The organism is Cutibacterium sp. LaCa_255 (assembly GCF_057458005.1).
This window is the reverse complement of record NZ_CP190956.1, coordinates 2242915-2473600: the sequence shown is the minus strand read 5'-3', so window position 1 is coordinate 2473600 and position 230686 is coordinate 2242915. Positions and strand designations below refer to the sequence as shown.

Here is a 230686-nt window from a genome sequence, read left to right as displayed (position 1 = left end):
AGGCGTTGTCGGATCCGGTGCGGTTGCGCGTCTTCCATCACATCGCGGCGAACAGTGGCGCCAGTGTGTGCGCCTGCCATCTCGATGGCCTGTTCGGGGTGAGTCAGCCGACGCTGTCCCACCACCTCAAGAAACTCGTGGAAGCAGGTCTCGTCGACAAGGAAATGCGGGGACGCTGGGCTCATTTCACGGTGCGGCCAGAGGGGTTGCACGCCTTTCGTGCCTTTCTGGCTGATCTTCCCTGATTCGGCTCCCGGCTAGGCGCGAGTCACGCTGGCCTTGGCTAATCTCGTTCGGAAACGCTTGGGTTCGCTTGCAAGCTGATCTCGATCTCACCGAAGCCAGGCGCGTGCGTCGTGATGCCGTAGGCGACAAGCCTGTCTCCGGCAAACACTGTTGAATCCATGCCCAGCAGACACGTGCCGTTCGGCACGTTCAGGAGGTTGGCTGTCTCGTCGCTCGCCTGCACGATTCGAATCGTAAGGTCGTTTCGAGTCAGCAGGATGTCATGGGCGGAGCGCAGGTAGTCGAACAGGCTCGCGTCGGTGAAATCGTGCTGGGCCACATCCCCGAACGTGACGGCGTCGAGCCATGTGACCACATGTTGATGCAGTTGCTGGTTGACGTAGCGCAGGCGTTCGAGGCGAACCAAGGGCTGGCTTGGTGCGAGTCTGAGGAGTTCAGCCTTACGGATGTCAAAGACCACTTCATTGCTCACCACTGTGGAAGTCACCGAATGGCCGAGTTCGGTCTGCTGTCTATGAAACCCGGTCACATGCTCCGACAATGTCTCGCGAAAGACTTGGGGTAACGCGGGGCGGGAGGCGAAGGTGCCCCGGCCCTGTTCGCGGACGATGAGGCCTTCCTGCTCCAAGTCGGCCATGGCTCGCCGGACGGTGATTCGGCTCACGTTGAGTTGTTTGCACAATTGCGCCTCGGTTGGCAGCCGGTCGCCGGGGGACATGCGCTCGATCTGTTGAGCGAGCAGATCGTGGACGGCTACATGCTTGATCGTCCCAGCAGTCATGCGTTCGCCTCCTCGTGCCTGCTTCAGGCTAGACCCGTGACGTGGGGGCTACCCACCCCAGGGGGACGCAGGCATAGTATGCTGAAAATAGGTCATAACAACATGATGAATGTGAGGATGTATGACTACCGGCAATGAAGCCACGGGGCTAACCCCTGAACGCATTCAATTCACCGCTGAACCTCTGCAGTGGACTGAGGCCGTAGCACGGGTCGCAGCTCCGTTGATCGCCGATGGCTCGGTTGAGTCCGGCTATGTCGACGCGGTTGTCGAGACGGCCCGCAAGATGGGGCCGTACTTCGATTTCGGTAAGGGCATTGCGGTGCCGCATGCCCGTCCCGAAGCCGGGGTCAATCGCATTGCCCTGTCGTTCTTGCGCACTCGGACACCAGTCCTGCTGCTTGACGATGAGGAGCACCCGATCGATCTGTTCATCATGTTGGCCGCAACGGATTCCTCGTCGCACCTGCAGGTGCTCCAGGGACTTGCCACGGTCCTGACCGACAACGCTGCGGTCGAGGCCCTCAAGGCCGCGCAGCACCCCGAAGAAGTACTCGCCATCTTCGGCGAGACAAACAAGTCCTAGGAGCCCAGATGAAGTTCATGGCCGTATGTGGATCGGGGCTGGGTTCCAGCTTCATGGTCCAGATGAATATTGAAAAGATCCTCAAGGAGCTGGGGGTCTCCGGCATCGAGGTCCAACACTCTGACATCTCGTCTGCCAGCTCGAACGATGCCGATGTTTTCTTCCTCGCGCGCGACGTCGCCGAGGGAGTGCACTACGACACGAAGACCGTCGTCCTCAACTCGATCATCGACATGGACGAGCTGCGCGAGAAGGTCACAGTGACCTGCCGCGAGCTGGGTCTGATCTAGGAAAACGGAGGCAACCATCATGAAGTCCGTTTTGGATCTGCTGCAGTCGATTGCAGCTACGCCTGCGCTCCTAGTTGCGCTGATTGCCTTGCTGGGCCTCGTGCTGCAGCACAAGTCTGCTGGTGACACCATCAAGGGCACCGTCAAGACGTTCGTCGGCTTCTTGGTTCTGACTGCCGGTGCCGGCGTTGTCCAACAGGCGCTCGCTCCGTTTGGCGCGATGTTCCAGCAGGCCTTCGGCGTGCGCGGCATCGTCCCGAACAACGAGGCCATCGTCGCTGTTGCGTTGAAGCAGTACGGCGTTGCCACGGCGTGGATCATGCTGCTCGGCATGGTCGTCAACATCTTGATCGCGCGTTTCACGCGGTTCAAGCACATCTTCCTGACCGGCCACCACACGTTGTACATGGCTTGCATGTTCGCGGTCATTATGGCCGTCGCTGGCTTCCACAGCTTCTGGCAGATTCTCGTCGGAGCCTTGGCGCTCGGCGCCATCATGTCGCTGTCTCCGTGGATTCTGCAGCCCTTCATGCGAACCATGACCGGTAGCGACGATGTCGGCCTGGGCCACTTTGGTGGCGGCGGTTACTGGCTGGCCGGTGCCATCGGTCACCTGGTGGGTCGCAAGGGTGACAAGAAGCCCACCTCCACCGAGGAGATCAAGTTCCCCAAGGGCATGGCATTCCTGCGCGACTCCACTGTCGCGATCGCTCTGACGATGATCGTGCTCTACGTGATCGTCGCCCTGTTCGCCGGCCCGCATTTCGTGGCCAGCAAGTACCCAGACGCGGGTAACTACATCATCTACGCGATCACCCTCGGCGGCACCTTCGCCGCTGGTGTCTTCATCATCCTCGCCGGCGTCCGCCTGATCCTTGCCGAGATCGTCCCGGCTTTCAAGGGCATCTCGGAGCGCTTGGTCCCCAACGCGATCCCCGCTTTGGATTGCCCGATCGTCTTCCCGTTCGCTCCGAACGCGGTGCTGATCGGCTTTCTGACGAGCTTCGTCGGCGGCCTCGTCTCCATGCCGATCATGGCGCTCACCAAGCTCCCGATCGTGCTGCCCGGCGTGGTGCCGCACTTCTTCTGTGGTGCCACCGCCGGTGTCTTCGGTAACTCGCGTGGTGGTTGGAAGGGTGCGGTGCTCGGCGCCTTCGTGCAAGGCATCGCGATCAGCTTCCTGCCGATTGCTCTGATGCCGGTGCTCGGCTCGCTCGGCTTCGCTGACACGACGTTCTCCGACTTCGACTTCATAACGATGGGTATCTACTACGGCCTGCTCGGCCGCCTGGGCCAGGTGGGTGTGATCATCGGCCTCGTCGTGATGTACGCCGTCATCGTGGCTGGGTCGGTGGTCCTCAGCCGCCGCGCGAAGAAGGCGGTCGCGGAGGGTGCGCCCACCGGGTCCGGATCGACTGGCGCCACCAGCGTCGGCGCGCACTAATCCAGTGAGAGGGGAGTCGCATGGCTCAGGAACGGGATCTGAAACGACTAGCACAAACGATCAGACGTCTGACCCTGATGGAGTTGCTTCACGCGGGGTATGGCCACTTTGGCGGCAGTTTGTCGATTGTGGAGGCTCTGGCGGCCCTGTACGGGCACGCCATGAAGGTCGATCCGGCACATCCCGATTGGGAAGACCGGGACTACTTCGTCCTGTCCAAGGGCCATGCGGCCCCTGCTCTCTACGCGACGCTGGCCGCTGTCGGGTTCTTCCCGGCCGAGCGTCTCGAGACGTTGAACGCGAACGGGACTAAGTTGCCCTCGCACGCCGACCGCAACAAGGTGGAGGGCGTCGAAATGACCACGGGGTCCATGGGGCAGGGAATCTCCGCTGCTGCCGGGATGGCCTACGGGCTGCGTGTCGCTGGCAAGTCGAATCAGGTGTATTGCCTGGTCGGTGACGGCGAACTCAATGAGGGACAGTGCTGGGAGGCGACCCAGTTCATCGCGCATCAGCAGCTGACCAACTTCGTCCTCTTGGTCGACGACAACAAGCGTCAGTTGGACGGCCCGACGGCCGACATCTGCCAGACCTTCGATCTGGTGGCCAAGTTTGAGGCTTTCGGGCTTGCTGCCGAGCTCGTCCCGGGGCAGGACGTCATGGCTATCGCTGCGGCTCTTGACCGGGCGCGCGAAGCGAAGCGGCCCACGTGCTTGGTGCTCGACACGATCAAGGGCGCCGGGGTGGATTTCGTCGCTAACGCGAAGGACAACCACCACCTCCGGTTGGACGGTGCTGGCAAGGAAGCGATCGCTCAGGCGATCTCCCTGCTGGAGGCGGAACTCAATCTTGACGTGGTGGCCGTGGAAGAAGGGACCGATCGATGACGTCGCTTGCTGGTTTGGAGATGCGGAAGGCTTACGCCGCCACTGTCGAGGAGCTCTACCACGAGCACCCCAATGAGGTCTTCGCGTTAGAGGCGGATCTGTCCAGCTCCATGAGCACCCTCGGGCTCAAGCCGATCATGGGCGGGCATTACCTCGACGTCGGCATCATGGAAGCGCACATGATCGGTACCGCAGCGGGTCTCAACGTCGTTGGAGGGTACGCATTTGTGCACTCGTTCGGGCAATTCCTGACGCGTCGCGCCATGGACCAGATCTTCGTGTCCTTGGCCTACGCGAAGCTGTCGGCTTGCCTGGTCGGCTCCGATGCTGGCGTCACCGCGGAGCACAACGGCGGCACTCACATGACCTTCGAGGACATGGGAATCGTCCGAGTCATCCCGGGCATTCACGTCTACGACGTCTGCTCCCCGGTGCAGTTGGGGTACGTGTTGCGTCAGGCCTACGACCGCAAGGGCCTGACCTACATTCGGACGCAGCGCAAGAAACCTGCCGCTGACGTCTACGAGGACGGTATGGATTTTGGTGCCTCCGGGGCGCACGTGCTCCGCGAGGGCTCGGACGTCACGCTGCTGGCCTGCGGTATTGAAGTGCCGGAAGCCCTGGTGGCGGCTGAGCAGTTGGCCGCCCAGGGGATCCAGGCGGAGGTGGTGGACGTCTTCCGGATCAAGCCGCTCGACGCCGACGTCATCCTCGGCAGCGTGGCCAAGACCGGATGCGTGGTCACGTGTGAGAACCACAATGTGGTCAACGGCCTGGGGTCCGCCGTGTCGGAACTGTTAGCGGAACAGCTGCCGGCGCCGCTGTGGCGTGTGGGCGTCAGGGAGGAGTTCGGGCAGGTGGGTGCCACCCGGTATCTCATGGAGCAATACGGCTTGGAGGCCGACTCCATCGTGGCAGCGGCGTCTGCGGTCGTTCGGCGCCGGAAATCGCGATAAGGGCGGGGGAGGAGCGCCTCAGCATCTTTCCGGGTTGGTTTCGGAGGTGTTGAAGCACTGTTGTGGGCGCTCGTCCCCCCATCTACTCTGGGCTCACAGATCACGGCTTGCTGACGAAACGGCTTCGGGGGGCTCTTCGTGGCCATGATTCCGGCCATTTCCCGTCCTCCAGCTCGTGCTGGATTTCACGTGCCCACGCGCCGGTGTCAAGGTCTTATCACCCACTACGTCGTCCGGCCCCTTCTCGAAGCCGGCGGGTTCAGACCCCAATTGCACCTTCGATTGCGAAGAGCCCCCACGCCAACCGTTCACACGTTCACGATCATCTTTCCGGTGTTGGCGCCATCGAGCAGGTCGATGAAGGCCTGAGCTGCGGCGTCGAGGCCCTCGCGAGCGGTCTCGTCCCACTGGACGGAGCCGTCGGCGATCCACCCGGCCATGTCCTTCTCGAAGTCCGCTCTCGCCTGCTCGGCGTACTTGGCGATCACGAAACCACGCAGCGTCAGGCGCTTACCGATGGCCAGCGCCAGGTTGTGCGGCGCGGACGTCGGCTCGGTCGAGTTGTACTGGCTGATCGCCCCGCACATCGCAACCCGGCCGTCGGTACGCATGTTTGCGATCGCTGCCTCCAGATGGTCGCCGCCGACGTTGTCGAAGTAGACGTCGATGCCCTCGGGGGCGGCCTTCTTGAGCTGCCCGGTGACGTCGCCGTCGTGGTAGTTGAAGGCGGCGTCGAAACCGAGCTCTTTCAGACGGGCGATCTTCTCGGGGGTGCCGGCCGAACTGACCACTCGGGAAGCACCCTTGAGCCTGGCGATCTGTCCGACGGCCGAGCCGACCGCTCCCGCCGCGGCGGAAACGAAGACCGCGTCGCCCTGGTGCATCTCACCGGCCAGCAGCAAGCCTGCGTAGCCGGTCAGGCCCGGCATGCCCAGGACACCGAGATAGGCGCTGTCCGGCACGCCCTGAGCGGTGAGCGGACGCACCGCGTCACCAGCCAGGATGGCGTGTTCGCGCCACCCCAGACCGTGGGTCACCTTGGTGCCCACAGGAAGTTGCTCCACACGCGACTCGATCACCTCGCCGACGGCCGCGCCGTCCAGCGGCTGGTCAATCTGGAAGGGGGGCACGTAAGACTCGACGTCGTTCATCCGGCCGCGCATGTACGGGTCCACCGACATGATGGTGTTGCGGACAAGGATCTGGCCGTCGTCGAGATCGGGTAGGTCCACCTCAACGGTGCGGAAGTTGTCCAGGGTGGGTTTCCCAACGGGACGGGATGCGAGGTGGATCTCGCGGGTTCGGGTGGTCATGTTTCTCCTTCTGCTAGGCAGAGCGCTGATCAGTGGGTTAACAGGTCGAGGAGTCGTTGGGCGGCATCAGCCGACGAGGCCGGGTTTTGCCCGGTGACCAACGTCCCATCCGTGACGACGTAGCTTTCGCCGTCGGCGCCCTTGCTGTAGCGGGCGCCCGCCTCCGTGAGGGAGTCCTCGACCAGGAACGGGACGACGGAGGTCAGGCCGGCGGCTTCCTCCTCGCCATTCGTGAAGCCGGTCACCGACCGGTCGACAATCAGCGACGTTCCATCCTGCTTCTTGACGGCGTGCAGAACACCGGGAGCGTGGCAGACCAGCCCCAGCGGCCTACCAGCAGCGTCGCTGTCGAGGATAATCTGCTTCGAGGCGGGGTCGTCGACGAGATCCCACAGCGGGCCATGGCCGCCCGGGTAGAAGACGGCGTCGAACTGAGCCGGGTCAACTTCCGACAGGCGGACAGTGGCCGCCAGCGCGGCCTTGGCGGCATCGTCGGCCTCGAATCGACGGGTCGCGTCGGTCTGCATCTGTGGCAGCGCGCTCGTCGGGTCGACCGGGGGCTGTCCGCCCTTCGGTGAGGCCAGAGTGATCTCGTGTCCGGCATCACCGAACACGTAGTAGGGAGCGGCGAATTCCTCAAGCCAAAAGCCGGTCTTACGGTCTGTGTCGCCAAGCTGATCGTGTGACGTGAGGACCATCAGGATACGGGCCATTACGGGTGTTCCTTTCAACATGGTGTGTTGCGCTGGACATGGCGGATTCACGGATTGCCTCCGATCCGAGGCTGAAGGTCAGTGGGCGCCCGTCACCGGATCGGACACGCGCACCAGGCGCTTGTTGACGAATTCGTCGACGCCGTAGTTCCCCAGTTCGCGGCCGAAGCCGGAGCGACGGACGCCGCCGAAGGGCAGCCCGGCGAGGTTGGTGCCGTGCTCGTTAACGTAGGCCATGCCTACGTCCAGACGTCGCGCTGTCTGCTCGGCAAGCTCGAGGTCGTCGGACCACACCGAGCCGCTCAGCCCGAAGTCGCTCTCGTTGGCCAGCGCCACGGCTTCATCAACATTGGCGGCCCGGTAGACGACCGCGACCGGTCCGAAGAGTTCCTCTGACCACGCGCGCATCTCACGGGTCACGTCGGTCAACACTGTCGGCTCCATGAAAGCGCCGCGTCCGGAGCGAGGATGTCCGCCCATGACGACGCGCGCACCGTGGCTCACAGCGTCGTCAACCAACGCCATGAGTTCGTCACGGGCTTGTGTGCTTGACATCGGGCCCACGGTGGTGGCCTCGTCGCGGGGGTCCCCGACCGTCGCCGCCGAGAATGCGGCCGACAAGCCGTCGACGAAAGCGTCGTAGAACTCGTCCAGAACGATCATCCGTTTCGGCGAGTTGCAAGCCTGTCCGGCGTTACTCAACCGAGCTTGGGCGGCGCTGTTTGCCACCGCGTCGATGTCGCCACCAAGAACGATCAGCGGATCGGAGCCACCCAACTCCAGCACAGCCTTCTTGAGGTGCTTGCCGGCTGCGGACGCGACCGAAGCGCCAGCCCCCTCACTACCCGTGAGGGAGACGCCGCGCACACGCGGGTCGGCGATGATGCTCTCGATGTGGGAGCTATCCACGAGAATCGTCTGGTACACGCCCTTCGGCAGACCGGCCTCGTCGAGGATTTTGGCCATCTCAAGCGCCGAGGCGGCGCAGATCGAGGCCGGCTTCAGCAGTAGCGTGTTGCCCAACAGGAAGTTGGGGGCGATGAAGCGAGCGAGCTGGTAATAGGGGAAGTTCCACGGCATCACGCCGAGCAGTACCCCCAACGGCTCCTTCTCCACATGGGAGGAGTTTGCGCCTTGCTTCGGAAGGATGTCGCCGGCCATCAGCTCGTCGGCGTGCTGGGCGTAGTAGTCGAAAATCTGGGCGACAAGTTGCGCTTCGGCGACGCCCTGGGCGACGGGCTTACCCATTTCGGTGGCGGCGATCACGGCGAGTGTGTCAGCCCTCTCCTCGAACAGGCGCGCGGTCCGAGCCAAGATGTCGGCCCGCTCCCCGACGCTTCTGTGTCGCCAAGAAGCGAATGCCTCGTCAGCGGCGTTGATCACACCGCTTACCTCGCTGGGGTCGAGAGACTCCCAGCTGTCGATGAGTTCGTCCGTCGAAGGGTTCTGGGTGCGGTACATACTCGTGGATGCCTCCATTGTCGTGACTGCGGTCGTTCAAAACGGCGAGACGGTGACGTCACACCGCAGTGCCGGCTAGGGGATCCCCCTAGCGCCGCGTTGGAGTCAGTCGTCGACGACAGTGACGTCGACGCGGATGTTGCCGCGGGTGGCGTTCGAGTAGGGGCAGACCTGGTGGGCCTGGTCGGCCAGTTGCTGTGCCTCGTCATGGGGCAGGGCGGGGACGACGACCTCCAGGGCGACGGCCAAGCCGAAGCCCTTTCCTGCCTGGCCGATCGAGACTCGCGCGCCCACGGAAGAGTCGCCCAGGTCCTTCTTCGCCTGACGAGCCACCATCTGCAGTGCAGAGTGGAAGCACGCGGCATAGCCGGCGGCAAACAGTTGCTCTGGGTTCATCCCCTGGCCGCTGCCACCCATCTCGACCGGGACGGCCAGGTCCTGGGACAACCGGCCGTCAGCAGTTTGGACGTGACCATTGCGGCCAGCTCCGGTGGCGATGGCCTCGGTGGTGTAAACGGGCTCGATCTCAATCATGGTGCCTCCTGGCTGGCGTGATGTAGCTGCGAGACCACTTGTGGTTCGTGGCCGTACCAACAACGTAGCGCACAACTAAATTGTGCACAATCCCCAATCCTCGATACTCTTGGGACGTGAGCGACCCGACCCTCGACCTTGATCATCAGCTCTGCTTCTCCCTGTATAGGGCCAGCAGGGCAGTGACGCGCGCCTATCGGCCACTGCTTGAGGGCATCGATCTCACCTACCCCCAGTACCTCGTCATGCTCGTCTTGTGGCGTGCCGACGAGCCCGTCGGCGTCAATGACATCGGAGCTCGGCTACACCTTGACAGTGGCACCCTGACCCCCCTGCTGCGGCGGTTGGAGCAGGCTGGCTTCATCACCCGTAAATGGAGTGACAATGACGAACGACGTCGCCTGATCAGCCTGACGCAGGAGGGGCGATCCTTGCGTGTCAGGGCAGCCAGAGTTCCCGAACAGGTGCTCGCGCTGTACCCGGCTCCACCAGAACAACTCGCCCAGGTCAAGGCATTCCTGGACGACCTGTCCACCCAACTGGAGTGACGACTGCCGCTCCACCATCCCAGAAAGGCCATTTCCATGTCCACATCCCCACGCCGCTCCCAGACCCTCGCACGACTCGGGCTCGGAGGCCTGATGGTCTACGCCGGTGTCTCCCACCTGTCTTTCAAGCGTCAGGAGTTCCAGGCCCAAGTGCCCGACTGGTTCCCCGGCGACAAGGACCCCGTCGTCATTGGTTCTGGCGTCGTCGAGATCCTTCTCGGGGGCGCGATGCTGGCCTTGCCGCGTCATCGCGAGCTGACTGGCGTTGCCCTGGCCGGTTTTTACGCCGCCATCTTCCCCGGCAACATCGACCAGTATGCGGCGCGTCGAGACGGTTTCGGCCTCAACACCGATGGCAAGCGCCTCGCACGGTTGTTTGGCCAGCCCGCTCTCATCGCCGCCTCGCTCTGGTCCGCTGGGGTGCCGCGGTCGTAGCACTCGCCGCAGTGTGCTCGATCGTGCATGGGGCGGTCTTCGCAGGGAAGGCCAACTCTTGATGAGTCCGCTCTGATTCAACCCATGCACCTACCGATGAACCGTGCGCTAATGTCCACTGATTCCTGACCATTGGTGCAACCGATGACGTCGCCGGGGGAGGTTTGCCCGTTACCTTGCTGGTGGCCCCGTAAGGAGGGGTCACGGTCGTCGGGCCCGGCATGACTTGCTGCCCCTGTCTCATGAATGATCCGGGGGGTGTTGTCACCGGGCTTGGTGGCGCCAGCCGACCGCTGATAGGGACACGGCCTGCTTCAAAGGTCTCTTCGTAACGTGGGTGCCGGCAGCTGATGCATCACCACCCGGGCGACCGTTCATCTCGGGATGGAAGGATGGCGGTTGTCATGAATCAGGACAGCGGCTTCGACATCTGGTGCGGGCTGGACGTTGGCAAGACCGGCCACCACGCCTGCGCATTGGATGCTGCTGGCCGGAAGGTCTTCGACAAGCCCCTGCCCCAGGACCAGAAGCGCCTCGAGGAACTCTTCGACAAGCTCCAGACCCATGGCCGGGTCCTGGTGATCGTTGACCAGCCGAACACAATCGGAGCACTACCCATCGCGGTCGCCCGGTCCATGGGAATCCAGGTCGCCTACCTGCCCGGGCTGGCCATGCGCCGCGCAGCAGACCTCTACCCGGGCAACGCCAAGACCGACGCCCGCGACGCGTTCGTCATCGCCGACACCGCGAGGACCATGCCCCACACCCTGCGCCGGGTCGACGCCGGCGAGGAAACCCTCGCGGAGCTGAAGGTGTTGGTCGGGTTCGACGAGGACCTCGCCGCCGAAGCGACCCGGCTGTCGAACCGCATCCGAGGATTGCTCACCCAGATCCACCCGGCCCTGGAACGCGTTGTCGGACCCCGGTTGACCACCAAGCAAGGCCTCGCGGTGATCGAGCAGCTCGGCGGGCCCCAGGCCATGGCCGCTGCGTCGAAGTCCAAGCTGCTGCGGGTCATCAGCAAGGCCTACCCGCGCGGCGCCCAAGAGTTCGCCGATGCCATCACCACCGCCCTGGCCGAGCAGACCGTCATCGTTGCCGGAACCGCCGCAGCCGAGCAGGTCCTGCCCCAACTCGCTGCATCGCTGCGCCAGACGCTGGACCAGCGACACGCACTCGCGGCGCAGATCGAACAGGTTGTTGATGCTCACCCTCTTGCCGAGGTCCTGACCTCGATGCCAGGCGTCGGGGTCAGGACCGCAGCACGGATCCTGCTCGACGTCGGCGACGCCTCCCAATTCCCCACCGCCGGACACCTCGCCGCCTACGCCGGACTCGCCCCAGTCACCCGACGATCCGGAACCAGCATCCGCGGCGAGTTTCCCGCCCGCTCTGGCAACAAACACCTCAAACGAGCCCTGTTCCTGTCCGCCTTCGCCGCACTGCGCTCAGACCCCACCTCCAAGGCCTACTACGACCGCAAACGAGCCCAGGGCAAGAAGAAGCACAACCCCGCCCTCATCTGCTTGTCACGCCGACGCTGTGATGTCCTGTTCGCCATGCTCAAGAACCGGGAGCCCTACCGGGCCCCCACCCCAACGCGAGAGCCATCACCCCTGCCCCTCGCCGCTTGACGGGGAACATAGGGACACCCCCCGGACGGCAGACTCAACCCCCCGGCAAAGTCCTTGGTGGATTGGAGGGGGCGAGAATGATCGCTGCGGTTGGAGTGTCCAAATCCTTCGGTGACGGGCGCAGCCTGGCCGGGCTGGTGCAGCACTCGGACCACGGATCGCAATATCTATCGATTCGCTACACCGGCCGCCTCCTGAGTGAAGGCATCGAGGCGTCCACCGGCGCTGTGGGGTCCTCCTACGACAACGCGGCCGCCGAGGCACTGAACAAGTCCTACAAGCGTGAGCTCGTCTGGACCCGATCATGGAAGGGCCGAGACGACCTCGAGGCCGCCACCGCCTCGTGGGTCGAGTGGTACAATCACACCCGACCTCACCGCACCAACCCCGACGAGCTACCACCAGCCACCGTCGAGGACCGCTACTACGATCACACCACCACGCCGGCGAGCGCCGCCGCGTGACTACTCACCCTCCACAAAACCCGGGACGATCCACTCGTCATGCCTTGTGCGGTGCGGTTCAATGACATTTTTCTGTCATCACTGTGACGGCTGTCTGCCACGTCGGTGCTGACGTCGGGCGGGGCACAGCGGGGGATCGGGGGAGCCCGATCCGGGAGAACGACTGGATCAGCGCTCATCCGAGCCCGTTCTGTGTTGTTCCACTCTGTTCTGTCATCTCAGGAGATCACCATCATGGACACCCGCACGACCAGCTCCACTGCACCGTCCGCATCCACCACCTCTGAACTCGAGGCGCTCATCGTGGCCACCGACATCCTGCTCGACGACGCTCTGCCGACAGGTGTCCAGGACCTGCTCGTCGCAGGAGTCCTCACGCGCGTCTGAGATCGTGCGGTATACCGACAGCCGTGCCTGTGGGGCCCCAGGAGCACCGATATACGCAATCTGGCACCACCCCGCAGCACATGCTGCGGGGTGGTGCTGTTTCTCGCAGTCACCATCAGCGTGCCGAGAGCAGGCCCGGGGTTGGCTGGACGAACGAGAACCGGCAGAGCCGGTTCGGGGGAGTCGATGACACACATCGCCCTGAGGAGCACCGATCGTCATGACTGTCCTTACTGGCGCTGCCGGCCACACCACCCTCACCGCTGCCAGCTGGGACCAGCTCCGTCGCGACTCGGAGCTGGAGGCCGTTGACCTCACCCTGCACATCCTCGGCGGGAGAATCCCTCAGCACGTCGTCCGCGCCGAGCTGTCCCCGACCGTCTGGCTGGCAGTCCTGGCCCAGACCGATGCCGGCATCGCCACCATCGAGCGCGCCGTCATCGGCGGGCGCTCGGTCCCGGTGGCCCGCTGAGACCCGTCCCGACCATCATCATCAAGGAGCACACCATGGCATTCATCGGATCGTCACTGCTGGAAACGCGACCGATCCCACCGCCCCCGACTGGGACCAGATGGCCGACTGGGCTGAGTCGCAGGCTCCACTGACCGACGACTCGAGCCCCACGCTGACCGGGGAACCAGCCCGGCAGGCCCAATGTGGGGGCCGACCACGCCACCGGCGCCGGCCAGTCCTGTGAACGCGCCACCTGACTCGACGAGCAGACCGACGTCGCACTGGTCGCCCGGGCCCGCCGCGAGCACAAGAGCGTCTCAGCAGTCATCCGCGACGTCCTGCGCACCGAGCTCGTCAAGTCCTGAACCTCAGAAGTCCCAGCAGGGACCTCCGGGATCGGCCGGCGAATCGGGACCGCGGGGATGGTCGATGTCGCCTTCGCCGGCCAACTCGTCAGCGGCATGTCACATCGCCTTCATGACCTCCTCCAGTGGTCCCCGTTGCAGCAGGGGAGAGTCACCCCACTGAACCTGTCAGTGCCCACATCCAGTGTTTGTGCCCCAGGGACAAGGACAGAAGTGGAGAGGCGAGGGCCGGCATGGTGATGCTGTTCAACGATGAGGAGACGGTGGCACTGCCCGAGGGCGTGCACCTGGAGCACATGTCGGTGATGACGGTGCGCGCCAGGGGATCGAAGGCGTCATGGAAGGTCTTGGCCGGCGACCAGATCATCGGCCGCCTGGACCGCTGGATCACCGCCAGGGGTATGCGGTTCTACTCGGCGATCGCTTACCATCCGACCACCGGGACGCCCATCCGACTGGAGGCCTCGTCGGACATGTCTGAGCGGATCGAGCTCATCCTGCGAGCGTGGCACGACCCAGAGAGCTATACCCCGCACTCGCCCTGGTGAACATGTCTGATCCACTTTCCCCTTGACACGCTGAAGCGGAGCGCTCTAGTCAATTTCGAATTGACGGACAAGGGTTGTCAACTGGGGCTAAGATTCAGCTTGATTAAGGGGGAGTTTATGAAAACAAAGGCCTTGTTTGTACCAGTTCTATCTCTGTCAATTGCCTCGCTGTTTGCATTCATGGCAGCGCCGACATCGACAGCAGCACCCGAGAATTCGAGTGACCCATCTGCTAGCACTAGAGGTATAGAAGCTGCTCCGGTCGCACTCGTTTCGGCGGCTCGTGATGCTGGTGTGGACGTTGCCAATGCTCGTGCGGAGTCCCATGATGGCTACATGATGATCTCGGACAATCACTCATGGGTCATCGGATCAGACGACAGTTCCTCGTATTCTGGGGCGTCCGCACGAAGCGCAGACTTTGATGCTGGTATTTGCACAGGAAAAGTTCCATAATCCGCAGATTATCAAGAATCGTCTGGAATGGGGCGCTCAGTCCAGCTGTAAATCTACAGCCGCCCCAAACGACCTCTATAGGAATTCTATTCATGTTGACCTTCGGCAAGGAAATCCGAAAATTACATCACTTGGTATCATGCACAAAATCAGTGAGTACACATCACTGAACGGTCCATATTCGCGGGTTGCCACTGCGGTAGCGACGAATCCCTGCAAGAAGAACACAAAAGCCAACTATGACGTGGTCGCGAGAGTCACCGTGCACAGCGTTCAGTTCCGAGCCGTGGTCTCGAAGACCATGACCAACCTGAGCTGTAACGTAGCACCATGACCCCACGAGCCAGGCTGTTCATATCGGCTGCGACGACCCTCCAGGCCTCCGAGGACTCTCTTGTCGCCACTCTGGATCTCCTGCGAGTCGAGCTGACGGAGCAGGGAGTGAGCGCCAACGACGTGGCGCTTGAGCTCGGGGTGTCCCTCGACTTCGCCACCCGTCTGCTCGAGGGCACCGCGGTGCCCGAGGAACTGGCGGCCTGGCGGGCCACCGAGGTGACTCGGCTCGTCCAGGACATCTATCAGGACCTCGACTCATATCGCAACGGACTGCTGTGCTGCCGCGCGCAGGACCCGGTCACGCTCATGATCTCGGCGACCCATCCCTGCGATGAGTACCGCAGAAAGTACGAGACGCGGGCCGAGGCCCTGGGGCTGACGGTGTCCTGGCCAGAGGCTGCATTCAGCCTGCTCGAGATGAAAGAGCATCTTGCCGAACTTGATCGTCAGGCCGCGGCGACCCATGTGGACCCGCAGGCCGGGAGGATTGACGACACAGACCTGGCTGTTACGGCAGGGTCCGTGGCTATGCAGGACTGGATCGGAGATCACCTTGGCCAGTGGATACATACAGATCGGAGAGGCGAGGATTCGTGAATTTCCGGATCGGCGCTGAGTTCCCAAGACGACCCACCGGCGGATGCCGGTGGGTCGTCATCGTCTGACTGGTCCGGTCAGAGCTCTCAGCGCCCTGGATGTGATGGGGTCACACCACCACCGAGTCGTTCCTCCGCGATGAGCTCTTCTTGGTGGTGGCCGCCCGCTGCAGGGCCGAAGCCATGAGGTACAACCCCTCCCGGTTGAGATGGCGGGAGTACCGCGAGTCCAGGTAGAGCACCGGGATATCGCCGGCCGTCTCCAGCAGCGCCGGGTGCAGCAACTCCTTGATGGGTCCGGCACCCCCGCCGTAGAAGTAGACGGCCTCGGTGGTCGCCCCGGCCTGGGCCAGCACGTCGGTGAAGGCGCTGACGATGTCGGAGACCAGGTAGCGCGACTCCTCGATGACGTAGCCCTGGGCCCTGTCCCACCGGCCCCGCTGGAGCGGGGAGGGCTCATGGGCCAGGAAGTCGGCCAGCTGCTTGCGGCTGGAGAACTGCAGGGTCGGGTCGGACTCGCTCATGCGCTCCATGGCGTTGACCAGGGCTGTGCCGTAGCCGGAGTTGAGGGTGGCTGAGGCCTCGGCGTTGAACCGGCCGGCCGAGAAGCACGGGAAGTTCGTCGTGCCCTCCCCGATGTCGACGCCCACAGTGTTCTGGACGGCGACCAGGTCGGCGGCGGTGACGCCCTCCAGGGCACCGGGCTCCCGCGAGCGCAGGTCGGCCAGCAGCAGGTCCGCCAGCGGCTCGCCCTTGTCGGTGATGGCGAACTGAGCCGACGCGCCCTCGGCCATCACCTGGACGTCGGTGAACCGGAGGCGTACAGACACCGGTGTGGCGAAGTTCTTGATCGTCACCAGATGGACCCCTGAGGTGAACTCGGTGGCGTAGGCGGCCCGGCGGGCCACGTACTCGGTGATGGGCAACGCCAGCCCGGCACGGACCTCCACCGACAGCTCGTGGTCGGGCAGGGACCCGTGGGCGCGGACGTGGTCGCGCAGCGCCTTGGCCGCGAAGACGCCCAGCACGAGCACCTTGGACAGTTCCTGGTCGGCCTTCGAGTGGGTGCTGAGGACCTCGAACTCGGTGAACGAGGCGTCGAGCCTGTTGTAGAAGTCGTCGCCCTCGGGACCGTCGCCCAACTGGGTCAGGGCCTCCTCGTCGGGCACCGGGACCTTGGGCACCGACCGGCTGGTCGAGACCACCGCCGAGGGCATGTCGATCTCGTCGATCGCGTCGGTGCCCTCTGTCATCAGATCCGTGTCGGCCACCAAGGCCTTGACATAGCCCTTGCCGACGTCGATGCCGCCGACCAGATGAAGGATGTCGTCGCTCATGAGTGTGAATTGCCTTTCCGGGCGTCAATGAAGGAATGGGATGAGAATGAATAGATGCGAGATCACTGGCGCGAGGACCGCAGCAGCTCATTGATGTCATCGACACTGAACTGTTTTCCCGCCTCGGAAATACCAATGTCCGAGACCTGGTCGTCGTCGTCGGTGGCCGGCGGTCGCTCGACGTCATCGGACTCAGCATCCGGATCGGGGCGGGAGGGGGCCGGCGACGATGTCGATGCGGCCGGGGACTCGATCTCGTCGGTCTCCTCGGCGTCCTGGGACCCGTCAACCACAGGGATCGGGGCAGCCTGGACAACCGGAGCCGTCCCGGCGGGCTCGGCCGGAGGCCGGCCCTTGCGCGGCTGCTGGGCCAGCGGCCGGTTGGCCAGGTCCAGATAGCCGTCGCGCTCGATGGACTCCCGGATGAGCGCCCTCAGCGACTCCGAGACCGAGTCCTGGCACGCCAGCCAGGTCGCCACCGAGGTGTCGGCGACGCGGTCGTGACATCGGTACGGGGCAATGCCGTGACACCGCATTGTCGTGTCATGGCCACGGCTCGGCCCCACCCGACGGACAACCCGATCCCACCCGGGCCCGGCGGACTCGCAGCGCCACGACGACGACGCCGGAACGGCATCCGCCTGCCGTATCAGTGCCAATCAAATGACAGACCAGTGCAGTTCTGCTGGCACGCCGATGTCACGGCTGCCAGCGGATGCGAGCCGCGCATCGGTATGGCATTACAACGACACCGGAATACCGCATCATTGCCATAACGCCGCCGGGTCGGAGCGCCCGCACCAGTCGTGACAACTAATCGCCACATGGGTGTCACGTCATTGCCACATCATTGCTGAGACGACGCCACGCGGGCGTCACGCCGATGGCAATGAGCTATCCAACGCCTTACCGTGGCACCCGCCTGCCAACCATGTGTCATGTATGTGACGACGACGTGGCAATGATCCGTCACGTCGACGTCATACCGCTGCCGCGCTCGAGCGTCGTGACAGTGCACCGTCATCGGAACGACACGCCCGTACCACCACAGCGGCAATGTTGTGTCACGGGCGTGTCACTTTTTTGCCCGATCTCTGCTCCACCGTGACGCCAACGTGTCAATGAATCACCAGTCCGTTGTCACGGTGTACTGGTGCCGACGGGGCCGGCTGAACTCGGGCTGCTCGCGGGCCCAGGACCGGATCTCGTCGCGCTGCTCGGGAGTGGTGATGGGCACCTCGCCGGTGCGATCGGAGCGCGAACGTCCCGAACTGCGGCCGCTGCGTGCGCCGGCGCTGAGCCGGGAGTCCGGCCTGGCGTGGGAGATGTACGGGCCGAGCGCCTCGCACCGGTTCCCGATCTGCTCGACCTGTTGTGCGCCCGCCGTGGCTGGACGACGCAGACCTTCGCGACCATGGACGATCTCTCTCCCATCCCGATCTCAAAGACGAGGGTACGAAAGTCAATGCGCTGCACAGGATCCCACGAATCCGGCGAACGGCCCGTGATCATCACCGAACTCGACAATGAACGGCACCAGCTCCGGTGTCCTGGGCCACACCGATATGGCCGACACCTCGGCGGTCGTCACCAGCGATGTCCATGTGGGCAGACACAGACCGAGACTCCAGATCTTCAGTCAAGGGATCTGGGTCCCGGTCTCGCATCTCGCATTGACGTCCCACCGGCCCAGCCTCACATGACGAGGATCGAGGTAGCCCGCACGTACCACCGCCCGCGGACTTCCGGTACCAGGCGACGCGAGGCTCACCGGTCCGCGGATCCGGGCTCGGCCGCCCGGATCGAGGTGGATCCACGACGACCGAAGAAACACCGGAGTTGAGCGCGGCTGACTCAGGTGTGACGACCCGGAGAGCGGTTAAGCCCCCCAGAGCTGAGTCGCCCTGACTCAACAATGGTGCTCGAACCCCCATCGAGGGCCAGGATGTACCACATGGACCGCACACCATAATCCCTTGTCAGCGGCAGAGTTTGGCCAAAATCCGATGTACCACTGAATCGCAACTTTATCTATAGGGGGTAACTCACTCAGTGAGATTTCTCTGGTACATGTGGTACATCGAGGGACACAGGTCGAACACAGGAAGAGGATAGGGAGTACTCAGTAAGAGGTCTCTCGCGCATGTATATAAAGTCTTTTTCAGTGGTACAAGTGGTACAAACCCATTTAGATCCTACTTGAGCCTGTCATGGCGCGGTTTGCGGATGTACCACTTGACCGATTTTTGTCTGGTACGTAGTGGTACGCAGTGGTACATCTCGGTTCCGGATCAACGGGCCGGAACCCCTGGACCAGGTCAGTTCCGAGCACCTCGTGCGAGCACTCGACACGGGTGTCCGCCGTGCGGTGCTGCGACAATGACTTGAACGGCCCTGTCGCCGTCCTCATGGAGGATTCCTCGCGTCCGGAGCCCGTGGGGCGCTGCGTGGTGTCTTCGATGGTGTTCCAGGGCCCCTCATGGCCTCTATGAGCCCCTCAAATACCCGACCCGGTACCCAAGGGTCATGTCGCTCCTGGCAGGTCCTCAGGGTGGTGCTCGCGCCCCTGAGGATTATCTGGCGGTTCAGTGATCCGCCGTGCCCCACTCATGCATGAGCATCGGAAGGATGATCCATCTCGCTGAGACAAGATCAAGGAAGCCGTCTTCGTCGATTCGAGCGTTCCATTCCAAGAGGAGGCTGAAATCCCCGCGGGCCCGGGAATTTGGCCTCATGGCCGTCGGAAGTTCCCCACCGTGATGCCGACACCTGCAGCAGATCCCGCACCCTCATCGGCCGGTCCGGCCGAAGCTGCCGCGGTGCTCTGCGACCTCGTCGCGGAGTTTCAGATGCGCTACCCGGTCGCATGGCTCCTGACCACCACACCCTTACCCGATGCGTGGAGGTCTACCCCGACCACGCCGACCTCCCCGTTCATCGAGCAGTACGTCGTGGACCTCGCCAGCACGATGGTCCAGCAGGGCAACCCCGCCAAAGGCAGACCTAGCCCGACTGCCCTCAGCTACGAACACTGGTCAACATCCAGTCGGTCAAGATCACGCTGCTCATCTTCTCCAGATGCCCGGCCATGGAAGCGTCAGTGGATTTGAGAGAGATGCTGTTGGCGACGAGTCCTCGATCCTGATCCCGTCAACAATGATGGGAGAACCGTCTACTTCTGTGCGGTCGGTTCTGTTCCTTGCTGCTGACGGATCTCGGCCTGCCGGAGGGTGCGGGTCAGCCTGTCTGCACGCTCCTTGTCCCCATGGACCGAGGTCATCTGATAGTGCATGGCCATGGCGGCGGTGGTGTGGCCGAGCATCCGCATGAGCTCGGCGGTGGTGGCCCCGCCCTGAGCGGCCAGGGTCGCGGCCGTGCGCCGCAGATCATGAACGGTAAGTTCCGGTCGGCCGATGGCCAGGCACCCCTTGTGGTGGGCCTGCCACAGCACCGACGAGGCCATCGGGTGGGACCCGTCGCGGGCGCGGAACACCAGGGCGTCCCTGCCACGCACGGGAAGGGCTGCCAACCAGGCTCGCATCGGGTCGATGAGCTGAGAAGGCATGGCCACGATCCGGAAGCCGGCATCGGTCTTGGCGTCGCCGTACTGCCAGTCCAAGTGGTGATCGTCGACCCTGACCCTGTTGACGGCCTGCTCGACGTGAAAGACCTTGGCCCTGAGGTCCACGTCGCGACGGCGTAGGCCCCGGACTTCTCCGGAACGCAGTCCGCACCAGGCGGCCACTATGAGCGCCACCCGGTAGTGCTGGGGAACCGCCCGCATGTATGCCAGAGTCTGGTCGGCGCTGAGAGCCTCCACCGTGGCGGCTGAGTGCCGGGGCCTGGGCTTGCTCGCTCCCTTGGGATGGCACGGAGAGACCTCAATGAGCTCGTCGTCGAGGGCCTCCTTCATCACCGAGCTCAGCAGCTGGTAAGCCCTGGCATTGGTTGTCGGCGTGCTGGGCAGCTGGTCCCACCACCGCACGACGTCGGCCCGACTCACGTGGTCGAGTTTCCTGCGGCCGAGATCGGTGCCAGTGATCCTCAGCCTGGCGTCCTTGCGGTAGAGGTCGACGGTGGTGGGAGACAACGGACGGTGGGGTCTGCTGTGCCGTCGCTCGATGACGACGTCGATCCACTGCTCGACGGTGACCATGGCGTCCTCGCGGGCGGCCTGGGCGATCTGCTCGGCCTGACGCACGGCCGGAGGGGTCCACCGGCCGTCACTGATGAGCCGGCGTTCGTCGGCGAGCCAACCCTGGGCGTAGCCCTCGTCGACAAACGTCGAGGAGGCCGTGTGCCGCTGACCGTCGGGGCCGACGTAGCTGGCCTGCACGTTCCCGCTGGGCAACCGACGCAGATAGCCGAAGCTCCTCCGCCTGCTGGATCTTCTGGCCATGGTTCCTTCCCACGTGTCCGAGGGGCACCGGTCCGGGTTTCGTGCTGTCGTGCGATCTACGTGCGATAAGAAACCGTGGATCTGCCCGTTTCCACCCCGTTTTGCTGATTTGGCCCTGAGACGCCAAATGGTCGGTGACTAGGAGTTTCACCTAGTCACCGACCATTTGATCGCTGTGCGCGAGAGAGGAGTTGAACCTCCACGTCCCAAGGGACACTGGCACCTGAAGCCAGCGCGTCTGCCATTCCGCCACTCGCGCATCGGGTCCGTCTGGCGGACCCAACTCGGAGACGGTAGCACGGATTGGGAATCGAAGTGAAATCGAGCCTGTCCCGCTGCGTCATGACGGGGCCGTCGGGGCGTCGCCTGCGTACCGAGTAGCCTTGCCCCGTGCTGTCCTTCCTCGCCGCGGCCTTCGCCTTGGGCATCGCCGGTTTCGACCCCCTGGGGTCCTTCGTGCTGTTGGCAGCCCTCGGTCTGGGCGTCAGACGTCGCGGCGTCGTCATGGTGTTGCTCACCTCGGTGGGAACCTCCGCCATCTTCGGGGTTGCCGGAGTGCTCGGTCTGGGAGCCTTGCTCGCCCGGCTGGGAATTCATGGACTACATGTTCCGCACCTGGTCTGGGTGTGGTTGGTGGCGATCCTTGGCGTGGCCTTCCTGGGTTGGGCGGCATGGCGACTGCGTCCCGGGGCGGCGACGAAGGAACTGGACGAGGACACCTCAGCTGCACCGCGTTCGACGGCGCCCGGGGCTCTGGCCGTCAGTGGACTCCTGGTGGGCCTGTCCTCGCTCATCGACCCGGCATTCTGGGCGATGCTCGTCCATGCCGCGCACCTTCCGCATGTCAGCTGGGCCGTCGCCGAGTCCCTCATCTGGGTTGTCTGCAGTCACAGCCTGCTCATCGTCCTCGTCATCGCCTACCTCATCGGTGGGCCTGACCGCGTCACCCGAGTGGTGACGAGCATCCGTGAGGACCACGCCGTCGCGCTTCATCGCGGTATCTCAGCGATGCTCGCTGCGTTTGGAGGCCTTCTGCTGGCCGACGTCATCGGCGTGCTGACTGCTGGGCAGTGGTTCTTCGAGCTGTGAGGTCTCAGTGCCAGCGGTGATGACGCTGACGACGTCGTCCGGCTCGTCCCAGGAACCAGCCCAGTGCCAGACCGAGCACTCCGGCACCGACCGCAACTGCGATCTGCAACGGGCCCCATTCGCGAGTCGCGACCGTCACCGTCTGTCCATGGGGGATGGGAACACCCTTGGCCTCGGCGGCTCCCACGGCATTCGCGCGCTGGGCAATGCGATTCAGGGAAGCCTCCAGGACGCTTCGGGTGTACCCCATGTGGACGGGACGGCCTTGGTTGAGCTCGTCCTGCCAGGTTGACTGCAGGGTGAGGATGCGCGTCAGGGCTGGCGCGGTGTCGCAGACCGGATCACCCTTCAAGCACACTGAATAGGTTTCCGGGTAGGCCTCGGGAGGGATCGCCGCCCCGGCCTTGACCATGTCAGCGTCCAGAGATTTCTGATCAAGGGATTCCTGACTCAGACTGAGGGTGGCCTTGATGATGGCCCGCATCTGGGCGTCACGGTTGGCCCCGGGGGTCGCATGTGCGCGCTCTCGCAAGTAGTAGAGGATGGCAGCCATTCCCATGGCTGACCGGTCGGCATCTCCACTGAGTTCCTGGACGTTCTGCCCTGGGTAGTGGTCTGGGTTCCCGGCCAGGATGGCACCTGCCAGGCGCTGAGGGGTGTCGGTCTGGGCGAGGGCCTGGGTGATGGCCTGGGAGCCTTGGGAAAAACCGGCGAGGATGACCCACTCCTTGGGGCACTGCTTCTTCTCGGCGTTGAGGAGGGCGGTGAGTTTCTTGGCTCCCAGAGCCGCAGAGTCGAAGTACTCCGTCGACGGCATGGTTGCGTCGAAGAGGAGACTGCTCATCGATGCCTGTTGCAGGGTGTGAGGGTCAGCCGCAGGGTAGTCCAGGTAGACCTGACGGACAGTTCCCTTGCCCTTCCACTTCTGGGCCACAGCGTCACGGATCGACGTGATGGTCTCGCCATAGGGAGGGGTTTCCCCGGAGCCGCGAACGCCGACGAACATCACGGAGGCACACTCCATCTGGGATGCGTGTTCTGAGGACACCGGGTCTGAGCCCCAGCCCATTCCTGCTCCGGGGGTGATGGGTGCGGCAGGTTTGGGAGAGTCCGCGGATCCGCTGGCGTAGCTGGTGCTGGTGGTCGTCGGGGTGGGGGTTGCTGACTCGGCACTGGCGGAAAGCGGCATCGATACCAGACCGACGGCGACGAGGAGAGTGAGCAATGTCTGCCGAAGCTTCACGACGCCAGTCAAGCAGGCGCCGCCGACACGTGGTCGACGGCGCCTGTTCGTGTTTGCTGCCACGAGGTCGGTTGGCAGCCCTGGTCATCGTCAGGACTGCTGGAAAGTTCCGGTGATCGACGCGGAGTCCAGCTCGCTGGTGTGGATGGCGAAGCGGACCTGGACGTTGGCGGCGTCGTCAGGAATGTCGAGATGCTCGCTCGGCATGGCATGGACGGTGTGGATGTAGCGGTGGGCCGGTCCGGGCGGCGGGCAGGCGCCGGAGTAGCCGTCCTCCTGGTAGTCGTTGGTCCACTCGCGCACGCCGGAGGGCAGCGGGCCGCCTTCGTCGAGGGAGGTGACGTCGGCCGCGATGTCGGCGAGGATCCAGTGCCAGAAGCCGGAACCAGTGGGGGCGTCGGGATCGTAGATGGTGATCGCGTAGGACTTGGTGCCCTCCGGGCCGGGTGTCCAGCTCAACTGCGGGCTGACGTTCTTGCCGCCCGCATCAGCGTGGGCGTAGGCCAGGGCGATCGGCTGGCCTTCCTTGATGGACGTGCTGGTGATCTCCATGGGTTGTGTCCTTTCCCTTGGCGTGTGTCCATGATGCCAGCCTGATGTGCGATCCGAAGGGCGTGGCAACTGGCTCTGATCGCGGGGGAGCGCACCCGCCACGGCGAGACGAGGGGGCGGGTGCGCGGATGCGTCGAGATGCGTATACCCTTCATCTTGTGCTGGTTCTCATCGCGAGGCACCAGATGTAGGGGTTTCTCGACATCTGGCGGTGATGGGAGGAAAGAGGGAATCCGGTGGGAAACCGGAACTGCCCCGCAGCGGTGACAGGGAACGACGGCGACACACGCACTGGCCATCCGGCTGGGAAGCGTCGCTCGGTAGGAACCCGTCTGGCGACGGAAAGCCCTGAAGTCCGAAGACCTGCCAGTGCCCGGGTCAGCGACCCGGTACGACTACGGGCGCGCGGGACGACCCGGGGCGAACCTGCTCCACCCGTGCGCTGCTTCGAGGAGAGAGCATGTCGACCACCCTTCATTCGGTGTCCATCAGCCAGCAGCGAGCAGTACCAGCATCCATCCGTAAGAGGGACGGACGGGTCATCGGATTCGACTCGACGAAGATCGTCGAGGCCGTCCGCAAGGCCTTCGTCGCCTGTGGCATCGACGCCCCCGAACTCCTGGCCTCCGAGGTCGCCCTCGAGGTGCTCTCCCGACTGAGCGAGATGGGTGAGGACACCCCTGACGTCGAGGCCATCCAGGACCTCGTCGAGAAGGCCCTCATGGATCAGGGACATGACGACGTCGCCAAGGCCTACATCCTCTACCGTCAGCGTCGCACCGTCGCCCGCGACCAGCAGTCCGCCCTCATGCGCACCCTGCGCGAGATCACCTTCGCCTCCGCCGAGGAGGCTGACGCTAAGCGGGAGAACGCCAACGTCGACGGCAACTCCGCAATGGGGTCGATGCTGCGCTACGGAACCGAGTCGGCCAAGCAGTTCAACCTGCTCGAGGTGCTCGACCCCACCCATGCCGCCGCCCATCGTGACGGGGACATCCACATCCACGACCTCGACTTCCTCACCCTGACGACCACCTGTTGCCAGATCAACCTCACCGATCTCTTCGGGCACGGCTTCTCCACCGGCCACGGCGTGCTGCGAACCCCGCAATCGATCGGGTCGTATGCGGCCCTGGCCTGCATTGCGATCCAGTCCAACCAGAATGACCAACACGGTGGCCAGGCGGTGCCGAACTTTGACCGAGACATGGCGCCGGGGGTCGCCAAGACCTTCGTCAAGGCCGCCCAAATCGGTCTGACGAGGACTTTCGAGGTTCTCGGTGGTGACGAGGAGCATCTCGACGAGGTGCGCGAGGCGGCCTCCGGGTGGGTGCTGGAGCCGGATGCCGCCGCGCTGGCCCGTGAGAAGGAGCAGGTGGCGGAACTGTTCGCCGGGCTCATTGACGACACCGACCGGGTCGCCGACAGAGTCCGTCGCCAGGCTGTCGAGGAGACGCGTCGTCAGACCTACCAGGCGATGGAGGCCCTCATCGCCAACCTCAACACCATGAATTCGCGAGCCGGGGCGCAGACCCCGTTCTCGTCGATCAATTACGGCACCGACACCAGCCCGGAGGCGCGGATGGTGATGCATTGCCTGCTGGAGGCCACCGAAGCCGGTCTGGGCGGCGGGGAGACCGCGATCTTCCCGATCCAGATCTTCCGGGTGCAGAAGGGTGTCAATCTCGACGACGACCCCAACCACGACCTGTTCCGGCTGGCCTGTCGGGTGAGTGCCAAGCGCCTCTTCCCGAACTTCTCCTTCCAGGACGCCCCGTTCAACGCCGAGTACTACGTGCCCGGCCATCCCGAGACCGAGATCGCCTACATGGGCTGCCGCACCCGGGTGATGTCGAACGTCCATGACCCCTCGCAGGCCCAGACCTGGGGACGCGGGAACCTGTCCTTCACGTCGATCAACCTGCCGAGGCTGGCGATCGAGGCCAACCACGACGTCGATGTTTTCTTCACCTCCTTCGACCGGATGATCGACCTCGTCATCGACCAGTTGCTCGACCGGCTCAAGATCCAGTCCCACAAGCTGGTGCGAAACTTCCCCTTCCTCATGGGGCAGGGGGTCTGGATCGGTTCGGAGAACTTGGGGCCTGACGATGCCGTCGCCGAGGTGCTCGAGCACGGGACCCTGTCGGTGGGGTTCATCGGGCTGGCCGAGACCCTGACGGCCTTGGTCGGTGTCCACCACGGTGAGTCGGAGGAGGCCCAGCAACTCGGCCTGCGGATCGTCGGCCACCTGCGAGAGAGGATGGACGAGGCGGCCGAGCGCACCGGGTTGAACTTCTCGGCTCTGGCCACCCCAGCCGAGGGACTGTCGGGACGATTCGTGCGGATGGACCGTCAGCGTTACGGGTCGATCCCGGGAGTCACCGACCGGGAGTACTACACCAACAGCTTCCACGTGCCGGTCTGGTACCACATCGGTGCTGCGGACAAGATCCGCATTGAGGCTCCTTATCACGCCTTCACCAACGGCGGTCACATCTCGTACGTCGAACTGTCGGGCGATCCGGCACGCAACGTCGACGCCTTCGAGGCCCTCGTGCGGTACATGGCTGCCAGCGGCATCGGGTACGGGTCCATCAACCACCCGGTCGACCGGGATCCTCAGTGCGGCTACACCGGGATCATCGACGACGAGTGTCCCAAGTGCGGCCGTCACGAGGATTCCGGGTCCTTCGACCGGATTCGCCGCATCACCGGCTACCTCGTCGGTGGGCTGGACAGATTCAACGACGCCAAGCGGGCCGAGGTCCGCGACCGCGTCAAGCACGGATGAGGCCGGAGCGAGGATGAGGGTTGCCGGGATCGAGCCGGAGTCGATCGTCGATGGTCCCGGCATCCGCTTTACGGTCTTCGCGCAGGGATGCCCGCTGAAGTGTCCCGGATGCCAGAACCCTGGTACCTGGGACCCCTGCGGCGGCCAGGAGATCAACGTCGAGGAGATCATCACCGCGATGAGGTCGTCGGTGTTGGCGTCCGGATTGACGCTCTCGGGCGGTGAGGCGAGTCGTCAACCTGGAGATTGCGCGACGTTGTCCCGTGCTGCCCACGAAATGGGGTGGGACGTCTGGGCATGGTCCGGATTCACCATGGATGCCCTGCTGCGTCAGGCCCGTCACAACCCAGAGCTGGCCGAGATGCTGGACCAGGTGGACGTCCTGGTCGACGGACCTTTCCAGCTGGCACGACGCACCCTCACCCTGCCATGGCGGGGAAGCGGAAACCAGCGGATCATCGACGTCTTTGCGACCCTGCGCGAGGGGCGAGTGGTGGAGTGGGAATCCGTCAGTCCAGCCGGCTGAAGGCCCTTGTCCGAAGTACCAGGTCCTCGGCCTCGTCACACTCGTCGAGGTCGACGGTCGCGGTGATCGACCAGTCGTGGTTGCCGGCAGGGTCGTCGATGATCTGACGAACCAACCAGATCCGGGCGTCGCGGCGTCCCGACTCCTTCTCGATCATGAACAGACCGGGGGCGCGGGCGTCCGGGCCGTCGTTGATCTCGTCGTGCTCGTCCCAGTAGTCGCCCAGGGTGTCCTCCCAGGCATTGGTCGTCATGGCAGAACTGTCGGGCTCGAGGGCTCCCAGGGCCTCGAAGTCGTCGTCTGCGGCCAGGATCACCTTGCGGAACAAGGCATTGCGCACCATGACGGTGAAGGCCCGCTGGTTGGAGGTGAAGGTCCGTACCGGACGGACCTCTTCGGATTCCTCATCGACGGGATGGGTGAGTTCCTCCCACTCGTCGATGAGGGAGGAGTCGGTGGAGCGGACGACCTCGCCCAGCCAGGAGATGACGTCGGCAAGTTCCTCGGTCCGCTCGGATTCGGGGACTGTCTGACGCAGCGCACAGTAGGCGTCGGTCAGATAGCGCAGCACCAGACCCTCGCTGCGTTGCACCTTGTAATGGGCGCAGAACTCGCCGAAGGTCATGGCGCGTTCGTACATGTCGCGCACGACCGACTTGGGCTGCAGGGCGTCGGAGGGAATCCACGGGTGGCTTGGGGCGAAGATCTCGAACAAGGCGTCGAGGGTCTCCTCGAGCGGGCGTGGCCACTCGATCTCCTCGACGGCGGCCATCCGATCCTCGTAGTCGTAGCCGTCCTCCTTCATGCGTGCGATGGCCTCGCCACGCGCGGCATGCTGCTGGGCTATGAGGACGCTCATCGGATTGTCGAGGGTGGCCTCGATGACGCTGACGACGTCGAGGGCGTGAGTAGGGGACTCCGGGTCGAGGGTCGCGACGGCCTCGCTGGCGAAGGCCGACAGCGGCTGGTTGAGGGCGAAGTCATCCTGCAGGGCCTCGTTCATCGCGAATTTGCGGCCACCGGGGGTGGGCTCGTCGAGACGGTGGACGACCTCGGAGCGCAGCAGGGACAGCCCGATCTGCACGGCGCGACGGTAGAGGCGACGCCGCTCGGCGACGGCCGGGGTGGAGGAGTCGACGAGGTGCTGGACCGCCCGAGCGGTGTCCTCGTCACGCTGCAGCAGGTTGAGCAGCATCGCCTCGGTGATCCTCATCCGGGCGTGGAGGGTCTCCGGGGTGGACTCGATGAGTTTGGTGAAGGTTTCCTCGGAGTAGTTGACGAACCCCTCCGGTGGCTTGTGACGCTGCACCTTGCGACGCTTCTTGGGGTCGTCTCCGGCCTTGGCAAGAGCCTTCTCGTTGGCGATGACGTGCTCGGGTGCTTGGGCGACGACGTAGCCGACGGTGTCGAATCCGGCCCGACCCGCGCGACCGGCGATCTGGTGGAACTCACGGGACTTCAGGACTCGGGTGCGTCGACCGTCGAACTTCGTCAGGGAGGTGAACATGACGGTGCGGATCGGCACGTTGATTCCGACGCCGAGGGTGTCGGTGCCACAAATGACCTTGAGCTTGCCCTGTTGGGCGAGGGTTTCGACGAGGCGTCGGTACTTCGGAAGCATCCCGGCGTGGTGGACCCCGATGCCCGAGGTGATGAACTTGCGCACCGTCGAGCCGAATCCCTTGGAGAAGCGGAAGTCGGCGATCTCGGCGGCGATGCCGTGACGCTCCTCGGTGCTCACCAACTTCATCGACGTCATGGACTGGGCGCGTTCCAGAGCCTGCTTCTGGGACGGATGGACGATGTAGACCGGGGCCTTCTGCTCCTCGACGAGCTCCTCGATGGCTTCGTGGTCGGGTTTCATTGACCAGGAGTACTGCAGCGGGACGGGGCGGACGACTCCGGTGATGACGCTGGTGGGGCGTCCGGTGATGGTGGTGAGGCCCTCGGACAGGTCGGTGACGTCACCGAGGGTGGCGCTCATGACGATCTGCTGGGCCTGCGGGAGTTCGGACAGCGGCACCTGCCAGGCCCAGCCCCGGTCGGGGTCGCCGATGAAGTGGAACTCGTCCATGACAACCTGGTCGACGTTGGCATGGCGACCCTCGCGCAGGGCGATGTTGGCAAGGATCTCGGCGGTGCAGCAGATGATGGGGGCATCGGAGTTGACGGAGGCGTCGCCGGTGACCATGCCGACATTGGTGGCTCCGAAGATCTCGCAGAGGCTGAAGAACTTCTCGCTGACGAGGGCTTTGATGGGGGCGGTGTAGTAGGAGCGTCCTCCCGCAGCCACGCAGGCGAAGTGGGCTGCGGTGGCGATGAGGGATTTCCCGGACCCGGTCGGGGTAGTGACGATGACGTGGTTGCCCGACAGGATCTCGAGGATCGCCTCCTCCTGGTGCTCGTACATGGAGATGCCGTCCCGGGCGACGGCTCGCTCGATGTGGTCCAAGGCCATGTCGGCGTCGAGAGGACGGGCACCGGGGGAGTCCCAGCCCGGTTGGCGCTCCCCGCGGTCGGTGGTGACCGGGGCACGACCGTCGACCATGTCGTCAAGGGCTTCGGCCAGGTGCACGGTGTCTCCTCGTATCGGGGCGGCCAGAACGGTTTCCAATGTAGTGGTGGGCTCGGACGTGACCGGTGTTGGTCGTGTTCGCCCGTGGTTGATTGGCTATTGCTGTCGTCCCAGCTGCGCCAGCTGTGTCTCACCCGCATGGATGGCCAGGACCGCTGATTCACACCCCCACATGACACACATCACCGCGGGCCCCGAGATCATTTCGGGGCCCGCGGTGTGTTGAACGATGGATTGTCTGGAAGAGAACCGACGAATCAGCGCGCGGACGGGGTGCGGGTCTCGGCGCTGATGAACCAGGCCTGCTGCTCGAGCTGTTGGATGAAGCCGTGCAGGATGTCGGCAGAGGTGGGATCCTCCTCGTCAATCTGGTCGTGGACCTCGCGCATGGTGCCGGTCACGGCCTCAATCGAAGCGGTGATGACCTTGATTGCGTCATGGGTCAGGACCTCTCCCTGGGGGGACTCAGGAAGGGTGGTGCTGGCAGCGACCACGGCGGGACGGCCGTCCGGGGAAGCGTGGAGCGCACGCATGCGCTCGGCCACCTCGTCGGCACCCTCGCGGGCGATCCCGACGACTTCGTCAAGGTTCAGGTGGAGGTCACGGAAGTTCGGGCCGACGATGTTCCAGTGGGCATGTTTGCCGACCAACTCCAGCGCGATGAAGTCGACGAGAACCTTCTGGAGGTTCGCGGAGAGGGTCTTGGAGGCCTTGAAGCCGGCCTCGGCGTTCTCGAGCTTGGTGGTGGTCTGCCCGGCAGGGGCTGGAACGTTCACGGTGTCAGCCATGCGAAATCTCCTTCGTTCATGGTGACCGAGTGACGGCCACCGGCGTACATGTGGGGAACAGTCACCGAACTTCAGTTATTCCACAGTGGACGAAAACCTGTCGGTACACCTGGACTCCAGGTGTCCTGTCGGGCGGTGGGCGCCGGGCCGACGCCGACATGCGGCATGATGTGACCCATGAGCGCAGAGACTGACGAGTCTGGTCCCATCGATGCCCCCAGCGATGGTCGGCTGGTGTTCCCGAACGAGGTGCTGTCGTCCAAGGTCATCGCTGTTCTGCCCGACGTTCCGGCATCGGATCTTATGGCCCCGATCGAGGCCATGATTCAGGAGAAGGTTCGCGTCTTCACCCTCCCCGTCGCCGACGCAGACCGCCGTCGCGCCGTGCTCAAGATCTACCGTCGTCGTGCCGTCATTGGTGTTCATGGCGTCATGGCCGTCGACGACGTCCAGGGCCTGGTTAATGACAGGGTTGCCTTCGCCCTCCCGGTGGCCGCCACTCCCGACCTGCTCGACGCCCTGCGTCAAGCTGGCATCCCAGCCGCCCCTGACGCCCTGACGCCCACTGAGGTCCGGGCCGCATGGGGTGCCGGAGCCGATGCCGTCCAGGTCGCCCCGGCTGACATGGGTTCTGCCAGTTACGGCGACATCCTCACCCGGATGGCACCCGGGGCTGCCCTCATCCCGCGTGGCGGAATCGGGTCCTATGCGATGCGTCGCTGGCTGGCAGCTGGTGCCCTGGCGGTTTGCCTGGACGACGTCCTCGTCGGGGATGCCTGCGAGGACGGAGTCGTCTCGGCGCTGCGAGAGCGCTGCCGTTCGGTTCTGCAGGTTGTCGCCGACGCGGACGCCTGATTCGTCTGACGCCTTGAGAACCCCGAGACGGCACTCATCCTCGGCGTCGGTCTGACCGATCCCAGTTCTCGAAGAGGGAATCGGCATCGTCATCGGTTTCAGGACGGCCCTTGTCCCGTCTGCCGTGATGGCGCGTGATTGATCCGACGAGAACCCCGAGTACCAGGACGCCGAGAACCGCTGCGAAGATCAGTAGTGGCTTGCGCCCGCCGAAGGAATCCAGAAGGTTGCGCTGCGCGACGGGGACTGGACTGGTGGACATCTGCGGAATCCGGCCGTCCTGCGACTCCCCGCTCTCGTCGGGAGTGAGAGCCGGTGTGGGAGACGGGGTTGGGGAGGCAGATGACGGTGTCGGAGTTGGAGTGGGGCTGGGGGTTGGAGTGGGCGTCGATGCGTTCACCTGAACCGTCAAGGTCTTCTGAGAGGTCCCATAACGGGAGTCGACGAGCTTGACTGTGATCGTGAAAGGCCCATTCGACACATCCAACGGCACCTGGATTGTGGCCTGGAAGTTGCCGTGCGGATCGGTGGGAGTGGTGAGAGCGGCATCGCCGTCATTGCCGAGCCAGATCGCCACCTGGCTGTCGGTGACGGGATGACGATGTGAAAGGGTCACCGTCCCGTTAACGTTGAGCAACGCTCCGGGAGCCGCCACCGTCGGTTTCACAGCCGCTGTCAGGACGGTGGCCTGCGGGGTGATCGAAAAGGTGCCGCGCGCCGATGCTGCCCCGACCCCTCCAGTACCATCGAACGTCGCGGACAGCTCATGGTCCCCGCCTTGGACCGAGGACGGAAGCCGCAAGGTACTGGACCAGGTGCCGTTGTTGTCCGTCACCGCGACGGCGAGCAGCTTCCCATCCACCACAAGATTGATGAGAGCACCTGAAACCAGTTGTCCGGTCTGGGTACGCAGGGTTCCCTTGGTCTTCACGGTGTCTGAGCGGTCGAGGGTCGCGCTCATCGACAGGTCGCCGGGTGGGGTGGCTCCCGGAGGAACGGCGTAGGCTGTTGACGTCGACCAGGGTGTTTGTATCGGACATGCCGATGGGGTCAGCATCGACATCATGGAGGCGACGAGAACCGACGTCAGGGCCAGAGCCCGACAATGCTTCGCGGTCACGCGTCCTCCTTCGGTCGATCGCGAACATGATAGGCGAGACCTCCTGGTGACAGGCGCCGATGACACGGGTTCCACCCCATCTCCTAGGCTGGGAACATGCAGACTCCCATTGATGCCACGAGGACTCCCGCTTGGGGAAAGCTCACTGATCTGAGGTCCACCTTCGTCGACGGGCCGCACAAGCTGCGCCGTTTGTTCGACGCTGATCCGAGGCGTGCCGAGCGCTACACCCTCGACGTCGCCGACCTGCACGTCGACCTGTCCAAGAATCTCCTCACGGACGAGATTCGTGACGCCCTTCTCGACCTGGCCGACCAGACCAAGGTCACCGAGCGTCGCGACGCCATGTACTCCGGAGAGCACATCAACGTCACCGAGGACCGCGCCGTCCTCCACACCGCCCTGCGTCGCCCGGAGTCCGACTCCCTCACCGTTGACGGTGGGGACGCCGTCGTCGACGTCCACGAGGTCCTCAAGAAGGTCTACGACTTCGCCGACAAGGTCCGTTCCGGGGAGTGGAAGGGAGTCACGGGCAAGCCGATCCGCACCGTCATCAACGTTGGCATCGGTGGTTCCGATCTCGGCCCCGTGATGGCCTACGAGGCCCTCAAACCCTACGTCCAGGAGGGCCTGGAGTGCCGTTTCATCTCCAACATCGATCCGACGGATGCCGCCGTCAAGACCGCTGATCTCGACCCCGAGACCACCCTGGTCATCATCGCCTCCAAGACCTTCACCACCCTCGAGACCCTGACCAACGCCCGGTGCGTGCGTGCCTGGCTGCTTGACGGTCTGGTCGCCGCCGGTGCCATCGAGGACACCGAGGAGGCCCGTCGCGTAGCTGTCGCCAAGCATTTCGTTGCTGTCTCGACCGCTCTGGACAAGGTCGAGGAGTTCGGCATCGACCCCGTCAACGCGTTCGGGTTCTGGAGCTGGGTCGGCGGCCGCTACTCGGTCGACTCGGCCGTCGGCACCTCGCTGGCCGTGGCCATCGGCCCGAAGGGATTCGAGGAGTTCCTGGCTGGCTTCCACGCCGTCGACGAGCACTTCGCCGCTGCCGCACCGGAGCGGAACGTCCCGCTGCTCATGGGCATGTTGAACATCTGGTACGTCAACTTCTGGAAGGCCCACTCGCACGCCGTGCTGCCGTACGCCCAGTACCTGCACCGTTTCCCGGCGTACTTGCAGCAGCTGACCATGGAGTCCAACGGCAAGTCGGTGCGTTGGGACGGCTCGGCGGTGACCACAGATACTGGCGAGATCTTCTGGGGTGAGCCGGGAACCAACGGCCAGCACGCCTTCTATCAGCTCATCCACCAGGGCACCCGCCTCATTCCCGCCGACTTCATCGCGGTGGCCAACCCGGCTCACCCGGCCAGGGATGGCGAGACCGATGTCCACGAGCTGTTCCTCAGCAACTTCTTCGCCCAGACCGCTGCGTTGGCGTTCGGTAAGACTGCTGATGAGGTGCGCGCCGAGGGCACCGACGAGGCCATTGTGCCAGCGCGGGTCTTCCCTGGAGACCGTCCGACGACGTCGATCATGGCCTCCGAGCTGTCCCCGAAGGTCCTCGGAGAGCTCATCGCTTTGTACGAGCACATCACCTTCGTGCAGGGTGTCGTGTGGGGTATCGATTCCTTCGACCAGTGGGGTGTCGAGCTCGGCAAGAAGCTCGCCCTCCAGATCGCCCCGGCCGTTTCCGGTGACGAGAAGGCCCTGGAGTCCCAGGATTCCTCCACGGCCTCCCTGGTGACCTGGTACCGGGATCATCGGCGGTGATCACTGCGGGGTGGTGTTTGGCGGCAGGGATACCGTCAAACACCACCCTAAGAAACGCTGTACCTTCGTATAGGTCGTGAACGTTTCGTTCGATTTCTGGATCTCTCTGTAAAGGACTTTAACGCAACAGCTATGCTATACAGCATAGGGTGAACTAGATCGTCGTATGTTTATGAAAATTACTGCTGGGTTGCTAGCTGAAGAGAAGGTCTAGCGCGTGGATGTATTATCGATGTCGAGTGAGTCTTGGGTTATCTCGATATTGATCGTCGCCGTCGTTATTCTTGTGATCATTATTGGCCTTCTAGTGGCCATCCTCCGCAAAGGCGATAAGCGGTAGGGATAGCGACAGAGTTTTGGATAGGCGACGTGGTGCTTGTGGTGACTTCTTTGTGCTTCCCCGCACCATTGCAGTCGCTGGACACCGCGAGTGAAACACGGGTTATACAGTGGGAGTGTGAGTTCGTGCCGCCGACACCCGATTCGCACTGTGATCGTGTCGACATGCATTGCTGCCCTTGTTGCACTGCTGGGGCCTTGGGCGCTGGCTGGGGCACTGTCATACGGCAAGGTTCATGACGTCGCTGACACCGAACCGCGCGACGTCGCCATCGTCCTCGGTGCTCAGGTGCTGCCTTCGGGTACCCCGTCGGCCTATTTGCGAGGACGCCTTGATGTCGCCGCGAATCTTTACCGCAGCGGCAAGGCTAAGGTCATTCTGGTGTCCGGGGACAATCGAGAGACTCACTACAACGAGCCCAAGGTGATGAAGACGTACCTCGTCAGCAAGGGAGTTCCGGCGGCCAGGATCGTCGAGGACTTCGCTGGTCTCGACACCTACGACACCTGTGTTCGGGCTCGACGGATCTTCGGGGTCGACCGGGCCATCATGGTGACGCAGGACTACCACGAGATCCGTACCGTCGCGACGTGCCGGATGACCGGCCTGGATGCCACTGGCACCCCTGACCGCTCCCAGATTCACGACAAGGTGTGGTGGAAGGGATGGGCCCGCGAGTTCGGGGCGCGCGGAAAGATGATCATCGACGTCGTCTCCCACCGCGACCCGGTCCTGGGCAAGCCCGAGGACGGTGTGGAGAAAGCCCTCAAGGCAGCCTGACGCGGAACCGTCACATGCGGAACCGCCGCGCTGATAGGTCTACGCAACGACAACGACGCGGGGACGAATCGTTCCCGCGTCGTCATGCTTCGCGTCGTGGCGGATCAGAAATCGGCGGTAGCCGGGTCCCCGCCAATGCGGTTGCCACGATCCAGACCGTCGATCGCGGCGATCTGATCGTCAGACAGCTCGAAGTCGAAGACGTCGAAGTTCTCGACGATGCGCGACGGGGTCACCGACTTCGGGAACACGATGTTGCCGATCTGCAGGTGCCATCGGATGACGACCTGAGCCGGGGACTTACCGGTCGCCCTGGAGATGTCGGCGAGCACCGGGGTGTCGAGGTCCTTCGACTGGCCGAGCGGGCTCCACGCCTCTGGGTTGATGCCGCGGTCAGCTAGCACCTTGCGGAAGCTCGCCTGGTTGAAGGACGGGTGCATCTCGATCTGGTCGACGCTCGGGGTGGCTCCCTCGATGGCGTCCAGGTGCTCGGTCTTGAAGTTGGAGACGCCGATGGAACGGGTCAGTCCCTCGGACTTGAACTCCTGCAGGGCATTCCAGGCTTCCACGTAGGCGTCACCGTACTTGACGTTGGCCGGCCAGTGGATGAGGTACAGATCGACGTGATCGAGGCCGAGCTTGGACAGGCTGGTCTCGATGGCCTTGCGGGCGTCGTCGGCGTGGTGGGCGTCATTCCACAGCTTGGTAGTGACGAAGAGGTCCTTGCGATCCAGGCCAGAGGCGGCGAGAGCACGACCAACCCCCTCCTCGTTGCCGTAGATGGCGGCAGTGTCGATGTGACGGAAACCGGCCTCCAGGGCGGTGCTGACAGCCTTTTCAGCCTCGTCGGCGGGAACCTGCCAGGTGCCGAAGCCGAGCTGGGGGATGGTAATTCCGTCGTTGAGGGTGATGGTGGGAACGCTCATGATCCTCCTTGCGATTCGGTGCTCGCGTGCTTGGTCACCAGGGACAACGTAGGAACCGTCTCATCTGTTCCCCGGCGCCACCGCCCATGCTGACCCCTCTCCAAGCCGCCTCGCGCCGGGTGGAGAAGCTGATCGACGCCGTGGGAGAATAGCGCTATGTCGTCTCTTCCTACTCAGCTCGCTGCCCGGATCCAGGCCGTCACCGGCGCCGATCCCCAGTTGCGTCCTGCCACGAAGCCACAGTTCGGGCACTTCCAGTCCAACGTCGCCCTGCGGCTGGCCAAGGAGGAAGGACGCCCCCCGCGCGACGTTGCCGCCGACATCGTCGCGAAGCTCGATGTCGAGGACCTGTGCGAGACCCCTGACATTGCTGGTCCGGGATTCATCAACCTGCGCCTGCGTTCCGACGTGCTGGCCCGCGTCGCATCCGACCTCATTACCGACCCTGACGTCGGTATTGCCCAGGTTGAGCAGCCGCAGCGCGTCGTCATTGATTACTCGGCCCCCAACGTTGCCAAGCAGATGCACGTCGGTCACCTGCGTTCGACCATCATTGGTGACTGCTTCAACCGGGTGCTCAGCTCTCAGGGCCACACCGTCATCCCGCAGAACCACCTGGGTGACTGGGGCACCCAGTTCGGCATGCTCGTCGAGTACATCGTCGAGAACCGGATGGACGTCTCCGAGTTCGACCTGCCCGAGGTCGAGCAGCTCTACAAGGACTCCAAGAAGACCTTCGACGCCGACCCGGAGTTTGCCGACCGCGCCCGTCGTCGTGTCGTCAAGCTGCAGAGTGGCGACGAGGAGACCCTGCGCATCTGGCGCACCCTCATTGACGTTTCTCTAGAAGGGTTCAACGTCAACTACGCCCGCCTGTCGGTGTTGCTAACTGACGAGGACCTCGCCGGTGAATCCACCTACAACGACGACCTGCCGAGGGTTGTCGACGAGCTTGAGGCCGACGGCCTGGCTGTCGAGGACAACGGTGCCCTGTGCGTTTTCGTCGAGGGCCAGGACGCCCCGATGATCGTCCGAAAGAACGACGGCGGTTTTGGTTACGACGCCACCGACCTTGCGGCCATCCGTCGCCGGGTCGGCAAGCTCAAGGCCGATCGCATCATCTACGTCACCGACGTCCGTCAGAGCCACCACTTCGAGGTGCTGTTCAAGGTCGCTCGGATGGCTGAGTTCCTGCCCGACGATGTCGAGGCCCAGCACGTTGGCTACGGGATGGTTCTTGGCCCCGACGGTCGTCCGTTCAAGACTCGCGACGGGGGAACGGTCAGCCTGGCCAGTCTGCTCGACGAGGCTGAGACCCACGCTGCGCCGAATATCGCCTTGGCCGCCATCAAGTACGCCGACTTGTCGACCGGGTTGCAGAAGGACTACGTGTTCGACGCCGAGCGTATGGTTCAGACCACTGGTGATACCGGCCCGTACTTGCAGTACGCCCACGCCCGCGTCTCCCAGATCCTGCGCAAGGCGGCTGCCGAGGCGAACCCGAACGTCGACCCCGAGGCCGACCTGGAGTCCATGGTGTGGGGTCGCATCAGCGTTCTCGACGAGCCGGCCGAGCAGCAGCTGGCCCTGCTGTTGTCGCGCTTCGGTGAGGTTGTCGAGGTCGTCGCCAACGACCTGACCCCGCACAAGTTGTGCACCTACCTCTACGAGCTGGCTGGCGCCTATTCAGTCTTCTACGAGCAGTGTCCGGTGCTTCGTAGTACCGGTGAGGTGCGCGGGTCCCGCCTGGCTCTGTGCGCCGCCACCCGTCGAGTCTTGGGGCGCGGTCTGGACTTGTTGGGTATTGACGCTCCCGACCGAATGTGATCATTGTACGTTCTGACGATGTGAGTGCCGCGGCCCATTGTGGCCGCGGTATTCACGTTTGCGGTGCGGTGGGAAAAGGTATGTGTTGCGCGGTATATGGGCTTTTCACAGATGAGGGTGTCGAGGCCTTCAATCCGCGAGTACCTGTTAGTCCTCCTCAGGGCGAGCGAAGAACACTCCCTCCGCTGTGGTACGTATGACCCGCGCCGCCCGCACGAAATCCGGATACGAATCATATATGTCTCGCCGCGCATAGTTCACCGCTGACACAAGAGCATCGTCGTCAATCATCGGCTCCGCTTTCGCGTTCCCGCAGTTGACATACTCAGGCGAAAAAATGCGACAGGACATCTCCGCCATCACCATGGCCACATCCTCATCATTCTCATCCACATTGGCCGGTGATCTCCCCATTGCCAGAAAGCGAAACGAATTCTTTCGCCTCGCATAATCATCCGCGTTGACGTCCACGCGCAGATGACCTTGCGGGGCCCAGATAGAGGCGGTTCCTCCGTCGGCCACGAGACTTCGGGCCAACTCGCGCTCGGTCACCACTGGTGTGGCCAAAGCCGCCCGTTTCGAGTCTTCGGTAAATTGCCATTCGCTCAACTCGGGATAAAGACCACCCACCTGGTTACACCACTCAACCACGCGCGCAGCAACATCCTCCATCCCCGAAGAAGACGGCCGCCAAGCACACTCCAGTGACCACATCACACATCATCTCCTGTTCAAGACAACGAGATTATCGAATACAAGGACATGACTGATCTTAATCTTCACAGGAACTAACCGACGCACCGCCTCAGCAGCCGTCAGCCCGGCCTACGATCTGCAGCTCATAGGCATGAGAATCCGCCGATCGATATAGCGATTGCAATGGTGGACAACGCCCGCAGTACTGGGTACTGGGCGGACATACTCGATCAAGTCGCGCCCAGGAGTTGAGCCCTCACATTGTTCCCAGGAGGCAGTATGACGGCTCAACTACGCAAGGTCCATCTCATCGTCGGGCTTGGAACTCCTTGTACGGCAGAGCACGTGTCCATCCGTGATTGGCGCCAGACGTCCAGGCGATCCAAGGGCCGATGACGGGCGATAACAAAAAGCGTCGGCGGCCCAGCTGGCCGCCGACGCCGAGTAGCGTGAGGTGCGTCGCTCAGGCGCCGCCGCCAGCAGTGAAGATGTCGCGAGAGATCTTCTCCAACTGGGCACGCAACTCCTCGAGTTCCTGCTGGGCCTTGTCAAGGGCGGACTTGGTCTGCGGCCACGTCTCTGAGCGGACATGTGCCTTTTATTCGGTAGTTTCGTTGTTGTGAACAGGAGATGATGTGTGATGTGGTCATTGAGGTGTGGTTGGCGGCCGTCTTCGTGGGAGATGGAGGATGTTGCTGCGCGTGTGGTTGCCTGGTGTAGCCAGGTGGGTGGTCTTTATCCTGAGTTGAGTGAATGGCGATTTGCCGCAGGTTCGAAGCGGGCGGCGTTGGCCACACCAGTGGTGACCGAGCACGAGTTGGTCCGACGTCTCGTGGCCGACGGGGGCTTCGCCTCTATCTGGGCCCCGCAGGGTCATCTGCGCGTGGACGTCAACGCGGATGATTATGCGAGGCGAAAGAATTTGTTTCGCTTTGTGGCAATGGGGAGCTTACCGGGTGCCGTGGACGAGGATGATGAGGATGTGGCCATGATGATGGCGGAGATGGCCTGTCGTATTTTTTCGCCTGAGTATGTCAACTGCGGGAAAGAGGAATTGGAGTTGATGCTTGACGGCCGTGCTCTTGTGTCAGCGGTGAACTATGCGCGGCGCGGCAGATATGATTCGTATCCGGATTTTGTGCGGGCGGCGCGGGTCATACGTACCACAGCGGAGGGAGTGTTCTTCGCTCGCCCCGACAACGACTAACGGTCTATGAATCGCCCCGGGATGTCCGGAGATTCTGAGCTTTGAGAAGGTTGGAGTCATGGCAGGCAATACGAACGAGCGCTATCCCGCTGAGCTGAGGGCCCGGGCGGTGCAGATATATTACGAGACCTGCCCGAACTATGACAGAGATTGGCCGCCCGTGTGTCTCGGTGGCGCCGGACCGGTTGTGGGTTGGCTGGCCGGGACCGAGTTGATCAAAACCCGGGGCAGTCCAATGCGTGTGGAGGTGGTTCATTCGTCCCGCCGTTCGATCCCACCCAGGAACGGACTCAATAATGACTGTTGGGGAGTTTTGTACTCCTGCCCGTGGCGCGATCGGATTGAGGCTTAGACTGAGCATCAACACAATGTCAGCGTCTGGACGAATTACCGCTCAGACAAGTTTGGGAAAGGATGGATTGTCGTGGCATTCAATTTGAAGAGTCGTCATTTGTTGTCGCTGGCACATCACAGCACCGAAGAGATCGAATTCCTTGTCCGACTCGCTGCGCAGCTCAAAGAGGCCAAATACTCCGGGACCGAGCAGCCCATGCTCGAGGGGAAGAACATCGCTTTGATCTTCGAGAAGGCGTCGACGCGGACTCGGTGTGCGTTCGAGGTGGCGGCCCATGATCAGGGTGCGCATGTGACGTACCTCGGCCCGAGCGGATCCCACATCGGTCACAAGGAGTCCATGAAGGACACTGCCCGAGTGCTGGGACGCATGTATGACGGCATCGAGTACCGCGGATTCCACCAATCCGTCGTGGAGGAGTTGGCCGAGTACGCTGGCGTCCCCGTCTTCAACGGCCTGACCGACGAGTTCCACCCCACTCAGATGCTCGCCGACGCCCTGACCATGCTGGAGCACGCTCACAAGCCCTTCCATCAGATCAAGTTCGCCTACGTCGGTGACGGCCGCAACAACATGGGCCGTTCCCTTTTGTTGCTGGGCGCCAAGCTCGGCATGGACGTCAGGATCGGAGCCCCGGAGGGTCTGCAGCCTGACTCGGAACTCGTCGAGCAGTGCCAGGAGTGGGCTGAGGAGTCCGGTGGCAAGGTGCTCGTCACGGCATCTGCTGAGGAAGCCGTCCGTGACGTGGACTTTATTCACACCGATGTGTGGGTGTCGATGGGCGAGCCGGTGGAGAGTTGGGGGGAGAGGGTTGACACCCTCATGCCGTTCCAGATCAACGATGACCTCGTCGCGGCTGCCAACAACCCACGCGTCAAGGTCATGCACTGTCTGCCGGCATTCCACAACAGTGAGACGACGGTGGGTGCCGAGATCGCTGAGACCTACCCGCAGCTGGCCAATGGCATCGAGGTCACCGAGTCGGTCTTCGAGTCCCCGGCATGCATCGCCTTCGACCAGGCCGAGAACCGCATGCACACCATCAAGGCGGTCATGGTCGCGTCGCTGGCCTGACGGTAGTGACTGGAGGAAAATCAATGAGGATTTTGGTTGCATTGGGCGGTAACGCTCTGCTGCGACGCGGTCAACCGATGACGGCGGAGAACCAGCGTGCCAATGTGAGGATCGCGGCCGAGCGGATCAAGGAGGTCGCCGTCGACCATCAAGTCGTCGTGGCCCACGGCAATGGTCCGCAGGTGGGTCTGCTGGCCTTGCAGTCGACGGCGTACGAGGAAGTCGGCATCTATCCGCTGGATGTGCTGGGGGCTGAGTCTCAGGCCATGATCGGCTACATGATCGAGCAGGAGCTGGGTAATGTCATGCCCAAGGAGCAACAGATCGTCACTATGATCACGATGACGGTCGTTGACGCCGATGATCCTGCATTCGACAATCCCACCAAGCCGATCGGCCCGGTCTACGATCGGGAGACCGCGGAGAGGTTGGCTGCTGAGAAGGGGTGGTCCATCGCCGCTGACGGTGAGTATTTCCGCCGGGTGGTGGCCTCCCCGCAGCCGCGCAACATTGTCGAGCAGAAGGCCATCCGTCAGCTGGTCGATTCCGGTGTCCTCGTCGTGTGTGCTGGTGGCGGTGGCATTCCCTGCGTCTTCGACAATGAGGGCAGCCTTCACGGTGTTGAGGCTGTTATCGACAAGGACTTGGCTTCGGCTGAGTTGGCGGTACGGGCGGAGGCTGATCTTCTCGTCATCGCCACGGACGTTGACGGCGTCTACGAGAATTGGGGCACTCCCGACCAGAAGTTCATCAAGGAGATGCGCGCCGAGGATGCCCTCAACGCGGAGTTTGCGGCAGGTTCCATGGGTCCGAAGGTTCGGGCAGCCTGCAACTTCGCCCTGGCGACCGGAAAACGTGCCGTCATTGGTTCCCTCGAGGACATTCGCGGTCTCGTTGGCGGCACCTGTGGCACGGCGATCGTTTCTGATTCACCCGGAGACGTCGAGCTTGACTGAGTAGTTCACGCACGAGTGCCGCAGCCTTGGTTGGCTGCGGCACTCGTGGCAGCTATGGGCGTTCCTCGATGGTTCGGGCATCGACGAGGTTGAGCCCCATGATCTTTCCGACCAGGCCACGCGCAGTGAACAACACCGAGATGAGTTCGACGAGCAGGACGATGGTTCCGATGCTTGCCAAGATGCTGAATCTGGTGTCGGCGAGGTGAGAGCACATGAGGGCCATACCGATGACGAGGCTATGACGTCGGCCTGCGGGTAGTCCACGGGGTGTGGTCCAGGCCAGGTGGGCCGTCCCCATCCCGGGAGAGACGCCGAGGCGTCCAGCCATGGCAATGATGACGTAGACGAGGTTGAGAGCCGCGAGAAGCGGTGTCCCGCAGGTTTCCATGGCGTCTTCGGCGGCAGTCTTGTTCTCGGGGTTGTTGTAGAGCAGGACCATGCCGATCGCGGCTGTGATGCCCATGGCTGCGATGTCGATGAGGACGACCCACCAGACGTCAATGAGGAGGGCGAGGAACCGCCGTCCTTTGGTGACTGCGCGCGACTTGTCGGCTTGCTTCTCCATCTTCTCGGGGGTTTGCGAGAAGTGTGGGGCAAAAGTCGTGGTGAGGACGCCGAAGATGCCGCCAAGGGTGTTGGTGATGAGGTCGTTGATGTCAGCGACGCGGTATTGGCAGTTGGATATGAACCAGTTTCCGGTGTACTGGGTGAGCTCGATGACTAGGGAGGTTCCGAAGCCGAACAGCACCGCGTTCCAGGGGCGCATCCGGAGCAGTCGGACTGCGTAGAAGCCCAGTGGAACGAAGAGGGCGACGTTGAGCACCATTTGCATCATCGAGGAGCTGGTGAGCACCTCCATGACGGGTGCACCGGCGAAGTGGTGGGCCATGTCACGGAAGTACTCGGTGGGATCGAGGATGAAGTGACGCGGATGGGATGCGCAGTATTCATCGGACAGTGGCGGCACTGGGAAGATCGTGTAGGCGATGAGCGCGCTGACATACACGAAGTTGGTGAAGATCAGCACCATCCGTCCGAGAGAGGGTGCGCCGAAGCGCCTGAACTGGTGGATGAGCACGGGGACGAACGCGACGACGCTGATGCCTACGCCAATGAGCACCGAGATGAGTGATTTTTCGAGCATGGGGCCTTCCGATGATGAGCGATGGTCAATATTGCAGGTCGAGGTGTCGTCGCGCATCCTCCTGCGGGACGAAAACCGAGTCCGACATGGGTTATGGCCTAAGGCTCGAGTTGATGAGGCTGATATGGTAATGAGAACCAGTCTCAGAAATACTCGAGTACGACGAACAGGAAGATTATGAAGGTCAGGAACTCCTTGCGAGCCCTCAAGAATCAGCCCGGCTCCCAGGTGGTGCGCCGCCGTGGCCGCGTTTATGTCATCAACAAGAAGACCCCGCGGATGAAGGCTCGTCAGGGCTGAAACGGTGCAGGTACCTCGGCGACGGCCGGGAACGAGCGATCGCCCGTCCACTTCGGATGGGCGATCGCTGTGTCACGACGTCACCACCCGCGTGTCTCGACGGCGCTGGCGTCGACGAGATCAAGATGCATGCTCTTGGCGATGATGCCCCGCTCGTCCCACAGCACCGAGACGGCCTCAACAAACAGGATGAGGCCGCCGATCGACGCGAACATGCCGACCGATGTCTTGCCGAGCACCGACAGGACGAAGGCCGCACCGATGGCGAGGGTGTGAAGTCGTCCAGACGGGCGCCCATCCTCGTCAACCCACGCGAGATGCATGGAGTCGGTTCCCGGTGAGAAACCGAAGCGTCCTACCAACGAGACGATGGCGTAACCGAAGCTGATGGCCAGAAGGAGCGCGGTGCCGATCGGCGTGGTGGCCGACTCGATGGCAGGCTTGTGAGCGATATCCTTGAGTTCGTACACCGTGGTGCCGCCCACGAACAGGCCCCACCCGAGCCCGTTGAGGGCGCCCACGCACAGCGCATCGATGAGCAGGGCGCAGAATCGCCGCCCCCGTGTTGCCGGCCTGGACTCACCTGCGCTCCCTGTGAGGCTTAACGACTTGCGCTCCTTGCGAGTTTTGATGATGAGGGTAGGGATAAGGAGGACCACGAGAATGGCGATGGCAATGAGACCAAGCATGAGCTGTTGGTGGGTCATGATGTCCTTCCTTGTCATGGGGGCGATGACCGGTATGGCATCCACCCTGCCAAAGGTGCGGGTCATCAGACATCGTGCTGTGGTACCAAAAGCGAGTGGTACACGGGTTTGACTGTATCGGTGCCAGGAGACACAACGATCGCCCATCCTTTCCGGATAGGCGATCGTGGCTGTGATGCAGGATTACTGAGACCTCAGTCGTCGTCATTGGCCTCTTTGGCAGCCTCGACGACAGCCTCCTCGGTGACATCGGGGTGCTCCAAGCGCCACTGAGCCTGCCAGGCCGCGCCGATGATGCCAGCCCGGTTGAACAGCTGGGCCGGGACGATCGGGGTCTCCAACTTGAGGTACTTGAAGAACTTCTCGTGATCTTTGGAAACGCCACCTCCGACGACGAAGAGGTCGGGGGAGAAGAGCATCTCGACGACCTCGTAGTAACGCTGCAGGCGCTTGGTCGCCCAATCCTTGTAGGACATCTTCTTGCGGTCCTTGACCGAGGAGGCGGCGCGCTTCTCGGCGTCATGGCCGTCGATCTCGAGATGGCCGAGCTCGGTGTTCGGCAGCAGGATGCCATTGTTGATGACAGCAGACCCGATGCCAGTGCCCAGGGTGGTGAGGATGACGACGCCCGGGACACCCTTGGCTGCACCGTAGTGGACCTCACCCAGGCCAGCGGCGTCTGCGTCGTTGAGGACGGTCACGGGGCGGCCGAGGGCATCACTGATGTAGTCCTCGGCGTGCAGGCCGGCCCACCCCTGGTCGAGGTTGGCGATGAAGGGGATGACGCCGTGGCGTGCCGGGGCGGGGAAGGAGATGCCAACCGGTCCGTCGCCAATGGTGGGGGCGAAGTTGTCGACGATCTCGCGCAGCACGGCGACGACGTTCTTCGGGGACGACTTACCAGGGGTGGGGATGCGAAGTCGCGGTTCGGCAAAGTCTCCGATGTCGAGGTCAACCGGGGCTCCCTTGATCCCGGAGCCGCCGACGTCAATTCCCAGCACGTTGCTCATGGTGGACAAGCGTAATAGGTGGTGTTGGCGATCGTTTCGGCTCGGGTCAGCTCAGTGCCGGTAACTCCTGTCTGGTGGCCACCCCGGTTGCCGGATGCTCCGTCGGTGACAGCTCCCGGGCCCGGGCAGCACGGGTACGGTCCATCTGGCCAATGGCGAAGGTTCGCGCAGCAGTGGCGTCGAGGTTGGAACACGACACCGTCACCGGGCCCGATGATGTGTCCACGTAGAAATCAGCCAGTCCGAGCCGACGCTGCAGTGGGCCCTGTGTCAGCCGCACCGACTGCGATCGGGCGTGCGGGACGACGCTCAGGGTGCGGTTGAACAGCCCCTTCCGTGTCACGACGACCTCCTCGTCGAACCCCCATGCGATGACCGTCTGGTCGAACCAGCGGAACCACCGGGCACGTTTCGGGATTCCGTTGAGATGCACCGAGTCCAGTCGGAACCCGGGCCACAACGCGTCGAGGGCGGCGCGGACCTGCTCGTCGTCACCAATGGGCAGCAGAACTGTTGACTGTTCGACATCCGACAGTCCGGCCCCGCCGAGCACCGTCATCGTGATACGGGAGACTCCCAACGGACGCCACAGCAGGGGCGTGGACACCTCCACTGCCTGCACCCTGCGTACCGGAACAGTGCGCGTCGTCAGGCTGGTGAGACCGTGAACCGCCTTGAGGGCACCTCCTGACCTCAGCAGGGAGAATTTCCACGCGGCGTCTAGCTGTTTCCACACCACACCGATCATCGTCAGCAAGAGGGCGAGGATGGCGGCAACACCAAGCGGCTGGTCGTTGGCGACGCTGATGACGATCGACACGATCAGGGCCAGCAGCTGGATGAGGAAGGTCATCGACAGGAACCCGGCGACGAGGGCTCGCTTGGCCGTGACACTGACGATCTCGTGCTCATCGCGGCGTCGATCCCACCACTGAGAGCCGACGCCGTCGCCCGCTCTGCCAGCATGGGACTGGGCAGCGTCATGATGGGCCCGAGAAATGAGCAGGTCGCGCAGTTCGTAGGCCTCGTGACGCTTCAGGAACTCGATCTTCTTGGAGCTGGACGCCCCGACGTCAATGTTGAGGCTTGCCAGGCCGACAATCCGGGCGGCGAAGGGCTGGACGACGTCGACCCCTTGGATCTTGGACAAGGCCAGCCGGTCAGATTCGTGGGTGATGAAGCGGTGCTCGATGCGCACCTCCTCCTCGTCGATATGGAATCTCGTGGTCGCCCACACGAAGGCGCCGACAACGATCTGCAGGATGGCCACGATGACGACGATGCTGCCGCCGATTCCGAGGTCGCGGAGGGACAATGACATCAAGTCCTTGCCGTCCTCGAGCAACTGCTTGAGCAGGATGAAGGCCGCGGCAGCAATGACCATCCAGCCGCGCACCAACGGGGTCGCCCAGTGGGGGCGCCTCTCCACGGCCTCCGCGGAGGCAGGTTGCTCGGCCACCGGGGCGGAGGGAATGACGATGCCGGTTCGGCCCTCCTCACGGGGCTGCTCCTCCGGGGTCACAGGGCCGCGTCCTTCTCCTCAGCCACTTCCGTGATCCGTTCACGCAGGGCTTTGGCCTCCTCGGCAGGCAGACCGTCAATGGAGGCGTTGGTCGCCATGGCAGCGGTGACGAGTTCCACGGATGCCACACCCCAGTGCCGATCGAAGGGGCCAGCGTTGATCTCGACGGCTTGCATTCGACCGTAGGGGACGATGACCAAGTTGCGGAACCACGGCCCGGAACGGATGCACAGGTCGCTTCCGCGTTCGCACCAGCCCATGGCTGCGACGACGGCTGGCATCCGCGAGAATCGCCATCCGGTGAAGGCCAGGCCGACGACCGCCGCGATGACACCGGCCCACCAGGTGACGAAGATCCCCAGCACGACGGCGAGGGCGACCGTCAGGATGCCCCAGGTCAGACAGACCATGAGCCTCTTGACGGTCACGAATTTCGGGGAGACCGGATGCCATTCGCCTCCGGGAGGGCTGAAGAGTTCGTCCACGTCATAGGACCCTAACAAGGGATGATGTCAGCCCCAAAGCATATTTTGGGGCTGACATCGTCCGCGTGCATGCCATGGCGACTTCATGCACGCTCACCATCGGGGTGACGAATACCCCACGAACGAGGACTCGTCGAAGATCGGGGTCCGCTCCCGATCTCACCGACCACCGGTGGCGTGGGCATTGACCTCGTAGGAGGTGTTGGTGGCCTCGAAGAAATTGACCAGCTGGAGGGTGTCATTGGCCGTGGCCATCCATTTCGCCGGGTTGGCGACGCGGTACTCCGGCTCGAAACCGAGCTCCTCCAGACGACGATCTGCCAGGTACTTGACGTAGTCATTGACGTAATCAGCATTCATTCCGAGGATGCCGCGGGGGAGCATGTCGCGGTTGTACTGCTCCTCCATGGACACCCCCTCGACGATCATGTCGTGGATCTCGGTCGCGAACTCCTCGGTGGCGACCTCCGGGTTCTCCTCCAACACCGTCAGGATGAGGTTCATGCCGAATTTCAGGTGGAGGGACTCGTCGCGGACCACCCAGTCGATGAGGGAGCCGAAATTGCGCAGCAGGTTTCGCTGCCGGAAGGACAGCGCGACCATGAACCCGGAGTAGAACCAGATGCCTTCGAGAATGATGTTGTAAGCCACCAGGTTGCGCACGAAGTCCTGCTTGCCCTCGACAGTGGTGATGTCGAGGGTCTGCTCGGTCATCTGCTTGATGAAGGCCACCTCGAAGGACTCCTTGCGGGCCATCGACGGGACGTGGACGTGGGAGCGGTAGGCCTCGTCGCGGTCGATCGGGAAGGTCTCGAGGACATACTCGAATGCCATGCAGTGGTTGGCCTCCTCCCACATCTGCTTGGCCAGGTAGAGGTGGCACTCGGCCGCATTGACGTAGGGGTAGACCCCGAAGGCCAACGCCTTGTTGACCAGCAGCTCGTTGGGGTTGAAGTAGCTCATGAGGTGGGTTAAGGCATGGTGCTCATCAGGAGTCATCCGGCTGAAGTCGGCGAGGTCCTCATCGAGCTGGATCTCGTTGGGGAACCACGTGTTCGCCACGGCCTGGTTGTAGAGGTCGTAGGCCCACGGGTAGATGACGGGCTTGAGCAGCAGCCCTTTGTGGATTCCGGATCCAAGGATCATGGTGTTCTCGCTTTCAGTGGGGGGAACGGTCGTCGGTCACTGGCAGGACTCGCACTGCAGGCGTTCCTGGGGGTCCACCGGGCAGGAGGTGCCGTCGACGAGATCGAGGGCCATGACGGGTTCGGCGTCGAGTGCCTCGGTCAGGGGCTTTTCAATGGTCGTGGTGCTGGTGTCACGTCGTGCTGCGGTGGCGAATCCACGACGAGGACCGTTGCGATGTCCGGCAGCCTTGTTGACCGCCACCGTTGACTGCTCGGCGGTGTGACGGGGCAGCATGTGGAGGTAGTAGGTCGTCTTGACGCCCATCCGCCATGCTGCGGTGTAGAGGTCCTCCATGTCACCGACCGACCGGGAGGCCAGGTAGATGTTGCGGCTGATGGCCTGGTCCACCCACTTCTGCGCCCTGGCGGCCACGTTGAGGTAGGCCATTGGATCCAGGGTGAAGGAGGTGCGGTACAGACGTCGCAGAGATGCCGGGATGGCCTCGATCTCGCTGGGATCCCCCTGACGGCGCAGCAATTCCTCGCGCACCTTCTCCCACAGCCCGAGGTCCTTGAGGTCGGCCACCAGGTTGCGGTTGACCTCGAGGAACTTCCCGGCCGAGGTGGCTCGGGAGAACATCTGGGAGAACTGCGGGTCCAGACCCGGCGTCGTGCCAGCGACCAGGCCGATCGACGCGGTCGGGGCGATGGCCATCAGAGTGGCGTTGCGCATTCCGCGACTCACCTTGGTACGCAGCCCGTCCCAGTCCATCCTCGTCACCCGGTCGACATCAACGGGAATGCCACGGTCGCGCTCCAGGAGAGCCAGGGTGTCGACCGGGACCATCCCCTTCGACCAGCCGGATCCTGCGAACATCGGGTACGAGCCACGCTCGGTGGCCAGATCAGCGGAGGTGTCGATGGCGTGCCAGCTGATGAATTCAATGACCCGGTCGACGATCTCGCAGGCCTCGGGGGAGTCGTAAGGAATCCGCACCTGCTCGAGCATGTCCGTCAGCCCCATGACGCCCAGGCCGATGGCCCGGTTCTCCACGTTGGATCGCTCGGCCTGAGGCACCGCCGAAGCGGTGATGTCGACGAGGTTGTCGAGGTGGCGCACCGCCAGCCGAGTGGTGGCGGCCAGTTGGTTCCAGTCGATGCGACGTTTCCCGCGCGGCCCGACGAGGTGTCCGGCGAGGTTGACCGAAGCCAGGTTGCACACCGAGGTGTGGTCGCGGTCCTGGGGCAGGCAGATCTCGGTGCACAGATTCGAGGAGTGGATCGTCCCGGTGTTGCTGTTCAACGCGCGGGTATTGACGCTGTCCTTCCACGTCAACCACGGGTGGGATGTCGTCTGCAGGCTCACCAGGATGGCTCGGAACTGTTCGCGGGCCGTGGTGCGGTGGAAACGCTTGATGTGGCCGGCCTCGGCCTCGGCGATGTAGTGGGCGTAACGCTTCGAGAAGGCCGACCCGGTGAGCTCGGTGAGATCGGGGGTCTCGGCGGGGTCGAAGAGGTACCAGTCCTCGTCCTTGGCGACGCGTTTCATGAACTCGTCGGAGATCCACACCGCGGTGTCGGCGGTGCGGGTCCGCCGGTACGGGTCACCGGAGTTCTGCCGCAGATCGAGGAACTGCGGGAAGTCCATGTGCCAGTTCTCCATGTAGAAGCACAGTGCGCCGAGCTTTTTGCCTCCGCGGGAGACGGCCCGCAGCGTCGAGTCGATGGTGTGCATGAAGGGGATCGGACCGGTCGACGCAGTGTTGTCGGAGCGAATAGGTGACCCCTCGCAGCGCAGGTCGGACATCGACAGCCCGATGCCGCCGGTGCCCTTGGTGATCCACATGACGTCACGGATCGTCCGGGCGATGTGCTCCAAATCGTCCTCGGTGCGCATGACAAAGCAGTTGGACAGCTGACCAGCCGGGGTGCCCGCGTTGACAAGGGTGGATCCAGCCGCGAGATGACGCAGGTTACTCATCGAGTCGTAGAGGGCGAGGGCAGAGGAGGTGGGATCGTCCTCGGTGAGGCTGAGCCCCATCGCCACGCGCATCCAGAAGTACTGCGGTACTTCCAACGCTCGCTGGTCGGGGGTACGCAACAGGTAACGGTTGACCATGGTGCGCACGCCGGTGAAGCCGATGAGGTCGTCACGGATGGGATCAAGGGCCGTGGCGAGGGCGTCGAGGTCGAAGAGCCGCCCCAGTCGCTCGTCGAGGTGGCCGTCGGCGACGAGTTTGTCGATCGTGCGCGGGAAGCAGGCATGATGGAGGTCTCGCACCCGCTCTGGGCCGGCGTCACCGAGACCGTCGTGGGTGTCGTCGAACACCTCCTTGTACAGCTTCTTGACGGCGATTCGGCTAGCAATGGTGTCGAAGGCGGGGTCGTCCTTGGCATTGCCCAGAGCCACCTGGATGACGGCCTCGTCCAGGGCGTCGGTGGTGATCCCGTCGAACAGGGTGATCTCCACCTCGGCCTGCAGCAGGGTTGCCCGGGCAACGGCGTCGTCGAGCCCACGGGCTGAGTCAATGATGGATGCAGCGACTTCGTTGCCGTCGTAGGGGGCCAGGGATCCGTCGCGCTTGCGGACGCGGATGGTCGAGATGGGGTCGGCGCTCATTGCAATTCCTCCGTGCGATGCCGTAGGCACGCGATCGGGCGGAATGCGGCGGGGACACTGGTCCCCATGAACGCTGCGACACTTCCCGCGAGATCGCGAACCGGGCCCCGCGGTTGCGGGACCACACCTGGCAGGTCTTCGGACTCACGAGCACTTGTTGCCTACTGGCCGTCGCTTCCCATGCCGAAGCACAGTGCATGATGACGGCGGTCGTTCTCGTACACCGCTGCGGGGCAGCTCCGGATTCTCACCGGATTCCCTCTTGGCCCGTGCGAACACGGGAACCATGTGCACTCGCCACTATATGAACGCTGATCAATAAGAGTCAACACAAGATGTAGGGGCATTGAGCGTGTTGGACGTCTCACGGACGCACACCATGACGGCCCCCTGACGGCCGGCGGATTCAGGACACCGAACACGCCGCCGTCACCGGGCTTCGTCGAGCGTCAGAAACGCTGAAACTCTCGACGTCCTCAGCGCCACGCTCCCCGGAATCTCGCCGGATGCCACGGGGCGTCCTCGTTGGGAACTCCCAACTCGTGGGCGGCGCGCAATGGCCAGTTGGTGTCCCGCAGAGCTGCCCGTCCGATCATGATGGCGTCGGCACTGCCCTTCTGGAGCAGCTCCTCGGCCAACTCTGCGGTCCAGATCATGCCGACGGTGGCGGTGGGAATCCCGGCCTCGGCGCGCACTCGAGCCGCCAAGTCAGCCTGGTAGGCCGGGGCGACGGGGATCGGTGCGGACGAGTTGCCGCCCGAGGAGGCGTCGAGGAGATCGACTCCGGCCTCCGCGAAACGACGCGACAGCTCGACAGAATCGTCGACCTGCCAGCCGTCTTCCCGCCAGTCGGTGACAGATAGACGCGCCAACAGGGGCATGTCGTCGGGAATCGCACCGCGCACGGCCGTCGCAACCTCCAACGGCAGGCGGACGCGTCCGTCGAAGTCACCGCCCCAGTCGTCGGTGCGGGTGTTGGACAGCGGCGAGTAAAACTGGTGCAGCAGATAACCGTGGGCGCTGTGAAGTTCGACGGCGTCGAATCCAGCGTCCACAGCACGCGCGGCGGCGGCGCGGAAGTCGTCGACGACCTTCTCGATGCCGTTCTCGTCAAGGGCGTTGACGGGCAGGCCGACGTACTGCTTGCCGTCAGCAGGGGCGGTGGTCGGACCGACGGGAATCCAGCCGCCGTGCTCGGGAGGCACCACCTCGCCCTGGAACCCCGGCCACCACTTCTCGGTGGAGGCCTTCCGGCCGGCGTGACCGAGCTGCACGGCGATCTTGCCACCAAGCTCGTGGACGGCATCAGTGACGGTGCGCCAGGCAGCCACTTGGTCGTCATTCCACAACCCGGTGTCAGCAGGGCTGATGCGGCCTTCGGGGCTGACCGCGGTGGCCTCGGCGACGATGAGGCCGAAGCCACCAGCGGCAAAGGACCCGTAATGGACGAGATGCCAGGTGCCCGGGATCCCGTCGTGAGAATCCACCGCGTACTGGCACATCGGTGGTACCCAGGCGCGGTTGCGAACTGTCAGGCTACGGAGAGTGAGGGGCTGGAACAGCAGAGGTGACTTCATGACTCCATGACACCACGCGTTTCAACCGTCATCCCGTCAATCTCGACCGTCAGCCAGGTTGGCAGCCGTGTCAGACGTGGTGGTGGTAATTCGGCTTCCACTCGCGCACTGAGGTCACCTGGACAGCCGTCTTGGGGTAGGGGTCAGCCTCCAGCAAATGATCGAGAACATCGCGGTCAGGCACGGTGTAGATGAGCACCGCTCCGCTGCCGTCAGCCAACGGGCCGGCATTGACGAGCTGGCCACGTTCGCGCATGACATCAAGGTTCTCCAGATGGGCCGGGCGCGCGGCCATGCGCTCCTCGGAATGGGCGGGATCATAATGGGTTTCGACGATGAAAACTGCCATGACTCAATGCTATTGGGACATCGACCGGAACTGAAGCGTTGAGAGGGCGTCGGACGTTGACGCGTCATTGTGCGGCATGGGATGCCCTGGGATGCCGCCACGGTGTCGGTGCTTGTCAAATGACGTTTCGGGAAATCAGGGTGGCAAACGTGCGCGGAACCGTCCCACGACGGGAACATTGGGCGCTCAAGATTTTGACACCAGCTCAGCCAACGGTGCACCAGCCGGTCGCAGCCGCGGTGGTGTCGTTGGCCCCAGCACGGATGAACTTGCGAGTCTGGTTGTTCGACAGCGCGTACCCGGTCTGCGGCTGGGCGGTGGACCGGGCGAAGATCGTGCCGGCGACCTTGCCGTCCGTCGTCAGCAGTGGCCCACCCGAGTTGCCCGGACGTACCGTGCCGCGCAGCGAGAGGATCTCGCGGACGACGGTGTCGGTGCCGTAGATGTTCTCACCGCGAGCCATGATCGACCCACGCACGGTGGCGGCCTCGAGGGTGTACGGACCATCAAGTGGGAATCCGGCGACGACCGTCGGATCACCATCCTTGACAGCCGACGCCATTGTCAAGGCTGGGGCATGAAGGTCGGGAACCGCCAACACCGCCAGGTCCATGTCCGGGTCGTAGGAGACGACGCGGGCTTGCAGTCGAGCCCCAGATCCGCCCACCTGCACGGTGACCTGGTTGGACCCGGCGACGACATGGGCGTTCGTCACCACCCGGTGGCGAGAACTCACCCATCCGGTGCCCTCGGAGGCCCGATCACACCGTGGTGCCCGCGACCGCACCTTGACGATGGATTGAGCTGCGCGCCGCACTCCAGGAGTAGTGACGGTCTCGTCGTCGGGAGCCGGTGCGGGCAGGCTGGGAGCTTCGTCGGCGAAGACCTTCGGGAAGGTGTCAGCAGCTCGGCCGACCAGCCGGGCAGCGGCCTCGTTGACCTCATCCGGGATGACGCGATTGGTCTGGGTGATGACGGATGACTCGTCGATGGCCTCGGTCCATGACGGCGGCAGGATGGGGGAGAGGGCTGTTGCCGCCACCGTGACGACAAGTGCGGTTGCGATGACGTTGAGCACTGAGCCGCCGAAACGGTCCACGTTGCCCAACCCCACCGAGTTGAATGCGCGGTGGATGTGTTGGGCGATGTGGACGCAGATGCCCTGAATGATCTCGGCAATGACGAGGGTGATGCACACCCGCACCGCACCTGCGGCCAGCCAGGTCCAATTCTCGTCGAAGAACTGGGCAGCGACGATGCCGGAGGTCCACAGACCGGCCCACACCCCGAGGACCAACCCGATGAGGCTGGCCACTCCGACGACGGCCCCGCGCATCCACCCGGCCATGGCACGCATGGTGAGGTACACCACGAGGATGACGTCGAGGATGTGCGGCATGGCTCTCCCGTCGGAGGTGGGTGGACGAAGTGACGAATACAGCATCTCAATGGTGCCTTTGAGGTGGCGATGAGCCAACGTAGGGGACCCGAACGCATTCGACTTCGCGGAATTCGTGGTTGTTGGTAGCTTGACGTCATGAGTCATCACGATGGCGAGGATGGGGGCACGCCTGCCCATGACGCGGATTCTGTCCACGACGATCTCGTCATCCTGCTCGACGACGACGGCAACCAGGTCGGGACCGCTCCCCGAGCGACCGTTCACAGCCAGCACACCCCACGACATCTGGCCTTTTCCTGCCATGTCCTTGACGTCGGCGGGCGAGTTCTGCTGACCCGACGAGCCCTGACGAAGGTGGCCTGGCCGGGGGTGTGGACGAACACCTGTTGTGGGCATCCGCGGGTCGGCGAAACGATCATCGACGCGGCAGTGCGTCGCACTCACCAAGAGCTCGGCCTCGATCTCGATCCGCGTCGGATGCGCATCGTCCTTCCTGGTTTTTCCTATCGCGCCACCGACGCTGGCGGCATTGTCGAGGACGAGCTGTGTCCGGTCGTCGTTGCCCGGTTGTCCCTTCCCGAGGAACTCGTCGAGTTGAATCCTGACCCGGACGAGGTCGAAGAGGTCACCTGGGTGGGCTGGCAGGACATGTACGGCCTGGCGCGATCGATGCCGGCCCTGCTGAGCCCCTGGGCGGTCGAGCAGATGCTCGAGTTCGGTCCGGAACTGCCCGTCGTGCGCTGAGCCTCACACCGAGGTCAGCACCTCGCCGTGATCTGGCCAGGCGGCCAGCATGGACGCCGACACATGGCAGACGACGAGACGTCCGGACGCGTCGACGGCGATGAGGCCTCCCGTGGCTGGTGCGCCGTCGGTGACTCGTGACGAGACCTCGTCGGTGAGGGCTCCCATGGCCGCGTGGTTGACGGGTTCACCTGCCAGTCTCATACGAGCATCCACCTCGTGGGCCACCACTCCCTGCAAGAAGGCCTCGCCGTCACCGGTGCAGGAGACGGCCACGACCCCATCCCGGGCGAAGGTACCGGCCCCGACGACCGGGGAATCACCGATGCGACCTACTGACGACGCGACGATCCCGCCCGTAGACGTCGCAGCAGCAAGATGACCGTGATAGTCCCGGGCGACCGCCCCGACTGTGCCATGCCTCGGGGCCTGGTGGCGTCCGGCAAGTACCCGTTCCAGCTGTTCCCGGCGAGCGTCAGTCACGAAGTATTCCGGGGGCTCGACCTCCAGACCCCAGCCTCGGCAGACCTGCTCAGGAGGGTCGCACAGCAGGACATGGGGTGACATGGCGAGGATGGCCCGGGCCAGACGAATCGGGTTGCGGGCATGACGTGAACAGCACACCGCCCCGGCATGTCCGTGGCCGGTCATGACGGCGGCGTCAGTCTCAACCGTCCCCTTCGCTGTGAGGACCCCACCTCGTCCGGCATTGAAGAGCGGATCGTCCTCCATCGCCACGACCGAGGCTGTGACGGCGTCAAGGGCTGGCCCACCAGCGTCAAGAACTGCCTGGCCGGCGTCGAAAGCGTGCCGTAAGGACAGCCGGAACCTCTCGGCATCCTCGCCGGTTCGGGGCGGAACGTTGCCTGCGCCACCGTGGATGACGAGAGTGGGGCCGAGCTGATCGACGACGTGACTAGTCATGCACAGAGCGTAGACGTCGAGGTGGCTTTCACGGGATGGTTGAGGGTCTGTCCACCGGTCTCGGAACCTGCTGTGGAACGACATCGATGTGTTTTCCCCAGCCATGAGGGTTATCCACAGGATTCCTGTGGATAACCCCTCGTCGTGGCAGGTGACATGTGGATGAACATGCCGAGACGAAGGCTCCAGCCGGGTGGAAAAGGGAGCCAACGAGGGTGACAATAATGTTCACGGCGTGGAGGAGGGTTGTCCATGGTGTCGCGGGGCAAGGCCATCAAGACCGTCATCGCCGGTGGTGTCGGAGTCGCTGTAGTCGGGTTGTCGGTGACTGCCGCATGGCCGTCAGACCCGGGATTGCGAGCCGTCCCTGATCACCAACAGCTCGTCTCCAGGCCGATGTCCACCGCATGGTCGGCGTCCTGGTCTGACACGACCCAGCCGACCCCGAACATCACTCAGTCCCCGGCCCCCGTCAACCCTGGAGTCCTCGCCCCGGCAAAGGCTGCAACCCCGACCCCGAGTCCGGCAGTGTCCAGGGTTGCCATGCCGACCGGGGTTCTGCTGTCGAAACCGCTCAACGGCCCGGTCACGTCACCATTTGGCATGAGGTTCCACCCCATCCTCCACGTCTGGAAGCTGCACACTGGCGTCGATTTCGGAGCTTCGTGTGGCACCCCGGTAGGTGCGTCAGCACCAGGAAAGGTCGCCTTCGCGGGCCCTGCGGGTGGGTATGGGAGTCGGGTCGAGGTCGATCACGGCATGATCGCCGGTAAGCACGTCTCGACGACCTACAACCACCTGTCGGTGATCGGAGTAAGGGTGGGGCAAAGGGTTGACGTCCACCAGGCCGTTGCCTTGTCCGGGACGACCGGGTACTCAACGGGATGCCACCTGCACTATGAGGTCGTCGTCAACGGACAGTTCACCGACCCGCTGCCGTGGCTCAATGGCAAGCCTGCTGTCGTGAATCTCGACAAACTCAAGCCTGTCAGGGGAGCGACCGTTCCTGCCGGTGAGTTGCACCATCCTGATCCGGTGCCGCCCACCCCGCATCCGTCGGGTACCCCGAGCCGTCCGACCACGTCGAACAGTCCTTCCAAGCCCAGCTCCACGCCGGTCAGGCCCAGCCGAAAGCCGAGTGCTCCCACACCGTCTTCTGTCTCGACGACGACCCCTGGGAAGGCGCCGTCAACCAGCCCTTCACGGCCCGGACCCACGACGGAGCCGGCATCAGGGCAGCCGACCTCGTCACAGAAGTCCTTGCCCGTCACCTCGACGAGCAGCGATCCAGGTCACTGAGCTTCCTGGCTGCTGGCCTGGGCAGTGCGGGATCTGCCGGCCGAGATGAGCCCGGTCGTCAGGGTGTCGTTGACTCCTCGGCGGGGGGTTTCTGCCGCGGCAGGTACATGGTGAACATGGCGCCACCGCCAGGAGCTCGCGACGCCTTGATCCAGCCTTGGTGACTGGTGACGGTGTGCGCCACGATTGACAGGCCCAGGCCGGTGCCGGGAGTGTTGCGGGCCTGGTCGGAGCGGTAGAACCGGTCGAAGATGTGTGGCAGATCCGCCTCGTCGATGCCCGGCCCCTCATCGCTGACGACGACGGTGTCACCGTCCATCGTGACCGTCACCGTACCCCCGGTGGGGGAGAACTTCACGGCGTTGTCGAGCAGGTTCGTCACGGCTCTCTCAAGAGTTGCCTCGTCACCAAGCACCGGATGGGAGTCCAGGTGAACGTCGAACTCCAGGTTCGGGCCGCGTCGCCGTCCTCTCTCGACGGCCTTCGAAATAACATCTGACAAGTCGAAATACTGCGGTCGAGGGGGAGGGGCGTCCTCGCGCGACAGCTGGACGAGGTCGCCGATGAGGCTGGAGAACTCGCCGAGTTGAGCGGCGACGTCGTCGAGGATCTCGCTGCGCGCCGGGTCTGGGAGCATGTGGCTGTTCTGGTCGGCGATGAGCAGCTCGACGTTGGTACGCATGGATGTCAGCGGGGTACGCAACTCGTGGGAGGCGTCGGCGATGAGCTGCTTCTGGCGTTCCCGTGAGTTCGACAGGGACGACAGCATGGCATTGAAGGAGACGGTGAGGTCTCCCAGTTCGTCGTGGGAGCGGACCGGGATGGGGCTGAGCTCGTCGGTCGCCGTCACTCGGTGGACGGCCCGGGAGAGGTCACGCAGCGGTCGTGTGGCAGAGTTGCCGGCCACGTATCCGGCAATGGCCGTCAGCACGATGCCGACCAGGCTGGTGCCGACCAGGACGATCCACAGTGATCCCAGGGTGGCCTTGGTGCCGGTGAGGTTCTGCCCTGCGACGAGGGCGTAGTGCACCCCGTCCGAGGTGAACGGGATCGCGACGATGCGTACCGGAACTCCACGGGAGTCCATGACAGTGCGGGCCTTGACACCGGTTCCGGTACGGGCGACGGCAAGCTCCTGGACCCCGGTGGTGACGGTGACCTCGGCTCCCGGAGCGGTGGCAACCTGGCCATCGGCGCGCACCAGGATGAGTGTGGTGTTCGTGGCCGCCAGAGAGCTGGCTTCCAGCCCGCCGAGGTTTTGAGGGTCAGCGGCTACGCTCGGGGAGATGGTGGTGGCCATCCGTGTCAGCTGTTCGTCCAGCTCGTCGTACAGCGAGATGCGCGTCATGAGCCAGGCGGACAGGGAGGTCAATGCCACCGCGACGACGACTGAGATCGACACCAGGAGGCTGACCCGGCGCCCCATCGTCATGCGAAGCGGACGTGGACGCCAATCCAGCAGCCTCCGCCACCACCGACGGATCACGAATTCGCTTCCCGCAGCACGTACCCGACGCCGCGGACGGTGTGGATGAGACGCGGCTCACCATCATGCTCGGTCTTGCGACGCAGATAGCCGATGTACACCTCGAGGGAGTTGGCGGTCGTCGGGAAGTCGAATCCCCACACCTCGTGCAGCAGCCACGAGCGTTCCAGCACCTTATCCGGGTTCTGGAGGAAGACGGTGAGCAGGGCAAACTCGGTGCGCGTCAGGCTGATGCGACGGCTGCCGCGGGCGACCTCGCGGGTGCCTGGGTCCAGGGTGAGATCGGCGAAGGACAGCTGCTCGGGGGCCTCAGCGGGTTCCGGCTCGGGACGGGAACGACGAGTCAGGGCGCGCAGGCGGGCCAGCAGCTCGTCCAGGGCGAAGGGCTTGACCATGTAGTCGTCGGCCCCGGCATCCAGGCCATCCACGCGGTCGTCAACGGCGTCGCGGGCGGTGAGGACGAGGATCGGGACGTCGTTGCCGTTGCTGCGCAGCATCCGGGTGGCCTCGAGACCGTCGAGGCGAGGCATCATGACGTCCATGATGACGGCGTCAGGATGGCTGCCGGACAGGTGTGCGAGGGCCTCGACGCCGTCAGCAGCACTGTCGACCTCGTAGCCGCTGTACTGCAGGGATCGGGCGAGGGATTCTCGCACCGCGCGGTCGTCGTCAACGACGAGAATGTGCATGCTCATGGCTTGACGTCCTCCGTCGGGGGCTGTGCAGTGGGATCGGCATCCGAGCGGGGATCGGGTACCGGGCCTGCCGTCGGGGTCGGGTCCGCGGCAGCCTGGGGGTCGGCTGCCGCGGCAGGTGCGTCCTCGGGGGTGGCGGAGCCCTCGGTGGTCTTGGTCTCGTCGTCAGCAGACTTGGACTCCCGCGCGCGACGTCTCTCCTCGGCGCGCTCCCGGGCTGCCTTCTCGCGTTCCTCCTTGTCGTGGGCGGCACGGGTCGCCGCCGCCACCTTTGCCAGACCGTCGAAGCGGGGCTTGTGCGGGGCTGGAGCCGGTTCCGGGGTGACGGGGCGCTGGGAGCGGACGAGAACTCCGTTGACCTCGCGGGTGAACCAGCGAACCAGGCCACGTCCCATCACCTCGGTGTGGCCGGTCGAGGCGTCGATGCGCAGGCAGGTGGCCTCGTCGACGGCAACGGCGTTGGGAAGCAGGCCGGACTCGACGGCCGAGATGATGAGGCCGTCGCCGGAAAGGGTGTCGTTGTGGGTGGAGATGGTTAGGCTGACCAGGCCAAGGCCTTCGACGAAGGTGACCTCGTCGAAGCCCTCAGCACCTGTCTGCTGGCCGACCTGGCGTCCCTGCATTTTCCAGCCCCCTGCCAGAGCGGTGACGCACGGGGCCATCGCACCGGCCGAGAAGCCGAGCCAGGGAGCACCGCCGCGCACCAGCATTGAGAGCTGCTCGGCGGCCGGTGCAAGGCCGTTGATGTAACTGGGCACGGCGCCGCCGCCGACGATGATGCCGGCGAGGGAGTCGAGGTTGTCGGGGAGCTGGAAGGACTCGTTCTCGGTCCACAGCGGGGTGGCCGGGTCGCCCATCGTCGGGGCGGTTCCCGGGCCGTCGAGGTGGATGGTGAGGATGTTCGCGTCGGCCCACCGGGAGGTGACGATGCGCGTCAGTCCAGCGGCCTGGTCAGCGGATTCGGAGGCCGGACCCGCCACCACTACCGCAATGGGAGCGTCAACATTGTGATGCCGGGCCTGGGAGACGAACTCGTCGTAGACCTCCACCAGTGAGTCGTCGTACCCTCCGCCGACCAAGAACAAACTCATGGGGACAGCCTATAGTGCCAGGCCGATTGGTCTCGGCGGACCAGTGCGATGGCGGGGAACCGATCAGGCCAGTGAGCGCACCTCGTCAACGATTCCAGGCATTGCGGACTCGATGGCGTCGAGGGTGTCCTGGAACCCGTCGGTCGAGCCGAACCAAGGGTCCGGCAGGGAGGTGCCAGGGTCGCAGTTGGGGTCGTAGTCGCGGATGAGGCGGAGGTTGTCGGCGTCGGGGGCCATCTGCTTCATCATCTGGAGGTGGCGCGGTTCCGCGGCGATGACAAGGTCTGCGGACATGATCTCGGACTCGTCGATCTGGTGGGCGTTGTGGCCCGAGCAGGGGTATCCGTGGGAGGTCAGGACGGATTTGGCTCGCGAGTCCATCGGGCCGCCGTGCTCCTCGTCGCTGACTCCGGCGCTGGTGACGCGGGCGTCCAGGCCTTCGTCGGCAAAGATCTTCTTGGCGACGAATTCAGCCATGGGGGAACGACAGATGTTCCCCCAGCACACGAAGATGACGGACGGGGTGTTCTCGTTGCTCACAGGGGTTCCTTCCGTGGTCAATGGGTCCAGTCTGCCCGGTGCGGGAAGGGGCATGTCGAGGTTCATACTCGTGGCGAACGGCCTAGACCGGCCACGAACTGCCACCAAGAACCGCGCAAGGGGACGGCGTGAACGTCAACGCCACGACTCTTGCCGGCGCCGGGTCACGGACCGGACGTATCGGCGTCTCTTGTCTCAAATCCCAGATCCACACTTTAAACCGCAATATCCTCGAACCATGAATTCCTGAGTGAGTGACACCGCAGCCCGCCATTCGCGGGTGGACCAGCAGACCAACCAACTCGCCGGGAGATTCATGCCCACAATAACGTCAGAACACAGCACCCAGGCCACCGAGGCCGGGATCAGCGACGAGGTTCGCACTCTTTACGCCGACGCACTGACGCGCGAACTGGCTCTCGCACCACCCTCTCCGAACGGAAATCGGCTTGCGAACCTGTGGCAGGCCCGCACGTACATGCGCCCGTATCTCGGCCGGTTCACCGCGATGGTGGTCTTCGCCTTCCTGTCGACGATGGCGGGCATCGTCACCCCGCTGCTGACCCGGCGCATCATTGACGGCCCCGTCGCTCACTCCGACCATCGTGGTCTGTGGGTGCTGGGTACCGCCGCGATCGGGGTTGGCATCGTCGAGGCCCTTTTCATGTTCCTGCGCCGCTGGGTCGTCGCTCGCGCCACCTTGGGCGTCGAAGCCGGCATCCGGCTGGACATGTACGCCAAGCTGCAGCGCCTACCGCTGGGCTTCCACACCCAGTGGGAGTCGGGTCAGTTGCTCAGCCGCATCATGAACGACCTGTCGACGGTGCGCCGCTTCCTCGGATTCGGCCTGCTGTTCATCATTATGAACACCTTCCAGATCGTCGTCGTGACGATCCTGTTGCTGCGGATGTACTGGCCGCTGGGCATCGTCGTCCTCGTCTCGGCGGTCCCCATTGTCTGGTTGTGTCTGTGGAACGAGCGTCGCTACGTCAAGATCTCCCGCACCATCCAGGACCAAACCGGCGACGTCGCGTCGTCCGTCGAGGAATCGGTCCATGGCCTGCGCGTCATCAAAGCCTTCGGCCGTTCCGAACACGTCTACGAGGGGTTCGACGGCAAGGCGACCACCCTGTGGCAAACCAGCCTGGACCGCGTGAAACTGGTGTCGGCCTTCTGGACCTTCCTCGAGGCCATCCCAACCCTCACCCTCATCGTCGTGCTGGCCATCGGCGCCTACGCGGCGGCCCACGGCCACCTCACCTTGGGAACTCTGGTCGCCTTCATCACCCTGATGCTCAGCCTCATCTGGCCGATCGCCTCGCTGGGGTTCCTGCTCTCGATGACCCAGGACGCCATGACGGCCGCCGATCGCATCACCGAGATTTTCGACGCTCCCGAGACCATCCACGACGGGCCGCGTCGCCTGGAACATCCGGAGGGCGAACTCGTCCTCGACGACGTCTCCTTCCACTACCCCGACTCCGACGAGGACGTCCTGCGCCACGTCGACCTCACGATTGCTCCCGGCGAGACGATCGCCCTGGTCGGCGGTACTGGATCCGGCAAGACGACCTTGACGGCCCTGGTTCCGCGGCTCGCCGACGTCACCGGTGGCGCAATCCGTATCGACGGCGTCGACGTCCGCGACCTTGAGGTCGATAACCTTCGCAGCATCGTCGCGACCGCCTTCGAGGAGGCCACCCTGTTCTCGATGAGCGTCCGAGAGAACCTCACCCTCGGTCGCCCGGAGGCCACCGACGAGGAGATCACCGAGGCCATCGACGTCGCCCAGGCTGGATTCGTCTGGGACCTGCCGTGGGGTCTGGACACCCGCATCGGTGAACAAGGGATGAGCCTGTCGGGAGGTCAGCGTCAGCGCTTGGCCTTGGCCCGCGCGGTGCTCGCCAAGCCTCGCATCCTCGTCCTCGACGACACCCTCTCGGCCCTGGACATGAACACCGAGGCCCTCGTCGAGGCGGCCCTGAAGCGGGGCCTCGTCGGGGTGACGGGAATCGTCGTCGCACACCGAGCGTCCACCGTGCTGCTGGCCGACCGAGTTGCCCTGCTGCAAGAGGGGACGATCACCCACATCGGTACGCACTCGGAGTTGCTGGCGACCGTCCCTGAGTATCGGGAGCTGCTGAGCGCCGACTACGACGCCGAGCAGGGGATGTCCGGGGAGTCCGTGGAGACCACGGGAGAGGAGGCTGATCGTGCCTGACGAGAAGGCAGAACACGACACCACTTCCGAAATGCCCACCGCCGAGGAGAAACGCGCGGCAGTGGACAAGCGCACCGCCGAGGACTGGCGTGGCGTCGCCAACGAGGAGGCCAGCGAGGTCTCTGCCAAGGCCGCCGGCCTGCTCAAGGCTCGCTCCCGGGCTCTGCTGTGGTCCCTCCTCAAGCCTTACAAGACTGTGGTCTGGGTGTTGCTGGCGGCCATCGTCGTCGAGAACCTCGCCCGACTCGCGTCCCCGGCTCTGGTTCGCCGTGGCATCGACCTGGGCATCCCGCCCTTCATACACGGCGGCTCGGCGCGCAACCTCGTTGTCACCGTCATCGCCATGCTCGTCGCCCTGGTGATCCAGGTGACGACCCGTATCTACTTCTTGCGGGTGTCCGGCCGTATTGGCCAGGACGTGCTGCTCGAGTTGCGGCGTCGCGTCTTCCGCCACTTCCAGCGCCTCGACGTCGCCTTCCACGACAAGTACACGTCGGGGCGCGTCGTCTCCCGCATGACCAGCGACATCGACGCCATCGCCGACCTCATGGAGGAGGGAGTCGACGGTCTCGTGTCGGCCGTTCTCACCCTCATCGGCACCGGCGTCATGCTCCTCGTCATGGACTGGAGGCTGGGCCTCATCTGCCTGGCGTCGCTGTTCTTCGTCTCCCTGCTGGTGAAATGGTTCTCGACGGAGTCGAGCCGGACCTTCCGCAAGGTGCGCAACGCCTCGGCCCAGGTCATCATCCAGTTCTCCGAGACGATGACCGGCATCAAAGCGGTCCAGGCATACCGTCGCGAGCCGCGCAACCAGGAGATCTTCACCGAGCTGGCCGACCGCTACCGTGGGATCAACGTCCGGGCGATGCGACTGTTCGCAATTTTCATGCCGGGCATCACCCTGATCGGCAACGTCACCATCGGACTCATGCTGCTTATCGGCGGTTACTTCGCCCTGCGCGGCTGGACGACGGTCGGCGTCCTGACGGCCTTCCTGCTGTACTTGCGCCAGTTCTTCGAGCCCCTCAAGGACATCGGTCAGTTCTACAACACCTTCCAGTCGGCGTCCTCGGCCCTGGAGAAACTCTCGGGGGTGCTCGAGCAGGAAGCCGCCGTAGCCGAGCCGGAAGAGCCGATGGAGCTGACGACCGCCGACGGCGCGGTGGATTTCGACCACGTCATGTTCGGCTACAACTCCGAGCGCGAGGTGCTGCCCGACCTCGACCTGCACATTCCTGCCGGTCAGACGGTCGCTCTGGTCGGAACGACGGGCGCTGGCAAGACGACGATTGCCAAGCTCATCTCGCGGTTCCATGACCCGACGTGCGGTCACGTGCGTCTCGACGGCCACGACCTGCGCGAGCTGTCGGACGCCGACCTGCGTCGCGCGGTGACGATGGTGACCCAGGAGAACTTCATCTTCGCCGGCACCATCGCCGACAACATCTCGTTCGGCCGTCCCGACGCGACCCGCGACGAGATCGAAGCCGCCGCCCGCGCGGTCGGTGCTGACGGGTTCATCGATGCCCTGCCCGAGGGCTACGACACCGATGTGTCCCAGCGCGGTGGACGTCTGTCGGCCGGTCAGCGTCAGTTGGTGGCGTTTGCCCGGGCCTTCCTCGCTGATCCTGCGGTGCTGATCCTCGACGAGGCGACGTCGTCATTGGACATCCCCTCGGAGCGTCTGGTGCAGCGAGCCTTGCGGACGATCCTGGCCGACCGGACCGCCGTCATCATCGCTCATCGTCTGTCCACGGTGGAGATCGCCGACCGGGTGCTCGTGCTGGAACACGGCCAGATCCAGGAGGATGGTTCCCCCGCCGAGTTGGAGGCCCAGGGCGGACGCTACGCCGAACTCCACAACGCTTGGCAGGAGTCCCTCGCCTGACGGTGGCGTCCTGGGCTCGGCCCGGAGTCCCCGAGGCGGGGTTGAACCGGCCCCCACGTGTGGTGTGGTAATCGCGATCCTGATGGTGGGTGCTGCTACGACAGGTGGCAGTACCCACGGTCGTAACCGAGATTTCCACCACGTCGACACGTCTCACCCCTGCGCACGTCGCGCTGCCCCCAGTCACAGCAGAACCCCGGCCCGGGATCACTCCCAGGCCGGGGTTCTTCAGTATGAGGTTGTGTCAATCCTTGGATCAGACACCAGTTCTCGGCAGGCCGGGCTTGCCGTTGCTGGAGCCGTTGTCAGATCCGGGGGTTCCTCCCGGGTTGACGTCGTGGCCCGGGGTGCCAGACTGGCCCGGCTTCGGGGCCGGGATCACAGCGCCACCAGGCTGATCGCCGGACGGTACTGACAGCTTGGCGGCGAAGCGCACCGTGGTGCCGGAATCCGGGAAGGTGAAGACGATGGTGGCCTCACCGCTGACCAGACCCTTGGCGGTCGGCACCTTGACGGTCACGGAGGACGAACCGTCCTTGACCGGGGTGGTGGCGACGTCGACGGTCTTATCACCCTGAACGATCTGGGTCTTCATCGTCTTGTTAACGACGGAGTCCTTCGAGGTGAAGTCGACGGTGTCGGGGGCAACTGCCTTGTCAGCCGGCTTGCCAATGGTGAAGGTGGCATCCTTGGACATGCCCTCCTTGAGGGAGGTCGTCAGGGAGACGGCACGCTTGGCGAAGTCAGGTTTGAGGGTCTTCTGAGCCTTGATCCAGTCAACCCAGGCGGACAGGTCGATCTTTCCGGTGTCGACCGGCTTGGATCCCTTGGCGAGTTCGGTGAAGTTGTCACCACCGGCGATGAGGAAGGAACCGGAACCCACGGTGTAGGTGCCCCTGGGATCGATCGGCTCGCCGTTGATCCGGATGGAGGTGATGCGGTCACCTTCCTTGCGGGACTCGTCGTAGGTGTAGGTGACGTTCTTGGAGACGCCGAGCTGCAAATACGGACGTGACGGGACCTCGCCCTTGTCATTACGCTGCCACTGCTGCTCCAGCGTCTTCTTGAACTGAGCGCCGGTGATCCTGGTGGTCATCAGCGTGTTCGCGAAGGGGAGCACCTGGGCGGCCTGTTTGTAGGTGATGTCCTTCTCGAGCAGGGAGGCGCGGGTTCCACCGGGGTTCTGCAGACCAATGAAGTTGGGGTCGCCCTTGCCGAGGGTGTCCTTGAACATGTCGGCGACCATGTTGGACATCGTCGACTCGCGGTCACGGACGTTGGCGGCGAATTTCTGGTCGGTCTCGTTCGACGGGGTGGTGATCGGAGCGGTCTCGTGCCCGATGACGGTGGCGCCGACCTCATCCGACTTGGCCTTGGCATCCTCGTAGATCGAGGTGATCTTGGCGATCGTCGGGTCGTCGGCCGGGGTGCTGGCCGGATCGGTGATTGAGGCGTCCGTCGAGCAGAGCTTCTTCTGCTCGGAGTCCCAGGCCACCTTCACCTTGGCCAGGTGAGCGCCGTAGGAACCGGCCTGCAGCAGTGGGGCGCCGGCCTTGTCCTTCCACGAGTACACCTGGTGGGTGTGGCCGTTGAAGACCAGGTCGACGTCGGAGGAGGTGTCGGCGTAGATCGGGGCGAAGTTACCGCCCTGGCTGGCCGGATCGGCGGAACCGTCAGCAGCGCCCTCATGGTACTCGGCGACGACGACGTCAGCCAGGCCCTCGCTCTTGAGACGCTTGGCCTCGGCGTTGACGGCCTTGACCGGGTCACCGATGGTGAGGTTGGAGATGCCGGCGGGGGAGACCAAGGAGGGGAGGTCATGAGTGACGGCTCCGACGATGCCGATACGGACACCATCCTTGACGATGACGGTCGACGCCTTGAGGGGAGCGGCAACCTTCTTGGTGCCCTTCTCGTAGACGTTGGCACCCAGGTAGGGGCTCTCGGTGTGCGGCATGATGCGCTCGGCGAGATCCTTCCAGCCCTTGTCGAACTCGTGGTTGCCGACGGCATTGGCCTCGACGCCCGCGGCGTTCAGCATGGCGATGGTCGGTTCGTCATTGAGGGAGCCGGACTCGAAGGTCGAGCCACCGACGTTGTCGCCGTCACTCAGCAGCAGAACCTTGTCGGCTCCATTCGCGTTGCGGGCCTCGACGACCGGGGTGAAGAGGTTGGCACCCGTGGCGATGCGACCGTGGAAGTCGTTGACGTTGAAGATCTCGACGTTCTTGTCGCCGTTGCATGATGTGGCCGGCGCGGACGGGGCGCCGCTTCCGTCTGGTGCGGCAGAGGCCGGGTTGGCAATGAAGCTGCCGCCCATCCCGGCCACGCACAGCACCGATAGGCCGGCAATTCGGGCCCTGCATCGGTGATTCATGGGTTCTCCCTGGGGTTCGTCCGAATACTCATGTTGTGCCCAAAAGGCATACACAGCTAGCGTCGCCCATTTCTGGCCGAGCTCGCAAGGGGTCGGAGGAACTTCGCCATGAGGAATTCATGTCTCCGTCACTTCGGCGCGAGGAGTACTGAGGATAGGCGAACCTTGTGTTATTGATTTCAAGAATGGAGGTACTGATTGGCGGTGTCGGAAATTACCGACAATGGACCGGACGCCGTGACGGTGTCGTCACGGCGTCCGGTCCATGGAACATCCTTGTCACACCCTCGGTAGTCCGTCAGCGGGAACTCTCTCCGGCAGCTCTCCGTGGTAGCCCGGCGGCACGTAGGCGCAGGACGGGTCGGAGGCCAGATAGTCCCCGGTCATGGCGTAGGCCGTCGAACGAGACCCACCACAGAAGTGGTTGAAGTTGCAGGCTCCGCACTTGCCGGAGAACCCGTTCGGGTTGCGAAGTCCCTGGAACACCGGGGAGGTCCGGTAGATCTCGGGGAAGGGCTTCTCCTTGATCGACCCGCAGTGGATCGGCAGGAATCCCGACGGGTAGACGTCGCCGGTGTGGTCGATGAACGCGAATCCGGACCCGGAGTTGATGGCCAGTGGAGTACGCGGGGGGCGTGGGTCCTCGATGACGTCGCCGAGCAGCTCGTTGGTCTCGCGGGTCAGCCACTCGTAGAGCTCGCCATGGCGAACCGGTCGCTCCTTGCCCTGACGGACAGCCTCGCGCTGGAAGGCGATGCGCCGATACTGAGGCGCCTCGGTCGTCTTGATGGCGATGCGCGTGGAGTTGTCGTGCAGCCAGTACAGGACGTCCTCACGCTCCAGCGGTGACAGCATGTCGAGCTGGGCGCCGCGTCCGGTCGGAACAAGCATGAACGTGTAGAACATGAACGCACCGAGGTCGATGGCGTTCTTGAGCATCTGCGGTGCCTCGTGGATGTTCTTGGCGGTGAACACCGTGTTGAGCTGGAAGCGCATGTCGAGGTCGTTGAGCATGTGGCAGGCCTCGACGGTGCGCTCGAAGGTTCCCGGGAAACCGCGGAAGGCGTCGTGGGTGGCAGGGGAGCCGCCGTCGAGGGACATCGACATCATCGAGACGCCGGCATCCTGCACGGTCTTGACCCGGTCACGCGTGAACAGTGGGGTCACCGAGGGTGAGATTGACACGTGCAGGCCCTTGCTGACGCCGTACTCGATGAGGTCGACGAGGTCGGGACGCTCGAAGCAGTCACCACCGGTGAGGATGAGCATCGGGTAGGGACGCTCGTAGCTCGTCAGCTGGTCGATGAGTTCGTGGCCCTGGGCGTTCGTCAACTGGCCGGGGGCGGCGTGGTGCTGGGCCTCGGCGCGGCAGTGCTGGCAGACCAGGGCGCAGGCGCGGGTGACCTCCCAGATGACGATGAAGGGCTTGTCGTTGAGGTCGTGCTTGATCTCGCGGACGAGCGGGCCGTGGCCGGGATGTCCACCTGGGTGGCCACCGGGATGCCCGGCAGGATGACCCGCGGACGCACCCGGATGTCCGGGCTGCACTGGCCGCTCGGGTTGATCAGTGGTAGTGGTCACTTCTCCTCCTCCTTCGAGGTGATCTGACGGGCAAGACGTCGGCCGGCGACGATGGCGGTGCCGACTCCGGCACCGTCGATCCCGGCCCCGCCGACGTGGAGTCCGGTGTCGTCAAGGATGGTGGCGAGTGTGGCCATGCGCTCCCGGTGGCCGGGGACTGGCTGCGGCATGGCGCCACGGTGACGCTCGATGACGTGGTCGTGAGGGTGAGCACTCAATCCTAGACGCTCCAGTTCAGCCATGGTCATGGTGACGAGGTCGTCGTCGGAGAGGTCGTCGATGGGGGTTCCACCGTGACGCCCCATGGCGATCCGGAGAGTGGGCTCGGAGAGATGCCACTTCGTCGAGAGATTCGTCACCTGGCGTACCAACGGGGACCATTCCGAGCCGATGAACCACGTCTGAGCCGTGGCGATCGGGTGATCCACCTGGTCAGTTCGCACCACGAGCGTGGCAACCGTGGTGCTCTCACACCGGGACAGCAACTCCGAGGCATCGGGGTGTGCGGTGGACAACAGAGCTGCAGCGACCCTGGCGGGCGTGGCGATGATGACATCGTCGGCGGCAACTGATCCGATTCCTCGCGGTCCTGTGACGGTGACGACCCATTCATGGCCAACCTGCCGGATTCCCGTGGCACGGGTGTTCGTGTGCACGGTGAGGTCCCCAGCCAGCGCCTCCGGCAGTGTCACCAAACCGTGTTCCCATGTCGCGGTGGCAGGGGTGCGGGGTCCGGAGGGCTGAGGACGATGACGAATGCGCGACCATGTAGCGACCGCATTGCGTTTGAGGGTCCCAGTGACGAGGGACTCACCCTTCCTGACGGTCTGCCTCAAGGCCGGAGCCGCGACCGCGAGGGAAAAGTTGTCGACGTCGGCGGCGTGAATGCCACCCAGCAGGGGATCGACGACGGCTCGGCCGACTTCGTCACCAAATCGTTCCGAGATGAACTGGCCGACGCTGACGTCGTCAGGGTGTGGGCGGGAGGTGAAGGGCTCCAGGCCGGCTCGCAGCAGGCCGATGGGAGAGAGGATCCGCGAGGTGATCGTCGGTAGGAGTTTCGTGGGGCCGACCGGCGTCACTCCGGCCGGCATCTCCACGACCCCGCGTCGGCTCGACAACAAGGTGCCTCCGGGGGCGGGATGACGCATCGAGTCCGTCAGCCCCAGTTCCGACACCAGATCGGAGACGCCTGGGGCACGCAGCGGTACGGCCTCGGCTCCCATCTCGACCATGTCGGCCCCAAACCGACGGGAACTGACCTGTCCGCCGACACTCGGTCCTGCTTCCAGGACGACGACTCGGCAACCGTGGCTCCGCAGCTGGTGTGCGGCTGCCAGGCCTGTCATCCCGGCACCGATGATCGCCACTGTTTTGCTCACCAGTTGATAGTACGCAAGAGCTTGTGAGAGCCGACGACCGGGGTCGAAACCGTGGATAACCTACGGAACGGTAACCTCAGACTTGTTGGCTCCCTACGGAGCGGTAAGTTCTGTTTGGAACTGGGCTAGTCGGCGTCCAGAATGAAGCACGGAACACTCGACCAGGAGGAAGATGTGACCGAGAACATCAGTGCCGACGAGGGCGATCCGGACCCATTCGTCCCGCCGGCAACACACCATCCCGTCAATCGTCCGGATCCTGCAATGGTGCGGATCCTCGACGACCAAGGACGCCTCACCCCCCATCCTGACTTCCCTGTCGAGCTGAGCGACGAGGACCTCGTCAAGGCCCTCGAGATGATGACCATGGTTCGGCGTCTCGACGTCGAGGGCACCGCTCTGCAGCGTCACGGAGAGCTCGGCCTCTGGCCCCCACACATGGGCCAGGAGGCCACTCAGGCCGGTGCGTGGCTGGCACTGGGTGACGGGGACCAGGTCTTCCCGACCTACCGCGAGCAGGGTCTTGCCCACGCGATGGGGGTCAGCGTCGCCGACATCCTCGACTCGTGGAATGGCAAGGCGCACTGCGCCTGGGACACCGTCGCCACACACTTCAGCGCCTACCCGGTGATGATCGGGTCGGGCACCCTGCATGCCGTCGGCTACGCCATGGGTATTCAGCGCGACGTTGAGTCCGGAAGCGCTCGGGCTGCCGTGTTGGACTTCCACGGTGACGGGGCGATGAGCGAAGGGGACACGAACGAGGCTTACGTGTTCGCAGCCTCGATGAACGCTCCTGTGGTCTTCGTGTGTGTCAACAACCAATGGGCCATCTCGGAGCCGACAACGGTGCAGTCCCCGACGTCCCTGTTCCGCCGCGCGATCGGCTTTGGCATTCCGGCGGTGCAGGTGGACGGGAACGACGTCGTCGCCATGACGGCCGTACTGCGATCGGCCCTCGACCATGCCCGCAGTGGAAAGGGGCCAGTCTTCGTCGAGGCGTGGACCTACCGCATGGGTGCTCACACCACCACCGACGACCCCACCCGCTATCGCACCGCGGAAGAGGAGTCGACGTGGGGTAAGGCCGACCCCATCGTCAGGCTGCAGACCTACCTGCAGGATCGTGGGGTCATCGACCAGGAATGGCTTGACGGTCTGGCTGAGCGCGAGGAGGCCTTCGGGGCCGAGGTTCGCGCCGCTGTCCACGAGAACCCCACGCCCGTCATGGCCGAGCTCATGTCGGACGTCTACGCCGAGCCGACCCCCGACGTCCTGGCCGACGCCGAGGAGATCGCCTCGTGGGAGGAGGACAACTGATGAGCGACAACGGTGCACGCCCACAGGGGGAGACCACCCTGGCCAAGGCCCTCAACGCGGGCCTGGCTGACGCCCTCGCCGCCGATGATCACGTGGTGATCATGGGGGAGGACGTCGGAACCCTGGGCGGCGTCTTCCGCATCACCGACGGCCTCAAGACCCAGTTCGGCGGCCGTCGGGTCATCGACTCCCCGCTGGCGGAGTCGGGCATCGTCGGAACCGCCATCGGCATGGCCATGCGTGGGTACCGTCCCTGCGTCGAGCTGCAGTTCGACGGCTTCAACGCCCCTGCCTTCGACCAGATCGTCTCCCAGCTGGCCAGGTATCGCGCCCGCGTGGGCGGACGGTGGTCCCTGCCGGTGACGATCCGCATCCCGTTCGGCGGTGGTGTCGGCTCTCCGGAACACCATTCGGAGTCCCCGGAGGGGTTCTACGCGAACACCCCAGGCCTCAAGGTGGTCAGCTGCTCGAACCCTGACGACGCCTACTGGATGCTGCGTCAATCCATCGAGAGCCCCGACCCGGTGATCTTCTTCGAGCCGAAGCGTCGCTACTACACCCGCGGCGAGGTCTCCGAGACCCCTGAACTCGGCCTTCACGAGGCGCGTATCGTCCGTACCGGTGCCGACGCCACCCTGCTGTGCTTTGGGCCCCTCGTAGAGACCTGCCTGGACGCTGCCGAGGAAGCTGCCCGGGAGGGACGCCAGCTCGAGGTTGTCGATCTGCGCAGCCTCTCCCCGCTTGACATGCAGACCGTCTATGAGTCGGTGCGGCGCACGACGAGGGCGATTGTCGTCCAGGAGGCACCGCGCACCCAGGGCATTGGCGCGGAGATGGCGGCACGCCTGGGCGAGGAGCTCTACTACGTCATGGAGGCCCCGGTTCTGCGTGTGACCGGGTGGTCGACCCCGTACCCGCCAGCCAAGGCCGAGGGTGAGCACATCCCCGACGTCGACCGAATCCTCGACGCCGTCGACCGCTCCCTGGCCTACTGACCACCGTCCGACATCGATCACGAGGTATTCACGTGAAGAACTACTGCATGCCCGACCCAGGCGAAGGGCTCACCGAGGGAGAGGTCGTCTCCTGGCGGGTGTCTCCCGGTGACACCGTCAAGATCAACGACGTGCTGTGCGAGGTCGAGACGGCCAAGTCGATCGTCGAACTCCCCAGCCCTTTCGCCGGGACCGTGGCGAAGCTGTGTGCCGAGCCCGGCGAGACGGTGGCTGTGGGAGAGCCACTGGTGACCATTGACGACGGTTCCGACGACCAACCCGAGGAGGAGCCGGAGTTCCTCGTCGGTCACCTGACCGCGGAGTCCGGACGTCGACGCCGTCGTCGCAGGGGAGCCGCGGTGTCGGCTGAAAGGGCACCCGAGAAGGCCCCCCAGACGCCGACCCTCAAGACCGGTCCAGAGACTGATGTCGAGCCCGTTCCCGAACCTGCGCAGCCGACACAGCCCGGGCGCCAGGATCCGCCGCGCATGGACCGCGCCGGGCATGTCCTCGCCAAGCCCCCGGCTCGACGTCTGGCTGCCGACCTCGGCATCGACCTCTCGACGGTGACGGGCACCGGCCCGCAGGGGGCGGTGACGAGGAGCGACGTTAAGGCGGCAGCGGAGGCCGGTCGTCAAGCCGCGTCTGAACCACCTGTCGTCGGTGCCTCTGCTGGCGACGCTGAGTTCGCGACCCTGTCGGTGATGTCTCGTCGTCTGCTCGGCGGTGTCCCGACCGAGCCTGACGGTCACACTCGCAGGGTCCCGGTGCGCGGCGTCCGCAAGGTGACTGCCAAGGCGATGAAGGATTCCCTGAACACCAAGGCCCTCGTGACGGCCTTCCTCACCTGCGACGTCACCCCGACGATGGACCTCGTCGCCCGGCTGCGTGCCGACCGCAGGTTCAAGGGACTGCGCGTCTCCCCGCTGACCATCTGGTGCAAGGCGGTGTGCCTGGCGATGGGACGCACCCCGGTCGTCAACGCCCGCTGGGACGACGCCGCCGACCAGATCGTCTTCCGCGACCAGATCAACCTCGGCATCGCCGCGGCCACCCCGCGCGGCCTCATGGTGCCCGTGGTGCGCAACGCCCAGGACATGACGATGCTCGAGCTGGCCGAGGAGATTACCCGCATCGTCGCCATCGCCAAGGAGGGCAAGCTCCAGCCCACCGACTACACCGACGGCACCTTCTCGATCACCAATGTTGGGGTGTTTGGTCTTGACGCAGGGACTCCGGTCGTCAACCGCACCGAATCGGCGATCCTCGTTCTCGGGACGATCGCTCGACGTCCGTGGGTCGTCGGGACCGGTGATGACGAGGAGGTCGTGCCCAGGTGGGTGACGACGATGAGCCTCGGCTTCGACCATCGCCTCATTGACGGCGAGGAGGGCTCGACCTTCCTCCATGACGTTGCGGAGATTCTCTCGGACCCGGCCTCGGCAATGCTGTACTGATCGACCTTGGCCGCTGGTCGAGGATGTCAGTGCGGTGTTTTCACCGCGGACGAGGTTGTTTTTCGGGCGTGATCGTCTCGCGCCGTGGCGCCGGTTGTGTGCATCGCTGTGGTCGGAATACCGGTCCTTGTCAACGAGAATCTCTTTGCCAACACCGGGTATGGCTCGGTGGCCTTCGCGTGGTCGGACGCGCCCAAGGAGTACGCAACCGTGGCCGATCCGCCAGCGGGGGTGGGTATCACTACATCTACAACGCCGTCGACGACCACTCCTGCCTGGCCTACGTCGAGGTCCTCAGCGATGAGCGCAAGGACACCGCCGCCGGGTTGTGGACCAGGGCCCAGGCCTGGTTCGCCAGCCAGGCCATCACCGTCAAGCGGGTCCTGACCGACAACGGCTCCTGCTACCGGTCCAAAGCCTTCACCAAGGCACTCAAAGACACCCACATCACGCACAAGTACACCCGGCCCTACACGCCCAAGACCAACGGCAAGGTCGAGCGGTTCAACAGGACCCTGGTCGCCGAGTGGGCCTACGCACGGCCCTACGCCAGCGAGACCGACCGCCTGGCCGAACTCCCCGGCTGGCTGCACCACTACAATCACCACCGCGGACACACCGCGCTCAAAGGCACATCACCCGCCGACCGCGTACCTAACCTGTCCGGCGATTACATCTAGGACAAACAGCTGTCGTCGAGGGAAGTGTGCGGGGGGTGTCTGTTGTGGCCGTGGTGTGTGCTGCCGTCTGTGCTCTCCTCGGGGTTGTCGGGTATGCACGAGGGCTGGGCGGAGTGAAATCCCTACGTCCCTGACCCGTAGATTGATTTCGGCCACTGACGTGCCGAAGGGCCCAAGGTGCGCGACGATTGATCCTGGCGACGGTATCGACGATGGGATCTGGAGTGGACGAGCTCGACGAAAATGGCGTCCGCCGACTGCTGGCTTACGTTGCCGCAGCCGGTATCGCCGGTGGTCAGCCGGTGCACGAGGTGGAGGCCGACACCCGCAGCATCGGTCGGTACCTGGGATGCCCCGACGTCCAGGTACAGGGTTGGCCCACCGGAGTCGTGGTGAGCCTGGGAGGTGGCACCCCCGCAACCTTCGAATCGGTGGAAGGAACCATCCGTCTGGACCAGAGCGCCACCACAGCTCGTATCCGTCAGCAGCTCCTCGACGGCACCATCGGCCCGGTCGAGGCCCTCGAGCAACTGCGGGACTTGCGTTCCATCCCGCCGCGTTACCCGCGCCTGGGTCTGCATGGTGGCATGGTATGCGTCGCCTCGGGCATCGCCCTGGTACTGCAGCCGTTGTGGCCCAGCGTGCTGTTCTCCGTGCTGGCCGGCCAGGTCACCGCCGGATTCATATGGTTGTGCGGCAAGAGGAAGGCCCTGGCCGTCCTCACCCCGTTCCTGGCCGCGTTCGTCGTCGCACTGTGTGCCTTCTGGGCCGCGCGACTCGGACTCATCGAGGGGCCGCTGCGAAGCCTGCTGCCGCCCATCGCGGTGCTGCTTCCCGGTGCCCTCATTGTTACCGGGGTGGCTGAACTGGCGGCAGGGGCGATGATGGCGGGCGCGTCGCGTCTGGGGTTCGGGACCGCCCAGTTGGCCATGTTCACAGCGGGTGTTCTCGGTGCGGCGTGGCTGACAAAGGTCCCCGTCGACCAGCTCAACAACCAGATCATTCCCTGGCGAGGGTTGTGGGTGCCATTCCTCGGCGTCCTGCTCCTGACCGCCGGGATGAGCCTCATGGAGTCGATACCCAGATACCTCATCCCGTGGGTAGCCCTCATGTTGGCCACCACCCTGACCTTCCAGATCATCGGCCAGACGGTTGCCGGGGCCACCTGGGGCGGCGGCCTGCTGGGAGCGACCGTGGCGAGTTTCGGATCATCGGTGATCGAGATGCATCGCCCGCGACTACCGCGTCTGGTGCTCTTCCTGCCGAGCTTCTGGTTGTTGGTCCCGGGATCCCTGGGCCTGGTGTCCCTGACCCAACTGGGCGCGGGTACCCCCGTGGCTGGCGCGACGGCGTTGGAGTCCACGGGAATCATTGGCTCGATCGCGCTGGGTCTGCTCATCGGCACGACGGCTGCGCGGGCTGTCGGACTGCTTCGTCGCAGCCGCACACATCGGCCCGGGGCACGCCGTCGGCAAACCTTCTGACGCCTCCCGGGCCGAACACAGATCCTGGCCTCAGCCGCGCGGGCGGCGGGTCGGGAACTGCTTGCGGGCGTAACGAGCGACGCTCCAGGTGGTGAACCCGTCGGTGGTGGCTCCGACTCCACCACCTAACACGGGCACGCGCTTGGAGACGAAGACCGGCAGTTTCTTGCCCGCAACCTGGCCCATGAGGACGTTGACGAGGTTACGGGCGACAACCTTCTCCAGATCGGCGTCCCCCACCGGGGCGGTGGCGATGCCCATCGGGGTCGTCGGAAGCTTCTCCTCGTGAATGAGGCTGTCGACCTCACGCTGACCCATGAGGGTGGCGAGGATGGCGGTCCGGACGCGCTGGTCGTCAAGGTCGTAGCCGCGCAGGTGGGCGATGGTAGCCACCATGCGGGCCTGGACAATCGCGACGCCTGAGATATTGGCGGGGATGGTTACGGCCAAGGTGACGACGCCACCGAGGTTGGAGACGAATCCCTGTGCACCGGCCATGGCGATGTGCTGGTTGACGAGGGAGTTGATGGCCTGTTCGACGTCACCGTCGTGCTTGGTGAGGGTCTTGCCAGCGGCCTGACGCGCTCCCGGCAGCGATGAGGCACCGTCGATGGCGAATCCCAGGATGCTGCGCAGCATCGAGACGGCCGCGCCGGGTGCCATGTCGGGTGCCTGAGCCAGCAGGGCCTTGCCGATGTTGCTTCCGATTCCCACGAGGGTCTCCTCTCGATCAACTCACCTCAAGGGTAGCCGTGGGGGCGGGGGCGAGTCCTGTGGTTGTTCGCGTTGAGGTGGTGTCGGGCAATACCCGTGGTGATCGTGCCTGCGTGAGGCCGCGATTCCTCCGAACGTGGCGTGCCCTCCAGCGTCACCAGTAGGAGGGCCTGTCTTGCTCGCGGTCATCCCCCCTTGTCAGGTCGTCAATGACCCCTATTTGTTAATGATGATAATCAATAGGTTAGGGTTGCCTTATGAATTGTGATGAGGCGCCCTTGACCCCACAAGGTCACACCCACCCGCTCCCGAGGGCCGGTGCCATGGCCGAAAGTGCACCGACCACCGCCCCTCGGCCCCGGACTCGGGGATTCCACGGCGCTGTGGACCCGCGCACCCTGTTCCTCTACGTCATCGTCCTCAACGTCCTTCTCATGGGAGCGGGGTCGACGCCTCTGGTGCTGGCCTGCCTCGGCGTCGTCGTGGTGTCACTCGCCCTCTCGACTCGCCCCAAGACGTGGATCGGGTGGCTGGTCTTCGTCATGCTGTGGGTCTTCTGCTGCTTCGCCCTTCCGGTCCTGTGGCACACGGCTGTCTCCGCATTCTTGGTCTTCATCGCCTTCTGGATGTTTCGTTTCGCAGGGGTCGTTGGCTCGGCAGTGGTTGCGATCAAGGTGATCGACGTCACCCGGTCAGTACACCTGATATGGGTGCAGGTTTTGTCAAGAGGGCAGGATGAGGCGCCACCAGGCTGGATGCTTGGTGGCGCCTCATCCTTTGTTGACCCGAAGTGGTGTTGACGAGGGGTTTCGCGTGTTTGTCGACGGCGATGTCAGTCTGATATTCGCGGGTTGGTTACCGCAGGACGGTGCTTTCGGCTCGGAACGTCACGCCTGTCTAGCATCGAGCGTCGCCGGCATCGTTGATGACGGCTGCTCATAGGTGTTTCGCGGGTCGTTCCGGTCGCTGCGTCACCCCTCGGGGACCTGGCTTCGGGCCAAGTTTGTGGGCCTCGAGGGGCTATTCCTCGAGGACGGCCAGGGACCAGCACCAGCCGGCGAGTTCGCGGGCGATGGCGGCGTTGGCGACGATGGGGCGCTTCTTGCGTTTCTTGAACTGGTTCCAGCGGTGGTTGAGGCGTCGGTTGCCCAGGTCTCCGCGGGCCCGGGCGGCCGGGGAGGCGAGGTCCCAGCGGTCGCGGATGGTCTTGCCGGGGACGTAGCGGTGCTGGTGATGCCAGGCAGCCTCGACCAGGAGTCGGCGCGCGTGGCTGTTGCCGGTCTTGGTGATCGGCCCTTGTGAGCGGGACTGGCCCGATGAGTTCTCCGACGGAATCAGGCCGACGAACGAGCCGATCGAGTTGCCGGTGAACCTGCTCCAGTCGCCGATCTCGACCGCCAGTCCGAACCCGGTCAGCGTCGAGATGCCGCGCAGGCATACGAGCCTGCGGACGGCATCGGTGTATTGACTGTTCTCGGCCATGGCTTCGATGCGTTCATCGAGACGGTCACGGCGGGCCGTGATCGTGATCACGGAGTCGTAGGCCTCGTCGAAGGCGGCCTGGACCAGCGGGGAGTCGAAGCGTTGCCTGCGCAGCCAGGCGTCATGCGCGTTGCTCCAGGCCTGCCCGCCGGAGTAGACGATCCCGTGTCGCAGCAGGAGTTTCGAGAGGCGGTGCCTGGCCCGCATCAGATCGGAGCGGCAGTCCTCACGGGCCCTCACCAGGTCGCGTGCTGCTTCGGTGAGCTCGTCGGGGACGGTGACTGCGGTGAACGCATCCAGCCGCAACAACGTCGACAGGTGTTCGGCGTCGATCGCATCAGTCTTCACCCGCGAACCGGAAGGCCGCTGGAGCTTGGACGGGGCCGCGACAACGGTTCGGATGTCGTGTGACAGCAGGGTTCTGGCCAGACCATAGCCCGTCGGGCCAGCCTCGTAGATCGCCGCCGACGGGCCGGGCAGCGCCTTGATCCAGGCCGTCACCTCCACGGGGTCGGGGCAGAGTCTGGCTTTGAAGATTTCTCCGGTCTGGACGTCCATCGCATGCGCCACCACGGAGCGGGCATGCACATCCAGGCCAACACTCGTACGCTCGGTAAACAACCGGGGCCTCCCACGTATGTCGGAAAGGCCAGACAGGCCGCCCCTGTCCGGCAACCCACGAATCGTTGCGCGGAGAGGCCCCGGCCTGCCAGAGCTTCACCCCAGATCGGGGTCACCCATACCGTCTAGCACCGAAGTGGGCCGGGCCACAGGACGCCGTCGCCGTGTGACGCACCCACGACGGCGGCCCGCTCCGGCGCGGATACGACACCGCCCGCCCCGGCAGGAAGCCGGGGCGGGCGAAGAAGATGCCACAGGGATTCAGTTGATGTAGAACGGTCCCTGGCGCGTGATGGTCTGCGTCTGGCCGCTGGGCAGCCGATAGGTGACCGTGCGGACGGAGACGGCGGCCGCGAACTGGGTGCGCGTGTCCGTCAGGCCGTTGGCGGTCGCGTAGTAGGTCAGCGTCGGGGTGGCACCGCCGCCGGCACTCTGCGGGACGTAGGTGTGCGGGTACTGACCGTCTGTCACGCCCGTCGCGAAGAGGTAGCTCTTGCACGTGCCGTCCGGGTTGTAGGTCGGGGCGGGCAGCAGGGAGGCCGGCACGACGCCGCCCTGTGTGGCGGCCGTGTAGGTGAACTCCCACGCCTTGCTGACCCCGAACGTGCCCGTGTAGTTGGGGTAGTTGTTCTTGAAGGCGGTGGCGTACCGGCTGAAGTCGTAGTCGAACCAGTTGCGGGTCATGGCCCCCGTGGCGCCGTTGGCCGGATCCCACACCTTCGCGATGGGCGAGCCCGAGCGCTGGTAGAAGCTGATGTCGGTGGTGGTCCGGGTGTTGTTGGCCGTCCAGCGGCACCCGGTGATGTTCTGGTAGCTGGAGTTGCACAGATTCTTGGAATCTTTGACGTGGGAGTTGCCGAGGTCGTAGAAGCCCGGCCCCCGGCCCCCGTTCACCGAGTCATCGCGGGCCATGAAGATGAACGACTGGGTCATGCTGACGATCACGGCGTCCGCGGGGATGTTCATGACGTTCATCCACGTGCCGGTGAAGTCGAACGTCTGTGTGGTGGTGCCGGAGGTGGCGGCGCCCCAGTTATAGGTGAGGTCCGCGTATGCCTCGATCTTCGACGTGCAGTTCGAGGGCTTGCTGGCCGCATAGGCCGGAGCGGCGGCGACACCTGCGATGGCGGGCACGGACCAGGCCAACCCTTGAGAGACGCGCCGGCGTGACACGGCGTGATCAGAGCGATGGGACGAGGTTGATGTGTTGTACATAGGCACACCTCATGTTGTGGCGGAGACGGTTCTTGGTGTTCCAGGCGGGTGCATCTCGCAAGCTACATCCGTGCTGAAACGCGCATGTCCTACCCCCCGAGACGGGGATGTTGCGGATCCCACGTTAGCAGGAGAATCCAGGGACCGTGACCCTTCCGGAATGGCGTACCTCACACTGGGCCTCAGGCTCAGAAGCCGAGCCGGCCGAGCTGCTTGGGGTCGCGCTGCCAGTCCCGGGCGACCTTCACCCGCAGATCGAGGTAGACCGGTGTGCCCAACAGCCGCTCGATGCTGGCACGGGCGTCGTGGCCGATCTCGCGCAGCCGGGAGCCGCCCTTGCCGATGATGATGCCCTTCTGGCTGTCCCGCTCGACGAAGACGTTCGCCCACACGTCCATCAGCGGCCGATCCGCGGGGCGGTCCTCGCGCAGGGACATCTCTTCGACCACATCGGCCACCGAGTGCGGCAGTTCGTCGCGCACGCCCTCCAGGGCGGCCTCGCGGATGAGCTCGGCGACCATGACCGCCTCCGGCTCGTCTGATACTGGGTGCAGGTTTTGTCAAGAGGGCAGGATGAGGCGCCACCAGGCTGGATGCTTGGTGGCGCCTCTCCTTGTGTTGACCCGAAGTGGTGTTGACGAGGGGTTTCGCGTGTCTGTCGACGGCGATGTCAGTCTGATATTCGCGGGTTGGTTACCGCAGGACGGTGCTTTCGGCTCGGAACGTCACGCGTGTCTAGTGCGGCGTGTTTGAAGTTGCCGAACGGTTGGCTGTGGTGAGGATTTCGTCGGCGGTTTTGGTCCAGACGAACGGGTGGCAGCGGTCGTTCCAGCCGTTGACGAAGGCCCGGATCTTCTGGTTGAGGTCCTTCACCGAGGGAAAGACGCCTCGCTTGATGGCCTGCTTGTCGATGATCCCGAACCACACTTCGACCAGGTTCAGCCACGAGCCACTGGTGGGAGTGAAGTGGACGTGGATCCTCGGATTGGCGGCGAGCCAGTCACGGACCTCGACGCGTTTGTGGGTGGCGTAGTTGTCCATCACCAGGTGCAGCTGTTGGTCGGGGTAGGCGCGAGCGACCTGCTCCAGGAAGGCCAAGAACTCCTGGTGACGATGCCGGGGTTTGCACGCGCCAGTCACATGCCCGGTGGCGATGTTCAGGGCCGCGAACAAGGTCGTGGTGCCGTGGCGCACGTAGTCATGGGTGCGGCGTTCGATCTGCAAGGGCTGCATCGGCAGCGTCTTCTGCGTGCGGTCCAGGGCTTGGATCTGGGACTTCTCGTCCACGCACAACACCACCGCATTCTCCGGGGGCGCCAGATACAACCCGACCACGTCGGTGACCTTGGCGACCAGCTCGGGATCGGTGGAGAACTTGAACGTGCCGCTGCGCCACGGCTGCACCCCATACTCACGCCACGCACGGGCGATCGTCGCGTTCCCCACGCCCAGGTGGGCGGCGAGCAGCCGGCTCGACCAGTGCGTCACGCCATACTTCTTCGGCGGGGGCTTCAACGTCGTGGCCACGATCTGACGATGATCCAGCCGCCGTGGCCGACCAGAACGCGGCGCATCGGCCAGGCCGGCCATACCGCTGTCGGTGTAGCGTCTGCGCCACGTCAGCACCGTGTTCTTCGACACCTGCAGCTGCTCGGCGATCCGCTCGTTCGCCACACCATCCGCGGCCGCCAACACGATCCGGGCCCGCAACACCCCACCCGCCCCAGCAGTACGCGACCGCGTCAACGACTCCAACCGTGCACGATCACCCTCACGCAAACCCAACGGCGGGGCAGGAGAATTGGCCATGACCCATTCTCCCAAACCCCAACCATTCAAGAACTAACGACACGCCGCACTAGGCCTTGGTATCCGCGAGGTCGATCTCGAAGATTGGCCCCGCCCCTGAAAGACGGGCTACGCAAGCACTGCGCGTTGACGACTCCCGCCACCGTAATCATGAGGACCCGCTAGGACTTTTTCTTCGTGTCCCGGATCCCCTGGATGAGGATCGCGAGGATCCCGATCACCATGACCCACGCCATTTCCCCGACGGCGCCGTACCACGGCTGGACGAGGGCGGTGAGGGCGAGGACGATAAGAGCCCACGCGGCGAGGATGGGCGTCAGGATGAGCAAACGTGCAGCTCGCGTCTGGCCCGGTTTGCCTCCGCTGCGGGGGAACATTCGGTTCTCGCCAACCAGTTCCAGCAGGATCTCGCCGGGGATTCCGATGAGCAGGACTCCGACGAACATCCTCAGCGACCAGCGCCAACCGATGAAGATCGCCACGATCGCGAACACCACAGCCATGCAGACCGTGAACGCGACGGTGCCCGCAAGGATCCTCTCAGCGCGGGACGGTTCCTTCTCCTCGACGGCCATGACTTCCTCACACCTCACACTCGCTCGCCAGCATCGTCACGCACGTGGCTGACGACCTGCTCCGACAAGGCCAAGTGTCCTCCAGGAAGGCTAACGACCAAACCGAGGGCTCCAGGCCGGACCGGGAATGCTGCAAGACATGTCAGCGGACGTGGGGATCAGTTGCACCGAATCCGTCGCCTCCTATCTCGATGAGGGTTCCGGGGCCGACGCCGACTCCGATACGAATGATGAGGTCCACCCAGTCGAGCATGATTCCTTCCAAGATTCGGGCAGGGCGGCACCAGGGGACAGTGAAATGTGTGGCACATACCCGTTGGACAATGAGGGGGGCAGGACACGCGGATGTGCGAGTCCTGGAGCAAAGGCGCTCTGACCAGCCCGAACAGCCTCAGCAGAAGGTGAGGTGGGACGACTCAACGATCAGTGGTGCGGTGGAGGGCCTCTATTCTGACGCCATGCCCACACGTTTCTTGCCGGTTCTGCTCGATTGCGACCCTGGGATTGACGACGCGTTCGCGCTGGCCTACCTGGCGTGCCGCGACGATGTCGAGACCGTCGGGGTGGTGACGACAGCTGGCAATGTCGGTCAGGACGACGTGCTGCGCAATGCCCTGGGGCTGACCGAGCTGCTCGGGATGGATGCCCCGGTGGCGCGTGGGGCGGACGCGCCCCTCCTCGAGCCGGTGATGACCGCCGAGGAGACCCATGGACCCCACGGTTTGGGGCATGCCCAGCTGGGGGACTGCGGACGTCACCCCGATGGGCGCAGCGGTGCGCAACTGTGGGTGGATCTTGCCCGGGAATACCCCGGCGAGCTGGTCGGCATCGTCACCGGGCCGCTGACGAACCTCGCGCTGGCGCTGCGGGAAGAACCGGACTTGCCGCAGTTGTTGCGGGGGCTGCACGTCATGGGTGGAGCGATCAACCACCGTGGCAACACCGGCCCGACGAGCGAGTGGAACATCGCGGTGGACCCGGAGGCCGGCCATGAGGTGTTCGAGGCATGGGGGAAGGCGTCCAAACGGGTCGTGCTTGGGGCGTTGCAGGCCACTGAGGTCATCAGGCTGGACGAGAGGGATCGTCGGGCTGTGAAGGAGCTAGGGGAACATCCGGTTGTGAAAGTCTTGGCCGACGCGCTGAGGTTCTACTTCGAGTTCCACGAGGCTGACGGGTTGGGATGGTGTGCGTACTTGCACGACCCGCTCGTCGTCGCCAACGCGGTGACCGGGAGATTTGCGACGACGCGGCCACTGGCCGTCGACGTCGAGCTGACCGGGACGCTCACCCGTGGCCAGACCGTCGGTGACGAGATGGGGCGGTGGGGCAAGGAGCCCAACGTCGACCTGCTGTGTGACGTCGACGCCGAACGGTTTATTGAGCACCTCATCTCGACGTTGCGGGAGGGGCTAGGCGCCGGGCGCTGAGATCAGGCGGCGTTTGGAACGAGCGGTCGACGAGCCTCTGGTAAGAGCAGGGGATGCCTCATTGAACTACTATGCAATGCAGGGTACATTGTTAGTCAAGCTACTTGGTTGAGGAGGAAAACCGTGGCGGAACGACAACTGCGCAAGGGTGCGCTCGAACTCGTCGTCCTCGGGTTGCTGGCGAGCAAACCGTCCTACGGAGGGGAACTCGTGGACAGGCTCGAGAAGGAGACGGATCTGGGCGTGTCTCAGGGGACGCTGTACCCGTTGCTCAACCGACTGCGTCGCGGTGATCTGGTTTCGACCGAGTGGCAGGAGTCGCCGTCAGGGCCTCCGCGCAAGATCTATCGCCTGACTGCCACCGGTCGAGGCTACCTGACAGAGCTCATCGATGAGTGGTCGCGCATCGCAGCCGCCGTCGACCGTGCCACCAACGATAACCACAACACTTCTGGCAAGGAGAGATCATGAACCTCTGGACTCGAGACGATGATGGCGTGCGTCGCCTGTTCGGCATCCCCGTCGGTGCGCCGTGGGGGAGCGGCTCCCGCATTGCGCTGCGCGGTTTCGAACCTGAGAACCCGCACCTGCTAGTGCCTCGCGCTGTGGGCATCGGATGGGATCTCAATCTGGGCGCCGTCGCCGTGCGCCTGGGGCTCATCCGCCCCGACGACTCCCTGCCCGACCTCAACGAATACGTTCCCGAGACGCTGCGTCGCGGCCTGGTTGCAGCGCCGTGGATCGGGGCCGGCGTCGCCAGCAGCATGACACTCGGATTCGTCAAGGCTGACCGGGTGGCGACGTCGTGGTCGCTCGGCGGCAAACCCAACCACTACATGAGCGGTGTGGCAGCAGCCCTGACGACTACCGGAATTACCACGGCGGCAGCCCTCTACCCGCGCTGGGTCGGGAAGGAGGATGGAGCTGACATCGCCGCGACGGCCCAGGCCCTGGGCATCCTGACCGTCATCGGTATGGCAAATCGGGCTGCCCGCAAGGAAATTCGTCGTCCCGGGAGTCGTCAGCCCCTCGCAGTGACCGGAGCGGTACTCGCGCCGGTCGTCATAGGTGGAGTGCTGATCGGAACCGTCAAGGTCGCGCTGGACGGGGTTGCACAGTCACTCGCGCATGGCGGCAAGGCGGGTCAGTCCGGGGAGCGAGGCCGCAACATAGGATTCCACTCATGAAGTACCTCCGATCCGTGGCCGTGATCTCAGCGGTCCTGCTCATCGCCGTCGCGGTCGCGAGGTCCTTCAACCGGTTCATCCCGGCTGTCAACAACACCACGATCGCCATCGTCGATCTGTGTCTGGTCGCTCTGGCCGTCGAGGTCATCGCCGAGTGTGCACGCATGCCCGGACGCACGAAGGGGTGGCGCATCGGGCGGGCCATCGCGATCATCGCGGCGGTGGTGGTGAGCGGGGTCATAGGGTTCCTGGCCCTGCTGTGGAGCGCCTTCGAAGGTGACGGAGGCGGGTCGTTCACCAAGGACGGCGAGACCTACTACGTCATGAGGACGTTCCCCGACAACGTCGTCATGTACCGAAAGACGTCGCCGGTGACCATGGCGGAGTCTGCGTTCGCCGACGACTCTGGCCACGCCCTCGGATTCGTGCCGATGCCGGTCGCCCTGTCAATCAGTCTGGATGAGTACGGCGGGGAGTACTCACAGATCCTGGCTGATGTACGTCGTGATCATCCCGATTGGCTCACCGACCGGTAGCTCATGGTCCGGCGAACGGTTCATCTCGCATCCATCAGACCGCCCGTCGGTGGCCGTGTGGGCCGGATTCGTGGCCGGAATTCTCTTCCTCCTGGCGGCCGTCGCAACGTTGAGGAAACCCTCGACCGACGAGTAGCGATCATAGAGGACCCGGAAAAGGGCATGAAGAGAGCGGGCGACGGGAATCGAACCCGCGTGTCCAGCTTGGGAAGCTGGCGCTCTACCATTGAGCTACGCCCGCATGTCTCCTGGGGAGACTCGTCACAGCTTAGCGCACCTCGTCAGATCAGTGCGACTCACCCCGCCGGGCCAGTCAGTAATGCTGCGGAACGCGGCCGTAGATGACTGGGGCATCGAGGCGGCGAGTCTCGGGCGGCTTCGGACGCTGCGAATCCATCCACCGGCGCACCGACGGCAACCAGACGATGACCCCGGCGGCGACGAGGAACGGCATTCCGATCCACGCCACCCAGTTCAGGGTCACGGCGGCACATCCGACCGCGACGCCACCGATGGCGCCCCAGCGCACCCAGGGACGTCCCAGCCAGGTGTTGACCGCGAGGATTCCCGGCATGGCCACCATGGCACCGGCGATGCACATCATCGCGGTCGCCAGCAGTACTGACGCCAACGATCCCGGTCTCGGGTGGGTCCACGTCAGGAGGTGGGTCGCCTGGATGAAGGTGCTCATGTGAATGGACTGCCACCAAGCAACGAGGAGCGCGACGGTGGCACTGATCGCCGCGGCAAGGTAGAGCCCGGCGGTGCTCCTCCCCACCCTTGCCGACGATGCGACATGGACCTGAGGATCCTCGGGCGGGGGGAGCGTGGCGATGGTCTCGGCGCTGGCACGTGGTGGCGTGCTCGGTGAGACTCGTCGTGCCTCCGCATGGCGGGGTTGTGGGTGGGTGGGTTGCTCGGTCACGATCCTCCTGGCGACGTGTTGTTCCAGCCTAGACGTAACTGCTGACCAGGGGGCCCTAGGTGGGCAGGTTGTTGTGCCACCGCCGGGACATGTGCGCATGAATGCAGGACCGGCATGGCGCGACCCCGAAGGTGGTAGGACCATGACCATGAACCCATTGACCGCCCTGGAAACCTCCACCCGCATCGCCGCTGGTGACGTCGAGATCGTTGAGGTCGTCGACGCTGCCCTGGAAGCGGCACACGCCGATGAGTGCCATGCCTGGACTTGGATCGACGATGATGGCGCCCGACTCGCCGCGCGTGAGCTCCAGCGTCAACGTGATGCTGGACACATCCGTCCTGGTCCGCTGTTCGGCGTCCCCTGTCCGATCAAGGACCTCAACGCGTTAGCTGGCGCGCCCCGAGCCATCGGTAGTCGGGCCGTGGGTGGGGCTCTGCCAGACCACGAAGACGGCATTGTCACGCGGCTCAGGGCTGCCGGAGCCATCCCGATCGGGACGACCGCCGCTCCCGAGTTCGGACTTCCTTGCTACACCGAACCGGACGGACGCGAACCCACCGTCACCCCATGGGACCACACCCGAATGGCGGGAGGGTCCTCTGGCGGCGCCGCGGCTGCGGTTGGGGCTGGTGAGGTACCCATCGCCCAAGGATCCGATGGTGGCGGCTCGATTCGTATTCCGGCTTCTTGCTGCGGGGTCGTTGGTCTCAAGCCCAGCCGAGGCCGGGTCTCGGCCGGGCCTTACGGGATTGACGGTCCTGGGCTGGTGAGCGGCGGGGTACTGACCCGCACGGTCCGTGACACCGCTGCTGCCCTCGACGCACTGTCCGGACCGTGGCCCGGAGATCCCTACCATGCCCCCGCTCCGACTGAGTCCTATCTGTCGGCCTGCGACCGGGGCCTGAGACGGCTACACGTCGGGATCCTGCGCGAACCCGTTATTGCTGATACCGAGGTTGCCCCGGACATCCTGGCGGCGCTGGACCGGACGGCCGCCACCCTGGAGTCGATGGGTCACATCGTCGAACAGACAGGTGCCCCTTTCGGCCCCGAGGAGTGGGAATCCTTCCAGTGTGTGTGGGAGGTGGGCGCAGCTGCGATCCCGGTGCCTCCGGAACGTGAGGAATTGTGCACCCCGATGTCCAGGTGGTTACGTGCGCAGGGGCGAAGGCGCACCGGAGTCGAGCTGGCTGAGGCCTTGGCCGGTATCCAGATGGTGGCGCGTCACGTCGGGCAGCAGTGGCAGAGGTTTGACGTCATCGTCAGCCCCACGCTTGCTCAGCCACCCCTGCCGGTCGGAGCTTTGCGCAATGACAACGATCCATCGGCAGATTTCGACGCGCAATGCCGCTTCACCCCATGGACGAGCCTGTGGAATATCACTGGTCGTCCGGCGATGAGCTTGCCGCTGCACACCACACACGTCGGCGGTGTCGAGCTGCCGGTCGGCATCATGATCGGCGGTCAGATGTACGACGAAGCCACTCTGCTGGCGCTCGGATGCGCCCTGGAAGCTGCGCGCGACGACAATCCTCGGTGAGCAGACTCTCCGGGTGAAGCGGGAGTTTTGTCACCGAGTTTGAGACGCTGGCTGCCGTACAGCGGCCTACGTGGTGGCGCCTGGCCCACACCTTGTCCGGCGTGACAAAATCGTCACCTGCTACACGCACCGCGCACAAAGATCGCCCCAGAACCACGATGGTCCTGGGGCGATCGTAGGGGTCAGCGAGCTCAGCTCTCCTTCATGGTGCCGGTCTCGAGGAACCGGGTGTGCCACGAGTACGCCTCGCCGAGGAGGTGCGGGGTGTGCTTGAACTTGCAGTCACGCAGTGCACGCTCGTAGTAGTCCATCAGCATCGGACGGTAGTCCGGGTGGGCGCAGTTCTCGATGATCTTCGGGGCGCGCTGACGCGGTGCCAGACCACGCAGATCGGCGATGCCCTGCTCGGTGATGATGACCATGCCGTCGTGCTCAGTGTGGTCGACGTGAGAGACCATCGGGACGATCGCCGAGATGGCGCCGCCCTTGGCCGTCGACGGAGACACGAACGCCGAAATGTAGGCGTTGCGGGTGAAGTCGCCGGATCCGCCGATGCCGTTCATCATGCGCGAGCCCATGACGTGGGTCGAGTTCACGTTGCCGTAAATATCGGCCTCGATCATGCCGTTGGCGCCGATGACACCGAGGCGGCGAATGACCTCGGGGTGGTTCGAGATCTCCTGGGGGCGCAAGATGATGTGATCGCGGTAGAAGGCCGCGTTCTCGTTCATCTTGTGCGCGTACTCGGGCGACAGCGAGAAAGCGGTGGCCGAGGCGACGTCGAGCTTCCCGGCATCGATGAGGTCGATCATGCCGTCCTGGATGACCTCGGTGTAGGAGGTCAAATGCTCGAGGTCGGAGTGGAGCAGGCCGTCGAGAACAGCGTTCGGGATGTTGCCCACGCCCGACTGCAGCGGAAGCAGGTTCTTGGGGATGCGTCCCTGCTTGACCTCGTGGTCGTAGAAGTCGAGGAGGAACCCGGCGATCTTGCGGGAGTCGTCATCGATCGGCTTGAACGGGGTGTTGCGATCGGGGCCATCGGTCTCGATGATCGCCGCGACCTTGTTCTGGGGGACGTGGAGGAACTTGTCACCGATCCGGTCACCGGGGTGGGTGATCGGGATGGGCACTCGGTTCGGAGGAAGCGCGAACCCACCGTAGATGTCGTGCATTCCCTCGAGGTCCTCGGACTGCCACGAGTTCACCTCGATGATGATCTTGTCGGCGACGTCACAGTACACGGCGTTGTTACCGACCGAGGAGGTGAGGACGACGTCCCCATCCTCAGTGATTCGGGTGGCCTCAATGACGGCGTAGTCGACCTTTCCGAAAAAGCCCTGACGCACCATCATGCCCGACTCCGACAGGTGAATGTCGGTGTAGAAGGATGTGCCGTCGTTGATCTTGCCTCGCATCTGGGGATCGGACTGGTATGGCATGCGCCAGCCGATGCCATCGACGGAGGCGAGGGCGCCGTCGAGTTCGGGAGCGGTCGAGGCTCCGGTGAAGACGTTGACGGTGAACTTCTCGCCGCGATCGTGGGATTCCTTGATGCGCTTGGCCAGGGCACCCGGAAGCGCCTTGGGGTAGCCCGACCCAGTGAATCCACCGAATCCGATTTGGTCACCGTCATTGATGAGCGCAGCCGCGTCGTCCGCGCTCATCACCTTCTGACGCAGGGCTGCGTTCGCAATCCGCTCTGACATCTGTCCTCCTGCCACCGTGCGGCTGGTTGTCGGTGACGGTGCACGGCGCTACCCGTGAGCCGTCGAAGAAACACTGTTTTCGTTCCCGTTGAATGCGGTCCGAAACGTTGACAACACTTTATATGGGGGTGCTTGGCGCGGGATGGGGCACCCCTGCTTTTTGGGCTCGGAACGGCACTGTCGATCCATGATGACTGGCACGCTCGAACGACTGTGCATGACACGCCTGAGACAGCTCGGGTGGACGTGCATCGAGCCCCTCCGACCGCAACCATGCTCACATTCTCGTGACGGTGATTGTCGTCGTCAGTACGAGGTCGGTGCCGGGGTCGAGGGGGACGGCACTGTCCTTGCAGACGCCGGTCTCGACGCACACGAAGTCGCGCCAGGCCTGAGCCGTCGGGCTGTCGCCGATTCCTGACGAGGAGCGTGGGTTCCAGATCACCGCGCTGGGGCAATTCGTCGTCGTCAGGTGAATTTCGCGTCCCCAGACCGGATCGACGAGGGTCGGGGCCGGCCCGACTCCCTGGATGACGGTGTCGGTGTCCGGGGCCATGAGGAGTTCGTCGGCGTCGAAGGACCCCTCGTCACCGGTCGCGAAGTTGTGCCAGTCGGCACCGCGGACGCCCCGGACACGCGCCTGGTCGGCGTCCCCGACACGCAGGTAGGTGTGCCACATCCCCTCGACGACTCGGGGCTTCTCGTCCTGGTTGGTGAGAGTGAGCGTCATCTGCAGCGCGGTGTCGGTCATGACCACCTCGTGGCGAATGCCGATGGAGGCGGTCTCAGCGGTTCCGACGACGTGGAGGGGTTCCGCGACCGTCACTTGGAAGTCGGTGCGGCGGGCCAGGCCGTGCTGGGGATCCTGGTCATTGTTCGGTCCGTGGCCAAACCATGGGGCGCACAACGGGACACCTCCCCGGATGACTGCGTCGGACTCGTCGGCGTGCTCGGGGTCGAACCAGATGACGGGTTTGTCGTCGGCCTGCCACGCCAGCACCTGGCAGCCGTGCTCTGCGACCTGCCATGCGCCGTCATGAGCGGTGTGAAGGATTCCGGGGAGGTTGGTCATGCCCCCCATGATCGTGGTCATCGTTCCCACACTGCGCGAAGCGCGTCGATCCGCTCACAACGGATGGTGTTTCGTGCAGCCTCGACGGCGACAGGTTTGGCGCAGAAGGCGATGGCCAGTCCGGCGGCGGCAAACATGTCGAGGTCGTTGGCGCCGTCTCCCACCGCGACTGTTCGCTCAAGATCTACCTCGCGTTCCTCGGCCCAACGACGCAGCCAGGTGGCCTTGGCGGCCCGATCGACGATGTTCCCGACAACCCGGCCAGTGAGGTGGTCGTCGACGATCTCGAGCTCGTTGGAGGCTGAGAAATCGGCGCCGATTTCCGCAGCAAGCGGATCGACCATGGCCGTGAACCCTCCTGACACCAACCCGACGGCTGCGCCGACCTCGTGCGCCGCGGCCACCAGTTCCGTCGCACCCGGGGTGACGACGGTCGCCTTGCGAGCCTCCTCGAGGGCCCCGACGTGCAGACCCTCCAGACACTTGACGCGCTCATGAAGGGACTCGGCAAAGTCGAGCGTTCCGGCCATCGCCCGGGCCGTTACCTCACTGACCTCCTCAGCCTTCCCTGCACACTCGGCGAGCAGGTCGATGGCCTCGGTGCGCGTGACCGTCGAGTCGACGTCACAGACGATGAGACCGGGCGGCTCGACAGCCAGGGCGCCATGGGGATGCAGGACGCCGGCGCCGGTCTGGGCGGCGAGTTCGCGTACCTGTGTCATGTTGCCCTCGAAGGACATGGCGTACTCGAAGATGTGAGCGGCCCAGTCACTGGTGTGGATGCCGCGCATGCAGGCGGAGTCGGGCCAAAGAAGGGTGCCGGGGGAGCGGAGGCTGGAGCGATCGTCACTGACGAGGATGACGCGAGAACTCATCATGGCACCACGGTAGGTGGGTTCCGGCCCGTCGGGTGAGGGTTCCGCTCCTCGGCATGATCTCCTACCCGCGGACGGTCCGCGTGACGGTGTACTGACGGTTCCGCGAGACCTGGCGAGTCGGCCCGACCGTGCGCCGTAGATGGGATGCCCACGGCAGGTGATTGTTGTAGACACACCACAGGCTGCCGCCGGGTCGCAACACGCGAGCGGCGTCGGCCAGCATGGCCAGGGTCGGGGCGTGGTCCTGGGCGGTTCCGCGATGGAAGGGCGGATTGGTGACGACGACGTCGACGCTCTGGTCGGACAGGACGGACAATCCGTCACACCAATGGGTGACGATGTCGAGTCCGTTCGCCCTGGCGGCGAGACGAGTCGAGTCGACGGCCTGCCAGGAGACATCGGTGGCGTTGACGGTAGCGTCTGGGAGTCTGCGTGCCAGGTGTGCGGAGATGATGCCGTTGCCGCACCCCAGATCGACGACGTCGGTGTTGACGTCGGCCGCGATGGCGTCGAGGTGATCGAGGAGCAGAGACGTTCCGGCGTCGAGGCCTGTGGTGTGGAAGACGCCGCCATGGGCTCGGATCATCAGGCCGTTGACGGTGTTGGCGCGCGGCCATTCCCCAGTGACGGCCGGGTGCTCCCGAGGAGACGAGAAGTGCAGCACGCGGGCCTTGCGTACTCCGAGGCTGGCGTGGACGTCGTCGAACCAGCGGGCAGCGACGTCGTTCATGGACCGGGCCATGTGCTTGATGCGTCCGCCTGCGACGATGTGGGCATCGGGTCCGAGAAGTCGCCAGAGAATACCGAGCAGTTCGTCGAGTTCGTCAAGACTGGAGGGCAGGCCCATCCACACCACCGGGGTGCTGCATTTCTCTATCGTCAGAGGGTTGAGGCGAATACCCTCAGGGATCGCGGTGAGGTCGCGGCAGTCGTCAGACCACGCCGTGGCGCCTTTGCCGGATAATGGCACCAAGGAAGGGCGACCTAGCACCCACACAGCCTTGGCCAGCGGTGATTCGGCGACGATGAGTTCGTCAACGGGGTCCAGGGTGGCGGCGTCCATGGTGGCAGTCTCCCAGACCACGGGTGCCGGACACAGCCGAGAGATGGACGCAACAGGTGTGCCGGAGGATGGTCATACCTGCGATGACTACACGGAGCTGCCAGAAAACGGTCCAAACAGGCGATGGTGACGTTGACATGGGCATTTTTTGGCAGCTCCGTGTATCAAACCCGAGTACTCAATCGATACCGGCCCCGCTCTAGGATGGCGACATGGCAGAGTCGCCCCTGGAAATTCACGTCATCGCCGATTCGACGGGTGAGACCGCCGTTCGGTTAGCCCGCGCCGCCCGCAGCCAGTTCGAAGGGGTCCACTGGCACATCGTGCGCCATCCCATGATCGGCACCGTTCCGGAAATGGTTGCGGCCCTGGAGGCCGTCAAGGAGTCCCATGACGCGGGGCAGTGGGTGTGCGTGGTGCACACCCTCGTGCTGCCCGACATGCGCCACATGGTCACCGATGCCTGCGAGGAAATGGGTATCCGCGAGGTCAACCTCATGGGCCCCATGCTCGACGCGATGGAGGAGGCTTCTGGCCTTGACGCCGACGCCGTCCCACGTCGTCCCGTGGGCGTTGAGGCCGACTACTTCACCCGTATCTCCGCCATGGAGTTCGCGGTTCGTAATGATGACGGCGCCATCCCCGATCGCCTGACCGAGGCGGACATCTGCCTGGTGGGTGTGAGCCGCTCGGGCAAGACACCGCTGTCGATCTACCTGGGTTACCTCGGCTACAAGACCGTCAATGTCCCGCTCGTACCCGGGATCGCCCCGCCAGTCGAGTTGGCGGCGGTCGATCGTTGGCGCATCGTCGGCTTGACGATCGACGCCCAGCGGCTGCTGGAGATCCGTGGACGTCGGGTCCGCGGGCTGGGAGGTTTCGGCAATGAGGACGGTTACGCCGACCTCGCCGCGATCTACGACGAGCTGGACGAGGTTGGCAGGATCCAGCGACGACTGGGTTGCCCCATCATCGACACCACGGGTCTGGCCCTGGAGGAGTCCGCGACGAAGGTCATCGACATCGTCGATCAGAGAGCCAAGACGGCCGGGACGAGGTTGCGCAAGCCGGCAGGGTCCTATCGCACTAGACCTTGATCACCCGAGGATGATCGGGGACGGCCAGCGGTTTTGGCTTGCCCCAGGTCACGTCGTTGTCCCTTGCCCGTCTTAGATGCTGGTCGTGTTGGTTGTGGGAGGCATCGTGTCGCTGGCCGGGTACCAGAATCCGCGGCTCGAGGAAGATAGTCGGGAAGCATCTGCGACAAAGGTGGGAGATATGTCACGCCCCGCTCCGGCGAGCCCGGACGAGACATGAGTTACTTCGTCATCCTTGGTTGCTCCTACTCGTGAAAATGGGACGAGAGCGTGAGAGAATGACGACATCCGGCCCTATGGTGGGCTGGGCCTCGGGCTCATTGCGCAGTCGCACGGGTCCGAACGCCGTGAATCGATGAACAGGCTGGCACAGATCGAAGGAGATCAGTCATGACTGACCGTTACGTGTATGACTTGTCCGAGGGCAGCGCGGAGATGAAGCCGCTGCTCGGCGGCAAGGGCGCAGGAGTTGCCGAGATGACGCGTCTCGGCGTCCCGGTGCCCGACGGATTCACCGTCACCACTGAAGCCTGCGTGGACACCATGACGAGGAAGGGAGAGTGGCCGGAGGGCCTCGACTCTCAGGTGTGGGACGGACTCAAGCGTCTGGAGGAGCGCACCGGTCGTGGCCTGGGCGACGTCGACAAGCCCCTCCTGGTCTCGGTTCGCTCCGGCGCCGTCATCTCGATGCCCGGCATGATGGACACCATCCTCAACCTCGGTATTTCCGACGACACCGTCGAGGCCGTCGCCAAGGAGGCCGGCAACGAGCGCTTCGCCTGGGACTGCTACCGCCGCTTCATCCAGATGTACGGCGAGGTCGTCGAGGGCATCGACGCCCACATCTACGAGGATGCCTTGACCGCTCTCAAGGAGGAAAAGGGCGTCGAGTCCGACACGGATCTGACTGCTGATGACCTCAAGGGTCTGGTCGACACCTTCAAGAAGCTGTCCAACGAGCAGCTCGGAGGTAACTGGACGACGGATCCGCGCGAGCAGCTGATGCGCGCCGTCGACGCCGTGTTCCGTTCCTGGCTCAACCCGCGCGCCTTCGTCTACCGCAAGGCCAACAAGATTCCAGACGACCTCGGTACCGCCGTCAACGTCATGCAGATGGTGTTCGGTAACCGTGGTGACACCTCCGCCACCGGTGTCTGTTTCACCCGTAACCCCGCCACCGGCGCCAAGGAGCTCTACGGTGAGTTCCTCGTCAACGCCCAGGGTGAGGACGTCGTCGCGGGCATTCGCACCCCGCGCTCCCTCGCCGAGATGGAGGAAGTGCTGCCAGAGGCATACCGCGACCTCATCGACACCATGAAGAAGATGGAGTCGCACTACCGCGACATGCAGGACATGGAGTTCACCGTCGAGAACGGCAAGCTGTACCTGCTGCAGACCCGTAACGGCAAGCGCACTGCCGCTGCTGCTCTCAAGGTGGCCCGCGACCTCGTCGCCGAGGGCGTCATCACCAAGGAAGAGGCCCTCATGCGGATCGAGCCCGCACAGCTCGATCAGCTGCTGCACGAGGCCATCGACCCGAACCACACCGAGCAGCCGGTCGCCGAGGGCCTCCCTGCCTCCCCGGGTGCCGCCGTTGGCGAGGCCGTCTTCGACGCCGACGTCGCTGCTGAGCGTGGCGCCAAGGGCGAGAAGGTCGTCCTCATCCGCTTCGAGACCACCCCTGATGACATCCACGGCGTCATCGTGAGCCAGGGCGTCCTGACCGCCCACGGTGGCATGACCTCCCACGCAGCCGTGGTCGCCCGTGGCATGGGCAAGCCCTGTGTCGCTGGTGCTCGCGGCATCAAGATCGATGCCAAGGCCGCCACCCTGACGATCGGTGACACCGTCATCCACGAGGGCGACATGATCACCCTCGACGGTTCGACCGGTGAGGTCTTCGCTGCGGGCCTGCCGCTCATCCCGCCGCAGATCAACGCTGACTTCGAGGAGGTCCTCTCCTGGGCCGACGAAATCCGTCATCTCGGCGTCGAGGCCAACGCCGACAACGCCACCGACGCAGCGAAGGCTCGTGAGCTGGGTGCTGAGGGCATCGGCCTGTGTCGTACCGAGCACATGTTCTTCGGTGCCGATCGTCTGCCTGCCATGCACGAGATGATCACCGCGGACACCCCGGAGGAGCGCCAGGCTGCCGTCGACAAGATCCTGCCGATGCAGCAGGGCGACTTCGAGGGCATCTTCACGGCGATGAAGGGCCTGCCCGTCACCGTCCGTCTTCTCGACCCGCCGCTCCACGAATTCCTGCCGAACCTCGTCGAGCAGTCCCTCAAGGTCCAGAAGCTGGAGGATCAGGGCGCTGATCCGAACGAGCTCGACAAGGAGCGTCGTCTGCTCGCCCAGGTCAAGAAGTTGCACGAGCAGAACCCGATGCTCGGTACCCGTGGCTGCCGCCTCGGCATGCTGTACCCGGAGATTCCCGACATGCAGGCTCGCGCCATCATCCGCGCTGTCCTGGCGGTGCTCAAGAAGGAGGGGGAAACCGTCCAGATCAACATCATGATCCCGCTGGTCTTCACCCCGATTGAGCTCGAGACCCATCGTCGCATCGTCCAGCAGGCCATTGACGAGGAGTTCGAGGCCGCCGGCACCAAGGTCGACGTCAAGATCGGCACCATGATCGAGCTGCCGCGTGCCGCCCTGGTCGCCGACAAGATCGCCGAGGTTGCCGACTTCTTCAGCTTCGGCACCAACGACCTGACCCAGACCACCCTGGGCATCTCCCGTGACGATGCCGAGAACGGCTTCCTCACCGAGTACCTGCGTACCAAGGTCCTCAAGGACAACCCGTTCGCCTCGATCGACCAGGAGGGTGTTGGCCAGCTCGTCGCCGGGGCTGTCGAGAAGGGTCGTAAGACCAACCCGCAGTTGAACGTGGGCGTCTGTGGTGAGCACGGTGGTGATCCTGACTCGATCCACTTCTTCAACAAGACCGGGCTCGACTACGTGTCCTGCTCGCCGTTCCGTGTGCCGATCGCTCGGTTCGCCGCGGCCCAGGCCGTCATCTCCCAGAAGGAGAAGTGAGTCTGAGGGCTCCATCACGTCACTGATGTGAAATTGCGGCCCCTCCACCGCGGTGGAGGGGCCGCAATATGTCATTGCATACTCCTCAATACGTGTGCGATCGGGGAGTTTTGTCGACTTCAACTCCATGTCCGCGGAATAATGGCCACAATCGTGCCTCGACTTCTGGAGGATCAATGTCCCAGACTTTCGGTGCCTGGCGTGCCACCTACACCCCTGGTTCCTGGGTGGTGCTGGCCGGGCCGAGCAGCCTCGTCATCATGCAGCCGGCTGCGCCGCGCCATTCCGGATTGGTGTCGTCCATCTGGCGGCAGGTGGCCGAGGCCGATGATCCCCAGTCGCTCGTGGAGACGTTGTCGCTCATCGGGCTGGCGAAGATGCCGAGCCTGGGCTTGTTCTTCTGGGTCGACGGCGAGATGTTCTCCATGGCCCGCGGTCAGGTCGTTGTCAAGGATGCCTCCACCGGTGAGGTCGTCAACCATGGCGACGGTCTGTTGACGTGGAGCGAGAAGAAGCTCGACCCATCGACCGTCGTCGTCGAGATGGAAGAGGCCGAGCAGCGGCTGTCCATGCCGTTGCTGCTGGGGGTTGCCCAGGCGAGCAAGATCATCATCGACGCGACCGGCAAGGTTGAGCCTTTCGTCGTTCGGGAGGGCGGCGAGGTTCACCGTCCGCGGGTGTTGGCGAGTTCCGACGACGCCCTCAAACCGTGGACTCCGGAGCCTGAGGAGCGGGGGGCCGACGATTCGGAGGCCACCGAGGAAGCTCGCGAGCTCACCGATCAGGAGTGGCAGCCAGACGACGAAGATGCGCCCGGATTCGTCGAGGTTCCGGCACCAGGTGAGGCTCCCGACCCGGTTGTCGTGCCGGAGCCGGTTGCTGAGTCCGCGCTGACCGGAGTTCCGATTCCGGCTGAGCCTGTCGTGCCTGACGAGGACGTGGTGAGTGATGGTGACGAGGTGGCCCCGGACATCGAGGAACCCGTGAGCCCCGTCCCGGCCCGAGCCGCCGAGCCGGAGTCCGTTGAGACCGCGGTCGCTCGTGAGGACATTGCGCCAGTCCGCGCTCAGGACGACGGCCTGGGATGCGATGACGAGGTGCACACCGGTACTCAGCCGGTGGGAGTGCAGCCCGAGCCCGAGGGCGTCGTCTCCGCACTTGCTCCGGGGGCAGTACCCCAGCAGCCTCAGCAGACAGAGCAGTCTCAGAGCGACTCGCGGTACGACGGGGACTGGCGCGGCGCGTCGGCCTCGGCGATCCGTCGACTGTCCCCGCCGTCAGATCCCGCGGCTGCCACCCTGGTTTCGACGACCGGAGAGGCCACCCATCTCAAGGGTGCGGTTCTCGTCGGGCGTGCCCCGCGGGCCGAGAATGGCGAGGAGATCATGCGCGTTCCGTCTCCTGGCCAGGACATCAGCCGTACCCACGTGAAGTTCGCTTTGGGGCAGTGGGGGATTGAGGTCACTGACATGCATTCCACGAACGGCACCGTCGTTCGCCGCATCGGCCAGGACCCGTTGCGATTGGAAAGTGGTGAGACGATCGACCTGGCCATCGGTGATGCCGTCGATCTGGGTGACGGCGTCGTCATCACCATTGAGGCCTACCAAGGCTGACAAACGAGTCCGCCAGCCATCAGGGCCCCCGCGAGGAATCCGCGGGGGTCCTTTGTCATGGTCAGCACCGGAGGAAGGCGTAAGCCCGGTCAATCCGAGGATTCTATGCGTGACACCGTCATTCCGGCAGGGAGCAGGGGAGGAAGCACTCGGGTCATCGCGTCATAAATCTCAGTCAGACGCGACGGGGTCATGCGCTCGGAGGGGGCAGTGACGCTGATGGCGGCGATTGCTGTTCCATGGGCGAGCAGCGGAACTCCAAGGCAGGCGATGCCGGGCTCGTTCTCCTCGTATTCGAGGGCCCATCCACGTTCGTGAGCCTCAATGATCTTGGCATGAATGTTGTCATGGCAGGCCGTGGGATGAGCTGACAGGGCTTCTGTGTAGGGGATCAGGGCCGTCGAGGACGTGTCGCGGAAAGCGAGGATCGCACGTCCCATCGCTGAGATCGCTGCGGGAACGCGTCCGCCGATCGTGGACCATACACGAATGGCACGCTGGGGTTCGACCTTGTCGAGGTAGCGGATGTCAGTGCCGTCGAGAACTCCCAGATGGACGAGTTCGTGGACTTCATTGCACAGGCCAACGAGGGCGGCATGAACGGTGGCCGCGAGGTTGTTGTAGGAAATCATCCCGGCACCGAGGTTGATGGCTGCAGACCCGAGCCGGTAGTTGCCGTCGTCATTCTGGGCGATGAAGTTGCGTACGCGAAGGGTGCTGAGGGCGCGATGGGTCGTGGCCTTCGTGAAGCCGAGTCGTCGTGAGATCTCTGCCAGCTGGAGACCCTCCAAGCCGGAACTGTCGAGCAGCTGAAGGATCTGCAGAGCCCGGTCGATGGATTCGACGGTGGAGGCCATGCCAGTCGAGGAGGTGCTGGGGGGACGATCCTGAGAACCGCTCACAAGTGCCATTTTGTCAGCCCCTCTTCGGTGATGATGAATCAGGTTTCCGAAGAATGTATCGTGTGTTCCGCACAACGGTTAGTGCGTTCCGGCTAGCGAAATGGAGTTCGATGTATGAGCTCTCCCATCCCACTCTCGGAGGAACCGACAGTCGATCAGGCCACCGTGCGCAGAGCTGCGCTTGCTGGCCTCATCGGCACCATGCTCGAGCAATACGACTTCGTCATTTATGGCACGGCATCCGCCATCATCTTCAACACCCTGTTTTTCCCAAGGGTGTCTCCGGCTGTCGGCGTCATCGCCTCGATGGCGACCTACGCCGTCGGCTTTGCGGCCCGTCCGCTTGGAAGTCTCTTCTTCGCCCGGTTTGGCGACCGGATGGGCCGTAAGTGGGTCATGATCGCCACGCTGTTCCTGATGGGAACTGCGACCTTTTGTATCGGCCTCATCCCCAGCTACTACACCATTGGTATCTGGGCGCCAATCATGTTGCTCATCCTGCGCATCATGCAGGGTTTCGGAGCGGGAGCTGAGCAGGCAGGTGGTGTCACTTTGCTTGCTGAGACGGTCAAACGGAGTCGACGCGGTCTCTACTGCGCGCTGGTGTTCGCTGGTGCGGCCCTGGGGTCGGTGCTTGGGGCGGTCGCATGGATCGTTGCTCAGAGCCTGACCGATCACGCTCTCAACACTTGGGGATGGCGCGCCGTGTTCTGGACCTCCGCCGTGGTGACGGTGGCGGCCTACATCCTGCGTCGTCACCTTGCTGAGTCCCCGGTCTTCCAAGAGACCCAGGCCGCTCGCATCGGTCGTGATGACACCCCGATCGGTGACGTGCTTCGTCACGGACGTCCGGCGCTGTGGCGAATCTTCCTCATCAACATGGGATCCAACGCGCAGAGTTATATCTACCAAGTGTTCATGGGGTCTTACCTGGTGACGTGGTTGGGTATGAAACCCAAGTTCATCCCGAATGTCCTGCTCATCGGAGCCTTGGCATCCTGCATTTTCACGGTGTTCTCCGGTTGGATGACCGATCGCGTCGGACGCAAGCCCGTGATCATCAGCGTGCTGGTATTCCTCTTCCTGTTCCCGATCCCGGCCTTCGCCATGCTCAACACCAAGAACCCGGTGTTCATCACGATTGCCGTCGTGCTCGGCTTCATGATTGCTGGATATGGCACCGTCGGCAGCCAGGGAGCCTTCTACGCCGAGATGTTCGGATCGCGCTACCGCTACGCAGGAATCTCTCTGGCCCGTGAGTTCTCCTCGGTGTTCGGCGGTGGCATTGCCCCTCTGGTGTGTTCGGCGCTCGTCACCAAGTTCGCTGGTTCCTGGTGGCCGGTGGCGGTGTACATGATGGTTTTCATTGGTCTGTCACTGATTGCTGCGATTGCCTCCCCAGAGACCCGCGGACGTGACTTGCGTCTGGAGCAGGACGCTGTGGGAAAGCCGGTTGAGGAGCTGAGCGTGGAAGGTTCGATGGCGTCATGAAGGTCCTTCTTCCCGATTCGATGATCTTGGATCCTCACCTTCCTGGCGGGGTCGAGGCGGTGGTGTACGACGCCAGCTCAGCGATTCCGGATAAGCATCTGGATGCTGAGGTGCTCGTCACCTGGGCGGCCACGGAGGAGTGGCTTGCCGAGCATGCCCGTAAGCTCACCCATCTACGACTTGTGCAGGGGTTGGCTGCTGGTCCGGACTCCCTGTTGCGTGCTGGTTTTGACTCGGATGTCGTGCTGTGTACTGGCGTCGGGTTGCACTCTCGCATGGTTGCCGAGCACGCATTGGCCCTCGTACTGGCCCTGGTACGGGAGCTTCCCAAGACGACTGCCGCTCAACAGGAGCACCGATGGGCTTCGGAGCTGGGAGGTCCCCGGCCCCTTCATCCGGACGGCCCGGTGACGACCCTGCTTGACGCCAATGTGCTCGTCTGGGGATTCGGATCCATCGCTCAGACCTTGGCTCCACATCTGACGTCCTTGGGTGCGGAGGTGCGTGGGGTTGCTCATCAGGCTGGGCGCCGGGGCGGTTACGAGGTCATCGCGGTTGATGACGTTGACGCGGCGTTGCCCGAGACCGACATCCTCATTCAGATCCTTCCGTCCAATGAGGAGACTCGGGGAATCGTCGGGGCGAAGCGACTGGCTCTGCTCGGGCCTGATGGATACATCGTCAATGTCGGGCGTGGAGTCACGATCGACAATGACGCGCTGGTGGATGCGCTGCAGAGCGGGATGATCGCTGGTGCGGCTCTCGACGTCACAGAGACTGAGCCACTCCCGAAAGACTCGCTGTTGTGGGATGCGCAGAACGTCATCATCACACCTCACTCTGCCGGCGGACGTCCCCTGGGTGCCGACGAACTCATCGTCAAGAACGTGACCGCACTGGCGTCTGGAGGCAATTTCGAAAACAAGCTGTGACGTCACTGAGTTCGTCCTCGGCGGATTAGTCTCCTAGTGTGATCCTTTGGGTCTACCCAGGATCAGGAAGGAAATCCGATGGGACACATTCTCGTTTTGTCGGGGGCTGGGCGTTACGCCGACGACATCCACGACTTCGACGCGACCTCCGAGGCCGTCTCCCAGATCTTGACCGAGCGTGGTCACCAGGTGGAGGTGAGGTGCTCTGAGCCAGAGGCCCTGGACCACCTCGCTGACGCGGATCTGCTCATCGTCAACACCGGTGGCGGCGATCCGGAGGAGGAATGGGATTACATTCCCGAATGGTCCCGTGCCCACAATAAGATTCTGGAGCACCACGAAGCTGGCAAGCCGATCCTCGGTCTGCACACCGCCTGCAACACCTTCTGTGACTGGGACCTGTGGCCGTCCGTGCTCGGGGGCAAGTGGGTGCTGGGGGTCAGCGGGCACCCGGAGCGTTCCTACGCCGTTTTCGAGCCTGTACCCGAGGCTGCGGACCATCCCATCCTGCGCGGCGTCGAGCAGGTGGTCGTCTATGACGAGCGTTTCTCCGACCTGGACATCAACCCGCTTGCGATCCCGCTGCTCTTCCACGAGACGGGCGAGGAATTCCACGCGATGTGCTGGGTGATGGGCAACAACGTCGTCTACGACGGCCTGGGTCACTCGTCGAGGTCGTACTACTCGGCGTCACGACGTCAGTTGTTGTGCAACGAGGTGTCCTGGTTGCTGAACTGGAAGCGTCGCGAGGCTGCTGCACAGGCCGCAGCGCAGGTGAGCCCGGAGCCCCAGATGGTCTGAGTCCTGACGAGAAGGAAGCCGGCGGTTATTCCCACCGTTCGCTCCTCCCAACGTCATCCCTCCTCGAAACCCAGGTGGAGCGCGTGAGTGGTCAGGTGGCGGAACAAGTGCAACTGGCAGTTTCCGTAGCCGACACACCGCGTCCCCACGGTCCTGGGCATGACAGGGGACGGATCTCACCGACCCGTCCCGGTCATCAGCGAGAACACGCCGCGAGCGTCGTCACTCCTTGGGGGCTCCGGCGAGGATCTTGGCGGTCGACGAGACACCGAGACGGGTTGCACCGGCCTCGACCATCGCGCAGGCCGTCTCGTAATCGCGGATGCCACCCGAAGCCTTGACCCCCAGGCGACCACCGACGGTGGCGGCCATGAGCTTGACAGCTTCGACACTCGCACCGCCCTTCGGGTGGAATCCCGTCGAGGTCTTGACGAAGTCGGCTCCAGCCCCCTCGGCGGCCTTGCACGCGCGAACGATCTCGTCATCGGTCAGCACGGCCGACTCGATGATGACCTTGAGGATCTTCGGATCCGGAACAGCCTGCTTGACGGCAGCGATGTCAGCGGTGACGTCCTCCCAACGTCCCTCCTTCACCATGCCGAGGTTGATGACCATGTCGACCTCGTCGGCGCCGGCGGCAATGACGTCATGGGCCTCGGCCACCTTCACCGCGCTGGTGTGTTTGCCCGACGGGAACCCGCACACCGCAGCCAGCTTAACGTCACCCATGTCGAGGTTCAGCGGCAGCATCGACGGCGACACACACACCGACCAGGTGCCGTACTCTTTGGCCTCGCCGACCAGCTTGGCGACGTCGTCGTGAGTGGCCTCCGGGGTCAGCAGGGTGTGATCGATCATGCCGGCCAGCTTGGTGGCAGACAGCGGGGCAGGGGACATGCCAACTCCTTCTCTGGAACAAGTGCATCCACCCTATCCGGACGCCTCGTCCTCAGGCGACCAATGGCAGGGTCAGGGTGACCGTCGTCCCCTTGTCCGTCGAATCCACCTTGGCAGTGCCCTGATGAGCAACCATGACGGCTGCGACGATGGACATGCCCAATCCTGTTGATCCCTCCTTCGACGCAGTGCGGGACGCATCTGCCCGGGAGAATCGCTCAAAGATCAGGGGACGTACCGACTCCGGAATGCCCGGTCCGTTGTCGGCGATGGTGACAACGGACCGCCCGTCGTCGGCAGTGACGGTGGTGTGCACCGTCACTCCTGCAGGTGTGTGCTTTCGGGCGTTCGACAGCACATTGACGACAACCTGCATGAGCCGGTCAGCATCAGCCATCACCGTGATTTCCTCGTTGGGTACGTCGAGGGTCCAGATGTGGTCCGACCCGGCTGCCTGGGCATCGGAGACCGCGTTGAGAACGACCTCGACCAGGTCGATGGGGGCCAGCTCAAGTTTCTGGTCATTGTCCAGACGAGCCAGCAGCAGCATGTCCTCGACGAGGGCACTCATCCTCGTCGCCTCAGATTCGATGCGATCCATCGCGAACTGGCTTTCGGGGCACAGTTCGCCGCGCCGTCGTCTCGTCAGTTCGGCGTAGCCACGGATGGATGCCAACGGATTGCGCAACTCGTGCGAGGCGTCTGCGACGAATTGACGCACCTTGACCTCGGACTGCTGACGAGACTCCAACGCGCCCTCGACATTGTTGAGCATGTGGTTGAGGGCATGACCCACCTGCCCCACCTCGCTGCGAGGATCAGTCAGTGCCGGATCGACTCGGATCGGCAGGTTGACCTCGCCGCTGCCGAGGTCCATCTCGGAGACCACCGTCGCCGTCGAGGCCAATTGGTTGAGGGGACGCAGGGACTTGGTGACGACGGCGCGCGTCGCGAAGAATCCCACGGCCAATGCCAGGACAGTGATGGTGACCTCGAGGGCCAACAACCTCTCGATGGCGTTGAGAAGTCGTGTCCGCGGCAGGGCGACGACGTAGCTGACATTGTCACGTGTCTCCGCCAGTGCGCGGTACTCGGTGCCATTGTTCCCGTTGAGGTCGTGGGGACGGCTGTCCTGACGCACGGCGAGCAGTTCACCGGCATCGGCGTTGCAGTACTTGGTGAGGACGGCACCTTCTGTCACGGTCGTCATGAGGCAGACGCCATCGGCCTTGACAGCGAAGATGGTGCCCGCCTGGATTCCCAGCACGTCACCGGCTGTCGGCCCAGGCAATCCGATGGGGTTCGCCTCCTGGCGGTGGGCCGCCGCCATCACCTGCTCGTCAAGGCCATCCGTGAGGATCTGATGCGTTCCCCAGATCGTCACCCCTCCCAGCGCGACGGCCAGCACACTGATGATGGCGAGCACTCGGACGACGAGCTGATGCCCTAGTGTGTGCCGACCCATGGGATGATCCAGCCAGGTGTCGTGGATTGTCGACCTGACCTCCGGTGTTTCGTCGCAGCATGGATCCGGCGCATGGCTGTCTGCGGGTGAGTTGGGAGAGGTCACCTGGCCATTGTCACGCAGCAGGTCGGAGAACGTAACCCGCACCACGCATGGTGTGGATCATGGGATCGCGTCCCTTGTCGATCTTCTTGCGCAGGTAGGAGATGTATAGCTCGACGACGTTGGCCTGTCCACCGAAGTCGTAGTTCCACACCCGGTCGAGTATCTGGGCTTTGGAGAGCACTCGTTTGGGATTACGCATGAGGTAACGCAGCAGCTCGAACTCAGTTGCTGTCAGGTGGATCTCCTCGCCGGCGCGGCGCACCTCGTGGGAGTCCTCGTCGAGGGTGAGGTCGCCGACGGTCAGGGTGGAGTCGGACTTGGGCTCGGTTGCACCCGAGCGGCGCAGCAGAGCGCGTAACCGAGCGATGACCTCTTCCAGGGAGAAGGGCTTGGTGACGTAGTCGTCGCCGCCAGCGGTGAGTCCGGCGATGCGGTCGCCGACGGCGTCCTTGGCGGTGAGGAAGATGACCGGGACGTTGGGCTGATCCATGCGAATACGGCGCATGACCTCGAGGCCGTCGAAGTCGGGGAGCATCATGTCGAGGACGATGACGTCGGGGCGCGTGGCCTTTGCCTCGCGGACGGCGTGAACGCCGGAATCAGCGGTGGTGACGTCCCATCCCTCGTAACGCATGGCCATGGAGAGCAGCTCGGTGAGGCTGGGCTCGTCGTCGACAGCCAGAACACGGATGGGAGACCCGTCAGCTCGAGTAAGTCTGGGAGGTTGCGGTGGGATTGCCATGAATTAAGGGTTCCACGACGGAAGCTCGTATCGGGTGTGTTGAAGCTGTGCTGTTCCTGTGAGCCATATCGGAGGTGGATGTGCGCAGCCTGAGGTGCGAGCATGTGTTTGTGATGGAGGGTGGGGTGAATTCTTCGTTAACATGAGTGCGCGTTGACGTCTTGGTGCGGTTTCGCGGTTCCTAGTGGGATGCATGTACACGGAAAGCACACTTTGTCGTGGTTGTGCAGTGACGGTGAAATTGTTCACCTTGTCGTTGCTTGTGGGGAGCCTGCCGCGCGAACGTAGGCTCACTGGGCGTAACGTGTCAGACGGCCGGAACTGCTCCCGGGTTCTGGTCGGCCGTCCGCCCCGCTCCGGTGAGGAGTGGGGGATCCCAGCTCGCCGTCCGGGGGCGCTACGGCCCGCACGAAGGATCTTGCATGAGTTCGACTCTGTTAATCGTGGTTATCGTCGTCGTGACGGCGCTGGCATTCGACTTCACCAACGGCTTCCACGACTCAGCCAACGCGATGGCGACGTCGGTGGCAACCGGAGCACTCAAGCCCAAGGTGGCCGTCATCATTGCGGCCGTCCTCAACGTCATTGGTGCCTGCCTGTCGACCGAGGTCGCCAAGACGATCTCCGGTGGCATCGTCAATGACCAACTCGTCACTGCTCCGATGGTTTTCGCCGGTCTGATAGGCGCGATCATCTGGAACCTCGCGACCTGGCTGTTCGGTCTGCCGTCCAGCTCCTCCCACGCTCTCTTCGGTGGCCTCATCGGTGCCGTCCTCGTCGAGGCTGGCATGAGCGGCATCCACGCCGGCAAGATCATGAGCAAGATCATCCTGCCGGCCCTGGTGGCACCGTTCGTTGCCGGAATTGCAGCTCTGCTGGCGACCTGGTTGGCGTATCGCATCACGGATCACACCGCCCATCACTCCTCGCGGATGTTCCTCAATGGCCAGAGGGTCTCGGCGTCGATGGTCGCCCTGGCTCATGGCACCTCCGATGGCCAGAAGACGATGGGCATCATCACCTTGGTCCTCGTCGCCGCCGGCTGCCAGGCCTCGGGTACCGGCCCGGCATGGTGGGTCATCCTGGCCGCTGGCTGTGCCATTGGTCTTGGTACCTACTCCGGTGGCTGGCGCATCATGCGCACCATGGGCAAGGGCCTGTGTGACATCGAGTCCCCGCAGGGGTTCGCAGCCGAGACGGCGTCCACGGCCGCCATCCTGGCCTCCTCGCACTTGGGCTTCGCCCTGTCGACCACCCACGTCTGCTCCGGCTCGATTCTCGGCTCGGGAATCGGCCGCCGCACCGAGGTGCGCTGGGCCACTGCCGGGAAGATGGTCATCGCCTGGTTGGTTACCCTGCCGGCTGCTGCTCTCGTCGGTGCCATCACCTCGGCCATCGCCGGTGCCGGCGCCTGGGGTGTCGTCATCGACCTCGTCCTGCTGGCCGTGATGGCCGCCGTCATCGTCCGTCAGGCCAACCACCACAAGGTTGACCATAACAACGTCAACGACTCCACTCAGGTCGGCGTCCGCAAGGGCTCGGCCATCGCCGGAGGGACTGCAGCATGAACATTGACTGGGCCTCACTCGGACTGGTGTCCATGGTCACGGTTGCGACCACTGTCCTCATCGTCTCCGTCGTCTCGGGCGGCGCACTGATGCTCGATCGTGCTCATGCGCGCACCGAGGCCGGAGGTGACGGGGCTGCTGGGCTCGTTGCTCTCGGGTGGACGGCCATCGTCATCGCAGGGCTCATCGTCCTGTATGGCCTCTATCTGCTCATTCCGTACTTCCACTGATCACTGGTCCGCGCTGACGAGTGCGGAGAAGGATGCCGGACGGTTCGCCGTCCGGTGTTTTTCATCTCTGGAGCGTCGTCGCCAGGAGTTGCTCGGGTTCGTTGTGGGGTGCCTTGGGATGGCCGGCACATTGTTCACGGGGCGGGAATAGATCTGCTCTCTCATGGGTTGAGTCTGGTGAACTCAATCTCATTCGAAAATGAGCTGACGTCAACTTGAGTGACAGCGACTCAGGGTCTAAGGTTGAGTCGAAGTCGCTCAAGGGGATGCTTTCCCAGAACATTCGTCCATCAGGAGGAAACCAACCATGGCTCGTTCAGTCGGTATCGACCTCGGAACCACCAACTCGTGCGTCGCCGTCCTCGAGGGCGGCGAGCCCGCCGTCATCCCGAACGCCGAGGGTGCTCGTACCACCCCGTCGGTGGTCGCCTTCACCAATTCGGGTGAGACCCTCGTGGGCGAGGTCGCCAAGCGTCAGGCCGTCACCAACGTTGATCGCACCGTCCGATCCGTCAAGCGCCACATGGGCGAGTCCTGGACGATGGGCGTCGACGACAAGACCTACAAGCCGCAGCAGATCAGCGCCTTCATCCTGCAGAAGTTGAAGAGGGATGCCGAGGCCTACCTCGGTGAGCCGGTCACCAACGCTGTCATCACCGTCCCGGCCTACTTCTCCGACGCCCAGCGGCAGGCCACCAAGGAGGCCGGCGAGATCGCAGGTCTGACCGTTGACCGCATCGTCAACGAGCCCACCGCTGCTGCCCTGGCCTACGGCCTCGACAAGGCTGACAAGGAGCAGACCGTCCTGGTCTTCGACCTCGGCGGCGGCACCTTCGACGTCTCCCTGCTCGACATCTCCGACGGTGTCTTTGAGGTGAAGGCCACCAACGGTGACAACCATCTCGGTGGTGACGACTGGGACCAGCGCATCGTTGACTGGCTGGTCACCCAGTTCAAGAACGCCAACGGCATCGACCTGGGTGCCGACAAGATGGCCAAGCAGCGTCTGCAGGAGGCTGCCGAGCGCGCCAAGATCGAGCTGTCGCAGGCCTCCGAGACCCACATCAACCTGCCGTACATCACCGCTGGTGCCGCTGGCCCACTCCATCTCGACGAGAAGCTGACCCGAGCCGAGTTCCAGCGCCTGACCTCCGACCTCCTCGAGCGTTGCCGCACTCCGTTCAACGCCGTCATGAAGGATGCCGGCCTCAACGTCTCGCAGATTGACGAGGTCATCCTCGTTGGTGGTTCGACTCGTATGCCCGCCGTCTCCGAGCTCGTCAAGGAGCTCGCCGGCAAGGAGCCGCACAAGGGCGTCAATCCTGATGAGGTCGTGGCTCTCGGTGCTTCCCTGCAGGCTGGTGTGCTGAAGGGCGAGGTCAAGGACGTACTGCTTCTCGACGTCACCCCACTGAGCCTCGGTATCGAGACCAAGGGTGGTGTCATGACGAAGATCATCGAGCGCAACACCACCATCCCGACCAAGCGTTCCGAGGTGTTCACCACTGCTGAGGACAACCAGCCGTCGGTGATGATCCAGGTCTTCCAGGGCGAGCGCGAGTTCGTTCGCGACAACAAGCCGCTGGGCAACTTCGAGCTGACCGGTCTGATGCCCGCGCCGCGCGGCATCCCGCAGATCGAGGTGTCCTTCGACATCGACGCCAACGGCATCGTCCACGTTCACGCCAAGGACATGGCCACCGGCAAGGAGCAGTCCATGACTGTCACCGGCGGCTCCGCCCTGGGCAAGGACGAGATCGATCGGATGGTCAAGGAGGCCGAGGCCAACGCCGACGCCGACAAGAAGCGTCGCGAGGCTGTCGAGATGCGCAACGAGGCCGACGCCCTGGCCTTCCGCACTGAGAAGTTGCTCGACGAGAACGGTGACAAGATCCCTGAGGACACCAAGACTCCGGTGACCGAGGCCATCGCCAAGTTGAAGGAGACCCTCAAGGGCACCGACAACGACGACGAGGTCAAGGCCGCCATGGACGACCTGAACCAGAAGGCGTCGGCCATGGGCCAGGCGATCTACGCCGCTGCCCAGCAGGCCCAGGCCCAGAACCCGCAGGGAGAGGGCGCCGAGTCGGCCACCTCTGAGTCCGGCGACGACACCGTCGTGGATGCGGAGATCGTGGACGACGAGGACGACAAGAAGTGACCGGGGCCACGGCCTGACCCCAAACCCCGCATCGACCGCCGGGTCGCCAATCATGACGGCCCGGCGGTCGGCACCCACGTGGAGGAAGACAGATGACTGACAAGAACGTCAATCCCGATGACAACCAGGCCGACGACAACCAGGCTGGCGAGAACGTCGAGGAGCGTTTCGCCGACATCGTCGATGGCGTCGACATCGACGCCGACCAGCCGACCGCCGACTCGCAGGCCCCTGAGGAGATGTCCCGGGAGGCCCAGCTGGAGGCCCTGCTGGCTGAGCGCACCGAGGATCTGCAGCGTCTGCAGGCCGAGTACGTGAACTACAAGAGGCGCGTCGACCGTGACCGTGCACTGTCGCGACAGTCCGGCGTCGACAAGGTCATCACCGACCTCATGCCGGTCCTGGACTCGATCGCCATGGCTCGCCAGCACGGTGAGGTCGAGGGCGGCTTCAAGCTCGTCGTCGATGAGCTCGAGAAGGTGGCCAACACCCATGGTTTGAGCAGCTTCGGTGAGGTGGGTGACGCCTTCGACCCGAATCTCCACGAGGCTCTCATGCAGATGCCGATGGAGGGGGCCACCGTCACCTCCGTCAGCCAGGTGATGCAGCCTGGCTACAAGCTCGGTGATCGTGTCCTGCGTCCGGCGCGCGTGGCGGTCTCCGACCCGGACCCGAATACCAAGCCCGGGGAGTCGAAGGCTGAGGGGTCGGGGGAGCAGGCCCCCGAGGCTGACAGCGACTGAGACGACACACATCGAAGAAGGCGGCCGTGACCGCAGACCGGAAGAACTCGCGATGATCAGGGAGGGAGGAACCAGATGAGTACCAAGGACTGGGCCGAGAAGGACTACTACAAGGTCCTCGGTGTCTCCAAGGACGCGAAGCCCGAGGAGATCAAGAAGGCGTTCCGCAAGATCGCCCGGGACAACCATCCCGACTCCCACCCCGGTGACAAGGCTGCCGAGGCTCGTTTCAAGGAGGCCTCCGAGGCCAACGACGTGCTGTCCAATGCCAAGAAGCGCAAGGAGTACGACCAGGCTCGCAGCCTCTTCGGAACGGCCGGCCGATTCGGGTTCCCGCGTGGTGGCGCTCAACCGAACGTCAACGTCGAGGACTTCATTCGTACCGCTTCCAACGGCGACGGATTCGGAGACCTCTTCGGAAATCTCTTCGGGGCCACCGGCGGACGCCGCACCACAACCAGGGCGGCTCGTCGTGGTGCCGACGTCGAGGGAGAGACGACGATTTCCTTCGACGACGCCGTGTCCGGGACGACCGTCACCATGGACATGGTCTCCCAGGCCCCCTGCCAGGCGTGCCGGGGAACTGGTGCCAGGGCCGGAACCGTGCCGAGAGTGTGCTCGACCTGTCAGGGATCGGGTATGCATGCGACCTCGGCGGGTGGCGTCTTCGAGATGACTGAGCCCTGCCCGGATTGCCAAGGGCGAGGAATGGTTGTCGAGGATCCTTGCCAGGTGTGCCACGGATCGGGTCGCGCCAAGTCCACCAAGTCCATGCAGATCCGGATTCCTGCCGGCGTGGAGGACGGCCAGCGCATCCGCATCAAGGGCAAGGGTTCCCCGGGTGAGAACGGCGGCAGGGCCGGCGACCTGTACGTCAAGGTGACGGTGCGTCCGCACAAGGTCTTCGGACGTGACGGCAACAACCTCACCGTCGACGTGCCGGTGACCTTCCCGGAGGCTGCTCTCGGCGCCGAGGTCGAGGTGCCGACCCTGGCCGGAAGTACCGTTCGTCTGCGGGTCCCCGCAGGGACGCCCAGCGGCCGGACCTTCCGGGTGCGTGGTCGTGGCGTGCCGCGCGCCGACGGCAGCAAGGGAGACCTGCTCGCTACCGTCGAGATCGTCGTCCCCGAGAAACTTGACGATGACGCGCGACATGCCTTGGAGGGGTTCCGTGACGTCGTCCGGCAACCCAACCCGAGGCCGTGGGAGGTGAGGTGAGATGGCACGGAGCAGCAGGAAGCTGTCCGACGCCGTCGATCTGGCGGTGATCGACAAGGACGCCGCCATCTTCCCCATCTCGGTGGCCGCCGAGTTGGCCGGGATGCACCCGCAGACCCTGCGCACCTATGACCGGCTCGGGCTGGTCATCCCGGAGCGGACCCGTGGACGGGGTCGTCGGTACTCCATGCGTGATGTCGCCGCCCTGCGGATGGTTCAGCACCTGTCCCAGGAAGAGGGGATCAACCTCAACGGGATCAGGCGCATCCTCGAGATGGAGCGTCGTATCGAACAGTTGTCCGACCAGGTCGATCAGCTCACCGACACCGTGCGTGGAATGCAGGCTGCCAGGTTTCAGGGTAGTGAGGACGCGCGGGTGTTTACCGCCGAGTCCACCGGTCGGGTCCACATGGGTAGGACGGTCGTCCACGCCCAATTGGCATTGCCTGCGCACCGAGGCTGAGAGCCCTTGGGGTGTGCGATCTCGCGCGGGCAGTCCGTTCTGGCCGCCGTGAATCCGCTGACAGCAGACCGGAATACCGCTGTGAGGGGGCAGACAACCCGTCATCGACGAGGCATGATGAGATCGTGAAGGGAATTCTCAGGATTCTCAGTGTCGTGATTGTCGCGGCCGTCGTGGTCGGGATCACCCTCGGATTGCGGCCTGTCAATCACGCAAACGGGTGGTCCTTCGACCGGCATCGTAAGCCGAGCGTGGCCACCTCCTCAGCTCCGGCGTCCTCTGTTGCAGTGCGGTCCGCTCCCGGACTGACGGGGCATGGCGGAACCCTCGGCACTGTCGGTCTTGGCGACTCCGTTCCGCAGGGAAGTGCTTGCCGCCAGTGCGTCACCTTCATCGAGCGGGTCGGTACAGACATGGCCCACCGTGCGAGCGTGCGAGCCTCCGTGGGTAACGAGTCGGTGTCGGGGTACAAGACCACTGACGTCCTCACCCAGCTCGAGTCACCTGGCACGAGGACCTTGCTCAAGACCGCTGATCTTGCCATCGTGACGATTGGGGCCAACGATTTCGACGTCGACAAGATCGTCGCCAGGTGTGCCCACGCCGATGCGTCATGCGTCGAAGGTGACGTCGATGCGGTGATCAGACGGGTACGCACCATCCTGGAACGCATCAAGGCCGCGATGACGACGCCCGATGCCACCGTCGTCGTCACCGGGTACTGGAATGTCGGGATGGACGGCAAGGTCGGGCGTGAGCAGGGCAAGGACTACTCCCATGTCACCAACACGATCACCAAGGTGTTCAACTCCCAGGTCGAGGCCATCGCCGACGAGATCGGGGTCGTCTATGTCGATGTGCGTACTCCGTTCAAGGGCGCCGACGGCAAGCGGGACGACACCGAACTTCTTGCCGAGGACGGTGACCATCCGTCACAGACGGGCCACGCCGTGTTGGCCAAGGCCGTGGAGGCTGAGCTGCCCTGATGGCGGTGTTCCGGTGTCGTCGTGGTGTGCGTCGGGACGAACCTGCGGCCGAGGTTGCCGATCGGTACCGGGTTCGTCCATGCCGAGGTGGTGCTGGAGGGTTTTGCCGCCCAGATCACCAAGACCGAGCACGCGGCGGGGACGTGACAGCTTCCCCTCTGCCGTCGTCGGCTGTCAGTGTGAGACAATCCACATCTCAACCCGATCTTTGGGTGCTGGATCGTCCTATTCGTATTACCCTGAATGACAAGTAGCGTCGGCACCGAGGTCGACGCGCTGACAAGGGATCAAAGATGACAGAAACCATGCTTGCCGAGCGTTTCCACGCTGCGGATCGGTCCATCACCCTCGAGGACATCCCGATCCCGCACCCGGGGCCCGGTGAGGTGCTCATCAAGGTCGCATACTGCGGTATTTGCCACTCCGACCTGAGTCTTATCAGCGGCGCATTCCCGGCCAGTCGTCCCGCTGTGACCCAGGGCCACGAGGCCTCCGGCACCATCGTCGAGCTCGGCGCCGGCGTCACCGGGTGGAAGGAGGGTGACCGCGTCATCCCGTCCGCTGGTCGTCCCTGTCTCAAGTGCCGCAAGTGTCGGCGTGGTGCCTTCACAGACTGCCTGAGCCTGAACCTGATGGCCTTCGCCTACGACGGCGCATGGGCCGAGTACCACGTCGCCCAGGCCTCCGGAATGACGAAGATCCCGGACAACGTCCCGATGGACCAGGCAGCCCTTCTCGCTGATGCCGTCTCCACCCCCTACGCCGCTGTCGTCCGTACCGGCAAGGTGCACATGGGCAACGCCGTCGCCGTCTGGGGAGTCGGTGGCGTCGGGACCCACCTCGTCCAGCTCGCCAAGCTGGCCGGTGGCGTCCCCGTCATCGCCATTGACCTCAACGACGCAGTCCTCGAGCGCGCCAAGCGACTCGGTGCCGATCACACCCTGCGCAGCGACGACCCCGAGCTCATGCAGAAGATCGAGGACATCACCAACGGCCGCATGATCGACGTCGCCTTCGACGCCGTCGGTATCAAGCCTACCCTGCGCGCCTGCGTCGACTCCCTCGACGTCGACGGCAAGGCGGTCTCCGTCGGTCTGTCCTCCCAGGACATCGACGCCGGCCCGTTTCTGGACTTCAACCTGCACCGCAAGCAGGTTCTCGGCCACCTCGGTTACAAGTCCCAGGACATCGCCATGCTGGCCGAGATGCTGTCGTACCACCGCCTCGACCTCTCGGAGTCGATCTCCAAGGTCATTCCGCTGTCGGAGGTCAAGAGCGGCATTGAGGAGCTGGAGTCCCATCAGGGCAACCCGATCCGTATCCTCGTCAAGCCCTGACGCTGTCCAGTCCTGAGGCAAGGTCCTCGGACACAACTCAACGCACACGGTCAGCGCACAGGCTCGACACACGCTGGGTGCCGTCGCGATTCGTCGCGACGGCACTCGTGCGTATTCAGTGTGAGACCGCGGACGTCTCCATGGTGAGCCTGCAACGCGACGGGCGTGATCGTCTCTGTCCGAGCGAGGTCCTATAATCCGAGGACTGGACCCCGGACCTTCCGGGCCTGCTGCGACGACGCATCCCGCCGTCGGGGCGGGATCGCCGGCATGATGTCAGGAGTTTCATGACAGTACTGACCGACTTTCTCGCCACGCATCAACTGCTGACGATCCTCATCGTCCTGGCTTCTGGTGCCCTGCTGGGCCAGATCAAGTTCGGCCCACTGAGATTCGGTGCTGCCGGAGCCCTCTTCATGGGGCTTGTCGTGGGTGCCCTCGATCCACGTTTTGGCCAGGACCTGGGCATGATCAAGGGTTTCGGCGTTGTGCTGTTCTGTTACACCGTCGGCCTGGCTGCTGGATCGACCTTCCTGTCCGACCTCAAACGTCAGTGGAGTCTCATGCTCGCCGGCATCGTCGGGCTTGCCGCCATGGCAGCCGCCGGGCTCGGGTTGGGACGATTGTTCGGACTGAGCCCGGCCCACGTCGCTGGTCTGTACGCCGGTGTCCTCACCTCACCGGCCATCGACGCTGCATCGACGGCCACCCACGGCGCCGGGGACACCCTCGTCGGCTATGCGTTGTCGTACCCGGTCGGGGTCGTCGTCGGGCTCGTCATGGTCGCCCTCGTCGCCAAGCGGCACTGGCCGGCCACCAAGGACAACACCTCCATGGCCGAGGCCGGCCTGACCTCGGTGTCGACGGTCGTCGATCGCGAGACCTCCATTCACGAGACCCCCGGTTTCAACGACGACCAGATCCGGATGTCCTACCTGCTGCGCGACGGCGAGATGCGGCTGGCCACCCCGGACGACGACCTCCATGTCGGCGACCAGGTTCTCGTCGTCGGCAACCCTGACGACGTCAACCGTGCCGTCGAGCACTTGGGCCACGTCTCTGATCGCGCCCTCACCGGCGAGCGCCACGAGATTGACTTCCGCCGCTTCCTGGTGTCCAACCCTGCCCTAGTCGGGCACACCCTCGGCAGCATCGACGTGCGCGGCCGTACCAGTGGCAAGGTGACTCGGGTGCGTCGTGGCGACCTCGACATGTTGGCCCGCGATGACATCGTCCTGCAGCCGGGCGACCGCGTGCTGTGCGTGGTGCCGGCGAATCGTCTGTCCGACGCCGCCGACCTCTTCGGTGACTCCGAGGCCCGCGTCTCCCAGGTCGACGCCCTGTCCCTGGGGCTCGGCGCCGCCCTTGGTCTGCTGCTCGGGGCTCTCATGGTGGCCCTGCCCGGCGGCTTGCGCTTCGAGCTGGGAACCGCAGCCGGACCGCTCGTCATGGGCATGATCCTGGGGTCGGTGCATCGCACGGGCCCACTGCGATGGCAGCTGCCGCACGCCACCAACGCGATCCTGCGTCAGCTCGGTCTCATGATCTTCCTGGCCTGCGTCGGGCTGGCGTCCGGTCCCGCCTTCCTGTCCCAGGCCGCCAGCTGGACCGGTCTGGCAGTCATCGGCGTTTCAGCCGTCACCCTGGTCCTCGGCGGAGTGATCGTCATTGCTGCGGCCTGGTTCATGAAACTGTCGGCCCAGCGCGCCACCGGTGCCTTCGCCGGTTTCGTTGGTCAGCCGGCCATCCTCAGCTACGCCAACTCCTTGGTCAACGACGAGCGCATCGAGTCAGCTTACGGTGCCCTCTTCGCGCTGGGAACCATCGTCAAGATCCTCCTGGTGCAGGTCATCGTCCTGGTGTGATTTCTTCCGGAACGAGGGCCGGTCGGTTGTGCAACCGACCGGCCCTCGTCATGTCAGTGAGGGGACCTGATCAGGCCCGTGACTGATTGCGGCGACGCGACAGCCACCGCCCCAGAGTCAGGGCGGCCAGCCAGATCGGGCCGATCGCCACGGCGATCCGGAACGGCGGCATGATCAGCATGACGACGATCATGAGCACCAGGAAGGCGATGACAATCCAGTTGGTCACCGGTGCTCCCGGCATCTGGAACTTGAGGTTTGCGCGGGTCTCGGGGGCCAGACGACGACGGAAGAGCATCTGGGTGATGATGATCGTCGCCCAGTTGATGATGGCGGAGATCGTGGCGATCGACATGATGTACATGAACGCCTGTTCCGGCAGCAGCCCGACGACGACCACCGCGATGGCCGTCACCGCGCTGGAGACCAGCACACCGACCCACGGGGAGCCGGCCCTGTTGACCTTGCCGAGAACCCTGGGGGCGTCACCCTGGTGGGCCAGGGCGTGCAGCATCCGACCGTTGGCGTAGAGACCGGAGTTGTACGCTGACATCGCCGCGGTGAGCACGACGAGATTGAGGATGGCGGCCGCTCCCGGGATGCCGACGAGGTCGAAGATCTGGACGAAGGGGCTGGCGGTGCCGTCGATCTTGGTCCACGGGACGATGGCCAGCATGACGACGAGGGCGCCGACGTAGAAGATCAGGATCCGCCCGACGACCCGGTTGATGGCCTTCGGGATGGAACGCTGCGGGTCCTCGGCCTCGCCGGCGGTGATGCCGATGAGCTCGGTGCCGCCGAAGGAGAACATGACGATGATGATGCCGGCGAGCATCCCGGTGACGCCGTGGGGCATGAGCCCGCCGTTGCGCCACATGTTGCTGAATCCGGTCGCCGGGGTGGAGGGAGATCCGAAGAGGATGATCCACAGCCCCAGGATGATCATCGCGACGATGGCGACGACCTTGATGATGGCGAACCAGAACTCCACCTCGCCGTAGGCGCGCACGTGGAGCAGGTTGACGGTGGTGACGATGACGAGGAGAACCGCCGCTGACAGCCAGCGGGGCACGGCCGGGAACCAGTAGTTGACGTAGATTCCGACCACCGAGAGCTCGGCCATCGACACGAAGATGTAGTTGAACCAGTAGTTCCAGCCGGAGATGAAGCCGGGCAGGTCCCCCCACCATCGGTGCGCGTACTCGCTGAAGGCGCCCGAGGTCGGGTGGTGGACGCTCATCTCGCCGAGAGCACGCATGATGAGGTAGATCACCGCGCCCCCCACCAGGTAACTGATGACGATGGCCGGGCCAGCGGCGGAGATCGAGTCGGCAGCTCCGTAGAACAGGCCGGTTCCGATGGCGCCACCCAGGGCGATGAGCTGGATGTGTCGGTTTCTCAGACTGCGGTGCAGTTGCTGATCAGGTTCGGTCACGCCGGTGAGTTTAGGGGCGGGTCCGAGAAGGAGGCGGCGGTGATCGAGGGGTGAGCGTTCGCGCAGGCGAGAGGTCACGACGACGCCGAGGTGCCGATACTTGCCGGTCACCCCACGGAGCTGCCAGAAAATCGAGATGAAAACGTGTACATGCCTGATCCGGGCCACTTTTTGGCAGCTCCGTGGGGTGGCGTCGGGGTATCGATACCCTGACCAGGTGATCTTCAACCTCTCCGCCGTGTGCCTGATGCGAGGGCGAACCTGTCTCAACGTCCGAAAACGGGGAGCCGATCACGTCATCCTTCCCGGTGGCAAGATCGAGCCCGGCGAGACCCCTCTCGATGCCGCCATCCGCGAGGCCCGGGAGGAGACCCGTCTGGTCCTCGATCCCGCAGACCTCACCCACCTGGGAACCTTCGACGCCCTTGCCGCCAACGGTGACGCCGATGGCATTCGCTGCGCGGTCTACATCTGTGACTGGCAGGACTCCTGGCCAGAGCCCGTCCCCGATTCCGAGATCGTCGAGTACGAGTGGACCGACCTCGACCACTGCCACGATGACGTGAGACAGGCCCCGCTGCTGCTCGACCGGGTCATCCCGGCCCTGCAACAGCGAGGCCTGCTGTGAACCTCATGGTGTCGCCAGCCCTTGAGCTCACTCCTCAGCCAGGGCGACGGCGGGCTTGATCTTCGCTCCCCGGCGACCGGGTATCACGGAGGCCAGCCATCCGGCCAGCACCGAGACGATGGCCACCACGAGCATCTGAACCCACGGCACGGACGCCTGAACGGTCATGATGGAACTGAAGAGGGCGTGGGATCCGGCGATGCCGTACCCGATACCCAGCGCGATACCGAGGATTGCCGCAATGCCCGAGAGGATGAGCGCCTCCGTGCCGAACATCGACCGCACCTGTTTCCGCGTCAGTCCGAGGGCGCGCAGCAACCCGATCTCGCGGGTGCGCTCCACCACCGACAGGCCAAGGGTGTTGGCGACACCGACCATTGCGATGATGACCGAAATCACCAGCAGACCGACGACCATGCCGAGCAGGATGTTGATCACCTTGTCCATCTGGGCCTTCTGGTCAGCGGTCGAGGCGACCGTCACTCCCTGGTGGGCCGACATGGACTTGGACAGGGCCTGGGTCGTCTTGGACTGATCGGCGCCGTCCTTGTAGCGGACCTGCAGCTGGGTGGGTTCGGCCTTCGGAGCCAGCTTGGTCATGACATCCTGGGTGACGACGATGCCCTGCGTGTCCTGACCATGTCCGACCAGGGTCAGGTTGACCTTGTTGCCCTTGACGGTGACGGTGATCTTGTCGCCGTCGGAGGCACCCGGCACGGAGCCCACGGCGTGGGTGCTGTCGAGCCCCTTGGTGGCGGAATCGTTGCGAACGACCTGGGAGAACTCCGACGAGACGCCCTGGATAGTGGTCTGCTTGGCATCCCCGCCGCCCTCAATGGTTCCGGTGGCTGTCGTCACAGTAGCGACCTTGGCGACTCCGTCGGTCTTCCTGGCGTCCTGGATGGTCGCCTTGTCGAGCGGGCCCTGGGCTTGCACGGTGGCGTCGACGGGGAAGTGACCGTTCATGACCTTGTCGATGGAGGCCCGTCCGGTGGCAGCTCCCGTCGCGACGGTGGCGATGAGGGTGACACCGATGAGCAGGGCAGACGTCGTCGTGGCGGTACGGCGCGGGTTGCGCTGGGTGTTCTCGACAGCCAACTCTCCCGGAACCCCACCGAGGTGGGCGGCACCGATGGCTCGGCTCAGCCCGCCGATGAGAACGGGAGCCAGCACCAGCACGCCGGCAAAGCTGACGAATCCACCGGCCACCCCGCACAGCACGGCGACATTGGTTTCCATGTCAGCGGTCGCGCAGGCGATGACGAGGGCGGCACCGGCGATGAAGAGCAGGGCACCGAGCATGATGCGGACTCGACCGATCCTGCGGGTGGGCGTCTCGGTCATGGGCTGCAGAGCAGCGACCGGGGCGACCTTGGTCGCGCGACGTGCCGGTGGCAGGGCGGCCAAGGTCGTCACGACGATTCCGACAATGAGTGGGATGATGCATGACATCACGGTGACGCTGACCGAAGCGTCGACCGGGGAGCCCGCAGCCTTGAGCCCCATGAGCATGAGCTGGGTGACGCCAATACCAAGAGCCGTTCCGACGGCCGATCCGATGAGGCCGGCGGTGAGGGCCTCGCCCACCACCGAGTGACGCACCTGTTTGCGGGTGGCACCGATGCAGCGGGCCAAGGCCAAGGTGCGGGTGCGTTGGGCGACGAGGATGGTGAAGGTGTTGACGATCACCATCGCTGCGACGGCCAGGGCGATGACGGCGAAGGCACCCATGAAGGTCGTCATGGCCGCGAATCCGTCGGAGGCATGCTCGGCCTGATGGGCCCGCTCGTCGTCGGCAGTACGGACGGTGGCGGTACTGCCGACGACCTTGGAGACATCCTTGACGACTTCGGAGGCTCGACGGTCGGAATTGACGTACAGGACGTCGGCACCCCCCTGACCACTGATGCTGGCCAGGGTGGCGGTAGGCAGGTAGATCTCCGGAGAGGTCGGGGTGCTCGTGGTCCGAGCATTCGGATTGAGCACGCCCACCACGGTCAGGTTGGTGGACTTCAGCTTCTTCTGGGACATGTCACTGACCGTGATCCGGGAACCGACTGTGGCCTTGTTGTCCGCAGTGCTCTGGTTGACGACGACTTCGTTCGGCCCCGTCGGGGTGCGTCCCTCGACCATGTCGGGGTGGGCTGGCATGAGGTGACCGGTGACATAGGCGGACTGCCCGTTGTCGGTGCGCTGCAGGAAGACGTTGCGGGTGGCCTCGACCGAGGTCACACCATCGACCTTGGCGACCTTGTCAACGGTGGTCTGGGCAATGGTCTTGTCCTTGCCAGTCACGACTACGGCGGCATCCCCGACGGCTGCCGCCTGGGTCCGCAACGCGGAAGCCTTCATCGAATCCATCAACATCAGGGTGCTGGCCATGAAGGCCACCCCGATGATGACGGCGATCATCGTGGGAATGAGACGACGACGTTCATGAATCATGCCAACACCTCCTGCCCACGAGTGGTGGACACCTGGCCGTCAGCGACGGTGACGATGTCGTCGGCCCTGGCGGCGGCGTCGCGGTCGTGGGTGACCATGACGACGCTCTGGCCGAGGTCGTCGACGCAGTGGCGCAGGAAATCGAGCAGGTCGTCGCTGGCCTCCGAGTCAAGGGCGCCGGTGGGCTCGTCGGCGACGATGACGTCCGGACGGGTCACCAGGGCACGGGCGACGGCAACGCGCTGCTGCTGGCCGCCCGACAGCTCCGACGGCTTGTGGCGAAGACGCTCGGTGAGACCGAGCATCCCGGTGATGTGGTCGAACCACTCCTTGTCGACCTTGCGGTGGGACAGTCTCAGCGGCAGCATGATGTTGTCGGTGGCCGTCAGCGTCGGCATGAGGTTGAAGGACTGGAACACGAATCCGACGTGGTCGCGACGCAGCCGGGTGAGGGCGTCGTCGTCGAGGTGAGTGATCTCGGTGTCGCCGATCCAGACCCGTCCGGAGGTGGGGGAGTCCAGACCCGTCATGCAGTGCAGCAGGGTCGACTTGCCCGAGCCCGACGCTCCCATGATGGCGGTGAAGCGCCCGGCCGGGATGTCGAGGGTCACGGAGCGCAGCGCCCGCACAAGGGTGGCTCCCGAGCCGTAGGTCTTGGTGAGGTCAAGGGTGCGGACCGCGCTGGGGGCGGTCGTTGAGGATGTGGTCGGCGCGGCCGGCGCTGAGGCAGACATGAGAACTCCTGTGTCGAGGTGCAACAACGCCTTTGACGCTATGGGCGTTGTCCCTCGTCACACATCAGTCCCGGGAACGGTTCCCGCTCTCCTACTGCAGGAGGACCCAGCTCGTCCGCAGAAGGACCGGGCTGAGGCCCCTCATGTCCGAAAGGTCAGCGGCCGGGCCGAACCAGTCCGGCGTCGTAGGCAGTGATGACCATGGAGACCCGGTCGCGCAGGTTGAGTTTGGACAGGATGTGCCCGACGTGGGTCTTGACGGTTGTCTCGGCCAGGTAGAGCCGCTCGGCGATCTCGGTGTTCGTGAGCCCTTCGCCGACGCAGGTGAGCACTTCGCGCTCCCGGTCGGACAGCGAATCTATGAGCTTGGGGTCGGTCATCGTCGGCGCACCCTCCCCCTGACGAGGGATGAAGCGTTCGATGAGACGACGGGTGGCCGACGGGGCGACGACCGAGTCGCCGTCACGAACCGCTCGGATGGCAGCCAGCAGTTCCGTCGGACCGGCGTCCTTGAGCATGAATCCGGACGCTCCGGCGCGCAGGGCAGCATGGACGTACTCGTCAAGGTCGAAGGTCGTCAAGACGAGGATCCTGGCCTCAGTGTGGGCGGCCATGATCTTCTCGGTGGCGCCCAGGCCGTCGAGGATGGGCATTCGGATGTCCATGAGGACGACGTCGGGGGACAGCTCATCGACGAGGGTGACGGCTTCGGCGCCGGTGTTGGCCTCCCCGACGACGGTCATGTCGGGCTGGGCGTCGAGGACCAGACGGAATCCGGCCCGAACCATCTGCTGGTCATCGGCTAGGAGGAGTCGGATCGGGTCGGTCATGGCATGGTCCTTCGGGGCTCGGACTGACGATTACTGAATGATTGATGGGTGGGGATGACGCCGTGGACTCGGAACCCGTGGTCCGGGCGACTCCCCACCTCAAGGGTGCCACCCCAAGCGGACATACGTTCGCGCATTCCCACCAGGCCGTGCCCTGCCCCGTCGGCCCGCTCGATGCCAGTCACCCCGGCTCCTCGTCCGTCGTCGAGGATCTCCAGGGTGACGTCGTCGGGGTGATGGCTGACGATGACCTGGGCAGTGGCGGCAGGACCGCCGTGCTTGAGGACGTTGGTGAGGGCTTCTTGGGCAACGCGGTAACAGGCCAGCTGGGCGCCCTGGGAGAGGGGTTCGTGGCATTCCGGGTCTCCTTCGACCCTGAGGTCGATGGACAGCGCTCCCTTCATCTCCTCGACCAGACGAGGAATGTCGTCAAGGCCCTGGGTGGGTGCGAGTTCGGGGTCGGAGTCGTCGTCGCGCAGCACCCCGACGAGACGGCGGGTCTCGTCGAGGGCGTGACGGGCGGTCGTGGCGATCGTGTCGAGAGCCTGGGCGCTGGCTGCCAGACGGGTCTCGGCGTCGCCGACCTCCTCGTGGTGGGCGAGGTAGGAGCCACCGTCGGCCTGCACCACGATGACCGACAGGGAGTGGGCGACGATGTCGTGCATGTCCCGGGCGATCTTGGCGCGTTCCTCCTGAGTGGCAAGACGGATGCCCTGGTCGCGTTCGCGTTCCAGGTCGATGGCGCGTTGGCGCAACGCCTCCATGGTCTGGCGACGATCCCGAGCCGCACTTCCGGCGAACCAGGCTGCCAGACAACATGCCATGCACCCGATCGCGATGATGCCGGAGCGCAGCAGCTTCGTATGCGTGTTCAGATCGGACCTGGGGTCGAATCCCCAACTCACCGCGGCGGCGATCGGGGCGACGAAGCACAGTGCGAGCCAGAAGCTGCGCCGTGGTCTCTCGGTCTTCAGCGAGAGTTGGTACAGAATGATGGGTACCAGAACGTTCTGCGGCCACGGGTCGGTCGTCATCGCAAGCTGGACGAGGTGTGAGCCGACCAGTACTGCCGCCGTGATCTCCGGCCTGGTGCGGGCCCACACCCAGGAGGCTGCAACCGCTAGGACCAGCACGAGCATCCATATTTCATGGGCAGTGACATGGTCTTGCTGAGCCCAGGACACCACGGTGACCACAACGACGATGAAGGCGAACACCGAGTCGAGGATCATGGGGTGCGCGCGCAACCATCGATAGCCACGACGCAGACGTCCCGGGGGACGACGTGTGGGGACGGAAGTGCTGCTCACCGTTCTGACCCTACGGCCAGAACGGATGAGTCACATCCTTCCGTCGATGGATTTAAGGAGAATCCGACCGGCCGTGACCGTTCAGCTCTCTCCGAAAACATGGCCGTTGGCTGTGGCTCCGCTGGGAGGTCCGCGGCCGAGGGGACATGATTGCGGTGTGCAGAACCGTTCCCGACTGATACGCCTGATGGGCCCGGCCTTCATCGCGGCCGTGGCGTATGTCGATCCCGGGAACGTCGCCGCGAACCTCTCGGCAGGGGCTTGCTATGGCTACCTGCTGGTGTGGGTGCTCGTCATCGCCAACGTCATGGCGATGCTGGTGCAATATCTGTCGGCCAAGTTGGGACTGGTCACGGGCCATTCCCTTCCTGAGCTCGTCGGGGACGCTCTACCACGTCGAAGTAGTCGGCTGGCCTTCTGGTTCCAGGCCGAGCTGGTCGCGGCTGCGACGGACCTGGCCGAGGTCATCGGTGGGGCAGTGGCCTTGGAGCTGCTTTTCGGCCTACCGTTGCTTGTCGGAGGTCTCGTTACTGGGGCGCTGTCCCTGGCGATCCTGGCAATCCCGTCTCGTCACGGGCAGCGTACTTTCGAGATCGTCATCATCGGGATGCTCGTGGTCGTCGCCATTGGCTTCACGGCAGGACTGGCCTTCTCGCCCCTGTCGTGGAGCGGGATTGCCTCCGGCATGGTTCCGAGGTTCGAAGGCACCGAAACGGTCATGTTGGCCACATCGATGCTGGGCGCCACCGTCATGCCACACGCGGTGTACATGCACTCCTCACTGGTGCGAGATCGTCACGGGGTGAATGATCGGCCGAGCCAGATCTCCAGACTTCTCAAGGCGACGCGATGGGACGTCGCGGTCTCCCTGGTGTTGGCCGGATCGGTGAACATCGCGATGCTGCTGCTGGCAGCGGCGAGCTTGCAGGGAGTCGAGGGGATTGACGGCATCGCCGAGGCCCACGCGGCCATCAGCTCCTCCCTGGGGTCGACGATCGGGGTCATCTTCGCCATCGGACTATTTGCGTCGGGGTTGGCCTCGACGTCGGTAGGTGCTTATGCCGGGGCTGAGATCATGGCAGGGCTGCTCCACATGAGAGTGCCCATGCTCGTCCGTCGACTCGTGACGATCATCCCGGCCCTCATCATCCTGGCGTCGGGAGCGAATCCGACCAGGGCCCTCGTCCTCAGCCAGGTCCTCCTGAGTATGGGGTTGCCGCTGGCCCTCGTGCCACTGGCGCGGTTCACGGGGGACCGACGCTTGGTGGGTCAATGGGCGAATGGTCGCGTCATGTCCGTCATCTCGTGGACGGTCGTCGTTGCGGTGTCAGCTCTCAACGTCGTCCTCGTCGTCGCGACGATCATGATGTAAATGATCCCTGAGTGAGACTGTCTGGCGTCCTTCGTGAGATTGGTGACAAACTCAGGGCGTGACGACGCCGAACCCCACACCGAGTCCAACTCACGAACTGGCCACTGAGCTGGCGACCGCTTTTCGCGGACATCCTGCCGGCGTGGCAATCCTGACGACGATGGGTGCAGCTGGTCCGGAGGGGCTGACGGTGTCCTCCCTGGCATCAGTATCAGTCGTGCCTGCCGTCGTCTCGGTGTCGATGGGTAATGGCTCGACGACCTTGGCGGCTCTGAAGGAGGGGGCCCGCGTCGTCGTCCACATGCTTGATGCGGACCGGACCGATCTGGCAGATGCGTTCGCGGTACCCGGTGCGGACCACTTCGTCGGAACTGAGTGGATACCCAGCACTGAGGGAGCACCGCAACTGAGTACCCCAGGCCCGGTTTTGCACGGTTTCGTCCAGGCGATGGCCGATACCGGATCGGCCACGCTCATCGCCGTCACCGTTGATCGGATCGACATTGGAAACCGTCGCGCTCCCGGTTTGGTGAGGATGGCGCGAGGATGGCACGAAATACCTCGCTAGACTTTTTTGTCCCGCTTTTTCGGGTACGTTGGAAGACGCCATCGAAGTCGAAGGAGATGTCGCTATGACAGCTACTGATGCGTGCGCCCAGCAGACTGAACGTATGGGAACTGCGCCCGGATTCATTGCCGCTCTGGACCAGTCCGGAGGCTCCACACCGAAGGCTCTCAAGGCGTACGGGGTGGAGCCCGAGGTCTACGGCGACGACAAGGACAAGATGTTCGATCTGGTCCACGAGATGCGGACCAGGATCATCACCAGCCCGTCGTTCACCAGCGACCACATTCTTGCCGCGATTCTGTTCGAGATGACGATGGATCGTGAGATCGAGGGAATTCCCACCGGTGATTTTCTGTGGCAGAAGAAGGGCATCGTCCCCTTCCTCAAGATCGACAAGGGCTTGGCCGACGAGGAGTCCCACGTCCGCGTCATGAAGCCGATCCCCGGTCTTGACGAGCTCCTTCATCGCGCTGTCGAGGAGAAGCACATCTTCGGCACCAAGGAGCGCTCGGTCATTCTTGATGACGACAAGGACGGCATCAAGAAGATCGTCGATCAGCAGTTCGAGCTCGGTGAGCAGGTCCGCGCCGCTGGCTTGGTGCCGATCCTCGAGCCTGAGGTCGACATCCATGCCCCGAACAAGCAGAAGGCGGAGGAGAGGCTCCACAACCTCATTCGTGAGCACATCGACGCTCTGCCTCTCGACGCCAGGATCATGCTGAAGCTGACGATTCCGACGACCGATGACCTGTACACCGATCTCATTGCGGATCCGAAGGTTCTCCGTGTTGTGGCTCTGTCCGGTGGCTACTCCCGTGAGGAGGCCAATGAGAAGCTGGCTCGCAACCACGGACTGATCGCGAGTTTCTCGCGTGCTCTCGCCGAGGGGCTGAGCCACGGCCAGTCCCAGCAGGAGTTCGACGAGACCCTCCGCAGCTCCATCGATTCGATTTACGCTGCTTCGGTGTCCTGACCCTTCGTCGTATGACGGGCCTGCGAGGAAACTCGCGGGCCCGTCGTCGTGTCATGGGATGGATGCCCAGCCTTGGCACGCAGAGTGGCTCCGGTTGGACGCAAACGGCCTCGGAACAGGGTGAACGGTGGTGTGGAGGGCTGTCTGCCTTGTAGAATGCTGCTGTGAGCCCCAAACTCGTCGCGTTCGATCTGGACGACACCCTGGCCCCCTCGAAGACCCGTCTCCCTGAGCCCATGGCGCGCATCCTCTCGCGGCTGCTGGATCACACCAGCGTCTGTGTCATCTCCGGCGGTCAGTTCGGCCAGTTCCGTACTCAGGTCGTCGAGGCCCTTGACGACGTCAATGCCCCTCACCTGGATCGTCTCCACCTGCTGCCCGCCTGCGGCACCCAGTACTTCCGCTGCGTTGACGGAGAATGGCAGCGTATCTACGTCGAGGCGCTGACCGAGGACGAGAAGTCCCGCGCCATCGATGCCGTCGAGACCTGCGCCCGTAACCTGGGGTTGTGGGAGGAGCGCACCTGGGGGCCGAGGTTGGAGGATCGAGAGTCCCAGATCACCTTCTCCGCCCTGGGCCAGCAGGCCCCCGTCGATGCCAAGAAGGCGTGGGATCCCAGCGGTGAGAAGAAGCTCAAGCTCCGCGAGGTCGTGGCGGCGAAGCTTCCGGACCTCGAGGTGCGCGCCGGCGGATCCACCTCCGTCGACATCACCCGCGTCGGCCGCGACAAGTCCTTCGGGATGGGCAAGTTGCTCGCTGTGACGGGCCTGTCCAAGGAGGACGTGCTCTTCTACGGGGATCGCCTCGACGAGCACGGTAACGACTACCCCGTCAAGGTCATGGGCATCCCGTGCGTCGCCGTCACGGATTGGCAGGACACGGCTGACAAACTCGAAAAATTATTGTCTGACTGACAAATTTCATACCTTCACGAAACTGCCTTTCGGCTGCCATGAAATGGTGTCATGACGCCACCTGAAGACCCCGTGTATCACGAAAAAAGGTTCATTTTCGTGATCCTCCCGACGATTTGACATAAGAGTTCATCTTGGGGTCCGGTCCATGTCATCTGATCATCGAGATGATGACATCTCGGCTTCCTAGTGTCCTTCCCTGGTGCTGCCTGTGAGAGAGCGGCAATGAGACCTCGAGGAGGGCGGGTGAACATCGGAGTCGACGAAGCCGTGCCGGTGGGCGCGACGTCGTCTGGAATGGCGACGTCACCGGCGTCGGATCCAGTGCCGCAAGCCAGGTCGACGGCCACCTCACAAATCACGTCCACAGCCACGCCACATCGAGTGCCCAGACGTCGCCCGAGCCGGAGAATGCGACGGGAGGCATTGCTCTTCCTGGCTTTCGTGGCCCCGAACGCGATCCTCATTGCACTGTTCGTCTACCGACCGTTCTTCCTGAACATCTACTACTCGGCTCTCGACTGGACCCTCGGTTCGGCCAATGCCACTTGGGTCGGGCTGCAGAACTACGTCGAGTTCTTCACTCGCGACGCGGGCACTGTCCTGACGACGACCCTCATCTTCACCGTCGCCACCGTCGGATTCTCCATGCTCATCGGCCTCGGGCTGGCCGTCGTCCTCAACCGTCAACTGGTGGGACGTAACGTCGCCCGAGCCGTCGTCTTCGCACCGTACGTCCTTTCCGGTGTGGGGATCGGCATGGTGTGGATGTTCATCTTCGACCCCGTCACCGGCGTCCTCTCCGCGATTCTGCGGGGAATGCACCTTCCGGTGCCGCAGTGGTTCAACAACCCGCATCTGGCCCTGGTCATGGTCATCATCGTCTACGTCTGGAAGAACCTCGGCTACTGCGCGGTCATCTACCTGGCAGCCCTGCAGGGCATTCCGCGCGACCTGCTCGAGGCGGCAGCCCTCGACGGCGCCTCCCGTCGCCGCACCTTCCGCTCGGTGGTCTGGCCGTTGCTGTCCCCGACGACCTTCTTCCTCACCCTGACGACGATGTTGTCCTCCCTGCAGGCCTTCGACATCATCAAGATCATGACCCCGCTGGGTCAGGGCACCTCGACCCTCATGTACTCCTCGTACATCCAGGCTTTCGGGACGTACAACCGCGCCGGTTACTCGGCCGCTCAGTCGACGGTTCTCGTCGTCATCCTGCTCATCCTCACCGTCATCCAGATGCGCTTCCTCGAAAGGCGGGTGCACTACTCGTGAGCTTGAATGCAGCCGTTCGTCGCGCCGACATCCGCCGTTCCCACAAGGTCGACGAGTCGGTCGTGGGGGCCGAGTCCGGTGTCTCCAAGGCCTTCACGGGCTACCTGCCGATGATCCTGGCCGCCCTCATCGTCGTCCTGCCGCTGCTGTGGATGGTGCTGGGATCCTTCAAGACCCCGTCCGAGATCGTTGGCCAGGACGTCGTCTGGTGGCCTCATCACTGGAGTTTCGACGCCTACCGTCAGGCCTCCCGGACCATCGACTTCCCGCAGCTTTTCCTCAACACCGTGATCGTCACTGCCATTGGCGCGACGGTCAAGCTCGTCCTGGCCTGCACCAGCGCCTATGCCTTCGCCTTCCTGCACTTCCCGGGACGCAAGATCATCTTCATCCTGGTTCTCGTTGCCCTCATGGTTCCCGCCCAGGTCTCCCTGGTCCCGAACTACGTCCTCATCTCCCAGCTCGGGGGAGTGAACACCTATTGGGGCATCATTCTCCCCGGCCTGGGTACGGCCTTCGGGACGTTCCTGTTACGTCAGCACTTCCTGTCCTTGCCGGGCGAGGTGATGGAAGCTGCCGAGGTCGATGGTGCAGGCCACATGACCCGGCTGTTCAGGATGGTCATCCCGATGTCAGCTCCCGCGATCGCGACGGTCGCCCTGGTGACGATCGTCGACGAGTGGAACAACTACATCTGGCCGTTGGTCATCACCTCGGACACCTCTCGGATGGTGCTCCCGGTGGGGCTCACCGCCTTGCAGGCCGTCGACTCCGACGCCGGCGTCTATCCGATCCTCATGGCTGGTGCCGTGTTCGTCATCCTCCCGGTCCTCCTCATCTTCGTCCTACTCCAGCGATACCTCGTCGCCGGACTCACCCAGGGCGCGGTCAAGTGACCTGCGTCCGCTGACCCAGTGACGCTGCCGGTCTTCCTTCCGGCGCGAGTTCCCATCCGTCCCCGCTTCACGTTCGACTCGATCCACAAGGAGAGCATCACCATGTCCGACCTCAACCCCATCAGCCGTCGTCGGCTGTTGACCATGGCGGCCCTCGGGGCCGGAACCCTGGGCCTGGCCGCGTGCTCGGGCCCCTCCGCCGTCAGCTCCTCCAGCAAGGGAGCCTCCAAGGCTGCCGAGAAGGTTGACTACGCCAACGTCAAGCCCGCCACCGACATCACCTTCTGGACCAACAATCCAGGCGGGTCCGGTGACGTCACCAAGAAGATCTGCGACGACTTCAAGGCGAAGGAAGGAATCTCCGTCAAGATCGTCCCGGCCGGCTCCTCCTACGAGGAGGTTGCGCAGAAGTTCCAGACCGCGCTGACCGGCAAGGACACCCCTGATGTCATCATCGGTTCCGACGTCTGGTGGTTTCGCTACTACATGCAGGACGCCATCGCTCCGCTGGACGACCTGCTCAAGGCTGCCAAGGTTGACGTCTCGGCCTACCGCAAGGGCCTCATCGACGACTACCGCTACAAGGACAGCCTGTACGCCCTGCCCTTCTCCCGCTCGACCCCGCTGTTTTACTACAACAAGAACCACTTCAAGGCCGCCGGTCTGCCCGACCGCGCCCCGAAGACCTGGGACGAGTGGAGGACCTGGGCCAAGAAGCTGCAGGACGCCAAGACCGGAGCTCAGCACGCCTACCAGTTCCCGTCGGTCACCGACTACGCGGGCTGGACCCTGCAGAACATCCTGTGGGGATACCGCGGCGGCTGGTCCAAGAAGGACTCCTTCGACATCATCTGTGACTCCGACGAGTCCATCAAGGCCCTGACGGTCGTTCGTGACGCGGTCCTCAAGGAGAAGTGGGCCGGAGTCTCCTCCAACGAGTCCACCGACGACATGGCTGCCGGCGCCTGCTCGGCCACCATCGGTTCCACCGGCTCGCTCGTCGGCGTCCAGAAGGCCGTCGGCAACAAGTTCAAGGTCGGCGTCGGGTTCCTGCCCGGTGGACCTGCCGTCGAGAAGCCGGTCTGCCCGACCGGTGGTGCCGGTGTGGCCATCTGCTCTCGCTCCAGCAAGGAGAAGCAGCTGGCCGCCGCCAAGTTCATCGGCTTCCTCACCAATGCCGAGAACACCGTCGATTTCTCCGCTGCCACCGGTTACATGCCGGTCTGCAACGATTCCGACACCTCCAAGCTGCTCAAGGAGAACCCGCTCATCGGTGAGGCCATCAAGCAGCTCGACGCCACCCGTCCGCAGGATTACGCTCGCGTCTTCCTGCCCGGTGGCGATCAGGAGATCGCCAAGGCCATCGCCTCGGTCATCCAGCAGGGTGCCGAGCTGAAGCCGGCCATGACCAAGCTGCGTTCCACCCTCGAGAACATCTACAACACTCAGGTGAAACCCCACCTGTGATCGCGTCTCGACGGCTTCTGAGGCCGCCGCTGTCGCAGCGATGACAATTGGCGACGCCGTGCTGTGAGGTGCGGCGTCGCCGTATTTTGTCGGTGACAAGGGGATTTGGTGGTCGTGACGAGGTGCGTTCCTCTGCTGTCGGCATAGTTGAGTCGATGGAGCTCAACCCTACTTGACTGCGCCGAATGAAGGTCCATACTTGAGTCATAGCAACTCAACTTCAGCGAGGCAGGTAATGGACACCAATCTCACCACGATGAGCCGTGACGCGGTCACCGCCGCCACTCGGCACGCGTTGGCCCACGGGAATCCGTCCGTGGAGCCCTCGCATCTTCTTCATGCTCTTTTCACCATCCCGGACAACACCGTCGGCCCCCTGGTGGCTGGCCTGGGCATCGATCCGCAACGGGTTGACGCCGTCGCAACTACCGCCATGCGTGCCCTGCCGTCGAGCTCGGGAGCATCCGTCGCCCAGCCGCAGCTCTCGGGTGCCCTTGCTCGGGTGATTGCCGACGCACAGAACCGTGCTGAGGCCATGGGTGACTCCTTCGTCGCCACCGAACACCTCCTCATCTCCCTGACGGCGGTTCCCTCCGACGTCCAGAGCGGTCTCGCGGGTCTCGGCCTCAAGCCCGATTCCCTGGCGTCCGCTTTCAACGAGGGACGTGGTGACCGTCGCGTCACCTCCGAGGAGTCCGAGGGCGGAGAGTCCGCCCTGGCCAAGTACTCCGTCGATCTCACCGAGCGCGCTCGCTCCGGCAAGCTCGACCCAGTCATCGGTCGCGACCAGGAGATCCGTCGCGTCGTCCAGGTCCTGGCGCGACGTACCAAGAACAACCCGGTCCTCATCGGCGAGCCCGGTGTCGGCAAGACCGCCGTCGTCGAGGGGCTGGCCCAGCGAGTGGTGGCCGGGGACGTCCCCGACTCCCTGAAGGGTCGCCGGGTCGTCTCCCTGGACCTGTCCTCGATGGTCGCGGGCGCCAAGTACCGCGGCGAGTTCGAGGAACGTCTCAAGGCCGTCCTCAACGAGATCAAGGAGGCCGAGGGGCACGTCATCACCTTCATCGACGAGCTGCACACCGTCGTCGGTGCCGGAGCTTCTGGCGAAGGCGCGATGGACGCCGGCAATATGCTCAAGCCGATGCTGGCTCGCGGTGAGCTGCGGATGATCGGCGCGACCACCCTTGACGAGTACCGCGAGCACATCGAGAAGGACCCCGCCCTGGAGCGTCGTTTCCAGCAGGTCTTCGTCGGTGAGCCCTCGGTGGAGGACACCATCGCCATCCTGCGTGGTCTGCGGGAGCGCTACGAGGCCCATCACAAGGTACGGATCACCGACGGTGCCCTCGTCGCGGCCGCTAGCCTGTCCAACCGGTACATCACCGCGCGTCAGCTCCCTGACAAGGCCATTGACCTGATTGACGAGGCTGCCTCCCGTCTTCGCATGGAGATCGACTCCTCCCCGGAGGAGATCGACACCCTGCGTCGTGAGGTCGACCGCATGAAGATGGAGATCTTCGCCGTCGAGAAGGAGGAGGACCCGGCCAGCAAGCAGCGTCTGCAGAGGCTGCGCGCCGAGATGGCCGACAAGGAGGAGACCCTGCGTGGGCTCGAGACCCGCTGGGAGGCCGAGAAGGCCAGCCTCAACGAGGTCGGCGAGCTCAAGACCCGCATCGATCAGTTGCGCACCTCCGCCGAGAAGTACCAGCGTGAGGGTGACTTCGGCAAGGCTTCCGAGATCCTCTACGGCCAGATCCCGGCCCTGGAGAAGGAGGCTGAGGCGGCTGACAAGGCCGAGGAGAACGGCTCCCGGATGGTCTCCGAGGAGGTCGGCACCTCCGACATCGCCGAGGTCGTGTCCTCGTGGACCGGCATCCCCGTCGGTCGAATGATGCAGGGCGAGCAGGAGAAGTTGCTCCACATGGAGGAGCGCCTGCACGAACGCCTCATCGGCCAGGAGCGCGCCGTCAAGACGGTGTCGGACGCGGTGCGTCGTTCCCGGGCGGGCATCTCCGACCCGAACCGGCCCACCGGATCCTTCCTCTTCCTCGGACCGACCGGCGTCGGCAAGACCGAGCTGGCCAAGTCCCTGGCCCAGTTCCTCTTCGACGACGAGACCGCCATGGTCCGCATCGACATGAGCGAGTACATGGAGAAACACTCCGTCTCGCGCCTGGTCGGTGCCCCTCCGGGCTACGTCGGATACGAGGAGGGAGGTCAGCTCACCGAGGCCGTGCGGCGTCGTCCATACTCGGTCATCCTCCTCGACGAGGTGGAGAAGGCTCATCCGGACGTCTTCAACATTCTGCTGCAGGTGCTCGATGACGGCCGTCTCACCGACGGTCAGGGTCGTACGGTCGACTTCCGAAACACCATCCTGGTGCTGACGAGCAACCTCGGTAGCCAGTTCCTGTCGGATCCGAACCTCGATGACAAGGCCAAGCACGAGGCCGTCATGAATGCGGTGCGTGCGGCATTCCGTCCCGAGTTCCTGAACCGACTCGACGACGTCGTGATGTTCGACCCGCTCTCCCGTGAGGATCTTGCTCGGATCGTCGAGACGAACCTGGCCAAGTTGAACTCGAGGCTCGCTGATCGCAGGATCACCGTCGAGACCACTGATGCCGCCAAGGAATGGCTCGCGACCACGGGATTCGATCCGGTGTACGGCGCCCGGCCGCTGCGTCGTCTGATACAGACCACCATCGAAGACCAGTTGGCTCGCAAGGTGCTCTCCGGTCAGGTGCAGGACGGGGACATGGTCACCTTCGACGTCGCCGCGGACTCCGACGGCCTGACGAGCCGATGACGGGTCAGCCGAGTTTTCGAACCTGTGGGTGTTGGGGCCGTGAGTTCGCGGCCCCAACACCCACAGGTCAGCGATGTGCCGGTCTCAGCGACCGGTGCGCGGCAACCTCGACGGTGCCGTCACTGAGGGCCCAGACGATGGGGCCGCGGGCGACTGGGTCGTCGAGGGTGTCGTTGCCGACGGGGTCGTCGAGGATGCCGTTCCCGACGGGGTGGTGGTAGAGGTCGAGGTCGGCGTCGTGGAGGAAGCCGGCGTGGGAGAAGACTTGGTGGCGCGCGCCGTGAGCCACTGCTCAGGCGTGGTCGGATGGTCGATGAAGCGCATCTCACCGATGAGCCCGAAGAAGCCCTTGTCCATGGCGCCGCCGTAAGTGCTGCCTCCGATGATCCACGGCAGGTCGTCGAAGCCGTTGATGCCGTGGGCCTGCCCCTTGGTGCCGTACTGGTTGCGCAACATGGGTACGCTATTGACGTACATGACGACCGAACCCTCGGCAGGGTCGTCGACGACCGCGATGTGGTACCACTTGCCCAGGTCGACGTCGCCGGACCAGTCAGAGTAGCCCATGCCGACGGGGGCGATGTCGGTGAACGCCCATTGGATCTCCTTGAGGCTTGAGATCGCCCCTGCCATCGGCGGCTCGTCCAGATCACTGTCGTCGGCACCGGGGACGTTGAAGTTCGGCAGGTCGTTGCGCGTGCCGCCTCGGCTCAGGAAGGCGCTCCAGTAGTTGGGGTCGCTGTAGTCCTTGTCGATATTGATGAAGGTTTCGAAGGTGTAGCCCTTCGTGAACCGTTCCTTGTTGATGGGGGCGTCCTTGCTCGTGGCGAAGTACGAGAAGTTGCCCTTGGACGCCGGTACGAGCTTGATGGCCTGCATTCCGGACGAGTAGTTCATGTGATCGTCGACGAGGGCGGCCGAGTCCGGGGCGAGGCCGGCCACCATGAGCTTCATGTCGTTGCCGTTCTCGGTGATGTCCTTCTCGATGAGTTTTCCGTCGACCGACGTCGGCCGCCAGTGCGCCACGGTGCCGGGAACCTTGGGGTAGTCCTGATCGTTAACCGGTGGCACGAGTGGCAGCTCGGCGATCGGGGTAAAAGTCTTCAGAAGATGGTCGCGCAGCGCCTTGGTGGCCGAGGGAACCTCGCCGGTCGGGTGGAAGTCAGCGCCGAAGGAGGCGAACCGGGATGCGAAGTCGAAGTGCGTCGACCACGTGTCGCCGGGGCCCTCCAACAGGGCGCGGTCCAAGGAGTTGGCCTTGGCTCCCTTGAGCGGCACCCACGGTGAGAAGGCCGTCTGCGACAACTGGTTGTGGGTGAAGTCGAACTCCATGAGTGCCATGAGTCCGTTGCCACCCTGGTAGGCCATCTGGTAGTCGAGGAGTTGCTGGAACACCGGCTGACCGGCGTCATTGGTGAGGATGCGGTTCGTCGCTCCGTGGTGGTGACCGTTGATGGTGAGGAACACCTGGTTGTGGGTCTTGACGAGGCGGTCCCAGATGCGCTGGCCGAAGGCGGTCGACAGGGCGGTCCCCTCCGGCGAGATGTCGATGATCTGGTGGGTCGTGATGATTGTCGGCACCGTCGGGTGGGCGTTGAGCACCGACTCGGCCCAGTCGAGGTCGGCAGTGTCGGAACCCCACGGGACGTTGACCGCCATCATCGGTACTCCGGCGACGGAGAATGCGTGCCAGTTGGACAGTCCGCTGGGGCCCATGGCCTTGAAACTGGGTGACGACTTCTGCCGAGATTTCGGGAACCACGTGCGGTAGTACTTGAAGTCGTTAGCGACGTCGTGGTTGCCGGGGATGATCGAGTACGACACCTTGGCGTCGTCCATGATCTTCATGGCGCGGGAGGCGACGACGAACTGGTCTTCGTGGCCATTGCCGGACTGATCGACGACGTCACCCAAGTGGTGAGTCATCTCGATCCGGTAGGTCTTCGTGTTGTCGGCAATCCACTTCGTCTGGCAGTCATACGGGTTGGGTAGTCCGGGGTACTGCTTGGTGAAGAGGTCGGCGGTGGCTACGCCGTATCGTGAATAGAACTGGGTGTCGGGCAGCAAGGCGATGCAGCCACGGATACCGGGCCCATCCTCGACCACCCCGGTGGTGGTGTAAGGGGCAGCGTTGGCTGGCCAGCCCTTGTGAACGGCTACCCCGGCCAGGGTGATGGCGGCCCCGCCCAGGATGAGGTGGCGACGACTGATCGACGACATGTGTATGGCTCCTCGACACTCATGGCTGGACACTCTCCGTCACAGCCGCGCATTTCATCAGAGCAGACGGGCGCGACAGCGGTCCCACGGGTTTGTGAACGCGGGTGGACGAGAGGACGAACAGTCGGTGCGCGCCCGACGGGGGTCGTCCCGGGCGGGCTCGCAACGCTGGACCAGGTCGCAACCGGATCCGCAGGGAAAAGGGTGGCGACGAATAGCGTCGACAGCCTCGATAGGGTCGAGTCCGTGATTGCCCCTGACCTCCACCAGCGGCACGAGCGTCTCGTGCCCGATCCAGACACCCCAGGAGCATGGATTGTCCGCGTCGGCGGGGCTGATCAGTCCTGGATCGACCCGGATGACCCCACTCATCTCGAGTTCGACTACATGGGACGTATCGCTGATCACCTTGACGTCCACCGCCCGGCGGGGGAGAGGATGCGCGTCATTCACGTCGGCGGGGCAGGAATGTGTCTGGCACGGTACGTGGCGTTCACCCGTCCGACGAGCCCGCAGATCGTCTGTGAGCCGGATACCGAGCTCACCGAGGAAGTGCGGCTCAAGGCCCCGCTTCCGCCTCGTTCCGGGATCAAGGTGCGGCCCGTCGACGGACGCTCTGGGATCGCCGCCATGCGCGAGGACTTCGCTGACGTCGTCATCCTGGATGCCTTCGACGGTGCGAGAGTGCCCGCTGACCTGGTCACCGTCGAGTTCTTCACCGACGTCCTGCGCATCCTGCACACTGACGGCATCGTCGTGGCGAACCTGGCCGACTCGGCCCCTCTGGCCTGGACCAAGAGGGTCGTCAGGGCCGCTGGCGACGTGTTCTCCAATGTCTGTCTGGCCGCAGAGTCGTCGACCCTCAAGGGGCGTCGCTACGGCAACATCATCCTGGCGGGCTCGAACGGACCGCTGCACGAGCAGGAACTGGTGCGACGTTGCAGCGGGGCCGCCTTCCCCTTCCGGCTCATCAGCGGGGAAGCCCTGACGAAGCTTCTCGCAGACGCCGCACCGTTTCGTGACGACGACGTCGAGCCCTCTCCAGGGCCACCCCGAGGGGCGACCTTCTTCTCCTGAGCGGCTCAGAGAACTCTCCTGCGCGTCCGCCCCAGGTGACATGATGGTGGTATGGCCAATCCCAGCTCTGACAGCAAGCCCAAGTACAGCCATGTGCCCTCGTTGCCAGACATGCCGTCAGCCATCGTCGTGGCACGGGTTATCGTCATCGGCTTCTCGGTGTTGTGGGCCCTCGTCGTCTGTGGCATGTGGGCAGCCGGGCGCAGCCAGAGTCAGACGACACTTGGTCCGGTCCTGACGTCGTTCGCCCTGGGCATGGATTCGGGGGGTTGGGTGCAGTACCTGCTCATCCCCCTGGCGGGTTGTGTTCTGACTGTGACTATGGGTCGTGGCCATGCCATCGACCGTTATCTGTTCACCGTGCTGTCCTTGGTGTGGATGTGGAGACTTTCGCGAGGCAACGAGTTCATGAGAGGTTTTGACGTCATCGGAGTCATGACGGTGGCTGCCGTGCTGGCGACGGTCTGGAGTGGTCCCGTCAACGCATGGATCAAGGCCGTCGCGGAACGTGACAAGGTCATTGCCAACCCGCCGGAGGAAGGGTGGCTCGAACCAGGGCAGGGCCAGCCATGGCAGACCGCGGTGGGTGGCAGACGAGTTCGATGAGCGCGAGAGGGGCTGGTCAGCATGATGCTGGCCAGCCCCGCGTCACATTGTGAGCCGAGCGTCACTCGACGCGGGAACGTTCCGCCGACTGAGGTCGGCTGGCCTGGCCCTTGCGGCGGGCCTTGAGCCACTCGAAGAGCATCGGCAGCACCGATACCACGATGATGAGGAGCAGAGCCGCCTCGAAGTTGTTGCGGATGACGGGGATCTGTCCCAGGAAGTAACCGGCCTGCACGGCGATGAGCACCCAGAGGACGCCGCCGATGGCGGTGTAGGTGATGAATTTGCGGAAGTTCATCCGGCCCACGCCAGCGATCATCGTGACGAAAGTACGGACGATCGGCACGAATCGGGCGAGGATGAGGGCCACCGACCCGTGCTTGCGGAAGAAGTCGTGGGTGGTGTCGACGTGCTTGGGCGAGAACACCTTGCCCATGAACCCCTCTCGCTCCCGGAAGAGCTTGGGGCCGACCACGTAGCCGATCCAGTAACCGCAGATGTTTCCGGAAATGGCGCAGATGATGAGGACGAGGTTGACGACGACGAGGGTCGTTGCCGGGGGCCCGTAATGGACCAGTGGGACGGAGGAGTTGACGCCCACGGCAGCAAACATTCCGAGGGCGAAAAGCAGAGAGTCTCCGGGCATGAAGAACACGGCCAGGCCGCATTCCACGAAGACGATCAGCGCGACGATCCACAGGGCTGCAGCACCGGCGCCCTGGATGATGGCCTGTGGGTCCATCCAGGCGGGGGTGAGCAGGGCAGGGAGGGTCATGAGGAGACTCGGCATGGGCCAAGACTATCTTTGGTTCGTGTGTGTCCCGACCGATGGCGGCCTCGCAGAGGCCCCCTCACTGCAGATTCCCAGCCAGAAGACGACCACAGTCGTAGGTGTCGGGCCGATGCCCGAACCATGGCCTGACGACCCAAGACTCGATCCTGAACTGTTGGCATCGGGGGATCGACGCAATGTTATCGATCGTTATCGATACTGGACGATGGAGGCCATCGTCGCTGACCTCGACACCCGACGGTCCCGGTTGCATGTGGCCATCCAGAACTGGGAGCACGACTTCAACATCGGTTCCGTGGTGCGCACCGCAAATGCCTTCAACGTCGCGGCTGTGCACATTCTGGGACGACGACGCTGGAACCGACGCGGTGCGATGGTGACCGATCGGTACTTGCACGTCTATCACCACCCGGACGTCCCCACCTTCCTGGAGTGGCTTGACGAGCACGGTGTCACCCCTGTCGGAGTGGACAACCTGCCTGGATCGGTGCCGCTGGAAACGGCAAGACTCCCGCAGGACTGTTGCTTGCTCTTCGGCTCCGAAGGCTCTGGACTGACCGACGAGGTCGTCGCAGGCTCCGACCAGTTGGTGGCCATCACCCAGTACGGGTCAACTCGTTCGATGAATGCCGGAGCCGCTGCCGCGATCGCCATGTACGCCTGGACGACCCAGTGGTGCGAGGCCCCAAACCTACCCACCGACCGAACAGGGAAACCGCGACCCCCTAGGCTCGTGCCATGAGCACACAGCCCGCCGAGGACCCAGGACGACTGGTGGTGGCGTTCAATCCAGTGCCGAGTGCCTCCCGGGTTGCCCACCATCACGCGACGAGATTCCGTCTTGCCGTGCAAGCCCTCGTCGTCGTCATCATCGGTGGCCTGCTGTGGGCGTTGACGGCTGACGCCTTTGAACTGTCCACCGTGATGTGGATGTTCGGTGCCTGGGTGGTGCTGTTCCTGGTGCTCTTCGTCATTCAGAATTTGCGCCTGCATGCTGCGCGCAAGGATCTCCTCGACGTCGGGGAAGGGCCAGCCCTCATCGTCGACTCCGACGGTTTGAGCGTGCGACGGATACTGCGGACCGGGGAGGAGGACTTCGCCGCACCGACCATGGACGAGATCGGCTGGAAGGACATGGCGTCCATCAAGGTGGGTGGGTCGTCCATCAGGTCGGGCCCCGGGCTCGTCGTCCATGCTGACGATGGCCGTCAGTGGGAAGTCCCGCTGTCCTGGCTGGATTGTCCGCCAGCAGACATCGACGCCGCAGTCTCAATAGCGTCGGGCGGCCGGGTGTGCGTCGAGCAAGCAGGGGTTGACACCGCCGACTGATGTGCGTTGCGCAGCACCTTTGAGCGTGCTGGAGTCCCGGACTGACATCACCCGGGTAAATGCGGAAGAATGAACTCTCGTCATCGCGAGTTCATACAGGAAGGCGCAATATGCCCATCGCAACACCCGAGGTCTACGGCGAGATGATCGATCGCGCGAAGGAGAAGGGCTTTGCCTACCCGGCCATCAACGTGACCTCCTCCCAGACGCTCAACGCTGCCCTCCAGGGCTTCACCGAGGCTGGCTCCGACGGCATCATCCAGATCTCCACCGGTGGTGCTGAGTACCTGTCGGGTCAGAAGGTCAAGGACATGGTGACCGGCGCGGTTGCTCTCGCCGAGTACGCCCACGTCGTCGCCAAGAACTACCCGATCAACGTGGCCCTGCACACTGACCACTGCCAGAAGGAGAAGCTGGACAAGTACGTCAACCCGCTCATCGCCATCTCGCAGGAGCGCGTCGACAAGGGTCAGGACCCGCTGTTCAACTCCCACATGTGGGACGGCTCGGCCATCGAGGTCGAGGAGAACCTGCAGATCGCCGAGGAGCTGCTCTCTCGCACCTCGAAGGCCAAGCTGATCCTCGAGATCGAGGTCGGCGCTGTTGGTGGCGAGGAGGACGGCGTCACCGGTGAGATCAACGAGAAGTTGTACACCACCGTCGCCGACGGCATGCGTACCCTCGAGGTCCTCGGCCTGGGGGAGAAGGGCCGCTACATCACCGCCCTCACCTTCGGCAACGTCCACGGCGCCTATAAGCCCGGCTTCGTCAAGCTGCGTCCGGAGATCCTCAAGGAGATCCAGGACGAGTGCGGCAAGAAGTACGGCAAGGACAAGCCGTTCGACCTCGTCTTCCACGGTGGTTCTGGCTCCACCGCTCAGGAGATCGCTGACGCGGTGTCCTACGGCGTCATCAAGATGAACGTGGACACCGACACCCAGTACGCGTTCTCCCGCCCGGTTGTCGATCACATGTTCTCCAACTACAGCGGCATGCTGAAGATCGACGGTGAGGTCGGCAACAAGAAGATGTACGACCCGCGCTCGTGGGGCAAGAAGGCTGAGGCTGGCATGGCTGCCCGAGTCATCGAGGCCTGTGAGCGTCTCGGCTCGAAGGGCACCTCGGTCAACGCCTGAGTATGCCTGTGCAGAATCCCGGCCAGTTCTATGGTGAGGATTGGCCGGGATTCTTGCGGTCATCGGTGCGATGGCAGTGGTGGAGGTGGAGTGTCGTTGGCCCGCACTGTTGCGTTCCAGTCGACGAGCCACTTTCCATCAACGGAGGTCATGATGACGGTCATGATTGGTTCTGCTGTCGAACGTGAATAGATGTCCGCTGATCGTGTTGGAAGAGGCCCCTCGGAAATAAGGATTCCTTCGTTTGGCCCGGCGTTGTCATCGTGGTAGGCCTTGAAAATGGCTTGGCCCCACTCTTCGGCTTTCCTGGAATGACCATCCCAGTCGGTATTGGGTGCGACGAGGTCCTGAACGCGGTCGTTGTCAATAGTGTCAGGGGTTGATATGGCCTCGGCGAAGTAGGCCGCTATGGCGACGTCACTTGGCTGAAGTTCGTCATCATGATGCTGCACCAGAAGCGTGCCTCCAATCCCGGCAGCAGCGGCCACGATGGCACATATCAGATACATTAGAACAGCTTTGATGTTCATTGATCTCTCCGGGCGGTAGCTGAATTCATGTCAAGTGAAGTGTCCATGTTGTCCGTCCCAGGTGCTTCTTTTTCCCAGCTGAATTAACTCTCCTTTGAAGCGCAAAGAATGGTATGTTGTGGGTGTTGGTGCTGTGATAGGTCAGGAGCGGCTATTTTCCGCTTCTTCCTGCGACGATCATGCTATGATACCACGCACTATTGTATCCACATTGAACGACGTTTCCGTGCCACATGTCGGCGAGCCTAGTGCGTTTATTCGCTAGCGCAAATGATCGGAATTTTCCGACGGTAACCCATGATGCTGAGGTGTACCGAGGCCATTTGAGGTAGAACCATGATCTGTCTCTATTCTTCCATACTAGGTTCCCGGTGTATCCCCAACCAGATGCCTCCATGCATTGAGAGACGAAGTTCGTGCAGTCTCCTCCCCGTCCCGAGCCATCAAAGCGGCGATAGGCGCCGTTGTAGTGCGACCAGTATTTGTTGGCGTATGCGGCTGCTTTGAAACGGCCTGATTTGCCGGCTGATCTCTCGCTTAGCTCCGGATTGGTTCACGCCTCCATCTCGTAAAGTTCGGCAGTTGACGGTGCTGGATCGGGGAGTTCGCCGCGGTGAATGTCTTTTTTGGTGCAAGGATCGCTTGGCGAAGAGGCTCTGGCAATGTGCCGATGTCATCGGCTGAGGGGATGATGATGTTTTGGATATGAGATCCCTGGAGCGCCAGGATGACGGGAATAGTCTCGGCCCAGGTGTGATTGTCGTCGATGGCGTACCGGAGAGTGAGTGTGACTATTTGGAAACGACCTTGGTGGGTAGAAGTATCCTGGCTTCCTGTAAGAACGACTTCGTTGAGTCCTAGGAATTGTCCCAGAACATCCGGTGCCCCAGTGTCAATCGATGTTTGGATGGATGCATAGTCGTTAAGTGACTGTCTTGCCTCAGTTTTCGAGTGGCACATCTCTGGCGAGACGATCGATAGCTCCTACGCACCCTCGAATGGCTGAAGTATCAATTGAGGTGGCGGCCGTTAGGGCGAGGAAGGTTCTTCTGTGGATGGTCACTGTTTCTCCCCTGGGGTCGAAGTGTATCCCCATGATGGATATTGGTAGTATGCAAGGAGAGATTAACCTGCGCTGAGTTCCGGGTATTGCGCGATGCTATTGATATGAGGATTTGGGGGTGCGATCACACTTTCCAGCCTGATGAGATGTCGGGTGGTGCCCGAAGCGACCGTGGCGGTGACTCACTCCTCGGTGACGACCGGGGTGTCTCCGGGCCGCGCCCACTCGCTCCACGAGCCGTCGTAGATGCCGACGTCCTTGCGTCCGGCCAGGGTTGCGGCCAGCGCGATGACGCAAGCTGTCACACCGGAGCCGCACGTCGCGACGATGGGACGATCGCCCGCGGCATCGTTGACCAGCTGTTGCAACTCCTCGACGGGGCGAACCCGGCCGTCGTCGATGACCTGGGTGTAAGGCAAGTTCGTTGCCGTCGGCATGTGACCGGCACGCAGCCCGACGCGGGGCTCCGCGACCTTGCCCGCAAACCGCTCGGCGGAGCGGGCATCGACGATGCGAGGAGCGTTCGGGTCATCCGCGGCGGCAATGATGCGCAGTACCTCTTCCTGGTCGACGATGGCGCCAGGAATCGCAGTCAGGGTGACATTGCCAGGCTCCACCGTCGGGGTGATGTCAGTCGTCAGGTGTCCGCCAGCGGCCACCCAGCCGGCATTTCCACCCTCCAGGATCGACACATTGTCGAAGCCACAGGCGTGCATCATCCACCACGGCCGGGCGGATGCGAAAAGGAAGTCGTCCTCGGTGACGATGACGTGGGAGTCATTATTGACGCCCAGCTCGCGCAGTCGTGCCTGGAACTGGGGCACCGATGGCATCGTGTGGGGAAGTCCGGTCGACTGGTCGCTCATGGGGCCGTCGAGATCGAAGGGAAGGGCTCCAGGGACATGCGGCACGCCAGGGCGGCAAGGGGACACATCGACGATGACGATGCGGGCGGCGTCAGAGCTCTCGAGTAGTTCCATGAGGGCCTGCGGATGGACCATGGGAGTGGGGCACAAGGTCTCAGCCGTAGTTGCATCATGTCACCGACGATTCCACCCAGAGATATCCTCAACGGGCAATTGATCAGTTGAACACGGTTCAAGTGTGAAAAAGGGGCCCACCTGTCCCAAACGCTCTCGGCAAGTGGAATCATGGAGCCATGAGTCCGCGAAAGATTGGCGTTACCGAGCTCGTGCTCCGCGACGCGCATCAGAGCCTGCTTGCCACCCGCATGGCCATGGAGGACATGGTCGATGCCTGTGCCGACATCGATGCGGCAGGCTTCTGGTCCGTTGAGTGCTGGGGTGGAGCTACCTTCGATTCCTGCATCCGATTCCTCAACGAAGACCCGTGGGAGCGTCTGCGCACCTTCCGCAAGCTGCTGCCGAACTCCCGGCTGCAGATGCTGCTGCGTGGCCAGAACCTCCTGGGCTACCGTCACTACAACGATGAGGTCGTCGACAAGTTCGTCGAGAAGTCGGCCGAGAATGGCATGGACGTGTTCCGTGTCTTCGACGCACTGAACGACCCGCGTAACCTCGAGCACGCCATGTCGGCCGTCAAGAAGACCGGCAAGCATGCTCAGGGCACCATCTGCTACACCACCTCCCCGATTCACACCCCGGAGAGCTTCATCAAGCAGGCCGATCGCCTGATCGACATGGGTGCCGATTCGATCGCCTTCAAGGACATGGCGGCCCTCCTCAAGCCGCAGCCCGCCTTTGACATCATCAAGGGCATCAAGGAGAACCACCCCGACGTGCAGATCAACCTGCACTGCCATTCCACCACGGGTGTCACCCTGGTCACCCTGCAGAAGGCCATCGAGGCTGGCGTCGACGTCGTCGACACCGCCATCTCCTCGATGTCGCTCGGTCCGGGCCACAACCCGACCGAGTCCCTCGTCGAGATGCTCGAGGGCACCGAGTACACCACTGACCTCGACATGGATCGCCTCCTCAAGATCCGTGACCACTTCAAGAAGGTTCGTCCGAAGTACAAGAAGTTCGAGTCGAAGACGCTGGTCAACACCAACATCTTCCAGTCCCAGATCCCGGGCGGAATGCTCTCCAACATGGAGTCCCAGCTCGAGGCGCAGGGCGCTGGCGACCGCATGGACGAGGTCATGAAGGAGGTGCCGCGCGTCCGCAAGGATGCCGGTTACCCGCCGCTGGTCACCCCGTCCTCCCAGATCGTCGGAACCCAGGCCGTGTTCAACGTTCTCATGGGCAATGGCGAGTACAAGAACCTCACCGCCGAGTTCGCCGACCTGATGCTCGGCTACTACGGCAAGCCGATTGGTGAGCTCAACCCCGACATCGTCGAGATGGCCAAGAAGCAGACCGGCAAGGAGCCGATCGACTGCCGTCCCGCCGACCTGCTCGAGCCCGAGTGGGATGAGCTGGTTGAGCAGGCCAAGGGCCTCGAGGGCTTCGACGGCACCGACGAGGACGTTCTCACTAACGCCCTGTTCCCGGGAGTCGCCCCGAAGTTCCTCAAGGAGCGTCCGGAGGGCCCGAAGAGCGTCGCGATGACCGAGGCACAGCTGAAGGCCGAGAAGGAAGGCACCGGCGCTGCCGGCATCGCCGGACCGGTCAACTACAACGTGACGGTCGGTGGCAACAGCCACCAGGTGACCGTCGAGCCTGCGTGAGGATGATCGCCAACCATGGCTGAGAAGAAACCAATCAAGCTGGCCGACACCATGGCCGGCCGAATCGAGCAGCTTGCCGACGAGCGCCACAATGTGGAGCTCGGAGGCGGCGAGGCTCGACTCGAGAAGCAGCGTGATAAGGGCAAGCAAACTGCCCGCGAGCGCATCGACAACCTCGTCGACGCCTACTCCTTCGACGAGGTGGGTGCGTTCCGCAAGCACCGCACCACCCTCTTCGGCATGGACAAGGCCGAGGTTCCCGCCGACGGTGTCGTCACCGGTCGCGCGACCATTCACGGTCGCCCGGTGCACGTCGCCTCCCAGGACTTCACCGTCATGGGTGGTTCCGCTGGTGAGACCCAGTCGACCAAGGTCGTCGAGACGATGGAGCAGTCCCTGCTGACCGGCACCCCGTTCCTGTTCTTCTACGACTCGGGCGGCGCCCGAATCCAGGAGGGCATTGACTCGCTGTCCGGCTACGGCAAGATGTTCTACGCGAACGTCAAGCTGTCGGGCGTCGTGCCGCAGATCGCCATCATCGCCGGCCCCTGCGCCGGCGGCGCCTCCTACTCCCCGGCTCTGACCGACTTCATCATCATGACGAAGAAGGCCCACATGTTCATCACGGGCCCCGGAGTCATCAAGTCGGTCACCGGCGAGGAGGTCACCGCTGACGACCTGGGTGGTGCCGACGCGCACATGTCCACCTCGGGCAACATCCACTTCGTGGCCGAGGACGACGACGCCGCGGTGCTCATCGCGCAGAAGCTGCTGAGCTTCCTGCCGCAGAACAATACCGAGGACGCCCAGATCTCCAATCCCAACAGCGACGTCTCCCCGCAGCCCGAGCTGCGCGAGATCGTTCCGTTGGATGGCAAGAAGGGCTACGACGTCCGCGACGTCATCGCCAAGATCGTCGACTGGGGCGATTATCTCGAGGTGAAGGCTGGCTGGGCGACCAACATCGTCACCGCCTTTGCTCGTGTCAACGGTCGTACCGTCGGCATCGTGGCCAACCAGCCGAAGGTCATGTCGGGCTGCCTCGACATCAATGCCTCCGACAAGGCTGCCGAGTTCATCACCTTCTGCGACTCCTTCAACATTCCGTTGGTGCAGTTGGTTGACGTTCCTGGTTTCCTGCCTGGTGTCCAGCAGGAGTACGGCGGCATCATTCGCCATGGCGCGAAGATGCTGTACGCCTACTCCGAGGCCACCGTCCCGAAGATCACCGTGGTGCTGCGCAAGGCATACGGCGGTTCCTACCTGGCCATGTGCAACCGTGACCTGGGTGCCGACGCCGTCTACGCCTGGCCGAGTGCGGAGATCGCGGTGATGGGTGCCGATGGCGCCGCCAACGTCATCTTCCGTCGCCAGATCAAGGAATCTGAGGATCCCGCAGCCACTCGCGCTGCCAAGATCGAGGAGTACCGCAACGCCTTCAACACGCCTTATGTGGCTGCTGCTCGTGGGCAGGTTGATGACGTGATCGATCCCGCCGACACTCGTCGCAAGATCACCGCCGCACTGGAGACCTACGCCACCAAGCGCCAGTCCCGTCCGGCCAAGAAGCACGGCGTCATGCCGTGCTGAGTGAAGAAGGCTGATGGGAGGACAAGATGAGTGAGAACAATGAACTCGTCATCGAGACGCTGAACAAGCGACTCGCAGCGCTGGAGGCCGAGGTTTCCCGGCTCAAGAAGACGAGCAAGGACGTTCCTGAGGACGTGCTCGCCGTCATCTGCGCCGCCGTTTCGGCTTACCTGGGCAACGACGGAAAGGTTCAGGCCGTCCGTTTCGCCCCGAGTGAGACCTGGGTCCGTCAGGGACGCAGGGCTCAGCAGAACCATTCGATTCGTTGACCTGGAGAAACTGACATGAAGCTCAAGGTGACCGTCAATGGCGTCGCTTACGACGTTGACGTTGACGTTGACAAGACCCCTAATACGCCGATGGCGCCGATCCTCTTCGGAGGCGGCTCCGGTGGCCCGATGAAGGCGTCCGGTGGCGGCGCCGGCAAGGCTGGAGAGGGTGAGATTCCCGCTCCGTTGGCTGGCACCGTTGCCAAGATCCTCGTGGCCGAGGGTGATGCCGTCAAGGCTGGTCAGGTGCTCCTGACCCTCGAGGCCATGAAGATGGAGACCGAGATCAATGCCCCGGCGGATGGGACCGTCAAGGGCATCCTGGTGGCTGTCGGTGACGCCGTCCAGGGTGGTCAGGGCCTGGTGGCTCTGGGCTGACCGCCGGTACACAGACCACAGTGGCGCCGCACCTTCAGGTGCGGCGCCACTGTCATGTTTCCGTGGCCGCCATGTGCTCGTGGTTGTCATTGGCCGAGGACACGATAACGGCCTGCCTCCAGGTGGAGGCAGGCCGCCGTGTCTCAAATCACTTGAAGACGATGATCTTGCGTCCGGTCGGGGTGTGATCCCACAGCCACTTCAGGCCGGACATGTTGCGGATGTTGATGCAACCATGCGAGGCACCATTCCATCCACGACGGGAGAAGTCCGACGAGTAGTGGATCGCCTGACCACCGTGGAAGAACATCGAGTACGGCATCGGAGATCCGTAAATGCTCGAGACGTGGTTCTTGTCTTTCCAGTACACGGTGTTGACGCCCTCGGCAGTGGGCTCGCTGGCGCGTCCGAAGCGAGCGTCAAGGGTGATGAGGATGCGCCCGTTCTGCACCATCCACAGCTTGCGCTGGTTCTTCGAGGCGCAGATGACGGTTCCCGTCATGCAGCGGCGGTCAAGACGAGCACCCGAGTTGTTGATCGGGAGACTCACCGGTGCCGAGACGGGTTTGGAAGACACCGCAGAGACCGGGATCCAGCTCTGCATGGAGTTGAAGACGACCGGCATCCAGCCGTTGTGGTTCGGACCGCGACGGACGACGCGGGTGCCCTGGTAGGCGGTGCCCATCGAGCGGAAGGAGTTCGACGCACCGGTTCGCATCGTCTGGTCCCTCTTCACCCAGAAGGTTTGCGGACGGGTGGAGGTGACGGTGTTGCCTGGCAGCCAGCCCTGCTTACCCTTGTAGAAGACTGGGGCCCAGCCATGGTGGTTCGGCCCACGGCGGACCATGACGGTCGTGGCATGGGTGCGTCCCATGGAGCGGAAGGAGTTTGACGCGCCAGTACGCAGCTCGGTCTCGACGTAGATCCATTGAGTCTGGGGGTGCCAGGTCGTCACCGTGTTGGCAGGAACCCAACCCTGAGTGTTCCTGTACAGCACCGGGGCCCAGCCGTTGTAGTTCGGACCACGACGGATGAGGGCATGGGTGGAAGCCGTGCGTCCCATGGAGCGGAAGGAGCTGGAGGCACCGGTGCGAAGGTCGGAGGAGAGGTACACCCACATGGTCTGCGGGTAGGTCGTCGTCATGGTGTTGGTGGGAACCCATGCCTGGCTGCCCTCGTAGAGAACTGGGGCCCAGCCGTTGCGCTCGGGGCCACGGATGACGATCTTCTTTGCAGCCCGTGTCCGTCCCATGGAGCGGAAGCTGGACGATGCGCCGGTGCGCAGGTCCGCGGAGATGTAGGTCCACAGGGCTCGCGGCTGGTCGGTGGTGAGAGCGCTGGTGGGGATCCAGGCATTGGTGTCGCCGTGGCGGATTGGGGCCCAGCCGTTGCGCTCCTCGCCATGGATGACGACCCGGGTGGTCGCCGAGATCCTGCCCATGGAACGGAACTGCGTGCCGGCTCCGGTACGCAGATCGGTGGCGACGTAGATCCAGGCGGTTTCCTCGATCTTGGTCGGATTCGTGGCCGCGGAGTTCTTCGCCGAGGGAATCGACTCGGTGGAAACCTTGGGGGTGGCCGGAAGGCTCGGAGTATCCGGCTCAGTTGTCGCGGGGGCGGTCTCCGGGGCGGAGGAACCCTCCACAACGGCGGGGGTCGTCGCTGGGGCAGCGGGAGCCTCAGGAGCGTTGACGGTGGACGCAGGCCGCGAAGGGGAATCCGTGGCGGTTGGCGGGGTCGAGGGCTCCGCATTGGCAGTACCGACGATCCCGACGGGCAAGGACATGGCCAGAGTGGCTGCCAGGCCGGCAGCGCGAGCGGAGTGCATGGATCAAACACCTTCCGGGGATGTGGACGACAAGATGGTACGCCATTTCTGCAATGACTCCGACTTGGTTCCTGTGAGCTCCGGTGCAGTTGTGGCAGGATCTTCGCCCTGGGATGGCGCCGCAGCATCCGAGTCAGCAGGAACCGTGGCGCCATTGACATGTGGCCAGGTGCTCGTCAACTGTTCTTCGCGCGGGTGCGAGCCTTGGCCCGCTCGTGGGCGTTCAGCTCGGTCTTGCGAATACGGACGACGTCCGGAGTGACTTCGAGACACTCATCCTCACGGCAGAACTCGAGCTGCTGCTCCATGGAGAGCTTGGTGGCCGGGATGAGGCGCTCCAGCTCGTCGCCGGTGGAGGAACGCACGTTGGTGAGGTGCTTTTCCTTGGTGGGGTTGACATCCATGTCGTCGGGGCGGGAGTTCTCGCCGACGACCATGCCCTCGTAGGTGTCGTCACCGGGGGAGACGAACATCGTGCCGCGCTCCTGCAGGTTGAACAGGGCGTAGGAGGTGACGACTCCCTGCCGGTCGGCGACCATCGAGCCACTCTGGCGGGTGCGCAACTCGCCCACCCAGGGCTGGAAGTTCTCGAAGATCTGGTTCATGATGCCCTGACCCCGGGTCTGGGTCAGGAACTCGGTGCGGAAGCCGATGAGGCCACGAGCCGGCACGACGAACTCCATGCGTACCCAGCCGGAGCCGTGATTGACCATGTGCATCATCTGGCCCTTCCGCAGGCCCATCATCTGTGTGACGGCTCCCATGAATTCCTCGGGGGCATCGATGGTGACGCGCTCGAAGGGCTCGTGCAGCTTGCCGTCGATGGTCTTCGTGACGACCCGAGGCTTGCCGACAGTGAGCTCGAATCCTTCACGACGCATCTGTTCGACGAGGACGGCCAACTGCAGCTCGCCGCGGCCCTGGACCTCCCACATGTCCGGACGGTCGGTGTCGGTCACCTTGATGGACACATTTCCAATGAGTTCCTGGTCGAGGCGAGCTTTGAGAAGACGAGCAGTGAGCTTGTCACCGGAACGGCCGGACAGCGGCGAGGTGTTGATGCCGATGGTCATCGACATCGAAGGCTCGTCGACGTGGATGAGGGGCAGCGGATCGGGGTTCTCAGGATCCGAGAGGGTCTCACCAATGGTGATGTCAGGAATGCCGGCGATGGCGACGATGTCACCGGGGCCGGCCTTCTCTGCGGGGACGCGCTCGAGGGCCTCGGTCATGAGCAGCTCGGACAGCTTGACGTTCTGGACCGAGCCGTCGCGCTTGCACCAGGCCACCGTCTGCCCCTTGGAGATCTCACCGGAGACGACGCGGCACAGGGCCAGACGACCGAGGTAGGGGGAGGCGTCGAGGTTGGTGACGTGGGCGCGCAGCACCCCGTCCTCCTCGTAGGTGGGAGCAGGAATGTTCTGGAGGATGCAGTCGAACAGCGGCTGCAGGTCGGGGGAGTCGGGCATCCCACCGTCCTCGGGCTTGTTGAGGGAGGCGCGTCCGGCCTTGGCTGAGGCGTAGACGACCGGGACGTCGAGCAGGGAGGCGTCATCGTCCTCGGAAAGATCCATGAAGAGGTCGTAGGTCTCCTCGACGACATCGTCGATGCGAGCGTCGGAGCGGTCGACCTTGTTGAGGACGAGGATGAGTGGGAGCTTCTTGGCCAGGGCCTTGCGCAGCACGAAGCGGGTCTGGGGGAGGGGGCCCTCGGAGGCATCGACGAGGAGGATGACGCCGTCGACCATCTCGAGGCCACGCTCGACCTCGCCGCCGAAGTCAGCGTGTCCAGGGGTGTCGATGATGTTGAGGGTGATCTCCTCGCCGTCGCTCATGACGTGCTTGACGGCGGTGTTCTTGGCGAGAATGGTGATGCCCTTCTCGCGCTCGAGGTCCATCGAGTCCATGACGCGTTTCTCGACCTCGGCGCCCTCACGGAAGGCTCCCGACTGCCACAACATCGCGTCGACCAGCGTGGTCTTTCCGTGGTCAACGTGGGCCACGATGGCGATGTTGCGCAGATCCTTGCGTACGGGCATGCAGAACTCCGGTTCAGATCGAGGATGTGGACACCGCGACGAGGCCGCGGGACTTCGGCGGGCGAAAACGCACCACCGTGAAGTGTAGGTCAGTGCAGGGTTGAGCTACGAATGAGCGAGTCAGCGCCGCATTCCGAAGCGCCGACGCAGTGGCTGGTGTGTTGACTTCTCGGCGGCAGTGTGATTGCCGTCGCACCACTGAGAAGGTGGCACCTGTGCCTTGACCTGGTCGATGTGTTGGCCGCATCCGGCCCAGGTCGTCCTACCACAGACGTCACATCTGACGGGTCGGCACATGGTGGTGATCCTTTCATTTGGCTGGAACAAGTTTATGTCACATGCCCTTGCAGACGGCCCGAGCGAGCGCCTCGGCGCGTTTCGCCCTAGGCTTGGGAGTATGGCTGAGGAGCAGAACACCGATCCGACCACAGAGATCGAGGAACAGGACCACGGCGTCCACTTGCCGCCCGACCCGGCCATCCGCAAACTTGCCAAGCGGGGACGCGGTGAGTTCATGTCGGTCGTCAAGGAACATCCGTCCTCGACGTTGTGTTGGGCTCTGCTGGCTGAGGGGTCCCTGCTGTGCGGTACCGATGCTGCCGATGTCGCGGCCTATGCCTATGCACGTACCGGGCGTGATCTCGGCCTGGAGCAGCTGAGAGATGCGGGCTGGGACGGCGAGGGCGCTGTCGACTGGGGCTACCTCCCGAACCAGGGGGTGTTCCGCTGTCTCCATGCCCTCGCGATGGCGGCTGAGAGGCTGGGATTTGGTGACGAGTCCGATGACGCCGACACCTTGCTGCGCGAGTCGAGCGATGAGGCCTGGCGAGCGCTGCGTGGCGACGAGGTGCCCACCGATGACGCTGTTGACGTCGAGGTCGGCGAGGACGAGTCCGACGGTGATCAGGAGAACGATCACCAGGAGTGACCTTTCGCCGTCAAGGTGAGCTCATGAGATTGACATTGTGATCTGCCGCATTCATCCTTGATGTAGGACATCCGATGTCCAATGTAACGCACGGGGCTATCCCGACCAATCAATGGAGATGGGCGTATGAGCAATGTCGAGGCCACGGCGGCCAAGAAGTCATGGCGTGATGAGCTGACCGGCACGCAGTGGAAGTCTTTCTGGGCAGCATGGATCGGATATCTGCTGGACGGATTCGACTTCGTCATGATCACTCTGGTCCTCACTGAAATTGGGCGCACCTTCAATGTCGGCGCGGCAGCGACGGCCACATTGGTTTCGGCTGCCTTCATCGCTCGGTGGTTCGGTGGTTTGCTGCTGGGAGCCATCGGTGACCGATTGGGTCGCAAGGAGGCCATGGTCATATCGATCCTGCTGTACGCGGGCGGATCGGTCGTCTGTGCCATAGCCCCGGCCTTCTGGGTCATCTTCGTCGCCCGTGTCTGTATCGGCATGGGCATGGCTGGCGAGTACGGATCCTCGGCCACGTATGTCATTGAGTCGTGGCCTGTCCGCCTGCGCAACAAGGCTTCAGGATTCCTCATCTCCGGGTTCTCGGTCGGTGCTGGTGTGACGGCTCAGGTGTATGCCCTGATCGAACACCTCACACGGGGCACACCAGCGGAGCCATACACCTGGCGAATCCTCTTTGCACTGGGAATCATTCCGATCGCGTTGGCGCTGTGGCTGCGGCGTGCTCTGCCGGAGGCCGCCGACTTCGCGAAGATGCGGGAGGAACAGGCTGCCCGAGCTGCGGCTGGTGAAGTCGTCGAGAAGACGGACATGTTCACGATGCTCTTCGCCCGTAACCTGAAGCGCAGCATCATCAACATCGTGCTGGCTCTGGTCGCCTTTGGATGCCTCATCGTGATCTACCTGTTCAAGAGCGGAGTTCCGGGGTTTGTCCTGGCCCTCCTGTGGATCGTTGTTACAGCCGTCATGGTGAGCTTCATGGTGCAGTTCGAGGGGCCGCGGTGGCCGACCGGCGTCGCAGTGATGATCACCGTGTTCGTCGCCTTCCTCTACTCGTGGCCGCTGCAGGCCCTGCTGCCGACCTATTACCGTCAGACTCTGGGGCTGGGCAGTGACACTGCGTCGAACCTCGTGACCGCAACCTCTTTCGGCGCCGCTGCTGGCTGCATCATGGCGGGGTTCATCGGTGACAAGTTCGGTACCCGGAAGGCCTACTGGACGTCTTTGCTCATCTCGGAGTTCCTTGTGCTGCCGGTCTTCCTCGTCAGCCGTGACATGGTGCACTCCTCGACGGTGTGGGTCGTCCTGCTGGGTGTCTTTATCTTCGTCCAGCAGATGTTCGGGCAGGGCATCTCCGGGTTGCTGCCGAAGTTCATCTCCAACTACTTCCCGGTTGAGAAGCGCGCCGCTGGTCTGGGCTTCTCGTACAACGTGGGTGCCCTCGGCGGTGCCATTGCCCCGGTTCTCGGTATAGCGCTGGCGGGTGATCCGGCGACCGGCATCGGCGGCGCTCTGCCATCCAGCTGGGGTCTGGGGTGGACGCTGTTCATCCTGTCCTTCGCCTTCACCGGAGTGATCATCATCCTGATTGCCATCAATTTCCCATACCGGATGCAGAAGTTGTTCCGCCCTGATCATGTCCGTTCCGCTGACCGGATGGATCACGTGGACGAGGAGTTCGCCGCATCCAACAACCCCGATGCCGTCGTGGCATCCTGATATGGAGTCATGCCATGAGCATTCCAACGATCGTCGGCGCGTACGCTGCGATGCCGCGTACCATGACCAATCGAGAAGATTTTTACCGGGAGCTCGGCGAGACCGGCTGGGTCGACGGAATCGAGATCCCGTATCGTGATGGCGTCGACGCCGATCCGCGCTGGCTGGCAGACCAGCTGCGCGGCCGGTTCACCCAGTGCGTCGTCACGGCTATTCCCGGGACGATGGGGCACTTGGCCAACGATCCTCACTTCGGGCTCGCCTCATCCGATGAGGAGGGTCGTCAGCGAGCAATGACGTGGATCGCTGGTTTGGTCGACGATGTGCGTTCCCTGCACGAGATGGTCGGCCACCCGGTTGTCCGATTCGTCGAGCTCCATTCGGCACCCAGCAACCACGCCGAGCCAACCGCGCTCAAGGCTTCCCTGGCGGAGCTTTCCAGCCTCTTCGCCGATGCCGAGCTCACTCCCGTCATTGAGCACTGCGATGCTTCGGGCGGAGTTGGCCCGGGGGAGAAGGAATTCCTCAGCCTGGATGACGAGATCACCGCGCTCTCCGGTACCGGAGTGCGGCTGACGGTCAACTGGGGGCGAAGCGTTGTCGAGTCCCATGATCCAGATCTGCCGGCTCGCCAGGTCGATCGACTCGCCGATGCCGGCCTACTCGGTGGAGTGATGGTCTCCGGTGCCGGTCCGGAAGTCACCCAGTACGGGCCGGCCTGGGGAGACGCGCATCTTCCTCTCCGAGACGACGAGCCGACCAGCCTGTTGACTACTGATCTCATCGACTCCTTCATGACCGCCGCCCGAGGGGTGCAGTCCTACCAGGGCATCAAGGTCCAGACCCCTGCCGATGCCACCGTCGAGCAGCGACTGGCCATGATCACCTCCATCCATGACGCCATGGCGTCGGCATGACACTCACCACAACAATTGCGAACACCACGAAGGACACCACCATGACCACGAAGTTCCACGGAGTCATTCCCCCCGTCGTCACCCCGCTGACGACCGACGGTGACCTCGACGTCGCCTCCTACGAGAGGCTCATCAATCGCCTCATCGAGCAGGGGGTTGACGGCCTGTTCGTCCTCGGCTCCACCTCCGAGGTCGCCTTCTTCGACGACGAGATGCGCGGACGGGTCCTGGGAGAGGCCAAACGGATCATCGACGGACGGGTGCCGCTGCTCGCCGGGGTCATCGACACCGAGACCCTGCGCGTCATTCGTCACATTCGTCAGGCCGAGGAGATCGGGGTCGACGCCGTCGTCGCCACCGCGCCGTTCTACGCGATCACCGGCCCGACCGAGATCGAGAATCACTTCCGCGCCCTGCACGAGGCCACCGAACTGCCGCTGTTCGTCTACGACATCCCGGTGTGCGTGCACGTCAAGGTGCCCGTCGACCTCATGATCAAACTTGGGCGTGAAGGTGTCATCGCTGGATGCAAGGACTCCTCCGCCGACGATGTCTCCTTCCGCCGTCTGGCCCTGGCCAACCGCGTCGCAGGTTCTCCGCTGGCCCTGTTCACCGGCCACGAGGTCGTCGTCGACGGAGCTTTCATGTCCGGTGCCGACGGTGTCGTCCCGGGTTTGGCGAACGTCGACGCGACCAACTACGTGAATATGTACAAGGCCTATCGTGAGGGCGACTGGGAGACGGTCCGAACCGAGCAGGACAAGGCCACCGAGCTCATGGAGATCGCGTTCGTCCCGCAGGGAGTCGTCGGTCCGGCTGCTGGTGTGGGAGCCTTCAAGACGGCCATGCAGCTGTTGGGAACGATCGAGACCAACACCATGTGCGTGCCGCTGCCTACCCTCACGGGTGAGAATGTCGAGAGGGTCGCGGAAGTGCTGCGCCGAGTCGGCCAGCTGGCGTGATCATGGCCAGGACAAGTATCAATCCGAGGAGGACTCGATCATGAGCGCATTCACCGACAGGACCATTGCGTCGATGGCGGGAGGCCTCGTCGTCTCGTGCCAGGCCTACCCAGGAGAACCCCTCCGGCACCCGGAGACCATGGCGCAGATGGCCGCTGCTGTCGAGTTCGGGGGAGCGGTCGCTGTGCGAGCCCAAGGGCTCTCCGACGTCGCCGCAGTCAAGGGGCGCGTCAGCGTCCCGGTGGTCGGCATCTGGAAGGAGGGCGACGAGGGCATCTACATCACCCCGACCCTTCGTCACGCGCGCTGCGTGGCCGCTGCCGGTGCCGACATCGTCGCCCTCGACGGCACCCGGCGGGAGCGCGCCGACGGCCTGAGCCTGGCCCAGACGATTGCAGGTCTCAAGGACGAGTACGACGTCGTCGTCATGGCTGACTGTGGATCGGTTGACGACGGTTTCGCGGCGGCCGAGGCGGGGGCCGACCTCATCGGCACGACGCTGTCCGGCTACACCGGTGAACGCCTCAAGACGGACGGTCCTGATTACGAGGTCATTGAGACTCTCGTCACGGGGCTCGACGGTAGTCGTCCGGTCATTGCTGAAGGACGCATCCACACCCCCCAGCAGGCGCGACGGGCAATGGATCTGGGTGCCCATTCCGTCGTCGTGGGAACAGCGATCACCCACCCGACCTCGATCACGGGCTGGTTCCGCGACGCTCTGAAGTAGTGGGCCATCACAGGGGGCTTGCCAGTAGGCAGGCCACCTCGTCACGCGCCAGACAAGGCGGTGCGTGGGTGTTACCGCTGGGTGGTCGCCCCGCCAAGCCGCTCCCGGATGGCATCGAAGTGATGCCACATGGCGTCACGGCTGACCTCAGGATCGTTGCCGACGACGCAGTCCGCGATGCGGTCGTGGGCGTCACGGGTGGCCTTGACGGTGTTGGTTGGCGGCAGTCGCAGATCGGCAAGGTTGAGGGAGTCCCAGAACACATCAATGAGCTCGCGAGCCAGCTGATTGTCCACACCAGCGTAGAGAGTCCGGTGGAATTGGCGATCTGCCGCCGCGGAGTCCTGGGGATCGTCCATCCGTGCTGCCAGAGCGTGCAGTTCGCGACCGGTCGCTGCGCTGATGGAGCCGGTCACCTCGGCTGCCAACGAACACTCCAGCAATGCGCGGACCTCCACCATCTCTCGCAACCCCGTGAGGTCCCTGTTCCCGGCGGTGTCGGCGCTGACCTGCTTGACGCCGCGATACACGAGCCCCGGACGAATCGTCGACGCGGAGGCTGTCGACAGGTAGGTGCCCAAGCCACGTCGGACCTCGAGGATTCCCAGCGCCCGCAATTCCCGCACCGCCTCACGAACAGTGCCGCGCGCCATACCGAACTGAGTCGCCAAATCCTGCTCGATCGGAATGGGATCTCCGGGGGTCAGGTCCGAGGAGAGAATCCACTCAAACATCCGCTGCGCCGCAGGGTTGAGGTTATCGGCCAGGTGGACGACATCCTTCGGGTCTGACATGCCGCTAATCATGTCATGACCTGCATGATCTTGGCGCCGGATAATCCCCCCTGGTCGACGCGGGCTCGCAAAAGGCGAAAGAATGGGGACACAGCGACGTCAAGGGCGTCGCCAGAGTCAGGAGCGCGACATGAGTGAGCACGTTGTTTTCCGCGACATGCGGCCTGAAGACGTCAAGGTGATCACCTTCGGGGAACCAGGATCGCTGATCGATCGCATTGATCGTCCCGACGTCGTCGCCCGGGTCGCCCTCTACGAGGACCGCATCGTCGGGTACGCGGTTTCCTGGCTCGCAGTGGTGCATCGTACCCGTCGTTTCATTGATGTGGAGATCCATCCTGATTCTCGTGGGCGTCGTATCGGCACCCGCCTGGTGCGCCAGATTCAGCAGCGGGTGAAGCGGCCCCTGGCCACCAAGGCCATTGTCGGCTCGGACGCCGAGAATTTCATCCTTTCCCTGGGCGGTGAGGTCTACGCTTCCTGTCCGCCATTCGAGTTGCCGCGTCGTCACTTCGGTCGGGCTATTGAATCCCTTGCAGAGGTCAGTGTCGGCCCGGGCGGTGCCATTTCGGGCGCAACCCTGGCCCCTGGTGTGCTCGAGACGCTCTGGGAACAGATTTACGTGTGGATGCACGAGTCATGGTCGCCGGTTGATGACAGCGAGGCCGCTCATGAGGCGCTGCGGCAGGAGCTCGAGGACCTCGACGCGGGAGCCACCCGGGTCGCTCTCATCGACGGTCAGCCGGCAGCCGTCGCCTTCGTCTTCGTCGACGAGAACCCGACGGTCGTGGCAGAGACCGTGCAGGCCGACACGCCTGAAGGCGATGCTGCCGTCGCCTCGGCGATGTCGTCGGTCATCAGCTGGGCCGAGGACGCTGGTTACAAGCGCGTCAACTTTGATGGACACCGTGGTGATCCGCACTTCGGCCCGCTGGCGTCGCGTCTGCCTCTTGAGGGGGCAAGCCTCGATCTGTTGGAGATCCCGGTTCTGCCGGATGACGGCGACGATGCCGGCGAGGGGGCCATTGGTGAGGGCGGTGCGACCGTCGCCTGATCGACCGTGACGTATTGATGACGAAGGACCACGTGGAGCGGAGGAAACCCCTTCGCTCTCCGGTCTGACGCCGTTGATGTCGTAGCGACCACGTAAAGTGTGCCTGGTTGCAGAGCGGCGTGTGCCCCTGCAACCGGAGGCAACCCGCACACCGGTGCGAGGAAATGGAGGAGCAGATGCCTGGAATCGTCGTCATGGGTACCCAGTGGGGTGACGAGGGCAAGGGCAAGGCCACCGACCAGATGTCCGAGCGCGTTGACTACTGCGTGCGGTACTCGGGAGGCAACAACGCTGGACACACCGTCGTCGTCGGTGCCGAGAAGTTCTTCATGCACCTGCTGCCGTCCGGTGTCCTCAACCCGAATTCCACGGCGGTCCTCGGTAACGGTGTCGTCCTCAACCTTGACGTGCTGGCTGATGAGATCGACACGCTGCGCAGCCGTGGTGTGGACATCCCTCACCCGCTCATCAGCGCCAACGCGCACCTCATCACCCCGTACCACCAGACCCTTGACAAGGTGACCGAGCGTTTCCTCGGAAAACGTCGTATCGGTACCACGGGACGTGGCATCGGGCCGGCCTACTCCGACAAGATCAACCGCATGGGCATCCGTGTCCAGGATCTGTTCGACGAGTCGATCCTGCGCCAGAAGGTGGAGGCCTCCCTGGATCAGAAGAACCAGATCTTGGTGAAGATCTACAACCGGCGCTCCATCGACCCGGAGCGCGTTGCGGACGGGCTGCTGGCTCATGCCGAGCGCATCCGTCCTTATGTCGTTGACGTCGCGCGCGTGCTCAACAAGGGTCTCGACGAGGGCAAAGTCGTGCTTTTCGAGGGAGCCCAGGCCCACCATCTCGACGTCGACTTCGGCACCTACCCGTACGTCACCTCGTCCAACCCCATCGCTGCAGGCGCCTGCACCGGTTCAGGAGTCGGGCCGACGCGCATCGATCGCATCGTCGGCATCGCCAAGGCCTACACCACCCGCGTTGGTGAGGGGCCGTTCCCGACCGAGCTGTTTGACGAGGACGGCGAGCGCCTGCGCAGTGAGGGTGGCGAATACGGCGTGACGACGAAGCGTCCGCGTCGCTGTGGTTGGTTCGACGCCCCGCTGGTGCAGCAGGCTGTCATGATCAACTCGGTGACGGACCTGTTCCTCACCAAGCTTGACGTGCTGTCCGGCTGGGATCGCATCCCGGTCTGTGTGGCCTACGAGGTCGAGGGCGAGCGCACCGACGTCATGCCCGTCACCCAGTCCGACCTGCATCACGCAAAGCCGGTCTACGAGTTCATGGATGGCTGGAGCGAGGACATCTCGAAGGCCCGTTCCTTCGAGGATCTGCCGCGCAACTGCCAGGCCTACGTGCGTCGTCTCGAGGAGCTCGTCGGTACGCGGATCTCCGGTATCGGTGTTGGTGCCGGTCGTGACCAGTCCATCATGCTCAACGACCTCATCGACTGAGAGCTGACGATGCGGTGTTCCACTCCGGTGCCGGGGAGGAACAAGGCCGATCGGGAAACGGTCGGAACCACCCTCTACTCTTGAGGTCGTGTCCAGCATGACTGTTCTCGTCCTCGGATCTGGTGGTCGCGAGCATGCCCTCGCTCTGGCATGCCACCGAGACCCACAGGTTGCTGCCGTCCATGTCGCCCCCGGTAATCCCGGAACGGCATCCCTCGCCACGAACCATCCCATCGACCCGTGCGACAAGGACGCCGTCGTCGCCCTTGCCCGCGAGGTTGCGGCCGACCTTGTCGTCGTCGGCCCGGAGGCCCCGCTGGTCGCGGGGGTGGCAGACGCCCTGCGCGACGCAGGGATCGATTGTTTCGGTCCGAGTGCCGAGGCTGCTCGGCTGGAAGGCTCGAAGGCCTTCGCCAAGGAGGTCATGGCTTCTGCCGGTGTTCCCACCGCCGCATCTCGATCCTGCGGTGACCTCGATTCGGTGGGGGCAGCCCTCGACGAATTAGGGGCTCCCCACGTCGTCAAGGATGACGGGCTCGCAGGTGGCAAGGGAGTTGTCGTCACCGAGGACCGTGACGAGGCCCTGGCCCATGCCGAGCAGTGCCTCAATTCTGACCACCAGGTGGTCATCGAGGAGTACCTCGACGGCCCCGAGGTGAGCCTTTTCGCGATCTGTGACGGCGAGCGTGCTCTCCCCATGCAGCCGGCCCAGGACTTCAAGCGGGTCGGTGATGGCGGGGTCGGCCCCAACACCGGCGGAATGGGCGCGTACACGCCGTTGCCATGGGCGCCTGACAACCTTGTCGAGACAGTGTCGAACACGGTGATCTCCCCGACACTGTCAGCCATGCGAGATCGCGGCACCCCGTTCATCGGTCTGCTGTACGTGGGCCTGGCCTTAACCTCTGACGGTCCGAAGGTCGTCGAGTTCAACGTTCGCTTCGGCGACCCGGAAACCGAGCCACTGCTCAGCATGGTGGAGTCCCCGTTGGCACAGATCATGCAGGCCGCCGCCCGCGGAGACGTGTCCGGAACAGATGGCCTGCGGTTCCGCCGCGGAGCTGCCGTCGGCGTCGTCATGGCGAGCGAGGGGTATCCTGCATCTCCGGTGAAGGGACGCCGAGTTGTCGCTCCGGTCGATGACGAGGACGTCCTGCACGCCGGAACTCGTATCGAGGGGGATGGGCTGGTCACCAGCGGTGGCCGCGTCCTCGTGGTGCTTGGCCATGGTGAGACCCTTGCCGGGGCCCGTACCGATGCCTACAGCAGGGTTGACCAGCTCGAGGTGAGTGGCGGGTTCCACCGCACTGACATTGCCCTTCACGCAGCTGAGCTCGAGGCCGTCGATGAGATGGCCGATGAACTCGCGCCCCAATCCGAGAACAATCCCAGTAACCCGACCGACGGGGAGAATTCATGAGCGTTCCCAACATCCTTGCCACCCGTTACGCCTCTTCGGCGATGCGCTCCATCTGGACGCCGGAGAACAAGATCCGTGCCGAGCGCAGGCTATGGCTGGCCGTCCTCGAGGCCCAGGCGGACCTCGGCGTCAGCTTCGGGGGCGACGATCCCGAGCAGGTGTTGGCCGACTACCAGGCTGTTCTCGACAACGTCGATCTGGACTCGATCGCCGAGCGTGAGGCCGTCACGCGACACGACGTCAAGGCTCGGATCGAGGAGTTCAACGCCCTGGCCGGCCATGAGCACATCCACAAGGGCATGACGAGCCGCGACCTCACCGAGAACATTGAGCAGATGCAGGTGCTGGAGTCGCTGAAGCTGGTGCGCGACAAGATGGTCGCCACCCTGAACCAGCTGTCCCGACTGGCTGCCCAGTACTCGGATCAGCCGATCGCTGGTCGGTCACACAACGTTGCCGCCCAGGTGACGACCTTGGGCAAGAGGTTCGCGACCACCATCGACGAGATGTTGGTGGCGTGGGAGCACGTTAACGAGCTCATCGAGCGGTATCCGGCTCGCGGAATCAAGGGGCCGATGGGAACTTCCCAGGACATGCTCGACCTGCTCGGTGGGGATGACTCCAAGCTCGACGATCTCGAGCATCGGGTCGCCGATCACCTCGGCTTCAACCAGGTGCTGACCTCGACCGGCCAGATCTACCCGAGATCCCTGGACTTCGAGGTCATCTCGACGCTGGTGCAGGTGTTGTCGGGGCCGTCGAACCTGGCGACGTCAATCCGCCTGATGGCCGGCAACGAGCTCGTCACCGAGGGGTTCAAGCCTGGCCAGGTTGGGTCCTCGGCGATGCCGCACAAGATGAATGCCCGCTCCTGCGAGCGCGTCAACGGTTTCCTCGTCGTCCTGCGCGGGTACCTCACCATGGTTACCGGTCTGGCCGGTGTGCAGTGGAACGAGGGCGATGTCTCCTGCTCCGTGGTGCGTCGCGTCGCTCTGTCGGATTCCTTCTACGCCATTGACGGGGCCTTCGAGACCTTCCTGACGATCCTCGGTGACTTCGGCGCCTTCCCGGCCGTCATCGAGGCCGAGCTGGAGCGTTACCTGCCCTTCCTGACGACGACGAAGATCCTGATGGCTTGCGTCCGCGCTGGCGTCGGTCGCGAGGACGCTCACGAGGCCATCAAGGAGCACGCCGTGGCCGTCGCCTTGGAGATGCGTGAGACCGGCAGGACCGAGAACGATCTCTTCGCCCGTCTGGCTGCCGACCCGCGGATCCCGTTGACCAAGGAGCAGTTGCGCGGTCTGGTCTCATCGCCGCTGGATCTCACTGGTGGGGCTCAGGACCAGGTAGAGGCGCTGTGCGCCAAGGTCGAGGACATCGTCCGGGAGTACCCGGAGGCTGCCAGCTACCTGCCTGGTCTGGTGCTGTGACGCGGTGATCTGAATATTGCGGGAGGGCCGGCTCGTTGAGCCGGCCCTCCCTTTCATATCTGCGCCAGTCATGGCCTCACCTATGCCATAAGATCGGGCGCAGTTGACGAGTGGCAGTGGGGGAGTGCGGTTGGGTTCGACCTCTCAGTTCCCCAGACCATGGGAGCAGAGCGTCGCCCCATCGACGCCCAGCGGCTCGACGATGTCGCCGGGGAGATTCCGAAGGATGCTGATCAAGGTCAGGACTGATGGACGTGTCATGGCTGCAGGCCTGCCACACGCCACGATGTCTCGGTGAGGTCGGGGTTGAGTGAACTCCCGGACGACGATGCGGGGGTCCTTCGGCTTGGGTGCCGACACCGCGCTGCGTGGCATTAACGTTCGTCCTGCCCCCACTGACACTAGCTCGCGGATGGTCGCGAGGGATCCTGCCGACAAGGCATTCGGTGGCATCGGGCCAGATGGGCTGCACACCTCGAGCACCTGGTCACGCAAACAGTGTCCCTCGGACATCAGGATGAGCCCATCGGTCGAGACGTCGTGGGGGTCAATCGGCCCCTTTTCGTGGGCCAGCTCGTCGTCAACCCCCGTCACCAGCAGGAACTCCTCCCGGAAGACCGGGATTGCCGTCAGGGTCTCGTCCTCGACCGGGGCAGCCACCACGGCGACGTCGAGATCCCCCTGATTGACGGCCTCCAGCAGTCTGGCAGTGCGTTTCTCCACCACATGGATGTTGACCCCCGGTTCGTACTGGTCGAACCGAGCGATGACGCGTGGCAGCAGGAACGGCCCCAGGGTGGGGAAGACCCCGACCTTGAGCTGGCGGGTCGTCCGCTCGGACTCCTCCAGGGCCAGGGTCCGGATGTCGTCAGCCAACACCAGCATTTCCCGGGCGGTCTGGGCGATACGCTCACCCACTGGGGTGATCTCGATGCGTCGTCCCGCCCTGACGGCCAGCGACACACCGAGCTCATTCTCGAGCCGGTGGATCTGGGTCGACAAGGTCGGTTGGCTGACGCCGCACGACGCCGCCGCCCGGCCGAAGTGGTGTTCTTCGGCCAGGGCGACGAGGTATCTCAGATCACGAAGGTTCACGCGGACTCAGTTCTGCGCGGGGTTCTGACGAATGAGGTGGTCGAAGGCCCCGAGAGCTGCCGTCGCGCCAGCACCCATCGAGATGATGATCTGCTTGTAGGGCTGGGTGGTGCAGTCACCGGCAGCGAAGACGCCGGGCACCGAGGTGCCACCGCGCTCGTCGATGACGACCTCGCCACGGCCAGTGCGCTCCACGGCGCCTTCCAGCCACTCGGTGTTGGGCAGCAGGCCGATCTGGACGAAGACGCCAGCCAGTTCGATGGTCTTGACCTCGCCGCTGGTGCGGTCCTCGTACTCCAGTCCCGTCACCTTGGAGCCGTCGCCCAGAATCTGAGTGGTGCGGGCCGATGTGATGACGTCGACGTTCGGCAGCGACTTGAGGGTGCGCAGCAGCACGTCGTCGGCCTTGAGAACGTCGAGGAACTCGACGACGGTGACGTGGTCGACGACGCCGGCCAGGTCGATCGCCGCCTCGATTCCGGAGTTTCCACCACCGATGACGGCGACCTTCTTGCCCTTGAACAGGGGGCCGTCGCAGTGTGGGCAGTAGGTGACACCCTTGGTGCGGTACTCCTCCTCACCGGGAACGCCGAGGTTGCGCCAGCGGGCACCAGTCGCGATGACGACCGAGCGGGCACGCAGGTCGCCGTCAGTCAGACGCACCGTCGTCATGCCGTCGGCAGTCTCCAGGGTGCTGGCGGTCTGACGCTCGATGACGTCGATGTCGTAGTCATTGACGTGGGCCCGAAGGGCGTCGGCCAGCTTCGGACCAGTGGTGTGAGGCACAGAGATGAGGTTGTCGATGGCCTCGGTGTCGAGTACCTGGCCGCCGACTTGAGACCCCACCATCGCCGTGCGAATACCCTTGCGGGCGGCGTAGACGGCAGCTGCGGCACCAGCAGGGCCAGCGCCAACGACGAGCACATCGTACGGGTCGCGCTCGGACAGGTTCTCCTTGGCTCCCTGAGCGGCGTTGGCATCGAGACGTTCGAGGATCTCGGCCATGTCCATGCGGCCCGAGCCCCAGTCCTCGCCATCCAGGTAGATGGCCGGCACCGAGGCGATGCCCTTGGCCTCCACCTCGTCGGTGTGGGTGCCACCCTCGACGGCGGTGTGATGGATGTTCGGGTTGAGGACGGCCATCGCGTTGAGGGCCTGAACCACCGTCGGGCAGTTTTGGCAGGTCAGCGACATGTAGGTGACGAAGTGGTGCTCCCCCTTGACTGCCCGCACCGCGTCGATGAGGGACTGCTCCTCTTTGACCGGGTGGCCACCGACCTGGAGCAGGGCCAGCACCAAGGAGGTGAACTCGTGGCCCATCGGCAGACCGGCGAAGCGGATGTCGCTCTGGGAGCTTGGAGAGGTGATGGCGAAAGACGGGGTCCGCTCGTTGTCGACGGAGTCACCGACGCTCACCTTGTCCGAGAGGGCAGCGATCTCGGCGAGCAACTCGTCCATCTGGGCCGACTTCGATGCCTTGGTAGCGTCGTCTCCCCGGTAGGGGGAGGGCACCAGGACGATGGGCTCACGCACCATCTCGAGGTAGGTCTTGAGCTGGGTGGTCAGGGCGTTGTCAAGCATGATTCTCCTGGGTGGGGAAGTAGGGGGATATGGACGTGCCGGCCCGGGGATCCGTCGCAGGGACGATCGCCCCTGCGGCAGGTGCTCGGGTCGGAGCTCAGATCTTGCCGACGAGGTCGATCGACGGGGCGAGGGTGTCAGCTCCCTCTTCCCACTTGGCGGGGCAGACCTCGCCTGGGTGGGTGTAGACGTACTGGGCGGCCTTGACCTTGCGGACCAGCTCGGTGGCGTTGCGGCCGATGCCCTCAGCGGTCAGTTCGTAGAACTGGATGACGCCGTCGGGATCGACGAGGAAGGTGGCGCGGTCTGCCTGCCCGGCTCCCTCGCGCTCGACGTCGAAGTTGCGGGTCAGCTGGAGGTTCGGGTCGCCGATCATCGTGTAGTTGACCTTGCCGACGGTGTCGGAGTCGGAGTGCCAGGCCTTGTGGACGAAGTGCGAGTCGGTGGACACCGAGAACACCTCGACGTCCATCGCCTGCAGCTCCTCGTAGTGGTCGGCGAGGTCACCCAGCTCGGTCGGGCAGACGAAGGTGAAGTCACCGGGGTAGAAGAAGAAGATGGCCCACTTGCCATTGATGTCGGCGTCGGAGACCTCAATGAAGTCCCCATTGCGAAAAGCGTTGGACTTGAAGGGGACGATCTTGGTGTTGATGAGACTCATGATGAGTCCTCTCTGGTCGACGAAGTGATAGTTCAACGCTATCACTGAAAGGCTCTCCATAGTCAATGTCTATGTTGGAGACGAATCAGGGCTCTCTCTGTGTCGTCAGGGCCCACAACCGTGGCATGATGCCCCCATGGTCACTCCGCACCTCGAACTCCCGTTGCTGGCTGAGGGCAAGGTCCGTCGCCTCTATCGCCTCCCCGATCAGCCGGGCCGCCTCCTCATGGTTGCCACTGACCGGATCAGCGCCTACGACCACGTTCTGACCCCGGGGGTTCCCGGGAAGGGAGCCATCCTGACGAACGTGTCGTTGTGGTGGTTCGACCAACTGGCCGACATCGTCGACAACCATCTCGTCAGTCTGGATGTTCCCACTGAGGTCGCCGGACGAGCCATGATCGTCGAGGAACTGGAGATGTTCCCCGTTGAATGCGTGGTGCGTGGTTACCTGACGGGTTCCGGCTGGGCCGAATATCAGCGCAATCGCGCGGTGTGTGGAATCCGACTGCCTGAGGGGCTGCAAGATGGTTCCCGGCTCGAGGAGCCCATCTTCACCCCGGCGGCCAAGGCTCCCCAGGGTGAGCATGACGAGAACATCGACTACCTGCACCTGGTGAAACTCGTTGGTCCTGAGGTCGCCGCCCAACTGCACGACCTCTCGCTGCGGATCTACCAGCGAGCCGAGGAGATCGCCCGTGAGCGCGGCATCATCCTCGCCGACACCAAGTTCGAATTCGGCCGTCGCGCCGATGGCACCATCGTCCTCGCTGACGAGGTTCTCACCCCTGACTCCTCGCGGTTTTGGGACGCGGAGACCTGGCAGCCCGGTAAGGGTGCCGACTCTTTCGACAAGCAGTACGTGCGTGACTGGCTCACCAAGGAGTCGGGATGGGATCGGTCCAGCGATGAGGAGCCCCCGGCTCTGCCCGAGGAGGTCGTCGAGGCCACCAGCCGTCGCTATGAGGAGGCGTGGGCGCGTCTGACCGGCGGGCAGATGGCCCAGGACGATACCGTCGCCGTCTCGAATGCTGAGCAGTCGTCTGATTCCGTGCTTCCACCGGAAGGTGGTGTGGGGCCTGTCCAGGGTGCGATGTCGATTCCCGTCGTTGCTTCCGATGCCAGTGTTCCTGGCGCAGTCGATGTCCCCGACGAGCCGGATCCCCGTAGTGCCGATAAGATTGGTGGCATGTCACGTGTAGTGGTGGAGGTCATGTCCAAGCCCGAGATTCTCGATCCCCAGGGCAAGGCCATCACGTCGGTGCTCGCCCGGCTCGGCCATGACGGCCTGACGGTGCGTCAGGGCAAGCGTTTCGAAATCACCGGTGAGGGGCTGGAGGATCGTCTCGACGAGATCCGTCAGGTCGCCTCCGAGCTGCTGGCCAACACCGTCATTGAGTCCTTCGACGTGCGCGTGGAGGACTGACGATGACACGTATCGGAGTCGTCACCTTCCCCGGAACCCTTGACGACCAGGATGCCGCAAGGGCTGTTCGCCTGGCTGGGGCTGAGCCCGTGCCGCTGTGGTACGCCTCGACGGATCTGGCCGGGGTTGACGCCGTCGTCCTTCCGGGAGGGTTCTCCTACGGCGACTATCTGCGCTCGGGCGCCCTGGCTGCAGCCTCGCCGGTGATGTCCTCCATTCGTGAAGCGGTGGAAGCTGGTCTTCCTGTGCTCGGCATCTGCAACGGATTCCAGGTGCTCTGCGAGTCTCACCTGCTGCCTGGCACCCTGATGCGCAACGAGAAGCGGCGTTTCCACTGCTCAGTGCAGCAGCTTCAGGTCGCCAGCGTTGACACCGTGTGGACCTGCGCCTTCCGCGCCAGTCAGCGCATTCGCATCGCGGCCAAGCATGGCGAAGGCAACTACGTGGCTGATCCTGCGACCCTGGCGACCTTGGAGGCCAACAATCAGGTCGTGTTCCGCTACACCGACAACCCGAACGGCTCGGTTCACGACATTGCCGGTGTCACCAATGAGGCGGGAAACGTCGTCGGTCTGATGCCTCACCCGGAGCATTCCGTGGAGGAGCTCACCGGTGCCGGCACCGATGGGCTGGGATTCTTCCGGTCCCTGCTGACCTTCTTGTCAGCCCAGCTGTAAGCGGGGTGTCCGGGTTTCCCGGATATGTGTGACGGGGTGGTCCTCATGAGGTCACCCCGTCGTCGTGTCGTCAGAACTGTGCAGTCCTGGACGCTGTCGTCACCGGGCGACGTGGATGCGCTGGCCGAGCGGGGAATCAGGGCTGACGGCCGTCAGGGCTGCGGCCCCGTCGAGGCCCTCTCCGAGGGGTTCGACGATGCGCGCTCCCGGCATGGCCACGGAGATCTTCTCGACGATCGCCGCATGGATGAGGCGGGACCTCATGACGCCTCCCAGCAGGCCGACGGCAGGGCTGTCCTCGTCGGTCAGATGGGTCTGACGTAGTCCCGTGATGGATGAGTGAGCCAACTCGTGGGCCGCGCGCACGCAGATGTCACGGGCGACGTGATCGCCCCCCTCCGCGGCGGCGGTCACCTTGGTGGAGTAGGCGGCAATGTGCGAGACCATGAGTGGGTCCGCGTGGAGTTCGAGGTAGGCGGCCTCGATGTCGTCGAAATCTCCGCCGATGGTCTCGCTGAGGACCGTCTGTTCGCCACGACCGTCGTGGGCGCGCATGACGGCGTCGAGGGCATGGCGGCCCAGCCAGAACGCTGACCCAGCATCGCCGATGACGTAACCCCAGCCGTCGACACGGGCGACATTGTGGTGGCCGACGGCCAGCGTGATGACCCCGGTTCCCGCTGCCGTCACAACACCGAGCTGGTCTCCCAGGGCGCCGAGGTAGGAGGTGATGGAGTCATGGGCCAGCAGCACCCGAGCGACGCCGTAGGGTTTGAGAGCTTCCAGGACGGGAGCGGGGTCTTCGTCGTCGCGGGCTCCCGACGACCCGATGGCCACCGTGCAGTCTGACCCGATGACCTCCGGGTGGGCTGTCACGACGTCAGCCATGACGGTCGCGAACTGCGGGGCGAGGGGGAGGGCAGTACGGACACCGGACGAGGTGACCATCCACCCTGGACCCCAAGGGCCCGGCTTGCAGCGGACACGGGTGCTGGACTGTCCGGCGTCCACGGCGAGGACGGGACCGGTGGGGGCGGAATCACTTCGCGCGGCATCACTCATGGGTTCAAGGGTATGGGGGAGAGCCGGCACCATGCCCATCGGGGGACTCGGACGACCACCTAGTTCGATCGAACAGAGTGAGATGCCCTTTCGGACAGGTATCGGTTCACTCACGGCGAACGGTTGATCCTCGGGCATGTCCTGATCCGTAGCCGTGTGAAGTTCTTTGTCTGAATTGTGCAATGTCTTTATGATCATGGCGACAAGGGAAATCTCATGGTGGCATTTCCCCAATTCCTCATGGGTCGTGATCATGGCTAGAAGTGCCTCTGGTAATGGAACTAGCCCTCAGGACAACAATGGTGTCATTCATTGATGGGGATCCGTTGACGATGAGACCGGCGACCGTAATGTGCTGATTGACGTCGACGAAAGGTGACGACATGTTCGGGAAAACAACGGCACGACTGGTCGGTTCGGCCGCGGCTCTCACTATGGCGCTGACGGGAGCCGGTGTGGCCGCCTCCACGGTGGCTCAGGCAGCACCTGCAGCCTCCACATCCAGCGTCCCGGCTGCAAGCCTGACCGCTGAGCAACGTCAGAATGCCTACACCATCATTCGTGTCGCTGAAGAATCCAATGCCATCGATCCTGCTGGCAAGGACAATGCCATTCACGCCGCGATCATGGCTGCCATGCAGGAGTCCAGCCTGCGCAATCTCAACTACGGTGACCGCGATTCCGTCGGTCTGTTCCAGCAGCGTCCGTCCACCGGCTGGGGGTCCGTCGAGCAGATCATGGACCCGGTCTTCGCTGCCCAGTCCTTCTACGGAATCAACTCCTTCGGAAGTAACCCTGGTGTCATTCAGCAGCCTGGCTGGCAGACCATGAACCCCGGTCAGCTGGCCCAGGCCGTGCAGCGTTCCGCATACCCTGACCGTTACGACAACTGGTACAACCTGTCCGTCGAACTTCTCAACGATTACCGCTCCGGCCGCTGAGGCCCCCCTCGGTGACGACTGTTCGGCGGGGAGAATCCCGCCGAAAACCGCTCCTGTGACACATCACAACTGAAGGGAAAATCTTATGATCTCCACGATCAATAGGCTACGGCGCGGTGCCGTGGTCGGTCTGGCGGTGCTCGCGGTCGGGGCTGGCCCTGCTGCGGTGACGGCCCAGGCTGGCTCGGAACCGGCCAATCAGCCTCAGGTGGCCAAGGTCGCTTCCGTCCAGGCCCAGGTATCTGCCGCTGATGTTGCCAACGGCCAGATTGCCGATGCCGCCGCGCACGGATTTCATACCGTCAATATCAACTTCGAGTACCAGGCCACCGGTTGGTGGTGTGGCCCGGCCTCGACCCGGATCGCGCTGTCAGCTCGTGGCGTCAATGTCAGTCAGCAGCAGATGGCCAACGAGCTCGGAACCACCGAGAACGGCACCAACGACATCTCGCTGGTGACGAGCGTGCTCAACAACCACCTCAATCCGCAGTGGTACGAGAACAAGTACATGCCCAATGATCCGCCGACCCAGGATCAGAAGGATCTGTTGTGGCACGACATCACGACGGACATCGACAAGGGCTACGCCATCGTTGCCAACATCGTCGCCCCAGCCAACAATCATCCGCCGGGCTATCCGGGTGGCACGATCTACCACTACCTGACGATTGTCGGTTACAACCCTGACACCCGGGAGGTGCTGGTTGCTGATCCGGCCGGATTTGCCGGTACGCCGACCTACAAACTGAGCTTCGATCAGATGGCCACGCTGATTCCTCCGAAGGGATACAGCGCCTGATACGACATCCCAGGCGTTCCACCTTCCGCGGCGATGTCACTCAGGCTCGAAGTCCTGGCTTGCAGCAACGAGGGCGTTGGGAAAACCAACGAGGTCGGCGGTTGACGAGGCGCTGGTACCGTAGGATACCTATTTGCCCGAGCGGCGTGCGGCTGCTTTGCGAGAACTGAGGGGGCGCCGATGAGGAGTCCTCGGTTTGTGGTCGTCATGACTTCGTGTGTGTTGCTCTGTCTCGGCTTGGCGGGTTGCAGCACGATCCAGGCTGAGACAGATGAGGATGCTGCGGCATGCGCCGACTATGCCGTGCCCGATGCGCTGCGCAAGGAACTGGGTTCACGGGGGCTCACCTCTCCTACTGTCCGTGCGGACGCTGCGCAGACCTGGTTCAACGAGACCGTGCCGACAGACATCTCTATTGGCGGCCATTGGGTGGTGCGTTGGCGTCGGGGGACTCGGTTTCGTGTCGACCTGTATAGGCATATGAAGTCTGGCTCCCTGCTGCCACCTGACGCGGGAAAATCGGCATCCTCGGTCGCGTGTCGGGTGTACGACGTGGCCCATGGGGTGACGGTCCAGCAGGTCGATTGTCCAAAGGAATCGCTGGATGACCTACCCTGACACGGCTGCCCTTGCCCGCCGGCTCGTACTCGTCAACAGCGAAGATGAGACATCCGATTGGTTCGAGGGACAGCGTTTGATCACCATCGGTTGACTCGGCAAGCTCCTCACCAAGCGCAGTGATGACGCCCTGCCTTTCTTGTTAGAACTTCGCGTCTTAGTCGCAATCGTGACTGTGCGATGTGGATGTGCCAGGGGTGCTGGTACCATAGATGCGTATCTGCCGGAGCGGTGTGCGGTTGCTCGGCGAGAACTGAGGGGGCGCCGATGAGGAGTCCTCGGTTTGTGGTCGTCATGACTTCGTGCGTGTTGCTCTGTCTCGGCTTGGCGGGTTGCAGCACGATCCAGGCTGAGACAGATGAGGATGTTGCTGGTCGAGCTGACTACGACCTGCCCGACGCGTTGCGCAAGGAGTTGGACTCGCATGGGCTCACCTCCCCGGCTGAACGTGCGGACGCCGCGCAGACATGGTTCAACGAGACCAACCCGCCGGATGTTAACGTCGTCGACCGGTGGGTTGTGCGTAGTCGTGAGGGGACCCGGTTTCGTGTCGACTTATACAGGCATATGGAGTCAGGCTCTCTGTTGCCACCTGACGGGGGCAAATCGGCATCCTCGGTCGCGTGTCGGGTTTACGACGTGGCCCATGGGGTGACGGTCCAGCAGGTCGATTGTCCAAAGGAATCGCTGGATGACCTACCCTGACACGGCTGCCCTTGCCCGCCGGCTCGTACCCGTCAACAGCGGACATGAGACACCCTGATCGGTTCGAGGTACAGCTTCATCCAGAGGAACTGCTCGGTCTGGATGCTCATGGCACGCGCCACTGCCATACTCTGGTGGTGTGAGTTCGACGAATTTGACCCGCGAAGAAGCCCGTCACCGGTCCGAGATCATCACTGTCGAGAGGTACCACGTCCGCGTTGACGTGCGTGGTGCTGACGCTGATGGGGCCACCCACTTCACCTCCAGCACCAGGCTACGTTTCTCCTCCGAGGAGTCCGACACCTTCCTGGACCTGCTCGACGCCGAGATCGAGTCGGTGATCGTCAATGACGAGGAGGTCGATCCGGAATACGACGGCTCCCGTATTCAGCTGCACGGACTGCGCACCCACCGCAAGAATCTCGTCGTCGTCACCGCCAAGCTGCCCTATCAACACACCGGTCAGGGTCTGCACCGCTTCGTTGACCCGGCTGACGGCAAGGTGTACCTCTACACCCACTTCGAGGCTGCTGATTCCCGACGCATGTACACGGTCTTCGAGCAGCCCGACCTCAAGGCCCACGTCGACTTCGATGTTCTCGCACCGCAGGGATGGCGCGTCATCTCCAACCAGGTCCATGAGGACACCCGCGAGGAGGACGGCGGCATCCTGCACGACTTCGCCCTCACCCCGCGGATGTCGACCTACCTGACCGCCATCGCCGCTGGCCCGTACGTCCGATTCGAGGACGAATGGCACTCCCGCGACGGCTCGGAGTCCATCCCGCTGGGCATTCTCGCTCGCGCATCCTTGGCCGAGTACGTGGATCATGAGGAGATCTTCAAGATCACCAAGCAGGGCCTGGCCTTCTACCACGACGCCTTCGGTTACCCCTACCCGTGGGGCAAGTACGACCAGATCTTCGTGCCCGAGTACAACCTCGGCGCCATGGAGAATCCGGGCCTCGTGACCTTCACCGAGAACTACATCCACCGCGGCCCGGCCACTCGCTCCGAGCTTGCCGGTCGGACGAACACCATCCTCCACGAGATGGCTCACATGTGGTTCGGAGACCTCGTCACCCCCAAGTGGTGGGACGACCTGTGGCTCAAGGAGTCCTTCGCCGAGTACATGGGAGCCCATGCCTCGGTCAACGCCACCGAGTACCGCGAGGCCTGGACGAACTTCGCCGTCGGTCGCAAGGCCTGGGCCTACACCGCCGACCAGCAGTCGACGACGCACCCGATCGTCGCCGACATCGTCGATCTGGAGGCCGCCCGTCAGAACTTCGATGGCATCACCTACGCCAAGGGTGCGTCGGTGCTCAAGCAGCTCGTCGCCCACGTCGGCGTCGAGAAGTTCTTCAGCGCGGCACGCCACTACTTCCGCGAACTGGCCTTCTCCTCAGCCACTCTCGACGATCTCATCCGTCACCTCGAGAAGGCATGCGGTCGAGACCTGAGCTCCTGGGTGAACGCCTGGCTCAAGACCACCGGACCTGACGTTCTGCTGCCGGAACTCACCGTTCGTGACGGGGTCGTCCAGAAGCTCGCCGTGGTGCGTGACTCCATCGACGTGCGTACCGGCCGAGACGTCAGTCGTCCGCACACCCTGCGCGTCGGCCTGTACTCTCTGCAGGGAAACGATCTGGTGCGCACTGACCTCATCGATGTGACCTTGTCCTCGCCGCGTACTCCGGTGCGCGAGGCCGTCGGCAAGCCTGCCCCGGATCTCATCCTCATCAACGACGACGACCTCACCTACGCCAAGGTGCGTCTGGGGGCCACCGGGACGAAAACGGTGCTGGCCCACCTGTCCGGCCTGCCGAACCCGCTGGCCCGCGCGCTGGTCTGGTCGATGCTGTGGAATGCGGTTCGCGACGCCAAGCTCAAGGTTCAGGACTACCTCGACGCTGTCGCCTTGCACGGCCCCAAGGAGACTGAACCGGCCATCCTCACCACAGTGCTGCAGCAGCTGCGGATGGCGGTCGAGAACTACCTGCCTGATTCGGCTCGCGACAACGCGCGTCGAGCCGAGGCCGCTCGAGCATGGCAGGGACTTGACGAGTCCGAGCCCGGCAGCGACTTGCAGCGCATCTGGGCCCGCCACGCTCTGGCCCTGTCGACAGCCGACCCTGAGTCGGTCGATCGGGTTCGCGAACTCCTCGACGGCCACGTCACCGATCTTGCCGTCGATCCTGAATTGCGGTGGCAGGCCTGGACGGCCTTGGCCGCCCTGGGCCAGGCCAGCGTCGAGGACCTCGACGCCGAGCTGGAGCGTGATCGCACCAAGACCGGCGTCGCCCATCACATGGCCGCCATGACGGCCTGTCCCGACGATGCTGCCAAACAGGACGCCTACCGACGCCTGCGCACCCCCGGCGAGCTGTCCAACGAGCACTGCTTGGCACTCATCGACGGTCTGCGCACCCCGCTGGGAGCCGAGACCTTTGCGGGCCTCAACAGCTCCTACTTCGACGACCTGGAACAGATCTGGCAGGAGTTCCCGATCGAGATGGCCCAGCGCTTGGTGATCGGACTCTTCCCGGACGGTGACGTCGTCGAGGATGCCGATCATTGGTTGGCGCACCACCCCTCGGCCACGGGTGGCCTGACGCGGACGGTCAAGGAGCTTCGTGACGCGGCCTCTCGTGCGGAGACGGCCCGCGACTACAACAGCTGACGAGCCCCATCGCGCCTGACAGTGGCGGGTTGTTCAGCGGCGACGCTGCTTGACGACCCGCCACTGGCGTGCCAGTGCCTCCCGCCACGTCGGCACCGTCACGCCGTTGTCGATCATCATCCGGTACAGACGGCGCTGGTTGACCTCCAGGCCGATGAGACCGATGGCGAAGATGACGAGCTGGGTGGACATGGCCCAGCGGAAGCCACTGAGGGTGTAGTGCCCGCCGGGACATAGTACCTCCAGAAGCAGACCGATGATCTCGATCTCCAGCAGGCCGAAGAAGAATCCGCCCGTGATGGCCACACCGGTCGCGGTGGCCAGCCGGTTGCCGGGCTGGAAGGTGCGAGCCACGTCGAACCCAACGCCCCCACCGGGCAGTGAGATGCCCAGGCAGATGACGAGGACGTAGAGCATCCACAGCGGAGCGGGCCCTGGCCACACCAGGACGATCAGCCACGCCACCGTGGAGGCGGCGATCATAGCCTCGATGAGGGTGCCGCGACGAATGGGGTGCCGGCTGGTGAGGATGCCCGCCGTTGGTCCGGCGATGGCATTGGCGATGACGTACACCGTCATGAGGGTCGAGGCAGTGGCGGTTGATCGGCCTTCAGCATGAGTGAGGTAGGGCATTCCCCACATCAGCGAGAAGACGATGCCGGCGAAGTTCGACGACATGTGGGCCCAGAAGGCCAGCCTCGTCGAGGGATGCTTGACGACCTCGACAACCTGGTGGGGGAGTTGCTTGAGATTGGCGTCGGTGCGTTCCGGCTCGACTCCGGGCGGGGCGTCACGGATGAGAAGGACGGCCAGCACTGCGGCCAGTGCCGCCCCGGCCGCAGCGAGGAAGTAGCTCGAACGCCACCCGCTGGTCTCCACCATGGCCACCAGGCCGACGGCCGAGACAACCTGTCCGAACTGGCCCAACAGACCAGTGAGTTGAGTCATCAGCGGGATCTGACGAGTCGGGAACCAAGCAGGCACCAGACGCACCGCAGCACCGAAGATGAAGGCGTCGCCACATCCCACCAGGATGCGGGCGAGCATGGCACCTCCCACACTCCCTGCCAGGGCCATGACGACCTGGCCGACGGCCATGAGGACTGATCCAGCAGTGATGACGACTCTTGACCCCAACCGATCGACGGCCACACCGGCCGGAATCTGCAGAACGGCGTACACCGCGAGCTGGAGCACCATGAAAGTGGCGACGACGGACGCCGGGGCGTTGAAATGGTCTGCGGCCGTCAGCCCCATGACGCCCAGAGAGGTTCGCTGCATGACGGCAAACCCGTAGGCGATGACCGCGGTGATCCACACCACCCATGTCATGGCACCGCGGTGACGAGGGTTCGATGGGGCGGTACTCACGGGGCTCATGGTAAGACGTTGCGCCCTCCCCATGCGCTGAGTGAGCCGGCAATACGTGGTCGGGGCGGCAATGACGCCATCCAACGGCTAGATTGGTCCTGTGGCAGACACAGTTGAGAACGCCGTCAGCACCCCCGACGTCGAGCAGCCCTGGGCTGAGTTGGGGTTGTCCGCTGACGAGTACCAGCGCATCCGGGAGATCCTGGGACGTCGCCCGACCGGCGGCGAGCTCGCCATGTATTCGGTGATGTGGTCGGAGCACTGCTCGTACAAGTCGTCGAAGAAGTACCTACGACGCTTCGGTGACCTGCCCCAGCGCACGCCGCTCGGCCCGCTGCTGGCAGGCATCGGTGACAACGCCGGCGTCGTCGACATCGGCAATGGGCTGGCCGTCACGTTCAAGGCGGAGTCCCACAACCATCCGTCCTATGTCGAGCCCCATCAGGGAGCAGCCACCGGAGTCGGCGGCATCGTTCGCGACATCATGGCCATGGGCGCTCGCCCGGTCGGCGTCATGAATGCCCTGGCCTTCGGGCCCCTCGATGGTTCCGACACCTCCCGAGTACTGCCCGGTGTCGTCTCCGGCATCGCTGACTACGGAAACTGTCTTGGCCTGCCGACGATCGGCGGCCAGACCCTCTTCGACCCCACCTACTACGGCAACCCGCTGGTCAACGCGCTGTGCGTCGGAGTGCTGCGTCACGAGGACCTACAGTTCGCCAAGGCCTCCGGTGTGGGAAACCTCGTCATCCTCTTCGGTGCTGCGACGGGGGGTGACGGCATCGGTGGTGCGTCGATCCTGGCCTCCGAGTCCTTCGCCGCCGAGGGGGAGTCCAAGCGGCCCAGCGTCCAGGTGGGCGACCCCTTCATGGAGAAGTTGCTCATCGAGTGCACCCTCGACCTGTTCAATGCCGGCGTCGTCGAAGCCCTGCAAGACTTCGGTGCGGCCGGTATCTCGTGCGCCACCTCGGAGCTGGCCAGTGCCGGCGATGGTGGCATGCACGTCGAGCTCGACCGCGTCCCGTTGCGCGACCCCAGCCTCGCCCCCGAGGAGATCCTCATGAGCGAGTCCCAGGAGCGGATGGCCGCCGTCGTGCGTCCGGACCAGCTCGACAAGTTCATGGAGATCTGCGAGCACTGGGGAGTGGCCGCCACCGTCATTGGCGAGGTCACTGACACCGGCCGTCTTCACATCGACTGGCACGGTGCGCGGATCGTCGACGTCGATCCGCGCACCGTCGCCCACGACGGTCCGGTCCTCGACATGCCCGCAGCTCGTCCGTGGTGGATCGACGAGCTCAACGGCGATGACGCCAACAACCTTCCGCGCGACAACTCGGGAGAGGGTCTGGCAGGTGCTCTGCTGGCTCTGGTTGGTTCTCCTCACCTGTGCGACCGCTCCTGGATCACCGACCAGTACGACCGCTTCGTGCGTGGCAACACGGTGCTGGCCCAGCCCCACGACGCCGGCATGATCCGCGTCGACGAGGAGACCAACCTCGGCATCGCGCTGTCCCTGGACGCCAATGGTCGTCAGACCACCCTCAACCCATACCTGGGTGCCCAGCTGGCTCTGTGCGAGGCCTACCGCAACGTCGCTGTCAGCGGCGCGACCCCGGTGGCCGTTACCGACTGCCTCAACTACGGATCCCCGTACGACCCCGACATCATGTGGCAGTTCGACGAGACCATCCTCGGTCTGGTCGACGGCTGCCGCGAGCTCGGCGTGCCGGTCACCGGTGGCAACGTCTCCTTGCACAACCGCACCGGTGACGAGTCCATCCGGCCCACCCCGCTCGTCGGTGTCCTCGGTGTCATTGACGACGTTCGCACCCGCATCCCCTCCGCCTTCGCCCATGACGGTGACGCTGTCCTGCTGCTCGGCACCACGAAGTGCGAGTTCGGTGGATCGGTCTACGACGACGTCATTCACGCCGGTCACCTCGGCGGCATGCCCCCGATGCCCGATCTGAACGCCGAGAAGGCCCTGGCCGCGGTCATGGTGGAGGCTGCCAGGCGCGGTCTGCTCTCCAGCGCTCACGACCTGTCCGACGGCGGCCTGGCCCAGGCTCTCGTGGAGAGCTGTCTGCTCAGCGGCCTCGGTGCCTCGGTCACCCTGCCCGAGGGGGAGCCCTCGGTGCTGCTCTTCTCGGAGTCCCCAGCTCGCGCCGTCGTCTCGTTGTCCGGTGCCGACTACCGCGAGTTCAAGGAGCTGTGCCAGGAGAACGGTGTACCGGTCGCTCGGATTGGTGAGGTCATCGATCACGGCGAGTTCGAGGTCAACGGGCTGTTCAGCCTGTCCCTCGACGAGATCGAGCGCACCTGGCGCAAGCCGATCCCGGCTGCCATGGGGGAGTGACGCCCTCGGCCTTGACCGTCCTGCCGTCATGATTCGACGGCAGGACGGTCTGTGGGCCCTAGACTTTTAGCATGGATCTTTCGCATGTTCTCAACGAGCTGTCCGCCAAGGTTGACGCTGATTTCGACGGTGCCGTCGAGCAGCTGACGCGTCACGTCGCGGTGCAGTCGATCAGTTCACAGAAACCCGACGATGTGAGGTCCGGAGCCGAATTCGTCGCAGCTGCCGCCAGGGAGGCTGGCGCCGCCGACGTCAACGTCATCACCGAGAATGACGGGCTGCCGGCTGTCATCGCTCACTGGCCTGCCCCCGAGGGCAAGCCCACCGTTCTGCTGTACTCCCACGGTGACGTCCAGCCCACCGGCAACCTCGACGAGTGGCACACCGACCCCTTCGTCGCCACCACCAGGGGAGAGCGTCTCTTCGGGCGTGGCACTGCTGACGACAAGGGTGGCGTCGCTGCCCACCTGGCTGCCATCCGTGCCTTCGACGGCAAGCCGCCGGTCGGCGTCACCCTCTTCGTCGAGGGTGAGGAGGAGATCGGCTCCCCCTCCATGGAGGCGATCATCGCCGGCCACAAGGAGGAGCTGGCCGCCGACGTCATCGTCATCGCCGACTCGGTAAACTGGACCCAGGGCGTGCCCTCCCTGACGACTACCCTGCGTGGCGTCGTCGACTGTGTCGTGGAGGTCTCCACCCTCGACCACGCGCTGCACTCCGGCCAGTTCGGTGGCATCGTCCCCGACGCCCTGACGACTCTGTGCCGTCTCATCGCGACCATGCATGACGAGACTGGTGAGGTTACCGTCGACGGCCTCAAGGGATTCACCGGCCCGGAGCTGGACTACCCGGAGGATCGTCTGCGCGAGGAGACCGGTGTGCTGGACGGAGTCCAGTGGGTCGGTCGGGGACGCGCCGTTGAGAAGATGTGGACCAAGCCGTCGGTCACTGTCGTCGCCATCGACGCCACCCCGGTCAAGGACGCCATCAACATCCTGCCGGCAACCGCTCGCGCCAAGATCAGCCTGCGCGTCGCCCCTGGTCAGGATGCCGGCGAGGCCATGGAGGCTCTCGTCAAGCATCTGGAGACCCACGTCGAGTTTGGCGCCCACGTCAAGGTGACCCGTGGTCAGCTCGGTCAGCCGGGCATCGTTCCCTTCACCGGGAAGCGGGCCGAGGTCGCCAACGAGGCCTTCAAGCTGGCCTGGGGGCAGGAGCCCGTCGAGATGGGTACCGGAGGCGCCATTCCCCTTGTGACCGATCTGCAGAATGCGTTCCCGCAGGCGACCGTCCTCGTGACGGCCGTCACCGATCCGGAGTCGCGCATGCATGGCATCGACGAGTCTCTGCACCTGAGTGACTTCCGCAAGGCCATCCTCACCGAGGCACTCATGCTCGCCGGCCTGGCTGAGTGAAGTTCCGCTGAAGGGTGTTCCCGCGTAGAATGGCCCTGCTGTCGGCTGTGCCGGTCAGCAGGGCCTGGGGCGTCCGACGGAACCATCTCTTGTCCGAGTGACGGTCACCGGGGCTCGCGTCAGAAGGGTGGGCAGACGCGGACAGCCAGTTGTTCCCGTCATCGAGAGGCCTGCCCATGTCGTCCGGCTCTGTGAGCTACCGAACTCTGTTCTCCCTGCCAGGCGGCACTTTCGTTACCGTCTCCGCCCTGGCTCGTCTGCCCCTGGCGATGAGCCAGTTGGGCACCCTGTTGCTCGTCTCCAGTCCGCAGGTGGCGGGACGACTGGGCCCTGGTGGTCTGGCCGCGGGCATCGTGGCCCTGGCCATCGCCGTCGGCTCTCCCATCTTCGGCGCCCTCACCGACCGTCACGGTCAGCGCACAGTGCTGTTGGTGCAGTCCTTGGTCGGTGGATTCGCTCTGATCGCCGAAGGAATGGCTGCCGAGATGGGAGCCACCTGGCCAATCGTGGCCACCATCGGAGGTGTCGCGGGATTCTTCATGCCTCAGATCGGCACCATGGCGAGAGTTCGCTGGCGGGCCATAGGAGCGGCGAATCCCAACATCGAGGCAGGGGTGCTGGAGACCTCCTTCGCGTGGGAGGGATCCGTTGACGAGGCCGCCTTCGCCCTCGGACCGGCCTTGGTCGGAATCCTCGCGGTGCTTGCGGGCCCCGTCCCTGGCCTCCTCGTCGCCGGCTCCATGTTGTTGGTGCTGGGCAGCTGGTTCGCCCTGGACCCGACGTCAAGGCTCGTCGAGGTGCACCGTGGCGGGACCGACCGTCCGGGGGTCTCGACCCCGTTGGAGCGTCGTGCTCCCGGCCCGTTGCTCACTGCTGGTGTGCTGGCCACCTGCGTCGGCATGATCTTCATGGGCATGGTCTTCGGGTCCGTCCAGACCGGAACCACCAGTCTTGCCACGGAGGCGGGGCGGCCTGGTCTGGCGGGCCTGCTGCACGCCCTGTTGTCGGTCGGCAGTGCGGCTGCCGGTCTGGCCCTGCCGAGGTTGGCCAGACGCCTCGACCTCGTCGCAAGGTGGAAGCTCTTCGCCCTGGGGCTGGCGGTGTTCGCAGCCCCGCTGCTCGTCGTCCATCACCTCGGCCCGTTAGTCCCGGCCCTGATCGTCCTCGGCATGGCTGCGGCGCCGTACATGATCACCCTCTACAGCGTCGCGGAGCGCTCGGCGTCCGCCGGACGGATCGGTACCGTCATGACCCTCATGGCGGCCGTGAACAGCCTCGGTTATGCCTTCGGGACGACGATGGCCGGACGCCTCGCCGACTGGGGAGGTGGCACCCAGGCTTACGCGGTGACCTTCGGCGTCGCTGTCGCGGCGACCCTGTTGGCCGTCCTGGTGGCCCGGAAGGTGACCCCGGTCAGGGGCTGAAGCCTGCTACTGACGGGCTGCCCCGACGCTCCTGAAACCTGTTCCACAGTCACCATCGGCCAGTGTGCGATACCGTGGCCTCGTGCCGCGCGCAGACGGAAGGCTTACCGCAGACCTCGACCCCCAGGACCACGGGCCCCAGGACGCCTGTGGCGTCATCGGGATCTATGCCCCTGGTGAGGAGGTGTCCAAACTCACCTATTTCGGCATGTACGCCCTGCAACACCGAGGCCAGGAATCCGCTGGCATGGCGGTGTCGGACGGTCGCCGAATGATGGTCTTCAAGGACATGGGACTGGTCTCCCAGGTCTTCGACGAGGCCACCCTCAACTCCCTCCGGGGCCACATGGCCGTCGGGCACACCCGATACTCGACGACAGGTGCGAGCGTCTGGGACAACGCTCAGCCGACCTTCCGCTCTCGTCAGGGGGGCGGCGGTCTCGCCCTGGCTCACAACGGCAACCTCACCAACACCGACGCCCTCGAGGCTCTCATCGTCGAGCGCGCGCCGAACACCGATGTTCCTCACAAGGACCGGATGGACTCCAGCAACGACACCTCGCTGGTCACCGCCCTCATGACGACCTACGACGGCACCCTCGAAGAGGTCGCCGCCCAGGTGCTGCCCCACCTCAAGGGGGCCTTCAGCCTCGTCTTCATGGATGACCACACCCTGTGTGCCGCCCGCGACCCGCAGGGTATCAGGCCGCTCGTGCTGGGTCGCCTCTCCAGCGGATGGGTGGTCGCCTCCGAAACTGCTGCCATCGACATCGTCGGCGGCACCTTCGTCCGCGAGATCGAGCCCGGTGAGATGATCGCCATCGACGCCGCCGGTCTTCGCACCAGCCACTTCGCCGAGGCCCGTCCCAAGGGCTGCATCTTCGAGTACGTCTACCTGGCCCGTCCTGACACCGTCATTGCCGGACGGCGCATTCACAACGTCCGTGTCAAGATCGGCAAGATCTTGGCCCAGGAACACCCCGTCGACGCCGACCTCGTCATCCCGGTACCCGAGTCCGGCACCCCGGCTGCCATCGGCTTCGCCGACGAGTCCGGCATTCCCTACGGCATGGGTCTGGTCAAGAACTCCTATGTCGGCAGAACCTTCATCCAGCCCTCCCAGACCCTGCGCAACCTTGGCATCCGTCTCAAGCTCAACCCGCTGCGTGACGTCATCGAGGGACGCCGCATCGTCGTCGTCGACGACTCCATCGTGCGCGGCAACACCCAGCGACAGCTCGTCCGGATGTTGCGCGAGGCGGGAGCCGCCGAGGTGCACGTGCGTATCTCCTCCCCACCGGTGGAATGGCCCTGCTTCTACGGCATCGACTTCGCCACCCGTGCCCAGCTCATCGCCCCTGGTCTGGAGGTCGAGGACATCTGCCGATCCATCGGCGCTGATTCGCTGGGCTATGTCAGCCTGGAGGGTCTCGTCCGAGCCACCCACGTCGATGCCGACAACCTTTGCCGGGCCTGTTTCGACGGTGTCTACCCCGTGCAGGTGCCTGCATCCGCACGAGACGTCGTCGCCGATGCCACCCATACCGATCCCAATGAGGAGAAGCAGTGAGCAACGAGTCCGCGTACGCCCGTGCCGGCGTCGACATCGAGGCCGGTGAGCGTGCCGTCGATCTCATGAAGGCCCACGTGGCCGCCACTCGTCGTCCGGAGGTTCTCGGCGGCCTGGGCGGCTTTGCTGGTTTCTTCGACGCCTCTGCGCTGGGGAAGTACCGTCATCCGGTGCTGGCCACCTCCACTGACGGTGTCGGTACCAAGGTCGCCATCGCCCAGGCCATGGACGTCCACGACACCATTGGCTTCGACCTGGTCGGCATGCTCGTCGACGATCTCGTCGTGGTGGGTGCGGAGCCGTGGTTCGTCACCGACTACATCGCCTGTGGTCGCGTCGATCCGGATCGGATCGCGAATGTTGTCAAGGGCATCGCTGCAGCTTGCGCCAAGGCGGACTGCTCACTGCTCGGCGGCGAGACGGCCGAGCATCCCGGCCTGCTGGCCCCCGAGGAGTACGACGTCGCAGGTGCCACCACCGGGGCCGTCGAGTACGACGAGATCCTCGGCCCGCAGCGGGTCCAGGAGGGTGACGTCCTGCTGGCGGTGGCCTCCTCGGGGCTGCACTCCAACGGCTACTCGCTGGTCCGCAAGGTGTTGCTGGCCGACGCCGGTTGGACCCTTGATCGTCACGTCGACGAACTGGGACGCACCCTCGGCGAGGAATTGCTGGAGCCCACCACCGTCTATGCATCCGACCTGCTGGCCCTCATCCGTCAGGTCGAGGTGCACGCGATGAGCCACGTCACAGGTGGGGGACTGGCCAACAACCTCGCCCGCGTCCTTCCCGACGACCTCGTCGCGACTGTTGACCGGTCGACATGGACTCCTGCTCCGATCTTCACCCTCGTCCAGCAGGTGGGCGACGTCTCGCAACCTGATATCGAGGCAACTCTCAACATGGGCGTCGGAATGGTCGTCGTCATGCCAGAGGCGAACATCTCCGAAGCGATCGAGGTGCTTGCTGGTCGCGGTCTTTTCGCATGGCAATGCGGTCATGTTTCCCGTCGTGGCGGACCCGACGAACCGGGGGCGGTGCTGGTTTCGAGCCATTCTCGCGGCTAGACCGTTCGCCCGGAAATGAATCTTGCGGTGGCCCACTTTGGTACCAGGGTCATCGCTCGGGTAGCCTGTGCCCTACGACAGTTGATGATTTTGGGCGGCAAAGCCGCTATTGATGAAGCGAGGGGGTCGACCCACATGGGGCGCGGCCGTGCAAAGGCGAAACAGACCAAGGTTGCCCGCGATCTGAAGTATCGCTCGGTGAACATGGATCTCGAGTCACTGGAGCGAGAGCTAAGAGGCGACAATCGTCAGCAGGAAGATCCTCATGACGAGGACGGCCTGTCTGACGAGTACGCCGATCTTGCCGAGAAGTACGCCCACTACGGCGAGGACGACTGAGCCGGTAACGCGGCCGTGAGGTGGCTCAACGACCCCCTGATCGACGGGTTTGAATATGCCCGGATCGGGCTCCCACATGCAGCCAAGTCTGTCGGCGACCCCGACGGACTCCTGACTGCCTGTGTGGTGCGTCGTCGTGAGCCACGTCATGGCCGCGCAATGCTGTACGTTCACGGCTGGTCAGATTGCTTCTACCAAGCCCATCTTGCCGAGGCGGTGGAGGGCTGGGGATATGACTTCCTTGGTCTCGACTTGCGTCGGTACGGACGGAACCTTGTCCCTGGCCAGATGGCTGGTTGGGTGCGTGATCTCGCCGAGTACGACGAGGAAATCAATGCAGCGGTGTCATTGCTGCGCGCTGACCACGACTCGGTGACGATGATGGGCCATTCCACCGGAGGGCTCACCGTACCTTTGTGGGTCTCACGCCATCCGGGACGTGTCGACGGGGTCATCCTCAACTCCCCGTGGATCGATCTGCAGGGGTCATTCCTCGCCAGGGCTCTGGCTGGACCGCTGGCCCGGTCAGTGCGCATCGCGGAGCCAACCACAGTGCTGCCCATTCCATCACGGGACAACTTCGGCCGCACCATCCGTCGTGAATTTGGCGGGGAATGGGATGTGCCCGAGGTGAAGAACCCGCCCTGGGCACCATTCGTTATTCGTGCCGGCTGGTTGGCTGCCATTCTTGACGGCCATCAGGCGGTGGCCCAAGGGCTTCACATAGACGTCCCGATGTTGGTGCTGATCTCGGATCGCAGCGACCTGTCTGCGACCTGGAAGCCGTCCATGAGGTCAGCCGACACCGTTCTCGATGTCGAGAGGTTGGCCCGTGCCTCGGTCAATTTGGGACGCCATCTCACCTTGGTCCGTGTCCGGGGTGGGCTGCACGACGTGGTGCTTTCCGCGCCGTCAGTGCGAGCCAACGTTTTTGCGGAGATGGAGCGGTGGGTGTGCGCATATTTAGCGTGAAATCTCACATCCACCAGTTTTTTGAGCGTCGTTAACATTTTTGTGTCAAACTTCCCTTGCTGGGCACCGTCGTCCAGCAGGTGCAGATCAACTCCGCGGCACTGAGGCCGGGGGATGGGGTCTGACCGAACCACACGGAGGTTTGGAATGTACGCGAAGAAGATCGCAGCCCTTGCGACGGCATCGATGCTCGTCCTGGCCGGCTGCAGCTCGACCACGACTGACGAGAGCGGGAGCAGGGAGTCGACGACGTCCTCGTCAACCCCGAAGGCAGGCGGAGCCGGCGGCGAGGTCGGCGTATTCACCTGGTGGGCCGACGGCTCCGAGGCGAAGGGTCTCGACGCCCTCGAGAAGATGTTCGCCGAGAAGTATCCGAACGACAAGTTCAAGAATCTGGCCGTCGCGGGCGGATCTGGCTCGAACGCCAAGGCCAAGCTGGCTTCCGACCTCAAGAACGGCAACCCTCCGGGCTCCTTCCAGGGGCACGCCGGTGCTGAGCTGACCGACTATATCGACAACGAACAGATCGAGCCCGTCGACGGCATCATCAAGGAGCTCGGTGGGGAGTCGGTCTTCCCGAAGACCCTCACCGATCGGCTGACCGTTGACGGCCACATCTACTCGGTGCCGGTCGACATCCATCGCGCCAATGTCGTGTGGGCCAACTCAGCTCTGCTCCAGAAGGCTGGCATCACCAAGACTCCGACGGACGTCAAGGGCTGGATTGCCGACATGGAGAAGGTCAAGGCCTCCGGCGTCGCCACCCCGCTGTCGGTTGGTGGCACCTGGACCCAGACCGAGCTCTTCGAATCCATCCTGGCTGCTGATCTGGGTGCCGACGGCTACAACAAGCTGTTCACCCCGGACGGCAAGTGGGACAGCCCCGAGGTCAAGACCGCCATCGAGGATTACAAGAAGGTTCTCACCTTCACCAACACCGCCTCCGACGGTGACGACTGGCCGGCCGCGACCGACATGGTTGCTTCTGGGAAGGCTGCCTACAACGTCATGGGTGACTGGGCCGTCGCCGAGTTCGACATGAAGGGCAAGAAGTACGGCACCGACTACACCGCCTTCGCGGTGCCTGGCAAGGAGATCGTCTACGACTTCCTGGCCGACTCCTTCACCCTGCCAACCGGCACCAAGAACTCCGAGGCCACCAAGGACTGGTTGCGCTTCGTCGGTTCCGCCGAGGCCCAGGAGTCCTTCAACAAGATCAAGGGATCCATCCCGGCCCGTACCGATGTCAAGCCGGACGGATTCAGCAAGTACCAGCAGGACGCTATGAAGGACTTCAAGGACCTGCCGATCGTCTCCTCGATCGCTCACGGTGCTGCTGTCTCGTTGGCCTGGAGCTCCGAGATCAACACCGCGATGAGCAAGTTCTACCAGGACAAGAACACCGACAACCTGGCCTCCTCGCTGGCGGCCGCACACGACAAGTACGGCAAGTGACCGTCTGATTCTGGCGCGACTGGTGTGGGGCCCGTGCTTGCCTGGCCCCACACCACGCCGGAGGCGCTGCTCCTGACATCTCGTCGTGCTGGTGGTGAGACGGCGTCAGGAGTCCGTGCACGCCTTCAGGGCACTGTGTCGTACTTGTCACCCCCCAGAACCCGGGAGAATTCATCATGAAAAGAGTGAGACGCTGGCTTCCGAGCTTTCTCCTCGTACTGCCGTCAATCATCCTCGTCGGTATCTTCGTCTACGGCTTCATCGGAAAGACCGTCTTCACTTCGCTGGTTCGGGTCAAGACCAAGTCGGGACGCATCAAGGCGCCCGGTGGCTGGGAGAACTACTCCCAGTTGTTGGCCGACAACCGCTACCAGCACGCCATGTGGAACCTCTTGGTCCTGACGGTGGTCTTCGTTGCCGGAACCATGATCTTCGGCCTCTTGTGGGCTCTCCTGTTGGAAAAGGGCGTCACCGGTGAGGGCTTCTTCCGGTCGGTGTTCCTGTTCCCGATGGCCGTCTCATTCGTGGCTGCCGGAGTCATCTGGCGGTGGCTGCTCTCTCCGGCCAAAGATGGTCAGGCCACCGGTCTCAACCAGCTCTTCGTCCACCTGGGGATGCCCGGCTTGCAGTCGTCGTGGTACTCGTCCGGGAAGTTCAACATGGCTGCCATGGCCGTCCCGGCGATCTGGCAGCTATCGGGCTACATCATGGCTCTCTTCCTGGCTGGGTTCCGTGGCATCTCCGAGGACCAGCGCGAGGCGGCACGGGTCGACGGAGCCTCCGAGTTCAAGCTCTACTGGAATGTGCTGTTCCCGCAGCTCTCGCCGATCGCCCTGAGTGCCCTCATCATCGTCGGGCACATGTCGATGAAGATGTTCGACCTCATCTACGCCATTGCCGGCCAGAGCTCCTACACGGCTGAGGTGCCTGCCACCTTGATGTGGACCCAGATGTTCCAGCTCAACAACCCGACGGCAGCCGCCGCCAACGCGACGATCCTGTTGGTCATCGTGGCCGTGGTCGTCGTGCCTTACCTGATCTACACCAACCGCACCGAGAAGGGAGGACGCTGATGACCACCACAGTGCTTCCGGGTGAGGCCAGCGTGCCTCCCACCCTGCCCGGTGACGCCCTGACCGACATGCCGAAGCGTCGTCGCCGTCGCACCCCTGCCCAGAAGACCATGGGTGCGGTCCGCTACGTCCTTCTGGTGTTCTTCGCAGTACTCGTTCTCACTCCCGCCTACGCCCTGCTCGTGACGAGTTTCAAGACGCCATCTGGCTACGATCAGTCAACGGCGTGGAAGTTGCCTCGAGTGTGGTCCGTGGGCGGCTGGCAGGCCGCGTGGAAGGCCTTGGCTCCTGCCATGGGACGGTCCCTCGTCATGGCTGTGCTGGCAGCCATCCTCTCGGCCATTCTGGGATCCTTGAATGGTTACGTCTTCGCGAAGTGGAAGTTCCCTGGATCCCACGTCATCTTCGTGCTCTTCCTGTTCGGAATGTTCATTCCCTACCAGGCCATCATGATCCCGTTGTCGGGCATGATGCTGGACATTCAGCAGGGAGCTCCGTGGTTCGCCGGTATTCCCACCCTGATCTTGTGCCACGTTGTCTACGGCATCCCGATCTGCACGCTGATCTTCCGCAACTACTACGCCACCGCAGTGCCCTCGGAGATCATTGAGGCGGCTCGCGTGGACGGCGCCGCTACGATCTCGACCTACGCCAAGATCGTCCTTCCGGTGTCGATTCCCGGCTTCGTCGTGACCCTCATCTGGCAGTTCACCAGCGCATGGAATGACTTCCTCTTCGCGCTGTTCCTGACGAACCAGAACAATGGTCCGGTCACCTTCGGTCTGAACGCCCTGGCGTCCGGGCAGAACCCGAACTACCCGCAGATCATGGCTGGCGTGCTCGTCGCCTGCCTGCCGACCCTGCTGGTGTACATCGCCCTGGGAAAGTACTTCGTGTCCGGTCTCATGAGTGGATCGGTGAAGTGATTCGCTGACGTATCCTCCTGGGGGATATGACGAGGAGCAGGCGAGATTATCGCCTGCCCCCTTCGACTTGTTGAACGTGCACGTTCCATGACTCGCGGTCTCTCCGGGCTGTCAAACCTTGAATGGGGCCATCAGCGCTGGATCTGAAGTGGTAGCGGTAGATGCTCTTGGCCACGAGTTCGGGATCGGACCCTGCCGAGGACTTCGAATGCTGGAGGCCAGAGACGACGCTGGGGGGAAGAGCGACGTAGTAGTTGCCCAGAACCGATGAGATTCACCGTCGTCGAGGTTCCTGAGCCGCCTTCGTGGACGACATTGAACCCGCTGGGCGCAATCCGATGGGGTTGGCGCCGAGGATCCTGGCAGGGAAGCCGTGAGGTCACAGAGTCAGTCAAGATATGACATTATGAAGGATCAGGCGGAAGCTGAGCGGTCTGCAGCATTACAGAATGTTCTTCGGGGTGGCCGGGACCGGGGTCGAACCGGTGACCTTTCACTTTTCAGGCGAACGCTGCTACCAACTGAGCTACCCGGCCATCGTGTCCATGCAAAAGTCTCATGAACACGAAAGCGGTGATGAACTCATCACCGCTTCAGCGACCCCGATGGGACTTGAACCCACGACCTCCGCCGTGACAGGGCGGCGCGCTAACCAACTGCGCTACGGGGCCTTGGCTCTTTCGAGCCCTGACCGCTGCCTCAGGCAGCTCGAAAAATATAGCAAGGTTTTGGGGTGGAAGGGAAATCGAGTCCGGGATTGGGGTTCAAAGACGCTGTGACTAGGGGTGTTACTTGCCCCCTGGGGGGCTGTCTGCAGTGCTGTTGTGTTCACTCTGAGCGAACACAACGAAATGCTTTCGGGGTAGAGATGGTGCGAATGGACTTAGAGATAGTGGATGTCCAGACGGCGTCGAGGACTTCGACAGCCTGGGAGAGGAGGGAGGTGGGGTGCGATAGGGAGTGTGGTCACGTGAGAAGACGTCCGTAGAGCATGAAAAGGCCCTGTACCGAATTCGGTACAGGGCTCTGGATTTGTATCCCGGACGGGATTCGAACCCGCGTTGCCGCCTTGAAAGGGCGGTGTCCTAGGCCTCTGGACGACCGGGACTCAGCGGATGCGCACCAATGGCGACCGCCGAACTGGACCATCATATCTAGGTCACATCACAGGCGAGAAATCGGCGGCTCGAAAGTCTGACCGCCGGAGTCCCGGCACGCCAAAAATTACACACGCCGGCAACCCCTTTGAGGGTTGCCGGCGTGGTGGTGGCTCAGTCGAGGATGTCCGAATCAATGCGAAGTGGGTACAACGAGGAGTAGATAGAGGTGAGGCGCACTCCAGCACGTGGATTCGCTGCTTCCACTATCTGCCCGTTACCGACGTAGATGGCGATGTGACCACCGCCTGGTTTGGCAAGGAGGTCTCCTGGCTGGATCTCGTCCAAGGAAATGCGATGGCCACGCGCGATCTGCGACCCTGAGTAATGAGGCAGATAGATCCCAGCCTGCTGGTATGCCTTCAACACCAGGCCGGAGCAATCGAAGCCGTTTGGACCTTCGCCTCCCCAGATGTAGGCCTTACCCACCTGCGCTTTGGCGTAGTTGACAATGGCGGCCCGGGCGCTACTGGGTGAAACTGAAGGGCTGGGCGCGGGCTTGGGCTTGGGTGTGGGGGCTGGGTTGGTGGTGGTGAGGTACGTGCTGGAGGCCCACAGGTTGTGGCCGTGGTAGTTGACCTGTGTCCAGATGCCAGTGGTGCGTCCGGTGGTGGTGAGGGCGGTGCCGCGAGACACGGTGGTGGCGACCGAGGCGCTCATTGATGCGCTGTTGCGCAGGTTGAGGTTGGCGGTCGTGTAGACGGTCGTGGTGTGGGCTGGCTTTGGTGTGGGCTTGGGAGTGGGCTTGACGGTGGTGGTGAGGTACGTGCTGGAGGCCCACAGGTTGTGGCCGTGGTAGTTGACCTGTGTCCAGATGCCAGTGGTGCGTCCGGTGGTGGTGAGGGCGGTGCCGCGAGACACGGTGGTGGCGACCGAGGTGCTCATTGATGCGCCGTTGCGCAGGTTGAGGTTGGCGGTCGTGTAGACGGTCGTGGTGTGGGCTGGCTTTGGTGTGGGCTTGGGAGTGGGCTTGACGGTGGTGGTGCTCAGGTAACGGGAAGCCACCCAGCGATGGACGCCGTTGTAGACGACCTCGCTGAATCCCTGGGAGGTACGGCCGGTGAGGCCGACCTTCTCGCCGGGGGAGAGCATCCCCACCTTGGTGGTCTGCATGGAGTGCCCTGCTCGGACATTGACGTATGTCGTCGCCTGGGCGAACCCAACCGGAGAGCTGGATGCGGAGGGGTTTGAGGTCGAAGGGCGCCAGGCGACCGATGACAGGTAGTGATGGTCAACGTAAGCCGTGTGGCCGCGGTAAGCGACCGGGACCCACCCGTTTACGGGCGTGCCGGTTTGATTAAGCTGCTGGCCTCTCTCGAGCACACCCAGGATCTTTCCGTGGACGCCTGCCTGGGACCTGATGTTGACGGCGGTGCGAGCCGACACACGGGCCAGGACTGCGGTCTTGGAGGCTTGTGCCTGGGGGACGAAGAACTGACTGCCGCTGATGGCGAGACCAGCGGTGGCCAGAGTCGCGACCCCGGCCCGAAGTGGGCGCACTACACCCATGGAACTGACTCCTTTCGGCGTGTGGACCCGCCTCCATTCGAGGAGCTCCTGACTCTTCCCCGGATCCGTCCACCGACCCAACCAGGAACGCCTCTCGTGACAAGGACATTCAAGGCGGCCGAAACGGTTTCGTCCACTCGGTTGGAGGTATTTTCTGTCGACGTCAACGCGACACGCCGAGAAAGAGCTGAGAATCTCAAAGGTGTTATTTGGGATTTGAAAAAGGTGTCAAAGGTCTCATAATCCGCATTGACTAGGGATGATGCCGTTGGTACTGACAAGGATGCCGGAGGGTGGCGTCGGCAGGATGGCGAGTCTAAGGATTCTCTGCCAACTCTGAAGTAGTGGTTGACGCTTGTGAGTAGGCATCGTCAGGCCTCGTGGAAGGCATGTTGGACAGACCTTGGACAGCGGCAGGCTCCTCGGCCACCTCGCACCGACATGGGCGTGTCGCTACACTAGGGGAGCCCCCGTAGCTCAGTTGGTTAGAGCAGCGGACTTTTAATCCGCGGGTCCTGGGTTCGAGTCCCAGTGGGGGCACTGGCTCACAGCGAATCTGATGGTTGCCATGTGGTGGGCATCGTGTCGCGCCCATGGCGCCTGTCTGCACAGAGGTTCTCTTTGCCCCGCATCCTTCCTGCGCAAGCCCTCCACCGATAGTCTTGGCCTCATGAGAGATCCTGCAGACATCGAGTGCTGGCTGACCGACATGGACGGCGTGCTCGTCCACGAGAACCATGAGGTGCCTGGCGCCAGCGATCTCATCAATCGATGGGTCGACACCTCGAAGCGATTCCTGGTCCTGACCAACAATTCCATCTTCACTCCGCGGGACCTGGCTGCCCGGATGCAAGCTTCGGGTCTGACGGTGCCGGAGGACAACATCTGGACCTCTGCGCTCGCGACCGCGCATTTCCTGGCTGACCAGCATCCCGGTGCCCGCCTCTACGTCATTGGTGAGGCAGGGTTGACGACGGCTTTGCATGAGGCCGGGTTCATTCTCACCGACACCGACCCTGACTATGTCGTCCTCGGAGAGACCCGTACCTACTCCTTCGAGGCGATCACCAAGGCCGTCCGGTTCATCGTCGACGGTGCACGGTTCATCTGCACCAACCCGGATGCCACTGGACCGACCAAGGAAGGCCCACTGCCCGCCACCGGCGCGGTCGCGTCGATGATCGAGGCTGCCTCGAAGCACAAGCCGTACATCGTCGGAAAGCCGAACCCGATGATGTTCCGCTCTGCCCTGAACCGTATCGAGGCTCACTCCGAGACCACCGCCATGATCGGTGACCGTATGGATACCGACATGGTTGCCGGTATGGAGGCTGGTCTGCTGACGGTCTTGGTGCTCTCGGGCATCACCAAGCGTGAGGACGTTGACCACTACCCCTACCGCCCGAACATCATCCTCGACTCGGTGGCGGACCTTAACGAGCTCATCTGAGCTGGTCATCTGACACTGCGACGGCGGTGAACCGCAGGTTCGCTGCCGCGTCGTCCGTGCCGAACGTCCTCACACCTGCCAGGGGATGACGACGTCCTCCGGAGCTGCCGGGTGCCCGTGGCCCTCGAGGACGTATCCCCATGTCTCGATCTTCTCGGGGGCCAGGTCGATGGACATTCGAGCCGCGACGTCGCGCAGATGATCCTTGACGCGCTGCAACTCGTTCATCTCGTCGCGGGTCGACTCCTCCTTGAGCCAGGCCTGCTCCAACTCCCAACCACGTACGCGAGTGCGAACCGCATCCTTGATGAGCTCGTGGTCATCAGAACTGGCCTTGACGTGCTTCTCGGCCGAGCACATCCAGCCGTAATCCCGGTTGATGCGTAGCAAACCAGGATCAACCGTCATGGAGTCGTGAACGGAGAATTCCGGGCCGATGACGACGGCACCGGCGTTGAGGGCATAAGCGACCTCGTCGCGTTCGGTCTCGTCGGTGAGAATCGACACCGATCTGGTCACCAGGTCAAGCATGTTGCGCGAGCCGTAATCAGACTCCCTGCTCGCTCCCTGTGGCGAACAAGTGATGACATATGGGTTCGTGACGCCAAGGTGACCGATGGCCATCTCAGCGGGCACGTTCTCCCGCAGACCGCCGTCGACGTAGTGTTCTCCGTCGAGGTCGACCGGACGGAACACCCCAGGAATCGAGCACGATGCGAGCACGCCACGGGAGACGTCGAAGGTCGAGGAACCGATGGGGTTGTTGTCCCGGTCGACGAGCTCTCCGGACTCGGTCATGTAGCGCAGTTCCCCGGACTCCAGGGCGACGGTGGCAATGCGGACCGACATCCCTGAGGTGGCCAGCAACTCTGATTTGAAGAAGTCCCGATCGAGAAGCTTGGCGAGGATGGGGCCGGCGCGGTAGGTCGACGCGGAGGTCTCGGCGCCCCGGACGATGGTGGAAATGTCGCCGCCGTCCAGGCTCAGCCGCGACAGGGTGGACAACAACTGCAGGATGACCCCCGGCGTCCAGGAGTCGGCAGGGATGGGGTCGTCACGGGTGGCGATCTCCAGAGTCCACGCCTGGCCGGTGAGCCGGTCGTCGTCGCGGCCCGCGACCGGCTCTGCCGGGTCGGGGACCCTCGTCTGCTCCCCACCTCGGTGGAAGGGCAGGCTCATCCATGGGCGCGGGCCCTTGGCCTTGGCGGCCTCACGATTGAGCAGGGTCATCCATTCCGGGCCCTTCTCCAACAGCTTCGCGAACCACGCCCGCGGGGTGAACATGTCGGACTGGTCGGTCATCTCCAGCCACATCGCTTCCAAATGACGCAGTGCAGCCGCCTGCTTGGCAGGATCCGTCCATTGAGCCAGGGTGCAGGCCACGATCGATCCGGCCGAGGTCGCCACCATTGCGGTTGGGGCGATGCCGACGACGTCATAGAGATGTCGCAGTGCCCCCATCTGGAAGGAGGCCTTGGACCCGCCCCCAGCAAGGACGAGCCCCTGCTGGGGGGACCGGCTTCCGAGCCCGAAGGCGAGAGTGGGAATGCCGAGCCATGAGGGGAATTCCATGGTTCGATCCTATGGGCCGCAGCCAATATTCACGGCACGAACGGTCACCCTTAGGAGGCGGCTGCGATGGTCTCCTGAATGGCTGTGATCGTGGCGTTCAGATGCTCCTGTTCCCAGTCGTCCAGCGGCACCTCGAGGATTCTCTCGACACCCTTGACACCGATGACGCAGGGCACGCTCATGGAGACGTCGCCGTCGTGGCCGTACTGGCCGTGCAGGGTGGTGCAGACCGGGTAGACGGCGTGCTCGTCGAGGAGGATGGACCGGGCGATTGTCAGTGCCGACTGACCGATGCCGGCGCTCGTCCAACCCTTGAGGTTGAATACGTCGGTTCCGGCGTCGTTGATGCGTTCGGTGAGCTCGTCACGGTCCATTGGGTCGGAGTCGAAGAGCTCCGCCAGGCCGTCGAAACCGACACCACCGACGTTGACCCCGGAGAACATCGGGAAGCCCGAAGGTCCGTGCTCGCCGATCATGTAACCGCGCACGTAGTCAGGATCGACCCCGAGGTGGTCGGCGACGACCCGACACATGCGGGCCGAGTCGAGGACCGTCCCGGTACCCAGCACGAGGCCCCGGGGATGGTCGAACTCGGTGCTGGCGATGTGGACCACGGCGTCCAGCGGGTTGGAGCAGATGATGATGGCCGCGTCGTGGTTGCGGCGGGTGATCTCCGCCATGGTGGCGCGGATGATCTTGCCGTTGGTGGCGGCCAGCTCGCGGCGCGCGGCGCTGGTGGCACCGCCCTTTCCGGCAGTGATGGAAGGGCCGGCGGTGATGATGATGACGTCCGCGTCGGCCAGGTCGTCGTAGCCGCCGGCATGGACGTCAACATTGGTGACATTCGGGAGCGCGGTGGCGTGGTGCTGGTCGAGAGCCTGCCCGGCAGCCATGTCCTCGTTGACGTCGATGACGCAGATCTCACCGAAGAGGCCGCTCATCATGGCGTCGGAGAGCACGGCGTCACCGACCCGGCCGACCCCGATGATCCCGAGCTTGTGTGGCTTGATGGGCATGGATACCTCCTGAAGTCGTCGCGAAGTGCAATACGCACCAAGGCTCCCATCATTCACCCGGGAGGTTTCAATCTCGTGACGGCCTGGCTCGTTGCGGTGACCACAGTGGTCCCTGTGTGGTGCTCCACCGGCGTCAGGACGCAATGGCCACGGTGTCCTGAATGGCCTTGACAGTCGTCGCCAGATGTTCCTGCTCCCATTCGCTGAGGGGCACCTCGATGATCTGCTCGACGCCGTGGGCTCCGATGATGCACGGGGTGCTCATGGAGACGTCGCCGTCGTGGCCGTACTGGCCGTGCAGGGTGGTGCAGACCGGGTAAAGGGACCGCTCGTCACGTACGATGGCTTGCGCGATCGTCATCGCGGCCTGCCCGACTCCGGCATTCGTCCAGCCCTTGAGGTTGAATACGTCGGTTCCGGCATTGTTGGTGCGGGTGGCGATGTCGTCGGGATCCAGCGGAGTGACGCCGAAGACCTGCGGCAGGTCGTCGAAGCTCACGCCACCGACATTGACCCCGCTGACGAGCGGGAATCCCGAAGGTCCGTGCTCGCCGATCATGTAACCGCGCACGAATTCCGGGTTCACACCGACGTGGTCTGCGATGAGACGGCACATCCGCGCCGAGTCCAGGAGGGTGCCGGTGCCCATGACGAGCCCCTGCGGGTGGTCGAACTCGGTGCTGGCGATGTGAACGTTGGCGTCCAGCGGGTTGGAGCAGATGATGACCGCGACGTCGTGGTTGCGCTTGGTGATCTCGGTCATGATCTCGCGGATGATCCGGCCATTCGTGGCGGCCAGCTCGCGGCGATCGGCGCCGGTGGCAGGACCCTTGGACGGATCGATGGACGGTCCAGCTGCGATGACGATGACGTCGGCGTCCGTCAGGTCGTCGTGGTCGCCGGCAATCACCGTTGTGTTGGGCATGTTGGGGACTGCGGTGGCGTGGTGCTGGTCGAGAGCTTGGCCTTCAGGCAGTCCCTCTTTGATGTCGATGAGGACGATGCGACCGAACAGCCCACTTGCCATGGCGTCGAAGAGCACCGCTTCCCCGACGCGGCCGACGCCAATGATCCCCAACTTGTGTGGCTTGATGGACATTGCGAACCCCTTCGATCGTCCTCGTTATGTCCATCCATGATGCACCTCGAACGATTCATTGATGCGGTGTCTCGCCAATGCCCGTTCCTTGCGAAGAACACAGGAAGAACACAGGATGGGCTGGGAGAATGTCTGAGTGACGACAATTCCCGACATCTCCGAGGCACCGCCGCGGCATCGGCCGCCAGACGATCTCAGCCGCTTCGCATGGCTGTCGATCGCTGCGGCCGCTGTGACGATCCTGCTGAAGACCCTCGCCTGGCGTATCACCGGGTCGGTCGGGCTCCTCTCGGACGCTGCGGAATCCCTCGTCAACCTCGTTGCTGCGATCATCGCCCTGGTCGCCCTCAAGGTGTCGATCCGTCCGCCGGACAAGAACCATCCCTTCGGGCACTCTAAGGCTGAGTACTTCTCCGCCGGTGCCGAGGGGATGATGATCTTCATCGCGGCTGCGGTCATCATGTACACCGCCGTGCAGCGGTTCATCCATCCCCGGCCCATCGAGGACGTCGGTATCGGTCTGCTGGTCTCGGTGCTGGCCTCGGTCGTCAACGGGTTGGTCGCGTGGGTGCTGCTCAAGAATGGTCGGCAGCGTCGATCCATGACCCTCATCGCCGACGGAAAACACATGCTGACCGACGTGTGGACCTCGGTCGGGGTCCTGGTAGGAGTTGGTCTGGTCTGGCTGACCGGCTGGCAGCGGCTTGACCCGATCGTCGCCTTCGCAGTCGGCGTGAACATCCTCGTCACCGGGGCCAAGCTCGTCGGCCAGTCCGGTACGGCCTTGCTTGACGTCTCCCTGCCCAAGGAGGACAACGAGGCAATTCGGGACTTCCTGGACGCCCACTCCAACGACCACGTCAAGTTCCACGCGGTGCGTACCCGGGAGGCCGGCTACCGGCGTTTCCTCGAGTTCCACATGCTCGTGCCGGGATCCTGGACGGTCAAGCAGGGTCATGACGCCATGGAGGACCTCATTGACGAAATCCTCGATGAGTGGCCTGAGATGCGGGTCAGCGGCCACCTGGAACCGATCGAGGACCCCCGCTCCTATGAGGATATGGACGTCTGATTCCATGGGGCCGGTCATGACTAGGGTCGGTCATGGTGGTTCACCGGAGAAGCGTCTGGTAGACGTGGAACGGCGGACGAATGAGAGGAGTCCGAGATGGCTGAGGTCAACGGCGAGGTCGTGACGGTGCCTGATTGGGACGAGTACTTCCTGGGCATAGCTGAGGCCGTCGCGGCCCGGGCCAAGTGCACCCGTCGTCGTGTTGGTGCCCTTCTCGTCCACGAACACCGCATCATCGCCACGGGCTACAACGGTGCCGCTCCCGGTCGTCCGGACTGTCTGGAGGGAGCCTGCCCGCGCGGTCGGCTGGGGTACGGGGAGGTACCCGCCTTCTCCGACTACGACGTTCCCGGTTCCCCGGGGTTCTGCATCGCCATCCATGCCGAGGTCAATGCACTGCTCTTCGCCACCCGCGACACCGCCGGGGCGACGGCCTATGTCACCGACAAGCCATGCCCGGGATGTCGAAAGGCGCTCGCGGCTGCGGGCGTGGTGAGGGCGGTGTGGCCGGACGGTGAGCTCGACCAGGACGGGCTCGTCAACTGGGAGCTGTGACGGCGTCGTGGCCGCGCTGGCCCCCCGCCAGGGCGTTGTGCTCTCCAGAATCGAAAAGCTCTCAAGAAATGCGAGACGGTGGTGCCCGGATGAACCGGACACCACCGTTGCTCTGAGAACGGACTCAGTCGTTGGAGATCTGGGAGATCTTCGGCTCCAAGGCCTTCTCCGCCTCGGCGGCGACGACCTCCAACTCGGCCCCCGTCGACGCCATGACGGCCGCGACGACAGCCCCCTCGACCAGCGGGGCGGTGGAGATCTTCACCTTGCTGGCGATCTCGGGATCGAGGAATTCCAGGGCCATCTCGGCCGACAAAATCGCCGATCCCAGATCCACCAGTACGAGGATCCCGTCGCAACTACCAATCTTCTCGATGGCGGCGCTCACAGCAGCCGCGTCGGTGCCCAAGGTGGTGTCGTCGAGACCGGCGGCAACCTCGATGGGCGGAGTATCCGGACCGGGCAGCATCTGGGATGCAAGATCGGCCGCAGCACGTCCCAGCGGTCGGCTGTGGGAGACGATGACGATTCCAACGCCCTGGTTCGATTCACTCATGATTCAGCTCCTGACAGGCAGCGTGCGGCGGACCCCACGAGCATGGCCATTGAGGTGGCTCCTGGGTCCTGGTGTCCCCTACTTCGTTCTCCAAGATAGGAGGCCCTGCCTCGACGAGCCACCATCTCGATGGTCGCATCGCGGCCCTCATTGGCGGCTTCCGCCGCCTTGGCAAGGGCCTCGGCGGCAGAACCACCGTCGGCGGCGACCTTCTTGACGGCATCAACGGCGGGGGACAGCGCATCAACCAAGGTCTTGTCGCCGACCTCAGCCTTACCGCGAGCCACGATGCCGGCCAGGCCGGCATCGAGGGCATCGGCAAGCAGCTGAGCAGTGGGCTCGCCGTCAGTCTTGATGACCGTCGACAGACGCAGGAAGAAGGTGCCGTACAGCGGGCCGGAAGCACCACCAACGGTGCTCACCAGCGTCATCCCCGCCTTCTTGAGCAACTCGGCGGCAGAGGCGAAGGAATTCGGGTCAAGGGCGGCAACTGCGGTCATTCCGCGGGCCATGTTCGAACCGTGGTCGGCGTCACCGATCTGGCGATCCAGGTCAGTGAGCTCATTCGCGTGCTCCGAGATGACCTCCGAGTAGTCCTTGAGCCACTCGGAAACGGTCGCGGCAGAAATTTCAGGCATCAGCATCCCCATCGAAGTCCAGGAGTCTCCACCGGGGCATCCCACAGCGTCAGGAGATCGTCGTCAGCGGAGAGCAAGGTCAAGGAACATCCTGCCATCTCCAGGCTCGTGATGTGGTTGCCGACCAAGGTGCGGGCAACCTTGACACCCTTGCCCTCCAGGATCTTGGCGATCTCTCCCCACACCAAGTACTGCTCGATGAGCGGGGTTCCACCCATGCCGTTGAGCATGGCGATGACGGGAGCTCCGGTGAAGTCACGGTCTGCCAGGATGGGCTCGACGATCTGGGCAGCGACCTCGGTGGCCGTCCCCAGCTTGACTGTCTCGCGACCGGGCTCGCCATGGATACCGACGCCGGACTCCATCTCGTCGTCACCGAGGTCGAAGGTGGGCTTGCCGGCTGCCGGCACGGTGCAGGAGGTGAGGGCGACGCCGAAGGAGCGGCCACCGTCATTGATGTGCTTGGCGAGCTCGAGCAGAGCGTCGAGATCGCGTTTCTCCTCGGCAGCGGCACCGAGAATCTTCTCGGCCAGGACCGTCAGGCCCACGCCACGACGACCGGCGGTGTACAGGGAGTCCTGCACGGCGACGTCGTCGGCGATGACGACGGACTCGACGCGGGTGCCGACCTCCATCGAGGCCAGCTCGGCAGCCATGTCGAAGTTCATGACGTCACCGGTGTAGTTCTTGACGATGTGGAGCACCCCGGCACCACCGTCAACGGCCTTGGTGGCCTCGGTGATCTGGTCGGGAACGGGGGAGGTGAACACCTCGCCGCAGCAGGCGGCGTCGAGCATTCCGCGACCGACGTAGCCGGAGTGCAGCGGTTCGTGGCCGGATCCGCCACCGGAGACCAGGCCAACCTTCCCGCTGACAGGGCCGTCGGCGCGTAGCACGATGCGGTGTTCGAGATCGACCTTCAGGGAATCGGGGTGGGCGGCTGCCACGCCGCGCAGGGAATCAACGACGACGTCCTCAACAGCGTTGATGAGTTTCTTCATGGGACCAGTGAACCATCTTGGCCCTGAATTTCCAGAGGGGGCTCTAGGGAAAGGTGGACTGTGTTCACCTGTGGTCGCACTACTGAACGGCTCACTTCGTCTGCTGGACATAGTCGATCGTCACCGTGCCACGTACCTGACGCAGCCAGGGGGCCCGCTTGGAGGGATCGAAGACCACCCGGATCTTGTCGTTGTGCATGATGACGGCGGTGATGACGACGAACGTGATGCCCAGGCTGATGGCTCCCCATGCGACGGTGGAGCGCGGGCCGATGGCGTTGCCGATCCATCCGACGATGGGGGAGACGAACGGGGTGCCGCCCATCACCAGGGTGGCCCACAGGCTCATGACACGTCCGCGCATCTGCGGGGTGACCGAGGTCTGCACCATGGCGTTGGCGGTGATGAGGGTCGAGATGGCTCCCCAGCCGACGAAGATCTTGAGCACGGCGAAGATGCCGTAATTCGGGGCCAGGGCGGACAGACCCATGCTGACGCTGTAGACGAGCAGGGCCAGCTCGACCCAGCGCAGCCGCGGCTTGCGTCGAGCCGCTCCCAGTGCGGCGGCCATTGAGCCGATACCCATGAGGGAACCGAGCAGACCGTACTCGCCAGATCCCTTGCCGAAGGCCTGAGTCGCCATGACCGCATCGGAGATGTTGAAGTTGAAACCGAAGGTTCCCATCATGAACCCGATCGCCAGCAGGATGACGAGGTCGGGGCGACGCTTGACGTACCGGACGCCGTCGCGCACTCGTGCCTTCTCGGACGATGGTGGGGACGTGTGAAGACGGTCAGCGTTGATGAGCAACAGGGTTGTGATGAACCCGATGAAGCAGAGGACGTTGATGGCCATCACCCAGCCGACTCCCACGGTGGCGATGAGCAGACCGCCGAGGCCAGGTCCGAACAGGCGGGCTCCGTTGAAGGAGGCCGAGTTGAGGCTCACGGCGTTGGGCAGGTTCTTCAGCGGGACGAGCTCGGAGACAAAGGCCTGGGTGGCAGGGCTGTAGAACGCGCCGGCGATGCCGTCCATGGCCGAGATGACGAAGACCATCCACAGCTGCACCGCCCCGGTGAGCACGAGGGTGGACAGGATCGCGGCGTCGATGGCCATGACGATCTGGGCGGTCACCATGATGCGGCGCTTGGACATCCGGTCAGCCAGGGCACCGGCCCAGGGGGTGATGAGGAGGATGGGGGCGAAGTTCACCGCCATCATCCAGCCCAGCATGGCCGCGTTGCCGTGGGTGAGGATGATGAGCACCAGCCATGACTGGGCGGTACGGGCCATCCACTGTCCCATGTTCGTCATGAGGGTGCCCGAGAAGTAGATCCGATAGTTCGGAACCGTCAGGCTGGCGAACATGGTTCTCACGGGGACTCCTGCCAAACTCGATGGGATTGTGGGGTAAGAGAGATTATGTACCGTTTCCGTAGCTTCTGCTGATGCGGGGCTGAATGTGCAGCGGCGATATGGTCGCCCGTGGTGCATGTCCCGGGAAGATCTGCGGTTCAGCACCGTCATGACGTGAATTTCACGTCTTCACCGTCTATCCCAGGAGTTTGTCTATGGCCACAACAGCCGAATGGCTCGAGGGGGCTCGTCCGCGCACCCTTCCCACTGCGATCGCACCGGTGCTCGCCGGAACCGCGATTGCCATCGCCGACGGCGGTGCGCGCTGGGGGCTGGCGACGCTGTGCCTGGTGGTGGCCCTGGGGCTGGTCATCGGGGTGAACTTCGCCAATGACTATTCCGACGGCATTCGCGGCTCCGACGGTGAGGATCGTGTCGGTCCGCTGCGGCTGGTCGGTTCCGGGGTGGCCGAGCCCTCCCACGTCAAGGCAGCAGCCTTCGGGTGTTTCGGTGTCTCGGCGGTGGCCGGTCTGGTCATTACCATCAGCACCGGACACTGGTGGTTTCTCATCCTGGGCTTGGCGTGCATCCTTGCGGCCTGGTTCTACACCGGAGGATCTCACCCCTACGGATATGCCGGGCTGGGGGAGGTCTTCGTCTTCGTCTTCTTCGGATTGGTGGCCGTCGGCGGCACGGTGTACGTCCAGACCGATCACGTTGGTGCCGCGGGGTGGGTGACGGCCAGCCTCATTGGTTTCCTGGCGTGCGCGGTACTGGTGGCCAACAATCTGCGCGACATCGACGGTGACCGGACTAGTGGCAAGCACACCCTGGCCACCAAACTGGGGCACCAGGGGACCCGCGTCTGCTACCTCGCTTTGGTGTTCCTGGCCGGCGTCGGCGTCATCGTCGTCGCGGCCCTGACGACCTGGTGGTTTCTGTTGGGGCTGGGGATGGTTGTATTTCTGGTGCCAACAGTGCGGGCCATGATTGATCGAGTCACCGGGATGTCCCTTGTCCCTGTACTGCGTAACACAGGGTTGGCGGAGTTGCTGTGCGCTGTGGGATTTCTGGTCGGGGCGATGCTGGATCGGCCGTTGTGACCCACTCTTGACAGGTCGTCTTAGGTTAGGTTAAATCAAATATCACGCGCCGCAGAGCAGCGGGCGATCAAAAATAGAGGTTTTAGCCATGTCCGTTAACAGGAAAATAACGAATGATTCGTCGTTCTGGTGGAAAGATCATGATGAAGCCTCATCTTATGGATTGGGTCATCGGTGCTGACATCGAAACGGCAGGACCTTGAGGGGGTGGCTCACCCCCTCAAAGCCAATGATCTTCACCTTTCCTATGTTAAGGGTGACGAGGTACTCAACGGTGTCGACCTTGTACTCCACACCGGTGAGCTGATACTCGTTCGCGGAGTGAGTGGTTCTGGAAAGACAACCCTGCTCAATGTGCTCTCTGGGCTTTTGTCCCCATCGCGTGGGACGGTGTGCATCAACGGAGTGGATATCACGAAAGTGTCAGAATCACAGCGAGACGCCATTCGTCTTCATGAAATGGGGATGGTTTTTCAGCATCATGGACTCGTCCCCGATTTTACGGCCCGGGAGAATATCGAGCTTGTTCTGCGGGCGCGTGAGATTAAGAATTCTGCGGCCATTGCCATGGGTGCCCTCGAAGAGGTGGGGGTCGCTGAATTGGCAGATCGTCGCCCCGCAGAGATGTCTGGTGGGCAGGCTCAGCGGGTGGGGATCGCCCGTGCGATTGCTGGCGGTCATCGAATCGTGCTCGCCGATGAACCGACTGGCCAGCTCGACCGGGCCAATACTGACATGATCTTCAAGGTCTTGCGTCACATCGTCACCGACGGTGCTGATCGTGCAGTCCTGCTGTCCTCCCATGATCCGCGAGCCTGCGACTATGTCGACCGGGTTCTCGACATGGAGGACGGGGTTCTCGAGGAGGTATGAGATGTGGGTCGTCCACGTCACCCGGCTCGTTGTGTCGAACTGGTGGACGTGGCTTCGCGTCATTCCGCTGGCTCTGGTCGTTGTAGCTCTGACTGTCTCCAGCGGCATCACCAATGCTCGGCAACTGTCCGATGAACAGAAGAACATCGCGAGCTACGGCTCCACCAGCGGTCTCTTCTCGCTGCAGGAAGACGTGCCTCCAGGTACCCCCGTACCGATACCCCGTAATAACACGTTGCAGGCATCGGCGCCCTTTCCCCAGCTCTACAGCACTATCAACCTTGTACAGTACGATGACGTCGCCTACCAAGAGATGCCCATGGCCGGTTCGGCCACGCAAGGTCGCTATCGGCTGACCTCGGGTCGCTGGCCGGCGAAGGCCGGGGAGGTTCTGGCCACCAGTACTCTTGGCGCTGATGATGGATCGCGGTTGTCTGCCAAGGCAGGTGATCTCCACCTCACGGTCACCGGCCATGTCGAAGCCGTCTACGATCGGGCTGCGACCTTGGTTCTTGCGGCTCCAGGCACATGGCAGTCATGGCGGATTTCCCGCGATGACGCTGGACGTGCCGGTATCAGGGGCAATGGGCAAATTGGGTTCACCTCCCAGGAGCCCGGTGACGTATGCAGTCTCCTCGCCGAGACCCTGAAGCTTGCAGGTGACTGCGATACCACACAGACCCGCTCTGCCAGCGAAGCTCACGGGCTGACGCCGAAGGCATTCGTGGATCAGAACCTGGCATGGCTGGTGTTTGGCCTGCTGGGGGCAGTCGTGTCCGGCGCGGCACTGACGGCCCTACTCAGACGCATCGCATCCCCCCTTCTGGCTATCGGGGTACGCCGTCGATCGGTATCGGCCATGAGTAAGACGGTGGCCCTCCTCGTTGCAGAAACCGTCTCGCTGATGTCTGTGGCCCTGGGCCAGGCGGTGGTCGCTGCGGCGCGGTGGTACATGGCCCCCAGGGCTTCTGCTCCGTTGGGGCCTTGGCGATTCCCCACGGTCCCGTTGGTGATGGCATTGGTCATCGGGGTACTTCCTGCGGCCATGGTGAACATGGTTCCCTCCCGTCGTAAGACCGTGAAGCGGCGAGGGATCAACATGAACACGGCTCGTCGGCTGGGGTGGGCGGCTCTGGTACTGGGCTGCGCAGTGTGCCTGTGGGGTCTCCTGGGGGCTGACGCAACCTTCACCGCGGTCGCTGTGGTCGCTGGGATGTGTGCAGTGGCCGGTGGTTTGGGGGCACCCTTCGTGCTCTCTCGTCTGGTCCGGACACATCGCCCCGTAGGCCGGGCTCTTGCTGCTCATCGAGCTCTTTCCAGCCGCGGCGGGTGGCATTGCGTCTTCGCAGGTGTGGCGGCGGGTCTGGTCACCGCAACCGCTACCGGGCTTCTCATCGTTTCAGCGTTGTTCTCCCAGGCCAACGCGCAGACGAGCACCGGTATGCCCCCGGGGATGGCCTTGCTCCATGTCTCGATGGAGGGTGTGCCCGCCCTGGAGTCGGCTCAGGTCAAGCAGTTTTCCGATGCCCTGGAAGGCGCCAAAAACATCACCGTCCACCAGGTCGATGACGCCAACATCAGCGGATCATGGTGGTATTTCTCCAAGGTTGACGATGTTGCGGTCGTCACAAAGCTTGACGACGCCCAACGTGACGTCCTTGTATCAGGCGGGTACTTGACCAATGATCCCTCCAGGGCCGACCCGGCACACACCGTCGGGCTGACGGATGATCTGAGCTGGGTCAAGCGCATCTCCGTGCGTCCGAAAGCAGGAATACCACGAGGCGCTGGATCGGCGATTCTGTTCACAGGGCTGACCCCCGATCAGGATCGACTGACCAACGAGTGGGCGCAGGCGCACGGGTTGGGGGAATTTTATGTCATGGCCCCCCGAATCCTCGGTGATGTCCCGCTGCCAACGATCACCATCGTCGCGACCGTCACCTTCATCGTGTTGTCGGCCATCATGGCGGGCCTGTTGGCGAAGGAGGAGAGAGCCGCCAACAGTGATCTGGTGACCAGCCTCAAACGCATCGGATTGGGCAGGCGTTGGGTGGACCAGGTCATCCTTGTGGAGGTGGCTACCACAATGCTGGCCGCCCTGATATGCGGGGTGATCTCCTCGGTTGTCGCGGTGTGGCTCACAGGCAGGATCCTGTCGGGAGCCTTGGACCTGCTTGGGGCCGCGTGGTGGGTCTTCGGTGCGTTGGCCGCCGGGATGTTCGGTGGATCCTTGCTGGGGGCCGCCATCCATCGCCGTTACCACTGCGACATGAGAGCTACCTGATCCACGACCCCGTGACACCACTGCGGCCCGGCCCAAAACGCGTCGGGACGATTCGCCGTTCGTGACGCAGCTGCGTCGGTGCCATCGTCGGCGCGGTCCTCATTACAGTTTGATGCCGAATCGCTCCAGCCTCTTGCGGTCGGCCTTCGAGCTGGATGCCTGTAGGGCCAACAACTCGGCGTAGATACCTCCGGAGGCGGCCAGCTCGGCCGGGGTGCCGATCTCGTCGACGCGACCGGCGTCCAGGGTGACGATCCGGTCGACGCTGGAGATCGTCGAGAGGCGGTGGGCGATGATGAGGCTGGTGCGGTCGGCCATGAGGGATTCCAGACCGGCCTGCACCCACCGCTCGGACTTGGTGTCCAGGGCTGAGGTGGCCTCGTCGAGAACGAGGATCGGGGCGTCCTTGAGCAGGGCCCTGGCAATCGAGATGCGCTGCTTCTGGCCACCGGAGAGCTTGATACCACGCTCCCCGACGAGGGTGTCGTACTGCTGGGAGAACCGCTTGATGAAGCGGTCGGCGTAGGCGCGGTGAGCAGCGTCGCGGATCTGCGCGTCGGTGGCCTCGGTGCCGTAGGCGATGTTCTCCCGGATCGATCCGGAGAACAGTGCCGGATCCTGGAAGACCACTCCGATACGGCGTCGCAAGGCATCCGGGGTCACCTGGGAGATGTCGTTGCCGGCCACCATGATGGTGCCCTCGGTGACCGGGTAAAGGCCGAGCAGCAGGTTCACCAGGGTGGATTTCCCGCCCCCGGATTCGCCCACAAGTGCCACCTTCTCGCCGGGACTGACGTCGAAGGTGACATGGTCGATGACCCGATTGGTGCCGTCGTAGCTGAAGACGGTGTCGTTGAAGGAGATCATCGGGACGCCCGGCTCGGGCTCGCGGATGGTCGTCGTGGCGGTCTGCGGTACGTGGGCCGGACGGGTCTCCATGACGGAGAAGTAGTCCTTGGACCCGGCCACGGCGCGCTGGGCGACGTCGATGATGTAGCTCATCATCTGCACCGGCTGGCGAGCCATCGTCATGAGCTGGATGAGCAGGATCATGTCCCCGACACCGAAGTATCCCTTGGCTGTTCGGACGAAGATGATGGCGTAGATACCGAAGAAGATGACGTTGAGGACCACCCTCCGCACGGTGTCCATGAGGTGCCAGTGGTTGGACTGCTGGCGGGTGGCGTCGACGGTGGCGTCGTAGTGGTCGTTGAACTGTTTCTGCTCGCTGGCCTCGGTGACGTAGGACTTGACGACGCGAATCTGGGAGACGACCTCCTGGAAACGTCCGCCGGCGGTGTCGATGTGGTGGTTGATGACGTCCTGATGGGTCTGCCAGTTGCGTGACGTCAAGGCCGTCAACCAGACGTAGATCGGGAAGACGATCGCCAACAGCAGGGCCAGCGGCCAGTAGTAGATGGCCGAAATGATGAGGACGGCGAACGTCGTCAGCAGCAGGGTGAAGAAGTTGTTCGAGAAGGCCTTGGCGAAGTCGGTGACATTGGTGATCGATCGGGTGAGCTTGGAGGTGATCGATCCGGTGAGCTCCTCGTCGAACCAGGACTGCGGCAGCTCCAGCAGCTTGCTGAAGTACCGGGTCGACAGGATCTGGCGCATCTTGGCGCTCATGATGTCGCCTAGCCATCCGTTGACGTTGGTGAGCAGGGAGTTGACGACGTCGAGGACGAGGATGACCACCGCGAGAAGCATGATGTCGCGGATGTGGTGGTCGTTTCCGCGCACGCCTGCCACGGCGAGGTCGGTGGCCCGGGCGATGACGAAGGGTACGGCCAGCTGAGTGATTGCGACGATGACAGCCGAGATGACGACCCCGAGGTAGAACTTCCACAGCTGCGAGGTGAATCGAAGGATTCGTGTCAAGGAACGCATGGGTCTCCAGATGAGCGGATAGGGATCGTCAGGGACGTGTCAACAAAACCGTATACCTTTGCCATGCCAGGATCATCTTTGCCTGACCTCATGCCGATGGCGACACCCGTCACGGCGAAACGTCGTGACCAGGCGTCCCAGGATTACTCGGAGGGCCTCTCGGCAAGCCAACGGCGAACAGCGAGGGTAGCCTTCACGTCGTCCTCGTTGTATTCCATGACTCGGGTTCTGGAGGACTCGCGGACCTGCGGATCGGGGTCATGGACGGCGAGGTCCCACCAGGTCTGGGAGTTGAGGCCACCCGGGTCCGGGTCACGCCAGGAGAACCCGGCGCCGGCGTTGGCAACGACCTTCAGACCAATCCCGTTGACCCCGAAGAAGTGCGCCTTGATGGTGGTGAAGAGGTCAACGAAACAGCCGGAGTCCAGCAGCCGACGCACCGCTTGACGAGTCTCCACGTTCTGGCAGACGTGACCGAAATGACGCAGATGGACGATCTCGTAGTCGGAGTAGTGGACCACGATCGTCTCCGGGTGGGCCGAGACGATCTCGTCGAGCCAGGCGATGGCGCGGGCAGCCAGTGCGTTCTCGTCGTCGTCACCCATGTCAGCGAACTCGCTGAAGGCGACGTAATAGGGCACGTCGCCGGTCGTCGAGTCGAGCAGGCGTTCAGGATCACTGACCTCGAAACCCCACAGATAGACCCGACCATCCGGAGAGGTCTCGATGTCGAAATCGAGTTCCAGTCGGGACGAGGCCACCTCGATGGGTCCCTCGTCGTTGCGCTCCAGCAGGACTCCCTGACGGATGAGGCGCGCGCGACGGGCGGCCGCCCGGAGTCGTTGTTCGGGTCGGGGACGGTGTTGAACCTCAGGCAGGTAGACCGGCAGCAGCTCGTCCAGGTCGGCGTCGGCCAGGTCGTCGACGGTGGAAACCCCCAGACGACGCAGGGTCGAGATCTCCCGGACGTCCAGGGAAGCCTTGGAGATGCGCAGGGAGAGATCGGCATCGTCGAGACGTGGCTCACAGATGGCCCACCACTGACAGGACTCGCACTCACGCACGACGATCGGGGTGACCATCGGCTCGCCGCCGGCGATGGCGTGCTCGGCCACCGACACTCGGAAGGTGTGCTCGTGGTCGTATCGGTCCAGCACGCTGCGGCGACGCCATCCTGAGGCGGCCGAGCGCGAGAAGGTGCGAATGAACTTGTGGTCGAGATCGAGCCAGGAGACGGCCAGGGCGTCGTCGAGGATCCCAACCTCGTCGTGGCCGACCAGCCCCACGAGACGTCGATGGCTGGGGCACTCGTCAGGGGTGGCGACCAGACCCAGGTCCTCGAGGAGCCTCCAGTGATGGGCGGCCTGGATGAGGGCGCGTTCCCGGCCGGCGCGGAAGGTCTGGTCCAGTGACATCCGCGCGTGGCGAGGATCCGGATCATTCAGGGGGGATACCCAGGTGAATTCCGCCAGGGTGTGGTGGCTCTCCAGCACCAGGTGGTCCTTGACGATGACCGGCAAGTATCCAGGCCCGCCGTCGGCACGCTTGCCGGCCAGCACCAAGGCGTCGGGGGAGCCGGTGCGGTGTTCCTGCGGGGACGACGGCAACTCAGGGCAGACGATGGCGGGTGCGCCGACGTCCATGGCCCTGCGAGTGGCGACCCGGCGACCGGCCACGCTCAAGGTGGCCGAGCGCAGATCGGCGGCGTCCGTGACGGCTGCCAGGGCGTCACAGATGACCGTCAGGTGGGCCTCGGCTCCTGCGAAGAGCTCGTCGTCACGCGGATCGCCGACCGGTTCTGACAGGGTGGGGTCATAGGCGTTCTGGGTCTTGACCGGGCAGCTGCGAGCTGCCCAGGCGTCGAGGAGGATCGGGGAGGAGGGACCTTTCACCTCAGGCCATCTCCTTCTCGTCACTGCCCTTCCAACCACGATGCAAGGCGACGACGCCGCCACAGACATTGCGCCACGCAATGGCCTGCCAGCCGGCCTCGGCCATCATGTCTGCCAGATGAGGCTGGTCGGGCCAGGCGAGGATCGACTCGGCCAGGTAGTCATAGGCATCCCGGTTCGAGGAGGCCAGCTTGGCCATGGCCGGGATCGCCGCCAGCAGGTACTTGGTGTAGACGTGGCGGAACGGTCCCCAGGTGGGGTAGGAGAACTCGCAGATGACGACCCGGCCGCCAGGCTTGGTGACGCGCAGCATCTCGCGCAGTGCCTTTTGTGGGTCCTCGACGTTGCGCAGACCGTAGGAGATCGTCACGGCGTCGAAGGAGTTGTCGGCGTAGGGCAGGCAGGTGGCGTCCCCGGCGACGAAGTGCAGATGGGGCTGGCGCTGCTTGCCGACGACGAGCATTCCGGTGGAGATGTCGGTGGGGTAGACCTGTGCTCCGCGGGCGGCGAACGTGGCTGAGGAGGTGCCGGTTCCGGCGGCCAGGTCGAGGATGACCTGGCCCGGCTCAGGTTCCACCGCATCGACGACGAGGTCGCGCCAGGTGTCGACCGCCCCCATCGTCATGATCTGGTTCATGAGGTCATAGCGCTGTGCCACCCCGTCAAACATTGAAGCGACATCGGCGTGGTGCTTGTCAAGGGTGGCTCGGGTCGTCAACACGCGCCCAGTCTTCCACACGGTTTGGGGTCGGCCTCGACGGTGCGGGAGAATGGCCAGCATGGCATCTCGCTCCACCGTCCTCGTGGCCAAGGACATTTCGAAGTCTTATGGCGACCGAACCATCGTTGATCACCTGTCCCTCACCGTCCGTGAGGGTGAGGCTGTCGCACTCACCGGCCGCAACGGCGCTGGCAAGTCGACGGTGTTGAGAATGCTGGTGGGGGCGGATCGTCCCAGCTCGGGAACGATCGAGGTGCTCGGCAAAAAGGTGTCCGAGACGAACCCCGAGTTTCGTCGCAACGTTGCCACGGTCATCGATGACCTGGACTTCTTCCCTGATCTGTCGGTGGTCGAGCACCTTGATCTGCTCGCCCGCGCTCACGGGCTCGTTGACGCCGACGCCCTCGTCGATGAGGTGCTCGAGGAGGTGCAGCTCGTTCCGCAGTCCGGCCAGCTGCCCGGCACCCTGTCGTCCGGCCAGCGACGTCGTCTCGGCCTGGCTACGGCCCTGGTGCGTCCGCGCAAGCTCCTCGTTCTCGACGAGCCGGAGGCCCGGCTGGACGTCGAGGGGGTTGCCTGGCTCGGCAAGAGGCTGCGCGAGGAGATGAACCACGGTCTGGCGATCATCATGGCCAGCCACGAGCCAGCTCTCGTCCAGACCCTCGGCGCTCGCATCGTCGAGCTGGGAGGCCCGCGCGGATGAGTCGGCGCAACAGCAAGCATTCCAAGCCCCGTCCCAGGAATCCGCGGCCGGAGCAGGCCGTGATGGCGGAGGCGGTGGCCGCCCCCGATCCGGAGTTGGTCATCACCCATCGTCCCGACGAGTTCTTCGCAGGCCAGGCCGATGAACGTCAGCTCTCCCTCCTCATGGGCGACTGGCGCAAGGGCCGGACGACACGCAACATCTGGCAGGCCATCGGCGATGCCTATGTGCTCGTCTTCTCCCTGGTCGTCGTGCTCGCGATGATCATCAGCCTCATCGTGCAGGCCCAGGGCCAGGCATCCGGCTGCACCTCGACGGGGTGTCAGACCGCTCGTGGCCTGCTGCCGTGGGCTGCACTGTCCGGTGTCCTGGCCTTCGCTCTGGCTGCTGCCCGAGTGTTCGGCCCGGTGCTCGCCTCGGCAGCCGAGGGCTTCTGGCTCATGGACGCGCCGATCAGCCGGGCGCGGTTCCTGGCCAAGCGCCTGCGTGCGGCGGTGCTCGTTTCGGTCATCGGCGGTGCCGTCCTGGGGGCCCTGGTGGCAGCCCTCACCGGTGGGTCCGGAAAGGCCGTCATCGCCTGGACCCTCGCGACGGCGCTCGGAGCGGCTGGTGTCGTCTCCTTCTCGGCCGCCGAGCAAGGAGCCGAGCGCACCTGGCCGGTCAAGGTCGTCGAGGCCCTAGCTGGTTTGGCTGGTCTGGCCGTCCTGTTGGGAGTCATCTCGACGGCGTCGGGCTGGTACGCAGTACCGATGTCCAGTGACGCCAACCTCGTATCTGCCTGGGCGGTGGCCGGGGGCGGAGCGGTGCTCCTGGTCGTCTCCTACGTCATCGCCCGGATGCGTCTCAATCGGATCCGACGGGCTCGTCTCATGGCCGGCGGCTCTCTGGCATCGGGCATGCAGGGTGCTGCCTTCGCCCTTGACTTCGCCCTCATTCGCGACATCCTTCAGGAGCGCGAGGCCATCGAGCGTGGTCAGGTCCGACCCACCCGTGGACGTGGTGAGGGACTCAGCTCCCTGGTGTGGCGCGATGTGCAACGTCTCATGCGTTTCCCCAAGCCGTTGTTCACCCTCGTCGTGACGGCCGTGGTGCCCTACGCGGTGTCGGCCCTCGGTTTCGGGGCGTTGACGGTCCCGGTCTCGGCTCTGGTGCTCATCGCGGCCCTGGTTCCCTTCTTCACCAGCCTGCGCGTGCTGACACGAAGCAAGGGTCTGGTGCGCTGCCTGCCCTTCACGACGAGTCAGGTCATCTCAGCTGCGTCAGTGGTGCCTGCGGTCGCTGCTGTCATCTGGGCGATCGCGGTCATCCCGGCCTTCCACGGTGTCGGTTCGACGACGTCGCGGCCATGGGATCAGGCCATCATGGACGGCTTGGTGACGGCTGCTGCCGGTCTGGCGGGTGCCATCCGCTGGGTGAGTGCCAAGCCGGCTGACTACTCCTCGCCGATGGTTGCCACCCAGGCCGGTGCCATGCCACCGGGGCTGATGTTCAACCTCATCCGTGGTTTCGACATGGTTGCCCTCATCACCATTCCGGTGGTGCTCGGATGGTCGCCGTGGGTATCGGTGTTCATTGCCGTCGTCGTGTTCGGATTCCTCCGCATGGGAGGTATGAACCAGCAGGATCTGGCGGAGATGCGTGAGGAATCGCAGCGTCAGCTGGCCGAGGCTCGCGAGGAGGCCCGTGGTGACAAGGTCGAGAAGAAGGTCATCGAGCGCAAGCGTCGTTGAGAACCATGGAGACGCCCTACCACCCTCAGGATTCCGTGGGGCTGTCCGCCCCGATGGGGAAGATGTCTCGCAGGATGTTGAGGCGGTGCTCGGCCTCGGATGACAGGATCTCGGTGTCGTCGTCATGCCCGATGGGGTGCCCGGAGAAGATGTGGACCAAGGACGGGTCGGTGCCGTCGATCTGACCGCCCCGACAATCGGTCACCCATTGGCCATTACCCAAGGAGTCGACCCATCCGGTCGGTCCGGAGACACGGCCACGATCGACGTGCTCGACCTCGGCGAGGACGCACTTCGCGCGGTGCGGCGGCAGGCCAGTGACGAATGCCGGTGGGCACAGGGCATCGACGAGGGCCAGGCAGGATCCCTGACCGGGGGAGTGGACGCCGGTGACGTCGGTGACGAGGTAGTTGGACGCCTCGGTGAACACCGCTCCCGGACAGTCGGGGATGTGGAGGGTGTCACAGAACTGTTCCAGGCGCTCGCAGGTGCGCGTGACGATCTCGGCGTGGTGAGCGGCCAGCGGTCCCTCGTTCTGCAGGGCGGAGAGAAGGGCCTCGTGATTCTTGTCGGTGGCAGGGGAGTGGGTCAGCACCCGGGAACTCACCAGGGACTTGCTGAAGCCGACGGTGAGCTTCGAGGTGGAGCCGACTGATCCCTCGACGAGGTAGGTGTACGAGTTGGGGAACTGACGGCGGAGGGTCTCGACGATCCATCGAGGATCAATGGGTGAGGCCGCGTGGGCCTCGACGTCACGCATGAGAACGATTTGCTCGAGGTCGTCAGGGCTCATGATGTCCTGGACCTGCCGGGCGATGCGACGCCAGCTCTCCGCGGTGACGACGCCGTCTGGCATCGTCATGGTGCCGGGGGAGTGCGGCACGGTTTGCTGACGAGGTGGATCATCGTTAACCGATCCCCAGGACAGTTGGGTCAACCAGGAGTAGCCAGGCCAACGGCCGATGATTGTTTTGGGCAGGATCATGACCGAGCGTGATGACGAGCGGTCGGGATCGAAGGCGAAGGATCCGAAGGCGACGGGGCCGGTCGCCTCGGCTCCTGGCATCTCGGTCTCGTGCTCGAGATCGTCACAGAGAGCCTCCCACCAGACGTCGGCGGCAGTGGGGGAGTCGGTCTCGAACCGGGTGATCTCTCCCAGGCCGACCATGCCGTAATTGCGGTGCAGGAAACACACCGAGTCGTTGGGCGTCATGTAGTTCTCGAGTGGGCCGGGGTCCGGAATCGAGACGGTGCGGGCGCGTAGACGCGTGGAACCTGGATTGAGGATCACCTTCGCAGGATAACCGAGCGCGTGCTGTGTGGTAGGCGCTGTCCACGGCGGGTCGGGGGTGTTTACTGTTTGCGGCGTGGAGAAGGGTGTGGGATTCGGGCCCCGGCCGGAGTTTCCCACGAGTCACACCGTCTAGACTCGCCGGTGCACATCGCCGGGATCCCGGCACGATATCCATGGTTTTCATAGGAGGGGCCCACGTGACGAGCCAGATCGAGTCCGACGTCGTCGTCGTCGGTGCTGGGCCTGGTGGCTCGGCCACAGCTGCGCACCTTGCTCGTAGGGGGCTGCACGTCACCCTGTTGGAGAAGGCGACTTTCCCACGCGACAAGGTTTGCGGTGACGGCCTCACCCCTCGTGCCGTCAAGCAGCTCATCCGGTTGGGGATCGACGTCTCCGAGGAGGCCGGCTGGAAGCACACCGAGGGGCTGCGGATCCATGGTGGACGCGTCGCCCCCTTCGTCCTTCCCTGGCCCGAACTCGCCGATTACCCGAACTTCGGCATGGTCTGCCGTCGCACCGTTCTCGACGAGCGGCTAGCCCGCCACGCCGAGTCCCAGGGCGTCACCCTCGTCGAAGGAGCCAACGTCACCGAGCCGATTCTTGCCCCCGATGGCCGTATTCGCGGCGTCCGGACTGCCGACGGCAGGGTGTACTCGGCACCCGTCGTCGTCGCAGCTGACGGCAATTCCTCCCGCCTCGGCCTGGCCATGGGACTTCACAAGCGTGATGACCGTCCGATGGGTGTGGCGGTGCGCGCCTACTACCGCTCCCCGCTGTCCGAGGCGCGCAACCTGGAGAGCTGGCTGGAATTGTGGGACGGCGCTCCGCACGAGTCAGACTTGCTGCCTGGATATGGCTGGGCGTTCCCCGAGGGTGACGGAACAGTCAACATCGGTCTGGGAATGCTCAATTCTTCTGATGCTTTCGGCCACACCGACTACCGCTCCCTCATGAAGCGCTGGCTGTCCCACATGCCCGCCGAGTGGACCCTCGCCGAGGAGCACCGTGAGGGGCCGATCCGGGGCGCGGCGCTGCCGATGGCCTTCAATCGTCAGCCGCACTATCTCAATGGTCTGTTGCTGGTGGGTGACGCAGGCGGCATGGTCAATCCCTTCAACGGTGAGGGCATCGACTACGCCATGGAGGCTGGAGAAATGGCCGCTGACGCCATTGCCGAGGCTCATTACCGGGGTCACGGCACACCGGCCGCCGAGAAGGCGCTGCAGGGGTATCCGCGCGCCCTGCAGGAGCACTTCGGCGGCTACTACCGACTCGGGACGGTCTTCGTCCGGCTTATCGGTGACCCGCGGGTCATGAAGATCTGCACGACCTATGGCCTTCCGCGTCGTCGAATTATGAAGTTCGTCAACAAATTGTTGGCGAATCTCACAGATTCCAAGGGCGGAGACCTTGATGACCGTATCATTAACGTTCTGACGAGGATTGCCCCGTCAGTGTGAGCTCAGTGGCCGCTGATGCCGTCTGGCGACGCATTATCAGAACTTAGGTTACCCAAAGTACCCGACCGCCAGATGGGCGTCGTAAGGTCTGAGCCAACGGTGCTGACCAAAGGTGGTGAGATGAACGGATACGCCCCCCTGGTGGGGATGATCATCCTGGGTGCGGTCTTCGTGCTCGCGACGATCGCAGTCAACGTCCTTCTTGCGGTGAAGCGACCCAACCGCGCCAAGCACGAAATCTACGAGTGCGGCATCGAGCCAACGCCACAACCAGCTGGTGGCGGAAAGTTCCCCGTCAAGTTCTTCGTCGTCGCAATGCTCTACATCGTCTTCGACATCGACATCATGTTCCTCTACCCGTGGGCCGTCGATTTCAACCATCTCGGCGTCTTCGCCCTGGTCGAGATGGTGCTGTTCGTCGCGATGGTGTTCATCCCTTACCTCTACATTCGCCGCCGTGGCGGCCTGGACTGGACCTGATCTCCCGTCGCGGCTCGCGGGCCGCGCCCAATCAACGTTCGAGCGACCCGCTGCCGCGTCAGTCAACGTCTGAAAGGAAGGACGCACGAGATGGCTGAGTACGACGCCGATGTCCCAGCTGGAATCGTGATGACCTCGATGGAGGCCATCGTCGGATGGCTGCGCAAGACCTCCTTCTGGCCCCTGACGATGGGCCTGGCCTGCTGCGCCATCGAGATGATCTCCTATGGCGGCCCGCGTGCCGACGCCGCCCGCTGGGGCCACGAGGTGTTTCGTGCCTCTCCCCGTCAGGCTGATCTCATGATCGTCTCGGGTCGCGTGAGCCAGAAGATGGCTCCGGTGGTTCGTCAGCTCTACGACCAGATGCCCGAGCCCAAGTGGGTCATCTCGATGGGCGCCTGCGCCTCCTCTGGTGGCATCTTCAACAACTACGCCGTCGTTCAGGGCTGTGACCACATCGTCCCGGTTGACGTCTACCTGCCAGGCTGCCCGCCCAGCCCGGACATGCTCATTGATGCCGTGTTCAAGATCCGTGAGCAGATCCAGCACTGGCCGCTGATGGGTCACATGTCCGAGGTCGAGGCGACCAAGGAGAAGCGGGCCCTCGAGGCCCCGACCACCCTCGAGCAGAAGGGGCTCATGCGATGAGTGATAAGCCGACTCCGCGCGGTGCCGCTGGCGGCTCGGACTCCGGGGACCGTATTCCCGACGGCCGCAACTTCCTCGATGCCAGCAATCCTGACCAGGCCCATACCCCGGCCAAGGGCACTCAGTGGACCCAGGAGGATCGTCGCATCGACACCCGTAAGGGCATGTGGGGGGCAACCTCCGGGCCGGGTGATACCTCCGGTTATGGCGGTATCGTCCGCACCGTCGAGATGCCCGGCAGTTCCGAGCGTCCCTACGGTGGCTGGTTCGACGAGGTCGCTGATCGGATGGAGGAGCTGGTCCCGGACTTCTCGGACGGCCTGACCCTCGTCGATCGCGGCGAGATCACCTTCTTCGTCCGTCCCGAGAAGTTGCTGGAGCTCGCCAAGGTGCTGCGTGACGACGCGGCCCTGCGCTTCGAGAGCTGTTCCTGTCTGACCTGTGTGCACTATCCGCACATGGAGGGTCGTGAGATGCACGTCGTCTACGACCTGCTGTCGATGACCCACAACCGTCGCATCCGCCTCGAGGTCGCACTGGCTGATCCCGGCCAGGAGGACGTGGCACGAACCGGTCACAGCGACGTCGACTCCCTGCCCCACGTTCCCAGCATCGTGTCGGTCTACCCGCACGTGGACTTCCAGGAACGTGAGGCCTGGGACATGTTCGGAGTCATCTTCGACGGCCACCCGGCCCTCACCCGCATCCTGATGCCCGACGACTGGGTCGGCCACCCGCAGCGCAAGGACTACCCGCTCGGCGGCATCCCGATCGAGTACAAGGGTGCTGTCGTGCCACCGCCGGACCAGCGCAGGAGCTACAACTGATGAGCGAGAACCACGAGTACTTGTCCCAGGGCGGCGACTGGGCCCAGATCGTCGACGAGGCTGCCGAGAGGGGCGACGAGACCGTCGTCGTGAACTTCGGACCGTCCCACCCGTCCACCCACGGCGTCATGAGACTCATCATCGAGCTCGATGGTGAGTCGGTGACCGACCTTCGCGTCGGTATCGGATTCCTCCACACCGGTATCGAGAAGAACATGGAGTTCCGCACCTGGACCCAGGGTGTGGCCTTCATGACGCGATGCAACTACGTCGCGAACTTCTTCAATGAGCTGGCGTACTGCCTGGCTGTCGAGAAGCTGCTGGGTGTCACCGACGACATCCCGGAGCGGGCCAAGGTCCTCCGCGTCATGATCACCGAGCTCAACCGCATCTCCTCCCACCTCATCGCGGTGGGTACCGGCGGCCTGGAGCTCGGCGCCTCCTCGGTGGCCGAGGTCGGCTTGAGGGAGCGCGAGATCATCCTGGAGTTCAACCAGGCCGTCACCGGTCTGCGCATGAACAACGCCTGGATTCGTCCTGGTGGCGTCGCCAGTGACCTGCCTGAGACCGGGCTGGACCAGCTGCGTGACCTCATCAAGCGCATGGAGAAGTACCTCCCCGAGATCGGCCTGTTCTGCAACGAGAACCCGATCTTCAAGGCTCGTACCACGGACATCGGTTACGCCGACCTGTCCACCTGCATGGCCCTCGGCGTGACGGGGCCGGCCCTGCGAGCCACCGGCCTGCCGTGGGATCTGCGCAAGACCCAGCCCTACTGTGACTACGACACCTACGACTTCGACGTCGCCACGTGGGACACCTGCGACTGCTACGGTCGTTTCCGTATTCGTCTCGAGGAGATGGACCAGTCGGTGCGCATCCTCAAGCAGTGCCTCAAGCGTCTCGAGGACACCCAGGGCGACCGTCACATGGTGGAGGACCCGCACATCGCGTGGCCGGCAGAGCTGGCCCTGGGCCCCGACGGTCAGGGCAACTCCAACGAGCACATTCGCCACATCATGGGCGAGTCGATGGAGGCCCTCATTCACCACTTCAAGATCGTCACCGAGGGATTTCGGGTGCCTGCCGGTCAGGTTTACCAGGCCATCGAGGGTGCTGGCGGTGAGCTTGGCTGCCATCTCGTTTCGGACGGCGGGGTGCGGCCGTACCGCTCCCACCTGCGCGACCCCGGATTCATCAACGTGCAGTCCCTGCCCGCCATGTGTGAGGGCGGGATGCTTTCCGACGTGGTGCCGTCCCTGGCATCCCTGGACCCCGTCATGGGAGGAGTCGACCGATGAGCGATCGCGAACCCGTCAACCTGGGATACCCCTACGTCGAGTCCTTCCACTCCGACTTCTCGGGGACCGGCGGAGTCGACCAGTCCGACCGTTCCACCAACATCAATGAGCACACCATCGAGGACATGCGCCAGATTGCCTCGCGGTACCCCGATCCCCGTTCGGCCCTGTTGCCGATCCTGCACCTGGTGCAGTCGGTGGATGGACGTGTCTCCCCGGTCGGCATCGAGACCGCAGCTGAGGTACTGGGCATCACCACCGCCCAGGTCTCCGGGGTGGCGACTTTCTACACCATGTACAAGAAGCATCCGGCCGGACAGCACCACATCGGTGTCTGCACCACAGCGCTGTGCGCCGTCATGGGCGGCGAGGAGGTGCTCGCCCGGGTCGAGAAGAAGCTCGGCATCAAGGAGGGGGAGACGACCCCTGACGGCAAGTTCTCCCTCGAGCGTGTGGAGTGCAACGCCGCCTGCGACTTCGCCCCGATCATGATGGTCAACTGGGAGTACATGGACAACATGACCCCGATCCGCGCCGAGGAGATCCTCGACGCGCTGGCCCGCGACGAGGAGGTTCACTCCACCCGCGGTGCGAGGATCACCAGTTGGCGTGAGGCCGAGCGAGTGCTCGCCGGCTTCCCCGACGGTCGGGCTGATGAGGGCCCCAGTGCTGGTGAGGCGTCCCTGCGGGGTGTGCGACTGGCCAAGCAGAACGGCTGGAAGGCTCCGGACCCGAACGACCTGCCCGTTCCTGCTGAGCCCGTGGAGGAGGAGAAGAAGTGACCGATCCACTGACCCCGGTCCTGTCGGCCAACTGGGACGACGAGCGCAGCTGGAAGCTGCTCAACTATGAGCGTCAGGGAGGCTACGCCGGACTTCGCAAGGCCTTGACGATGCAGCCTGACGAAGTCGTCTCGCTGGTCAAGGACGCCAACTTGCGTGGCCGTGGTGGCGCTGGATTCCCCACCGGCATGAAGTGGTCCTTCGTGCCCAAGGACAACCCGAACCCGACCTACCTGGTCGTCAACGGTGACGAGTCCGAGCCGGGCACCTGCAAGGACATGCCGCTCATGATGGCCTCCCCGCACACCCTTGTCGAGGGAGTCATCATCGCCGCCTACGCCATCAAGGCGAAGGTGGCCTTCATCTACATCCGTGGCGAGGTGCTGCACGTCATCCGACGCGTTCAGCAGGCGGTGCGCGAGGCCTACTCGGCCGGATACATCGGCAAGAACATCCTTGGTTCCGGTTATGACCTCGACGTCGTCGTCCATGCCGGTGCCGGAGCCTACATCTGTGGCGAGGAGACGGCCCTGCTGGACTCCTTGGAGGGACGCCGTGGTCAGCCCCGTCTGCGTCCGCCATTCCCCGCTGTCGCCGGTCTGTACGCCAGCCCGACGGTCATCAACAACGTCGAGTCGATCTCGACGGTGCCGTCGGTCCTGCGCAACGGCAAGGAATGGTTCAAGTCGATGGGCACCGAGAAGTCCGACGGTTTCACCATTTACTCCCTGTCGGGACACCTGGCCCATCCCGGCCAGTACGAGGCCCCCATGGGGATCACCCTGCGTCAGCTGCTCGAGATCTCCGGTGGCATGCGCGAGGGCCACGAGCTGAAGTTCTTCACCCCCGGTGGTTCCTCGACCCCGCTCCTCACCCCCGACGATCTCGACACCCCGCTCGACTACGAGGGAATGATGGGGGCCAAGTCGATGCTGGGCACCAAGGCCCTGCAGTGTTTCGACGAGACGACCTCGGTGGTTCGTGTCACGCTGCGATGGCTGGAGTTCTACAAGCACGAGTCCTGCGGCAAGTGCACCCCGTGCCGTGAGGGAACCTGGTGGGTCGTCCAGATGCTGCGTCGCATCGAGGCCGGGGAGGGTCAGGAGGGTGACGTCGACAAGCTGATGGACATCGCCGACAACATTGGCGGTCGTTCCTTCTGCGCTCTGGCCGACGGTGCCGTGGGCTGTCTGCGAGGAGCCATCGGCCACTTCCGCGAAGAGTTCGAGGCCGGTTGCCGTGGCATTCCCGCCTGGCAGTACCTGCCCTACGAGCGCAGCTCGATCTTCACCGACGCCGATCGCCGAGTCCTGGAGGGGGCCGGAGCATGAGCGAGAACAAGCCCGTCGAACTCGTCACCTGCACCATCGACGGTCAGCAGGTGAGCGTCCCCAAAGGAACTCTCATTATCCGTGCAGCCGAGTCCATCGGCACCGCCATCCCCAGGTTCTGCGACCATCCGCTGCTCGACCCTGCGGGTGCCTGCCGCGAGTGCCTCGTCGAGATTCCCGACGCCGGAAATGGTCGTGGTTTCCCCAAGCCGCAGCCGTCGTGCACCATGCCGGTGGCCGAGGGAATGATCGTCAAGACCCAGGTCAGCTCCGAGATGGCCCGCAAGGCCCAGGAGGGGATGCTGGAGTTCCTTCTCATCAATCACCCGCTGGACTGCCCCATCTGTGACAAGGGCGGCGAGTGCCCGCTGCAGAACCAGGCCATGGCCAACGGACGTGGTGAGTCCCGTTATGGCGGAATCAAGCGCACCTACCCCAAGCCGATCAACATCTCGGCCCAGGTGCTGCTGGACCGCGAGCGGTGCGTGCTGTGCCAGCGCTGCACCCGGTTCGCCGACCAGATCGCAGGAGATCCCTTCATCAACCTGCAGGAGCGCGGGGCTGTTTCCCAGATCGGGGCCTACGAGGGCGACGACTTCAACTCCTACTTCTCGGGCAACGTCATCCAGATCTGCCCGGTGGGAGCCCTCACCAGCGCCGAGTACCGCTTCCGTTCCCGCCCCTTCGACCTCGTCTCGACGGTGACGACCTGTGAGCACTGCGCCGCCGGTTGTCAGCTGCGCACCGACCACCGTCACTACGAGGTCAAGCGTCGCAATGCCGGCAACCTGCCCGAGGTCAACGAGGAGTGGAACTGTGACAAGGGCCGCTTCGCCTTCCGCTATGGCCGTGGCGACGACCGGGTGACGACCCCGCTGGTTCGACACAACGGAATCCTCGAGAAGGTGTCCTGGGCCGAGGCCCTGCAGACGGCAGCTGCCGGACTCGAGAAGGCCGGCACCAGCGTCGGCGTCCTCACCGGTGGACGTCTCCCGGTGGAGACCTGCCTGTCTTGGTCGCGGTTCGCGCGTGTCGTGCTCGGTACCAACAACGTCGACTTCCGTTCTCGTCCGCACTCCGCCGAGGAGGCCTCCTTCCTGGCCGCCACGGTCGCCGGACGCAGCCTCGCGGAGTCGGTGACCTACGCCGACCTCGAGAAGGCGTCGCGGGTTGTCCTGGTGAATCTTGAGCCTGAGGACGAGTGCCCGATGATCTTCTTACGACTGCGCAAGGCGTGGCGCCGTAAGAAGGTCGCCATCACCGCAGTCGGAACCCACTTGTCCAATGGCTCGGCGAAGATGGGGGCCGAGTTGGCCCGTTGCTTGCCCGGTCAGGAGCCCCAGGCCGTGGAGCAGCTGGTCTCCGACGGCACGATCGGCGAGGGAACCATCGTGCTGGTGGGGGAGAGGGCCGCCACCCGGCCCGGAACGCTCTCTGCCATCGCCTCCCTCGACTCGAGAGTCCGGGTCGCCTGGGTGCCTCGTCGTGCCGGTGAGATCGGCGCGATCGAGGCCGGTCTGCTGCCGCAACTGCTTCCGGGCGGACGTCTCGTTGACGACGCTGAGGCTCGCGTGGACATCGCTGCCGCGTGGGGAGTCGACAACCTGCCGACCAAGCCCGGCCTCGACACCGCCGGCATGCTGGCCGCTGCCCGCGCCGGCAAGCTCTCGGCCCTCGTCGTCTCGGGGGTGGAGCTGGCGGACATGCCCGATCCGGCAGGAGCCCGCGAGGCCGTCGAGAACTGTGGTTTCGTGGTCTCCCTGGAGCAGCGGTTCTCCGAGGTGGCCGAGAGGGCCGACGTGGTCCTGCCGGTCTGCCTGCTGGAGGAAACCTCGGGAACCTTCCTCGACTGGGAGCATCGCCCCGGTCGGGTGCGCGTGGTCAACAAGCAGGCTGCTACCCCGATGAACGAGATCCGCGTCCTCGACGCCCTGAGCTCGCAGCTGGGATCGGTCTCCGGACTCGCCACCGTCGCCCAGGCCCACAAGGCCTGGCGAGATCTCGGTCAGTGGCAGGGCGGGCACCCGAAGATGGAGTCGACTTCCCCGGTCGTGCCGCAGGCACCCACGGTCGAGCCGGGATCCGTCGGTCGCGTGCTGGAGACATGGCGTCAGCTGCTGGAGGGATCGGCGAGCCTCACGGGCGCCGATGCCTTGGTGGCGACCGCACCGGCTCCCGTCGTCGTCGTCAACCCGCTGACAGCGGATCAGCTCGGCGTGACCGACGGGCAACTTATCGACGTCGCCGGGCCCATCAGCCTGCGACTCCCGGTCAAGATCGACGCGACGATGTCGGCCGAGGCGGTGTGGATCCCGTCGTTGCGTGGCGGCTCGACCTCTCCGCAGAGCCGCACCACCGTCCCAGACGCTCCCGGAACCTTCGTCTCGCTGAGTGCCGTTGAATCCGAGACTCCGTCCAATCGAGAGGCAGGTGTGGCATGAGTCCCCTCGAGGCCACCATCGACCCGGTGTGGCTCATCATCGTCAAGGTCGTCATCCTCTTCGTGATCCTGTTGGCCTGGACCATCTTCAACGTGTGGTTCGAGCGCCGGGTGCTGGCCAAGATGCAGAACCGCATCGGCCCGATCATGAACTCGGCGTGGGCTGGTGGTGTGTTCCAGGCCGTTGGTGACGGTTTGAAGCTCATCTTCAAGGAGATGCTCACCCCGAAGGGTGCCGACAAGATCGTCTTCAATCTGGCGCCGGTGATCGCAGGCATTGCCTGCTTTGCGTCCTGGTCCGTCATCCCGCTCGGTGGTGAGGTGTCGATGTTTGGTCACACCACCAGGCTGCAGATCACCGACGTGCCGGTCGCCGTGCTCTTCATCCTCGCGGTGGCGTCCATCGGCATCTACGGTGTGGTGCTGGCCGGGTGGTCGTCGGCAGGTACCTATTCCTTGCTCGGTTCGTTGCGCTCCAGTGCCCAGATGATCTCCTACGAGGTCGCCATGGGCCTGTCCCTGGTGACGGTGTTCATCTTCTCGGGGTCCATGTCGACCTCCGGGATCGTCGAGTCCCAGGCCAGCCACCTGGTCATCGGCGGATTCGACACCCACATCGCCGGGCACTACTGGCTCCTGCTCATCCCGAGCTTCATCATCTACGTCATCACGATGTTCGGTGAGTCCAATCGTCTGCCCTTCGACCTGCCAGAATGCGAGTCGGAGCTCGTCAGTGGTTACATCACCGAGTACTCCGGATTCCCCTACGGCATGTACTTCCTGGCGGAGTACATCAACATGGCTACCCTGTCGGCCGTCTGCACCACCCTCTTCCTGGGGGGCTATCGCGCTCCGTGGCCGCTCAACTACCTCGGTGCCATCGACTCCGGATGGTGGGGCCTGCTGTGGTTCTTCCTCAAGACCCAGCTCGTCATCTTCTTCTTCGTGTGGGTGCGGGCCGCCATCCCGAGGTTCCGGTACGACCACTTCATGGATCTGGGCTGGAAGGTCCTCATCCCGGTGTCCCTGGGATGGGTTCTGCTGGTCGCCGCGTGGCGCACCGTTCTCAACCAGGGCTGGGGCCGCAACCCGATCTTCATGGTCATCGTCGGCCTCATCGTCGTCGCCCTGCTCATCTGGGCGTTCATGGGAGGCAAGGACGAGTCCGGACCCGAGGTGGCCACTGACGAACCCTTCGACGCCTTCGCGGGCGGATATCCGGTGCCGCCATTGCCACACCAGGTCCAGGCCCCGTTGGCCGGGGCCACAACGGCCACCACGGTGGCGCGACGAGACCACGACGAGAACGGAGGTCTGTGATGGGAGCCTGGTCCGGATTTGGGATCACCTTCGAGACGATGTTCCGCAAGCCCTTCACCCAGGGATACCCGGAGAAGGGCAAGGAGAAGCCGATGCCGCCGCGCATGCACGGTCGTCATCAGCTCAACCGCTGGCCCGACGGGCTCGAGAAGTGCGTGGGTTGCGAGCTGTGCGCGTGGGCCTGCCCGGCTGACGCCATCTACGTCGAGGGGGCCGACAACACCGACGAGGAGCGTTACTCCCCCGGGGAGCGCTACGGCCGCGTCTATGAGATCAACTACCTGCGATGCATCCTGTGCGGGATGTGTATCGAGGCCTGCCCGACTCGTGCGCTGACGATGACCAACGACTTCAAGTTGGCCGACACCACCCGCGCCAAGCACATCTGGACCAAGGACGAGCTGCTGGCACCCCTCAAGGAGGGTATGGAGCAGCCGCCGCATCCGCGCCGACTCGGCGACGACGAGGACGACTACTTCAACGGTTTGCCTCCCTCCGGTCAGGACGACGTGCGGACCGGCCCGCCCACCGGCGCCCATCAGACCCAGCGCAACGACGAGGGGGCAGCCCGATGACTGTTTCCCTGCTCACCGCTCCCTCGAGTGGACTCGTCCCGATGGTGACGGCTTCCCAGTGGGCATTCTGGTTGTTGGCCCCGATCATGGTGCTCGCAGCCCTGGTCATGGTCTTCGCCAAGAAGCCCGTTCACTCGGCCCTGTCCTTGGCCGTCGTCATGATCTGTCTGGCCGTTCAGTACGCCAGTCAGGAGGCGCCATTCCTCTTCGTGGTGCAGATCATCGTCTACACCGGTGCCATCCTGATGCTCTTCCTCTTCGTCGTCATGCTCGTCGGCGTCGACTCCACCGATTCCCTCAAGGAGACCCTCAAGGGACACAAGGTGGCGGCCATCATCGCCGCGCTGGCCTTCCTGGTGCTGCTCATCCTGGCCGTCGGCAACGCTGTGACGACCGGCGTGATCGGCACCGATCAGTCGATCGGCCTGCGAGAGGCCAATGCCGCCGGCGGTGACAACGTCAAGTCCATCGCAGAGCTGGTGTTCACCAAGTATGTGATCGTTTTCGAGGCCACCTCGGCCCTGCTCATCACCGCTGCCGTCGGCACCATGGTGCTGGCCCACGGCGAGGCCGACAAGAAGAAGTCCCAGCGTGAGCGGGTCACCGACCGTATGGCGGCCTACGCCGAGCACGGTGCTCACCCCGGCGTTCGTCCGAACTCCGGTGTGTACGCCCGCACCAACCAGATCGGTGCTCCGGCCCTGCTGCCTGACGGCACGGTCGCCCAGGATTCGATCTCGGGAACGTTGGCCACCCGCGGCGCCATTATCGACGCCGGCGAGTTGAAGGCTCCGACCCATCGGGCCTTCGCCTCGATCAGTGCTGCCCGCCACGAGGCGCAAGGAGAACTCGAATGAACCCGAATGACTACCTGGTGCTCTCGGCGATTCTCTTCGCCATCGGCATCCTGGGCTTCCTGACGAGGCGTAATGCCCTGGTGGCCTTCATGTCGGTGGAGCTGATGCTCAACGCCGCGAACCTCGCACTGGTGACCTTCTCCCACGTCCACGGTTCCCTCGACGGACAGGTCGGGGCGTTCTTCGTGATGATCGTGGCGGCTGCCGAGGTGGTCGTCGGTCTGGCGATCATCGTCACCATTTTCCGTTCCCGTCGCACCACTTCGGTGGACGACACCAACCTGCTGAAGTTCTGAGGGAGGTACCGTGACTGTCCTGGAAACCGGCCTGTTCAACGTGGCCTGGCTCATGATCGCGGTGCCGCTGGTCGTCTCCGCACTGCTGCTGGTGCTCGGACGCCGCAGCGACGTCTGGGGACATCTGTTGGCCACCGTGGCCCCGATCGTCTCCTTCGTCATCGGGTTGGTCCTCTTCATCGACCTGCTGGGCCGCGATGCCGCGTCCCGTGCTGTCGAGGTGGGGGTCTACCAGTTCATCGACGTCGGATCGTGGGATCTGAGGGTTGGCCTACTGGTCGATCAGCTCTCTATCCTGTTCGTCCTTCTCATCACCTTCGTGGGCTCCCTGATCCACATCTACGCGATCGGATACATGGCCCACGACACCGATCGACGTCGTTTCTTCGCCTACCTCAACCTCTTCATCGCCGCGATGCTGACGCTGGTGCTGGCCGACAACTACCTCATCCTGTTCGTCGGCTGGGAGGGCGTCGGTCTGGCCTCCTACCTGCTCATCGGCTTCTGGTTCGGTCGTCCGGCCGCCGCTCGCGCAGGTAACAAGGCCTTCATCATGAATCGCATCGGCGACCTCGGTCTGACGATGGCGATCTTTACCATGCTCGCCCAGTTCGGCAGCGTGCGTTTCGCCGACGTCTCGGACAAGGCCTCCGGGCTGACGTCAACCTGGGCCACCCTGCTCGGCTTCATGCTGCTGCTGGCCGCCTGCGGCAAGTCGGCCCAGGTCCCGCTGCAGGCCTGGCTGCTCGACGCCATGGAGGGGCCGACCCCGGTCTCGGCCCTCATCCACGCCGCGACGATGGTCACTGCCGGCGTCTACCTTGTCGTGCGGTCCCACGCCATTTACGCCGAAACAGGAGCAGCCTCGCTGGCCGTCGCGATCGTCGGTACCGTCACCCTGCTGTTCGGCGCCTGGATCGGTTCGTCCAAGAAGGACATCAAGAAGGTCCTCGCCGGATCGACGATGAGCCAGATCGGCTACATGATGCTGGCCGCGGGCCTCGGCCCGGCCGGCGCCGCCCTGGCGATCTTCCACCTCATCACCCACGGCTTCTTCAAGGCCAACATGTTCCTGGGAGCCGGCTCGGTGATGCACGGTACGGGCGACGACACCGACATGTACCACTTCGGTGCACTGTCGAAGGTCATGCCCGTCACCTTCTGGACCTTCGCCTGCGGTTACCTTGCCATCATCGGCATCCCCGGCACCTCGGGCTACTTCTCCAAGGACCACATCATCGAGGCCGCCTTCGACAAGGGCGCGGTCTTCGGTGTGCTGGCCCTCATCGGTGCCGGCATCACCGCCTACTACATGACTCGCCTCATGGTGCTGACCTTCCTGGGATCCAAGCGGTGGCGTGAGGACGTCCACCCGCACGAGTCCCCGGCCGTCATGACGATCCCGCTCATCGTGTTGGCCATCCTGTCGATCTTCGCAGGTGCCTTGATGAACAACTGGATCGGTGACTGGCTGGCCCCGGCCACCGGTGCTGAGGTCGAGCACGTCGGCATGTGGCACATGGGCATGATCGGCATTATCACCCTCGTCGTGGTGATCCTCGGCATCTTGGCCGGTTGGCTGCTCAACCGTCACGACGTGCCGAGCGAGGAACCCGCCACCCACGATCCGCTGCTCATCGCTGGTCGTCACGATTTCTACGGCGACGATGTCAACGACGTCGTCGTCGTGAAGCCGGGGCGCTGGCTGGCCGGTGGGGTCGAGGGCTTCGACCGTGCGGTCGTTGACGGTCTGGTCAACGGCGCAGGCTCGGTGACCACGGCCTGCTCCCAGATCGTCCGCAAGGTCCAGAACGGTTATGTACGTAGCTACGGCCTCATGATGGTCGTCGGCGTGCTGGTCGTCGGACTCGTCGTCGTCCTGGGCCGGATGGCCTGAGCGCAGGAGGAGCTGACATGTCTTTCCCGATCCTCACCGTGATCGCCCTGCTGCCGATCGTCGGCGGCATCATCACCATGATGATGCGCGGAGCCGCGGCCCGAACCACCGGCATGGTGTTTTCCCTGGTCACTCTGGTGCTGGGTGTCTACGCCTTCATCCGCGGGGTCAACGGCACTGATCTGTCGGAGACCCACCGCTGGATTCGCGCCATCGGCGCCTGGTACGCCCTGGGTGGCGACGGGCTGTCTCTGACGATGATCCTGCTGGTCGTCATCCTCGTCCCAGTGGTGCTGCTCGCCGAGTGGCACGTGGGCGACGAAGGTAAGGCGCGTTGGTCGACCGGCGCTTTCTTCGGCCTGGCCCTCATGCTCGAGGGGCTGGCGATCTACTGTTTCGCCGCCACCGACGTCCTGCTGTTCTACCTCATGTTCGAGGCCACCCTCATCCCGATGTACTTCCTCATCGCCGGATGGGGAGGTCCGCGACGAGGCCGTGCCGCCATGAAGTTCCTGCTGTACTCCCTGGCCGGTGGCCTGGTGATGCTGTTCGCTGTCATCGGCGTCGGTGTCCACGGTGGTTCCTTCCTGCTGAGCGACCTGGCCAAGGTGAACTTCTCCGGGGCCATCGGAAAGGAGCTGTTCGTCGGCTTCTTCATCGCCTTCGCGATCAAGGCCCCGATGGTTCCGGTGCACACCTGGCTGCCTGA

The 230686-nt window shown here is 64.0% G+C and carries 197 protein-coding genes, 6 tRNA genes, 7 pseudogenes and 2 riboswitches (2 of these 212 running past the window's edge); of the genes and pseudogenes, 124 read left to right on the top strand and 86 right to left on the bottom strand.

Annotated elements, in window-relative coordinates; all coding sequences use genetic code 11:
• Window positions 1–245, top strand: partial view of an ArsR/SmtB family transcription factor gene (locus tag ACP8ML_RS11280; protein ID WP_117189469.1) — the 3' portion only. The gene continues 100 nt to the left of window position 1, outside the view; 245 of the gene's 345 nt are visible here — the last part of the coding sequence; the start codon falls outside the window, past its left edge; the stop codon is at window positions 243–245.
• Window positions 246–283: 38 nt separating this feature from the next.
• On the opposite strand, the gene ACP8ML_RS11275 is transcribed toward ACP8ML_RS11280, so the two are convergent.
• A complete protein-coding gene (locus ACP8ML_RS11275; RefSeq protein WP_065673871.1) occupies window positions 284–1027 on the bottom strand; it encodes a GntR family transcriptional regulator in 744 nt (247 codons plus the stop codon).
• Window positions 1028–1148: 121 nt separating this feature from the next.
• On the opposite strand from ACP8ML_RS11275, the gene ACP8ML_RS11270 reads away from it, so the two are divergent.
• From ACP8ML_RS11270 to ACP8ML_RS11250, 5 genes are read left to right on the top strand one after another with little or no spacing between them, the layout of a single operon-like run.
• Entirely contained in the window at window positions 1149–1613 is a 465-nt protein-coding gene (locus ACP8ML_RS11270) for a PTS sugar transporter subunit IIA (protein ID WP_065673872.1), read from the top strand.
• Between the two features lie 8 nt (window positions 1614–1621).
• A complete protein-coding gene (locus ACP8ML_RS11265; RefSeq protein WP_117189468.1) occupies window positions 1622–1903 on the top strand; it encodes a PTS sugar transporter subunit IIB in 282 nt (93 codons plus the stop codon).
• 19 nt (window positions 1904–1922) lie between these two features.
• The gene (ulaA, locus tag ACP8ML_RS11260; protein ID WP_462553412.1) at window positions 1923–3347 is read left to right on the top strand and encodes a PTS ascorbate transporter subunit IIC; all 1425 of its coding nucleotides are present in this window, start codon (window positions 1923–1925) and stop codon (window positions 3345–3347) included.
• A 20-nt stretch (window positions 3348–3367) separates the two neighbouring features.
• Window positions 3368–4234: a transketolase gene (locus tag ACP8ML_RS11255; protein WP_065673874.1), complete on the top strand. Its 867-nt coding sequence runs from the start codon at window positions 3368–3370 to the stop codon at window positions 4232–4234.
• Complete coding sequence (locus tag ACP8ML_RS11250) at window positions 4231–5190, top strand: transketolase family protein (RefSeq protein ID WP_117189466.1); 960 nt, start codon at window positions 4231–4233, stop codon at window positions 5188–5190. The genes ACP8ML_RS11255 and ACP8ML_RS11250 overlap by 4 nt, the downstream gene beginning before the upstream one ends.
• Window positions 5191–5498: 308 nt before the next feature.
• Here ACP8ML_RS11250 and ACP8ML_RS11245 read toward each other — a convergent pair whose 3' ends face one another.
• The 4 genes from ACP8ML_RS11245 to ACP8ML_RS11230 form a co-directional block, all read right to left on the bottom strand.
• The gene (locus ACP8ML_RS11245; protein ID WP_486702935.1) at window positions 5499–6503 is read right to left on the bottom strand and encodes an NADP-dependent oxidoreductase; all 1005 of its coding nucleotides are present in this window, start codon (window positions 6501–6503) and stop codon (window positions 5499–5501) included.
• 29 nt (window positions 6504–6532) lie between these two features.
• The gene (locus ACP8ML_RS11240; RefSeq protein WP_065673877.1) at window positions 6533–7216 is read right to left on the bottom strand and encodes a type 1 glutamine amidotransferase domain-containing protein; all 684 of its coding nucleotides are present in this window, start codon (window positions 7214–7216) and stop codon (window positions 6533–6535) included.
• Between the two features lie 78 nt (window positions 7217–7294).
• On the bottom strand, window positions 7295–8677 hold the full coding sequence (locus tag ACP8ML_RS11235; RefSeq protein ID WP_249361297.1) for an NAD-dependent succinate-semialdehyde dehydrogenase: 1383 nt from the start codon (window positions 8675–8677) through the stop codon (window positions 7295–7297).
• A gap of 105 nt (window positions 8678–8782) precedes the next feature.
• Window positions 8783–9211, bottom strand: a complete 429-nt coding sequence (locus ACP8ML_RS11230; RefSeq protein WP_023034785.1) for an organic hydroperoxide resistance protein — start codon at window positions 9209–9211, stop codon at window positions 8783–8785.
• Window positions 9212–9327: 116 nt separating this feature from the next.
• On the opposite strand from ACP8ML_RS11230, the gene ACP8ML_RS11225 reads away from it, so the two are divergent.
• The 9 genes from ACP8ML_RS11225 to ACP8ML_RS11185 all read left to right on the top strand — a co-directional run bounded on the left by ACP8ML_RS11225 (window position 9328) and on the right by ACP8ML_RS11185 (window position 15435).
• The gene (locus tag ACP8ML_RS11225) at window positions 9328–9759 is read left to right on the top strand and encodes a MarR family winged helix-turn-helix transcriptional regulator (RefSeq protein WP_065673879.1); all 432 of its coding nucleotides are present in this window, start codon (window positions 9328–9330) and stop codon (window positions 9757–9759) included.
• A 36-nt stretch (window positions 9760–9795) separates the two neighbouring features.
• The gene (locus ACP8ML_RS11220; protein WP_065673880.1) at window positions 9796–10194 is read left to right on the top strand and encodes a DoxX family protein; all 399 of its coding nucleotides are present in this window, start codon (window positions 9796–9798) and stop codon (window positions 10192–10194) included.
• Window positions 10195–10598: 404 nt separating this feature from the next.
• Window positions 10599–11828 carry an IS110 family RNA-guided transposase gene (locus ACP8ML_RS11215; protein ID WP_486702934.1) on the top strand — a complete coding sequence of 410 codons (1230 nt, stop codon included), beginning with the start codon at window positions 10599–10601 and terminating at the stop codon, window positions 11826–11828.
• Between the two features lie 77 nt (window positions 11829–11905).
• Entirely contained in the window at window positions 11906–12292 is a 387-nt protein-coding gene (locus ACP8ML_RS11210; RefSeq protein WP_081302678.1) for an integrase core domain-containing protein, read from the top strand.
• Window positions 12293–12526: 234 nt separating this feature from the next.
• Window positions 12527–12679, top strand: a complete 153-nt coding sequence (locus tag ACP8ML_RS11205) for a hypothetical protein (RefSeq protein ID WP_171048669.1) — start codon at window positions 12527–12529, stop codon at window positions 12677–12679.
• Window positions 12680–12899: 220 nt separating this feature from the next.
• Window positions 12900–13151 (top strand): hypothetical protein, encoded by a 252-nt coding sequence (locus ACP8ML_RS11200; protein WP_065673669.1) that lies wholly within the window; start codon window positions 12900–12902, stop codon window positions 13149–13151.
• 263 nt (window positions 13152–13414) lie between these two features.
• Window positions 13415–13498, top strand: a complete 84-nt coding sequence (locus tag ACP8ML_RS11195; RefSeq protein ID WP_270595804.1) for a hypothetical protein — start codon at window positions 13415–13417, stop codon at window positions 13496–13498.
• A 233-nt stretch (window positions 13499–13731) separates the two neighbouring features.
• Window positions 13732–14046 (top strand): beta-ketoacyl synthase, encoded by a 315-nt coding sequence (locus ACP8ML_RS11190; RefSeq protein WP_117189750.1) that lies wholly within the window; start codon window positions 13732–13734, stop codon window positions 14044–14046.
• 786 nt (window positions 14047–14832) lie between these two features.
• Window positions 14833–15435 (top strand): XRE family transcriptional regulator, encoded by a 603-nt coding sequence (locus tag ACP8ML_RS11185; RefSeq protein WP_065673667.1) that lies wholly within the window; start codon window positions 14833–14835, stop codon window positions 15433–15435.
• A gap of 109 nt (window positions 15436–15544) precedes the next feature.
• Here the strand turns inward: ACP8ML_RS11185 and ACP8ML_RS11180 are convergent, their stop codons facing one another.
• The 4 genes from ACP8ML_RS11180 to ACP8ML_RS11165 all read right to left on the bottom strand — a co-directional run bounded on the left by ACP8ML_RS11180 (window position 15545) and on the right by ACP8ML_RS11165 (window position 21429).
• Window positions 15545–16771 carry a ParM/StbA family protein gene (locus ACP8ML_RS11180; protein ID WP_117189749.1) on the bottom strand — a complete coding sequence of 409 codons (1227 nt, stop codon included), beginning with the start codon at window positions 16769–16771 and terminating at the stop codon, window positions 15545–15547.
• 62 nt (window positions 16772–16833) lie between these two features.
• Window positions 16834–17430 (bottom strand): hypothetical protein, encoded by a 597-nt coding sequence (locus ACP8ML_RS11175; protein WP_138774625.1) that lies wholly within the window; start codon window positions 17428–17430, stop codon window positions 16834–16836.
• A 2513-nt stretch (window positions 17431–19943) separates the two neighbouring features.
• Window positions 19944–21170 carry a tyrosine-type recombinase/integrase gene (locus tag ACP8ML_RS11170; RefSeq protein WP_117189747.1) on the bottom strand — a complete coding sequence of 409 codons (1227 nt, stop codon included), beginning with the start codon at window positions 21168–21170 and terminating at the stop codon, window positions 19944–19946.
• 176 nt (window positions 21171–21346) lie between these two features.
• Window positions 21347–21429: transfer RNA gene (locus ACP8ML_RS11165), tRNA-Leu, on the bottom strand.
• A gap of 131 nt (window positions 21430–21560) precedes the next feature.
• On the opposite strand from ACP8ML_RS11165, the gene ACP8ML_RS11160 reads away from it, so the two are divergent.
• A complete protein-coding gene (locus tag ACP8ML_RS11160; RefSeq protein WP_117189746.1) occupies window positions 21561–22259 on the top strand; it encodes a hypothetical protein in 699 nt (232 codons plus the stop codon).
• 4 nt (window positions 22260–22263) lie between these two features.
• Here ACP8ML_RS11160 and ACP8ML_RS11155 read toward each other — a convergent pair whose 3' ends face one another.
• The gene (locus ACP8ML_RS11155) at window positions 22264–23328 is read right to left on the bottom strand and encodes a cutinase family protein (protein WP_171048671.1); all 1065 of its coding nucleotides are present in this window, start codon (window positions 23326–23328) and stop codon (window positions 22264–22266) included.
• 264 nt (window positions 23329–23592) lie between these two features.
• Complete coding sequence (locus ACP8ML_RS11150) at window positions 23593–24054, bottom strand: YbhB/YbcL family Raf kinase inhibitor-like protein (protein ID WP_016666326.1); 462 nt, start codon at window positions 24052–24054, stop codon at window positions 23593–23595.
• A 174-nt stretch (window positions 24055–24228) separates the two neighbouring features.
• A riboswitch (cobalamin riboswitch) is annotated at window positions 24229–24439 on the top strand.
• Window positions 24440–24514: 75 nt separating this feature from the next.
• Here ACP8ML_RS11150 and ACP8ML_RS11145 point away from each other — a divergent pair.
• Together ACP8ML_RS11145 and nrdG are read left to right on the top strand one after the other, a co-directional pair.
• Window positions 24515–26848, top strand: coding sequence for an anaerobic ribonucleoside triphosphate reductase (locus tag ACP8ML_RS11145; RefSeq protein ID WP_486702933.1), 2334 nt, complete (start codon window positions 24515–24517; stop codon window positions 26846–26848).
• A gap of 13 nt (window positions 26849–26861) precedes the next feature.
• Window positions 26862–27374, top strand: coding sequence for an anaerobic ribonucleoside-triphosphate reductase activating protein (gene nrdG, locus ACP8ML_RS11140; protein ID WP_117189743.1), 513 nt, complete (start codon window positions 26862–26864; stop codon window positions 27372–27374).
• Here the strand turns inward: nrdG and ACP8ML_RS11135 are convergent.
• Both ACP8ML_RS11135 and ACP8ML_RS11130 read right to left on the bottom strand, forming a co-directional pair.
• Window positions 27358–29949: a DEAD/DEAH box helicase gene (locus ACP8ML_RS11135; RefSeq protein ID WP_117189742.1), complete on the bottom strand. Its 2592-nt coding sequence runs from the start codon at window positions 29947–29949 to the stop codon at window positions 27358–27360. The two genes, nrdG and ACP8ML_RS11135, sit on opposite strands and share 17 nt — an antisense overlap.
• A 257-nt stretch (window positions 29950–30206) precedes the next feature.
• On the bottom strand, window positions 30207–30737 hold the full coding sequence (locus ACP8ML_RS11130) for a Dps family protein (protein ID WP_021108007.1): 531 nt from the start codon (window positions 30735–30737) through the stop codon (window positions 30207–30209).
• Window positions 30738–30914: 177 nt separating this feature from the next.
• On the opposite strand from ACP8ML_RS11130, the gene ACP8ML_RS11125 reads away from it, so the two are divergent.
• Window positions 30915–31592 carry a bifunctional 4-hydroxy-2-oxoglutarate aldolase/2-dehydro-3-deoxy-phosphogluconate aldolase gene (locus ACP8ML_RS11125; protein ID WP_117189741.1) on the top strand — a complete coding sequence of 226 codons (678 nt, stop codon included), beginning with the start codon at window positions 30915–30917 and terminating at the stop codon, window positions 31590–31592.
• A 34-nt stretch (window positions 31593–31626) separates the two neighbouring features.
• Here the strand turns inward: ACP8ML_RS11125 and ACP8ML_RS11120 are convergent, their stop codons facing one another.
• Window positions 31627–32712, bottom strand: a complete 1086-nt coding sequence (locus ACP8ML_RS11120; protein ID WP_117189740.1) for a hypothetical protein — start codon at window positions 32710–32712, stop codon at window positions 31627–31629.
• 96 nt (window positions 32713–32808) lie between these two features.
• On the opposite strand from ACP8ML_RS11120, the gene pgi reads away from it, so the two are divergent.
• Entirely contained in the window at window positions 32809–34491 is a 1683-nt protein-coding gene (gene pgi, locus ACP8ML_RS11115; RefSeq protein WP_117189739.1) for a glucose-6-phosphate isomerase, read from the top strand.
• Window positions 34492–34981: 490 nt separating this feature from the next.
• Window positions 34982–35611: a SanA/YdcF family protein gene (locus ACP8ML_RS11110; protein ID WP_117189738.1), complete on the top strand. Its 630-nt coding sequence runs from the start codon at window positions 34982–34984 to the stop codon at window positions 35609–35611.
• Between the two features lie 104 nt (window positions 35612–35715).
• Here ACP8ML_RS11110 and ACP8ML_RS11105 read toward each other — a convergent pair whose 3' ends face one another.
• Window positions 35716–36537 (bottom strand): aldo/keto reductase, encoded by an 822-nt coding sequence (locus tag ACP8ML_RS11105; protein WP_004809545.1) that lies wholly within the window; start codon window positions 36535–36537, stop codon window positions 35716–35718.
• A gap of 156 nt (window positions 36538–36693) precedes the next feature.
• On the opposite strand from ACP8ML_RS11105, the gene argS reads away from it, so the two are divergent.
• Window positions 36694–38364: an arginine--tRNA ligase gene (argS, locus tag ACP8ML_RS11100; RefSeq protein WP_117189737.1), complete on the top strand. Its 1671-nt coding sequence runs from the start codon at window positions 36694–36696 to the stop codon at window positions 38362–38364.
• Window positions 38365–38511: 147 nt separating this feature from the next.
• Here argS and ACP8ML_RS11095 read toward each other — a convergent pair whose 3' ends face one another.
• A complete protein-coding gene (locus ACP8ML_RS11095; RefSeq protein ID WP_249361332.1) occupies window positions 38512–39036 on the bottom strand; it encodes a hypothetical protein in 525 nt (174 codons plus the stop codon).
• 748 nt (window positions 39037–39784) lie between these two features.
• Here ACP8ML_RS11095 and ACP8ML_RS11090 point away from each other — a divergent pair.
• The 3 genes from ACP8ML_RS11090 to arcC all read left to right on the top strand — a co-directional run bounded on the left by ACP8ML_RS11090 (window position 39785) and on the right by arcC (window position 42652).
• Window positions 39785–40267 (top strand): hypothetical protein, encoded by a 483-nt coding sequence (locus ACP8ML_RS11090; RefSeq protein WP_249361331.1) that lies wholly within the window; start codon window positions 39785–39787, stop codon window positions 40265–40267.
• 424 nt (window positions 40268–40691) lie between these two features.
• Complete coding sequence (locus ACP8ML_RS11085; RefSeq protein WP_117189735.1) at window positions 40692–41696, top strand: ornithine carbamoyltransferase; 1005 nt, start codon at window positions 40692–40694, stop codon at window positions 41694–41696.
• A gap of 23 nt (window positions 41697–41719) precedes the next feature.
• The gene (gene arcC / locus ACP8ML_RS11080) at window positions 41720–42652 is read left to right on the top strand and encodes a carbamate kinase (protein ID WP_065673398.1); all 933 of its coding nucleotides are present in this window, start codon (window positions 41720–41722) and stop codon (window positions 42650–42652) included.
• Between the two features lie 52 nt (window positions 42653–42704).
• Here arcC and ACP8ML_RS11075 read toward each other — a convergent pair whose 3' ends face one another.
• Window positions 42705–43799, bottom strand: coding sequence for a VanZ family protein (locus tag ACP8ML_RS11075; RefSeq protein ID WP_065673416.1), 1095 nt, complete (start codon window positions 43797–43799; stop codon window positions 42705–42707).
• 177 nt (window positions 43800–43976) lie between these two features.
• Here ACP8ML_RS11075 and ykgO point away from each other — a divergent pair, with 177 nt between their 5' ends.
• The gene (gene ykgO / locus ACP8ML_RS11070; protein WP_065673399.1) at window positions 43977–44099 is read left to right on the top strand and encodes a type B 50S ribosomal protein L36; all 123 of its coding nucleotides are present in this window, start codon (window positions 43977–43979) and stop codon (window positions 44097–44099) included.
• Between the two features lie 80 nt (window positions 44100–44179).
• Here ykgO and ACP8ML_RS11065 read toward each other — a convergent pair whose 3' ends face one another.
• From ACP8ML_RS11065 to ACP8ML_RS11015, 11 genes and pseudogenes are all read right to left on the bottom strand, one after another.
• A complete protein-coding gene (locus tag ACP8ML_RS11065) occupies window positions 44180–44806 on the bottom strand; it encodes an RDD family protein (protein WP_117189756.1) in 627 nt (208 codons plus the stop codon).
• A gap of 194 nt (window positions 44807–45000) precedes the next feature.
• Window positions 45001–45816 carry a polyphosphate--glucose phosphotransferase gene (gene ppgK / locus ACP8ML_RS11060; RefSeq protein WP_117189734.1) on the bottom strand — a complete coding sequence of 272 codons (816 nt, stop codon included), beginning with the start codon at window positions 45814–45816 and terminating at the stop codon, window positions 45001–45003.
• Between the two features lie 46 nt (window positions 45817–45862).
• On the bottom strand, window positions 45863–46159 hold the full coding sequence (locus tag ACP8ML_RS11055) for a PH domain-containing protein (RefSeq protein ID WP_249361336.1): 297 nt from the start codon (window positions 46157–46159) through the stop codon (window positions 45863–45865).
• Between the two features lie 39 nt (window positions 46160–46198).
• Window positions 46199–46564: pseudogene (locus ACP8ML_RS11050) on the bottom strand (PH domain-containing protein); the annotation flags it as partial.
• 264 nt (window positions 46565–46828) lie between these two features.
• Window positions 46829–47137: pseudogene (locus tag ACP8ML_RS11045) on the bottom strand (PH domain-containing protein); the annotation flags it as partial.
• 197 nt (window positions 47138–47334) lie between these two features.
• Complete coding sequence (locus ACP8ML_RS11040; protein ID WP_249361335.1) at window positions 47335–47598, bottom strand: PH domain-containing protein; 264 nt, start codon at window positions 47596–47598, stop codon at window positions 47335–47337.
• Window positions 47599–47982: 384 nt separating this feature from the next.
• A complete protein-coding gene (locus ACP8ML_RS11035) occupies window positions 47983–48969 on the bottom strand; it encodes a ribonucleotide-diphosphate reductase subunit beta (protein WP_117189732.1) in 987 nt (328 codons plus the stop codon).
• A 36-nt stretch (window positions 48970–49005) separates the two neighbouring features.
• Window positions 49006–51570 carry a ribonucleoside-diphosphate reductase subunit alpha gene (locus tag ACP8ML_RS11030; protein ID WP_117189731.1) on the bottom strand — a complete coding sequence of 855 codons (2565 nt, stop codon included), beginning with the start codon at window positions 51568–51570 and terminating at the stop codon, window positions 49006–49008.
• Window positions 51571–51682: 112 nt separating this feature from the next.
• A riboswitch (cobalamin riboswitch) is annotated at window positions 51683–51874 on the bottom strand.
• A 172-nt stretch (window positions 51875–52046) separates the two neighbouring features.
• Window positions 52047–53147, bottom strand: a complete 1101-nt coding sequence (locus tag ACP8ML_RS11025; protein ID WP_117189730.1) for an NADH:flavin oxidoreductase/NADH oxidase — start codon at window positions 53145–53147, stop codon at window positions 52047–52049.
• Between the two features lie 70 nt (window positions 53148–53217).
• Window positions 53218–53496: a YciI family protein gene (locus tag ACP8ML_RS11020; RefSeq protein ID WP_016666283.1), complete on the bottom strand. Its 279-nt coding sequence runs from the start codon at window positions 53494–53496 to the stop codon at window positions 53218–53220.
• A 205-nt stretch (window positions 53497–53701) separates the two neighbouring features.
• Complete coding sequence (locus tag ACP8ML_RS11015) at window positions 53702–54895, bottom strand: MarP family serine protease (protein WP_117189729.1); 1194 nt, start codon at window positions 54893–54895, stop codon at window positions 53702–53704.
• A gap of 138 nt (window positions 54896–55033) precedes the next feature.
• Here ACP8ML_RS11015 and idi point away from each other — a divergent pair, with 138 nt between their 5' ends.
• The gene (idi, locus tag ACP8ML_RS11010) at window positions 55034–55642 is read left to right on the top strand and encodes an isopentenyl-diphosphate Delta-isomerase (protein ID WP_117189728.1); all 609 of its coding nucleotides are present in this window, start codon (window positions 55034–55036) and stop codon (window positions 55640–55642) included.
• Between the two features lie 3 nt (window positions 55643–55645).
• On the opposite strand, the gene ACP8ML_RS11005 is transcribed toward idi, so the two are convergent.
• On the bottom strand, window positions 55646–56566 hold the full coding sequence (locus ACP8ML_RS11005; RefSeq protein ID WP_171048668.1) for an isoaspartyl peptidase/L-asparaginase family protein: 921 nt from the start codon (window positions 56564–56566) through the stop codon (window positions 55646–55648).
• A gap of 252 nt (window positions 56567–56818) precedes the next feature.
• Between ACP8ML_RS11005 and ACP8ML_RS11000 the strand changes: the two genes are divergently transcribed.
• Window positions 56819–57865, top strand: a complete 1047-nt coding sequence (locus ACP8ML_RS11000) for a M23 family metallopeptidase (protein WP_117189726.1) — start codon at window positions 56819–56821, stop codon at window positions 57863–57865.
• Window positions 57866–57923: 58 nt separating this feature from the next.
• Here the strand turns inward: ACP8ML_RS11000 and ACP8ML_RS10995 are convergent, their stop codons facing one another.
• The 4 genes from ACP8ML_RS10995 to ACP8ML_RS10980 all read right to left on the bottom strand — a co-directional run bounded on the left by ACP8ML_RS10995 (window position 57924) and on the right by ACP8ML_RS10980 (window position 61677).
• Window positions 57924–59297, bottom strand: a complete 1374-nt coding sequence (locus ACP8ML_RS10995; protein ID WP_117189725.1) for a sensor histidine kinase — start codon at window positions 59295–59297, stop codon at window positions 57924–57926.
• Between the two features lie 50 nt (window positions 59298–59347).
• Window positions 59348–60040 carry a response regulator transcription factor gene (locus tag ACP8ML_RS10990; RefSeq protein ID WP_270237372.1) on the bottom strand — a complete coding sequence of 231 codons (693 nt, stop codon included), beginning with the start codon at window positions 60038–60040 and terminating at the stop codon, window positions 59348–59350.
• Between the two features lie 2 nt (window positions 60041–60042).
• Entirely contained in the window at window positions 60043–61137 is a 1095-nt protein-coding gene (locus tag ACP8ML_RS10985; protein WP_117189723.1) for a cyanophycinase, read from the bottom strand.
• A gap of 63 nt (window positions 61138–61200) precedes the next feature.
• Window positions 61201–61677, bottom strand: a complete 477-nt coding sequence (locus ACP8ML_RS10980; protein WP_016666276.1) for a low molecular weight protein-tyrosine-phosphatase — start codon at window positions 61675–61677, stop codon at window positions 61201–61203.
• 250 nt (window positions 61678–61927) lie between these two features.
• Here ACP8ML_RS10980 and ACP8ML_RS10975 point away from each other — a divergent pair, with 250 nt between their 5' ends.
• Window positions 61928–63898, top strand: coding sequence for an ABC transporter ATP-binding protein (locus ACP8ML_RS10975; protein WP_486702932.1), 1971 nt, complete (start codon window positions 61928–61930; stop codon window positions 63896–63898).
• Window positions 63891–65786: an ABC transporter ATP-binding protein gene (locus tag ACP8ML_RS10970; protein WP_346723507.1), complete on the top strand. Its 1896-nt coding sequence runs from the start codon at window positions 63891–63893 to the stop codon at window positions 65784–65786. Before ACP8ML_RS10975 ends, ACP8ML_RS10970 begins: the two co-directional genes overlap by 8 nt.
• A gap of 256 nt (window positions 65787–66042) precedes the next feature.
• Here ACP8ML_RS10970 and ACP8ML_RS10965 read toward each other — a convergent pair whose 3' ends face one another.
• From ACP8ML_RS10965 to hemG, 3 genes are all read right to left on the bottom strand, one after another.
• Window positions 66043–68163 carry a bifunctional metallophosphatase/5'-nucleotidase gene (locus tag ACP8ML_RS10965; protein WP_333490151.1) on the bottom strand — a complete coding sequence of 707 codons (2121 nt, stop codon included), beginning with the start codon at window positions 68161–68163 and terminating at the stop codon, window positions 66043–66045.
• A gap of 279 nt (window positions 68164–68442) precedes the next feature.
• Window positions 68443–69744 (bottom strand): TIGR04053 family radical SAM/SPASM domain-containing protein, encoded by a 1302-nt coding sequence (locus ACP8ML_RS10960; protein ID WP_252908540.1) that lies wholly within the window; start codon window positions 69742–69744, stop codon window positions 68443–68445.
• Window positions 69741–71093, bottom strand: a complete 1353-nt coding sequence (gene hemG, locus ACP8ML_RS10955) for a protoporphyrinogen oxidase (protein WP_249361333.1) — start codon at window positions 71091–71093, stop codon at window positions 69741–69743. Before hemG ends, ACP8ML_RS10960 begins: the two co-directional genes overlap by 4 nt.
• A gap of 297 nt (window positions 71094–71390) precedes the next feature.
• On the opposite strand from hemG, the gene pdhA reads away from it, so the two are divergent.
• The 5 genes and pseudogenes from pdhA to ACP8ML_RS10930 all read left to right on the top strand — a co-directional run bounded on the left by pdhA (window position 71391) and on the right by ACP8ML_RS10930 (window position 77062).
• Complete coding sequence (gene pdhA, locus ACP8ML_RS10950; protein WP_171048670.1) at window positions 71391–72446, top strand: pyruvate dehydrogenase (acetyl-transferring) E1 component subunit alpha; 1056 nt, start codon at window positions 71391–71393, stop codon at window positions 72444–72446.
• Entirely contained in the window at window positions 72446–73441 is a 996-nt protein-coding gene (locus tag ACP8ML_RS10945) for an alpha-ketoacid dehydrogenase subunit beta (RefSeq protein ID WP_065673411.1), read from the top strand. The genes pdhA and ACP8ML_RS10945 overlap by 1 nt, the downstream gene beginning before the upstream one ends.
• Window positions 73442–73488: 47 nt before the next feature.
• On the top strand, window positions 73489–74898 hold the full coding sequence (locus tag ACP8ML_RS10940) for a dihydrolipoamide acetyltransferase family protein (protein WP_117189751.1): 1410 nt from the start codon (window positions 73489–73491) through the stop codon (window positions 74896–74898).
• 167 nt (window positions 74899–75065) lie between these two features.
• A pseudogene (locus tag ACP8ML_RS10935) lies at window positions 75066–75578 on the top strand (integrase core domain-containing protein); the annotation flags it as partial.
• A gap of 212 nt (window positions 75579–75790) precedes the next feature.
• Window positions 75791–77062, top strand: coding sequence for a threonine/serine exporter family protein (locus ACP8ML_RS10930; protein ID WP_117189718.1), 1272 nt, complete (start codon window positions 75791–75793; stop codon window positions 77060–77062).
• Between the two features lie 30 nt (window positions 77063–77092).
• Here ACP8ML_RS10930 and ACP8ML_RS10925 read toward each other — a convergent pair whose 3' ends face one another.
• Entirely contained in the window at window positions 77093–77776 is a 684-nt protein-coding gene (locus ACP8ML_RS10925; RefSeq protein WP_117189717.1) for an EcsC family protein, read from the bottom strand.
• 323 nt (window positions 77777–78099) lie between these two features.
• Here ACP8ML_RS10925 and ACP8ML_RS10920 point away from each other — a divergent pair.
• Window positions 78100–78216: pseudogene (locus ACP8ML_RS10920) on the top strand (energy-coupling factor transporter transmembrane component T); the annotation flags it as partial.
• 580 nt (window positions 78217–78796) lie between these two features.
• Here ACP8ML_RS10920 and ACP8ML_RS10915 read toward each other — a convergent pair.
• The 5 genes and pseudogenes from ACP8ML_RS10915 to ACP8ML_RS10895 all read right to left on the bottom strand — a co-directional run bounded on the left by ACP8ML_RS10915 (window position 78797) and on the right by ACP8ML_RS10895 (window position 83478).
• The gene (locus ACP8ML_RS10915) at window positions 78797–79879 is read right to left on the bottom strand and encodes an IS110 family RNA-guided transposase (protein WP_117189444.1); all 1083 of its coding nucleotides are present in this window, start codon (window positions 79877–79879) and stop codon (window positions 78797–78799) included.
• 261 nt (window positions 79880–80140) lie between these two features.
• Window positions 80141–81013 carry a hypothetical protein gene (locus ACP8ML_RS10910; RefSeq protein WP_486702931.1) on the bottom strand — a complete coding sequence of 291 codons (873 nt, stop codon included), beginning with the start codon at window positions 81011–81013 and terminating at the stop codon, window positions 80141–80143.
• Window positions 81014–81282: 269 nt separating this feature from the next.
• A pseudogene (locus tag ACP8ML_RS10905) lies at window positions 81283–81639 on the bottom strand (KH domain-containing protein); the annotation flags it as partial.
• Window positions 81640–81829: 190 nt separating this feature from the next.
• The gene (locus ACP8ML_RS10900) at window positions 81830–82903 is read right to left on the bottom strand and encodes an IS630 family transposase (protein WP_117189442.1); all 1074 of its coding nucleotides are present in this window, start codon (window positions 82901–82903) and stop codon (window positions 81830–81832) included.
• A gap of 161 nt (window positions 82904–83064) precedes the next feature.
• On the bottom strand, window positions 83065–83478 hold the full coding sequence (locus ACP8ML_RS10895; protein ID WP_117189441.1) for a hypothetical protein: 414 nt from the start codon (window positions 83476–83478) through the stop codon (window positions 83065–83067).
• 347 nt (window positions 83479–83825) lie between these two features.
• On the opposite strand from ACP8ML_RS10895, the gene ACP8ML_RS10890 reads away from it, so the two are divergent.
• The 4 genes from ACP8ML_RS10890 to ACP8ML_RS10875 all read left to right on the top strand — a co-directional run bounded on the left by ACP8ML_RS10890 (window position 83826) and on the right by ACP8ML_RS10875 (window position 86628).
• Window positions 83826–84905: a nucleoside hydrolase gene (locus ACP8ML_RS10890; RefSeq protein ID WP_016666248.1), complete on the top strand. Its 1080-nt coding sequence runs from the start codon at window positions 83826–83828 to the stop codon at window positions 84903–84905.
• A gap of 123 nt (window positions 84906–85028) precedes the next feature.
• On the top strand, window positions 85029–85376 hold the full coding sequence (locus ACP8ML_RS10885; protein ID WP_016666247.1) for a PadR family transcriptional regulator: 348 nt from the start codon (window positions 85029–85031) through the stop codon (window positions 85374–85376).
• Entirely contained in the window at window positions 85373–86092 is a 720-nt protein-coding gene (locus ACP8ML_RS10880) for a DUF5808 domain-containing protein (RefSeq protein WP_117189440.1), read from the top strand. The genes ACP8ML_RS10885 and ACP8ML_RS10880 overlap by 4 nt, the downstream gene beginning before the upstream one ends.
• Window positions 86089–86628, top strand: coding sequence for a hypothetical protein (locus tag ACP8ML_RS10875; protein ID WP_016666245.1), 540 nt, complete (start codon window positions 86089–86091; stop codon window positions 86626–86628). The genes ACP8ML_RS10880 and ACP8ML_RS10875 overlap by 4 nt, the downstream gene beginning before the upstream one ends.
• A 170-nt stretch (window positions 86629–86798) precedes the next feature.
• Here ACP8ML_RS10875 and ACP8ML_RS10870 read toward each other — a convergent pair.
• Window positions 86799–86869 (bottom strand) — tRNA-Gly (locus ACP8ML_RS10870).
• Between the two features lie 72 nt (window positions 86870–86941).
• Entirely contained in the window at window positions 86942–87553 is a 612-nt protein-coding gene (locus tag ACP8ML_RS10865; protein WP_117189439.1) for a hypothetical protein, read from the bottom strand.
• 142 nt (window positions 87554–87695) lie between these two features.
• On the opposite strand from ACP8ML_RS10865, the gene ACP8ML_RS10860 reads away from it, so the two are divergent.
• Window positions 87696–89096: an amidase gene (locus tag ACP8ML_RS10860; RefSeq protein ID WP_065673553.1), complete on the top strand. Its 1401-nt coding sequence runs from the start codon at window positions 87696–87698 to the stop codon at window positions 89094–89096.
• A gap of 191 nt (window positions 89097–89287) precedes the next feature.
• Here ACP8ML_RS10860 and scpC read toward each other — a convergent pair whose 3' ends face one another.
• From scpC to ACP8ML_RS10840, 4 genes are all read right to left on the bottom strand, one after another.
• Window positions 89288–90802, bottom strand: a complete 1515-nt coding sequence (gene scpC, locus ACP8ML_RS10855; protein WP_117189438.1) for a succinyl-CoA:acetate CoA-transferase ScpC — start codon at window positions 90800–90802, stop codon at window positions 89288–89290.
• Between the two features lie 277 nt (window positions 90803–91079).
• A complete protein-coding gene (locus ACP8ML_RS10850; protein ID WP_117189463.1) occupies window positions 91080–91874 on the bottom strand; it encodes an aldose epimerase family protein in 795 nt (264 codons plus the stop codon).
• A 17-nt stretch (window positions 91875–91891) separates the two neighbouring features.
• Window positions 91892–92749: a phosphoserine phosphatase SerB gene (serB, locus tag ACP8ML_RS10845; protein ID WP_117189462.1), complete on the bottom strand. Its 858-nt coding sequence runs from the start codon at window positions 92747–92749 to the stop codon at window positions 91892–91894.
• Between the two features lie 64 nt (window positions 92750–92813).
• Window positions 92814–93815 (bottom strand): class I SAM-dependent methyltransferase, encoded by a 1002-nt coding sequence (locus tag ACP8ML_RS10840; RefSeq protein WP_249361278.1) that lies wholly within the window; start codon window positions 93813–93815, stop codon window positions 92814–92816.
• A 212-nt stretch (window positions 93816–94027) separates the two neighbouring features.
• Here ACP8ML_RS10840 and ACP8ML_RS10835 point away from each other — a divergent pair, with 212 nt between their 5' ends.
• From ACP8ML_RS10835 to ACP8ML_RS10825, 3 genes are all read left to right on the top strand, one after another.
• Entirely contained in the window at window positions 94028–94912 is an 885-nt protein-coding gene (locus ACP8ML_RS10835) for a pyruvate, water dikinase regulatory protein (RefSeq protein WP_016666237.1), read from the top strand.
• Window positions 94913–95302: 390 nt separating this feature from the next.
• Entirely contained in the window at window positions 95303–97954 is a 2652-nt protein-coding gene (gene ppdK, locus ACP8ML_RS10830) for a pyruvate, phosphate dikinase (protein ID WP_016666236.1), read from the top strand.
• A 176-nt stretch (window positions 97955–98130) separates the two neighbouring features.
• Window positions 98131–99570: an FHA domain-containing protein gene (locus ACP8ML_RS10825; protein WP_117189437.1), complete on the top strand. Its 1440-nt coding sequence runs from the start codon at window positions 98131–98133 to the stop codon at window positions 99568–99570.
• 89 nt (window positions 99571–99659) lie between these two features.
• Here ACP8ML_RS10825 and ACP8ML_RS10820 read toward each other — a convergent pair whose 3' ends face one another.
• A complete protein-coding gene (locus ACP8ML_RS10820) occupies window positions 99660–100481 on the bottom strand; it encodes an IclR family transcriptional regulator (RefSeq protein ID WP_117189436.1) in 822 nt (273 codons plus the stop codon).
• Window positions 100482–100586: 105 nt separating this feature from the next.
• On the opposite strand from ACP8ML_RS10820, the gene ACP8ML_RS10815 reads away from it, so the two are divergent.
• The 3 genes from ACP8ML_RS10815 to ACP8ML_RS10805 all read left to right on the top strand — a co-directional run bounded on the left by ACP8ML_RS10815 (window position 100587) and on the right by ACP8ML_RS10805 (window position 103696).
• Window positions 100587–101963 (top strand): MFS transporter, encoded by a 1377-nt coding sequence (locus ACP8ML_RS10815; RefSeq protein ID WP_117189435.1) that lies wholly within the window; start codon window positions 100587–100589, stop codon window positions 101961–101963.
• A complete protein-coding gene (locus ACP8ML_RS10810) occupies window positions 101960–102895 on the top strand; it encodes an NAD(P)-dependent oxidoreductase (protein ID WP_117189434.1) in 936 nt (311 codons plus the stop codon). Before ACP8ML_RS10815 ends, ACP8ML_RS10810 begins: the two co-directional genes overlap by 4 nt.
• A 78-nt stretch (window positions 102896–102973) precedes the next feature.
• Window positions 102974–103696, top strand: coding sequence for a ThuA domain-containing protein (locus ACP8ML_RS10805; protein WP_117189433.1), 723 nt, complete (start codon window positions 102974–102976; stop codon window positions 103694–103696).
• 222 nt (window positions 103697–103918) lie between these two features.
• Here ACP8ML_RS10805 and deoC read toward each other — a convergent pair whose 3' ends face one another.
• From deoC to ACP8ML_RS10790, 3 genes are all read right to left on the bottom strand, one after another.
• Window positions 103919–104593 carry a deoxyribose-phosphate aldolase gene (gene deoC, locus ACP8ML_RS10800; RefSeq protein ID WP_117189432.1) on the bottom strand — a complete coding sequence of 225 codons (675 nt, stop codon included), beginning with the start codon at window positions 104591–104593 and terminating at the stop codon, window positions 103919–103921.
• Window positions 104594–104645: 52 nt separating this feature from the next.
• Window positions 104646–106058: a sensor histidine kinase gene (locus tag ACP8ML_RS10795; protein WP_117189460.1), complete on the bottom strand. Its 1413-nt coding sequence runs from the start codon at window positions 106056–106058 to the stop codon at window positions 104646–104648.
• A 115-nt stretch (window positions 106059–106173) separates the two neighbouring features.
• On the bottom strand, window positions 106174–106905 hold the full coding sequence (locus ACP8ML_RS10790) for a response regulator transcription factor (protein WP_036975505.1): 732 nt from the start codon (window positions 106903–106905) through the stop codon (window positions 106174–106176).
• 422 nt (window positions 106906–107327) lie between these two features.
• Between ACP8ML_RS10790 and ACP8ML_RS10785 the strand changes: the two genes are divergently transcribed.
• The 10 genes from ACP8ML_RS10785 (at window position 107328) to ACP8ML_RS10740 (ending at window position 117476) form a co-directional block, all read left to right on the top strand.
• Entirely contained in the window at window positions 107328–108473 is a 1146-nt protein-coding gene (locus ACP8ML_RS10785) for an inorganic phosphate transporter (RefSeq protein ID WP_117189431.1), read from the top strand.
• Window positions 108470–108703, top strand: coding sequence for a hypothetical protein (locus ACP8ML_RS10780; RefSeq protein WP_117189430.1), 234 nt, complete (start codon window positions 108470–108472; stop codon window positions 108701–108703). Before ACP8ML_RS10785 ends, ACP8ML_RS10780 begins: the two co-directional genes overlap by 4 nt.
• A 307-nt stretch (window positions 108704–109010) precedes the next feature.
• Window positions 109011–110864 carry a molecular chaperone DnaK gene (gene dnaK / locus ACP8ML_RS10775; protein WP_016666227.1) on the top strand — a complete coding sequence of 618 codons (1854 nt, stop codon included), beginning with the start codon at window positions 109011–109013 and terminating at the stop codon, window positions 110862–110864.
• Between the two features lie 92 nt (window positions 110865–110956).
• Window positions 110957–111607 carry a nucleotide exchange factor GrpE gene (locus ACP8ML_RS10770; protein WP_065673545.1) on the top strand — a complete coding sequence of 217 codons (651 nt, stop codon included), beginning with the start codon at window positions 110957–110959 and terminating at the stop codon, window positions 111605–111607.
• Window positions 111608–111682: 75 nt separating this feature from the next.
• Window positions 111683–112825 (top strand): molecular chaperone DnaJ, encoded by a 1143-nt coding sequence (gene dnaJ / locus ACP8ML_RS10765; protein ID WP_065673544.1) that lies wholly within the window; start codon window positions 111683–111685, stop codon window positions 112823–112825.
• Window position 112826: 1 nt separating this feature from the next.
• The gene (locus tag ACP8ML_RS10760) at window positions 112827–113288 is read left to right on the top strand and encodes a heat shock protein transcriptional repressor HspR (RefSeq protein WP_015582049.1); all 462 of its coding nucleotides are present in this window, start codon (window positions 112827–112829) and stop codon (window positions 113286–113288) included.
• A gap of 125 nt (window positions 113289–113413) precedes the next feature.
• On the top strand, window positions 113414–114274 hold the full coding sequence (locus ACP8ML_RS10755; RefSeq protein WP_486702930.1) for an SGNH/GDSL hydrolase family protein: 861 nt from the start codon (window positions 113414–113416) through the stop codon (window positions 114272–114274).
• A 21-nt stretch (window positions 114275–114295) separates the two neighbouring features.
• Complete coding sequence (locus tag ACP8ML_RS10750) at window positions 114296–114421, top strand: hypothetical protein (RefSeq protein WP_270236192.1); 126 nt, start codon at window positions 114296–114298, stop codon at window positions 114419–114421.
• A 146-nt stretch (window positions 114422–114567) separates the two neighbouring features.
• Window positions 114568–115611, top strand: coding sequence for a zinc-binding dehydrogenase (locus ACP8ML_RS10745; RefSeq protein WP_065673542.1), 1044 nt, complete (start codon window positions 114568–114570; stop codon window positions 115609–115611).
• A gap of 287 nt (window positions 115612–115898) precedes the next feature.
• Window positions 115899–117476 carry an aspartate:alanine exchanger family transporter gene (locus ACP8ML_RS10740; RefSeq protein ID WP_065673541.1) on the top strand — a complete coding sequence of 526 codons (1578 nt, stop codon included), beginning with the start codon at window positions 115899–115901 and terminating at the stop codon, window positions 117474–117476.
• A 70-nt stretch (window positions 117477–117546) separates the two neighbouring features.
• Here the strand turns inward: ACP8ML_RS10740 and ACP8ML_RS10735 are convergent, their stop codons facing one another.
• Complete coding sequence (locus ACP8ML_RS10735; RefSeq protein WP_117189458.1) at window positions 117547–118911, bottom strand: amino acid permease; 1365 nt, start codon at window positions 118909–118911, stop codon at window positions 117547–117549.
• A gap of 247 nt (window positions 118912–119158) precedes the next feature.
• Here ACP8ML_RS10735 and ACP8ML_RS10730 point away from each other — a divergent pair, with 247 nt between their 5' ends.
• Window positions 119159–119539 (top strand): NUDIX hydrolase, encoded by a 381-nt coding sequence (locus ACP8ML_RS10730; RefSeq protein WP_171048631.1) that lies wholly within the window; start codon window positions 119159–119161, stop codon window positions 119537–119539.
• Window positions 119540–119566: 27 nt separating this feature from the next.
• Here ACP8ML_RS10730 and ACP8ML_RS10725 read toward each other — a convergent pair whose 3' ends face one another.
• The 4 genes from ACP8ML_RS10725 to ACP8ML_RS10710 form a co-directional block, all read right to left on the bottom strand.
• Window positions 119567–121984: an ABC transporter permease gene (locus tag ACP8ML_RS10725; protein WP_284950565.1), complete on the bottom strand. Its 2418-nt coding sequence runs from the start codon at window positions 121982–121984 to the stop codon at window positions 119567–119569.
• Window positions 121981–122718, bottom strand: a complete 738-nt coding sequence (locus ACP8ML_RS10720; protein ID WP_063279903.1) for an ABC transporter ATP-binding protein — start codon at window positions 122716–122718, stop codon at window positions 121981–121983. Before ACP8ML_RS10720 ends, ACP8ML_RS10725 begins: the two co-directional genes overlap by 4 nt.
• Window positions 122719–122873: 155 nt before the next feature.
• The gene (locus tag ACP8ML_RS10715) at window positions 122874–123548 is read right to left on the bottom strand and encodes a response regulator (protein WP_004809284.1); all 675 of its coding nucleotides are present in this window, start codon (window positions 123546–123548) and stop codon (window positions 122874–122876) included.
• Window positions 123545–124780 (bottom strand): sensor histidine kinase, encoded by a 1236-nt coding sequence (locus tag ACP8ML_RS10710; RefSeq protein WP_065673538.1) that lies wholly within the window; start codon window positions 124778–124780, stop codon window positions 123545–123547. Before ACP8ML_RS10710 ends, ACP8ML_RS10715 begins: the two co-directional genes overlap by 4 nt.
• 265 nt (window positions 124781–125045) lie before the next feature.
• Between ACP8ML_RS10710 and ACP8ML_RS10705 the strand changes: the two genes are divergently transcribed.
• The 8 genes from ACP8ML_RS10705 to clpB all read left to right on the top strand — a co-directional run bounded on the left by ACP8ML_RS10705 (window position 125046) and on the right by clpB (window position 135132).
• Window positions 125046–126230, top strand: coding sequence for an Nramp family divalent metal transporter (locus ACP8ML_RS10705; protein WP_486703073.1), 1185 nt, complete (start codon window positions 125046–125048; stop codon window positions 126228–126230).
• 58 nt (window positions 126231–126288) lie between these two features.
• Window positions 126289–126798, top strand: coding sequence for a flavin reductase (locus tag ACP8ML_RS10700; RefSeq protein ID WP_065673536.1), 510 nt, complete (start codon window positions 126289–126291; stop codon window positions 126796–126798).
• 28 nt (window positions 126799–126826) lie between these two features.
• Window positions 126827–127771, top strand: coding sequence for a fructose bisphosphate aldolase (locus ACP8ML_RS10695; RefSeq protein ID WP_171048625.1), 945 nt, complete (start codon window positions 126827–126829; stop codon window positions 127769–127771).
• Window positions 127772–127935: 164 nt separating this feature from the next.
• Entirely contained in the window at window positions 127936–128685 is a 750-nt protein-coding gene (locus ACP8ML_RS10690; protein WP_486702929.1) for an HAD-IIB family hydrolase, read from the top strand.
• 411 nt (window positions 128686–129096) lie between these two features.
• Window positions 129097–129960, top strand: a complete 864-nt coding sequence (locus tag ACP8ML_RS10685) for a carbohydrate ABC transporter permease (protein ID WP_063284245.1) — start codon at window positions 129097–129099, stop codon at window positions 129958–129960.
• Window positions 129957–130856, top strand: coding sequence for a carbohydrate ABC transporter permease (locus tag ACP8ML_RS10680; RefSeq protein WP_065673532.1), 900 nt, complete (start codon window positions 129957–129959; stop codon window positions 130854–130856). Before ACP8ML_RS10685 ends, ACP8ML_RS10680 begins: the two co-directional genes overlap by 4 nt.
• 102 nt (window positions 130857–130958) lie before the next feature.
• Window positions 130959–132323, top strand: coding sequence for an ABC transporter substrate-binding protein (locus ACP8ML_RS10675; protein WP_462581856.1), 1365 nt, complete (start codon window positions 130959–130961; stop codon window positions 132321–132323).
• A 235-nt stretch (window positions 132324–132558) separates the two neighbouring features.
• Window positions 132559–135132 (top strand): ATP-dependent chaperone ClpB, encoded by a 2574-nt coding sequence (gene clpB / locus ACP8ML_RS10670; protein WP_486702928.1) that lies wholly within the window; start codon window positions 132559–132561, stop codon window positions 135130–135132.
• A gap of 84 nt (window positions 135133–135216) precedes the next feature.
• Here the strand turns inward: clpB and ACP8ML_RS10665 are convergent, their stop codons facing one another.
• Window positions 135217–137352 (bottom strand): LamG-like jellyroll fold domain-containing protein, encoded by a 2136-nt coding sequence (locus ACP8ML_RS10665; RefSeq protein WP_486702927.1) that lies wholly within the window; start codon window positions 137350–137352, stop codon window positions 135217–135219.
• Window positions 137353–137601: 249 nt separating this feature from the next.
• Between ACP8ML_RS10665 and ACP8ML_RS10660 the strand changes: the two genes are divergently transcribed.
• Window positions 137602–138429 carry a spermidine synthase gene (locus tag ACP8ML_RS10660; RefSeq protein WP_117189456.1) on the top strand — a complete coding sequence of 276 codons (828 nt, stop codon included), beginning with the start codon at window positions 137602–137604 and terminating at the stop codon, window positions 138427–138429.
• 111 nt (window positions 138430–138540) lie between these two features.
• Entirely contained in the window at window positions 138541–139035 is a 495-nt protein-coding gene (locus ACP8ML_RS10655; RefSeq protein WP_171048630.1) for a hypothetical protein, read from the top strand.
• 61 nt (window positions 139036–139096) lie between these two features.
• Here the strand turns inward: ACP8ML_RS10655 and ACP8ML_RS10650 are convergent, their stop codons facing one another.
• Window positions 139097–139825 carry a DedA family protein gene (locus tag ACP8ML_RS10650; RefSeq protein ID WP_015582070.1) on the bottom strand — a complete coding sequence of 243 codons (729 nt, stop codon included), beginning with the start codon at window positions 139823–139825 and terminating at the stop codon, window positions 139097–139099.
• A 112-nt stretch (window positions 139826–139937) separates the two neighbouring features.
• Between ACP8ML_RS10650 and ACP8ML_RS10645 the strand changes: the two genes are divergently transcribed.
• The 3 genes from ACP8ML_RS10645 (at window position 139938) to fbaA (ending at window position 142293) form a co-directional block, all read left to right on the top strand.
• On the top strand, window positions 139938–140570 hold the full coding sequence (locus ACP8ML_RS10645) for a TrmH family RNA methyltransferase (protein ID WP_306453173.1): 633 nt from the start codon (window positions 139938–139940) through the stop codon (window positions 140568–140570).
• A gap of 104 nt (window positions 140571–140674) precedes the next feature.
• Window positions 140675–141157 carry a hypothetical protein gene (locus ACP8ML_RS10640; protein ID WP_065673563.1) on the top strand — a complete coding sequence of 161 codons (483 nt, stop codon included), beginning with the start codon at window positions 140675–140677 and terminating at the stop codon, window positions 141155–141157.
• Window positions 141158–141267: 110 nt separating this feature from the next.
• Window positions 141268–142293: a class II fructose-bisphosphate aldolase gene (gene fbaA, locus ACP8ML_RS10635; protein ID WP_065673526.1), complete on the top strand. Its 1026-nt coding sequence runs from the start codon at window positions 141268–141270 to the stop codon at window positions 142291–142293.
• A gap of 59 nt (window positions 142294–142352) precedes the next feature.
• On the opposite strand, the gene ACP8ML_RS10630 is transcribed toward fbaA, so the two are convergent.
• The 3 genes and pseudogenes from ACP8ML_RS10630 to ACP8ML_RS10620 form a co-directional block, all read right to left on the bottom strand.
• On the bottom strand, window positions 142353–142784 hold the full coding sequence (locus ACP8ML_RS10630; protein WP_117189455.1) for a hypothetical protein: 432 nt from the start codon (window positions 142782–142784) through the stop codon (window positions 142353–142355).
• 190 nt (window positions 142785–142974) lie between these two features.
• Window positions 142975–143274: pseudogene (locus tag ACP8ML_RS10625) on the bottom strand (amidase domain-containing protein); the annotation flags it as partial.
• A gap of 794 nt (window positions 143275–144068) precedes the next feature.
• Window positions 144069–144887, bottom strand: a complete 819-nt coding sequence (locus ACP8ML_RS10620; protein WP_212750691.1) for a sulfurtransferase — start codon at window positions 144885–144887, stop codon at window positions 144069–144071.
• Between the two features lie 158 nt (window positions 144888–145045).
• On the opposite strand from ACP8ML_RS10620, the gene ACP8ML_RS10615 reads away from it, so the two are divergent.
• Genes ACP8ML_RS10615 through ACP8ML_RS10600 form a run of 4 tightly spaced genes read left to right on the top strand, consistent with a single transcriptional unit; the run spans window position 145046 to window position 148776 of the window.
• Complete coding sequence (locus ACP8ML_RS10615; protein ID WP_063279340.1) at window positions 145046–146539, top strand: methylmalonyl-CoA carboxytransferase subunit 5S; 1494 nt, start codon at window positions 145046–145048, stop codon at window positions 146537–146539.
• Between the two features lie 15 nt (window positions 146540–146554).
• Window positions 146555–148129 carry an acyl-CoA carboxylase subunit beta gene (locus ACP8ML_RS10610; protein WP_117189422.1) on the top strand — a complete coding sequence of 525 codons (1575 nt, stop codon included), beginning with the start codon at window positions 146555–146557 and terminating at the stop codon, window positions 148127–148129.
• Between the two features lie 26 nt (window positions 148130–148155).
• The gene (locus ACP8ML_RS10605; RefSeq protein WP_004809241.1) at window positions 148156–148398 is read left to right on the top strand and encodes a hypothetical protein; all 243 of its coding nucleotides are present in this window, start codon (window positions 148156–148158) and stop codon (window positions 148396–148398) included.
• Window positions 148399–148413: 15 nt separating this feature from the next.
• Entirely contained in the window at window positions 148414–148776 is a 363-nt protein-coding gene (locus ACP8ML_RS10600; protein WP_063279339.1) for a biotin/lipoyl-containing protein, read from the top strand.
• Window positions 148777–148924: 148 nt separating this feature from the next.
• Here ACP8ML_RS10600 and ACP8ML_RS10595 read toward each other — a convergent pair whose 3' ends face one another.
• From ACP8ML_RS10595 to typA, 3 genes and pseudogenes are all read right to left on the bottom strand, one after another.
• Window positions 148925–149278, bottom strand: a complete 354-nt coding sequence (locus tag ACP8ML_RS10595) for a L,D-transpeptidase (RefSeq protein ID WP_065673561.1) — start codon at window positions 149276–149278, stop codon at window positions 148925–148927.
• 888 nt (window positions 149279–150166) lie between these two features.
• Window positions 150167–150217: pseudogene (locus tag ACP8ML_RS10590) on the bottom strand (hypothetical protein); the annotation flags it as partial.
• A gap of 563 nt (window positions 150218–150780) precedes the next feature.
• Window positions 150781–152643 (bottom strand): translational GTPase TypA, encoded by a 1863-nt coding sequence (gene typA / locus ACP8ML_RS10585; protein WP_117189421.1) that lies wholly within the window; start codon window positions 152641–152643, stop codon window positions 150781–150783.
• Window positions 152644–153040: 397 nt separating this feature from the next.
• Between typA and ACP8ML_RS10580 the strand changes: the two genes are divergently transcribed.
• From ACP8ML_RS10580 to ACP8ML_RS10560, 5 genes are all read left to right on the top strand, one after another.
• Window positions 153041–153571 carry a DUF3151 family protein gene (locus ACP8ML_RS10580; protein WP_117189420.1) on the top strand — a complete coding sequence of 177 codons (531 nt, stop codon included), beginning with the start codon at window positions 153041–153043 and terminating at the stop codon, window positions 153569–153571.
• A 126-nt stretch (window positions 153572–153697) separates the two neighbouring features.
• Window positions 153698–155302 carry an MFS transporter gene (locus tag ACP8ML_RS10575; RefSeq protein ID WP_117189419.1) on the top strand — a complete coding sequence of 535 codons (1605 nt, stop codon included), beginning with the start codon at window positions 153698–153700 and terminating at the stop codon, window positions 155300–155302.
• Between the two features lie 14 nt (window positions 155303–155316).
• Window positions 155317–156219, top strand: a complete 903-nt coding sequence (locus ACP8ML_RS10570) for a DUF4862 family protein (RefSeq protein ID WP_117189418.1) — start codon at window positions 155317–155319, stop codon at window positions 156217–156219.
• The gene (locus ACP8ML_RS10565) at window positions 156216–157181 is read left to right on the top strand and encodes a dihydrodipicolinate synthase family protein (RefSeq protein ID WP_117189417.1); all 966 of its coding nucleotides are present in this window, start codon (window positions 156216–156218) and stop codon (window positions 157179–157181) included. The genes ACP8ML_RS10570 and ACP8ML_RS10565 overlap by 4 nt, the downstream gene beginning before the upstream one ends.
• Window positions 157182–157221: 40 nt before the next feature.
• Window positions 157222–157911 (top strand): N-acetylmannosamine-6-phosphate 2-epimerase, encoded by a 690-nt coding sequence (locus ACP8ML_RS10560; RefSeq protein ID WP_117189416.1) that lies wholly within the window; start codon window positions 157222–157224, stop codon window positions 157909–157911.
• Between the two features lie 71 nt (window positions 157912–157982).
• On the opposite strand, the gene ACP8ML_RS10555 is transcribed toward ACP8ML_RS10560, so the two are convergent.
• Window positions 157983–158717, bottom strand: coding sequence for a FadR/GntR family transcriptional regulator (locus ACP8ML_RS10555; protein ID WP_117189415.1), 735 nt, complete (start codon window positions 158715–158717; stop codon window positions 157983–157985).
• Window positions 158718–158787: 70 nt separating this feature from the next.
• Here ACP8ML_RS10555 and ACP8ML_RS10550 point away from each other — a divergent pair, with 70 nt between their 5' ends.
• The 4 genes from ACP8ML_RS10550 (at window position 158788) to purB (ending at window position 164072) form a co-directional block, all read left to right on the top strand.
• Complete coding sequence (locus ACP8ML_RS10550; RefSeq protein ID WP_171048624.1) at window positions 158788–159759, top strand: GNAT family N-acetyltransferase; 972 nt, start codon at window positions 158788–158790, stop codon at window positions 159757–159759.
• 164 nt (window positions 159760–159923) lie between these two features.
• Window positions 159924–161222: an adenylosuccinate synthase gene (locus tag ACP8ML_RS10545; protein WP_117189414.1), complete on the top strand. Its 1299-nt coding sequence runs from the start codon at window positions 159924–159926 to the stop codon at window positions 161220–161222.
• Window positions 161223–161319: 97 nt separating this feature from the next.
• Window positions 161320–162642, top strand: coding sequence for a phosphoribosylamine--glycine ligase (purD, locus tag ACP8ML_RS10540; RefSeq protein ID WP_117189413.1), 1323 nt, complete (start codon window positions 161320–161322; stop codon window positions 162640–162642).
• Window positions 162639–164072, top strand: coding sequence for an adenylosuccinate lyase (gene purB, locus ACP8ML_RS10535; protein ID WP_016666190.1), 1434 nt, complete (start codon window positions 162639–162641; stop codon window positions 164070–164072). The genes purD and purB overlap by 4 nt, the downstream gene beginning before the upstream one ends.
• A 144-nt stretch (window positions 164073–164216) precedes the next feature.
• On the opposite strand, the gene ACP8ML_RS10530 is transcribed toward purB, so the two are convergent.
• The 3 genes from ACP8ML_RS10530 to ahpC form a co-directional block, all read right to left on the bottom strand.
• The gene (locus ACP8ML_RS10530) at window positions 164217–165167 is read right to left on the bottom strand and encodes a LysR substrate-binding domain-containing protein (RefSeq protein ID WP_117189412.1); all 951 of its coding nucleotides are present in this window, start codon (window positions 165165–165167) and stop codon (window positions 164217–164219) included.
• A gap of 6 nt (window positions 165168–165173) precedes the next feature.
• Complete coding sequence (ahpF, locus tag ACP8ML_RS10525) at window positions 165174–166748, bottom strand: alkyl hydroperoxide reductase subunit F (protein WP_117189411.1); 1575 nt, start codon at window positions 166746–166748, stop codon at window positions 165174–165176.
• Window positions 166749–166845: 97 nt separating this feature from the next.
• Window positions 166846–167409 (bottom strand): alkyl hydroperoxide reductase subunit C, encoded by a 564-nt coding sequence (gene ahpC, locus ACP8ML_RS10520; protein WP_021107927.1) that lies wholly within the window; start codon window positions 167407–167409, stop codon window positions 166846–166848.
• A 136-nt stretch (window positions 167410–167545) separates the two neighbouring features.
• On the opposite strand from ahpC, the gene ACP8ML_RS10515 reads away from it, so the two are divergent.
• Together ACP8ML_RS10515 and purQ are read left to right on the top strand one after the other, a co-directional pair.
• A complete protein-coding gene (locus ACP8ML_RS10515) occupies window positions 167546–168835 on the top strand; it encodes a phosphoribosylaminoimidazolesuccinocarboxamide synthase (RefSeq protein ID WP_117189410.1) in 1290 nt (429 codons plus the stop codon).
• Between the two features lie 2 nt (window positions 168836–168837).
• Window positions 168838–169512, top strand: a complete 675-nt coding sequence (purQ, locus tag ACP8ML_RS10510; RefSeq protein ID WP_065673511.1) for a phosphoribosylformylglycinamidine synthase subunit PurQ — start codon at window positions 168838–168840, stop codon at window positions 169510–169512.
• A 99-nt stretch (window positions 169513–169611) separates the two neighbouring features.
• On the opposite strand, the gene ACP8ML_RS10505 is transcribed toward purQ, so the two are convergent.
• Entirely contained in the window at window positions 169612–170574 is a 963-nt protein-coding gene (locus ACP8ML_RS10505) for an N-acetylglucosamine kinase (protein WP_117189453.1), read from the bottom strand.
• A 383-nt stretch (window positions 170575–170957) separates the two neighbouring features.
• Between ACP8ML_RS10505 and ACP8ML_RS10500 the strand changes: the two genes are divergently transcribed.
• The 5 genes from ACP8ML_RS10500 to pepN all read left to right on the top strand — a co-directional run bounded on the left by ACP8ML_RS10500 (window position 170958) and on the right by pepN (window position 176320).
• Complete coding sequence (locus ACP8ML_RS10500) at window positions 170958–171515, top strand: cell wall hydrolase (RefSeq protein ID WP_171048623.1); 558 nt, start codon at window positions 170958–170960, stop codon at window positions 171513–171515.
• A gap of 85 nt (window positions 171516–171600) precedes the next feature.
• Complete coding sequence (locus ACP8ML_RS10495) at window positions 171601–172314, top strand: C39 family peptidase (protein ID WP_065673510.1); 714 nt, start codon at window positions 171601–171603, stop codon at window positions 172312–172314.
• Window positions 172315–172494: 180 nt separating this feature from the next.
• Window positions 172495–172932 (top strand): hypothetical protein, encoded by a 438-nt coding sequence (locus ACP8ML_RS10490; RefSeq protein ID WP_117189409.1) that lies wholly within the window; start codon window positions 172495–172497, stop codon window positions 172930–172932.
• Between the two features lie 267 nt (window positions 172933–173199).
• Window positions 173200–173637 (top strand): hypothetical protein, encoded by a 438-nt coding sequence (locus tag ACP8ML_RS10485; protein WP_117189408.1) that lies wholly within the window; start codon window positions 173200–173202, stop codon window positions 173635–173637.
• Between the two features lie 139 nt (window positions 173638–173776).
• Entirely contained in the window at window positions 173777–176320 is a 2544-nt protein-coding gene (gene pepN, locus ACP8ML_RS10480) for an aminopeptidase N (RefSeq protein ID WP_171048622.1), read from the top strand.
• A 33-nt stretch (window positions 176321–176353) separates the two neighbouring features.
• Here the strand turns inward: pepN and ACP8ML_RS10475 are convergent, their stop codons facing one another.
• A complete protein-coding gene (locus tag ACP8ML_RS10475; RefSeq protein WP_117189451.1) occupies window positions 176354–177652 on the bottom strand; it encodes an MFS transporter in 1299 nt (432 codons plus the stop codon).
• Between the two features lie 139 nt (window positions 177653–177791).
• Between ACP8ML_RS10475 and purL the strand changes: the two genes are divergently transcribed.
• The 10 genes from purL (at window position 177792) to ACP8ML_RS10425 (ending at window position 190288) form a co-directional block, all read left to right on the top strand.
• Window positions 177792–180050: a phosphoribosylformylglycinamidine synthase subunit PurL gene (gene purL / locus ACP8ML_RS10470; protein WP_065673505.1), complete on the top strand. Its 2259-nt coding sequence runs from the start codon at window positions 177792–177794 to the stop codon at window positions 180048–180050.
• 71 nt (window positions 180051–180121) lie between these two features.
• Window positions 180122–181465 carry a dipeptidase gene (locus ACP8ML_RS10465; protein ID WP_117189407.1) on the top strand — a complete coding sequence of 448 codons (1344 nt, stop codon included), beginning with the start codon at window positions 180122–180124 and terminating at the stop codon, window positions 181463–181465.
• A 176-nt stretch (window positions 181466–181641) separates the two neighbouring features.
• Complete coding sequence (locus ACP8ML_RS10460; RefSeq protein WP_117189406.1) at window positions 181642–182889, top strand: MFS transporter; 1248 nt, start codon at window positions 181642–181644, stop codon at window positions 182887–182889.
• An 82-nt stretch (window positions 182890–182971) separates the two neighbouring features.
• Window positions 182972–184459, top strand: coding sequence for an amidophosphoribosyltransferase (purF, locus tag ACP8ML_RS10455; protein ID WP_016666173.1), 1488 nt, complete (start codon window positions 182972–182974; stop codon window positions 184457–184459).
• Entirely contained in the window at window positions 184456–185523 is a 1068-nt protein-coding gene (gene purM, locus ACP8ML_RS10450) for a phosphoribosylformylglycinamidine cyclo-ligase (protein ID WP_117189405.1), read from the top strand. Before purF ends, purM begins: the two co-directional genes overlap by 4 nt.
• Before the next feature lie 135 nt (window positions 185524–185658).
• Window positions 185659–185862 (top strand): DUF3073 domain-containing protein, encoded by a 204-nt coding sequence (locus tag ACP8ML_RS10445; RefSeq protein ID WP_023033181.1) that lies wholly within the window; start codon window positions 185659–185661, stop codon window positions 185860–185862.
• 15 nt (window positions 185863–185877) lie between these two features.
• Window positions 185878–186834, top strand: coding sequence for an alpha/beta hydrolase (locus ACP8ML_RS10440; RefSeq protein WP_117189404.1), 957 nt, complete (start codon window positions 185878–185880; stop codon window positions 186832–186834).
• Window positions 186835–186981: 147 nt separating this feature from the next.
• A complete protein-coding gene (locus tag ACP8ML_RS10435; protein ID WP_117189403.1) occupies window positions 186982–188289 on the top strand; it encodes an ABC transporter substrate-binding protein in 1308 nt (435 codons plus the stop codon).
• Between the two features lie 176 nt (window positions 188290–188465).
• The gene (locus tag ACP8ML_RS10430) at window positions 188466–189362 is read left to right on the top strand and encodes a carbohydrate ABC transporter permease (RefSeq protein ID WP_063279322.1); all 897 of its coding nucleotides are present in this window, start codon (window positions 188466–188468) and stop codon (window positions 189360–189362) included.
• A complete protein-coding gene (locus ACP8ML_RS10425) occupies window positions 189362–190288 on the top strand; it encodes a carbohydrate ABC transporter permease (protein ID WP_117189402.1) in 927 nt (308 codons plus the stop codon). Before ACP8ML_RS10430 ends, ACP8ML_RS10425 begins: the two co-directional genes overlap by 1 nt.
• Window positions 190289–190750: 462 nt before the next feature.
• On the opposite strand, the gene ACP8ML_RS10420 is transcribed toward ACP8ML_RS10425, so the two are convergent.
• From ACP8ML_RS10420 to ACP8ML_RS10405, 4 genes are all read right to left on the bottom strand, one after another.
• Window positions 190751–190824, bottom strand: a tRNA-Phe gene (locus tag ACP8ML_RS10420).
• A 61-nt stretch (window positions 190825–190885) separates the two neighbouring features.
• Window positions 190886–190959: transfer RNA gene (locus ACP8ML_RS10415), tRNA-Asp, on the bottom strand.
• Window positions 190960–191323: 364 nt separating this feature from the next.
• A tRNA-Glu gene (locus tag ACP8ML_RS10410) sits at window positions 191324–191396 on the bottom strand.
• A 163-nt stretch (window positions 191397–191559) separates the two neighbouring features.
• Entirely contained in the window at window positions 191560–192954 is a 1395-nt protein-coding gene (locus ACP8ML_RS10405) for a C40 family peptidase (protein WP_212750690.1), read from the bottom strand.
• 466 nt (window positions 192955–193420) lie between these two features.
• Here ACP8ML_RS10405 and ACP8ML_RS10400 point away from each other — a divergent pair.
• Window positions 193421–193494: transfer RNA gene (locus tag ACP8ML_RS10400), tRNA-Lys, on the top strand.
• Window positions 193495–193624: 130 nt separating this feature from the next.
• Window positions 193625–194404 (top strand): HAD-IIA family hydrolase, encoded by a 780-nt coding sequence (locus ACP8ML_RS10395; protein WP_065673497.1) that lies wholly within the window; start codon window positions 193625–193627, stop codon window positions 194402–194404.
• Window positions 194405–194473: 69 nt separating this feature from the next.
• On the opposite strand, the gene ACP8ML_RS10390 is transcribed toward ACP8ML_RS10395, so the two are convergent.
• From ACP8ML_RS10390 to ACP8ML_RS10380, 3 genes are all read right to left on the bottom strand, one after another.
• Window positions 194474–195976 (bottom strand): patatin-like phospholipase family protein, encoded by a 1503-nt coding sequence (locus tag ACP8ML_RS10390; RefSeq protein ID WP_117189401.1) that lies wholly within the window; start codon window positions 195974–195976, stop codon window positions 194474–194476.
• A 50-nt stretch (window positions 195977–196026) separates the two neighbouring features.
• A complete protein-coding gene (locus ACP8ML_RS10385) occupies window positions 196027–196992 on the bottom strand; it encodes an L-lactate dehydrogenase (protein WP_065673495.1) in 966 nt (321 codons plus the stop codon).
• Window positions 196993–197125: 133 nt separating this feature from the next.
• On the bottom strand, window positions 197126–198091 hold the full coding sequence (locus ACP8ML_RS10380; RefSeq protein ID WP_016666163.1) for a lactate/malate family dehydrogenase: 966 nt from the start codon (window positions 198089–198091) through the stop codon (window positions 197126–197128).
• A gap of 136 nt (window positions 198092–198227) precedes the next feature.
• Here ACP8ML_RS10380 and ACP8ML_RS10375 point away from each other — a divergent pair, with 136 nt between their 5' ends.
• Both ACP8ML_RS10375 and ACP8ML_RS10370 read left to right on the top strand, forming a co-directional pair.
• Entirely contained in the window at window positions 198228–199163 is a 936-nt protein-coding gene (locus ACP8ML_RS10375; RefSeq protein WP_021107903.1) for a cation diffusion facilitator family transporter, read from the top strand.
• Between the two features lie 96 nt (window positions 199164–199259).
• Entirely contained in the window at window positions 199260–199718 is a 459-nt protein-coding gene (locus tag ACP8ML_RS10370) for a deoxycytidylate deaminase (protein WP_004809146.1), read from the top strand.
• Between the two features lie 124 nt (window positions 199719–199842).
• Here the strand turns inward: ACP8ML_RS10370 and dhaM are convergent, their stop codons facing one another.
• The 4 genes from dhaM to ACP8ML_RS10350 all read right to left on the bottom strand — a co-directional run bounded on the left by dhaM (window position 199843) and on the right by ACP8ML_RS10350 (window position 203282).
• A complete protein-coding gene (gene dhaM / locus ACP8ML_RS10365) occupies window positions 199843–200274 on the bottom strand; it encodes a dihydroxyacetone kinase phosphoryl donor subunit DhaM (RefSeq protein WP_004809145.1) in 432 nt (143 codons plus the stop codon).
• Window positions 200271–200924, bottom strand: coding sequence for a dihydroxyacetone kinase subunit DhaL (gene dhaL, locus ACP8ML_RS10360; protein WP_004809144.1), 654 nt, complete (start codon window positions 200922–200924; stop codon window positions 200271–200273). The genes dhaM and dhaL overlap by 4 nt, the downstream gene beginning before the upstream one ends.
• On the bottom strand, window positions 200912–201913 hold the full coding sequence (dhaK, locus tag ACP8ML_RS10355) for a dihydroxyacetone kinase subunit DhaK (protein WP_016666161.1): 1002 nt from the start codon (window positions 201911–201913) through the stop codon (window positions 200912–200914). Before dhaK ends, dhaL begins: the two co-directional genes overlap by 13 nt.
• Window positions 201914–202004: 91 nt before the next feature.
• Window positions 202005–203282, bottom strand: coding sequence for an MFS transporter (locus ACP8ML_RS10350; RefSeq protein WP_117189449.1), 1278 nt, complete (start codon window positions 203280–203282; stop codon window positions 202005–202007).
• A gap of 203 nt (window positions 203283–203485) precedes the next feature.
• Between ACP8ML_RS10350 and ACP8ML_RS10345 the strand changes: the two genes are divergently transcribed.
• The 3 genes from ACP8ML_RS10345 (at window position 203486) to ACP8ML_RS10335 (ending at window position 207533) form a co-directional block, all read left to right on the top strand.
• A complete protein-coding gene (locus ACP8ML_RS10345) occupies window positions 203486–204373 on the top strand; it encodes a 1,4-dihydroxy-2-naphthoate polyprenyltransferase (RefSeq protein ID WP_065673492.1) in 888 nt (295 codons plus the stop codon).
• Between the two features lie 174 nt (window positions 204374–204547).
• Window positions 204548–205246, top strand: a complete 699-nt coding sequence (locus ACP8ML_RS10340; protein WP_016666158.1) for an ABC transporter ATP-binding protein — start codon at window positions 204548–204550, stop codon at window positions 205244–205246.
• Between the two features lies 1 nt (window position 205247).
• The gene (locus tag ACP8ML_RS10335; protein WP_486702926.1) at window positions 205248–207533 is read left to right on the top strand and encodes an ABC transporter permease family protein; all 2286 of its coding nucleotides are present in this window, start codon (window positions 205248–205250) and stop codon (window positions 207531–207533) included.
• A gap of 102 nt (window positions 207534–207635) precedes the next feature.
• On the opposite strand, the gene ACP8ML_RS10330 is transcribed toward ACP8ML_RS10335, so the two are convergent.
• From ACP8ML_RS10330 to ACP8ML_RS10320, 3 genes are all read right to left on the bottom strand, one after another.
• A complete protein-coding gene (locus ACP8ML_RS10330; protein WP_081302660.1) occupies window positions 207636–209423 on the bottom strand; it encodes an ABC transporter ATP-binding protein in 1788 nt (595 codons plus the stop codon).
• 143 nt (window positions 209424–209566) lie between these two features.
• Window positions 209567–211315 carry a TM0106 family RecB-like putative nuclease gene (locus tag ACP8ML_RS10325; RefSeq protein ID WP_065673490.1) on the bottom strand — a complete coding sequence of 583 codons (1749 nt, stop codon included), beginning with the start codon at window positions 211313–211315 and terminating at the stop codon, window positions 209567–209569.
• 1 nt (window position 211316) lies between these two features.
• Entirely contained in the window at window positions 211317–212096 is a 780-nt protein-coding gene (locus ACP8ML_RS10320; RefSeq protein ID WP_065673489.1) for a demethylmenaquinone methyltransferase, read from the bottom strand.
• Between ACP8ML_RS10320 and ccmA the strand changes: the two genes are divergently transcribed.
• Together ccmA and ACP8ML_RS10310 are read left to right on the top strand one after the other, a co-directional pair.
• Complete coding sequence (gene ccmA / locus ACP8ML_RS10315) at window positions 212086–212739, top strand: heme ABC exporter ATP-binding protein CcmA (protein WP_171023514.1); 654 nt, start codon at window positions 212086–212088, stop codon at window positions 212737–212739. The two genes, ACP8ML_RS10320 and ccmA, sit on opposite strands and share 11 nt — an antisense overlap.
• On the top strand, window positions 212736–214469 hold the full coding sequence (locus ACP8ML_RS10310) for a DUF6297 family protein (protein ID WP_065673488.1): 1734 nt from the start codon (window positions 212736–212738) through the stop codon (window positions 214467–214469). The genes ccmA and ACP8ML_RS10310 overlap by 4 nt, the downstream gene beginning before the upstream one ends.
• A 25-nt stretch (window positions 214470–214494) precedes the next feature.
• Here the strand turns inward: ACP8ML_RS10310 and ACP8ML_RS10305 are convergent, their stop codons facing one another.
• Window positions 214495–215682, bottom strand: coding sequence for an isochorismate synthase (locus tag ACP8ML_RS10305; RefSeq protein WP_065673555.1), 1188 nt, complete (start codon window positions 215680–215682; stop codon window positions 214495–214497).
• Between the two features lie 263 nt (window positions 215683–215945).
• Between ACP8ML_RS10305 and ACP8ML_RS10300 the strand changes: the two genes are divergently transcribed.
• From ACP8ML_RS10300 to ACP8ML_RS10235, 14 genes are all read left to right on the top strand, one after another.
• Window positions 215946–217223: a geranylgeranyl reductase family protein gene (locus ACP8ML_RS10300; RefSeq protein WP_117189447.1), complete on the top strand. Its 1278-nt coding sequence runs from the start codon at window positions 215946–215948 to the stop codon at window positions 217221–217223.
• A 120-nt stretch (window positions 217224–217343) separates the two neighbouring features.
• Window positions 217344–217703, top strand: coding sequence for an NADH-quinone oxidoreductase subunit A (locus ACP8ML_RS10295; RefSeq protein ID WP_015582128.1), 360 nt, complete (start codon window positions 217344–217346; stop codon window positions 217701–217703).
• Window positions 217704–217793: 90 nt separating this feature from the next.
• Window positions 217794–218351 carry a NuoB/complex I 20 kDa subunit family protein gene (locus tag ACP8ML_RS10290; RefSeq protein WP_004809129.1) on the top strand — a complete coding sequence of 186 codons (558 nt, stop codon included), beginning with the start codon at window positions 217794–217796 and terminating at the stop codon, window positions 218349–218351.
• Window positions 218348–219178 carry an NADH-quinone oxidoreductase subunit C gene (locus ACP8ML_RS10285; protein WP_065673486.1) on the top strand — a complete coding sequence of 277 codons (831 nt, stop codon included), beginning with the start codon at window positions 218348–218350 and terminating at the stop codon, window positions 219176–219178. The genes ACP8ML_RS10290 and ACP8ML_RS10285 overlap by 4 nt, the downstream gene beginning before the upstream one ends.
• Window positions 219178–220479 (top strand): NADH-quinone oxidoreductase subunit D, encoded by a 1302-nt coding sequence (locus ACP8ML_RS10280; RefSeq protein WP_016666149.1) that lies wholly within the window; start codon window positions 219178–219180, stop codon window positions 220477–220479. Before ACP8ML_RS10285 ends, ACP8ML_RS10280 begins: the two co-directional genes overlap by 1 nt.
• Window positions 220476–221261 carry an NADH-quinone oxidoreductase subunit NuoE gene (gene nuoE, locus ACP8ML_RS10275; RefSeq protein ID WP_065673485.1) on the top strand — a complete coding sequence of 262 codons (786 nt, stop codon included), beginning with the start codon at window positions 220476–220478 and terminating at the stop codon, window positions 221259–221261. Before ACP8ML_RS10280 ends, nuoE begins: the two co-directional genes overlap by 4 nt.
• Window positions 221258–222592, top strand: a complete 1335-nt coding sequence (nuoF, locus tag ACP8ML_RS10270) for an NADH-quinone oxidoreductase subunit NuoF (protein WP_004809125.1) — start codon at window positions 221258–221260, stop codon at window positions 222590–222592. The genes nuoE and nuoF overlap by 4 nt, the downstream gene beginning before the upstream one ends.
• On the top strand, window positions 222589–225033 hold the full coding sequence (locus ACP8ML_RS10265; RefSeq protein ID WP_065673484.1) for an NADH-quinone oxidoreductase subunit G: 2445 nt from the start codon (window positions 222589–222591) through the stop codon (window positions 225031–225033). Before nuoF ends, ACP8ML_RS10265 begins: the two co-directional genes overlap by 4 nt.
• The gene (gene nuoH / locus ACP8ML_RS10260) at window positions 225030–226352 is read left to right on the top strand and encodes an NADH-quinone oxidoreductase subunit NuoH (RefSeq protein ID WP_065673483.1); all 1323 of its coding nucleotides are present in this window, start codon (window positions 225030–225032) and stop codon (window positions 226350–226352) included. The genes ACP8ML_RS10265 and nuoH overlap by 4 nt, the downstream gene beginning before the upstream one ends.
• Window positions 226352–226927, top strand: coding sequence for an NADH-quinone oxidoreductase subunit NuoI (gene nuoI / locus ACP8ML_RS10255; protein WP_249361276.1), 576 nt, complete (start codon window positions 226352–226354; stop codon window positions 226925–226927). The genes nuoH and nuoI overlap by 1 nt, the downstream gene beginning before the upstream one ends.
• Window positions 226924–227784, top strand: a complete 861-nt coding sequence (locus ACP8ML_RS10250; RefSeq protein ID WP_065673481.1) for an NADH-quinone oxidoreductase subunit J — start codon at window positions 226924–226926, stop codon at window positions 227782–227784. The genes nuoI and ACP8ML_RS10250 overlap by 4 nt, the downstream gene beginning before the upstream one ends.
• Complete coding sequence (nuoK, locus tag ACP8ML_RS10245) at window positions 227781–228080, top strand: NADH-quinone oxidoreductase subunit NuoK (protein WP_003866464.1); 300 nt, start codon at window positions 227781–227783, stop codon at window positions 228078–228080. The genes ACP8ML_RS10250 and nuoK overlap by 4 nt, the downstream gene beginning before the upstream one ends.
• Window positions 228081–228090: 10 nt before the next feature.
• Window positions 228091–229977 (top strand): NADH-quinone oxidoreductase subunit L, encoded by a 1887-nt coding sequence (gene nuoL, locus ACP8ML_RS10240; protein ID WP_065673480.1) that lies wholly within the window; start codon window positions 228091–228093, stop codon window positions 229975–229977.
• A 17-nt stretch (window positions 229978–229994) separates the two neighbouring features.
• Window positions 229995–230686, top strand: the 5' portion of a protein-coding gene (locus ACP8ML_RS10235) for an NADH-quinone oxidoreductase subunit M (RefSeq protein ID WP_117189399.1). The gene runs 802 nt beyond the window's last position; 692 of the gene's 1494 nt are visible here — the first part of the coding sequence; the start codon lies at window positions 229995–229997; the stop codon falls past the right edge of the window.

Excerpts from the sequence above, each read along its gene's own strand:
- ACP8ML_RS10395 (WP_065673497.1), top strand. The coding sequence starts at position 193,625 with ATGAGAGATCCTGCAGACATCGAGTGCTGGCTGACCGACATGGACGGC.
- ACP8ML_RS11095 (WP_249361332.1), bottom strand. The coding sequence starts at position 39,036 with ATGGAGGATGTTGCTGCGCGCGTGGTTGAGTGGTGTAACCAGGTGGGT.
- ACP8ML_RS11005 (WP_171048668.1), bottom strand. The coding sequence starts at position 56,566 with ATGACTAGTCACGTCGTCGATCAGCTCGGCCCCACTCTCGTCATCCAC.
- ACP8ML_RS11235 (WP_249361297.1), bottom strand. The coding sequence starts at position 8,677 with ATGTACCGCACCCAGAACCCTTCGACGGACGAACTCATCGACAGCTGG.
- ACP8ML_RS10320 (WP_065673489.1), bottom strand. The coding sequence starts at position 212,096 with ATGCTGGCCATTCTCCCGCACCGTCGAGGCCGACCCCAAACCGTGTGG.
- ACP8ML_RS11240 (WP_065673877.1), bottom strand. The coding sequence starts at position 7,216 with ATGGCCCGTATCCTGATGGTCCTCACGTCACACGATCAGCTTGGCGAC.
- ccmA (WP_171023514.1), top strand. The coding sequence starts at position 212,086 with ATGGCCAGCATGGCATCTCGCTCCACCGTCCTCGTGGCCAAGGACATT.
- clpB (WP_486702928.1), top strand. The coding sequence starts at position 132,559 with ATGGACACCAATCTCACCACGATGAGCCGTGACGCGGTCACCGCCGCC.
- ACP8ML_RS10610 (WP_117189422.1), top strand. The coding sequence starts at position 146,555 with ATGGCTGAGAAGAAACCAATCAAGCTGGCCGACACCATGGCCGGCCGA.
- nuoH (WP_065673483.1), top strand. The coding sequence starts at position 225,030 with ATGAGTCCCCTCGAGGCCACCATCGACCCGGTGTGGCTCATCATCGTC.
- ACP8ML_RS10760 (WP_015582049.1), top strand. The coding sequence starts at position 112,827 with ATGGCACGGAGCAGCAGGAAGCTGTCCGACGCCGTCGATCTGGCGGTG.
- ACP8ML_RS10805 (WP_117189433.1), top strand. The coding sequence starts at position 102,974 with ATGGGACACATTCTCGTTTTGTCGGGGGCTGGGCGTTACGCCGACGAC.
- ACP8ML_RS10790 (WP_036975505.1), bottom strand. The coding sequence starts at position 106,905 with ATGGCAATCCCACCGCAACCTCCCAGACTTACTCGAGCTGACGGGTCT.
- purB (WP_016666190.1), top strand. The coding sequence starts at position 162,639 with ATGAGCGTTCCCAACATCCTTGCCACCCGTTACGCCTCTTCGGCGATG.
- ACP8ML_RS10560 (WP_117189416.1), top strand. The coding sequence starts at position 157,222 with ATGAGCGCATTCACCGACAGGACCATTGCGTCGATGGCGGGAGGCCTC.
- typA (WP_117189421.1), bottom strand. The coding sequence starts at position 152,643 with ATGCCCGTACGCAAGGATCTGCGCAACATCGCCATCGTGGCCCACGTT.
- ACP8ML_RS11015 (WP_117189729.1), bottom strand. The coding sequence starts at position 54,895 with ATGCCGCACATCCTCGACGTCATCCTCGTGGTGTACCTCACCATGCGT.
- dnaK (WP_016666227.1), top strand. The coding sequence starts at position 109,011 with ATGGCTCGTTCAGTCGGTATCGACCTCGGAACCACCAACTCGTGCGTC.
- fbaA (WP_065673526.1), top strand. The coding sequence starts at position 141,268 with ATGCCCATCGCAACACCCGAGGTCTACGGCGAGATGATCGATCGCGCG.
- ahpC (WP_021107927.1), bottom strand. The coding sequence starts at position 167,409 with ATGAGTCTCATCAACACCAAGATCGTCCCCTTCAAGTCCAACGCTTTT.
- ACP8ML_RS10810 (WP_117189434.1), top strand. The coding sequence starts at position 101,960 with ATGAAGGTCCTTCTTCCCGATTCGATGATCTTGGATCCTCACCTTCCT.
- ACP8ML_RS10405 (WP_212750690.1), bottom strand. The coding sequence starts at position 192,954 with ATGGGTGTAGTGCGCCCACTTCGGGCCGGGGTCGCGACTCTGGCCACC.
- ACP8ML_RS10650 (WP_015582070.1), bottom strand. The coding sequence starts at position 139,825 with ATGCCGAGTCTCCTCATGACCCTCCCTGCCCTGCTCACCCCCGCCTGG.
- ACP8ML_RS10945 (WP_065673411.1), top strand. The coding sequence starts at position 72,446 with ATGAGCGACAACGGTGCACGCCCACAGGGGGAGACCACCCTGGCCAAG.
- dhaK (WP_016666161.1), bottom strand. The coding sequence starts at position 201,913 with ATGAAGAAACTCATCAACGCTGTTGAGGACGTCGTCGTTGATTCCCTG.
- ACP8ML_RS11035 (WP_117189732.1), bottom strand. The coding sequence starts at position 48,969 with ATGATCCTTGGATCCGGAATCCACAAAGGGCTGCTGCTCAAGCCCGTC.
- ACP8ML_RS11150 (WP_016666326.1), bottom strand. The coding sequence starts at position 24,054 with ATGGAGATCACCAGCACGTCCATCAAGGAAGGCCAGCCGATCGCCCTG.
- ACP8ML_RS10505 (WP_117189453.1), bottom strand. The coding sequence starts at position 170,574 with ATGAGTGATGCCGCGCGAAGTGATTCCGCCCCCACCGGTCCCGTCCTC.
- ACP8ML_RS10990 (WP_270237372.1), bottom strand. The coding sequence starts at position 60,040 with ATGCACATTCTCGTCGTTGACGACGACCGCGCGGTGCGAGAATCCCTC.
- ACP8ML_RS10795 (WP_117189460.1), bottom strand. The coding sequence starts at position 106,058 with ATGGGTCGGCACACACTAGGGCATCAGCTCGTCGTCCGAGTGCTCGCC.
- ACP8ML_RS11170 (WP_117189747.1), bottom strand. The coding sequence starts at position 21,170 with ATGGCCAGAAGATCCAGCAGGCGGAGGAGCTTCGGCTATCTGCGTCGG.
- ACP8ML_RS10665 (WP_486702927.1), bottom strand. The coding sequence starts at position 137,352 with ATGTCGTCGATCAGTCGTCGCCACCTCATCCTGGGCGGGGCCGCCATC.
- ACP8ML_RS10940 (WP_117189751.1), top strand. The coding sequence starts at position 73,489 with ATGCCCGACCCAGGCGAAGGGCTCACCGAGGGAGAGGTCGTCTCCTGG.
- arcC (WP_065673398.1), top strand. The coding sequence starts at position 41,720 with ATGAGGATTTTGGTTGCATTGGGCGGTAACGCTCTGCTGCGACGCGGT.
- ACP8ML_RS11020 (WP_016666283.1), bottom strand. The coding sequence starts at position 53,496 with ATGGCAGTTTTCATCGTCGAAACCCATTATGATCCCGCCCATTCCGAG.
- ACP8ML_RS10815 (WP_117189435.1), top strand. The coding sequence starts at position 100,587 with ATGAGCTCTCCCATCCCACTCTCGGAGGAACCGACAGTCGATCAGGCC.
- ACP8ML_RS10645 (WP_306453173.1), top strand. The coding sequence starts at position 139,938 with ATGCCCGAACCATGGCCTGACGACCCAAGACTCGATCCTGAACTGTTG.
- ACP8ML_RS11065 (WP_117189756.1), bottom strand. The coding sequence starts at position 44,806 with ATGACCCACCAACAGCTCATGCTTGGTCTCATTGCCATCGCCATTCTC.
- ACP8ML_RS11185 (WP_065673667.1), top strand. The coding sequence starts at position 14,833 with ATGACCCCACGAGCCAGGCTGTTCATATCGGCTGCGACGACCCTCCAG.
- ACP8ML_RS10900 (WP_117189442.1), bottom strand. The coding sequence starts at position 82,903 with ATGGCCAATTCTCCTGCCCCGCCGTTGGGTTTGCGTGAGGGTGATCGT.
- ACP8ML_RS10745 (WP_065673542.1), top strand. The coding sequence starts at position 114,568 with ATGACAGAAACCATGCTTGCCGAGCGTTTCCACGCTGCGGATCGGTCC.
- ACP8ML_RS10475 (WP_117189451.1), bottom strand. The coding sequence starts at position 177,652 with ATGACATGGGTGGTGTGGATCACCGCGGTCATCGCCTACGGGTTTGCC.
- ACP8ML_RS10995 (WP_117189725.1), bottom strand. The coding sequence starts at position 59,297 with ATGACGATGGGGCGCCGGGTCAGCCTCCTGGTGTCGATCTCAGTCGTC.
- ACP8ML_RS11270 (WP_065673872.1), top strand. The coding sequence starts at position 1,149 with ATGACTACCGGCAATGAAGCCACGGGGCTAACCCCTGAACGCATTCAA.
- ACP8ML_RS10705 (WP_486703073.1), top strand. The coding sequence starts at position 125,046 with ATGGGCCCGGCCTTCATCGCGGCCGTGGCGTATGTCGATCCCGGGAAC.
- ACP8ML_RS10770 (WP_065673545.1), top strand. The coding sequence starts at position 110,957 with ATGACTGACAAGAACGTCAATCCCGATGACAACCAGGCCGACGACAAC.
- dnaJ (WP_065673544.1), top strand. The coding sequence starts at position 111,683 with ATGAGTACCAAGGACTGGGCCGAGAAGGACTACTACAAGGTCCTCGGT.
- ACP8ML_RS10565 (WP_117189417.1), top strand. The coding sequence starts at position 156,216 with ATGACACTCACCACAACAATTGCGAACACCACGAAGGACACCACCATG.
- ACP8ML_RS10600 (WP_063279339.1), top strand. The coding sequence starts at position 148,414 with ATGAAGCTCAAGGTGACCGTCAATGGCGTCGCTTACGACGTTGACGTT.
- ACP8ML_RS11220 (WP_065673880.1), top strand. The coding sequence starts at position 9,796 with ATGTCCACATCCCCACGCCGCTCCCAGACCCTCGCACGACTCGGGCTC.
- ACP8ML_RS11210 (WP_081302678.1), top strand. The coding sequence starts at position 11,906 with ATGATCGCTGCGGTTGGAGTGTCCAAATCCTTCGGTGACGGGCGCAGC.
- ACP8ML_RS10570 (WP_117189418.1), top strand. The coding sequence starts at position 155,317 with ATGAGCATTCCAACGATCGTCGGCGCGTACGCTGCGATGCCGCGTACC.
- ACP8ML_RS10515 (WP_117189410.1), top strand. The coding sequence starts at position 167,546 with ATGGTCACTCCGCACCTCGAACTCCCGTTGCTGGCTGAGGGCAAGGTC.
- dhaL (WP_004809144.1), bottom strand. The coding sequence starts at position 200,924 with ATGGGGATGCTGATGCCTGAAATTTCTGCCGCGACCGTTTCCGAGTGG.
- ACP8ML_RS10435 (WP_117189403.1), top strand. The coding sequence starts at position 186,982 with ATGTACGCGAAGAAGATCGCAGCCCTTGCGACGGCATCGATGCTCGTC.
- ACP8ML_RS10710 (WP_065673538.1), bottom strand. The coding sequence starts at position 124,780 with ATGATCCTCGACTCGGTGTTCGCCTTCATCGTCGTTGTGGTCACCGTG.
- pgi (WP_117189739.1), top strand. The coding sequence starts at position 32,809 with ATGCAGACTCCCATTGATGCCACGAGGACTCCCGCTTGGGGAAAGCTC.
- idi (WP_117189728.1), top strand. The coding sequence starts at position 55,034 with ATGAGTCATCACGATGGCGAGGATGGGGGCACGCCTGCCCATGACGCG.
- ACP8ML_RS10265 (WP_065673484.1), top strand. The coding sequence starts at position 222,589 with ATGAGCGAGAACAAGCCCGTCGAACTCGTCACCTGCACCATCGACGGT.
- ACP8ML_RS11230 (WP_023034785.1), bottom strand. The coding sequence starts at position 9,211 with ATGATTGAGATCGAGCCCGTTTACACCACCGAGGCCATCGCCACCGGA.
- pdhA (WP_171048670.1), top strand. The coding sequence starts at position 71,391 with ATGGTGCGGATCCTCGACGACCAAGGACGCCTCACCCCCCATCCTGAC.
- ACP8ML_RS10545 (WP_117189414.1), top strand. The coding sequence starts at position 159,924 with ATGGAGGAGCAGATGCCTGGAATCGTCGTCATGGGTACCCAGTGGGGT.
- ACP8ML_RS11075 (WP_065673416.1), bottom strand. The coding sequence starts at position 43,799 with ATGCTCGAAAAATCACTCATCTCGGTGCTCATTGGCGTAGGCATCAGC.
- ACP8ML_RS10490 (WP_117189409.1), top strand. The coding sequence starts at position 172,495 with ATGAGGAGTCCTCGGTTTGTGGTCGTCATGACTTCGTGTGTGTTGCTC.
- ACP8ML_RS10285 (WP_065673486.1), top strand. The coding sequence starts at position 218,348 with ATGAGTGATAAGCCGACTCCGCGCGGTGCCGCTGGCGGCTCGGACTCC.
- ACP8ML_RS10685 (WP_063284245.1), top strand. The coding sequence starts at position 129,097 with ATGCGACGGGAGGCATTGCTCTTCCTGGCTTTCGTGGCCCCGAACGCG.
- hemG (WP_249361333.1), bottom strand. The coding sequence starts at position 71,093 with ATGACAGGCCTGGCAGCCGCACACCAGCTGCGGAGCCACGGTTGCCGA.
- ACP8ML_RS10335 (WP_486702926.1), top strand. The coding sequence starts at position 205,248 with ATGTGGGTCGTCCACGTCACCCGGCTCGTTGTGTCGAACTGGTGGACG.
- ACP8ML_RS11250 (WP_117189466.1), top strand. The coding sequence starts at position 4,231 with ATGACGTCGCTTGCTGGTTTGGAGATGCGGAAGGCTTACGCCGCCACT.
- ACP8ML_RS11200 (WP_065673669.1), top strand. The coding sequence starts at position 12,900 with ATGACTGTCCTTACTGGCGCTGCCGGCCACACCACCCTCACCGCTGCC.
- ACP8ML_RS11275 (WP_065673871.1), bottom strand. The coding sequence starts at position 1,027 with ATGACTGCTGGGACGATCAAGCATGTAGCCGTCCACGATCTGCTCGCT.
- ACP8ML_RS10595 (WP_065673561.1), bottom strand. The coding sequence starts at position 149,278 with ATGACGGGAACCGTCATCTGCGCCTCGAAGAACCAGCGCAAGCTGTGG.
- ACP8ML_RS10350 (WP_117189449.1), bottom strand. The coding sequence starts at position 203,282 with ATGTTCGCCAGCCTGACGGTTCCGAACTATCGGATCTACTTCTCGGGC.
- ACP8ML_RS11155 (WP_171048671.1), bottom strand. The coding sequence starts at position 23,328 with ATGGGCTGGGGCTCAGACCCGGTGTCCTCAGAACACGCATCCCAGATG.
- ACP8ML_RS10725 (WP_284950565.1), bottom strand. The coding sequence starts at position 121,984 with ATGATTCATGAACGTCGTCGTCTCATTCCCACGATGATCGCCGTCATC.
- argS (WP_117189737.1), top strand. The coding sequence starts at position 36,694 with ATGTCGTCTCTTCCTACTCAGCTCGCTGCCCGGATCCAGGCCGTCACC.
- ACP8ML_RS10875 (WP_016666245.1), top strand. The coding sequence starts at position 86,089 with ATGAAGTACCTCCGATCCGTGGCCGTGATCTCAGCGGTCCTGCTCATC.
- ACP8ML_RS11145 (WP_486702933.1), top strand. The coding sequence starts at position 24,515 with ATGTCGACCACCCTTCATTCGGTGTCCATCAGCCAGCAGCGAGCAGTA.
- ACP8ML_RS11105 (WP_004809545.1), bottom strand. The coding sequence starts at position 36,537 with ATGAGCGTTCCCACCATCACCCTCAACGACGGAATTACCATCCCCCAG.
- ACP8ML_RS10460 (WP_117189406.1), top strand. The coding sequence starts at position 181,642 with ATGTCGTCCGGCTCTGTGAGCTACCGAACTCTGTTCTCCCTGCCAGGC.
- nuoI (WP_249361276.1), top strand. The coding sequence starts at position 226,352 with ATGGGAGCCTGGTCCGGATTTGGGATCACCTTCGAGACGATGTTCCGC.
- deoC (WP_117189432.1), bottom strand. The coding sequence starts at position 104,593 with ATGTCCCCTGCCCCGCTGTCTGCCACCAAGCTGGCCGGCATGATCGAT.
- ACP8ML_RS10280 (WP_016666149.1), top strand. The coding sequence starts at position 219,178 with ATGAGCGAGAACCACGAGTACTTGTCCCAGGGCGGCGACTGGGCCCAG.
- ACP8ML_RS10880 (WP_117189440.1), top strand. The coding sequence starts at position 85,373 with ATGAACCTCTGGACTCGAGACGATGATGGCGTGCGTCGCCTGTTCGGC.
- purD (WP_117189413.1), top strand. The coding sequence starts at position 161,320 with ATGACTGTTCTCGTCCTCGGATCTGGTGGTCGCGAGCATGCCCTCGCT.
- ppdK (WP_016666236.1), top strand. The coding sequence starts at position 95,303 with ATGACTGACCGTTACGTGTATGACTTGTCCGAGGGCAGCGCGGAGATG.
- ACP8ML_RS10785 (WP_117189431.1), top strand. The coding sequence starts at position 107,328 with ATGAGTTCGACTCTGTTAATCGTGGTTATCGTCGTCGTGACGGCGCTG.
- ACP8ML_RS10860 (WP_065673553.1), top strand. The coding sequence starts at position 87,696 with ATGACCATGAACCCATTGACCGCCCTGGAAACCTCCACCCGCATCGCC.
- ACP8ML_RS10965 (WP_333490151.1), bottom strand. The coding sequence starts at position 68,163 with ATGAATCACCGATGCAGGGCCCGAATTGCCGGCCTATCGGTGCTGTGC.
- ACP8ML_RS10445 (WP_023033181.1), top strand. The coding sequence starts at position 185,659 with ATGGGGCGCGGCCGTGCAAAGGCGAAACAGACCAAGGTTGCCCGCGAT.
- ACP8ML_RS10715 (WP_004809284.1), bottom strand. The coding sequence starts at position 123,548 with ATGACCGACCCGATCCGACTCCTCCTAGCCGATGACCAGCAGATGGTT.
- ACP8ML_RS10555 (WP_117189415.1), bottom strand. The coding sequence starts at position 158,717 with ATGATTAGCGGCATGTCAGACCCGAAGGATGTCGTCCACCTGGCCGAT.
- ACP8ML_RS10500 (WP_171048623.1), top strand. The coding sequence starts at position 170,958 with ATGTTCGGGAAAACAACGGCACGACTGGTCGGTTCGGCCGCGGCTCTC.
- ACP8ML_RS11125 (WP_117189741.1), top strand. The coding sequence starts at position 30,915 with ATGAGCGCAGAGACTGACGAGTCTGGTCCCATCGATGCCCCCAGCGAT.
- serB (WP_117189462.1), bottom strand. The coding sequence starts at position 92,749 with ATGAGTTCTCGCGTCATCCTCGTCAGTGACGATCGCTCCAGCCTCCGC.
- ACP8ML_RS11215 (WP_486702934.1), top strand. The coding sequence starts at position 10,599 with ATGAATCAGGACAGCGGCTTCGACATCTGGTGCGGGCTGGACGTTGGC.
- ACP8ML_RS10575 (WP_117189419.1), top strand. The coding sequence starts at position 153,698 with ATGAGCAATGTCGAGGCCACGGCGGCCAAGAAGTCATGGCGTGATGAG.
- ACP8ML_RS10730 (WP_171048631.1), top strand. The coding sequence starts at position 119,159 with ATGCGAGGGCGAACCTGTCTCAACGTCCGAAAACGGGGAGCCGATCAC.
- ACP8ML_RS10985 (WP_117189723.1), bottom strand. The coding sequence starts at position 61,137 with ATGAGTTTGTTCTTGGTCGGCGGAGGGTACGACGACTCACTGGTGGAG.
- ACP8ML_RS11025 (WP_117189730.1), bottom strand. The coding sequence starts at position 53,147 with ATGAAGTCACCTCTGCTGTTCCAGCCCCTCACTCTCCGTAGCCTGACA.
- ACP8ML_RS10895 (WP_117189441.1), bottom strand. The coding sequence starts at position 83,478 with ATGGCCGTCGAGGAGAAGGAACCGTCCCGCGCTGAGAGGATCCTTGCG.
- ACP8ML_RS10835 (WP_016666237.1), top strand. The coding sequence starts at position 94,028 with ATGGCAGAGTCGCCCCTGGAAATTCACGTCATCGCCGATTCGACGGGT.
- ACP8ML_RS10840 (WP_249361278.1), bottom strand. The coding sequence starts at position 93,815 with ATGGACGCCGCCACCCTGGACCCCGTTGACGAACTCATCGTCGCCGAA.
- ACP8ML_RS10850 (WP_117189463.1), bottom strand. The coding sequence starts at position 91,874 with ATGACCAACCTCCCCGGAATCCTTCACACCGCTCATGACGGCGCATGG.
- purQ (WP_065673511.1), top strand. The coding sequence starts at position 168,838 with ATGACACGTATCGGAGTCGTCACCTTCCCCGGAACCCTTGACGACCAG.
- ACP8ML_RS11180 (WP_117189749.1), bottom strand. The coding sequence starts at position 16,771 with ATGAGCGACGACATCCTTCATCTGGTCGGCGGCATCGACGTCGGCAAG.
- ACP8ML_RS10580 (WP_117189420.1), top strand. The coding sequence starts at position 153,041 with ATGGCTGAGGAGCAGAACACCGATCCGACCACAGAGATCGAGGAACAG.
- ACP8ML_RS10780 (WP_117189430.1), top strand. The coding sequence starts at position 108,470 with ATGAACATTGACTGGGCCTCACTCGGACTGGTGTCCATGGTCACGGTT.
- ACP8ML_RS10305 (WP_065673555.1), bottom strand. The coding sequence starts at position 215,682 with ATGACGCCCAACGACTCGGTGTGTTTCCTGCACCGCAATTACGGCATG.
- ACP8ML_RS11040 (WP_249361335.1), bottom strand. The coding sequence starts at position 47,598 with ATGGGCTGGTGCGAACGCGGAAGCGACCTGTGCATCCGTTCCGGGCCG.
- ACP8ML_RS10485 (WP_117189408.1), top strand. The coding sequence starts at position 173,200 with ATGAGGAGTCCTCGGTTTGTGGTCGTCATGACTTCGTGCGTGTTGCTC.
- ACP8ML_RS10495 (WP_065673510.1), top strand. The coding sequence starts at position 171,601 with ATGATCTCCACGATCAATAGGCTACGGCGCGGTGCCGTGGTCGGTCTG.
- ACP8ML_RS10290 (WP_004809129.1), top strand. The coding sequence starts at position 217,794 with ATGGCTGAGTACGACGCCGATGTCCCAGCTGGAATCGTGATGACCTCG.
- ACP8ML_RS10930 (WP_117189718.1), top strand. The coding sequence starts at position 75,791 with ATGGGATCTGGAGTGGACGAGCTCGACGAAAATGGCGTCCGCCGACTG.
- nrdG (WP_117189743.1), top strand. The coding sequence starts at position 26,862 with ATGAGGGTTGCCGGGATCGAGCCGGAGTCGATCGTCGATGGTCCCGGC.
- dhaM (WP_004809145.1), bottom strand. The coding sequence starts at position 200,274 with ATGAGTGAATCGAACCAGGGCGTTGGAATCGTCATCGTCTCCCACAGC.
- ACP8ML_RS10390 (WP_117189401.1), bottom strand. The coding sequence starts at position 195,976 with ATGGAATTCCCCTCATGGCTCGGCATTCCCACTCTCGCCTTCGGGCTC.
- ACP8ML_RS10430 (WP_063279322.1), top strand. The coding sequence starts at position 188,466 with ATGAAAAGAGTGAGACGCTGGCTTCCGAGCTTTCTCCTCGTACTGCCG.
- scpC (WP_117189438.1), bottom strand. The coding sequence starts at position 90,802 with ATGTCAGAGCGGATTGCGAACGCAGCCCTGCGTCAGAAGGTGATGAGC.
- ACP8ML_RS10295 (WP_015582128.1), top strand. The coding sequence starts at position 217,344 with ATGAACGGATACGCCCCCCTGGTGGGGATGATCATCCTGGGTGCGGTC.
- ACP8ML_RS10675 (WP_462581856.1), top strand. The coding sequence starts at position 130,959 with ATGTCCGACCTCAACCCCATCAGCCGTCGTCGGCTGTTGACCATGGCG.
- ACP8ML_RS11255 (WP_065673874.1), top strand. The coding sequence starts at position 3,368 with ATGGCTCAGGAACGGGATCTGAAACGACTAGCACAAACGATCAGACGT.
- ACP8ML_RS10345 (WP_065673492.1), top strand. The coding sequence starts at position 203,486 with ATGGCCACAACAGCCGAATGGCTCGAGGGGGCTCGTCCGCGCACCCTT.
- ykgO (WP_065673399.1), top strand. The coding sequence starts at position 43,977 with ATGAAGGTCAGGAACTCCTTGCGAGCCCTCAAGAATCAGCCCGGCTCC.
- ACP8ML_RS10620 (WP_212750691.1), bottom strand. The coding sequence starts at position 144,887 with ATGGTCCATCCGCAGGCCCTCATGGAACTACTCGAGAGCTCTGACGCC.
- ACP8ML_RS10380 (WP_016666163.1), bottom strand. The coding sequence starts at position 198,091 with ATGTCCATCAAGCCACACAAGTTGGGGATCATTGGCGTCGGCCGCGTC.
- ACP8ML_RS11190 (WP_117189750.1), top strand. The coding sequence starts at position 13,732 with ATGGTGATGCTGTTCAACGATGAGGAGACGGTGGCACTGCCCGAGGGC.
- ACP8ML_RS10330 (WP_081302660.1), bottom strand. The coding sequence starts at position 209,423 with ATGCGTTCCTTGACACGAATCCTTCGATTCACCTCGCAGCTGTGGAAG.
- ahpF (WP_117189411.1), bottom strand. The coding sequence starts at position 166,748 with ATGCTTGACAACGCCCTGACCACCCAGCTCAAGACCTACCTCGAGATG.
- ACP8ML_RS11030 (WP_117189731.1), bottom strand. The coding sequence starts at position 51,570 with ATGAGCGCCGACCCCATCTCGACCATCCGCGTCCGCAAGCGCGACGGA.
- ACP8ML_RS10820 (WP_117189436.1), bottom strand. The coding sequence starts at position 100,481 with ATGGCACTTGTGAGCGGTTCTCAGGATCGTCCCCCCAGCACCTCCTCG.
- ulaA (WP_462553412.1), top strand. The coding sequence starts at position 1,923 with ATGAAGTCCGTTTTGGATCTGCTGCAGTCGATTGCAGCTACGCCTGCG.
- ACP8ML_RS10615 (WP_063279340.1), top strand. The coding sequence starts at position 145,046 with ATGAGTCCGCGAAAGATTGGCGTTACCGAGCTCGTGCTCCGCGACGCG.
- ACP8ML_RS10550 (WP_171048624.1), top strand. The coding sequence starts at position 158,788 with ATGGGGACACAGCGACGTCAAGGGCGTCGCCAGAGTCAGGAGCGCGAC.
- ACP8ML_RS10465 (WP_117189407.1), top strand. The coding sequence starts at position 180,122 with ATGGATCTTTCGCATGTTCTCAACGAGCTGTCCGCCAAGGTTGACGCT.
- ACP8ML_RS10425 (WP_117189402.1), top strand. The coding sequence starts at position 189,362 with ATGACCACCACAGTGCTTCCGGGTGAGGCCAGCGTGCCTCCCACCCTG.
- ACP8ML_RS10370 (WP_004809146.1), top strand. The coding sequence starts at position 199,260 with ATGGCTGAGGTCAACGGCGAGGTCGTGACGGTGCCTGATTGGGACGAG.
- ACP8ML_RS10740 (WP_065673541.1), top strand. The coding sequence starts at position 115,899 with ATGACAGTACTGACCGACTTTCTCGCCACGCATCAACTGCTGACGATC.
- ACP8ML_RS10385 (WP_065673495.1), bottom strand. The coding sequence starts at position 196,992 with ATGCCCATCAAGCCACACAAGCTCGGGATCATCGGGGTCGGCCGGGTC.
- ACP8ML_RS10655 (WP_171048630.1), top strand. The coding sequence starts at position 138,541 with ATGCCGTCAGCCATCGTCGTGGCACGGGTTATCGTCATCGGCTTCTCG.
- ACP8ML_RS11205 (WP_171048669.1), top strand. The coding sequence starts at position 12,527 with ATGGACACCCGCACGACCAGCTCCACTGCACCGTCCGCATCCACCACC.
- ACP8ML_RS11265 (WP_117189468.1), top strand. The coding sequence starts at position 1,622 with ATGAAGTTCATGGCCGTATGTGGATCGGGGCTGGGTTCCAGCTTCATG.
- ACP8ML_RS11130 (WP_021108007.1), bottom strand. The coding sequence starts at position 30,737 with ATGGCTGACACCGTGAACGTTCCAGCCCCTGCCGGGCAGACCACCACC.
- ACP8ML_RS11000 (WP_117189726.1), top strand. The coding sequence starts at position 56,819 with ATGGTGTCGCGGGGCAAGGCCATCAAGACCGTCATCGCCGGTGGTGTC.
- ppgK (WP_117189734.1), bottom strand. The coding sequence starts at position 45,816 with ATGAGCAACGTGCTGGGAATTGACGTCGGCGGCTCCGGGATCAAGGGA.
- ACP8ML_RS10605 (WP_004809241.1), top strand. The coding sequence starts at position 148,156 with ATGAGTGAGAACAATGAACTCGTCATCGAGACGCTGAACAAGCGACTC.
- nuoE (WP_065673485.1), top strand. The coding sequence starts at position 220,476 with ATGAGCGATCGCGAACCCGTCAACCTGGGATACCCCTACGTCGAGTCC.
- ACP8ML_RS10825 (WP_117189437.1), top strand. The coding sequence starts at position 98,131 with ATGTCCCAGACTTTCGGTGCCTGGCGTGCCACCTACACCCCTGGTTCC.
- ACP8ML_RS11245 (WP_486702935.1), bottom strand. The coding sequence starts at position 6,503 with ATGACCACCCGAACCCGCGAGATCCACCTCGCATCCCGTCCCGTTGGG.
- ACP8ML_RS10250 (WP_065673481.1), top strand. The coding sequence starts at position 226,924 with ATGACTGTTTCCCTGCTCACCGCTCCCTCGAGTGGACTCGTCCCGATG.
- ACP8ML_RS10310 (WP_065673488.1), top strand. The coding sequence starts at position 212,736 with ATGAGTCGGCGCAACAGCAAGCATTCCAAGCCCCGTCCCAGGAATCCG.
- ACP8ML_RS10720 (WP_063279903.1), bottom strand. The coding sequence starts at position 122,718 with ATGTCTGCCTCAGCGCCGGCCGCGCCGACCACATCCTCAACGACCGCC.
- nuoK (WP_003866464.1), top strand. The coding sequence starts at position 227,781 with ATGAACCCGAATGACTACCTGGTGCTCTCGGCGATTCTCTTCGCCATC.